Consider the following 230,686-nt stretch of genomic DNA (forward strand, 5'->3'; position numbering starts at 1 on the left):
TATTATTCCCTTTCACGAACGTAAGTCCATTTCCAGCGAGCGCACATTCGGGCGGGATACGGGCGATGTATTCAAAATGAAAGAGATGATCAGAGCAATGGCTGAAACGCTGGCTTTCCAGCTCCGGACCGGCAATAAGCTCACATCCTGCATTTCGGTCAAAATACGGTATTCGGATTTCAACACCTTTTCCAGGCAGCTCAAAATACCGTACACATCAGCCGACCATGTGCTCATTCCACAGATCGAACGGCTTTTCGTGCAACTCTATAACCGGCGAATGATGGTGCGGCTGGTAGGTGTCAGTTTCAGCGACCTTGTGACAGGTAACTACCAGATCAACCTGTTCGATGATACAGTAGAAAGGCTTAATCTTTATCAGGCGATGGATCACATTAAAACCAAATATGCCTACAACAAAGATGGCGATCAGATCCTTACCTGGGCCAGTACCATGGAGGTATCTGAGATCGGAAGTATGGGCAATCCTTTCAATGGCGATCCACCCATTATTCCGGCGCACCGGAATGCCTAACCGGTTGTGCAATCGAAGGGAATTTATCTTTTACAATCAATATGCTACTCAACTGCCACTCTTACTTCAGCCTGCGTTTCGGAACGATTTCCGAGGATCATCTGCTTGGGTTATGCAAGGAAAACGGTTACGATTGCGTCGCGTTGACTGACATCAACAACACCTCCGGTTGTTTGAATTTCATCCGGATGGCCCCGCGGTTCGATATCAAACCGGTAGTCGGCATTGATTTTCGGAATGGTGTTACACAGCAGTTTATCGGATTGGCCAAAAACAATGCAGGTTTCCAGGAGCTTAACGCATATTTGTCGGCACAGATGAATGCGGGTAACGCTTTTCCCGACCAGGCACCGGAAATGGAGCATGTTGTGTTTGTTTATCCGTTCGAAAAAGTGAACCGGGAAAAACGTGAGCGGTTTAACACCAATGAATACATCGGTATCTCGACCCAGGATCTCGATAAACTGCATTACTCGCGGCTACACCAGCTAAGCGATCGGCTGGTGATCCAACAACCCCTGACATTCCGGAACAAAAAAGATTTCAACGCACACAGGTTATTACGCGCTATCGATGAGAACACGCTATTGAGCAAGCTCTCCCCCTCAGAAACGGCCCGGGAGCATGAGCAGATCATGCCTGCCAAAGTGCTGGAATATCATTTCACCCAAAAGGATTTCCGTACCATTCTGTACAATACCCGCAAGCTGATGGATGAATGCCAGATCCAATTCGGCTTTGGCGAAGACCGGCAACACCAGAATCTGAAAATTTTTGGCAAGAACGAAGAAGATGATTTTCGAAAGCTTACGTCGATGAGCTATCAGGCGCTCGGATACCGGTATGGCGACCAGATCACCGATGAAATTTTCGACCGAATTGCCAAGGAGCTGGAAATGATCCGGCAACAGAATTTTGTCCCTTTTTTTCTCGTCAATCATGACATTGTGAGCTATGCGCGCCGTAAAGGATATTTTTATGTCGGCCGGGGCAGCGGTGCCAACAGCATCATCGCCTATTTGCTCAACATTACCAATGTCGACCCGATCGAACTGGACCTTTACTTCGAGCGGTTCATCAACCTACATCGCAAAAACCCGCCAGATTTCGATATCGATTTTTCCTGGCGCGACCGTGAAGATGTAACCAGCTATATTTTTGAGACTTACGGCAAAAATGGCCAGGCAGCATTGCTGGCTACATACAGCACGTTCCAGCACAGTGCCGCCGTACGCGAGCTTGGAAAGGTATTTGGTTTGCCTGCCTTCGAAATCGATGCATTGAGCAATGGGAAGTACGATCCGCGAAAGCTTGACCAGCTATCCGGCCTCGTCGTCAAATATGCCGATTACCTGCAATCCAATAACCAGCCTAATCACCTGAGCATCCATGCCGGCGGCATTCTGATATCGGAACGCCCGATGCATTATTTCACGGCAACAAACATTCCTCCCAAAGGCTTCCCGACGACCCAGTTTGATATGGTTATTGCGGAAGATGTCGGTTTGAATAAGTACGACATCCTCGGCCAGCGCGGGCTCGCGAAGATCAAGGAAACCCTGGAAATTATTCGTTATAACCGCCCCGACGCGCCTGCATTTGATATCGATGATGTAAAGAAGTTCAAAACCGATCCCAAAATCAACGATCTGATCCGGCAGGCTCAATGCATTGGCTGTTTCTATGTAGAGTCGCCGGCGATGCGGATGCTTCTGAAAAAACTGGAAGTAAACAATTATTTGGGCCTGGTCGCTGCCAGCTCGATCATCCGTCCCGGCGTTGCCAAAAGTGGTATGATGCGTGAGTACATTCTGAGGCATCGCAACCCCGAAAAACGCAATGAGGCGCATCCGCGCCTGCTGGAACTGATGGAAGAAACCTACGGAATTATGGTCTATCAGGAAGACGTGATCAAAGTAGCGCATTATTTTGCAGGGCTCACGCTCGGGGAAGCGGATGTGATTAGACGCGGTATGAGCGGAAAATTCCGGGGGCGTGAAGAGTTTGAGAGAGTCAGGAGCAAGTATTTCAAAAACTGCCGGAACAGGGGTTACGATGACGCAATGACCATGGAAATATGGAATCAGATCGCCAGTTTCGCGGGATTCGCATTTGCCAAAGGACATTCCGCCTCCTACGCCGTAGAAAGCTACCAGACGCTTTTTCTGAAAGCTTACTTTCCGCTGGAGTTCATGGTAGCCGTTCTCAACAACGGCGGCGGCTTTTACGCGCCCGAACTGTACGTACATGAAGCGCGAATGCTCGGCGCAAAGGTTTATGCGCCATGTGTGAATCACAGTCTGGCCCAAACCACCATAGAAGGGAGCGATATCTACCTCGGAATGCAGTTTTTAAACGATCTCGAAGAAAGGACCATTGAAAGGATCCTGACCGCCCGGAAGCAGGACGGCCCCTTTACGTCCCTGCATGATTTTCTCGACCGGGTCGTCATTTCCATTGAGCAGCTTACGATCCTGATCCGGATAGATGCGTTTCGTTACACAGGAGTCGACAAGAAGACCCTCCTCTGGAAAGCGCATTTCAGGCTTAGCACCACGCCGGTAAAGGTTCCTCAGAAACAGCTGTTCCATACCGAGATCAAAGATTTCGAGCTGCCGGTTTTCCACTCCTCTATCCTGGACGATGCCTACGATCAGATCGAGTTGCTGGGTTTTCCACTCTGCAGTCCGTTCAACCTGCTGAAAAATCCGCTTCCTAAAAGTGTGATGTCACGTGATTTGGATAAATACGTCAATCAGGAAGTGACACAATATGGCTACCTGGTGGCGTTAAAAACAACCCGGACCACACGGGGAGAATCGATGCAATTCGGCACATTCCTGGATTATGAAGGGCAGTTTATCGATACTGTACATTTCCCCAATGCGGGCACCCAGATCAATGCGACCGTGAAGGGCGTATATAAAATCCGGGGTACGGTCACGGAAGAATTTGGGTTTCTCACGGTAGAAGTGACGGAGGTCACGCGGATGGAATCGGCGGCACGATGACTGATACAGACCTGTTATACGGAAAAACTTGCGAAATAATCGGTTATGAAAAGCCCATCCGGATAATTCTCCGGTTACATTTCCGTTCTTTGTCTGCTTTCGATGGTAAAACATAAATCGATCCGTTTCGGAGATTTTACAACAATCCGCCGCTGACCATGATGAAAATACATCATCTTCTTTTCCTGCTGCTAACCATTACCTACTTTTCGTGTTCCGAAAATTCCGGCTCCATTACCGGAAGCTGGGTTATCGAAATGCCCGGTCAGCCCCAGCACAAACAGGGATTTACATTGAAGGAAGACGGCCGTGCCATAGCTATCAACATGGGATACATGAACTTTGAAACGTGGGAAAAGCAGGGAGACAAACTGATCCTATCCGGAAAGAAAGAACAATCGGGGGAAATGACGGACTTTAAAGACACCCTTAAAATCGTTTCAGTAGCAGATAGCGCACTAACGGTTGAAAAAGACGGCGTTCAGATCCATTACTCCAAAGCCCTCGATCCCGACAAACTGGTCAATGACTTCGAGATTTACGAATGCTTCGTCCATCAAATGAAAAAGGATTCTGCATTTATGCATATTAATGTAGCAGACAGCACAGTAACCGGTGAACTGGTATACGTCTTTTTCCAGAAAGATAAGAATCAGGGACGTATCGATGGCGTTATTCGAGGTGACACTTTGCTGGCCCGCTACACCTTCGTTTCAGAAGGCAGCGAATCTGTTCGCGAGGTAGCATTTTTGAAAAAAGGCACAGGTTGGATCGAAGGTTTCGGTGAGGTGAAAGACAGCGCGGGCATTATGTTATTCAAGGATCGATCCCGGCTTAAATTCGGCAAAGGTCTCTTCTTCAAAGGTATAAAATGCCCGCCGGCCATTCAGTAAAAACGGAATTGCTACTGCCATACTGTTGTCACTTCCATGCTTTTCATTGCACATTTATCGAATCATAAATCATGTGAGCAATGGAAAAACTGGATCTGACCAAAGCGTTTAAAACCTACTATTCAGCCGCCTCCCAACCGGAAGTGCTTACGTTAGCACCGGCACGCTACCTTTCAATTACGGGCAAAGGTGACCCCTCAGGCGATGAATTTCAACAAAAAATCCAGACCCTTTACCCGGTCGCTTACCAACTGAAATTTGACTCAAAAGCGCGGGGAATGGATTTCGTAGTGGCAAAACTCGAGGGTCTGTGGTGGTACGACGAAGCGAAGTACCGCGACATCCCCATCGTAGACGCACCTTCGAAAATTCCACGGCGAGAATGGGAGTACCAGTTGCTGATCAGGATACCCGACCTGATTACCCCCGCCGAAGTGTCCTCAGCCATCGAATCGGCCTTTGCGAAAAAGCAGGCGGATACGATCCGCGAGGTGATGTTATTCGAAATGGAAGAAGGAAAGGTGGTGCAAATGCTGCACAAAGGCCCCTTTGACCAGGAAGTAGAAACACTCGCGGTCATGCAGACATTCATGGCCGATCGTAAGCTTCAGCGGAATGGCCTGCATCACGAAATATATCTGTCTGATTTCCGGAAGACATCGCCCGAAAAGCTTAAAACTATACTCAGAGAGCCTGTTAAATAAGGAACCGGTTACAAATTTTCATCGAAAATGGCCTACCTGCCACCTCACGCGTGTCGGGCGGCTTTTTTCCAAAACATTTATAGCCACCCCTTTGCAATCGCGATCTTTAACAATATATTTCGCCCCTCCTGAATTTTATCAAATTAAAATTAGAAAAATGAAAAAGGCGTTCATAGCATTATGCTTGGCCGGATGGGGTATTGTTTCTGTAACGACGGTGTCGGCACAGAGCCTAAGCTCCCAAAAAGTCCCTCTCGATCCCAGTGTGAAGACCGGAAAACTAAAAAACGGAATTACCTACTACATCAAAAAGAATGCGGAGCCAAAGAACCGGGCGGAGCTCAGACTTGCGGTAAAGGCGGGTTCGGTATTGGAAAATGATGCTCAGCAAGGGTTGGCTCACTTTATGGAGCATATGAATTTCAATGGAACGACCCATTTCCCTAAAAATGAGCTCGTTAATTTTCTGCAAAAAACAGGGGTACGTTTCGGCGCCGACCTCAATGCATATACCGGTTTCGACGAAACCGTGTACATGCTGCCCATCCCTACCGACTCGGCCGGATTACTTGAAAAAGGCATTCAGGTTCTGGAAGACTGGGCGCACGGAGCTTTACTCGACCCTTCCGAAATTGAGAAGGAACGAGGCGTTGTGCTGGAAGAATCGCGTATGGGACGCGGCGCTCAACAGCGGATGCGGGACAAGTTTCTGAAAGTAATCCTCAACAATTCAAGATATGCCGAACGTCTTCCGATTGGTAAGGACAGCATTCTGAAGAGCTTCAAACCGGAGACGATCAAGGCATTCTATCAGGATTGGTACAGGCCCGACCTCATGGCTGTTATTGCCGTAGGTGACTTTGACGTAGCCAAAGTGGAGGCGATGATCGCCAGCAAATTCGGATCCATGAAACCGCCTCTCAGTCCTAAAAAACGTACGCGGTATGAAATTCCGCTGGACGGAGCCACCCGGGTCGCGATTGTGACCGACCCTGAATATCCTCAGAACCTGATCCAGCTTATTTACAAACAACCTGGAAACAAGGAAAAGACATTGCAGGACGTGCGCAATAACTTTGCACAGGAGTTATACAATGCGATGATGGGGCAACGCATGCAGGAACTCACGCAAAAAGCCAATCCGCCATTCCTCTACGGAGCCAGTCAATATGGCGATTTCCTGGGCAATCTCGACTCCTACACATCGATAGCGCTTGCGAAAGATGCCGCTTCGATGAAAACCGCACTGACGGTCTTGCTGGAAGAAAATTCCCGTGTACAGAAATTCGGCTTCACCCAGCCTGAACTGGATCGCGCTAAGAAGGATTTCTTCAACAGTATTGAAGAGTATTATAAAGAAAGAGACAAAACCAAGTCAGCGAACCATGTGCAGGAATACCTGAACCATTTTCTGCACGACAAGCCATTTATGGGCGCAGAAGCCTATTTTGAATTTGTAAAAAAACACCTGGACGGCGTGACGCTGGCTGAAATCAATGCCCTGGCTAAAAAATACATTACCGACAAAAACCGGGCAGTGGTAATCATGGGACCAGAAAAAAGCAAGGACGCATTACCCACAGAAACCGAAATTCGTAGTCTTCTGAACGAGGCTGGTAAAGACGTAACGGCCTATGTGGATGATGTGGTGGATGCACCGCTCCTCGGTACAGAACCCAAAGCTGGAAAAGTGACCGCTGAACGGAAGCTCGACAAGCTGGGCGTAACCGAACTGACTTTATCTAACGGGGTCAAGGTACTTTTGAAACCCACAGATTTCAAAAACGACGAGATTCTGATCAAAGCTACGGCAAAGGGCGGGTACTCGCTGTTTCCGGGAGAACGTGAAACCGGCATTTTTACCAGCTACCTGGTTCAATCCGGAGGGGTTGGGCCGTATAACCAAACCCAACTTCAAAAATTCCTTGCAGGCAAGACCGCCAGCGCAGGCCCGTACGTGAGCGAGCTGACCGAAGGCATCGGCGGAAATACCAATCCGAAAGATCTGGAAACTACCTTGCAGCTCATCTATGCCTATTTCACCGAACCTCGTAAAGACGCCGACGTTGTAACCGGCATTTTAGCCAACCAGAAGGCCTATCTGGAAAACATGCAGAAGACACTGACTCCGGAGAAGGTCTACTCGGATTCACTCAATGCCGTATTGACCAGCCACAATCCCAAAAGAGTTCCGCTTAAACCGGAAAGTGTAGATAAGGTGAATCTCGACCGGGCATTGGAAATTTACAAGAACCGCTTTGCTGATGCCTCCGATTTCGTCTTCACAGTAGTAGGTGCCTTCAAAACTGAGGAAATTAAGCCTCTTCTGGAAAAATACCTGGGCGGGCTGCCTTCTACAGACAGGGATGACACTTACGATCATCCGAACATTTACCCGCCAAAGGGGCGAATCGAAAAGATCATTTACAAAGGACTGGAACCCAAAAGCCGGGTTACGCTCGTTTCCAGCGGGGAATATGACTATAATCCTGAGAATAATATCCAGATCGAAGCATTGCAGGAAGTATTGCAGATCAAACTGATCGAATCGTTGCGTGAGGAAGAAAGCGGGGTGTATGGCGTCGGCGTTTCCGAGGGAACCGACAAGTTTCCTACAGGTCATTATCGTTTCAGCATTGGTTTTGGCTGTGCTCCCGAGAATGTTGACAAGCTGATCAAACGGACACAGGAGGAAATCAGCAAGATCAAACAAAACGGTGCCGATCCGAAGGATATCGAGAAGTTTGTCGCTGAAACACAGCGCAAAACCGAAACTGCACTAAAAACAAACGGTTTTTGGCTCGACTACCTGGATGACAACACTTTCCTGGGAGATGATCTGAACGAAATTTTCGAGCAAGACCGCCTACTGAAATCGGTAACTGTCGCCAGTACGAAAGAGGCGGCTCAGAAGTACTTTAATGACGATAACTTCATCAAAGTGATCCTGATGCCGGAAAAGAAGTGAGATATTCCGCTGTATACTTCTAGCCACGGCTTTGGTCAAAGCCGTGAGTTCCCTACCACTCGCAATCCGGGGCTACCACCCCGGATTGCTCAGCCTCCCCGTAGTACCACTTTAGGCGGGTAAAGTCCCAACCGGGACTTTGACTCCCCGTGACCCGGCCCATCAGCCCAACCCAAGGCTGAAGCCTTAGGCATACCTCCACGCATCCATCCATATCCACCTCATCGCCTTCATCCGAAGTCTGCCCCGTCGTAGCCCAGTCTCTGAACAAAGGCCTGGAACTCGTCTCCAAAGCTCTGCTTGCCATGATGCGCCTGTTGCCGATCTATATACCTGCGAACAATCGGTAGCTTGCTTTCACTCACAGATGCGGCAAAGTACTTGTCTGCCCATTCCAGGTTTCCTTTAATTAGTTTCATCTTATTTGCCCAGAATGCACTCTCCCCTTTCAGCAACTGAATTTGCTTTGAAATACCATACTCACTTTTCAAGAGCATCAGGACATGAATATGGTCATGGTGACCATTTATCCTGTCGATCAGAATTCCTTTTGAGCGCGCATTTGCCTGGATGTGCTGGCAAACTTTACCTAAAACCGGTGGCTGCAAAATGGGTCGCCGATACTTCGTTCCCCAGACTGCGTGTATCCAGATCTTTACGTATGACATCGATATGTGAAATTGACAGGTGATCAATAACTTCTATCATCTATACGCACAGATACGAAAAAGGTAACACCTCAACCCGGAACCCGGAACCCAAGGCTTAAGCCTTGGGCTAGCCCCAGCCCCAGCCCTCGTCCTCTCCCTCACCTCGCCCCAGCCCCGCCAAGCCGCCGGATCATGAGATCCCGGGCGCCCCCCCGTCATCACCCCAGCCTCCGCAATCCCTGAATCAGAAATTCGAGCCCGTTCATCCGGATTTCCAGCATCGTCGCAAGCAATACTCCCAGTTTGCCTTTGGGGAAACCCTCGCGTTGAAACCACTCGAGATAGGACACAGGCAGGTCGGCAATAACCCAGTCCTTGTACTTGCCGAAAGGCATTTTCTGACGGATCAGTTCTTTGAGGATTTCTGAATCCGGTTGTTGTAATTCCTGCATGGTAGATTAGTTAGTAGGCGTTACCGGCCCGGAGTTTTAAAATCAGCTCCGTTTTCAGATCAAAAAGGTCTTTTTCTAATCCTACCGGATAGGTATGCGGGTTGACGAAACGTTTGATCCCTTTATAAAAGTTCGATAACTGATCCTCAACCCGTGCCCGCGTCTCGTGTACGGAAGGGCGCTTGTAGATCAGCTGCCCGTCGGCAAATATCGGCACAAGCAAGTCCTCATAATGCATTTTATCATCGAATGACCTGTTTTTCGTAAAATCATAGGGATCGACCATCGTTGACGTGCCCATCAGTGGTGTTTCCGTATCAAAAATCATATCAGACACAAAACCACGCGCATCCCTGAAACGGCGCACCTGCTGGATACCCGGCGTCGACACTTTGATCGCCTGCTCCGACAGTTTCAGTTTGTAGTCCCACTCACCCGTTTCCGAGCGGATCGCCGCCAGTTTGAAAACGCCGCCCAATGCGGGCTGATCGTAAGCCGTTACCAGTTTGGTCCCGATACCCCACACACTGATCTGCGCCCCCTGAATTTTAAGACTATCCATAATGTATTCGTCCAGGTCATTGCTCGCAACGATGCTGGTCTTTTCAAATCCGGCTTCATCGAGCAACTTCCGCGCCTCGATACTGAGATAGGCCAGGTCACCGGAATCCAAACGGATACCGCCAAGGTCGTAACCCCGTTCGCGGAGCTGCTCCCCTACTTTGATCGCATGCCGGACGCCGTTGAGCGAATCGTAAGTATCGACAAGCAATGTCACATTGTTGGGCATATGTTTGGCATATTCCTCGAATGCTTCCAGTTCGGTATCGAAAGACATTACCCAACTGTGCGCGTGGGTACCTTTCACCGGAATGTCGTAAAGCTTACCAGCCAAAACATTGGATGTCGCATCGAAGCCGCCGATGTAGGCCGCCCGGCTTGCCGTAACGCCACCATCCGGCCCCTGCGCACGCCGCAGACCGAATTCCAGCAATGCATCATCACCCGCTACCAGGCGCATACGGGCTGCTTTCGTCGCAATCAGCGACTGGAAGTTAATAAGGTTCAATAACGGTGTTTCGAGCAACTGACATTGCAGGATCGGTCCCTGAATGCGAAGCAATGGCTCATTGGGAAAAACCACTGTCCCCTCCGGAATAGCGTCGATGTTACATTTAAGTTCAAGTTTCCGGAGGTAGTCAATAAAGCCCGCGTCGAAAAGCTCCTTGCCATCATTACCCTGGATGGAAGCGATGTAGGCAAGATCTTCTTCGTTAAATCGATATTCGTTCAGGTATTCGATCACACCGCTCAATCCACATGCGATTGTGAAGCCTCCCTGGAAAGGATGCTTTCTGAAATACAGATTAAAAACCGCTTCCTGCTCCGCTTTTCCGGCTTTCCAGTAACCATAAGCCATGGTGAGCTGGTAAAGATCGGTGAGAAGGCTCATAGAGGTATCATATAGCTGGTTGATCATCGGGCAGTACATTTGGTGGCTACAAACGGCCTAATTACTAAAAAATCGGCATTATTTCCATCAGAAATGATTTTGCAGTACAAGCATTGAGTAACAGGCTGCCTATCCGCATACGACGCGATAATCAGATAAAAAACAGAAGAGCGACCGTTTCGGGCCGCTCCTCTGTTTTATGCTATGGCCAAAACCATATCAGATCGCTTCCAGGATTCTCTCGACAGCAACCTGATAACCAATTTTCTCCTTCAATTCGCTGATATGCACGCGCTCCTGCTCCATGCTATCGCGGTGACGGATCGTCACCGTATCGTCTTCCATGGTCTGGTAATCCACCGCAATACAGAACGGTGTTCCGATCAGGTCCTGACGGGTGTAACGTTTTCCGATCGCAGCGCCATCGTCATATACTGTACGGAACGATGATTTCAGCGAATTGGCCAATGCCTGCGCTTTTTCAGCCAGTCCGTCCTTTTTCACCAGTGGCAATACGGCAGCTTTAAACGGAGCCAGTGCCGGATGCAATTTCAGATAGGTCCGCTCCTTTGCGTTTTCTCCTTCACCTACCGTTTCCACCGTAAATGCATTGCAGAATGCCGCCAGGAACAGACGGTCAGCCCCAACCGATGTCTCCACCACGTAAGGAATGTAGTTGCCATAAGGCTTGCCGTTTTCGTCCAGATCAGCGTCGAAGTATTGCTGCTTTTTCTTGGATAGCTCCTGGTGATTGCGCAAATCGAAATCCGTCCGTGAATGGATACCTTCAATCTCGCGGAAGCCGAACGGGAATTCAAACTCGATATCCACTGCGGCGTTGGCGTAATGCGCCAGCTTTTCATGATCGTGGAATTTCAATTTCTCGGCGGGCAAACCTACCGCCTTATGAAACTTCATCCGTGCCTCTTTCCAGTTGGCATACCATTCCATTTCGGTACCGGGACGCACGAAGAACTGCATTTCCATTTGTTCGAACTCGCGCATACGGAATGTGAACTGGCGCGCCACGATCTCGTTCCGGAATGCCTTCCCGATTTGAGCGATCCCGAAAGGCACCTTCATACGACCGCTTTTCTGCACATTGAGGAAGTTTACAAAAATCCCCTGCGCCGTTTCAGGGCGGAGGTAGATCTGGTTGGACTCCTCTGCCACCGACCCCACCTGTGTACTGAACATCAGGTTGAATTGGCGTACCTCAGTCCAGTTGGCAGTGCCGGACACCGGGCATTTGATCCCTTCCGCGATGATCAGCTCACGCACGCCATTCAGATCTTCGGCGCTGAGCAGGCGGCCCATTTCAGCCAGCAATGCCTGTGCTTTTTCAGGCTGACCATCCTTTTCATATTGTTCGGCCTTGCCTTCCAGCAACTGGTCGGCGCGGTACCGTTTTTTGGAATCTTTATTGTCGATCATCGGATCGTTGAAACCATCGATATGCCCGGACGCTTTCCAGGTCAGCGGGTGCATAAAAATCGCCGCGTCGATGCCCACGATATTGTCGTGCAGCTGCGTCATGGCCTTCCACCAGGCAGCTTTCAGGTTGTTTTTCAATTCCACACCATTCTGACCGTAGTCGTAAACGGCTTGCAATCCATCATATATCTCGGAAGAAGGAAATACGAAACCGTACTCCTTGGCATGCGCAACAATGTCTTGAAGAGAGGTAGCAGGTGCTTGGCTCATTCTGTTTGTTTAAAAATCAATATGAAAAAACGACAATTAAATCCATCAAAATCATGAATTTGGCAAAATTAGGGATTTTGACGGCAATGCATATTTTCTTTTAAGGGAAATAAAAAGCGGTACGCCCGTGCGACGCCGGACGGTTTTGTCCGATCGCGAACACTTTAAACGGAGCATATCAATCATAACAAATTGATTTTAAACAAGTAAGAAACCCTGGCATATGTTTTTCAAATAGTACATGACATAACAAACCTCAACACCCAATGCTATTCAACTACATCAAAATATCGCTTCGCAACCTGCGTAAACAAAGGCTTTTCAGTGGGTTGAATATCGTAGGGCTTGGCATCGGTATGGCAGCCGTGTGGCTGATGGTCCTTTACGTCGCCGACGAGCTCAGCTACGATCGTTTCCATTCCAAAGCGGACCGCATTTTCCGTGTCGTTCAGCATGCACAATGGGCCACGGGGAGTTTCAACCTGGCACCTACTTCCGCTCCATTCGCGGGCGCATTGCAGAATGAATATCCCGAGGTCGAAAAAACAACCCGCATCAGCATCGAAGGCGGCGGTACGATCCATCATGGGGAAAAGAAAATCGATGTGAACGATATCTATTTCACCGACGCTTCGGTCTTCGACATTTTCAACCGGCCTTTTATTTACGGGGATCCCAAAACTGCTCTGAAAGAGCCCCAAAAGATCGTTCTGACCAAAACGTTGGCGGAAAAAATCTTTGGAGATGCGGCGAAAGCGTTAGGTCAAACCATTTTTTTCTCTAATAATTTCCCCAACACCGTATCCGGCGTTATCGGGGATACCCCAGCCAATTCGCATTTGCAATTCAGTGCTTTACGCTCACTTCCGGAAGGCTTCACCGGCGGCTGGCAAAGCGGCGATCTCTACACATATGTATTGCTCAAAGAAGGAACCGACTACCGGAAACTCGAACAGAAATTCCCCGTTTTTTATGAAAAATACCTCAAAAAGGAAATGGGTGGCGCCGATTACAGAATGGAACTCCAGCCGCTCACGGCTATTCACCTGCATTCCAACCTCGAGTATGAGTTGAGCACCAACGGCAACATCAACACAGTCTATATTTTCTCTGCCATTGCATTGCTGATCCTGATCATCGCCTGTATCAATTACGTGAACCTTTACACCGCACGCTCGCTCAAACGCATCCGTGAGGTAGGTGTCCGCAAGGCCATCGGTTCGCAGCGGTTGCAGCTGATCGGACAGTTCCTGACTGAGTCTTTCATCATGACCATCCTAGCCGGAATGGTCGCATTCCTGCTCGCGCAAGCCGCACTGCCCGTCTTTAATAAGCTCGCGGAGAAATCCCTGACCATCCAATACCATAACGGCTGGACCACCGCATTGGTCTCCATTTCGTTCCTCTTGCTGATCGGCCTGGTCAGCGGGCTCTATCCTGCACTGATGCTGTCAGGCTACCGGCCGGTAACAGCTTTGAAAGGGCAACTGGGTAATGCCACAGGCGGGGCGGGTTTCCGTCAGTCGCTGGTGGTGTTTCAATTTGCAGCTACGGTTGTCATGATTGCCTGCGCAGGCATTGTATACCGGCAAATACATTATGTCAATCATAAAGATCTCGGTTTTAACAAAGACCAGGTACTCACTTTTCATGTGGATAAAAGGGAGGTGAGAAGCCAGGTACATGCTTTGAAAGAAAAACTTGAACAAAACCCGCTGGTCGAAAGCGCCGCATCGGCAAGTAACCCTATCGGCAACAACACTATCGGCTCTGCGGGCATTTTCATAGAAACGGCCCATGGCGTAATGCCTTCGACGACGCAGATTACGCAGCGTTTCATGGCAGACGCCGACTACCTCAAAACAATGGGGATCAAGCTATTGCAAGGACGCGGTTTCCGGGATGATCTGCGGGGCGATATGACCAATTCAGTGCTGGTTAATGAAGCATTGGTCAAAAAACAGGGCTGGAACAATGCGATCGGGAAAAAGATCCGCTTTTCAACAGATAATAACACGCCTGGTCCGGAGGTAACGGTGATCGGAGTAACAGGCGATTTCCATACTTATTCCCTGCAACACAAAATCGAGCCGCTGATCATCCAGCTGCCTCCGCCGTCAGAGCAGGATAATGTGTACGTGCGCATCAACCCGGCCCGAGCGAAAGAAGCACTCTCCTACATCGCACAGACTTACAAGGCCTTTGATCCCGACGCTAGCCTGGATTTCCATTTCCTGGATGAAAATTTTTCAAAACAATATCAATCGGAACAGCGGCAGGGTAGTGTGCTGCTTGCATTCGCAGTACTCGCGATCGCCATTGCCTGCCTCGGTCTTTTCGGTCTGGCCGCATTCGCTGCCGAAGCCCGTACCAAGGAAATCGGTGTAAGGAAAGTGCTGGGCGCGAGTGTGCAGAATGTCGTGCTGATGCTTTCCAAAGATTTCATCAAGCTCGTCCTGCTGGCCATTGTCATCGGCATCCCATTGGCGGTGTACGCCATGAACGAGTGGCTCAAAAACTTCGAATACCGCGAACAGCTCTCCTGGTGGGTATTTGCATTGGCCGGACTCATCGCGATCGTGATCGCATTGATCACCGTCAGCTCCCAGGCGCTGAAATCCGCTTTAACTGATCCGGTGAAGGCGATCAGGGCGGAGTAGGCCTTCGGACCGAAGAGAGAGCTAAGTGAATGATTTAATTTGCAAATAATTCCAAAAACGACGGCAATAGCTGACATCCATGCTCAAAACCTACCTTAAAATTGCCATCCGCAACTTGTGGAAGCATAAGCTGTTCTCATTCATCAACATCACCGGGCTTGGGTTAGCGATGGCATTCTGCTTTATGCAGCTGATCCAGGTGCAAAGCACTTTTGAAAAAGATTCGTTTCATCCCTATCCCGACCGCACCTACCGGATCATTACAGACGCGACGGCCAATGACGGCGAGGTGCATTCGCTGGCCTCCACCCCGTTTCCACTGGGAGAGAAATTAAGGAACGAACAGAGCGTCATCGAAAAAACCGTGCGGATCAATCGCTCTTTCGGCGGCAACCTCAGTAACGGAATCAAGACGCTACGCACGAGTGGACATTATGCGGAACCTTCCTACTTTGAAGTGTTTGGTTTCCCGCTGGAAAAAGGCAGACCTTCTACCGAGCCATGGACAGTGGTGCTGACCCACGAAATGGCTGAACGTTTTTTCGGGAATGCGGATCCGGTCGGAAAAACGCTGACGAATGCCGAAATAGGAACATTTACCATTACCGGCGTCCTGAAACCTCTGACCAAATTCCAGACACACCTGAAAACGGACATCGTCGTGTCCATGGCGACCCTGCCATTGGTCAACCCTGCTTTAAAGAACGACGATTGGCAGCACTACAATACCTATACTTTTGCCTTGCTGACCAAAGGCTCGTCCCGGGAAGCCCTCGATCAGGCGCTTGCAGGCGTGGCGGCCGATAATAAAAAGACAGTCCGGTTCCAGGACATCAAAGGGCATGCTTTTCGCACGCAGGCATTATCTGAAATTTCTCCCGATTGGGAAGGCTTGCTGGACAATCCGTACGTCGAGCCGATCTGGAAAATGGGCGTAAGCCTGCTCATTCCGCTGATCATTATTGTTCTGGCCGGTTTCAATTACATCAATCTCACGCTCACGCGATCGCTCAGCCGTGCCCGTGAGGTGGGCGTACGCAAGGTAGCGGGCGCGAAGCGTTGGCAGCTTGTCAATCAATTTCTCGTCGAAACTATCGTGGTCGCATTCCTGGCGTTGGGCATTGGCTACGTCGGCCTGGTATTCATGAAATCGTATATCCACGTCGGCTGGCTGACGTGGGAGGTGAACGATACACGGGTATTATGGGCAATCTTTATCGGATTCGCGTTGTTCACCGGTTTTTTTGCGGGGATACTCCCTGCGCGGATACTCTCTTCGTACCAACCTGTACAGATACTGAAAGGCGAAATGGCGCCGACCGGCATCGGCAAACTGGGCTTTCGAAAAACATTGACCATCATCCAGTTTGTGGTAGCATTGGTTTTCATGACCGGCACCGGCATTATGAACAGCCAGTTTGAATACATGGCCACGGATAACCAGAATTTCAACCGGAAAAATATCCTCAACATCCCGCTGGCACCCGAAAGTGATTTCAGGTTGCTGGCTAATGAAATGGCGCGCGAAGCCGGGGTCAAACGGGTAGGACTTACCTCCGCCACCTTTAATGAAGGTTCCGGAAAGGCTAAGCTAAGCCGGCTCTCCGCCAAGAATACCGGCGATCAGCAGGATACCTTCATCTACGCCACCGACGGAAATTTCATAGAAAACATGAAACTTACCTTCATTGCAGGTGACAATGTCCCGGCTTCTTCCGATACTACCGTTCATTTTGTAGTGCTGAATCAAAAAGCCGCGCAGTCGCTGGGCTGGAAAGACCCGAAGGAAGCTGTCGGTCAAACGATCATGCTCAATCAGACGCAGGTGATCGTATCAGGCATTGTGAAAAATTTCTGCATCATGCGATACGAATTGCCGGTTTCGCCTTTGATACTCGCATTTGATCCGCAGGAAATCAAGGTACTCTCGCTGGAAGTCACGGATGGAATCGATCGTGACCGGCTTACGGCAGCGCTGGGAAGCATCTGGAAGCGCTATCACCCGCACGAATCATTTGTCCATTCATGGTATGAGGATCAGCTTTACGAAGATTACAGTGAAAATGGGGATCAGAAAGTTACTGATTTGCTCGTGCTCGTAGTGTTTGCCATTGCCGCAATGGGACTGCTGGGTATGGTCACCTACTCTACGGCCAAGCGGGTAAAGGAGGTAGGCGTGCGCAAGGTAATGGGTGCCAGTGTGACACAGATCATGCGCCTGCTCTCCGCTTCATTTATTAAAATGATCCTGATCGCCGCCGCCATTGCCATCCCGATCGGTTACGCCCTCGGCTCTTTGTTCCTGAATATTTTCACCTATCATGCCCCGCTCGGCCCCGGCGTATTCCTCACTTGCATTGGCAGCCTTGTATCCATTGGCCTGCTCACGATCGGAATCCAAACCTATAAGGCTGCCGTCACCAATCCCGCCGACACGCTCAGGAATGACTAAAGTTGTTTTCACATTTTCCTTTCCCAACTTCCATCGTTAAAAAAAGTTAAACACATCAACACTGAAAATCAATCATTTAAAATGCGGCTAATTTTGAGGTATGCTGAAAAACTACTTCAAAATCGCCTGGCGACATCTGATAAAACGCCGCTTCTATTCGCTGGTAACCATTCTGGGGCTGATGGTTGGGATGACGTTCTCGTTCCTTATGATGAGCTACGTGTGGGGCGAGCTAAGGGTCAATGCGGGGCTCCGCAATGCCGGCAACCAGTATATCATCCGCAGCAAGTGGACAAACCCGGATATGGGTGTCGATATGGCAACCCTGGGGCCGCTGGGCAAAACACTAAAGACAGACTATCCCAATCTGGTGGCCGACTACTACCGCTACGACGCAATTACCGTCGCGGTTTCAAAGGGCGATAAACATTTCCGTGAAGACGTCCAGACCGGAGATTCCACGTTGCTGACGATGTATGGGCTTCCGTTGCTGCATGGCGACGCCCGCTCTGCATTGAATACACCCAATGCCGTGGTAATCACCGAGGAGAAAGCAATTAAATATTTTGGCAAAACAGACGTAATCGGCGAGTCACTGACGCTGCATAATTTCGTCGGCGGCAAACAGGAATTCCAGGTCACAGCCGTCCTAAAAACACTTTCTGACAACTCCGTCACGCATCTGCTATCCAATCAGGCGGAGATTTTCATTCCATTCAGCAGTCTGGAAGGCCGGAAAGGTTCGGAGGAGAACTGGAATTTCCCCTACATGGTCAGTTACCTCGAACTTCGGGACGGCGTATCGCCGCGCGACCTTGAAAAAGCCATTATTCGGGAAATGACCACACATGCTCCCGAGGCTATCCGGACCAACCTGCAAGTATACCTTACGCCGCTCAACAACTACTATCGTGAAGCGAACAATGGCATTGTACAAACGATGATCCTGACACTTTCGGGCATTACTTTATTCATTCTGGTAATGGCGGTCGTCAACTTTGTAAACATTTCAATTGGAAGCTCCTCGTCCAGGCTCAAAGAAATAGGAGTCAGAAAAGTGCTCGGCAGTTTGAAAACCCAGCTCATAGGACAGTTTCTGGCGGAAGCGATCCTGCTTGCCTTCTTAGCAATGCTCCTGGCCCTGGGCTTTTACGAGGTTTGTCGGCCACTTTTTGCAGACATTCTGGGTAAGCCGATCCACTCACTCCTGGCTTTAACGCCTTATTCCGCCATTGTTCCGCTGATCATCGCGTTGGTGATCGGTTCACTGGCCGGCATTTATCCTGCCTTCGTATTATCCCGCATACCGTCGGTGGATTCGATGAAAGGAAAGTTGAAATCGGTCAAAGACAATGTGCTTTTCCGCAGATTGCTGATCACCATCCAGTTCGTCATCGCATTGTTCGTATTTGCCGGCGCGGCCATCGTTTCCCGGCAGGTGAATTATTTTTTCACAAAAAACCTCGGCTACCAAAAAGAGTCAGTGGTCACCATTGCGGTCCCGCGGGACTGGACACCGGCGGGGCTTGCTAAAATGGAAGGTATCCGGGACGAGCTGGGCCGTTTAAAAGAAGTCAGTAATATCAGCCTCTCCTACGAAATTCCCAATGGCAATAATGGAGGACATTTTGGAGTATTTCGCCCGGGACAGGACTCGACCCAGGCCATTCACACGTTGTTCCTTGGCACCGACACTGACTATGCCGGCACTTATGGGATCGGGATGCTGGCCGGCCGGTTTCTTCAGGACAAGCACACAGCCTATCAACCCAACCGCATCGTACTCAACGAAGTAGCCCTTCACGCATTGGGTTATGCCAATGCACAGGCCGCGGTGGGGCAGCAGATCAGGGTGCAGACGCTACCCGGTATGTGGACCATCGCGGCTATTACGCAGAATTTCCATTTCGAATCCATGCACCAGACGATCAAACCGCTGGCGTTCGTGGATGTGCGCGGTGCTAATTCATACCGCTACCTGTCCATCAAGCTCCATCGTTCCGATCTGAACCAGGCCATGTCTGCCATAGAAACCAAATGGCGGGAACTCATGCCCGACGCCCCTTTTGAATACAGCTTTTTGGATGACACGCTGCAAAAACTTTATGAATCCGAAGTACGTCTGAAAAAGGCATCTCAGGTAGCCACTGCATTGTCCATTGTAATTGTGCTGCTGGGTATTCTGGGGTTGGTGTCCCTCAATGTCGCCCGGCGCACACGGGAAATAGGCATCCGTAAAGTGCTTGGTGCAACCGGCCTGCATGTAGTGCTGATCTTCCTGACGGAATTTCTGGCGATCATGCTCATTGCTGCGGGCATTTCGTTTCCGGCGGCTATTCTATTGGGAAAGAAGTGGTTGAGCACCTACGCTTACCGCATGGACCTGGGCTGGGATATCTTTGCCGGAATCACGCTCGTATTCGGTTTGATCATCACCACGCTGGTGTGTTTGCAGACACACAGGGCCGCGATGATGAACCCTGTGAAGAGTTTACGGAGTGAATAATATTGATTTCCTGATAAAATAAAAACGGCTAACTCAACCTGACCGAAAACAAGTCCTTCGACCTCAAATAGATCCAGGTCACGACGACAATCGTCAAAACGCCTCCCATCATCACAGACGGGACAGTGCCGAACGCCTTGGCCATGACGCCGGACTCGAAGGCACCCAGCTCGTTGGAGGAGCTGACGAATATGCCATTGACTGCCGCCACCCGACCCCGCATTTCGTCGGGCGGATAAATTTGCAGGATCGTCTGACGTACGATTACGCTGACACTATCGAAAACCCCGGTGGCAAAAAGTGCCGCACAGGACAGCATAAAACTGGTTGAGACTGCAAAAACGATCGTAAATATTCCGAAACCGGCCACGGCCACCAGCATATTGCGCCATGCATTATGCGTGGGCGGGTAGTATGCCATGGCAAACATCGTCAATAATGAGCCGATGGACGGTGCGGCGCGCAATAATCCCAACCCCTCCGGCCCTACCCGCAAAATATCCTCGGCAAACACCGGTAAGAGCGCCACAACCCCTCCAAACAGAACAGAAAATAAATCCAGCGAAATCGCATACAATACGATCCGGGTTTTGAAAACAAAGCGAAACCCTTCTTTCAGGCTTTCCAGGATCGGTGTAGAAATCTTTGGAAATTCAGGTTTTGTTTTGATCATTCCCAGTAAGATCCAGCAAACGACAAAACTGCCGATCACCACCAGCAGAGTATTCGTCAGTCCTATAAATGCGTATAAAAACCCTGCGATCGCAGGCCCGGTGATCGATCCGGCTTGCCAGAACGAGCTGCTCCATGTTGAAGAATTATGATAAATAGCCCTGGGCACCAGGAAGGGCTTTAATGAGCTGGACGCCGGGGAATAAAATCCCTTTGCAAAACCGATGAGCGCAAACACGGAATAAATGACTACCAGATGTTGGGTCTGACTCAGCGCATTGTAAATCGAGGGCTGAAAAGCCGTATACAGAATTACCGAACCCAGCAGAATTACCACCAGGCTAATGTGCATGATCGTGATCTTATTCTTCTGATCCGCCACATACCCCCCAAAAATAGAGGTAGCAATAAACGGTACTACTTCCGCCAAGCCAACCAGTCCCAGCGCCAGTGGATCGTGCGTCATTTTATACAGTTCGTATCCGACAATGACTTCCTGGATCAGGATCGTAGCTGAAAAAAGAAAGGTGTTCGATATAAAAAAGCGGAAGTCGGAATAGCGGAGTGCCGCGTACGGGTCGTTGGATGCTACTGTTTTCAATGCAGTATCTGTGGTGTTACAAAAAGCTAACATCCGGAATCGGCCATAATGTTCTGCTTTAATCAAAAATTAATGCAAAATCCTTCCGGACTACCATTAACTGCTTTAACAATCCCCCATTCAATGTTTTACATTTTGTTTACAATGTTTTACAGGCGTGATGACCGGCCCTGTAATGCGACCAATAATTTTGGGTTGTAGAGGAACTTCATTCTTAAAAAAATCAAAATTATGAAAGCCAAATTCCTGCAACTGATTCCGGCGTTATTCCTGCTGTGCACTTTACACGCATCGGTCGCTTTGCCGAAATCCGACGATTCCGTCCGTAACGTTACCTTGCTGCTGAATGGAAAAACCATCAGAACCGAACAGCTTTTGGGCGTCAGCCGTGGGATTATTTCACTTCACCAAAACACCACATCGTCCAACGACCGGCAGGTTATCCCTTTTTACGTCTATCTCAGGCGGGATGGCATGATCGTGGATGCACAGGCGTATGCGCACAATCACGCAGTTTCTCAATATGAAATAGCGGAAGTACTCAAAGCGGCCCGTGCGGGCGACGAGCTGATCATAGATCCCGCCAGTCAGAATGACAAACACGCGAGGCGATCCATTATCGTGAGAAGCAATCAGATCGTTCCGCCGTTTAATTGGTACTTTAACTGGACCGGAAAAAAGGACAATTGTTGAAATTCCGTAAATTTGAAAGAAGCATTCGGTCTGCTATGCGCAATTCAAATCTGATTCTGGCATTAATGGGTTTGTTGAGCCTCCTGATAGGCCCTGGAAGCGTTACCATGGCCAATAACGATGCCATCCGTTTCTCAGAGAATGTCAACCTCGCCCTCCGTCGGACTGCACATCGCCTGCTGATGGCCAGCGGTGATTCGCTTTCTCAGATTCCGCCGGTCCAGCAAACCGACGCCCATACGTTTTCAGTGCGGATGGAGCATATGTTCGATTACGACAAGCTTCCGGAAACCTTACAGGAGTCGCTGCAGATGCACCGCATAGATCGCACCTACAACGTCCTGGTGACCCGTTGCGGAAGTAGTGAAGTCGTATTGGGCTACCAGCTTATGGACCTGGCCCAGCCGGATGGCGTACCCTGCAAAAGCCGCACCCACGATGACGGCTGCTATACCCTGCAGATCAGGTTTACGCCAGAGACGGAGGCTCCAAAAACGGCGGGGAACAATTGGATTCTTCTCACGTTGGGCATCACCGCCGCAGGTGTCAGTTTTATTGTATGGAACAGGTCACGACATAAAAAAACGCCCGTTTCCCAAGTTACGCCCGCAATCACTCCCCGGCTTACCTTCGGCGATTCGTGGCTCGACATCACCAACCAGACACTCCACACCGGAACAACCACGCAGACGCTGACCTACCGGGAAGCCAAGCTACTGGCACTTTTCGCCAGGAACACCAACCAGGTTCTGGAACGCGATACGATCCTGAAATCAGTATGGGAGGACGAAGGGGTCACCGTAGGTCGTAGCGTCGATGTATTCGTTTCCCGCCTCCGTAAAATGCTAGTCCCCGATCCGCTTATCAAAATCACCGCTATTCACGGTGTTGGCTACAAAATGGAAGTCCATTCCTGAAAAAACATGTTCAAAATTTTTCTGAAAATTGCCGGGCGTCAGCTCTGGCAGGCAAAGCTGTACGCTTCTATCAATATCATCGGGTTGGCTACCGGTACGTGCTGCGTCCTTTTTGCAGCCCTATATATCACCGACGAACGGAGTTTTGACCATTTTCATCAAAACAATCCGAACCTCTACCGCATTACCAGCACTTACCGGGACCACGGCCAGATCGTCACTACCGGTGGCACAGGACAGGTACAGGGCCCGGCATTTCAGGCGCAAATACCCGGGATCCTGCATTACACACGGGTGATGGGCGGCGAAATCTTCGGGGACGTGCGGCATGGGCATGACGCGTTCAAACTGCAATTACTGTTTGTGGACAGCTCCTTTTTTAATGTTTTTACATTCCCCCTGCTGGATGGCGATTCCCGAACTGCGTTACAAAACATCAATTCGGTAGTGATCACCCGGAAAACTGCGCTCAAATTCTTTGGCCGCACGGACGTCACAGGCGAAATACTGGAGATGGATGCGGATCCGTCGGCAATGCGCATCGGTAAACCATTGGTGATCGCCGGGGTGGCAGAAGATCCTCCGTCGCATTCGTCCATACAGTTTGATATTCTGTTTCCCTTCGAATTTATGAAGGTTTCTTTTGACGACACCAGTTGGCTGAATGCTTACCTGGGTACATTTCTGGTGCTTCGCTCCGATACCAAACCAGGCGATGTAACACTCGGATTCAACCGCATTGCATCATCCCTTTCTCAAACCCAGCGCAAGGAAAACCCGGAAGCTTCCCCAATCACCTATGGACTACAAAACATGACCGATATCCATTTTAATCCACAGGAAATCGCCAACCAGAACGGCGAATCGGGTATTGTAAATGGAAGCCGGTCCGTTTATTCCTACATTTTTCTCGGCATTGCTGCCTTTATCCTGCTGATGGCTAGCATCAACTTTATCAACCTCACGATTGCCTCATCCATGAAGCGGGCGAAGGAAGTGGGTATCCGGAAAGCAACCGGAGGCGGGCGTACAGGAATTATTGTCCAGTTCATGGGAGAATCAGCCCTCGCTGTTACCGCAGCAATGTTGCTGGCCATCCTGCTTGCCTGCTCGCTCCTTCCGGCATTTAATCAACTGGCTCAAAAACAGATACATTATTCCCAGATTTTTACGCCCGCGCTACTAACCTGGCTGGCGGGGATTTTCCTGGCCAATATGCTCTGCGCGGCATTTTATCCTGCCTGGCTACTTTCCAGGCTCACCCCCATTGCGACATTATCTCAAAAACAGGGATTATCCTCCCGGAACCCACTCGGTAAGATATTAATGGTTGTCCAGTTTGCGGCGGCTATTCTACTGGGTATCTCGAGTCTTGTTTTTTACAGGCAAATGCATTTTATCCGTTCCAAAAGTCTGGGGTATAATCCTGACCAGGTCCTGAAAATTGATATCCAGGGCGTACGCGATGTGCAGAACATCACGGCCCGATTCAGACACGAGCTCGCCTATGACCGGGAGATCCGCGCTATTTCGCTCGCAGGGGAGTTTGGTAGCCGGGATGTAGAGGTCAATGGACGGAAGTTCCTGAGCTTCGTCCGTACTATCGATACCCACTACGCACCTATGCTGGAAATGCGATTCCGGTCCGGTCGGAATTTTTCACCGGAGTTTGGAGCCGATAGCGAGTCCGGTGTTTTGGTGAATGAGGCTTTTGTCAAAAAAGCAGGTTTAAAAAACCCAATCGGGTCCACCCTTCTCCCGGACTCCTATTTTGGCAAAGCGCCTTTTACCATCATTGGCGTAGTCGATGATTTCCATTACAACTCTTTAAAGGAGCAGATCGGCCCCATGGTGATGCCGATGAGCACGCACTATGACGGAAGTGCCCTGTGGATCAAGATCGCACAGAAGGACCAGCAACAGACCATTCAGAAACTGGAAAGAACATTCAAAAAACTGCTTCCCGATGCTGTTTTCAACTATGCATTCCTGAGCGACAGCAATGCAAGGGCCTATGCGATGGAAATGCGATGGCAGCGCATTATCACGCTGGTGACCGCGATCGCCATCGTCATATGCAGTCTGGGCTTGTTCGGACTGGCGCATCTCGCCATTGCGCAGCGCCGTCGCGAAACAGGCATCCGTATTGCGCTAGGTGCCTCGGGTCCCGAAATCGCCCTGTTGTTTTCCAGGACTTTCATTAAAATCATTTCACTCTCCATAGTCATCGCTTTGCCTGCGGGACATTATCTGATGCAAAAATGGTTGGAAAATTTTGCCTACCATGCCGGCATAGCCTGGTGGATATCCCTGGTGTCGGGTGGCGCTGCGCTGGCTATCGCGATGGTCACGGTATATATGCAGGGGCTCCGGGCTGCGGCCGCTGATCCCGTGCTCGCACTCCGTTCGGAATAGATAAGCGGGTTTCGCCAACTACCCGATCCTGACCGTCCGATAGCGTACAAAATGTGTGCGCTATCGGACGTAATCATTTGGAAACACATTCAATATGCAATGATAATCAATGCATTATGATTTTGGCAAGCCTTTTTAAACCAGGTTTGGCATACGAGATGCCGGTCAGCATTTGATTTTAAAGCGGGTTGTCCGTAATTAGACCGCAAATCTCAAACCCAATTTTTTATGATCCAGTTAGAAAAAATATCAAAGTACTATCCCGCAGGTTTTGGCAAGACATATGTTTTGCGTCACATTGATCTGAATATCAAAGAAGGTGAATTTATCTCGATCATGGGTCCGTCCGGATCAGGCAAATCCACTCTGTTACATATCCTCGGCTTATTGGAAGAACCATCGGAAGGAGAATATCTCTTTCTCGACGAGCCGGTTCAAAAATTGTCCGAGAAAAAGCGTACCGAATTACACCGTCACCACATCGGTTTTGTATTCCAGGCCTACCACCTGATCGATGAGCTGACCGTATATGAAAACATCGAAACGCCTCTGTTATACAAAGGGACCGGATCGTCTGAACGCAAAAGCCGTGTAGCGGAATTACTGGACCGCTTCAATATGGTGGCGAAAAAGGATCTTTTCCCGCACCAGCTTTCCGGCGGGCAGCAGCAGCTCGTAGGTGTAGCCCGCGCGATCGTACACAACCCGAAAGTAATTTTTGCCGATGAACCCACCGGGAACCTTCATTCGGAACAGGCGATCGAGATCATGGAATTATTTCAAAAACTCAACCAGGAAGACAAAGTCACGATCGTGCAGGTCACCCATTCAGAAACCAATGCCGGATTTGGTAACCGCATCGTACGCTTGAAGGACGGCTGGCTGGCATAACCTAACTCATTCTATTAGCCATGAAACGTTTTATTTTACTTTTTTGCCTTTTACCGCTTCTCGGGCAGGCCCAAACCAAACTCAGTCTCGCAGAATGCGTGGACCTGCTGGCAAAGAACAACCTGATCTATCAGCAAGGCACTTTACAGGCGGAAGCAGCGCAGGCACAGTTGCGACAGACAAAATCCCAGATCCTCCCGCAGATCTATATTACGGCTGACCAAAGTTTGAATCTCGGCCGGAGTATCGACCAGTACACCAATACGTATATAGATCAGCTTTACAGCTATAATTCGCTTCAGACAGGGTTCCAGATGCCGGTTTATCAGGGAGGCAAGCTGCAAAACCAAACCCGCCAGGGCACCCTGCTCAAAGAGTCAGCCATGGAAAACCGCACCGCGGTGCTGAATGCCCAAACCGTACTGCTCATGCAGGGGTATGTCAATGTGCTTGCGACAAAAGCATTGCTTGAAGCCGCAGACCAGCAGGTAGCTTCATCACAACAACAAGTGGATAAGGTGCAGAAACAGGTGAATGCAGGGACAGCGGGAAATAATCTTTTCGCCGAAATCAAAGCCCAGCTTGCCAACGACAAATACCTGCAGGTAACAGCACTCAGCAATTACCGCACCGCACGCCTCGCATTGTTCCAGCGAATCAATATCACGCCCGACGACAATGTAGAATTCGAGCCGCTACTACCCAAGGAAAATGCGGTGCCCACCGTGGCCAATTCGACTGAGTTGTACGAAAATGCCATTAAGACTTTTCCGGAAATCCGTAGCGCCGAGCTGAACCGCCAGAGCTACAAATACCTCGTTAAGTCTATTAAGGCATTGAATTATCCGTCTCTGAACCTGAATACCAATGTGCGGGCATTCTATTCCACAAACAATAACTTCGATTATTTCAAGCAACTGAATTCAACCCGTGGCGGTTATATCAACCTCGGCCTGAATATCCCGATCATGGGTCGCTGGGTAACCCGGCCGCGTGTAGAGCTGGCCAAAGTGCAGGAACGCCAGGCACAAAATACGCTGGATATCGCCAACCAGCAGCTACGGCAATCCATCGAAGCCGCCGTGCTGAACCTTACCACCCTGGCCGACAAGCACGCAGCAGCGGAAGGCCAGGTCGAATCGCTGGCAGCAGCATTCGCCGTGGTCGAAAGCAAGTTCAATGCAGGGGTAGCGAGTATATTCGAATACACCCTCTCCAAAGCAAAACTCGCCCAGGCACAGAGCATCGCTATTCAGGCAAAATATGACTACATGATGCAGCAAAGATTGCTGCAATACTATCGCCAGGGCAATTGGCAAGGAGTATTTTAGGCTTATAGCTTTAAGCAATACGCTATAAGCGATAGGCCATAGATCCCCAATACAGCATAAAGCATACAGCTTTTAGCTTACAGCATTAAAGATTGTTAGGTTAAATTTGGTATCGGTAATTCTTAGAAGCAGTCAAGCGCATTGGCTGCTTCTTTTTTGTTAAATTAACCTAAATAGTTATGCGGTTACATAAACGTATGTAAATTGCTTCTGCATATTAATTAACAATACCATGAAAAAACATTTTCTATTGTTACTGCCGGGAATGCTGTTGCTGGCAGGAAAAGCAGAAGCCCAGTTTGAGAAAGGGACGAAGCACTGGGGTACCACGATCAGTTTGGGGGGATCATTGCAAACCCAAAAGGCAGACTCAGACTATGGTACTTTTAAATTCAACAACCATAGTCTAAGTCCCGCCATTCAGTTCGGGAAGTTCACCAAGGACAATACCATGCTGGGTTTGCGTTTGAGCCCCTATTTCAATTTCAGTAAGAGAAGTCAGAAAAATACAAACTCCGATTTAGAAGCCCATGACAACTACATGAGCTTGACGCTTTCACCGTTTATCCGGCGGTACAAATCGCTGAACCCCAAATGGGCCATATTCCTGCAACCTGGACTTAACTTCACTTACATCAGGAGCACGGACAAGACCACCAATAGCGAGAAGGACCATGACGACGGCTTTGCCGCAGGTGCTTATATCCTGCCAGGCATTGTGTACCGGGTCACACCGCGCTTTGCGCTGGAAGCGGATGTAAATGTACTGTCGTTCAACCTGCTGTATTCCAACTTCCCCAGCTCTAACTCTTTCGGCATCAATGCTGGCTTCACGTCCAACATCCAACAGTATTTCAGCATCAGGGCTTCATGGTATCTCACAAAATCAAACTGAATCGAAAATGAAAAAGACGTTATTTACATGGCTTCTTGTTGCATGTTCGATCACTGCAGCATTTGCACAATATGAAGGCAAACGGTTTGTATCAGCTACTGCCGGTATCAATTTTTCAACCGATAACCCCGACCGCTCTGCATCGAGCAATGGTTACGGGTATAACCTCAATGCAAGTTTCGGTAAATTCAAAACGCAGAATATGGCCCGGGGATGGAACCTGGGAACCTCGCTGGGCGGGGGTAAGTCAGCCGTTTATACGAATAGCAACAGGGAAAGAGATAGTGGCATAAAACAATTCGGAGCAAGTGCGGGCTATTTCTGGCAGTACTACAAACATTTTAGCGACAAATTCGGGGTATTTGGCGGTCCTGGTATCGACGTAACCTATTCTTACGCTAAAACATACGACACATCCAATGGCGTTACCGAACAGCGGGCTCACACGTTCACTTTACCTTTCAGCGTTTCGGCCGGGGCATATTACACCTTGAACGAACGCTGGTGGCTTACCGGTTCGCTCGGCTTCGCGGACCTCTTTTCGGTAGGGTATACCACCAGCAAAAGTGAAAATCTGGATACCGGTTTCAAAAGTGATTACAACACCTTCAATTACAAATTGTCGCCGACGATCACCCTTCCAAGCGTCTCCCTGGGCCTGCGGTACTTCTTTCGGGACTAGGGTCGGTTTTTCGGGAAGCAAAATTTTAAATTATACACATTAAAAACCCCGTGGATATGGCTTTTAAGGCCATATCCACTTTTATTTTGTAATGAAAAAACACCTTCTGATTCTCCTCATCGCCGCATTCGGCGCTTGTCATAAACCCCAAACTTCCAACCTTGCCGACCCCTGGGAGCCCGATTATCCGGTGAACCGCTCAGAGAATGCGATCCTTGAATTCGAGAAAAAGGATGCCGAGCAAATGCCTGCACCAGGCGGAATTGTATTCACTGGGAGTTCTTCATTTACCAAATGGCAGAGTGCAGCGAAGGATCTCGCACCGCTGCCGATTATCAATCGCGGGTTTGGCGGTTCGACCCTTCCCGAGGTAATTTACTATGCCGACCGCGCCGTGACCAAGTATAAGGCCAAAACGATCGTCATTTACTGCGAAAACGACATGTTTGGCAAAAAAGCTAAGTCACCTGAGCAGGTAAGGGATGCATATGTTACGTTGGTTAAGAAGATCAGGGAAAAGCAACCCGATGTGCAGCTCTACGGTGTGTCACTCAAACCGTCCCCCTCGCGCTGGGCGAAACGCGAAGATGTGATCAAGGCGAACAAACTGATCCAGGATTTCATCAGAAAGGACAAGAACCATCATTACATCGACGTGTGGCCTGTAATGCTTAAAAATGGCCGCCCCGATAGCGCTATCTTCCTGGGTGACAGCCTCCATATGAACGAGGAAGGTTACAAAAGATGGACGAAAGTATTCCGCCCCATCCTGGAAAAATCAGTGTAAAAGTATCCTGCTCCAGGTGGTTTTTGATAAAGATTTTAAAACAACAGATAAGGGTATAGGTTTTAACGTAAAGTCACTATATTGACCGAAAAAATACATTTCCGGGTAAAAAAGTGATATTCTCATAATGAAAGTAACAGCGGTTTTTGACATTGGCAGGACCAATAAGAAGTATGTACTTTTTGACGAAAAGTATAATATCGTTCACGAATTTTCAGAATCCCTTCCCGAAACAGTTGACGAAGACGGCTTTCCTACCGAAGATTGTGAGCTGTTGACCAAATGGGTACAAGATCGCTGGACAGAGCTCTTGGCCGATCCCAGATACGATATCAAAGCTGTGAATGTAGCTGGCTACGGCGCCAGCCTCGTACACCTCGATGCCTCTAATCGCCCGCTTACCCCGCTCTACTCTTACCTGAAACCATTCCCGGAAGACCTTTTAAAGCAGTTTTACAGCACTTACGGCGACCCGACCCGTATTTCCCTGCAGACCGGTTCTCCTGCTATGGGCATGCTTAACTCAGGAATGCAGTTATACTGGCTCAAATACACCAGGCCGGAGATCTACAATCAGATTGCCACGACATTACATTTACCCCAATATATTCTGTACCTGCTCACAGGCCGCAAGGTAAGCGATTATACCTCGCTGGGCTGCCATACGGCTTTGTGGAGCTTCGAAATGTGGGACTACCACGAGTGGGTGAAGCAGGAAGGTATTCATAAAAAACTAGCCCCGGTGCTGGCTTCGTCGTCGTTCATTTACCGCCATGGCGATAAGGGCATTCAGTCGGGCTTCGGGCTACACGATAGCTCCTCGGCATTGATTCCCTACCGGATGGCCGTCAAAAAGCCATTTGTACTGCTCTCGACCGGTACATGGTGCATCAATTTCAACTCATTCGCTTCCAAACCGCTTACTTCCTATCAACTGGAACGTGATTGTATGAACTACCTGACACCGGAAGGCAGCGGGGTTACGGCGTCAAGGCTGTTTATGGGGCGTGAGCACGATTATCAGGTGGCACGCATTGTGGAGTATTTCAATGTTGCGCCCGATTTTTACAAAAGCGTAGCATTTGATGAAGAAATCCTGAAAGCGGATACACCGAAATTCTATACCGCCTGTATGACCGGCAATGGTCCTTTCCCTGAACCAAACACCCAGGAATGGCAGATCAGCGCTTTCTCCTCGGCAGAAGCGGCTTATCATCATTTGATCAAAGGTTTAAGTGAGTTGCTTTTTGTCTCTCTGAACCTCGTCAATATCAATGATGTACACGCTATTTATGTAGACGGCGGCTTTGCCCGGAATGAAATATTTACCCGGATTCTGGCGCGTCAGTACCCCAACCATAAAGTGTATGCGACCGATCTCCCGTACGCCACATCACTAGGGGCCGCATTGCACGTAACCCGCCCGCAGACATTCGAGTTTTCCAGCGAAATCTATGAAATAAAACCTTGATGACTAACTGATCCGGCTCCAGTTGGTTTCCTCCTTGCGCAGATTTTCGAGATGCTGCCGTATGGGGTGATGAACCTGCTGGAGCAGATCAGGATCCGCGGTCAGTATTTCCTCTGCCGAGTTCCTCGCTGCTTTCAAAATTTCGCCGTCCTGCGCGAGGTTAGCTACCAGCAAATCAACCAGACCACTCTGCTGCGTTCCTGAGATATCCCCGGGACCTCTCAATTGCAGATCCACCTCTGCAATTTCAAAACCATCGTTGGTACGACACATGGTTTCAATCCTCAGTTTAGTGTCCTTGCTGAGTTTGTAGTCGGTCATCAGGACGCAATACGACTGTTCGGCACCCCGACCTACCCTTCCCCGCAACTGGTGTAATTGTGACAATCCGAAGCGTTCCGCGTTCTCGATCACCATCACCGATGCATTTGGAACATTCACACCTACCTCTATGACCGTCGTCGCGACCATAATCTTGGCTTCTCCCCTCACAAAACGCCCCATTTCAAAATCCTTATCCTGCGACCGCATTTTACCATGTACAATACTCAGCGGCACACCCGGAAACGAGCGCGCAACGCTTTCATAACCGTCCATCAGGTCTTTAAGATCCATTTTCTCGGACTCCTCTATCAGCGGATAAACCATGTATATCTGCCTGCCTTTGGCAATTTCCTCTTTTAAAAAGCCAAACACCGATGCCCGGTGTGCATCGTAGCGGTGTACCGTTTTAATCGGCTTACGCCCTGCCGGGAGCTCATTGATCGCTGAAATGTCCAGATCCCCGTATAGCGTCATAGCCAGCGTCCTGGGTATTGGCGTGGCGGTCATTACAAGCATATGCGGGTTAATGCGTGCGTTCTTAGCCCAAAGCTTCGCCCGTTGTGCCACGCCGAAGCGGTGCTGCTCATCGATAATGCAAAGGCCCAGGTTTTTAAATTGCACTGCATCCTCAATCAATGCGTGCGTGCCGACAATAATATGTAAAGTCCCGTTCAGCAACTCGCGGTGTATGACCTCTCGCTCCTTTTTCTTCGTAGAACCGGTAAGCTTGGCGATATTGACGCCGAGCAGGTCCGCAAACTTTTTGAGTCCCTGATAATGCTGGTCGGTCAGGATTTCGGTGGGTGCCATGAGACAGGCCTGTGCGTCGTTGTCCAGTGCAAAGAGCATGGTAATGAACGCGACGATCGTTTTGCCGGATCCTACATCGCCCTGCAGAAGCCGGTTCATTTGCCTACCGGTTTTGAGGTCTTCGTGGATCTCGTGCAATACGCGTATTTGCGCGCCCGTGAGCTTAAAAGGCAAATGCTGCTCGTAGAACTCTTTTACCAGTAATGTTTTCTCAAATACAAGGCCCGGGTACTCCGTCTTGTGCAGCAGCTTGTTCTTGATCAGCCTGAACTGGTTATAGAACAGCTCTTCGAACTTCAGACGCCGCTGGGCCTGATGAAGCGTGCGGGCATCCTGCGGCAAATGAAAATGCCAGAGGGCCTGCGCTTTGGAAACAAGCCTGTATTTCTCAACCAGGGGTGCAGGCAGCGTTTCGCGGATATGCGGGTGCGCGATTTCGAGCAGGCTGCGCACCATTTTACTCAAAGCCTTGCTATCGAGAAACTTCTTGCGCAGCTTTTCGGTGAGGGGATAAATGGGTTGCCAATAGCCTGCCGTCGCATTTTCTTGCGTGAGTACCTCTATTTCCGGATGGGTAATACTCCACTTCCCGCCGAAAAGCACGGGGTTTCCGTAAACGATATATTCCCCGCCGCGTTTCAACCATTTCTCGTACCAGGCGATGCTCTGGAACCACACGAGGTCCAAATAACCCGTGCCGTCCTGAAACTGACCTACCAACCTTTTTTTGTTACCTTCGCCGATGACCGAAAATTCCCGCAGCCGGCCTTTGATCTGCGCCGCCGGAAGCTCTTCTTTGAGGTCACTTATTTTATGAAAAATACTGCGGTCCTCATGCCGGAAAGGATAGTGCTGGATGAGATCACCGAAGGTAAAAATATTCAGTTCCTGATTCAGCAATGCGGCTTTTTGCGGCCCTACACCTTTCAGGAATTCGATTTTGGTATCGAAAAAACGGGTTCTAACGGATGGGTTTGTTTCAGAAGTCATTACTCAAATATAAACTGAAATCGTTAAAACCACCGATTTACCCGGTCAAATGTTAATCTCTGTTAACGGAGTAGCTATTCTGCTCCATTCGGATACATGCCGCTTGATTCACAACTTTGGAATGCCTTATTTCGTTGCTGTTAAAATCTATTCTTAACCACCAATCAATTACTAAATTCTACACAGTTTATGAAAACTACATTGTTATCGCTTTTCCTTTCCCTGATCGCATTCACCTGGGCATCCGCACAAAGCCCGCACGTAACCGCAGAAGGTAAAAATCTGAGCATCGAATACGGTCAGCCGTCTAAAAAAGGCCGTGTATTGTTCGGCAAGGAAGGAAGCGGGAGCCTCGAACCTTATGGCAAGCCCTGGCGGATCGGAGCCGATAAAGCCACTGAAATTACTTTCAAGAAAGACGCTACATTTGGTGGCAAAGCCGTAAAAGCGGGCACCTACACATTAGTTGCCGTTCCTAACGAGAAAGAGTGGACAATTATCCTGAACACCCAGCTGGGCCAGTGGGGTGCTTATAAATACGAAGAAAACAAAAGCAAAGACATCTTGAAAGTGACCGTTCCGAACAAGAATTACCCGACATCACAGGAAAAACTCACTTTCACAGCCAACGACGCTTCCCTTGATTTCCAATGGGACAAAGTAGGTTTCTCGGTGCCGGTGAAGTTCTGATTTAGTTAAAAAGAGCAAAAGGGAGGCCTGCTAGCCCAGCAGCGCCTCCCTTTTCCTTTCCTCCCTCCTCCCTATTTCCCTTTATAAATTCTGCCGGATCATATTTTCCAGCACCTGCAAATGCTCCGTGAATGCCTTATGCCCTTCGTCGGTGGCTTTATAGATCGTCAGTGGCTTTCTTCCCAGAAACTGTTTCTGGAACTCAACATACTTGATCTCCTCCAATGCTTTCAAATGTGACGCCAGGTTACCGTCCGTGAGTTGCAGCAATTCCTTCAATTCGTTAAAACTGAGGGAGTCGTTCACAACGAGCACGGACATGAGCCCAAGCCTGATCTTGCTTTCAAATACTTTATTAAACTTTTCTAACCACTCCATTACAGATTCCCCATTACGCGTACGTCGAGCGTCGGACGCCCCGTTATTGATTTGCTTCCAGAAAAAGCATGGCATCACGGTTACGGAGCCATACAGCCCGGTCACGTTGATTGTTGGCCTGCATGGTAAGAGCCGATGCCACGACACCTGTACCCACCGAAATCCAGAAAAAAGTCTTCAGATTATCCCGGTTCCCTGTCAGCAACGATATGACCGAGCCCGCAGAGCCTGCGATCGATATCACCAGGCCAATGCTACGCGTCCTTCTTGATTGCAAATAAAGCCCTAATCCTTCGGGCGAAATCATGAATTCATTCCGTAATGCTCGCTGCCCTGTATAAAGGACATTATTTTTAACAAAACTATTCCCATTCCGCAAATAAATAGTCTCTTTATCGTACCATTTTCTTGCCCTGCCCGCCGTACTGTCGGTCGGCAGTTGCTGTGCCTGCGCCGACAACGTACCGCAGATCAGGATCAGCCCCAGTAAACTTTTAATGCCCGGCTTGTTAGTCGCCAGCTTATCCCTTTCGTACCGGTTATACATCGTAAGCCCGTAAACGATATGCAGGAGGCCGAATCCGACAGCCCAGAATATCAGGGCGTAACCGGTCAGAAAAAGGGCAATGCAGCCTATGACGATTTCGGAGATACCCATATAAAAAACTTCGGGGTATGTAAAACGGCTTGCATTCACGAGCGCAATGCCGTAGAAAAGCAACGTAACCGGGAACACGAGCCAAATGAATCCGTAATGCAGCATGGCCAGGCAAAATATCCCGCCTGTCGCCAGGGGGATCAGCATACTGACAAGCAGCCGTTTAGAACTTCCGTTCCAAAGCGTCAGTCCCTTTTTACGCCCCTTTCTTACAGTCAGGATAATTCCTACGGCGAGCGAAATAACGAGCACGCAAATACCGTCAACCAGCAAAAAACGGATGACTTCGGTGCGGGAATGTCCGTGATAACTACCCAGTGGCATCAATATATCGGCAAGCCAGTCGGTTTTGAACCGGACATAGGCAATAGCGGCACCGATTAATGCAAAAATACCTGCGAAGACACCGCTTAACCCGCTGAGTGAAAGAAATTTCGACGACCGCTCCATCAGGTCGCGGATCTCGTTCAAGGTATGCAGAGAATCCTGTTTCGGGTTCATAAGCGTTAAAATGTATATCAGTCAGTAATTGTCAGAAATAGTCAGGGAGTGCGGCGCTGGCTCAAAATAGCAGCAGGATTTTGGGGATAAAAATAACTCCGCCTACGATAACCGCTGAAACTGCGAGCAACAACACTCCCGCCGCTGCCGTATCCTTCACCACCTTGATGACCGGATGATAATCTGCCGAAACAAGGTCTGCCAGCTTCTCGATAGCGGTATTAAACGCTTCGGCCGCCCAAACCAGCCCGATCTGAACAACGAGCAGGCACCATTCCGTGCCGGAGATCTGAAAAAACACCCCAGCGATTACGACGACTATACAGGCCATCAGGTGGATACGCGCATTGTTTTCGTAACGGAACAGGCTGTAAACCCCTGCCCCTGCATAACGGAAGCTCCGGATAGCTTTAAGAATATCGATGGGACCGTTCATGTTGTTTGAGTTCGGCAAAAATATGGAACGCAAAGTACAACAACATGAGCACGAACGAAAACGTGAGCGTGTGTTTGATCGCCAGCGGATCTCTGAGGCTATGATAAATGCCTTTCGCCAGCGCGCCAGGTTGCGTTACGATATCCCAGCTGTTCCAGCGTCCATAACGCCCGAGAAAAACACCGAAACCACTCATGATCATGGAACCTGTCACGGCGAGCCAGGCGAGCCGCTCATTCCAGCGATACGTGATAATGCGGTGAACAATGCGGATACTGTAAAGCCCTGTCAGAAAGCCAGCCAGCGAGAATGTGAAGATCATCAATGCATCATACCAGATCATACTTTCCGGCACGCCCCGCAAATGTTTCAGGTCGGTGATGATATAGGGAGCATTGGGAAAAAACAACAGCCATACCGACAAGTAAACCATCAGCAACCAGAATGGTGCGTTTTGCTTTTTTTCTCTTTCCCAAACCCATTTGATAAAAAGTAACGGGATCCAGGCCAGGAAAAGATTCCATGCCAAAAAGACAAAATGCCAGCCTTGCAACACAATCCGAACGGACAATAATGTCATGGCAGCAACGGATACAAATGCAAGGAGCGCGACTTTGAGGTTACTTTCAAAATAATCGATCAGTTTTCTCAGCATTATGTTTGATATTTAAAGTACTTTGAAATACAAAGTTATAAATACAAACCATATCCTCCAAGGCGGATTCCACATTAAAGACGGGGATTACTTTTTCTTGTTGGCGGAGAAGGCCTTCATCATTGCCCATTCCCTCCCTGCGGAATGTGCCTTGAAAGTTTCCAGACAGCCACGATCCTGCAACGTGATGTAGCACGTTTTCCCGTTACGGCCTCCAAAACAGATGTTGGAAACCTTCTTTCCGATCGTGTGAATGGTATGGATGATCTTTCCTTCGGGAGACAGCACTGCTACTTCTCCCTTTCCATGGCGGGTAATGTAGAGATTTCCATGCACATCGCAACGCATTCCATCCATACCGCCGTCTTCGAAATGATGCAGGAGCTTTTTGTTTGACAGCGTGCCATCCTCTGCCAGATCGAACACCCAAACATTCCGCTGAACGCTTTCATTGACATACAGCTTCTTTTCATCCGGGCTTACATCGATCCCGTTGGTGGTGCCCATGTTCCCCGCAGCCAGGCTCACTTTCCCTTCCGGCGTAACATGCCAGATTTGCCCGGTACTCTCTTTCCAGTTCGGGTCGGAACAGAAAATATGCCCCTTCGCCGTCACCGCCAGGTCATTAGGCTGGTTCATTTTGGGCTCGTTGGCAAACACCGAGACATCCTTGGTGATCATGTCCACTTTCAGGATATTATGCCCCGTGAAATCCGCCACGTAGAAAGTATTTTTATCGACAAACCGGATTCCATTGCCGGTACTGCCTTTGGGTAAGGTCACAAAAAAGCTGGCGTTCCCTTTTCTGCTCAATTGTGCAATGGTACCATCCCGCGCAAAATTTACTGCATATACGTTGCCATCTTCGTCAACTGCCGGCCCTTCACAATTGCTCGTGAATTCGCCTTCATTCGAAAATTTTTTGCTTCTGGTCTGCGCATATGAAAAACCGGTTGATAGCAGAAAAACTGACAGGAGGAGCGTTAGCTTTTTATTCATGAAATCAGGATATTGAGATACATTACTGGTTTTTCATCTTAATGGCGCACCCCACCGGCTTGGTAATAGTCGTTACCACCGGTTTCCCGCCGATCAGGTTCGACACCGCCTCATCCACATACAACTTACTCGCAGCAGCTGGGTCTTGCGGGCTATCATCGACCATACCCACATACCGGACGGTGAATTTCGCACCGGTTTTTTGCAGGATATAAGCCTGAGGCATCCGGCTCGCACCAAATGCTCTTGCTACCAGCTGTGTATCGTCTACCAGATATGAATAGCCGTAGCCCTTGGCAGCAGCCCGCTCTTTCATCTTTTCAAAAGTATCGTCCTGGTGTGTCCCGGGATCGCTGGGATTAATAGCCACCACAGGGAACCCCTGCCCGGCAAATTTACCGTTCAACGCGATGATGCGGTCCTCATAGGCTTTCGCAAACGGGCAATGGTTGCTCGTAAAGATCACGATCAGGCCTTTTACATTGCTAAAATCAGACAAGGACACCATGGTCCCGTCGGTGTTCTTCAAACGAAAGTTATTGACTGCATCCCCCACCTGATACCCAGCCTGCACCTGATCGGCCCGGCTATTCCCCTCGACTTCGCCCGCACCGGCAGGCCAGCTCAGGATTGTGCTCAACAAGAAGAAGGCCCACAAATAGATTTTCATTTTCGTGTTACTGATTAACATTTTATGTCAGACACAAATAGTGAGTAAAAGTAACAAACCGGATTGTTAACGATTGTTAAGTCACACCACCGGCCATTTCAACTAACGCCCACGCGGCCATATACCGTATAAAGGTAACCTTTCCGGCCACTTTAACTATTTGTGCGTGATTAATTATTGAGTTGCTGCCCGTCAATGTAATGACAACTTCACGATCTTCAACCTTTTCAGAGGGCAATTACTTTTTTCTGCATATCCCCCGGAGTGAAAAACCAGTGATTATTTAGGTTAATGCGTTGTGATTCTGCAACTCTCTAATTATCTTTGCACCTCAAATTTTGAATGTAGTTTAATATAACTTATTAACATGTACGCAATCGTAGAAATCGCAGGTCAGCAATTTAAAGTTGAAAAGGGTCGCGAAATCTTCACGCATAGGCTTGAAGGTGACGTGAACGCTGCACTTGTATTTGACAAAGTCCTTCTCGTTGACAACGGAGGCACAGTACAGGTAGGTCTTCCGACAGTAGCAGGTGCTTCTGTTAAAGCAACTGTTCTTGAACACCTTAAAGGTGAGAAAGTGATCGTCTTCAAAAAGAAGAGACGCAAAGGATACCGCGTGAAGAATGGTCACCGTCAGTATCTGACTAAAATCAGCATCGACGAGATCGTTGCCTAAGCATGAAGTTGGCGCAAGCCAAACCCAGTTCAAACAGGAAATTACAACTAATAGTATAAGATATCATGGCACATAAGAAAGGTGTAGGTAGCTCGAAAAACGGACGTGAATCGGAAAGCAAGCGTCTTGGTGTGAAATTATTCGGTGGCCAGTTGGCAAAAGCAGGAAATATCCTGGTTCGTCAGCGTGGAACCAAGCATAACCCAGGCAAAAATGTAGGTATCGGCCGTGACCATACATTGTTCGCATTGGTTGACGGTAACGTAGTGTTCCGCAAGACCCGCGAAAACAGATCTTACGTTCACATCGAACCGATCGTTGCGGAAGTTGCAGAAGCATAAGCAACGACCTGCCGGCCAAAAGGCATTAAAAAACCCGTCGGGCATAAGTCCGGCGGGTTTTTTAATGCCCTCTCCAAACCAAAAGCGCAACAGACGTGTTTGATAGTCTGGAGAGTTTGTTTCACCCACATTATTGACCCGACGACATGATGTCACGCCCGATTTTTGTATATACCGAATTGAGCCCCAATCCGAACTCGATGAAATTCGTCCTGAATTTCGAATTGGTACCGGATGGCCTTTCATTTGACTACCCTTCGCTGGAATCAGCGCTTGAAGAAGGCAAAGCCTCGCCCCTCGCTGCCGATCTTTTTCAGTTTCCACATGTGAAACGGGTCTTTATCGCCAGTAACTTCGTCACCATCACCAAAGATGATGTCGTCGCGTGGGAAGAAGTACTCCGCGATACCAAGCAGTTTATCAAGATCTATTTCGAAGAGAACCACCCGGTATTCGAGCAACAGACGATTGAAAAGAATACTCTCATCGTCGATTCCCGCGATTCAGACGCTGTTCAGAAAATCAAAGCGGCGCTCGATCAGTATGTGCGTCCGGCCGTTGAGTCTGACGGCGGCGCGATCAACTTTCATTCCTTCGATGAAGAATCGGGAGTCGTGAAGGTGTTATTGCAAGGCTCATGCAGCGGATGCCCGTCTTCCACCCTGACACTCAAAGCGGGCATTGAGAATCTGCTTACCCGGATGGTACCGGATGTGAAGGAAGTTGTTGCGGAAGGAGTTTAACCTTTTCGATATATAAAAGAAACCCTGCCGGAAATGCGGCAGGGTTTCTTTTTTTAATGTGTTTTGTTAGTTTCGGCGCATGAAGCAAACGTTGCAGGAGTTTATCGGTCGGGTCAGTGCATTACAGTCACAGGGCAATGCAATATTCCCCAAAGGCCTGTTCCCGGCGCAACGGGTCAATGAAATAATCGGTTATCGGCGTGAAGACACCACGATGTTCTTCTCCGCCATTATCGGGTTCACCTTGCAATCTATTCACCAATACTGCGATGCCGACAGCGGCGCGCTTATAAACCGCATCTGCGCCGGCATCACGGCTAACTTCCCAAAATTTCAAAATAAGGACGGGCTTAAAACCTACAATTTCTGGAAAACCAAACCCTCGGAGCATTTCCCCAACGGTCGTATTTTCAGACACTTGGAACATTTCCGGATTCCGGACGACATCGACGACACTGCCTTCGCTTACCTCACGACCACTCCTACGCGTGCAGAGCTTTTGTGGCTGAAAGAGAAACTGGCGCTTCATGCGAACGGCAGCAAACAATGGATCAGCAACACCTATCCCGAATACCAGTCGCTAAAAGCCTATTCGACCTGGTTTGGGAAAAACATGTACATTGAATTTGACGTGAGCGTGCTCAGCAATATCATGTATTGCATTCTGCATTACCAATTGCCCTGGAATGATCACGACGATGCCTCCCTGACCTACATCCGGTCCGTGATCGAAACCGGGCGATACCTCGATGCCCCATTCCGCTGCGCGCACCAATATCCGCGCACACCACTGATTATTTACCATGTAGCGAGGCTAATCGCCGCATTTGATCCACCCGTATTACAAGCCATCAGCAATAAACTGATTGAAGACACCCTGCGGTTGCTCGATGGCACCCAGCACCCCATGGACCGGGTCATTCTTTCCACTTCCTTGATAAGATTAGGCGTTAATACTACCCGCATTCCGGTGGAAGATTTCACAAATAAGGATTTTACAGGTTTTTACTTTTTTATTGCGGGTTTGCTAACAGCTTATGAAAACCCCTGGCTATACAGACTCTCCTATCACCCGCTTTTTCACATGCGCTGGATATGTGAAGCTCATTGCTGGACACTACTGGCAGAGTATGAAGCATTGTCGATAGAACAAAACAAACACACATGGCCGAGAACACCATCCCGCTTCGCGTAAAAGAGATCATCCGCGAAAGTGACGACACCAAAACATTTGTTTTTGAAATAACCGGGAATGAGCCATTTCGCTATAAAGCAGGACAATTTCTGACTTTTCTCATCCCTATGCACGGACATGAGATCCGGCGGTCCTACTCCATGAGCTCCGCGCCTGGAGTCGATCCATTTCCTTCCATTACTGTCAAGCGCGTTGCAAACGGGGAAATATCCCGTTTCTGGATCGATACTGTTCAAATCGGTGACACTTTCCGGGCTCTCGCTCCGTCGGGTCGCTTCGTGCTGGAAAATATCCCGGACGATCAGCCACGCGATATAGTCCTGATCGGTGCCGGCAGCGGTATCACGCCCTTGTTTTCCATTCTGAAACACGCATTGGCTCATGAGCCGGGCGCACAGGTTAGTCTCATATATGCCAGCCGCAATGTTAGGAATACGCTCTTCTGGGAACAAATAACGCATTGGCAGTCGCGCTTCCCCGAGCGCCTACGCGTCATTCACATCCATAGCCAGCCCTCCGACGAATGGAATGGAATCCGTGGCAGAATCAACAATACCCGGCTGGAACAGCTCGTAGGACAGTCGTTACGGTTTAAACGATCCGAAGCGCGCTTCTTTATTTGCGGACCGTTTGATCTGATGCGATCGGCTGAGATCACCTTACATTTCATGGGATTCCTGACTGCACAGATCCGGAAGGAGAATTTTGTTATCACCTCCCCCCCACCTCCGCCCCCGGATTCACACCCGCACAATATCAAACTGAATTTCCAGGCCACAACTTATAACCTGCACGTGCCGGCACACTCTACCGTTCTCGACGCCGCATTGGCCAACGGGATACAGTTGCCTTACAGCTGCAAAGGCGGGCGATGCTCGACGTGTGCCGCGATATGCAAAACCGGAGGTGTACATATGAGCGTCAATGAAGTATTGACCGACCGCGACCTGATGGAAGGCTGGATACTCACCTGCTCATCGTACGTGGACAGCGACAATGTCGTGGTGGATTTTGTACAGCAGTTATAAGCAAAAAGCGCACGAAACGATGTTCGTGCGCTTTGCAGGTTTAGGATTAGAGGAATTTCAATAAATGAATTCCTGAAAAGGTTAAAGGTTAGGAGTATTAAAGAATAAAATTTTCTTTCTTATCTTATTTACAAAATTAGTTGTCAAATTGGTTTTTCCTAGCAAAATTTAAAAAAGTGTTCGAGCACGCAACTAGAAACATATACCGGGTTCGTACACGTCAAAGATAACAGCTAGTTATTTTTGGCTAAGTAAAACTAAGGGCTTGCCGCCACAATCTCAAATTTATTATAAAAAAAATTTGAAAAATTTTGTAATGGGTAGTTGGCTTCCACTAGATCTTTACCCATTACTCATGTTCACAATTACTTGTTAGTTTTGTTGATTAATACCGAAATATACTCTTGAATATTAGTTACGTGTGAAAAAGAAAATCGTTAGAATTAAAGATATAGCCGAAAGGGCCCAGACTTCCAAGGGAACGGTCGACCGCGTTTTACATAATCGCGGAAGAGTAGCAGACGATGTCCGGGAACGAATCCTGGCCATCATCAAGGAGTTGAACTACGAGCCCAACCTCATCGCCCAATCACTCAAATCGCAGCGCGCATTTAATCTCGCCGCGCTCATCCCCGATCCTAAGCTGGACTCCTACTGGGAAGCACCGCATAACGGGCTTGAAAAGGCGGAAAAAGAACTCAGGCAGTATGGAGTACACATCACCAAATTTATTTTCAACTCGCACGAAGAGCAATCTTTCATAGCCAAAGCAAAGGAAATCAGCCGCGACCATCCCGACGGCCTGCTGATCGCTCCTATCTTCTACAAGGAAGCGCTGCCATTTTTCAAGGAATGGGCGGATTTGAACATTCCCTACGTATTGTTCAATACACAGATCGAGCACGTAGCGCCATTGTGCTATATCGGTCAGGATTCTTACCGGAGCGGGTCGCTGGCGGCCAAGATACTCTGTTTCGGGCTACACAAGCCAGGAACTGTGCTTGTGGCACATGTCAACGAAGACATTTCGAACTCTGCTCATCTGATTACCAAGGAAGAAGGCTTTCGCGACTATTTCAAAGGAGAAAATCTGGATGGGACATTTAACGTCATCAGTCAGGAAATCAATTTTCCCGAAGAAGAGGGTCCTGACACACAGCTTGATGCAATACGCCGGAAATATCCGGACCTCGGCGCAGTATACGTTACCAACTCCAAAGCATTCCAGGTGGCCGCTTACCTGGAAAAAAATGCTTTGACAGACATCAAACTGATCGGATACGACCTGATCGAACACAATCAGGAATATCTCAACAAGGGGATTATTGACTTTCTGATCAATCAGAATCCTTTGGGCCAAGGATACTGGGGAATTCATCAACTTGCCAACCATCTGATTTTCAAGAAGGAGATTCCCGCTATCAAATTCCTTCCCCTTGACATTATTACAAAGGAGAACCTGGACTACTACCTGGATCCGCAATAACATTCACTGCGCGACGATGTGGTTCCTCGGGAAACCGAGGCGGCCGGGAATAGCCGGAAGGTCAGGAAACTCGTATATTAACCATTACAATTCACGTTAATATCTGCTCCATTAACAACACCTGACCTACGGCTTACTGAATTGCTTCGCGATTTACAGATCACCAAACTGACTGTACATCTCTTTCAGCTTGGGTTCTGTTTCCTTCGCCCGAATGTCCTTGCGAAGCGCTGAAACGCCTTGAATGTCGGTGAGCAGGCCAAGCGCCTGGAACGCTCCGAAGCGCACGAAGTAGGAAGGATTATCCCGCGCCAGTCCTTCCAGGATCGGGATGCTTTTACGCTGAATATCTTGTTTCGACTTGATCAGGTATTTACCGAAAACTTGCAGAAAGTTATATTTCTCGGTTGGCTTCATCGCCTTCATTTTGGCCAAAAACCAATCGAAGCGCTCCGGCTCTGCCAGGCCCGCATAATAGTTAGCGACAGATGTTACAATAGCGTCGTTCGGAGAATTCTCGAATTGGCCAGCAATTTCTTTCGCGTCGTTGGGCTGTCCCATGAGGTATTTTTCAATGGCAACCGACACAACGAGATAGGAGCTGTCACTCAATGCTTCCCGGAATATCGAATCGCTGTTGTTATCTCCGAATGTGGCCAGTGTAATAATCGCTTCCGAACGAACCTGTGGATGCGCATCAATGCGCGCCCTGCTCTGGATTATCTTTTCGATGTCGGCAAATCCCGGACCATCATATTCGGCAAAGTTACTGATTGCCATTTGACGAAATTTCCAGAACGGGTCTTCCATTGCTTTCACCAGAATATTCTTGACTGTGCTGTCGGCAAGACCTCCTTCCAGTGACGAAAGTGCTTCATATTTATGCAAAAAACGATCCGAATTCAGATACTGGAACGCCATTTCCGGGCGATTCTTTTCATGCTCGATCACACCGAGCAACTGTGCTTCGGAATCAAAAATTACAAGATCAGGCTTTTTGGCCGCCGGAAATTCAAGAGTTTGATTTACTTTTTCCACCACAACATCATAACGGCTCTTTTTCCCTCCTACCCATACGTCCACCTTAACCGGCAAGCGATAAACCGTCGTTGCAAGGGTATCCTGCGACTGCTTGATTTTTAACAGCACTTTGCCCGTTGTAGCGGCATATTCCTGCTGTATTTTCAGGACAGGATGTCCCGGTCTGTGAAACCATTGATCAAAAAACCAGTTAAGATCCTGACCGGTAACTTTTTCAAATGCTATTCTGAGGTCATCAATTTCTGCTGTCCCCAGGGCATTCGTTTTCAGGTACATCTGAAGTGAAGCAAAAAACGCATCGTCACCCACATAGTTACGCAACATATGCAGAATGCGGCCACCCTTCGCGTACGAGTGACCATCGAACATACTTTCGCGGTCCTTATAGAAGTACCGGATCATCGGAACCTGCTTGGTTTCCGACTCGGTCAGGTATTCTTTCATTTCCTGCAGATTCCCCCAGTCAGCCTCATACCGGCCGTCGTTGTATTCGCTCCACAAATATTCCGAATAGTTGGCAAACGACTCGTTCAGCGGCAACTGTCCCCATTCCTCAGCAGTAACATAATCTCCAAACCAGTGATGTGCCAGTTCGTGGGCGATCACCGCATCTGAATTTCCGTCAATCAATGAACGCGTATCATTCTGAACGCCCTCTTCATGCACGGTTGCCGTAGTATTCTCCATGGCCCCCGCCACGAAATCTCGCACGGCAATCTGGCTATACTTTTCCCAGGGGAAGGGCACTCCGAACACATTGGAAAAGAAGCCGATCATCTCGGGAGTGCGTCCAAAAATAGCCTCAGCATCCGCAGCATACTTAGGCTCTACATAATAGCTTAGCTCCAACCCGTTGGGCATCATATCTTTCGAAACAGCGAAATCCCCCACCGCCATCATCACCAGGTAAGGTGCATGCGGCAATGATTGTCTCCAATGGTCGGTACGAACACCTTTTTTCCCCTCTTCCTGTCCGATCAGCAATCCGTTCGAGAGCGTCTTGTAGGTACTATCGACGGTTATGTAAATATCCTGGGTAAATTTCTGGTTCGGCGCATCAATGGTCGGAAACCAGCAGGAATTGCCTTCCGTCTCGCCCTGGGTCCAGATCTGCCGCGGTTTACCTTCATCGAGGCCATCTGCATTAATAAAATAAAGCCCTTTATCGGAGGCGCTGTCGTCGGCTTTACCGCGCGGCACGTCATTCGGACGGGCCACGTAGTCTATTTTCACAAACAACGTATCCTTACGCGTATATTCCTGGCCCAGCTTGATGATCAGCTTACGCTTGTCATAGGTGTATTCAAGTTTCTTTTTTGTCTTCGCCGTAATTTCCGCAGCTGAAAGATCACCATAGTTCCCGCTCGTATCCATCAACGCAATGGCTTTGATATCAAATCCCTTCGCGTCCAGTTCCAGCGTGTTCTGCGGATAAAAGTGGGGCTTGAATTTAAGAATAGCAGTAGCAGGCACCTGTTGTTTCACCCAATCGAACTGCACATCGAGCCGGGTGTAAAGAATATCGCTTTTTTTCGCGCGTTCCGGGCGATAGGGGCCTTTCGGCGTTAATGTCCCAGGATTTCTCCTGTATAATGTATCGGCTTTATCGCTGGCTACCGCCTGTGCGTTGAATGACAGAAAGAGTAAAAAACCAAAAAAAGTAAGAATCAATCGGTTCCAAAAAAATCCTTTATGATAACCGGTCATGTTTGCTGTGTGATTGATTGCCAGGAAGTAAGTCAATGTAATTCAGTTAATGTTCTTTGTTTCCGCCCCTAAAATGCTAAACCCGCAATAACGCGCCGGCATCTGCGGCCCTGCGCGCGGGTATGTAGGAAACAGCCATAGTTATCATAACGACAATAATCCCTGTGTAGAGTATGTCTTCCCATATTAATTTAACCGGATATGCATCTACCAATGAGGTGGTCATACCCATCGATACCAGACCGTAACGGATCTGCAGCCAGCATATCGCCATTCCTCCCAAGAGTCCTGCGATGGAGCCCGAGAGTGCCACGATCGCACCTTCTGCCATGAATATTTTCCGGATCAGGGATGGTGTTGCCCCCATGGCGTAAAGCATCGAAACGTCCTTCTTCTTTTCAATGGCCAACATGCTCAATGAGAAGAATATATTGATTGCAGCCACTAAAATAATGAGGGAGAGCGTGACTGCTACAAAAAGCTTTTCCATTTTTATTGCCCGTAATAAATCGGCGTTCAGCGAATCCCTGTCTTTAACTATAAACCGGGCGCCCAACTTGGCTTGCAAGGCTTCCGCCACATCGGCCTCTGCAAAGCCCGGAGCCAGGTAAATTTCAAGTGCGGAGCGGTCTCCCCGGTATTGCATCAGTTCTTCCACCTGCCTGATCGGCGCGATCACGTAGTCGTCATAACGTGTTTCGATAAAGAAAATACCGCCGGGGCGCAATGTCAGCTGATTAAAAGCATCGGGTGAGGTCAGGTTCAATGTTTTGCTTCCGGTACGCGGGTACAATAATTCCAGGGGAGTAAAAATGTCTTCCAGTGAAATCGACAGTGCATTCCTGACGCCCTCTGCTATCACCGCGAAAGGCGTACCATTTCCACCGTAAAGCCGTGTGGCCCCCTCCACCATAGCCGTGTCCAGGTTCCTTTGGTCTTCAAAAGTGCTGTCAACTCCTTTCAATCGGACGATTGTTTGCTGGTTTCCGTATCTGGCCAATGCATTGTCTTCTATCACCTGGGTTACCCGCAGTACCCCCTGCGTATTTTTCACCTCGTGAAGAAGACCTGTGGTCATTTTGAAGCGTTTTCCTTCTGAAGGGATGATACGCACGTCGGCATCGAAGGTTTTGAATATCTTGCGGTTCAATTCCTCCATCCCATTGAACACGGATAGTACCACAACCATAGCCATCGTACCTACCGCCACACCAGCCATTGCGATGCGCGCGATAACGCTGATAAAGCTTCTTTTGTTACGCGAAAAAAAGTAGCGAATGGCAATCCGATAAGAGATATCCATGACGTCCGGGATTCAGATCAATTAGCCTCTTCCTCGTCGTCAGGCTGGGCGGGGGGAATGACCAGATCAGAAAAGAGCAGATCCATTTTAGCTGCGTACTCCGCAGTGTCATCGATATAAAATTGCAGATGCGGCACGATCCTCAGCTGATGTCTGACCCTTTCAGCCAGCTTCTGCCGTATAAAACGGGTATTTTCGCGGATCGTTTCAAGTAACATCGACTTATTCCTGTCGGGAAGGAAGCTCAGGTATGCCCTGGCAATGCTTAGGTCAGGTGTCACGCGTACCGCCGTGATGGTTACAAAAGCCCCGCTAGTAAGATGTTGCGCATCCTTCTGGAAGATCTCTCCCAGGTCCTTTTGTATCTGCCTGCCTACTTTTTGTTGTCTTTTAGATTCCATGTGTCAAATCGTTATCCGGAGGGATTACTGTCTGTCTTGTTAGCCATTCCTGCTCCGCAAGTTAGGGCGACGTAAACTTACTTCTCCTAAATCACTCCCTCACTCCTAATAATAAGCACAAATATCCATACTTATTTTGTTTTTGTAGAACCTGGCATTGTAATTTCGTGAAACTTATTCCCATCAGAGACATAATCTGCCTGCTTCTTGCTTAGTTTTTTTCGCGTCAATGCACGGTATCAGACCATCAGTCTGGTCGTATTCTTCCTGTTGCTCCGTCTACCCTTTTTCCTGGGTGGGGCGCCTATGCTGATCCCTGAGCTCAGCTGGATGCTCGTGGGTGAACAAATGGGACGCGGCTTTATGCTCTACCGGGATGTTTGGGATAATGTAAGCCCGTTTTCCGGGTTGACTTACTGGCTTATAGACAGCCTTTTCGGCCGTGCGCAATGGGCCTATCAGTTTGCAGCAATGGGGGTTTCACTCGTCCAGATCCTGTACTTCAACTACGTCATCTATTCACGGGACGTCTTTCCGGAGCGAACATTCCTGCCCGGTGCGTTGTATGCCCTTTTTCTGAATATTTCATTCGACATGGGCACGTTGTCCCCCATGCTCATTGCGAACACATTCCTGCTCTTCGCATTCGGGTCAATCGTCAAAATGCTGGTAAGAAGGGAAGTGACCAACCAGGTTTTCGAGCTCGGGCTCTATATCGGTATCGCTACATTGTTCTACCTGCCGGCCTCGCTTTTTATGGCCTGGGCTTTTCTTGCATTGCTGTTTTATACCGGCTCTACATTCCGCCATCACCTGCTCGGCTTGTTCGGATCCGTTTTCCCGCTCCTGATGGTCGTGCTGTTTTTTTATCTAAACAATGGGATAGAGAGTCTCAACCGCAACCTGCTCACATCGGTTTTTCAGGTGAAGCAATATAACCTCAATGATTTTTCTTCTCTGCTGGCTTCATTGCTCCTCCCGCTGGGTTTCGGGGTAATGGGTTTCATGCGGATATTCACCACCCTCCGGTTTGTGAACTATCAGACCAGGATCCAGCAGGTAATGGCACTCTGGTTTATCGTAGCGGTATTCACCATTCCCCTGATGCAGTTCCTGGCACCGATGCAATTCGTCATATTTATCCCGCCAGCCGCGTTTTTTGCTACCCATTATTTCCAAAGCTTCAAGAAAAACAGCTGGGCGGATGAACTGCAGTTTACACTGATGGGTGCAGCCATTATCCTAATTCAATACCAGGGGCTGCGGGGGGTGCTTCCCGGGGTTGCGATGGGTAAGCTTGAAAATCTGAGGGCTAAGCCGGCCAATTTGCCTGAACAAATACGTAACAAGCGAATACTCGTGCTCGGCCAGAATTCGGGAGAATACATCAATAACTTTACCGCCACCCCCTATCTCAACTGGGAGCTGGCCAGCTACGATTTACAAAACCTCGATAATTTCGACAGTGTGATCCACGTCTACAATAATTTCAAAAAGGATCCTCCCGATTACGTGATCGACAAGGTGAATATCATGCCGAAACTATTGAACCGAGTTCCGGCATTAAAGAAGCAGTATAATCTAAGTCCCTGGAAAGGTATTTATCAGCGCATCAACTAGCACGAGATCTTGTCGACACGGGTCTGATGCCGGCCACCTTCGAACTCCGTACTCAAAAAGGCTTCCAGGCTTGCCAACGCAGTTTCCAACTCTACAAAACGTACCGGGAAACAGATTACATTGGCATCGTTGTGCTGTCGTGACAACGCTGCAAGTGGTAAATCCCAGACCAGTGCCGCTCTCACGCCCTGGTGTTTGTTTGCAGTAATGCAAACCCCCTGTCCGCTTCCGCACAACAAAACCCCTTTTTCAAACTCTTTGCTTTCCACGCCACCGGCTACGGGATGTGCAAAGTCCGCATAATCCGCTGAATCGGCGCTGTATGTTCCGAAGTCCTTTACTTCAAAGCCATTTGTCGTAAGCCAGTCTATCATCGGCTGCTTGTAGGGGAAACCCGCGTGGTCGGCACCAATAGCAATTTTTCTCATTACTTTTTTGTTAATTGTAGCCTGCCCGCCTTCTTATTGACGGCAGGTAACGTTAAAAGTTTTCTATTTTTAGTGATAATGGCTGCAAAGTTACCATTATCCGATCAACAACTCAATGAATCCTGAATTATGAGTGAAGAGGCAAAACCAACCAATGGAGAACTCGTTGATGTATCTCTCCTTAATCCTGCGGTTCCGGAAGACGAAAAGAGAATCAAGGAAGCGTTTGAAGACCGCAACTGGAATGAAATCAAAAGTGCCGACTCCTGGGTTGTTTTCAAAGTAATGGCCGAATTTGTGGAAGGTTTTGATAAACTGGCTAAAATCGGCCCCTGTGTTTCTGTTTTTGGTTCTGCACGCACACTGCCGGATAATCCTTATTATAAAACAGCGGAAGAAATCGCTGCCAAGCTTGTCCGTCACGGTTATGGTGTCATTACCGGCGGCGGACCGGGTATTATGGAGGCAGGTAACAAAGGTGCATTTGAACAAGGCGGAAAGTCGGTTGGATTGAATATCAAGCTGCCCTTTGAGCAGCATAGCAACATTTATATCGATCACGATAAAAGCATCAACTTCGACTTTTTCTTTGTGAGGAAAGTGATGTTCGTCAAATACTCCCAGGGCTTCATCGTCATGCCCGGAGGATTTGGCACATTGGATGAGCTTTTTGAAGCGATGACACTGATCCAGACCAAGAAAATTGGCCGCTTCCCGATTGTGTTGGTAGGCAGCGCTTACTGGTCCGGCTTGCTTGACTGGATCAAAGGAACGATGCTGACCGAACACAATATCAACCCTGAAGACCTGAAACTGATCAGTATCGTGGATACACCGGATCAGGCAGTTAAGGTGATCGACAATTTCTATTCCAAATACTTGCTTAAACCTAATTTCTAGGTCAGAAACACTTTCAAAAATGGGCCGTATCGTCAAAACGACAGGTATGGTCCTATTTTTTTGATTGTAATTTCATCCAATACCTTTACATTTTTCAATTCTTCCAGAGACCGGAACGGGCCATGTTGGTTACGATAATTAATCAGCACCGAAACGGTCTTCCTGTTGCGCAGATAGCTGTGCTGACCAAACTCCTCCGCGGTGGCTGTATTGATGTTAATTTTCCGCACGCCGCTCATGACTTGTGCGTGACGCCGCAATTCGGACAACGCCAGGGAGTCAAGACCGTAAACTTCCGAGAACTGATCCGCAGAATGGAACCCTCCAAGAGCGTCACGGAATTTCAGAATACGCTGCGATAATTTGCTACCGATCCCTTTGAGTCGAATGAGCTGGCTCGTGTCACATTGGTTTATGTCGAACGTCAAGGCATAACGGGCCACGGGCAAAGCACGCGTACGTGAAGAATCCGGTTTTGGACGGCTATTTTGTGCTGTTGCAACCTCCATACTCACCATCACGATATGTGGTTCCAGTCGCTTATAAAGTACCGGCGGGAAATCGTATATTTTCAGCAGATCTTCTTTCTTTCGGAATACACCACCCTTCTCCCTGAATTTTTGGATTCGCCTGGCCAGAAATGCCGGAATGCCTAATGCCCGCAATTCCTGCTCCGAACTACGATTGGGATCAAAATCGACCATCGCCGGCTCCACTCCACCAAAGTCCTTTCCTCCCTGCAAATACGTCGGTTCACGGCGCTGCTCCTTCTTTTCAAGCAGCGTCGCAATGCTATCTAGCACCCGAAACTCCACGGCCCGGGCATCCAATGGCAACTTTGGCAACACCCAGCGACGGAATAAAAAAGGAGCCCATACGATCAGCACGCAACCCACCATCATGACAAGTGCACCCCTCGCTTCTTTACGGGAGATCCCGAAAAAGTCTTGCAGGCTATTCAGTATTCTTTGATACATACGTCCGTTTTTTTACCATTTGGACGTCGATGCATTGCTTTGGTAACAGTTTTAGAAAAAAAATGAGCAAAGGGCAATCAAGCCCTCCGCTCATCCTATGGCATTTTGGTATCTCTTACTGGTTCACATAAATACTTCCGGCGCTGGCTGACAAGGTAACAGGAATCCCTCCACCATTCATTTTCCCTTGCACCCGGTCTTTCTCGGCCGATCCGTCAAAGTTTTTAAGCGGGATAGAGACTTTGTTACCTCTCAGATTGAGATCCACTCCTTTATCCAGCGGCATCGTGACACGAACACTGCCCGCTGAGGTGGAAAGGTCAACAAACTTACCCAAAGACGTCAGTTCCAGATCAATGCCTCCCGCACTCGTTTTCGCGCGGATGCTGCCTGAAACACTTGCCAACCGGATCGAACCACCGGATGTGCCGGCATCCAGTGAGCCGGCGATGCGCTCCCCTTTAATGCTACCTCCGCTGGTATGGGCAAATACATCCCCATCCATATTAGCGAGCTGGATACTTCCGCCGGATGTTTTCAGTTCAATCCTGCCTTTCAGTTCCTCTGCCTTGATGCTACCACCACTGGTGTGCAACTCTATATCCTTGGTGCAGCGGACTACATCGATGCTTCCACCCGATGTGCGCCCCCGGATTACACCATTGAGGTCGTCAATTTTAAGACTCCCCCCGCTGGTTGTAAAATTCTGATCTCCTGTGAGCGATGCAATTTTGATACTTCCGCCACTCGTTTTGAGGTTCGTAGCTACATTTCTGGGCGCAGTCACTTTGAATGCGATAGATATGTTCCTTTTCTCATTCCATTCCACACCATTTTTCCTTTTTGCTGTGGCCACTACTTTATTCCCTTCCGTGCCGATCAGGATATCGTAATCTTCCAGCCTGTCTTCTATTTCCGCCTTCGAAAGCTCCTTATTATTATTCCAGCCATTTCCTTTGACATACATTTCCACCTTAAAGCCGCCACTTTGGCCACCGGTAACGGATATGGAGCCGCCGGATGTTTCAACCTGTAATTCTTTCAGGGATGAGTTGGTGAAGTTTTTGGTAACATAAGGCTGGTCGTCGCCACTCTGAGCATAAGCTGCAATCACAGAGAAAGCGGAGAATGCTATGGTAAGTAGTTGTTTCATTTTCATGGGACTTGTCGATTTGTTTGAGCAATGATGTATAAATCCGCTGCGAGGTTGCATGTAGGCTCCGCAATCGGGGTATAATTTTTGCAATAGTTATTTATCTAAATCAAATTTAATCATGAAAACTTACCGTGTAAAAACGATTCGCCCGTCGGATGACGAACTGGTACTGAATATACTCCGCTCACTTGAAAATAAGGGTATCATCGTCTTTGAAGAAGAGCATTCCCCAGGCAGCGCAAAAAAAAGTGCACCTGCCACAGACGAGCAGGTGCAGGAGATTATTGATGAAGCGGAATTAGGCGCCTATTATTCAGAAGAAGAGGCAAGAAAGATTCTGAATCTTTAATCGGCTATTTTTTTTGAATGTCAATCACCTTGATCTCATCGTAGGTAGCTTTGGTTCCCCAGCCGCACGGAATGGTACTTTTACCGCCGGTCAGGCTGTATTTCAGGCGTACACTGGTAAAACTGTAATATCCCTCGATCTTCCCCAGCTCTTTCTCGATCTTTGATTGGGAGGCCTCACTGGGTACCAAATAAACCGTCGTATCCGGTGAGGTGATGCTGAAATGCCAGGAACAACCGTCAGACGCCAGCATATTCGCCCAGGTAGCGTCAACTTCGTGCACCTCTTCATTGATATCACTACTTTCATCATGACAACCTATCCAGGCTAGTAGACCAAACACGACGATCAGCATTTTCATGGTTCTAGGGGTTTAATATGTCGATAGACACCCGTGTTTTAGAAATAGTTGGAACAAAGCGTTACTTTTTTGGATCTTTTAAAAATCCCGCAAACCATTTCCCCGATTCCTTTACCGTACGGACCTGCGTTTTAAAGTCTACGTGCACCAGGCCAAACCGCGCGGAGTATCCATGCGCCCATTCAAAGTTATCCATCAGGGTCCAGGCAAAATACCCATTCACTTTCACGCCTTCATTCTTCGCTTTCAAAACTGCGGCCAGGTAATCCTGGAAATAGGCCGTCCGCTGCTGGTCATCCACCGTTGCATCCTGCAACTTATCTTTGAAAGCCGCGCCGCTCTCCGTAATGATGAGCTCACGGATCCCTTCGTATCTGCCGAACTGGTGGAGGATGCGATGCATACCGTCCGGACTCACCTCCCAACCCAGGCCGGTAACAGGTACATTACGCAGGCTTGCCGGGACTTCTTTCAGCCACATAACAGGAGCCAGATACGAATGCTGCACAACTACACTGAAGTAGTTCTGGAGTCCCCAGAAATCAAAATCAAATTTGAGAAGCTCCCGGTCTCCTTCCCGGTAGAACCGTTTGATATTGGACAAAAAAGGAAATGCATCCTTCGGGTATCCCAAACCCAGCGCCGGCTCCACGAACAGCCTGTTCATCAAAGCATCGGCACGCTTTGCAGCTCTCACGTCCGCTGCGCTCGTACTGTTGGGGTGAACGTAGGAACAGGATATCGCATTACCGATCCTGGCATCGGGCAGCATCCTGCGCAACACCCTACCTCCTTCGGCCTGACTTAATGCGAGGTGGTGCACTACCGGTAGAAAATTATGGATCCCCTTGTTACCCGGCGCATGCTCTCCAGTGGTGTAGCCCAGTCCAGCGACGGCCATCGGCTCATTCAACACGATCCAATGCCTCACCCTGTCCCCGAAGGCCTGCGCACACACAGCGGTGTAGTCGGCAAACCATTCCACGATGCGCCTGTTTTTCCAGCCTCCCGATTTTTCCAGTGCATGCGGAAGGTCCCAATGGTACAATGTCACCCAGGGCTCGATATCCAGCGCGATGCACCGGTCTATCAGCCGGTTGTAAAAATCGATTCCGGCTTCATTTACGGCGCCATGCCCTTCTGGCATGATCCTGGACCAGGAAATCGAAAAGCGGAACTGGCTAAAACCCAGAGTTTTAACCAGTTCGAGGTCTTCTTCATACCGGTGGTAGAAATCGCAGGCATGACGGGCATGATCCCCGTTGTGTATTTTTCCTTTTTTTCTTGTAAATACGTCCCAGACACAATCCCTTCGCCCATCTTCGTCAACCGCTCCTTCGATCTGATAGGCTGCCGTTGCCACCCCCCACTTGAAATCAACGCCAAAATCCTCGCGTAACAACCCGGACTTTTCACCTCCCGCCGCATTCACAAACTTCATATTTTGATTTTCAGCTAATGTCGTCAAGATGGTGATATTTCGTCATTGGCAACGAAGTTATAAACATATCCGCAAACAAAAGCCCTTCGTCCGTAGTTTACGAACGAAGGGCTAGTGATGTTCCGGCAATACTCCGGCCTAAGATTATCTCACCACGAGGATCTTGCGCATGAGCGGTCCGTCATTGATTTTCACAAAGTAGGTTCCTTGTACCAACTTCGTCAGGTCCACTTCGTTTGCCGAGTCAGGTACTGTGTTGATCACAAGCACGCCGCTCTGGTTGTAAAGCTTCACGTTGTTGATCTGCTGATTGCTGCTCAGTTTGATGCGATCCACAGTAGGGTTCGGATAGATCTTCATTTGCTCGTCACCATCAAAGTTCAGGTTTTTGATAGCACTGAAAGCAAAGGTTTCATCCAGATCGACCATTTTAAGGCGATAAAGGTTAACTGCCAATGGACTGGTGTGCGTATAGCTGTATGATACCAATTCCCTGCTTTCTCCTTTTGCGTCGATGCTGGTAAGGGCAGTCCATTTCTTACCGTCCTGGCTGTGCTGCACTTCGAAGTATGCAGAGTTGCTTTCGGAAGTGGTAGTCCACGTCAATTGCGCCGTTGTACCTTCTTTCTTCGCATTGAAAGCAGATAATGTCACTGGAAGCGGAGGACCTGAGAAGGTGAGACATGCATTGTCTACCAGGAGGTCATTACCTGCCGACGATGCCAGTACGCGAACGTATTTGGTCCCGGTAGGAACACTACCAGCAAGCGTATACTTCTCAAGTCCCCAGGGATTGCTGCTGAGAGACTTTGTTACATCTTTTGTAATCTGTCCCAATTCAGCCTGCGATTCGGTGAGGAATACAAGTTGGAATTTCTGACTATTTGAACTGCTGTGCGCGCCGTAAATCGTGAGGCTCACCTGCCCGCCAAAAGTCGACAGCATTTCGACATCCTGCCAGAACTTGCCAGCACCCGAGAGTTTGCCTCCGTTGGAGCCGCAGACCGCGTAAATAGCCTCTGCCGTCAGTGTCCCTGTTACGTTCCATCCGTTAATACCACTTTCAAAATTCCCGTTCTGCAAAGTATTATTAGTACATTCCTCGCAAATCGCAGGAGTAGTAATGCTCATGCAAACCACATCTATTTTGAAATAGTTGCCGCTTGAGTAAAATGAGAAACGCACTTTCGTTGCACCGGCAGGAGCTGTTGCTGATAACTGATATTGCTGAAGTTTGCTTCCGCTTACTTCGTAATTCATCGCCACCACGGCCTCATTCGCATCGATCTTGTTTCCGGCTCCGTCGTAGAAGGTCAGTTTAAATTGATGGGTCTGGCTATTGTCGTGCGTACCACCATATACGCTCAAATCCACTTTTGAACCGGCCACCAAAGCCACATCCTGCCACACCGTTCCTGCGCCCGTAATCAAGCCATTGTAATCGCCGCACATGTTGTAAGCCTGGTCAATGCTGAAGTTGGTACCGCTGCTTTTCGACCAGTTATTGGTATTGCCTTCAAAACTTCCATTTTTGATCGGGTTGCCCGCCGATGTCACACAACCGCAATCAACCGGAACAGCAGGAGGAGTAATGGTCATACAAGCTCCGTCTACTTTAAAGTAATCGCCACTTGACGTAAGCAAAAACCGCACTTTTGTCGCAGTGGCAGGAGCTTTTCCCGTCAGCTGGTACAATTGAAGCGAGCTTCCGCTACCTACCTCATAATTCATCGCCTTCACCACCTCATCACCAACTTTCGTTCCCCCAGAATTATAGAAAATCAATTTGAATTCGTGTGTGTATTGATTGTGATGTGTACCGCCGTAAACCTTCACAGAAACATCGCTTCCGCCAGTAAGCGCAACCTCCTGCCAGGCTGAACCGGAACCGTTGATCGCGGCATTATAGGTGCCGCACATATTATAACCTGTGGAGGTTGTAAAACTTGTCGAGTTGGAGACCGACCAGTTGTTCGTGTTGCCCTCGAAGCTAGCGTTCTTCAACACATTGTCCGGGCAATTACAATCGTTCGTCGCACTCGCCTGAAAGCCGAAGCCCAGGGTCAATAGCATAAGGGTAAAGAGAAACGTAAAATTTTTCATAACGTATTTGATTTGTAATTGATTAGCTGTAATCGATTGGTACCAAAAAAGTACGTCACAAAGGTAAAAATTAGATCAACTAAAAATATAACTTTTTTTATATTACAGGTGGCAAAAAAATAGATCTATGAGAAAATGTAAGTTACTTCTGTGGATGTTTATAGAAGTATTTCTATATTTAAAAATATAATAATTCTTTAAAATACAGCTATTTATAGTAGAATATGTTGAGGTAGCCGCTCAAAGTGATTGCAATAGACATTGAAATTAATAATATAACTTTTTCAATATAAAGCGCCGACTCAAAAGACAACACCGGAAGGAACCGGTTACATATCGACCGACGAGAAAACTGATCCAGATCTATCTTAATCAGGAGTTTTGTTGATTTATGAGACCCTTAACCAGGGGCGGGCCTAGGAGCAAAACTTAGTCATAATAATGACGGAAGAATTAGTAACGCTTCTACACCGAGAATTGTCGTACGGGGCGTTTTTAAGGACTAAATGCACATTTGGTACAATTAACGGTATTATAGCGAAAAGCCGGATTTTGTGGATATCACTGAATTTTCACTGAAGAATTTCGACAAAATTTTTTTTCGAAAAAATACCCCTTCTACAAGGTTTCTATCGACTGCGAATAAAATACAATGTTTTATTACTGTATAACAACAGTTTAGCTACATAGCATTCTGACTTTCAGCTGTTAAAGCCACAGCAAATTACGCGCCCTTGCTACAAAACGAGTGAAAGTATATACGAAGCCGCTACCGGGCAGAATATAAGAGCAGCCAAACAGGCCCAAAACCAAATAAAATTCGAGTTATTATTACAAGTTAAATCGAATATGGAATTGCATTTTAGGCGAATTTTGGACCAGGAAAATGTGTCGCAACGCTTGGGGCGCCTTCCGTCGGCAATTTGCCGGTACCTGGCGGAATATTCAGCTTTGGGGCCACGTCGTGTGTATACCCATAACGGATCTCCGTTCGGCTCATTCCGGCTTTGAATGTCATGCCGCCGCAAGTATCTTAGGCTATGCGGTGATCATATTTTATTCCGGCATTCATGGAGTCCATTATGTGTATTTCAAGCTCGAATTGAGGAACCGGTACAATCATGGGCCAGTGCCTCTTAGTTTTTTTCGCTAGCTTTATCACGACCGTTTCACTAGATTTATCAAGCCGGTATGTTTCGAAAATGTCTCATCGCATGGATCATCGGAGCCGCTACGCTCTCCTGTAATACAAAGCAACAAGAAGGTAGTGCAGAAACCGGGATCGACGAAATTGCCCGGGAATATGTAAAACTTGGTCTTTTGATCGGCCAGTATGACGGCGATTTTGTGGATGCCTATTACGGTCCCGACTCGCTCAAACCCGCAAAGCGTGATAGCAGCCATTTTCCCGGGGAAGCACTTCTTGAAAAAGTAGCCGGATTGAAGCAATCCCTCGAGAAATTATCGGCAAGACATGGAAATGATACTGTCTCGGGACGCGCAGAATGGCTTACAGCCCAGCTAACGGCATTCGAACGCAGGATACACGTATTTTCCAACTCATTCGTCCCCTTCGATTCGGAATCAAAGGAACTTTTCGACGCGGTAGCACCGGTTCATGACGAAAAACACTTTCAGGACCTGATTGCCCGACTCGACGGTGTTCTCCCCGGGAAAGGGCCCATCCCTGATCGGTTTCAAAAACTGGCGGGCCACTTCCTTATCCCCAAAAATCGGATAGACACCATTTTCAGGACCGCCATTGCTGAGGCCCGCAGGCGTACCCTTGCGCATTACGCGCTGCCGCCGGAAGAAACATTTCAGCTTGAATACGTCCACGACAAACCATGGTCGGGTTACAACTGGTACAAAGGCCATTACAAAAGTCTGATTCAGATCAACATCAGTCAGCCCATTTACATCGAAAGAGCCATTGACCTCGCATGCCATGAAGGTTACCCCGGACATCACGTGTACAATACTTTGCTGGAAAAGAATCTCTTCCGCGACAAAGGGTGGACCGAAATCGCATTATATCCATTATTCAGCCCCCAATCACTGATCGCCGAGGGAAGTGCCAACTACGGAATTTCCGTGGCGTTCCCCGGCACCGAACAGAAAGCATTTTGCAAGAAAATACTAATGCCCCTGGCTGGGATGGACACCACCATGGCCGATATCTATTTTGAAGCCCTGGCCATACGCTCCGCGCTCAACTATGCCCGGAACGAAGTGGCCCGCGGAATGCTTGACCATGGCATGAGCGAAACGGAAGCTGCGAGGTGGCTTACTGATTACTGCCTGTTACCCCAGAAGGGTGCAACCGATTATATCCGGTTCATCAAAAAATACAGGAGCTACGTGATCAATTACAATTATGGGCAAGACATCGTAAAACAGTACATTGAATCACGGGGAGGTACCGCGGCCGATCCTGCAACAAGATGGATGTTATTTCAAAAATTATTGAGCACCGAGAACAAAGCGAGCGATCTGTTAAAGGTTCAGGGTAAGCAGGACCGTAAATGACCGGGTGCGTAAACAGCGCGCCCGAAAGCCCGGTTTTGCTTTCAAAAAGTGGTTAAAATGACTTATATTGAACGTCTTTTAACTACCTATTTGACCAATCTTGAAAAATTTTAATTCACTCAAAAAAAAGAACAGATTTACCTTCTTTGGCACTCTTGCATGGACTTGTGCCGCTACCTGTAGCGGTATGCTCCCCCTCACCACGGCTGCCTCGGCGCAACCACCCACTCCACCGAAGACATACACCTGCTATCGCGCAGACCGCAAAATCAACATAGATGGCCGACTGAATGAACAGACGTGGAAGAAAGCGCCGTGGACCTCCTCATTTGTCGATATTGAAGGAGACAAGAAACCGCTCCCGTTGCAGGAGACCCGCGCCAAGATGCTCTGGGATGACGAATACCTTTACATTGCCGCGCAGATCGAGGAAGAGCACATTTGGGCCTATCAGGACAAAAAAGACCAGATCGTATACCTGGAAAATGATTTCGAAGTCTTTATCGACCCCGATGGCGATACGGACAACTATTACGAACTCGAAATCAATGCGATCAACAATACTTTTGACCTCTTTCTTCCAAAAACCTATCGCAAAGGCGGCCGCGCCCGGATCAAATGGGATATCGCCGGACTCAAATCGGGCGTTTCGGTGGACGGCACCATTAATGATGCCTCAGACAAGGACAAACGATGGTTTGTCGAGATTGCGATTCCCTTTAAGGCGCTCTCCACTCAAGATGTACAGCCACTCATTCCTCAACATGGCTCGGAATGGCGCATTAATTTTTCGCGGGTGAACTGGCAACATGAAGTAAACGACGAAGGCCGGTATAGCCGCAAACGGAATGCTGAAACCGGTAAGATCCTTCCAGAGTACAATTGGGTATGGTCTCCGCAAGGCATTATCAATATGCATTTTCCCGAATATTGGGGCCGGATGTATTTCAGCACGGAGAAACCCGGAAAAGCCCGAACCGCCAACACTTATTAACCTGAAACCGTCGAAAATCTATGAGAAGATTGCTCCTTTCAGCCCTGCTGGCATTGATGACAGGCCTTCTTTGTGCGCAGCCGAACGCCGTTGGGGAAACGAAAGTTGATAAAAAGCTGGTTGCCAAACTGGAAAAAGCATTGGAAGGCTTTCACGGTGACGCGGGTGTATATGTTCGTCACTTAAAAACCAACCGGGTCGCGGGAGTGAATGCCGACACGTTGTTCCCAACGGCGAGTATGATCAAAGTGCCAATCATGTGTGGGATTTTCGACAAGATCAACAAGGGCGAAGTCCGGTTTGACCAGGAACTCATTTACCGGGATTCTCTGAAATACGACAATGGCATTGTTGGATCGTTCCGGGACAGTACGAAGATTGCATTGCCTAAAGTTGTACATCTGATGATTTCACAGAGCGACAACACAGGCAGTTTGTGGTTACAAGCCATAGCCGGTGGCGGAGCAACGATTAACCAATGGCTTGCACAAAACGGCTTTTCAAATATCCGTGTCAATTCCCGGACGCCGGGACGAAAAGATGCGCAGGCCAAATATGGCTGGGGACAAACAACGCCGCGTGAAATGGCCGAACTGGTCGCCATGATACGTAATGGAAAAGCCATCGGCCCGGCAGTCAGCGAGCGAATGTACCGCTACCTGGGTATGCAGTTCTGGGACGGAGAGGCCATTTCCCAGTTACCATCCCATGTGAAGGTAGCTGCCAAAAGCGGGGCGGTGAATCAGGCGAAGTCGGAAGTGCTCGTGGTTCATGCACCGCACGGCGATTATGTTTTTTGCATTACTACCAAAAACCAGTACGACCAGACCTGGCAAAAGCAAAACGAAGGATACGTCCTGATCAGGAAGATATCGGCTATTATCTGGGACCATTTTGAACCGAAAAGCAAATGGAAGCCGGTAGATGGCGCAGACAAGTTCTGGCATTAGAACAGCCTGGCAGGCCTTGAAGCTTGCCAGGCCTTTATTTTCAATGCCCTTCACTGGACTCGAACCCAAGAATGCTCAGCCGGTAAGGTGTAGCGGATACCTTCACCTTCCTGGTTTTGGACAAATCCTTTGCATTGATTACCAGCAACTCGCCGGTTTTCGGCTGGGTAATGTAAATATAGCGTGAAGTCGCTTCCAACTGCGGTTTCTGGGTCTCATCCTTCGCCGTAGCTGGTAAAACGCTTCCGTTAACTTTCATAGAATTATCTTTCAGATCAAATACCCGCAGCTCTCCACTATGGAGTAATACGATCAGATTATTTCCTGCATAATCAACTTTCGCCTGCATAATGTCCGTATGAGCGAGTACGGGCGTCACGAGATTACCCGCTACATCGATTACGTAGACGCCTTTTGCTGCGGTGTATCCCAAAAATTTACCTGCACCTTTCGCTTCCAGGATCGAGCCGAACCAGGCATCACCGAAATCTGCCGGGTGTGCAATCAGTCGCTGGCTGCCATCGGGCTTCACGGCCAGGATACCGCTGGCCGACCCGAACAGCGAAATGCTTCCATTGGTAGCATTGCCATGGATTCCCCTGGTCTGAACGGTGGAAGCAAAAAGCGTTTTGCCGGATCCGTCGATAATCTTGACACGCTCAGGTAACGTGCCTGCCACCGACCCGTCCTTCACCGTAATCGCGTAAGTGCCATTATCGAACTTGGTCATGGCGCCGTGATGAGCCACATTCCCCGCATTGATGACAGACATCTTCTTGCCTGCCGTATGAAAGTCACGTTCCCTGGCAATACTCAAAGTACCGTCTCCGTCATTGAAGGTGATAATCTCGTCGCCTTTGCTTTTGAAATGCGTCGGCTTGTTTCCATCCCCGGTCAATGCGCCGAACTTAGGAGTTCCCTTTACATCCACATGGTCACCATGCCCCTCGAACCCGGTATCGAAGAGTTGTAAGAAATTATTGGCACCATTTACGATTGCCCCGAAACGCCCGCCCTGGGTACCGTACAATGCGGATTTGGGATATTGTGCCTCAAACTTTTCCACCGAGAACTTTACCGGATCGACCAGGGATAATTCTTTGGAAGTCTCGTCATTCACCATGACCCTGATAAACTGATACTCGGTCTCTTCCGGTAAAACAACCTCTTTTTCCTTGTCGTCATCGCAGGCGGTAAGCAGTGAACCTGCCGCAACAAACAGCAGCGCTTTGAATAAATGCTTTTTCATAAAAAATCTTTATATGCAACAATGTTGCAAATGTAGTTTTAAGTAAACCACAAATGCAACATTGTTGCATATAAAGATTAAAAAAGAATTAAAATCTTATGCAATGCGTCGCAGGGAATCTACGCCAACGCCTCACGCAGCAGGCTCCGGCTTTCCTTCTTCACAAACGTGATCGGCACAAATTCATCATTGGGGGCGCCAATGTAATATACAGTCCATTCGGGGTCGTGATGCGACAGCATTTCGCTGATGCAATCGGCCCGGTGGGCTACCGGATTCGTGCAGTCCTCCCAGTAAAACAGCTCGACGCGATAGAACAGGTTCTGCTTGATTCCGTTGATCGTTACTTCGACTTTGATCTCCTGCTTACCTTGAAGCGGAGGGATGGGGATAGCAATGTGGCTCATGGGGATTATGCGTTTATCGATTCAATTTCACACCAAACATTTAAAGCAATTTCACTACTCCGTTTTCAGGGATTTTACCGGATTGGTTAAAGCTGCCCTGATACTTTGAAAACTGACTGTCAATAATGTTATGCCGATGGTAACCAGTCCTGCGAGGCCAAAAATCCACCAGGCGACGTCGGTTTTAAAGGCAAAATTCGATAACCATTTGTTCATCGCATACCAGGCCATTGGACTGGCAATCAGAAGCGAAACGGTAACCAGTATGAGGAAATCCTTCGAAAGAAGTTTCACGATACTTCGCACCGATGCGCCCAGAACCTTTCGGATGCCTATTTCCTTGGTCCGCTGCTGCGTTGCAATCGAAACCAATCCATAAAGGCCCAGACACGATATCAGAATGGCGAGAGCGGCGAAGTATCCTGTTAGTTTGCTCAACCGCTGCTCATTGGCGTACGAATCGGCAATGCTTTGATCCAGAAATTGATAATCAAAGCCCTTTTCTGGGAAAAATTTATCCCACTCCCGTCCTATCGAGGCCAACGTTTGATCGAGCCCGTCCGGGGACAATTTCACGGACATCTGTGTAAAGAGGTTCTGATCGATGTGGAACAGCACACTTTCTATGGGATTCTGCAACGACTGGGTATGGAAATCCTTCAACACCCCAACGATCCGCCCCTGCTTTCCTTCGAGGTTAATACCTTTATTTAATGCCTCCGCCGCCGACTTCCACCCCAGCTGCTTCGCCCCTGTCTCATTGATCAAAAAGCCCGCGGCTTTATCGGTCGAATAGCTTTCGGAAAGATCTCTTCCTGCCGCCAGTTTCAGGCCGTAGGTTTTTACAAAATTAAAATCGACTCCCATCGCCCCTACAAACAGGTTCGCGGCCGCTGTTTTTCCCTCCGGAACCACATTACGCTGTACTGTTCCCGCCCCCATTCGCTGGGTGGCGAACGTAACCTCCCGTACTGAGGGATTTTGCAATAATGTTCCCCGGAAAGTCTTAAGCCTCAGATATGAACTATCGCTGGACGTCGCGAATACATTGGTGATCTTTTCATTCCTGATGTCGGCTGTAATGATATAATCCTTATGAAAACCGACAGGCTGTTCCATCAGAAACCGGAGTTGCCGGAACACGACCATCGCACCGATAATCAGCACGATGGAAGCAATGAACTGGAAACCCAGCAATGCCTGCCTGAGGCTTCCTCCCCCTGCCTTCCCACTCACAAAGCTGCCTTTCAACATCACGATTGGTTGAAAACGGGCTACAAAAAATGCAGGATAACTGCCTGATACCAGGCCCACCACAATAGCCACCGCTACGAATGCAACGAGCAGACCGGGGGTTTGAAACAGATAAGCCCAGGTGAGCTGTTTGTTCGTCAGCATGTTCAGCACTGGAAAAAGCATTGCGATGAGTATCACCGAAAAGAACAATGCAATGCCGCTGAGTAGCAACGATTCTCCCAAAAACTGTGCTACGATCTGCCCCTTTTCGCTCCCGAGCGTTTTCCGGATACCGACCTCACGCGCACGCTGCAGCGAGCGGGCGGTGGAAAGATTGATAAAGTTGATACAGGCTATCAATAATGTAAGGATACCTATGCCGCTAAATACATATACATAAGTCATGCTGCCCGTAGGTTCCGGGTTGCCTTCCACTTCGGGATTCAGGTGTATATCCCGCAATGGTTGCAGCTGATATTCGATATCCCTCGCAATCTGCGCGTCGGCATGCGTTTTCAGGAATTGGGGCATCCGGGCATTCACGCTTTGTGTACTTGCCCCTGGTCGCAGCAGCACGTAGGTGGCCGAATGCGTAATAACCCAGTTTTGAGGCAGGTTTCTGCGGACCAGTTCACTTTCGGTAGCAAACATCGTCTTATAATCTGACAACAGATCGATCCGGATATGGGAGTTGTCCGGAAATTCTTTCACGACCCCGGTTATCTTCATGGGATGTTTTCCCTCGTAAATGACCGTTTTGCCGAGCGCCTGCGCATTCCCGAAATATTTGCGCGCAATCCGGTCTGTAATGACCAGGGAGTAAGTGTGCCTCAATGCCGTTTCAGGGCTCCCTTCTAGAAATTCAAAAGAAAAAATATCCGTCAGCGTCGAATCTGCGAAGAAAAAATGATCCTCATCAAACTTAACCGGCCCCGGACTGTTGCTTCCCGGTACCTCGATGGTCGCATTGCTCCGGTAAACACGGGCCGACCGCTCAACTTCGGAAAAGTAATCCGGCAGCAAAGGCGATGCAACTGTAGGGGTAAGTCCGATGTAAATGGAGTATCCCGCAAATTTAGGCATATAATTTAGCCGGTAAATGCGATCATACTTGCTGTGGAATGTATCATAGCTCAACTCATGCCGCACAAAAACCATAATCAGAAAACAGCAGGTCAGCCCGATCGTAAGCCCCAGCACATTAATCAGCGAAAACCCCTTATGCCGTTGCAGGTTTCTCAGCGCGATTTTAAAGTAGTTTTTGATCATGGTCTGAAATTTATTCGGCCCGCAAACTTTTAACCGGATTCATCAACGCCGCTCTGATACTTTGAAAACTGATCGTGAACAGCGCTACCAGCACCGCCAGCATGCCGGCGAGCAGGAACATCCACCACTCGATATCAATGCGGTAGGCAAAGTCGTTGAGCCACGTCTTCACGGCCCACCAGGCAATGGGAGAAGCGATCAGGATCGCTACCAGCACGAGCCTGAGAAAATCCCCCGAAAGCAGGGTTACAATGCCGGCCACCGAAGCACCCATTACTTTCCTTACCCCTATTTCCTTAATCCGCCGCTCCGCCGAATACGATGCCAGCCCAAACAATCCCAGGCAGGATATAAAAATCGCCAACCCAGCCAGAATGCCCACGATTTTGCTCACCTGGGTGTCCGCGCGGTACATTTCGGCAAAATGTTCGTCGAGGAATGAATAGGTAAATGGCTCTTCGGGTAATATTTTATCCCACGCCGATTTCATCGCTGCGAGAGCCTGTTTAGTGTTTTTACCTTTAATACGTACCGACATCTCCGAGTACATCCAGTCTTTCTGGTTGAAAATGCACAGCGGCTCGATCTTATGGTGCAGCGAATTGAAATTAAAATTCTCGACCACGCCTACAATGCTCGACAACGAATCCATTCCATAAAAACCAAACCGTTTCCCGATCAGGGTTTCCATGGTGAGCGTTGGCTCCTGTTTGAGAAGCTCATCGGCCAACGCCTTATTGATAATGTACGTTTTTGCATTATCGGCAGGGCTGTCGGTAAAATCGCGTCCCACAAGCAGTTTGATTTTGTAAAGACTCAAAAAATCGGGATCGACGATGATCTGCGACGATGTAAGCTCCCTTTTCGGCCCTGCTCCCTTGAAGTGGATCGCTGTTTGATGCAGATTATTCCCCAGACGTTGCTGTGTACCGGTTACCTTTTCAATGAATGCGTTGCCCGCCATCGCCCGTTTCAAGGCATCATATTTCGTGTCCGACCTGGAATCCAATGGAATGATCACCACCTGGTCCTTGTCAAAACCGGGATCTTTATCCATCATATAGTTCAGTTGCCGCATCGCAAAACCGGTTGCGATGATCAGGAAGACGGCGCTGGTGAATTGAGCTACCACGAGCGCATTTCTAAAACGGCTTTTGCCAGTCCGGACTATGCCTTTGAGCACTTTTACCGGCTCGAACGCCGAAAGGAAAAAGGCGGGGTAAACGCCGGAAATTACGCCTATCATAACAGCAAGCCCTAATAGGCCAGGCAGTAAAGCCGGGTTTTCGGAAAACGAAAAAGCCAGCCGACGATGACTGAAATTTGCGACAGCAGGCATCGCCAGCCACACAATAGCCATAGCAAGCACCAATGCCAGCAACGCAAGCAATACAGACTCGCCGATAAATTGCCTCGCCAGTTCGACTCTCCTCGCACCGATTGACTTCCTTATCCCTACTTCCTTCGCCCGCCCAGCAGAACGCGCGGTCGATAAATTCATAAAATTCACACAAGCGATGACCAATAAAATCACCGCGATGATCGAGAAAACGTAAGTGTACCGGATGTCGAACTTCTGGTAATTGACATAATCGTGGGTGATGTCCGTCGAACTGGCGTGGATATCTGCCAACGGTTGCAGAAAAAGCTTGAAATGCTTCCAGTGCTCGTCCTTCATATGTCTTTTGAGATAGGCCGGAAACTTCTTCTCTAACGCCGCTACCTGCGTGCCGGAAGCCAGTTCGAGGTAAGTGACGAGGTAGTTGCTCCCCCAGTTTTCCATGAAGTCAGGCTTGGCAATAGTATTGAAAGAAACCAGCGCATCGAACTGCAAATGCGAATTGTCCGGTACGTTTTCCATAATACCGGTGACTTTCAGCGTCAGCGTATCATTGCCGTAAATATGTACGTTCTTTCCGACCGCATCTGCGTTACCGAAAAGACTGGATGCCGTTTTCCGGGTAAGCACCACGGAGTTCGGATCGGCCAGCACCTTGCTACGATCGCCTTCTTCAAGTTTGAAATCGAACATCTTAAAAAAGTCCGGGTCTGTCAAAAGGGACTGGCTCATTTCCACCCTTTTCCCGTTATAAAACACAGGCATTTTCCCGGTTCCATTTACACGAACATAGCTCTTGACCTCGGAGAATTCCTGCTCCAAAGTAGGCCCCATCGGATACATCGACAAGGCTACGTTCTGGGGAGCCAGCATCCCCTCGAAACTCTGCACCTCATTGAGCCGGTAAATGTTTTTGGAGTGCATCCTGTCGAAACTGCGCTCGTAAAATACAAAGAGCATGATCACGATGCAGGCGGCCATTCCCACGGCCAGCCCAACAATATTGATCGCCGAAAAAACCTTGTTTTTCCAGATATTCCGAAGCGCAACCTTGAGGTAGTTTTTGAGCATTCCGTTTGTTCAGAAAAGGGTTAAAACAACCACCGTAAGAAAAGATAACTCCCTGACAATGACTGTATCCGCTTGCAGCAATAAAGTTATGCCAAGCAAATCAATGATTTAATAATCAACCTTTTAAAGAAGAGAAATGGATGTAAGGCGTCCGAAAATGAACAATCCTGTTCACGGTTGGACAACCGTCATTACGTGGCCGGTTTGAGCATTACCATTCCTTCCGGATGCCCAGATATCCCCCGGTCCTGTCCCGGAACACATCTCCCTGATCCGCCGCCACTTTTGCGATAATACTAACCTTCTTTTGACGAGGCAGGAAGTATTGTGCACCCAATACCGAAGAGAATTGTCCTCTTGCCGGGTCGAAATCGGCTCCGGGTGTTCCGAAGTTCATGCTGTACGAAAGCCGTAACGTCATCAGGAGGGAAGAGTTGAAGCGGCCTTGTGCTCCCGCATACCACATATTCACGCGGTTGTTGGGAAAAAAACGATAGTTCCCTCCCAGCTTAACCTGATCCATGTCTTTACCCGGAATAATGAAGGGCGTACCCACGGTTTTGCCCAGGTACGACCATCCTTCATGGTATTGCGTATGGTTAAAGTAATTGTCAGCCCCCTGATATTTGCTGCCCGGGATGTAGAACTCCGATCCCGACTGGTCCTTGGTCGTCAGGAATTCCAGTGTCAGATGGGTGATGGCAAAGCCATTATTCCTGTTGCCTGACTGCAATTTCAGATTAAGGCCATAGAGTCCGTCAGGAATGTTCCTGAACAACATACTGGAAACATCCTCGAACGGATGCTGATGATAAACAAAAAGTCGGTAACCGTTCAGTTTTGTTTCGAATGCAAAATCGTAGCTACCCAGATGGTTTCCAAGCCGGTAACTGTCAAATGCGCCATATCCGTTTTTAGTAAACCAGTTTTTGGAAGTAAATGCAAGCACCACATTCGGGTAAAACTTCCAGGAAGAAGGCAATTCACCATCTACGGCCAGTTCGGGGTGGCCTTTGAGATACTCGGCGTGCCCTGCCCACATTACATTGTGGTTTAAACCAAAATAAAACTTCTTCCTGTTTTTCCCTAACCGGAAATACAAAAATTTCTGATGCAGCCGTACGCCCTGAATATAGTCGGTATTGAACCAGCCATGCGCAAAGCCTGCGTGAACCGCCAGAAAATCCCTTGTGAACTTCAAAGGCGTAAATCCGACGGTGCCGATCTGAATCTTGGGAATTGGCAGTGAGTTACCCGACATGGAATAAAAACCGGAAGACAATGTGGTATCTCCCAGCCCCATTATTTCTTTTCTTCTTCCGACATACAATTCCGTTCTTCTAAACCGGATACTTGCATGCGCTTCGGGCAAAACGAACCGGAAGCCACCGGTTTTATCATATGCTCCAACAGGACTGACCCCGGCACTCCAGTCCAACTTCCTGGATCGCCCGGCCAGACTATCATAAAAAACATAGTTTTTGCGAACGGTTGCCTGGATCACCCCGGCCGTAGCCTGGTCCGGTACGACTCCGAACTGATTGGTCCTAAGCCAGAAAGGTGTTTCTTTGTTGGACGATACATAGGCACCTGCTTCCCCATTACCTTCCAGCCCGGCCAGGAATGCCCGTCTCTGAGCGCACAGCTTTCCAGGCAGAAAAATGATCAAAACAAGGATCGTAACGGTTCTAATCAAAAGTATCACAGCTGCATAAAGGATTCCTCCGCAAGATAAAGACACAGAGGAGAATATCCTTGTATGCATGACGACCTTTAACGAAAGATTAATTAAAGGGGATTATAAGGAGGAAAGGGAGGAGGGGAAGAAAGGGAGGGGAAGAAGGGGAAAGAAGGAGCCTCTAACTAATTCCTTTTCTCCCATTCCTCCCCTTCCTCCTTCTTCCTTCCCTAAAATCATTCCGATCTAAGCGACCGGACGGGGTTGATCAATGCGGCCCGGATTGCCTGAAAACTGACAGTGAGTAATGTAATGCATAAAGCACCGATACCGGTAACAGCGAATATCCACCAGGAAAGCTCTGCCCGATAGGTGTAGTTTTTCAGCCAGCCGCTCATAAAATACCAGGCGATAGGTCCCGAAATGAAGCAGGATATAACCACCAGCAGCACAAAATCCGTAGATAACAGCCGCCAGAGATTCGCTACCGATGCCCCCAACACCTTCCGTATCCCGATTTCCTTAGTGCGTTGCTCCGCCACAAAGGAAGCCAGCCCAAAAAGTCCCAGACAGGAAATAAAAATGGCCAAAACCGTGAAAAAAGAAGCCAGTTTTCCAATTCTTACTTCATCGGCGAACTTTTTGGAAAACAACTCATCCACAAACTGATAAGTGAAAGGACTGCTCGGGTCATATTTTTTGAACACACCCGCCACTTTTTCCAGTGCCTCGCTCACGCCTGCCTGCGGTGCGAGCCGGATATTGATCATATTCGTGTTCCGGTAATTCACAACATAAAATGCTGGACTGATCTGCGTGAAAGGCGATTCACGGACCATATCCCGAACAACCCCGACGACCTTGTATTCTCTTCCGCCCCAGTTAAGAATGGTTTCCAGCGGTTTTTTCAGTCCCATCAGCTTCAACGCCGACTCATTGATGATCATACCCGTTGAGTCCGTAGCATAGGTGCGTGAAAAGTCCCTGCCCTGGACCAGCTCCCAACCGACTGTTTTGCCGTAATCGTGTGAAATATTATTGGACATGAGCAAAGGCACCGCATCCGGCGCTTTACCGGGCCAGGATAAATTAGTCACCCCGCCATACTGGACCGTCACCGACCCCGAAGATTGCGAATAGCCACTCACAGCACCCGTATTCATCAGATCGGTTTTCAATGCATTGTAATGTCCGTACAGAGCAGGAGTTGTCATATCCACTTCAATCAGTCCGTGACGACTGTATCCTACCGGACGGTTCTTGGCATGTTGGATCTGCCGGAAGACAACCATCGTACCGATAATCAGCGTCACCGATACTGTAAATTGTACCACCACCAGCACCTTTCTGGGCAACGTGGCGAATCTGCCTGCCTTAAATGTCCCTTTCAGCACTTTCAGCGGCTGGAAAGAGGACAGGTAAAGCGCGGGATAGCTGCCGGCAATCGTGGCGGTCACCAGGCTGAACAGAATACCCGTAAGCCAGAACAGCGGGTTGGTCAACGGCAATGTGATCTTTTTCTCGGCTACCTCGTTGAAAGATGGCAGCGCCAATGCGGCGAGGAAAAGCGAAAGGATAAATGCAATCATCACGACCAGTGCCGACTCGCTGAAAAACTGGTTGACCAGCTGTAACCGCTGAGAACCAATGGCTTTTCGTATGCCCACTTCCTTGGCCCGCTTTTCGGATCGCGCAGTACTCAGATTCATGAAATTGATACAGGCCAGGAGCAGCACAAATACGCCGATAATGCCAAACAGCCACACGAAGGTGATCATGCCACCCACGTTGACACCATTCTGAAAATCGGAATAGAGATGCCAGCGGTCCATCGGGTGGATGAAAAATTCGGGTTTGTAGCCCGGCGGATTTTCCCTTTTCATACGGGCATCTTTGATTTTTCCCGAAGCGGTGCCAAAGTCCGCGCCCTCGCGAAGTTGTACGAAAACCTGATAAGAATTCTCGTCCCATTGCATATCCGCGCTTTTCACAGACTTATCTGTCGCGGTGAGCAGCTCCCAGGGGGCAAAAAACTGCGCATCTCTGAAAGTACTGTTATTGGGAAGATCTTCATAAACGCCCGCTACTTTCACATCACGGCTGGTATTGATTCTAATAATGTTGTTGACCGGATTGGCATTACCGAAAAGAGACTGCGCCAGCGATTCCGAGAGCAGGATCGAATTAACTTCTTTCAGTCCCTGGGAGCTGCCGGCCACCATTCTCAACGACATCATTTGGGTAAACACCGGTTCTACGTACTGTCCCGGTTTCGAAAACATTTTGTCCCCGTTTGAAAGCACTATCTCCCGGTATGCAGATTTGCTCACTGCCGCAAAGTCTGGGTATTTCTCTTTCATTTCGGCCGCCAGTGGCAGCGGCACCACGTTGTAAGACGATTTTTCAGCTCCGAACTGTACAAACTGCCAGGCCTGCCCGATGCTGGAGTGATTACTGTGGTATCTGTCGAAGGACACCTCGTCATGGATCCAAAGCCCGATCAGCACAGCCACGGCCATTCCTACCGAAAGCCCACCAATGTTGATGGCGGAATACCCCTTGCTTTTCAGCAGGTTCCTGAATGCAATTTTAAAGTAATTCTTCAACATAATATGATCTGTTTTAAAGTCTGACTAATCTCTTCTCAAACTATCGACCGGGTTCATCAATGCTGCTTTGATACTCTGGAAACTGATCGTGAGCAGCGTCACGACAATAGCGGTAAAACCCGCCCCAACAAATATCCATGGACTGATCGCGACGTGATAATCATATTTTTGCAGCCATCCTGCCAGAAAATAATAGGCCATTGGCGAAGCGACGACGCAACTGATGAGCACCAGCAACACAAAATCCCTAGAAAGCAGTACCCATAATTGCGCTACCGACGCCCCCAGCACTTTCCGAACGCCGATTTCCTTCGTCCGGCGCTCAGCCATAAACGATGCCAGCCCAAACAACCCCAGACAACTGATTAAAATCGCAAGGGCGGCAAAAATGCCCGAAAGCTGCCCGATCTGATTTTCGCTTTGGAATTTGCGGTTAAACTCGTCGTCTACGAAACGATAGTCGAAAGGGTAAGCCGGATTGTACTTCTCCATCACCGGCTGAATAGCGGCCAGTGCCCGGTGCACGTCCGCACCCGCTTTCAGGCGCACGAGCCCCTGAAACACGAAATCCGACCGGAACAGCATGATGGCCGGTTTCACAGCCTCGAACGGATTCTGCATCATAATGTCCTTGTTTACCCCGATCACCGTCATATCCGTATCCTGAAACTTGATGTGGCTGCCTACCGGGTTCTTAAAGCCCATCAGCTTCGCCGACGCCTCGTTCAGGATCACAGCATTGCTATCCGTCGAGTAGGCTCTGGAGAAGAAGCGGCCTTCCTTCATTTTCAGTCCGGTAGCTTTGTCATAATCGGTAGCGACCATAATGGCTGAAAATGCAGGGCGGCTTTGCGGATCCTTTCCCGGCCATGAAAACCCTTCCCATTGATTGTAAACACCCGTCATCGGGCTCGAAGATTTGCTCACGGCCTCCACGTAACCGGTGGCGAGCAGGCCTTCCTTCATCGGCTCATAGTTTTTGCGGAGATCGGCTGAGAGCGTGAATGAGACGAGGTTATTGGGATTATAACCCAAAGGCCTGTTTTTGGCATGCTGTATCTGCTGAAACACGATCACCGTTCCGATGATCAATGCAATGGAAAAAGTAAACTGCGTTGCCACCAGCACCTGCCGGGGCAGATTAGCCGCCCTCCCAACCTGAACAGTACCCTTCAAAACTTTTACCGCTGCAAAACCCGACAAGTACAATGCCGGATAACTCCCCGCGAGGACCCCTGTTATGAGACAGCCCGCAAGTGCTACCGCTACCAGCCGGATGTCATCCAAACGGAACACGATGTCCTGAAAACCGACGTCCCTCAGGTAAGGCAATGCAAAACTCACGATCACGAGCGATATCAGGAATGCCAGAAATGCTGTCAGCATCGATTCGCTCAGGAATTGAAAAATCAACTGCCGCCGCTCCGATCCTACCGCCTTACGAATGCCTACTTCCCTTGCCCGCCGTTCGGACCTGGCTGTGCTCAGGTTCATGAAATTGATGCAGGCGATAAGCAACACCAGCGTTCCGATCACACCAAAAAGCCTGACATATTCGATCGTACCGCCCGCATTCACCCAATCCTTGAAATCGCTGTACAAATGCCATTTCTCCATCGGGTGCACAAACAGCGCCCCCTCCTCCTTGTCTTTGGTTTTCATTTGAACGATTGTCGCTATACGCCCCGAGAAAACGTCCGGCGAAATGCCTTCATGCAGCTCGATGATATTCTGAAGAAAGTTATTCTGCCATTGATCGAGCGCGCCGCGCACAAAATCGGAAGTAGCGATATTCAACTCATACGGCATCAGGTATTCGAATGTAATAGAGGAGTTTTTAGGCGTGTCCCGCATCACACCGGTAACCATCACGTCCATCTGGTTATCGACACGGATCACCTTTCCCATCGGGTCGGCCTGGCCAAAGAGTGATGCTGCAAGTGATTCGGTGAGGACAATGGAATAAGGGTCCTTCAAAACCCTATCTACGTGTCCCTTAAGCAAAGGAAAACTGAACATTTTCAGAAAATCCGGATCCACGAAGTGACCTTCCGCATTCAATTTTTTTTCTCCCGTCACCAGGCTATGGTTATCCCCCCAGTCCATCCGGGTAATACGCTTTACTTCCGGATAATGCGCTTTCAGTTCTGTGGCCAGGGGCAGCATAATACCCGTCTGAGTGCCTTTTACATTATTGAAATGCGTCTTCTTCATGACCCGCACAATACGCCCGCGATTTTGATGAAAAGCATCGTAGCTCAATTCTTGCCTCACCCACAAGCCGATCAGCATCGCTACCGCCATTCCCATGGCCAGTCCCAAAATGTTGATTGCCGAATAGCTCCGGTGTTTTACAAGGTTCCGTACCGCGATTTTCAGATAATTTTTTAGCATGATATTTCTTTAATTTCAGAAAAACTTCCACCCCACCAATCCTCCCCTAGTCCACTTATTCACTCTTCAACGATTTCACCGGGTTCATCATCGCCGTCCTCACCGACTGGAAGCTGACCGTGAGCAATGCGACAAGTAATGCAATGCAGGATGTTGCCAGAAATACCCACGCGCTGATCCCTACACGATAAGGATAGTTGTTGAGCCATTCACCTGCCGCGTAATAGGCCAGCGGGAACGAAATCAGGAACGATAGGCATACCAGTTTCGCAAAATCGGTCGATAGAAGTCTCACAATACCGGCCACCGACGCACCGAGCACCTTCCGGATACCGATTTCCTTCGTACGGCGTTCGGCTGCCAGTGTGGCCAGACCGAAAAGTCCGATACAGGAAATGAAAATCGTCAGTGCCGCACCAAAAACCATGATCTGCTTCCATTTCGCCTCCGATTCGTAGCTTTTGAGATTCTCCTCATCGATAAATTTATAGCCGTAAGGATTTACCGGAAACAGTTTCCTGAAGGTCTTTTCGATATGCCTCAGGCTCGCGGTTTCTGTTCCGGGGAGGATACGGATAAACGCTTTTCCATAAGAATTATCCGGTTTCATTGTAAATACCTGCGGTCTAATCGTCTCGCTCACAGAACGGAAATGGTGGTCTTTAACAACGCCGATCACCGTATATCTGTCATTCTCATTATACCAGAAATCAATAACCTGCCCGAGCGGCTCCTTCCATCCCGCCTCCTTCACAAACGCCTCATTCACCAGCACCGACTGCGTTGAGTCCGTCGGTAGGTCGGGAGAGAAATTCCTGCCTTTCATCAATGGAATTTTAAGCGTCGCCAGATAGCTGGCACCCACCGTTTCATAGTCGAAACTGATTTCGGCACCCGCATTGATTTTTGCCCCCGTCCCCCAGCGGCCGCTGTTTTTGGGAGCTACGGCCGTAATGGACGGGTTTTTCAGAAGCTCGCTGGTCAGCATCTGCGCCTCGTTACGTGTCATGTTCTGTTTGTCAACGCTGATCAAATGGCTGTCGTCATAGCCGAGCGCCCTATTGGTCAGAAAATTGAACTGCGACCGAATCACAAGCGTAACAATGATCAGGAATGAGGCCAGTGCAAATTGTACCACCACCAGCGACTTCTGGAGATAGTTTTTTCCGGAAAAATTAAACCGGTTGTAAATGGTCTGCACCGGATCGTAGCCCGACAGCACCACCGCCGGGTAAAAGCCCGCCAGCAGGCCGCTCAGCAAAAACAGCGCGATATAGCCCGCTATCAGTTTCCAATCGAACAGATAGGAAAGCGACAAAGCTTTATTGGCCAGCTGGTTGAAAGTGGGCAACGCGGCCTGCACGAGGATTAATGCAAATACAAACGCGGCAAAGCACAGCACAAACGATTCTCCGAGAAACTGTACCGCCAGCTGTGGTCTCCCGCCTCCCACCACCTTTCGAACGCCGATCTCTTTCGCTCTTTTGAGAGAGCGGGCCACGGTAAGATTCACAAAATTGATGCACGCAATAAGTAGTATAAAGAATGCAATGCCTGAAAGTATATAGGAAAACAATGGCTTACTGCCGCTCAGAAGCCCATTGTCCGCGGGCAATTGTTCATCCAGGTGAATGGCTGTAAAGGATTGCAGCGCGTAATATCGTTTTGCCTTCATATTATATTTCTTCGCTACCGACTTGATCGCATCACGTGCATCCGACTGGTAAATGTGGTTCATAGTCTTGGTCACAGCTTCAATATTCGCCCCGGGAGTGAGTTTTACAAAAGTATTCAAGGAACTGTTGAACCAGGCTTCCGACTCCATATCCCGTGGCCTGACCGGCAACGGTTGCAGGACGTCGAAGCGGATGGACGAGTTTTGCGGACACGTTGCGGCTACCCCGGTAACCACAAAAGGTTCAAATTGCGCCTGCCCGTCAAATGCATCTTTGAAAAGTATGGTTTTACCCAAAGCCTTCGTAGTCCCGAACTGCTTTCTGGCCATTTCCTCGGAGATCACCACCGACCGGGGCGACGCCAGCGCGGTCTTCGGGTCACCACTCAGCAATGGGAACGAGAAAATCCGGAAAAAGTCGCGGTCCGCCTGGTACACGGTCTGACTGGTTACCACTTCACCTGTTTTAATATCATTCCGATGCTCTCTGAACCGCGCAAATACCTCTATTTCCGGCGTACTGGCTGCAAATTTCGGCCCAGGCTGGTAACCGGTGATGCCGCTGTTGTACTCCAAAGCGCCACTGGGCATAATGGATTTATAGGTAACCCTGTAGATATGTGGATTATTGGCATGAAAGCCGTCATAGGTAACCTCATCCTTGGTATATAGCATAATCAACATGGCTGCAGCCAGCCCGATACTCAGGCCGGTTACGTTGATCACCGAATACACCCGGCTGTGCATCAGGTTCCGGATCGCGATTTTGAGGTAATTTCCAAACATATGTTCCCAGATTATGAATCCTACGCCTTCCTTCCTCACTCCGTTTTCAAACTCTTCACAGGATCTGCCAAAGCCGCTTTCAAGCTTTGAAAACCGACTGTCAGCAATGCGATTCCTATTGTGAATGCCCCGGTAACCGGAAAAATCCACCACTGGATACCCACTTTATAGGCAAAACCTTCCAGCCAGCGTTGTAGCCCCCACCAGGCAACCGGCGTCGCAATGAGCATCGCAATCAATATCAGGTACAGGAATTCCGCCGAAAGCATGTTGACGATGCCCGCAACCGATGCGCCGAGCACCTTCCTGACACCTATTTCCCTGGTTCGCTGCTCCGCCGAGAAAGTAGCCAGCCCAAACAACCCAAGGCATGCAATGATGATCGCTATCGAAGTGAAGTAAACAATAATACTGCCCGTACGCTGCTCCTTATCATAATTCTTCTGAAAATCCTGATCCAGAAACGAATAGCTGAACGGCAGGTCGGGATTAAGCTTTTTCCATGAGCCTTCCAGCGACGACAGCAAGCTCTGGTAATCGGTGGTGTTGACGTGGGCGATCAAATACATGTGTTTGTCGGTGATGCTTGTGGTCAAACCGTAGGGTTTGATAACCTCGTGTAAACTTCTGAAATGGAAGTTTTTCATCACACCAACAATCTGCAGGCTTTGCTTTCTGCCTCCCAATTCGAAATGGATATTTTTGCCGATGGCGGAATGTGCATCGTAGCCAAGCTCGCGGACAGCGGCCTCGTTCAGTATAATGCTACTCGAATCTCCTCCAAAATCACGCGTAAACGAACGTCCTGCCACCATTTGGAGTCCGAGCGTTTCAACATAGTCATCTTCCACTGTGGCAAAGTGAATATCGACAGCCTCCCGGATCGATTTTTCATCGGTATAAAAAAGCAGATCTTCCACATTTTCAATACCGGGGTAAACTGATCCGCTCGTGGCCGAAATGACCGATGGGTTACGCAGGATTTCCTCTTTCAATGCGGCATAATGCTGTGCAGCCCGGGTACTTTTCTGAGGAATCACAATGCGCTGGTCTTTTTCAAAGCCCAGGTTCTGGTTTTGCAGAAATGACAATTGCTGACCAATTATGATCGCACCGAGGATCAGCATGATCGAGATCGTAAATTGAAACACGACTAATCCCTTCCGTAACGCTGCGGCTGAGCCCGCGCCGGTAATTCTGCCTTTCAGCACCACCACCGGCCTGAACGACGACAGGTAAAAAGCCGGATACAGACCCGCGAGCAACCCGGTCGTAAGGGTGACTCCACCGATCCAATAGACAAAACCGGGGTTGTCCAATATACTGAGCTCTTTTCCTGTGAGATTGTTGAAATAAGGCAGTAATAACTCGATTATTCCCAACGAAAGTCCCAGCGCCATGAGGGACATTATCATCGATTCTCCCAGAAACTGATAAACCAGAGAGGTCCTTACTGCGCCCATTACCTTTCTCACACCTACTTCCTTGGCGCGTTTCTCGGAACGGGCCGTGCTCAGGTTCATGAAATTGATGCAGGCAATGACCAGCAAAAACACCGCAATAGACCCGAAAATATACAGATAGGTCATGCTGCCGTTCTGTCCCAGCTCATGCCCAATATTTGAATGCAGATAAATGTCGGGCATCGCCTGGATAAACAGCTTTTTCGAAATTCCCATGGCTTTGAGGTCTGCTCCACCGTGCCGTGCCAGGAATCCGGAGAGTTTCGCCTCAAATGCGGCCGGCGACGCGCCATCACTCAACTTGACGTACGTGTGGAAGATGTTATTCATCGCCCAGTTTTTCTGTTCCGTAACCCATCCACCCAAATCACTATTCCGCATCGATAGGAAGAGGTGCGCATTGACGTGCGATTTGTTGTTTTCCCTGAAAACGCCCGTGACGGTGTAATCAAAGTCGCCGAAATACAGTCCTACCTTTATGACTTTACCCACCGGATCTGCATCCCCGAAAAGCCTGGCAGCGACACCTTCCGACAGCACCACGGTACTGGGCTTGCTCAATGCCCCGGCAGCACGGCCGTATTTGAAATCGTAGGTAAAAATGTCGAACAATGTAGAATCGGCATAATAGCCATTCGTTTCATAGAACTGCTTCTTGCTCCCGCTGCTTTTCTCTTCAAGAAGCATTTTATCCACCCCTGAAAATTTCAGGATGCGGGTTACCGATTCCACCTCCGGAAAGTCTGTTTTCAATCCCAAAGCAACCGGCCCGGGTGTTCCCGCCCATTGATCTCCCCGGGAACTCATCGCAATCCGGTAAATGCGCCCGGCATCCCGATGATGCTTGTCAACACGGAGCTCATCCGAAATGTAAAGCACGATCAACAGGCAAGTCGCCAGGCCCAATGCGAGTCCAAATACATTGATAAAAGCATACCCCTTGTTTTTCAAGAGGTTACGGATTGCTATTTTAAGATAATTCCGAACCATTTTTTAGCTATTAATTCTCACATAAAACTCTCCCCTTTCTTCCCACTCCTCCACTCGTCCCTTTCCTCCTTTACTCCGCTTTCAAAGACTTCACCGGATCCATCAATGCAGCCCTCACGGCCTGGTAACTTACCGTCGCCAGAGTGATCAGGAGTGCCCCTGCACCCGCAAGCGCGAAAATCCACCACGGCATGTCGGTGCGGTAATCATACTTTTGCAGCCAGCCATTCAGGAAATACCACGCAAGCGGTGCGGCAATGCAGGTGGAAATCATGACCAGAAGCACAAATTCTTTCGACAACAAAGCCCATAGATTGGCGATCGACGCGCCGAGCACTTTGCGCACACCGATTTCCTTGGTGCGTTGCTCGGCCGTAAACGACGCCAGGCCGAACAAACCCAGACAGCTGATCAGGATCGCCAGAGCGGCAAATACCGAAGCAAGTGTGGCAATGCGCTCTTCGGCAGCAAATTTCAATGCGTACTGCTGGTCCGTAAATTTGTAGTCAAATGGGCTGCCAGGATTTACTTCGCGGAAAATCGCCCCTACCTTCGCCAGCGACTCTCTTAACGGTAGTCCCGGTTTTAGTTTAACATTGATAAAATTCGCCCATCCATAATTGACCATGAACAAAGTCGGATGTACCGGGCTGAACGGTGAGCCCATAACCATATCCCGGATCACCCCCACCACCTTGTGGGGCGTCTCTCCCCATTTGACCGTTTGACCGAGGATTTCCGACGGCTCCTTGAATCCCATATATTTCAATGCAGATTCATTGATTACCATCGCTGAGGAATCGGTGGAGAACTGGCGGGAGAAGTCACGGCCTCCGATGAATTGCCACCCCATCGTTTTTCCGAAATCATGGGTGACAGCAATCGTACCAAAATTATCATGCAGGTTCGGATCCTTGCCAGGCCAGCTGAAACCGCCATTGTTGGATCCCAGGAAAGTGGATGAGGACGACGATGTAGACATTTCTGTAACCGCCCCGGTTTCCAGCAGTGCTCCCCGGATCCTGTTATACTGACTGTACAGTTCGGGCGTATTGATTTCAACGGTGATCAATCCGCTTCTGTCATAGCCAACCGGCCTGTTTTTTGCGTGCTGTATTTGCTTGTAAACAATCGCCGTACCGATGATCAGGGTAACAGAAACCGTAAATTGCAACACGACCAGCACCTTCCGCGGTATACCTGCAAACCGGCCCGCGCTGAATGTCCCTTTCAGCACCTTCACCGGCTGAAACGACGACAGGTACAATGCCGGATAACTACCCGACAAAAGCCCGGTCAGAAAACAGAATACAAATCCTGCCAGCCAAAAATAACCATTACCCCAGGGAAACCCGATCCGTTTGTCCGACATCTCATTAAAAGAAGGTAATGCAAGAACCACGATCAGAATCGCGAAAACGAAAGCCAGGATCACGACCATGAAAGATTCGCTGAAAAACTGGTTGATCAACTGCGCTCTCAGCGAACCGATCGCCTTGCGGATACCCACTTCTTTAGCCCGTTTTTCCGATCGGGCAGTGCTCAGGTTCATAAAATTGATCGACGCCAGCAGCAACACAAATACGCCGATAATGGCAAAAAGCCACACATACCGGATGCGTGCATCCGGCTGCCCCCTATCGTCCCAGGTGCCGTACAAATGCCATTTAGACATCGGAAGCAGATAGTTCTGCGGTTTCAAAAACCGGGCTTCGGGTGTGTGCCGCATTTTTATATCCCTGATCCTTTCATTTACCCCTTCAAATGTAGAATTGGGGCGGAGTTGCGCCAGCAGCTGCCATGAGTTGTTGTTCCATTGCTCCTTGTCACGCGCTTCCTGAACCCAGCCCTGCGAAGCCACGTACAAATCCCAGGGGGCAATGAAAGTCAGGTCGCGGAATTCCGTGTTATAAGGCAGGTCTTCGTAAACGCCCGTCACTTTCACGTCATGCCGGTTGTCCAGTTTTATGATCTTGTCCATCGGGTTTTCATTACCGAACAATGCTTTGGCTACCGACTCGGCGATCATAATCGAATTACGCTCTTTAAGTCCGTCACGCGAGCCGCGCAGCATGCGCAGCGTAAACATATGTGGCGCTTCGGCACTCAGGTAGTTGCCATTTTTGGTGAATTTATTGTCCTTGTAAGCCAGGATATGTTCGTCATTAAAGGACGACTGGATCACATATTCGAAATCGTCCATATGATGTTCGCGCAAATACTGGCCCAGCGGATAGGAGGTATGTTGCCCTCCGTCGTAAGTTTTCCCTTCGAAAACGCCCCGCTCGACCACCTTGGCAATGCGATCGTAATTTTCATGGTAGCGATCGAATGCAAACTCGTCGTAAACCCACAAGCCTATCATGATGGCGACGGCCATACCCACAGCCAACCCACCGATGTTGATGACCGAGTAACCCTTGTTTTTTAGCAGGTTACGGAATGCGATTTTGATATAGTTTCTAAACATGACTGTAATAATGGATGGCTATCAGGTTTCGGCCTTCGGATCAGGGCCTCCGCCTTTTTTGTTTTGACGCTTATTATTTGATTTACAATAAGGCTACCAGCGGTCAAGAACCGACCACCGGCATCCTACTCGCTTCGTAACGACTTCACGGGATCCAGCAACGCCGCTTTAATGGCCTGATAACCAACAGTAGCCATTGTAATGCCGGTAATGGCGACCGTCGCGAGCACAAATATGCCCGCGTCGAGATCGATTCGGAAGGCGAAGTTGCTCAGCCAGCGATACATTCCCCACCCGATCAGCGGAAATGCAATAAGTAGTGCAATCACGAGTAATTTCAGGAAATCGGCCGACAACATGACCACCACATCCCTCACAGAAGCGCCTACCACTTTTCGGATACCGATTTCCTTCTGCCTGCGCTGAGCCGTAAAAGCAGCCAGGCCAAACAAACCCAGACACGAAATCAGGATTGCGAGACCGGCGAAATAGCGGGACAAAACTGCCACTCTGCGCTCGGCCGCATACAACGCCTTATAGTTTTCGTCCAGGAACTGGTAATCGAATACCAAACCTTTGTGGTGGTCCCGAAAAACCTTTTCGATACGGGCGATGGTCTGCTGCTCTGCGCCGCCCTGAACTTTGACCAGTACATTGGGCATGATAGGGTACATCTGAAAAAAACAGGGCTTAACGGACTCATACAGTGACTCGAAATTGAAATTCTTCACTACCCCGACGATCTGCCGCTCCGTTCCCCAGAATTTAACGGTTTTACCAACCGGATCCTTGAGACCCATCGCACGGATCGCTGCTTCATTGAAAATGATCTCGTTGCCTGCACGCTGGTTTTGGGAAAAGAAACGTCCCTCTTTCAGCGCCATTCCCATCGTTTCCATAAAATTATAGCCTACTTCCAGATTCGAGAATTCGATGTTGGTGCCTGCCGGTTTACCGGGCCATTCGAAACCTGAAATGCTGCCATGCCCGCCGGTGAGGTTATGATAGTAGCTCGATGCACTGACCACGCCCGAAACATTCCGGATTTCGCCCAGAAATGATTCTGCTGCTTTCAGTTGCAGAGAATCCATTTCCAGCGGGATTTCGAAATGGATCAGATGATCGCGGTTATATCCAAGGTTCTTGTTCTGAATAAATTCGATCTGCCGGTATACCACGATCACCGCCACGATGAAAGTGATCGAGACTGCAAACTGGAACACCACCAGCCCCCGACGAACCAGCAACTCGCCTACCGAATTCTTCAGTTTACCTTTCAGCACCGTCGCAGGGCTGAAACCAGACAGGTATAATGCCGGATAGCTGCCGGAGAGCAAACCGGTGATGCATGTGATGACGAGAATGGCCGACACCAGGGGCCAATCCGGCCGAAAATTGATTTCCTTACCCGTAATGACGTTGAACTGCGGGATTAGCAATGTGACAAAACCGATCGCCAGCAGCAAAGACAGAAACGTCAGCAGCAGCGATTCCGTCAGATGCTGAAACACCAACGAACTCCGCAGTGCGCCTACAACCTTCTTGATACCCACCTCCTTGATCCTGCCGGAAGCTTTGGCCGTCGACAGGTTCATGAAATTGATACACGCTATCACCATGATGAATAGCGCAATCATCGCAAACAGCCTCACATAGGTAATGCGCCCGCCTGCCTGCACGCCATTCTCAAACTGGCCATGGAGGTATTTGTCGGAATATCGAATGGCAAAGAGCTGGGTATCAACATCCTTGCTTTTGGTTTTCAAAAAGCGGTTGATCTTCGCATTGAAAGCGTCCGTATCCGTGCCATTCCTGAGCACGACGAATGTGCTTGGATCGCTGTTGCCCCATTTTTCCACTCCCGGCCTGCGGATCTTGAACTGCTCAAAGTTCAACAACACATCGAACTGGTTGGTCGCATTGGCGGGATTGCTTTTGAAAACTCCTCCTACCCGATAGTTTCCTGTGAATTCGGCCTGATCCCATTTAATCACCCTGCCGATTACATTTTGCCGGGTCCCGAACAATTTGACCGCCAGGTTTTCCGAGACTGCGACCGTATGAAGGTCGGTCAGCACCGATTTTGGGTCACCGTCGATAAAAGGGCAGGTAAAAACATCGAAATAATCTTTGCTGACAAACTGACCACCCGCCTTGAATGTCGTTTCCTTGAAAGAAATAACGCCTTTGCCCGAAAACCATTCAGCGGGGACCACGGTGGCCGCAAATTCGACTTCGGGAATTTCAGCTTTCAGTGCGTCGGCCAGCAGCCCGGGAGTATGTTCGATCGTTTTGACCCCGTCGTCATTGAAATGATTGGCCATGACCTGAAAAAGCTGCCGGTCCTTTACATTGTATTTGTCAACGTGGAGTTCGTCAGTCACCCACAGGTAAATGAGCAGCGTGCAAGCCAGCCCGGTCGACAGGCCAAGCAGGTTAAGAAAAGTAAACTGCCGGTCTTTGACCAGGTTCCGCCATGCTATTTTGAAGTAACTCCGGATCATAATTATCTATTTTTAAATTTTCTGAAGTCGGGATTGAAGAGGAGAGTCCTCCGTTCCCCCATTCTCCACTCTTCCATCTCCCTTTCTTCCTTCAATCCTTCAATCCTTTCTTCCTTTCCCCCTTTCTCCTTTACTCCGTTCTTAAACTCTTAACAGGGTCAGTCAAAGCAGCCTTAATACTTTGGAAACTGACCGTTAACAATGCAATGCCGGTGGCCAGAAAACCTGCCAATGCAAAAATCCACCAGCTGATTTCAATCCGGTAGGCAAAATCCTGCAACCAGCGATCCATAAAATACCACGCAACCGGACTCGCAACGATGATCGCCACGAACACCAGTTTCAGAAAATCCATCGATAGCATAGCGGTAATGCCGGTCACCGACGCTCCGAGTACTTTCCGCACCCCTATTTCCTTGGTCCGCTGTTCGATCGCAAAGATGGCAAGCCCGAAAAGCCCCAGACAGGACAGGCAAACTGACAATAGCGCAAAAGTGGTCGTGAGCCGCGTGGCCAGTTCCTCGCGCTGGTAGAACTTCGCGATCTCATCGTCGTAAAAACTGTATTCGAAAACGTTTTCCGGAAACTGTTTCTGCCAAACCTTTGCAATGCGGTCGATCGTCCCGGCATTCATACTGCTTAGTTTCACACCGCCCCAGCGGTAACGGGTATGGTCTGCAAAGACGATGGTAGGCTCGATGCCAGTGTAAAGGTCACCGTTGTTGAAGTCAGACAATACACCTACGATCGTGCCGGTTTTGCCGGCATCGCCCACCAGTAGTCGCCGGTTCAATGCATCCTCAGGCGATTTCAGTCCCAATGCTCTCACCAGTTTCCGGTTGATCAACAGTTCATTGAGCGTATCCGAATGCACCGGATTGCGGCCGGCCACAAGTTTAAGTCCATAGGTTTTCACAAAATGCTCATCCGCTGCTCTCGACCGGGCTACAAATTTTTCCCAATCGCGGTTCTCGAACTTGATCGTACCGCCTCCGCTCGTCTGAACCGAAGGCGCACTCCGGAAAAACGACAGATCTGCCACCTCAGGCAATGCCGACAGCTCGTTGCGCAATGCCGCAAGCTGGCTGGTTTCGGTTTCCGGCAAATTCACATGCAGGATCAGATGCTTATCCATTCCAAGGTCCTTGTTTTTTAAATAGTCCGATTGCAGGATGATCAGCGTCGAAACAGCTATCAGGACGAATGAAATGCTGAATTGTGTCACGACGAGCCCCTTCCGGACGGAAAAAAAGCTTCTGTTATTTTCCCGCAACAATCCTTTGATCGCTTTTACCGGATTGAAATTCGAAACAATAAATGCCGGGTAAACTCCGGCCATGACCACGACAAACAGCAAAAGCGCTGCGCAAAAAACCAGTAAGTGCGGATCTCCGAAGATGTTGACACGAACATTCACACCGATCCATAGGCTGAGCATCGGTGCAAAAAGCCGCGCAACGAGTACCGAAATCGTGCCGGCCATGATTGTCAGCAATGCTGTTTCCTGTATAAAAAGCCAAAAAACCTGCACCTGGGAAACACCCAGCACTTTTCTTACGCCCACTTCTTTGCTGCGTTTGAATGCCTGTGCAGTGGAAAGATTGATAAAATTGAAGCAAGCGATCAGCACGAGCAATATACCGACGGTTGCCAGGACAATGATCGTATTGTATTTGATCTTCCCGCCATAGGCCACGTTGAAATGCACATCAGACAAATTCTGCAAATGGTAGTGGAAAACTTTGCCATCAGGACCGTAATATTTATGGGCGAACGCGGGCATCTGCTGCTCAAATGCAGCCTTGTCGGCCGGAGAACGAAGCGTCACGAAGGTTTCCCTGCTGCCATCGATCCAGCCCCAATCCTCATAACCGTATTCCGGGATGATCTTTTTCAGAGTGGGTAACGAAACGAAGATATCCTGCCTGAAATCGGTTTGTTCCTCGTAATCGGCTACAATTCCCGCGATCACCAGGTTTTCAAGGTTGTTGGCCCGTATTACCTTTCCCATCGCATTATCGTCTCCGAAATACTTCCTTGCGTAACGCTCGGTTACCACAGCTTGATTAGGCGCAGCTAACACGGATGCATTGCCGCTGAGCCATTTATAGTCGAATATTTTAAAAAAGTCGGGATTGGTAAATACGAGGTGGTCCTTTTCGAGAAATTTTCTGGATGTACCCTCATGATCTGCACGGATAGTCAATTCTTTATGCGCCACATAAGCGGCATGTTCCACATAGCTGAACTCTTTTTTCAATGTTTCATGCAAAACAAAAGCCGAACCTCGCTCCTGCTCCACCGAGCCGTCTTCCAAATGCAGATCCACTACCACCCGATAGGTCCGGTCGGCATGGGCGTGGTAACGATCCACACTGAGATGGTATTTCACAAGCTGGAATATCACAATGGCACCAGCCATGCCGACGGCCAGTCCAACGAGATTGATCCCGGCATAGACTTTATGCTTCGACAGGCTTCGCAACGAAAATTTCAGATAACTACCGATCATATTACAGTGTGTTTATTGAATTGAATACATTGATTTTAAACTACATTACTCACTTCGTAAACTGTTTACAGGGTTAATCCACGCCGCTTTGATCGCCTGATAGCTGACTGTCGCCAGCGTAAGTACGAGCGCGCCTGCTCCCGCGAGGACGAATATCCACCAGCTGATCTCGGTTCGGTACTGGTAGTTTTGAAGCCACTCGTTCATGGAATACCACGCCAGCGGCACCGCAACCATACTCGCGACCATCACCAGTAATACAAAATCTTTAGACAGCATTCGCCACAAGCCGGCGACCGATGCACCGAGCACTTTCCGGATCCCTATTTCCTTGGTACGTTGCTCAGCGGTAAAAGAAGCCAGTCCGAAAAGGCCCAGACAGCTGATCAGGATCGCGAGTGCCGCAAAGAAGCGGGCCAGTTGCCCGATCCGCTCTTCCGCCCTGAACTTGGCATCATATTCCTGATCCGCAAACCGGTATTCAAACGGCGCGGCAGGAACCAGTTTTTTGACGACATTTTCAATAGCTGACAACGCCGCAGCCGAACTTACATTTGGATTCAGCCTGATATTGATCCAGTTGGGTGAACCAAAAAGGAAGAAAACGGTCGGCTTGACGGGTTCAAACGGAGATTCCATCACCATATCCTTCACCACACCGAGGACGGTGAAACGTTTCCGGATATTATTGGTCATCCACTGGCTTTTCCAGGAAATAACCGCTCCGAGCGGGTCGGACATTCCGAGCAACCGTGCCGCCGATTCGTTGATGACGAACCCCGATGTATCCGATGCAAATTCTCTGGAAAAATTTCGTCCGCTTACAAATTGCCAGCCGACCGCCTTGGCATATTCCGGTGAAACTGTCAATGTTGCAAACGTCTCGGTAAACCCTTCCGGCATTCCTTTCCAACTGAAACCGTCGTTGGCAGACCATACACCGGTAACCGGGCTTTGCGAGTCGGCCACTTCTTCCACCATTCCTGTATTCTTCAGTTCGGTGCGGAACAAGTCTGTTTTTCCATAAAAGTCTTCCGATTTCATTGGTATCATCAGCAAACCGTCTCGGGAATAGCCCACAGGCCGGTCTTTGGCAAACTGGATTTGCCGGTAAACGATGGTAGTACAGATGATCAATGTGACCGAAATGGTGAATTGCAGTATGACCAGAACCTGCCTCGGCGTATATGCAAAGGGGCCAAAATGGGTTCGTAAGGATGCATTGGAGCCTTTGAGTACCTTCACCGGCTGGAAGGACGTGAGGTAAATCGCCGGATAGCCCCCTGCAAGCAAAGATGTGAGCAGCACAAAACCCGCGCCGCAAAGCCAAAACCAAGCATTATCCCAGGGAATGACCATCTGCTTCGCGGCCAGGTTGTTGAACCACGACAAGGAAGAGACCACGCCTGCCAGGGCGAGCACAAAAGACATGAGTACGATCAAAAAAGATTCGGTGAAAAACTGCCCGATGAGCTGCATCCGCAATGAACCGATCGCTTTACGTAAACCTACCTCACGCGCCCGTTTCTCGGAGCGGGCGGTGCTCAGGTTCACGAAGTTGATACAAGCCAGCAGCAACACAAAAAAGCCGATCAGGCCCACCATCCATACATATTTTACCGGCCCTTCCCCAGCTGCGCCATTCTTAAAATTGGAGTATAAATGCCAGTCTCTCATCGGGTGCACCCACATTTCGGGAAGGGTCGCCGCTTCTTCCTTCATATCATCCATTTTCCGGATCACATTCTGTTCCGAAAGCCGGATACCTGCGCTCGCAGTTTTAAAATCCATATTATCCGCAAGCTCTCCGAACAACCAGATGGCATGATTGTCCCATTTCTTTTCCTTCATGTACAGGTTCTTATCCAAAAAATATTTCCAGGAACCCATGAACTGCACATCGCTGAATTTGGTGTTCTGCGGCAAGTCTTCATAAATGCCGGTCACTTTCATGTCCATGGTCGTTCCGACCGTAATGACCTTGTTCAGGGGATCGGCCTTTCCGAAAAGTGCCAGGGCAGTCGATTCCGAGAGAATAATTCCCTGCTGGTCTTCCAGCGCCGACCGGGAGCCTTTCAACATGTGAAGATTGAACATTTCGGGTGCTTCGGCGTCGATAAACTGTCCGTTGAGCGATAATTTCGTATCACCGACGGTGAGAATATATTCGCCAGCCTGGCTCGATGCTACGATTCGCTTGAAATAGCCGGCATAATTTGCTTTCAGCTCTTCGATATAGGGAACAGGCAAGGAAAATGAGGTCTTCTTTTCACTGTGTACGACCTGATTTTGAAGAATCTGACCGATCCGGCCGTAATTTTTGAAATACCGGTTAAAAGACAGTTCATCGTAAATCCACAGACCAATCAGCATGGCTACTCCCATCCCGATCGCCAACCCACCGATATTGATCGCCGAATAACCCTTATTTTTCCAAAGGTTCCGGAATGTGATTTTCAGGTAATTTCTAAGCATGACTGATAAGTTTGGGCTATCCTGAACGCATTATGCTATACGCTATATCAGGCTTTATATTTTGGACAAATGATTTTACTCGCTACGCAAACTTTTCACCGGATTGACCAACGCTGCCCTGATGCTCTGAAAACTGACGGTCAGTAAAGCTACCCCCACCGCCAATGCTCCGGCCAGCACGAACACCCACCATTCAATGTGGATCTTATAGGCAAAATCCGACAGCCACCGGTTCATTCCATACCAGGCGAGCGGCGAGGCGATCAGGATTGCGATGCCTACCAGTTTTATAAAATCTTTAGAAAGCAATGAAACAATGCTTAAAACGGACGCACCGAGTACTTTGCGGACTCCAATCTCTTTGGTGCGCTGGATCGTCGTAAAGGCAGCCAATCCAAACAGTCCCAAACAAGCGATCATCACGGCAAGGCCCGCAAAAATCCCGAACAACTTCCCTACCCGCATTTCCGACTCATACATCTTGTTGAACCTTTCGTCCAGAAAGGAGAAAGCAAAGGGATTGTCTGTCGCAGCTTTCCAGGTCTTTTCCAGCGTTTTCAGCAACCCTGGGATATCCTGCGTTTTGATGCGGACGGCCATCTGATATTGGTCCCCGCCGTAAAACATCACCAATGGCGCGATCTGTTCGTGCATCGAGCGGAAATGAAAATCCTTGGTTACACCCACCACAGTATAAAGCTTTTTGGTTTCGGGCGTACCGTCCCCAACGGTCGTCACGCGTTTGCCAATCGGGTCTTTCCACCCGAATTGCTTCGCCGCCGCCTCGTTAATGAGCACGGACGCGCTGTCTGTCCCAAACTCCTTCGAAAAATTCCGTCCCGCCTTCAGGCCGATTCCCAGCGTGGCCAGATAGTCCTCGTCGACCTGATAGGTGGTAAACCGGTACGGGGTAATGTTGTTATCTGCGCTTTCTGGCAAGAAACCATCTGTACTATTATTGGAAGCCCCTACGGGCATATAACCAGCCAGCGTTACATTGCTCACTGCCGAGAGGCCGCGAAGTTGCTGCTTGAAGGTTTTCGCCTTCTCGCCCAGCAGATGCGTATCGTGCAGGATCAGCACCTGTTCCTTGTCAAAACCTACTTTTTTGTTTTGGATGAAACGCAACTGCTGGCACACAACCATCGTCCCGATAATCATACCGATTGAAACTACAAATTGGATAGTCACCAGCGAGTTTCGCAACCAACCGCTTTTTACACCTGCCTGAATACTGCCCTTCAATACTGCAACAGGTTTGAAAGCCGAAAGAAAAAATGCCGGGTAACTGCCTGCCAGCAGGCCCACTACCAGGCAACCTACGAACGCATAAGCGACCGTCCGGACATTCAGAATGGATTGAAGATCGAATTGTTTCCCTGCCAGCCCGTTGAAACCCGGCAACAGCAGCACTACCAGTCCGAACGCCACAAAAAGGGCAAGGACCGTTAACAAGACAGATTCGGTAAGGAATTGGACTGTCAGTTGCTGACGAACCGAACCCATCACCTTCCTAACCCCAACTTCCCTGGCCCTCCCGGCCGACCCGGCTGTCGAGAGATTCATGAAGTTGATACAGGCGATGAGCAGGATGAATGCGGCAATAGCAGCAAAAATGTAAATGTATTTGACATTGCCATTGGGTTCCAGTTCATTTTCAAGATTGGATTGCAGGTGAATGTCCGTCAATGGCTGGAAGCTGAAACCAAACCGGTTTCCCTTACGCAAATACGCTCCATAAGTCATTCCAAGAAATTCCTTAATTTCCGGACCAATGTATTTCTCAACAAATTGAGGGACCTGGGCCTCAAGTTTCTCCACGGAATAACCCTTGCGCAGCAGCACATACGTATGCGCACCACTCGCAAGCCACTTTTCGCCCAATCCGATGGACTTCATCGATCCGAAAAAGTCAAAATGGAAATGTGAATTGGACGGCACATCCTCGCAAACGCCCGTCACGCGGAACAGTCCGCTGTTGCCCATCGTCAGGCTTTTGCCCACCGGATCCTGGCGGCCGAAGTATTTCAATGCAGTAGACGCGGTGATCACCACCGTCCGGGGCTCTGTGAGCACTGTTTTGGAATCGCCTTTGAGCAGTCGGATCGAAAACAGATCGAAGAAATTGGAGTCTGCAAAAATTACCCCGTCTTCCCTGAACCGCTTTTCACCATTCCTGACCAGGAAAGTCCCATTGTTCGAAAGCCTGGTATATGCCTCCACGCCCGGGTAATCGCGCATGAGCGCGGGCCCCGCGGGTGCGGAAGCTCCGGCGATATTGATTTCATTGCCACCGATCCGGCCATGCAATGTAACCCTGAACATGCGATCGGCATTGACATTGTAATGATCGTAGCTCAGTTCGTGCTGCACAAACAGCAGAATTAGCATGCAGGCAGCCAATCCGATAGCCAGGCCCAAAATGTTAATGGAAGCAAATACCTTCTTGTTCCGAAGGCTCCGCAGAGCGATTTTCAGGTAATTGGATATCATAACTGCGCCGGTTACGAGGGTTGACGGATGGATCTTCCGTTTGGACCGTCAAATTATGAACCAGCCGCCAATAATCTTCCAATTAACTGAAAATCAATTTTTTACACTATAACAAAACAAATAAGGGGTGTCCGATAGCGGACACGCCCCGTTCGTTTTGGAACGACCAGAAGCCAGTGAGTACCGTTACTCGGTGCGCAGGCTCTTCACCGGATTCATGACGGCTGCTTTGATGCTCTGGAAGCTGACTGTGATGAATGCGATGCCTGTGGACAGGATCGCGGCAATGGCGAATATCCACCAGTAAATGTCGGTCCGGTAAGCAAAGTTTTGCAACCAGCGGTCCATACCGAAATAGGCTATGGGCGACGCAATAACAAATGCAATAAGCACTAGTTTCAGAAAATCTTTGGAAAGCAGGCCGACAATACTCGAAATGGACGCTCCCATCACCTTCCTGACCCCGATTTCCTTAGTGCGCTGCATGGTGCTGTAAGAAGCGAGCCCCAGCAATCCGAGGCAGGAAATGAATATAGCCAGGATCGCAAAATTGAAGAACAGCTTTTCGAACCGCTCCTCGGTGCGGTATTGACGGTCGAAGAATTCGTCCATAAAATAGTAGCTGAACGGCCTGTCGGGCATAGCGACCTTCCATTTTTCTTCCACCGCGGCAACAGTTTCCTTCAACCTGGCACCGTCAATTTTAACAGAAACAAGCTGCGAACCACCTGGTTCTATACGCATTGTCAGCGGTTTGATCGTTTCCTGCAACGAACGGAAATGGAAGTTCTTAATCACCCCCACGATCTTGCCCTCTCTCCCCCATTGCTTGAACCGTCGGCCGATGGTTTCTTCCGGTTTGCTGTACCCGAACAGCTTCGCCGCCGCCTCATTGATCACCATAGCCTGGGTTGTATCCGTTCCGAAATCCCTCGAAAATGGCCGTCCGGCTGCCATTTTCAGCCCAAACACCGGGATATAATCAAAATCGACAAAATAGAGATCAAGGTTGGCTATCTGCAAATCACCGCTTTTGTTCTCAATTTCGGAATATGCCCCCGGATTAGAGCTCCCCGGAACGCTCGACGACGCCGCGGTTGATTTGACCCCCGCCAGACCATTCAACGATTGTTTGAACGCTTCCCGCTTCGGATCACCCTCAGTGTTCACGACCAACATCTGATCTTTACTAAAACCGAGGTCACGGTTACGCATATAATTCATCTGGATGTACACGACCATCGTAGCGATGATCAGGGCAATGGAAATGGCAAACTGGACAGTCACCAACCCTTTTCTCAACAAAATGCCTCTTACGCTTGTTGTAAAACGGCCCTTCAAAACAGTAACAGGTTCGAACGAAGACAATACCAGTGCGGGATAGATTCCTGCCAATATTCCGATAAGGATGGCAGCCAGCAACATCAGCGCGGGAAACGCCGGATTACTGAAAATACCCGTTGTGATGATTTTCCCCGCCAGATTATTAAAAAGCGGGATCAGAACGGCCGAAAGCAGGATAGAAAACACAAACGCGATCAGGCAAAGCATCACCGATTCGCTTACGAATTGCCGTGCCAGCAGCGTTCTGGCAGCACCTACTACTTTGCGAATACCCACCTCCTTGGCGCGCTCTGCCGAACGGGCGGTGGTGAGATTGACGAAGTTAATGCAGGCTATCAGCAGTATAAACACGGCTACGACCGAAAATACATATACATTGTTCATACTTCCCTTCTCAGCCACATCCCGTTCCGAACTTAAATGCACGCTCAGCAGCGGTTCAAGAAAAAGTGTGTAAAACATTTTGCTCTCACGCATGAGTTTGCCGGCGCGCCGTTCCAGGTACGCTGGTAATTTCTTTTCCAGGCTTTTGCTGTCGGTACCCGGCTTCAGAAGCAAATAGGTTGTAGCGCCGAAATTGCCCCATTGCTCATCGATGCCTCGGTTGAAGCGCTGTGTCATAGTGCTCATCGAAACGAACATATCTCCTTTAATCAGCGAGTTTTCCGGAATGTCTTTCATTACGCCCGTCACTTTCGCGGGTAATCCTTCTCCCGAAAGCAGCAATGTTTGCCCCAGGGGATCAGCATCGCCGAAATACTTTCTGGCTGCTTTCTCTGTAAAAACCAGGCTTAACGGTTCTTTCAATGCCGTTTTGGGATCGCCCTGGATCAGTTTGAAGTCAAAGACGCGAAACAGCGACGAATCGGCAAATACGGTCGCCTCCTCCTGAAATTTAATATTCCCTTTTCGGACAAGAAAACTGCCGCCGTTAAGTCGTGTATAAGCCTCCACCTCGGGAAAATCCTGTTTGATCGTCGGTCCGAACGCCCATGAAGTGATTCCTGCATTGATCGTTTCCGAGGGCGTCTTTACATCCGTCACAAGCCGGTAAATGCGGTCGGCTTTGGAGTGGAATGCATCGTAGGTGAGTTCAAAATTGACATACATGGAGATCAGCAGGCAGGCAGACATCCCCACTGTAAGGCCCATAATGTTGATCAGCGAAAACACCTTGTGTTTCCAAAGGTTTCGGAAGGCGATTTTTAAATAGTTTTTTAGCATGGCCGTCAGGTGAAATTTTGGCTTCTGGTATTGAGAATGCAGATACATTAAATGCATACCACATTGAAAATCAATTGATAATCAAATACATGAGTTTACAAATAAAGCATCATCTGTCCGAAAACGAACAGATGACGCTCTGGTATTTTGTAGTTGGACGCCACCAGCTATCTATTCGCTCCCGAGAGACTTCACCGGGTTCATCAGCGCCGCCTGCACGGTTTTAAAACAGATTGTCAATAATGTGATAGCCAGCATGAAACCGATGGTCGAAAGGCAAATCCAAAACGGAATATTGATTTTGTACGCAAAATCCTGTAGCCAACGCGACATGAGATACCAGGCAACCGGCGTTGCGATAACGCCCGCAACCAACACGAGCTTGACAAATTCTTGCGAAAGCATCCCGACTATCCCGGTAACCGATGCCCCTAAAACCTTCCGGATGCCAATTTCCTTCGTGCGGCTCTCGGCGGTGAAGGTTACCAGTCCGAAAAGTCCCATGCAAGCGATAAAAATTGCGAGCACCGTAAAGACGGAAAACATGCCTGATAATCGAGTTTCGTCTTTAAATGTTTCATGAAAAGCCTCGTCCAGGAAGTAGAACTCGAACGGCATTTCATGATCAAACGACTCAAAAATACGGCCAATGGCCTTGACATTACCTGCAATATCGCCACGGGTATCCAGTCGCACATACATGACACCGCGTGATGAGCCTGGCATGCGAAGCATATTGGTGGTGTCGCTCGCCACCGAGAGCATGACGGCCTTGGTACCATGCTGCAGGGATGAAAAATCAAAATCTTCGAGGATCCCATCCACATTGACTCCCTCCATAATTTGCTGTCCGATCGGGTCGGCCCGGATACCCAGCTCCCTGACAGCCAGCTCATTCAGCAAGGTCTGATTCTTGCGTGCTCCTGCGGTTGGCGCTGCTTTCCATTTCAAGCCCAAAGTCTTTATAAACTGCCCGTCTACAACCATCTGGGCCAGTCCTACCTGCTTCTTGGTCATTATATTCGGGACAAAAAACATGTTGTAGCCCTTAAACAGGCCTACATTCGCAAACGTAACGTTTGTCACACCGGCCTGCTGTTTCACCGCATCCCGAAAAGGCTTGTAATTAGCCGCCATGGAGGGGCCCAGCGGGATACTCAATACTTGCTCCTTATAAAGTCCCAGGTCCTTTCTTTGCATAAAAGCAAGCTGCTCCTTCACGACCAGGCTGGCCATGATCAATGCAATGGAAACCGAGAACTGAAAAACGATGAAGAACCGTCTCACGCCTACACCGCCTATATTTCCTTTGAACCTGCCTTTCAATACTTCCAAAGGTGCAAAACCTGACAAAATAAATGCCGGATAGCTCCCGGCCACCAGCGTCGTCACCAGCAACAACCCCATTAGAAATGATAGAAAGAAAGGAGAAATGACAAATGACGCATCGACTTTCAGGCCCAGAAGCTCGTAGAACGGCTGACTTAAATAGTACACCATCGCCAATCCCAGGGCAAAAGCCAGAACGCAGACCAAAACCGATTCGATGTAGAACTGCTTGCCGAGACCTGCACGGGTAGCGCCCACTACCTTCCTTACGCCTACCTCCCGTGCGCGTTGCGTTGCCCGTGCGGTGGTGAGGCTCATATAATTGAAAAGTGCGAGCATCAGCACTGCCGCTGCGGCCATGCTGAAAATCGGGATCAGTTTATTGTTCCCCGAATCGGTGAATGCGCCGCCCAGATGGATGTCATCCAGACTTTCCAGGAAGTATTGTGTCTTTCCTTCGAACAGCCCCGCCTTTGCGGATTCACCGCGGTTGATACCGCGCTCAGCCAATGCCTTAGCCCCGGCAAAATCCAGTTGCAAATACACATTGAAAATTCCTCCCCCATCCCAGTTGTTCTTTGTCATTTCGCTCAATTTGGGATAGGTAGCGTTTGATATGACAAAATCGAAATCAAAAGAAGAGTTGGATGGAGGATTCTTTGCGACGCCTGCAATCTGGATCAGGTGCTTCCCTTCGTACAAAAGAGCCTGACCTACCGGATCGGCATTTCCGAAGTACTTTCGCGCCGCACGCTCTGAAACCACCATCGTAAACGGCTTTTGCAACGCGTCGGCGGCATTGCCTTTTTCGAGCGGAAAAGTAAATACACTGAAAAACGATGGGTCTGCAAACAAAACGTTCTTTTCCAGAATCGCTTCACCCTTCCTGGCGGGATGCCCCATGACGGTATTTCTATACGAAGGCAATATCCTGACGTAATCCTTCACGTGCGGTACTCCCGCGGCAATGGATGGCGCAAAACCCGAAGCAAAGGAGTTCATTTGAAAATCGTTGTCCCCCATTTTTACTTTGGCGAGTACACGGTAAATATCCCCGTGCCGGGCGTGGAACCTGTCATAACTATGTTCATGGACCACAAACATCAATATCAACGTAGAAACGCATATCCCGGCGGCAAGTCCGAGCATGTTGATCAGGGAGTAAGTCTTGTGCCTAAGCAAATTCCGGACAGCAATTTTGAGGTAGTTCGTGAGCATAGATTTGAGGTGGCTATTGACAGACAGGTGATGCTACATCAATTTCATGCCATCAAATTAAAACATTAATCATCAATTCATTACCACGAAACGACTGTCCAAAACCGGACACCATCCATGGTCAGATCCGGAGGCCATAGTGATCTATTTTATATATTACTAAAATACAATATTGTATATTAGTAATGAACAATTCTATATAATGACAATGCGGACAGTGAGTTGAATGGTCTGTTTGAAGCCCTGGCTCATTTCGGACTGAAAGAAGGTACGCTCGTAACGTTGAGCCAGGTCGATAAATTTGAAAGGGCGGGCATGACTGTACACGTCATACCCGCCCATGAATTTCTCATTCACTGAGATCGGCAAATCTGAAAAGCCGGATACGGATGCTAGTTTCCGCCGCTCTGCACATCATCGTTGCGAATGCCCCGCTTATTCTTTTTAATACCATCTTTCAACTTGCCGAACTTGTAGTTCAGGCTGAAATTGAATGAGCGGAAGTAATTCCAGCGGTCGGTGAACTGGTCGAAGTCCGGGCCGAACGTTTCATTATGATATCTTCTGAATTTGGTGAATGGATTACTTACCGCCGCGGAGAGTGACAATTTATCTTTGATTACATCCTTATTAACACTGAAAGACGTGCTCACAATGGAGTTTGTGGTGCCTTGCAAATTCACACCTGGTCCATTTGCATTCAGGTTTGCATTCACTCTCCATTCCTTTGGCAAACGGTAACCGGTTGAAAGTGAAAGATTATACATTACCCCGCTGTTTGTGATCTCTGTCCCATTCACAATACCGGTCACCTTCCCGTGCGCAATGCGGAAATTGGTGCTGAAATTCCATTTCTTGGAGATCGGATAATTCGCGTTCAAATTACCGCTGATCAGCCTAGCGCGGCCGGTGTTGCCATAAGATGTGCGGGTAATCTGTGTTTCGGGGTTGTATACGGCAATCGGGAAAATAAGGTCTTTGAAGTGGGTGTAGCCAACGCCGAAATTGACGTTCCCTTTTTTCGCTTTATTGAAGCTCAGTTGCAGGTCGTTCACAAAAGCAGGCCGCAGGTCGGGGTTACCGGTGCGCTCATAGCTGGGATTGGAGCGGTCAACGAATGGATTAAGCTGCCAGATCCCCGGACGCTGGATACGTTTGGTGTAACCGAAGTTGATCCCTGCATTGTTTTTGAGCTTCCTGTTGACAGATACCGACGGGATGAAGTTGAAATAGTTTTGTTTCACCTTCGAATCCGTAGAAATAAAGTCGGCATCAATGACCGTCTGCTCCACGCGTGCACCGGCTTTCACGCCCCAGTTTTTGAAATTGTACTGATACGTATTATAAGCCCCAAACACGTTTTGCTGGTTCTCGTACATGTTGCTCATGCTTCCATCTACCTCGTATGAATTGGTTTCCGGATTGAATACCGTGTACTGAAAATTACTCTGGTTTTCCCGCATGATACCCTTCAGGCCAGCTTCGATATTGAGTTTTTTCACTGGATATACAAAATCCACCTGGAAAGTCTGTTCCGAAAAGCTCTGATCGTTGACCTGCCGGTAATCCGGACGGTCGTAGTTGATGCGGTTCGAAATCGTCAGATCACCATTTTGCTTGTTGTCGTAACCATAATAGCGGTAGGAGAACGTCAGCAGGCGATTTTTGTCGGCTTTAAAACCCTTCTGATAGTTGATCGCCGCGTCACGCCCATTGCCTCGGTCGCTATTGTTGTTAGTAACATTATAGCGTTCCAAGATTTTTTCGCCCGCATTGAGCAGCGACGATTGAAAGCCATTCGAGCGGTTCCTGCCGCCATTCACATTCAGTTGCGCGCTCAGCAAATTCAGCGTGTCGATCTCGTACGTGATCTCGTAACCGATATAGCCGTTTTTGTTGTTATTTCCATTCCAGCCTCGCTGGTCAAGCTCCGTAGGATCGGTTCCCGTCGTCGTACGGTTGGAGATCGTCTGGGTCGACGGGTTTTTGTACTGGTTCAAACCTGCATTCAGCGACATTCCGATCTTCCCGAGCTGGGCCGAGAGCGAGCCACCGACTCCCGGTCCGCCGGTCGGGAAGCGTTCACTGACGTTGAGGGTACCATTATACCCGTTGTCTATTTTCTTATTGGTAATGATATTGATGATCCCTGCCAGGCCTTCGGCGTCATACTTCGCAGGCGGTGTGGTAATTACCTCGATCCGCACAATGGACGAGGCAGGCATGCTGCGGAGCACATCTTTGTAGCTCCGTTCCACCATACTCGACGGTTTGCCGTTGATCAGGATCTTGAAGTCGGAATTGCCTTTCAGAAAGATATTATCCTCTGCATCGAGCGACAGGTATGGCACCTTTCGCATCATTTCCAGTACGGAGTACACCTTGCTTTCCGGATCTGCTTCCAGATCATAACTAATCCGGTCGACCTCCTGCTTCACGATGGGTTTCAGCGCAGTAACCGTTACCTCCTTTAACCCAACCACCTGCTGACTGATCGTGATTTTCCCCAGATCGATATTCCGGCGGGTGCTATCGGTGAGGTCCACCTCAATCGTCTTGTTTTTGTATCCTACTCCCACCAGCACAAGCGCATATTTCATCGGCTTCAGGTTTTGAAAGACAAATGATCCGTCTGCCTTGGAAAAATCAGCTTTTACTGCTGTGTTTTTGTCCTTCATCAGGTTAAGAGTGATAAAATCAAGAGATTTGCCGGTAGTAGAGTCGGTTACCATCCCCTTAATGCTTCCTCCCGCAGGAGCGGCTTGTGCAAACGATTCCTGACGACATACGAGACCCGAGATCAGGATGGACATTAATAATTGGAGTAATGTTTTCATAGTTAAAATTTTCATGGCTAACAGGCTTTGGCAATGGGCATAGAAACTCCGTTAGGAGATTTTAAGCTCTTTCATCATACGACTAATATATCAATTAATTATATATAACTATATCATTGATATATTAAAGCAGGCAAATATCGATTTTGATATTACAAATGTATTGGAAGGTACTTTGTCATGCAAGGTACTATGCCTGATTTTTTTTATTAATTGATGAACGGTTAAATATGTGGTTGATTGGTGGAGGATACTATCGCTCACCTGATCCGGGTCCGTTCAAATACCTTTCAATCAAAAAGTTCAGGATCAGGCTAACGCCACCGAAAAGAAACACCATGGCCAGATAAGCCACTCCCTGGCTGAAATCGTAAGTATTGTCTAACCAGTTACCGGTGAGGATACCTAATGCGATGCCCACGAACAGCATTCCGAATTTGAGTGTTGGAGAAAAAGAACTGTTCTTGTCCGTAAAAATGGAAGCATCGGCCCCTTTCTCGATGAGGGCTATACGTTCCCGGTGGCGTGTCATCAGGAACACATAGACAATTCCGAAGATACCCAGGAAAGCTGCAATTGAAATAAAGAGACCATTCATGGCTAAAACACAGTTAAATTTCGAATGTTACCCATTGGACAAAGGCTTAGCCTTTGTGGTTACAGTTTGGGGTAAAATTTTTTCAAAAAAAATAAATCGTGCCGGATGTAACCAAGCCACACCCGCCGCAGTCTCATAAGCAGGCGAGTAACCGAATGCATGAAAAACCACGACGACCGGATCCATATTGAGAACGTAAGGCAGGGTAACCTGTCCTCTTACACCTATCTGGTCGATAAGTATAAGAATATGGCATTCACGATCGCTATGAAAATCCTTTCCAACGCGCAGGATGCAGAGGATGCAGCACAGGAGAGTTTTGTGAAAGCTTATATGCAAATCGGCAGTTTTGAAGGCAAAGCCAAGTTCTCGACCTGGCTCTACACCATTGTGTACCGGACCGCGATATCCAAATTGCAGCAGCACAGGATGGTATTACAAAGCATCGATGAGGATCTTGAAGAAAATTATGCCTACGAATACAGCCCTCCGCCGCTCGAAGCCTTGCAGGCCCGCGAGCGCGAACAATTTGTGAAGGAGGCCATCAACCGGTTACCCAAAATGGAGGCGCTGATTATTACGTTGTATTACCTGAATGAAAGCCCTATCGAGGAGATCGAGCAGGTCACAGGACTCTCGAACAGCAATATCAAGGTAAAATTATTCAGAGCCAGGAAGGTGTTAGGTAAAGAATTGCAGTTTTTGTTATAATGCGGGAATTATGGAGCCGATGGAAGAAAAACAGGAAGAGCATTTCAAACAACTGATCCGGAAGGCCGGCGCCGACGAGCCGTCGGGCGCTTTTGCAGAGGCTGTTATGCAGCGCGTGCATGAGGAGGCCGTATTCCGTACGGTAATGCAACAAAATATAGTAGAAACGCCTTCCAATACATTCAGCAGTGAAATCATGGCCCGGCTCAAAGCCAGCCAGCCGGTTACCGCACCAAAACCGGTTATTGCGCGAAAAGTATGGTATGGAATCGCGGCCGCATGGGCTGTACTGATCGTTGCTTGCTTCTTCATTCCAGGTAACGACGAGCAAACTGTGTTTTGGGGAGGGCTCAACGGCCTGATGATCTCCAACGCAGTGTGGGCTCAGAAAATCTCCGCCATCCCACAAACCTACACACTTACCATTATTGGCCTGTCGGGTCTGTTGCTACTCGATTATTATGTCCGGCAGAGATGGGCGCTTATCAAAAAAACGGCCAGATCCTGAGACCTGGCCGTTCATTCATGGCTATTTTATCGATCGATTACCCTCTGCGATTGTAACGGCTGTCGAAACGATGCTGATAAGCGAACAGGCGCTGGCGTTGTGCGGGTGTCAGCACAGACAGAATTTCTTTTTGCTTTTCCTCTTCCAGTCTTTTCATCCCCTGGTAGGTATGGTATCTTTTACTGTTGCCTGTCAGGCGATCATATTTATTTTCGATCTTTTTGATCTGGTTCTCCTGCTTGCGACTCAGCTTCACGATCTCGTCCAGCTTATTGATCTTGAATTCCTCATACGCATTATCCATGCGGGAATTGTTGGTCGCGGGCACCTGGTGACCGTAGCGCTGTGCGAAGGTGTTTCCGATGGTCAAGGTAATTATTGTGGCGATGGCTAAGATGGTCTTTCTCATGGTTTCCAATGTTTAAATTGTTCGTTTATGTCTTTTAGAGGCGCTTTTCCCCCCCAAGTTTAACGCACTGAAAACACAATCTGCGAAATGTCACTACTGGTAGATGGCCGGGTCATTTTGATCGACGAAACTGATTCCAGAGGATAAAATAAGTTGTGAAAACAATTCATCCGGCCTCGCGATTGAAACGAACATCGCTAGGCCGGATGAAATCCTTTTCTATCTGCTAAAAGCGTTATTCGCTCCGGAGTGACTTAACCGGGTTCATCAAGGCTGCTTTAATAGCCTGAAAACTGACCGTCAATAAAGTAATGGCAACAGCCAGCAAAGCGGCAACCGCGAACACGATCCAACTCAGTTCGATATGGTATTCATATTTTTTCAACCAGTCATGAAGAAAATACAATGCGATCGGCGAAGCGATGACACAGGACACGATCACGAGATAGACAAACTCTTTGGACAGCATCGCCCACATTTGCGCCACGCTCGCCCCCAGGGCTTTCCGGATACCGATTTCCTTGGTACGCTGCTCGGCCGTGTAAGCCGCCAACCCGAACAGGCCGAGGCATGAGATAAACACGGCAAGCACTGCAAACACCCTCGCCAGCTTCCCTACCCTTTCTTCTGCCCGGAATTTGGTATCATATTCCTCATCAGCAAACTTGAATTCGAACGGCGAATCCGGGTCATGCTTTCTGAAAACGGCCTCCACTTTCTTCAAAGCCTGGTCTACCGGTGCGCCGGGCGTTAGCTTGATGTTAATGAGATTTGCCCATTCGTAATCCATCAGGAAAACGGTTGGCACCGCAGGTTCGTAAGGCGACTGCATCACCATGTCCTTGATTACGCCCACGACTTGCCTGGGTTTACCATTAAAGCGAATTGTTTTACCGATAATGTCTTTAATCCCGGTCAGCTTAACGGCTGATTCGTTGAGCACAAATGCGGCGGTATCGGTAGAGAATTCTCTTGAAAAGTCTCTTCCTGCAATAATCTTCCAGCCGATGGTTTTGCCGAAGTCATGCGTACAGGCGATCGTTCCAAAGAGCGGCAGCGAACCGGGCTCCATTCCCTCCCATTCAAAACCGATCTGGTTGGAGTAAATCCCTGTGGTAGGACTCGACGACTCGCTCATCTCGTACACGGAGCCTGTTTTCAGCAAATCATCGCGGAGCGGATAATATTTACCGTACAGGTTTGGGGAAATGTCGACTTGCAGCAAGCCCTGCCTATCGTAACCCACCGGACGATCTTTGGCATGCTGAATCTGCTGAAAGACAATGATCGTGCCGATGATCAGCGTAATGGAAACAGTGAACTGCATCACCACCATTACCTTCCTGGGCACCGCCGACCATTTACCCACTTTAAAAGTACCTTTCAGAACCGAGAGCGGGTTGAAGGAAGACAGGTAAAACGCAGGATAACTTCCCGCGATAAGTCCTGTAAACAAAGCAAAAACAACCAGTCCCAGCCAGAAAAGCGGATAAAAGAACGGGAAGCTGACATGTTTACCTGCGAGGTTATTGAATGCCGGCAATGAGATCAATACGATGAGAATGGCCAGTACTAACGCAAAAGCAACGACCAGGAACGATTCGCTCAGAAACTGGAATATCAGCTGGCTTTTCAGCGAGCCGATGGATTTCCGGATACCCACCTCCTTCGCCCGTTTCTCCGAGCGGGCGGTACTCAGGTTCATAAAGTTGATACAAGCCAGTAACAACACAAAAACACCAATAATGCCGAACAACCACACAAACTGAATGGCCCCACCTACATTTTTACCGTCTTTAAAATCCGAATACAAATGCCAGCGGCTCATCGGATGCAGGAGATACTGTGGTTTATCGGTTTTGGAAAATGCATGAGGCAATTCCACATCCCTTATCTTACGGGATACCGTCTCAATGTCCGCGTGATCGGCTACCTGCGCAAACCACTGAAACGAGTGGTTACCCCATTGCGTCTGGGCGTCTTTTACCCAATTCTCAGCCTGTAAATAGTCACTCCAGGGTAGGATCAGGTACAGTTCGTTGAAGTTGGAATTGAAAGGGATGTCTTCGTAAACGCCTGTCACTTTCACGTCCTTTTTGATATCCAGCTTGATGGCTTTTCCCAGCGGATCCTCACTCCCGAACAGCGATTTCGCCAGCGATTCGCATATCACGACCGAGCCGGGGTTTTTCAGTGCATTGTAATCTCCACGGACCATATGCAATGAGAGCATTTCGGGAAATGAGGGTTGTGCCCACATGCCTGTCTTATGGATCTTCTTATCGCCGTTGGCCAGCAAGTGACCAAAATTCCAGGAGGCCAGAGAAGTATGCGTGAAATCCGCCGAATATTTCGTGGCCATTTCGGTCACGGCGGGAATAGAAACGGCGGTACCGGTGCCGGTCTGCTTATTGAAAGTCTGACTGATCCACGCCTGAACGATGCGATCATGATTTTTGTGATACTTATTGTACGACAGTTCATCCCAGACCCACATCCCGATCAGCATAGTGACGGCGATGCCCACTGCTAGCCCGACGATATTGATCAGCGAATAGACTTTGTTTTTCAGAAGGTTACGAAGGGCGATAACCAGATAGTTTTTGATCATGGCTGGTTTTTATGGTGAGGTTTATGGGTGCATTTGCCAAAAGATGTAAAAATGAGGTGGTCGGTTGCATCCGCAACAAAACGATTATTCGCTTCGCAACGCCGTCACCGGGTTTGTGAGCGCGGCTTTGATGCTCTGAAAGCTGATCGTGATCAGCGCAATGATCACAGCCCCCAAACCGGCTATCGCGAAAAGCCACCAGCTTACTTGCACCTTATAATTGAAATCCTGTAACCAACCGTCCATCAGGTACCAGGCAATCGGCGAGGCGATCAGGAGAGCGATGACCACCAATTTGACAAAATCAATGGAGAAAAGGCCAAAAATGTGGAGCACCGAAGCTCCTATGGCTTTACGGATACCCATTTCCTTCGTCCGCGACTCAGCCATGAATGCCACTACGCCATACAATCCCAGGCAGCCGATAAAAATCGCGATGCAGCTGAGTATTTTGAAGAGTGAAAAGAAGTTTTCCTCTTTTTCGTAAAAGCTGTTGAGCGTTTGGTCAAAGAAAGAATATTTGAAGAGATAGTCGGGGAATTGTTCAGCCCACGCATCCTCGATCCTTTTGAGTTGTTCAGGGCCTGAGTTTTTAGCCAGTTTCACGCTCATGACCCGATAATCGCGACGAAGCGTCGTCATCACACAAGGAATGATTTCTCGATGGAGACTAAACGTATTGAAATTTCTAACGACACCCACAATCGGCAGCTTCACCTCGCTCCCCCCGATCGTCAACCGCTTACCTAAAATATCCTGAGGATTTTTAAATCCCAGCTTTTGTGCAAATGCCTCATTAACGACATATTCCCGCATCGTGTCCGATGGCATGTACATTCTTCCGGCCGCCATTTTTAGTCCGTAAGTGTTGAAATAGGCCGTATCTGCCGGGCGCATTACGATATCGAGATCCAGGAATTCAGGATCATTTTCGAATTTGAAACCGGTTTGCCAGTTACTCTTCGACATCGGTGTGAAAGTACTGAAACTGATATTATTGATCCCTGGCACATTTTTGAGCTTATCACGCAAGGTTTCGATCTTACCCGTTGCCTGATCCGGGATCAAGACGTTGACGACCTCATCCTTTTCAAACCCCACATCGAGCGTTCTGAAATATTTCATCTGGCTGTACGCGATCAGCGTACCGATCAGGATTACCTGTGATATGGAAAATTGCAACACGATCAGTCCGCGCCGGAGGTTGGATTGCGTACTTCCTGCCGTACGCATTTTTCCTTTCAATGCAAGAATGGGCTGGTAGCCAGACACTACCATCGCGGGATAGAAACCCGCCAGCAGTGTCGTGATAACAGCCAGCAGCAAACAGAAAATCAATATGCTGGGTTCCGTAAAAAATACCACTCCCGTATGGCTGATATTCAGAACATTGGAAATATAGGGCAAGATAACCTGTGCCGCCAGCAGTGCAAGTACCACGGATGTAATGGTAATAACACCTGTTTCTGAAAAATACTGGCGCAAAAGCTGACCTCTCGTACTTCCCAATACCTTTCTCACACCCACCTCGCGTGACCGACGCAACGCTTGCGCTGTTGCAAGATTGACAAAATTGACACAAGCAGTAATCAATATAAAGATGCCGACGAGCGACATTGCCCATATCATCCCCTCGCTGATCGAACGATTGGCATAGTTGCCGATCTTCGTCGCGAAGTGAATGTCTTTGAGCGGCTGTAATACATACTTCATTTTCGCTGCATCCTTCGGCTCGCGGTATTTTTTTACAAATGAGACCAACTGTCGCTCAAACTGCCCCTCGCTTATCCTTTCCGGCAGCATCAGGTAAATCTGTCCGCCACCGTAAGAGGAAACCCAGTCGTCCCAGTTTGTGAATGCACCGTAATCTTTAAGGGATGAGAACGAAAGCATGGTCGTGAAAGGCAGATTCGTTGCTACCGGCGGATCCGCGACAATCCCGGTCACTACAAAGTCTTTGTTATTATCCACACGGATTGTCCTGCCCATCGGATCTGCATTTCCAAAGTACAAGGCGGCCTGCCGAACGGTTAAAACCACTGAGCCGGGGTTTTTCAGAGCGCTTTGGGGCGATCCTTTTAACCATGTGTAGTCAAACAGCCTGAAATACTCCGGCCCGACAAATGCGATATTGTAACCTGGATCCGCAAACTTTTTCTTTTCGGAACCTTCGGTAACTGTAACCAACGTCCCGCGTAGCGCATACGTAGGTGAAACATATTCTTTTACCTCAGGGAAATCATTTTTTAATGCGTCGATAACCGGCAGGGGCATACCGGTACTGAATCCTTTTTCCCCGTCGGCAATATGATGGGTAAGCATCCGGTAAACCCGGTCAGCATTCCGGTGATGGGTATCGAAGCTGAGCTCATACCGGACCGTAAAGAAAATCAGGAGACAGCAGGCGAGTCCGAGCGTCAGGCCGGTAACGTTGATGACTGTGAAGTTCCAGTTGCGCCGCAGGTTTCTGAGAGAGGTAACGAGATAGTTTTTGATCATGGCCGGGAAAAAGAGGTTGAAATGATATCCAAATTAGTTTCTTCAAAATCGATTTAAATCACCCTCTACTCGCTCTTCAGCGACTTCACAGGATTCATCAATGCGGCTTTGATGCTTTGGAAACTGACCGTTGCAACCGCTACGATCACAGCGGCCAAACCTACACCGATAAACACCAGCGGGTTGATCTCAATGCGATAAGGGTAATTATCCAGCCATTTTTGCATAAAAAACCATGCTGCCGGCGTTGCGATCAGGATCGCAACGAGCACGAGCTTGACGAATTCACGCGACAACACAAATACGAGATTTAAAATACTGGCTCCCAAGACCTTGCGAACACCAATCTCCTTGGTGCGCTGCTCAATAACGATTAATGCCACTGCAAAAAGCCCGAGACAGGACAGAATGATCGCCACTGTCGAAGCCAGGCTGAAAACCTGAGAAAGCCTCTCTTCTTCTTCATACCAGGCATTGGTGTTTTCATCAATAAATGAGCCCTTAAATTCCGATTCCGGTGTAATTTCCTTCCACACGGTTTTCAATTTCTCCATTGATGTCGTCAGGCTTTGCGGCATAACCCGTACAAAAATGTAGCCGATACCGTCTGAATGAGACAGATACATGGTGATCGGCTTCGTCTCCCACTTGGAAGAATACAGGTTGAAATCGGGAACCACGCCGATGATCTGATGCTTAATTCCCGCCGTGTCGGTCTGGAAGAATTTGCCGACCGGATCCTTTTCACCAATGGCCTTCGCCATGCTTTCGGTGATAATGACCTTACCCATGGAATCGGTCGGATAAGCCGGATTAAATTCCCGGCCTGCCAGCAATTTGATGTTCAATGTTTTCAGATAATCGTAGCTGATATGCAGCCAATCGGTAGTCACTTCCCGGTCTTTGAATGTAAAACCTATGACGCTGCGCGAAGAGCTTCGGTCGCGGCCTAATCCCAGATTGACGCCCGTTCCGGTAATCCCTGCGATGTTGGGGTCATCGGCCAGGCGATTGCGCATCCTGCGCAGCACAGTTTGCCCATTCACCTTCCTTCCCACCGGTATACTGATTACCTGCTCTTTCTCAAAACCCAGCGGCTGCTTTCGTAAATGGTCAACCTGCTGTACTGCGATAATCGTACTGCAGATCAGCAGGCTCGATAAAGCAAACTGGGCGATGATCAGCAAATTTCTCAATACACCCGGTCTTTTGAGCGACACTTTGCCCTTTAAAACCTCCACTGCATTGAACTTCGACATCTGCAATGCCGGATAACCGCCCGCTACCAGCGTAACAAACAAGAACAAACCCACCAGCATGACCAGCTTGTCAGGTTCGAAAATGTATGCTAAGCTCAGTTTGGAATGAAATGTCGCATTGAACGCCGGCAAAAGCAATACGGCCAGCACAATGCCCGTCAGAAAGCCCAGGAAGCAAACTACACCGGCTTCACCCCAGATCTGAAAGAAAAGTTGCTGCTTCAAGGCTCCGAGCGACTTACGCACGCCTACCTCGCGTGCACGGATAAATGAGCGCGCGACATTGAGGTTGATAAAATTGATGCTGGCTATCAGCAGGATAAAAATACCGATACCCATCAACGCATACACCAGCGACGCGTCGTTGCCACCCGAAATTTCGCGATCGAAATGAATATCTTCCAGTTTCTGGAGACGTACCGAGTACAAATCACCTCTTTCGTCTGGCTTCGCGCCCTTCTTTTTAAGTTTGGAAATAGTTTCAGAGAAATACTTGGCCGTGAAAGGTTTCAGTTTCTTTTCAAATGCAAGCTTATCTACCCCCGGTTTCAATTTAAGGAACACATTGTGCGAGTAGTTATCCCAATAACCCTTTTGCTCCTGGTAGCCGCCCAGGTTTTCCGTACGCACAAAAGCATCGAATTTCAGGGATGAATTTTCAGGAAAATCGGCCAGGACCCCGGTAACGACATATTGCTTTTTATTCCCTTCTAGGCCTACGGCAATCCGCTTCCCCACCGGTTCTTCATTCCCGAAAACCGCCTTGGCCATGTGTTGCGTAATCACTATACTGCTCAAATCCTGCAAAGCGGTTTGTGCATTACCCTCAACAAACGGGAAAGTAAAAATCTTGAAAAAATCAGGCTCCGTGAACTTGATCTGTTTATCCAGGTATTTGCCTTTATACTCCACCACATCCGAACCGTTGATCACCCTTGCAATAGACTCGATCTCGGGATATTCGGCTTTCAATGCCGGAGTAATCGGCAAAGGCATCGACGCCGTACGGTTCGCTCCTTCTGGGTCATTGGCGAAAAAATAGGTCTGGAAAATCCTGTCCTTATCCGCATGAAAATTATCATAGGAGAACGCAAAGTAGGCTGTCAGGAACAGAAAGACACTCACACAGAATGCCACAGAAAGGCCCACGATATTGATGAATGCGTAACCCTTGTTTTTCCAAAGGTTACGCAACGCTATTTTGAGATAGTTTTTGAACATAACTGACGAGCGTTCTTTATTCGGTTTTCAAAGATTTCACAGGATTGGTCATGGCTGCACGGATGGCCTGTGTGCTGACAGTCAGGACCGCGATAGCGACCGCAAGAACCCCGGCACCGGCAAACATCCACCATTGGAGGCTGATTTTATATGCAAAGTCGTTCAGCCAGCGGTTCATCAGATACCAGGCCAATGGCGTTGCGATTACAATGGATATCACAACCAGTTTGAGAAAATCTCTGGATAAAAGCCTTACAATACTCACTACAGAAGCTCCCAGTACTTTCCGGACACCGATTTCCTTGATGCGCTGTTGTGCCGCAAAAGCTGCCAGACCAAATAATCCCAGACAAGAAATCATGATGGAAATAATGGTGAAGGCGTTGACCAGCCGGGATGTCCGGGCGTCAGCAGCGTAGTTGTTCTGAAAATCTTCGTCCAGGAAACTGTATGCGAAAGGTTCGTCCGGAACAAGGCTCTTCCATTTACTTTCGATAAATGGAATTACGGTAGCGGCATCCTGCCCGTTGACATGCGCGATCAGGTAGTTAAAATCCGTATTGGCATTGAGAAAGAAAGCATAAGGCTCAATTACCTTGTGCAGGTCCTGGAAGTGAAAGTCCTTCACCACGCCCACCACCTCCACCGCTCCGGGCGTGTCTTCTCCCCGGTTAAAATGGAACTGCTGCCCCACAGCTTTTTCGAGCGGGATGCCAAATTTCCGCAATGCGGCTTCATTTACCACGATTTTGAAATTGGTATCAGCCGGAAACTGTTTAGAAAACATGCGCCCCGCCACAAGTTGAAAGCCCATGGTTTCCATAAAATCCGCGGCGACCCAGTTTGTTTTGAGCAGATTATCCTCATTCACGGTTTGGCCGGGTAGGAAAACCGACATATCACTCGGATTCAGTATACCCGGGTAATAGGCCGTCCCGGAAGCCGAACTGATCCTGCTATCCTGTATCAGTTCGTTCCGGAGGGCAGTATACGCATGCCGCGACTCTACGCTTCGGAACGGGATCACAATCTGCTGGTCCTTGACAAAACCCAACGGCTGCTCCTTCATAAATCTGATCTGCCCCTGTATAACGATCGTGGCTACGACGAGACCTATTGAAATCACAAACTGGAACACCACAAGTCCCCGGCGAAGCGCAGTGGCCGAAACCGAATTGACAAACCTACCCTTGATCACATCCAGCGGATTGAACACCGAGAGGTAAAATGCCGGATAACTACCTGCCAGCAAACCCGTAATGAATGCCAGCAGCACAAATCCGGCAATAATGGTCGGCTGCATAAGATCGTTTATGTCCAGCGCCTTATCCGCAAGCCCATTAAATAGTGGCAGACAAAGTACTACCAGCACAACAGCAATCAGCAAAGCCAGGAATGTCAGTACCATGGATTCGCCCAGGAACTGGCCCACCAAGCCGCTTTTGTTGGCGCCCATTACTTTACGCAAGCCTACCTCCGCTGCACGTTTGGCTGAACGGGCCGTGGCAAGATTCATGAAATTGATACAGGCGATCAGCAATGTAAATACGGCAATACAGGCCAGGACATATAGATAAGTAGGGCTCGTAGTGGCTGTTACGATACGGTCTATCTGGCTGAACAGGTGAATATCGCGCACAGGAAGCAGGGCCAGTTTTTTGTCAAAACCGGCAATTTTCAAATCCTTGCGCGCATACTTTTCAATGAATGCGGGAAGTTTCCTGCTGAACTCGTCGGCATCAGTACCCGGGCGGAGGCGCAGGTAATGATAGAACATATTGTTATTTGTAAAGTTGAGATTGGGCTGCCGAAGGTAATCGCCGATCCAACCTGCTTTCAATGAGACGAAATAATGGGCATCTATATGTGAGCGGTGGCTTTCATCCCGGAATACACCCGTCACTTTGAAGTTTTCATTATGGCCGGTCTTCCCTCCGACTTTGATGATCCTGTTCAATGCCGATTCGCTACCGAACAGCTTTTTCGCGAGCACATCCGACAGGACAATGGAATGCAGGTCGTTCATCGCAGTCCGCTGGTCCCCTTCCAGAAACTGGTAGGTAAAGACATCAAAAAAAGTAGAATCGATATGAGTCCCCTTGGTTTCATAAAAGGACAGCGGGCCTTTTCCCGGCAGTTCAACCGTAAGCAACGCTTTGTCTTCCAGGAAGTTTTGCCAGAGGCGTGTCACCTGAACCACCTCAGGGTATTCAGCTTTGACCGCCTGTGCGTAAGGTGCCGGTGCACGGGGATTATCCATTTTCTCTCCATTCGACTGCACATTCTCGCAACGCAGCAAATAGAGGTCGTTGACATGCTCCTGATGCTTGTCGAAGGAGACTTCGCTCAGAATATAAAGGAGCAGGAGCATGCAACAGGTCATCCCGACCGAGAGGCCGAAGACGTTGATAGCAGAGAACATCTTGTTTTTCAAGATATTCCTCCACGCGATTTTCAGATAGTTTTTGATCATGGCTGGTAAAGTGGACAAAATCCGGATTGAATAATTGTACCAACCCAACACAAACTCACTCAACTAACTCATTTACAAATAATTACCACCAACAATAACGAACAAGAGTGTCCGCATTCGGACACTCTTGTTCGTTATTGGACTGAAACGACTTAGTGCAACAGTGGCTCTTGTCTGATACTACGGATTCGGATGATATTTACTGTCAAATTGACCTCGTCGATATAGTAAGTAATATGAATTTTATGGATTTCAAGGGCCGGGAATCTTCAAAAAGACCGGCTACATTAATGAACGTAAAAACGCACGGAACACAATTTCGAACTAATTCCTGAACATGGCAGTGCAGACAGACAACTATTCGCTTTTTAACGATTTTACAGGGTTCGTCAATGCAGCCCGGATGCTCTGGTAGCTGATCGTCAGCAATGCAACGGCCACCGCACCGGTACCGGCGGCAAAAAACACGAGCCAGCCCATTTGAATACGATACTCAAACCCTTCCAGCCATTTTTGCATAAAATAATACCCTACCGGCGAAGCCAGCACGATAGCCACCAGTACTAACCGGACAAAATCGATGGACAGCAATGCGACAATAGAGCCTACCGACGCACCCAATACCTTGCGGATCCCAACCTCTTTCGTCCGTCGTTCCGCTGTAAAGGTCGCAAGTCCGAACAATCCCATACAGGAAATCACTACGGCAACGATCGTGAATGTATTAAAGAGGGTTGCCGTGCGTTCTTCACTCTTGTAAAGCCTGTCATAAGTCTCATCAAGGAAGCTGTATGAAAGCGCGTAGTCGGGGACCTGTTTGTTCCATATTTTTTCAACCGCCCGGATAGCCTTCGCCTCCTGCCCTGCGGCTGCCTTAACATACAGGCTGCCTTTCCAGATTTTATCCTGAAACAGCACCAGCGGCTCTATTTTATCACGAAGACTTTTGAAATGAAAATCCTTGACCACCCCGACGATGACCCCTTTATTTCCCCTGAATTCAAACCCTTGCCCGATGACCGGTTTCGGTATGTTCAATTTCTTCACCGCAGTTTCATTCAATATCACATTGTTCAGATCAGCGATATTACCGGCTCCAAACCAGCGTCCATCCGCCATTTTGAGATTGAACATCGGAAGAAAATCACTTTCCACCGGAATCTGGTAAACGGTCGGGATGAAATCCTTCGGACGGCCCCGCCATTCGTAAGAGCCGGAAGAACTGCTCGCGATCTGCACGATATTTTGTCCGGCAATCGTAACATTCGTAATACTCGATTCCCGCTGCAACTCAGCTTTGAACGCCTCCGTATCGGCGTTCCCCCTTGCATTACCCGGAATCCGGAATGTAAAAACATGCGCCCGATCGTAGCCCAGCGCTCTCTCGCGGACAAATTTCATTTGCCGGTACACTACCAGCGTCGAAATCAGGAAGACGATCGTCACCGCAAATTGTACCACTACAAGGCCTTTCCGGAAGCTGCCAGTCGTAGAACCCAGAAGCTGATTGCCCCGCAGGATCTCAAACGGCTTGAAGGACGACAGCAGCAAGGACGGATAAATGCCTGTCAAAACAATTGCCGCCACGGTCGTTCCGGCCAATACATACCACCAGGAGCGGTCCGAGAACGACAGTTCGAACGCTTTCCCGGTCAACTCGTTGAATTGGGGCAACAGTAAAAAAACCAGGCAGACAGAAAGTACGAGTGCGAGCAGGCAGGTCAACACAGATTCGATCATGAACTGACCAAACAGGTGGGAAGAACCAGCTCCCAACAGTTTTTTGACGCCTACTTCACGCGAGCGGACACTCGCGCGGGCAGTGGTAAGATTGACATAATTAATGCAGGCCACCAGCAAAATAACTACGGCAAGTCCGAAAAAGATATACACCGTTCTGTGGTCCCCCTTACTCTGCGCCGCCCCCTGGATATCCTTGTTGAAATGCATGGCTGTCAAGGGCTCGACTTCCAATGTGGTATTGGTGGAGGGCTTTCCGTTGTCGTCTCTTTTCAGATTAGAAACAATGCGGGTCAGTTTCTTGCTCGTTTGCGCCCAGTTCGTTCCCGCACGCCCCACGAGGTAGGTTTCGTAATTGAACTGGTTCCAGTTATTGTCGTTGTCAAAATTTTTGGGATTCGCCCAATATGCGCCCATCGGGAGGATATAGTCAAACTGAAAACTGGAATTCGCCGGGTTATTCCGGTAAACACCGGCCACCACGTAGTCCAATGTATCGATCCGGATCGTCCTGCCGCTGACATCCGAGGTCCCGAAGAGCATTTCAGCCCTTGCCTGGGTCATCGCAACGTTTCGGATGCCCGAACGCAGCTGCGCCCCTGAGCCTGAAATAAATTGATAATCAAACACATCAAACCAGTTCGGATCGACGTACACCATATTTTCCGCATTCACTTTTTTCCCATTTGCCCGGATCGTGGTATTGCCCGCCGGAGCCTTTCGCGTAACCGCCTGGATTTCTGGAAGCCTTTTTGCCTGGTCGGCCAGCAGCATAGGCGTGTTCGACCAGTGCCATGTTTCCTCATTACTGATTTTCAGGTGCGTTACTACGTGTCCGGTTTGCTGCGCTTTGGCATGATAGGCATCAAAATTCAGCTCGTTTTGTACCCACAAAAGGATAAAGACGGCAGTGACCATTCCTCCTGTCAGCCCCAACACATTGAGTGCCGTGAACAGACGCGACGCCAGCAGGTTCCTGATTGCGATTTTCAGATAATTGTAAAACATGGGTTCGGGTAGTTTTGTAAAAAAAGATGATCGCTAACTTGACATTTTATTCACTCCTGAGCGATTGCACCGGGTTCAGCATCGCGGCTCTGATACTTTGATAACCTACCGTTAGGATCGCGATCGATATCGCCAGAATAGCAGCCAATGCAAAATACCACCACGAGATCGATATCCGATAAGGGAAATCCTGTAACCATATGCTAGCCCCATAGTAGGACAACGGCAGTGCTATCAAGATCGAAATCAGTACCAGCTTCACGAAATCCATTGACAACAAAGCTGTAATGCTCGCTACCGATGCGCCCAGCACTTTACGGATGCCAATTTCCTTGACCCGTGTTTCGGCATTAAATGTCGCCAGTCCAAAAAGACCGATACAGGAAACAAAAATTGACAACAGTGCCGCAAGCGTGATCATCTGCTTCCATTTTGCCTCCGATTCGTACCGCTTCAGGTTGGCTACGTCCTCGAATTTGTATTCAAAAGGCAGGTATTTGATATGTCTGCGAAAAGTCGCCTCGATGGCTTTCATTGTAGCCGGAATGTCCCTGGTGTCGAGCTTGGCAAATACGGTGCCCAGACGGTAACCGGGGTCCTGGGTTAGCAGCAAAGGTTTGATCGTATCTTTCAGAGAGGCATAGTGGTAATCCCGGATCACGCCGATCACCTTCATTTTTTTGTTCTTCCAGTCAAAGTTGATCTCCTGCCCAACCGGGTCCCGCCAGCCAGCCTCCTTCACAAATGCTTCATTCACAACCACCGACTCCTCGGGGTCAGTGGAATAGGTTTTAGAAAAGTTCCTGCCTTTTACTAAAGGTATCTGTAATGTACTGAGGAAATTGTCATCCACGCCGATGTATCCAAAGCCAATGCTCTGGTCGCCGATCTTGGCACCTGTGCTATTGTAATTACCATTAAACCCGGCCACAGAAGCAACGCCGGGAATACTTCTCAGCTCATGCTGGATTACCTCCATGATCTCCTTACCGGGCCCGCCGCGTCCCAATCCAAAGCTCACCAGATTTTCATCATTGTAGCCGAGATCCTTGCCCGTCAGATATCTGAACTGGGAGTAGATAACAATTGTACCGATCACCAGGCAAACCGACAATGCAAACTGGAAAATGACCAGGCCTTTGGTGAGGTAGTTTTTTTGCGTCAGTTTCGTCCGGTTATAGAGCGTCTGGACCGGACTGAAACCAGAGAGTACCAGCGCAGGATAAACACCCGCGACCAGTCCTGTTGCGGCAAACAATGCGATGTAGCCGGAAACCAGTCCGGTATCCAGCAGGTACGACAAGGCAAGCTGCTTATTGGCCAGTTCGTTAAATACCGGCAACACCAGCTGGGTAAGCGCGATAGCCAGTGCGAATGCAATGAACGACAGCAGGAACGACTCTCCCAGGAACTGATAAATGAGTTGTTTGCGAAGGCTGCCCACCACTTTTCTTATCCCTATTTCCTTCGCACGATTGAGTGAGCGCGCAACCGTGAGGTTCACAAAGTTGATGCACGCGATCAGCAGGATAAAAATCGCGATACCGGAGAGGATATATGAATAAATGGGGCTGCTGGCATGATCGAGCCCATTGCGCATATCACCGCTTGCAGTGTTCAAATGCATATCCAGAAAAGGGAGCAGATCAAAAAAGTACCGCTGTTTAAAATCCTTGATTTTACCGATTTCCTCGGCAGATTTGGAACGGAACACCTGGTTCATTTTCGGTACCACAGCACGATAATCGGCCTTGTCATGCAGCAGCACAAACGTGTTCATGTAAAAGCCCAGCCATTCTTTGTCCGTCCAGCCTCTCGACTCCTGAAATTTGAACGGCAGTACGGCGTCGAACTGAATGGATGAGTTTTCCGGGCAGCGCTTCGCAACGCCGGATACCACGAAAGGCTCGAATTGGTCATCGATTTTCAGGTTCAGCGTCTTCCCTACCGCATTTCTGGTTCCGAAATATTTCTCTGCCAGATCCTCACTCAAAACGATGGAATGGATGTCCGACAAAACGGTTTTGGGGTCACCGGAAAGCAGCGGCATTGAAAAAACCGAGAAAAACGGTTCATCCGCGAAGAGGACATCTTCTTTCAGTACCTCATTTCCCTTTTTAACCACAAAAGAATTGCTCTGTGCCCGGATCACCTCCTTGATCTCCGGAATCTCCTGCTTAAACCCCGGGCCATGGACTGCATTCGTGCTACCCATGGTACGCGTCTCCTTCTCATCGGACATCCTGACCGTAATGCGGTAAAGCCGGTCCTTGTTCTTCTGAAAGCGGTCGAAACTCACTTCATCCTTCGTGTAGAGGACGATGAGCATACAGCAGGTTAAGCCCAGCGAGAGTCCTGCGATGTTGATCATTGAAAAAATCTTATTTCTTGTAAGATTTCGAATGGCGATTTTGAGATAGTTCTGAAACATGGCCCGTCAGTTTATTCGTTTTTTAAGCTCTCAACCGGATTGGCAAGAGCCGCTTTAATACTCTGAAATCCTACCGTCAGCAATGCAATGGCTATGGAAGTCAATCCCGCTGCCAGGAACATCCACGGCTGAACTGTAATATGATATGCAAAATTCTGAAGCCACTTATCGGTAAGGTACCAGGCGAGCGGAAACGCCAGCACCAAAGCTAATGCAGCCAGGCGTACGAAGCTGCCCGACAACATGAGGGTGATACCCGCGACAGTCGCCCCTAATACCTTCCGGACACCGATCTCCTTCGTCTTCTGCGTGGTAACAATGGCTATTAACCCGTACAGCCCCAGCATGGAAATTATCACCGCGAGTATCGTGAAATAGTTGAATATCCGCATGCGTAGCAGATCATTCGCGTAGAGTTTATCGAAAGACTCATCGAGGAACGCATAGCTGAAAGGATAACCGGGGAAATGTGCTTTCCAGAGCTTCTCTACCTCGGCCAGATTTTCGGTCCGGAGGCCTATCGTAACCGTACTGGCGGGAAAAGTATTGTAAATCATCACCACCGGCTCGATTCTATTGTGCATCGAGCGGTAATGGAAATTACGGGCAACGCCGATCACCTTACCCTTATGTCCGAACCCTTCGATCTGCTGTCCCACCGCATTTTTCCATCCTGCCATTTTCACAAAGGCTTCATTGACGATAAATGCTTCCTGTTCATCCGTTTTGAATGATCGCGAAAAGTTCCGGCCTTCACGCAGCTTAATGCCGAGCAATGGGATCATCTCTTCATCGATAAACATATAATTGCTCATCAGCTCCCGTTTCTTCTCCTTTCCGCTGATCAGGGTGCTCGCACCCGGCAGGATGCTTTCCGGATGCATGCCGCTACCGACCGATACCGCGGCGATATCCGAATGCCCTCTGAGGGCCTGTACAAACGGAGAGATACTCCTTCTTGTGAGTGTATCCTCCTGGCCGGGCAGAAATACCGTAGCCACCTGCTCCCTGTTGAAACCCGGATTACGATCGTGCAGGTATCTCATCTGACTGTAAACCACAATGGTACCGATCAGCATCACCGCTGCCAATGCAAATTGAAATACCGTAATGCCCTTACGCAGCACAAGCCCTTGCACGGATTGCGAGAACCGTCCCTTTAATGTTTTGACCGGATCGTATCCTGAAAGGATGAATGCAGGATACGATCCCGCCAAAAATGTGGATAACAACAAAACCCCGCAGATTGCCGGCGCGTGGACGAGCAGGTCAAACCCCAGGTCAATATTCAACATCGTGTTAAAAGCCGGCTCCGTCACAGCGACAATCAGTACAGCTGCGGCACAGGCAAACAGGTTGACAAGAAAAGCATCGGCGAGGAATTGGATGACAAGTTGGCTTTTACCGGCTCCAATCACCTTGCGCATCCCTACTTCCTTTGCACGATCGGCTGCTCTCGCGGTAGACAGGTTAATGTAATTCAATAATGCGATCACGAATACAAACACGGCCAGCACCGAGAAAAGATAGTTGTAGGAACGATCGCCCTTGGGCATATCGGCCAGCTTGCCCTCGCTGTAATGCACGTCCCGAAGCAGCTCCGTCTGAAAATGCAGAGACCAATCGGAGGCCTGGGCGGCCTTGAATTCCTGCCGGATATAGCGCTGGCTAACCGTGTGTAATTTTTTGTTAAAATCCGCAAGCGAAGGCGCCGAGCGAAAAAGCACGAAGGTATAATTCGGAAAATCGTCCAGCCAGACCTTTTCACCGGAAAAATCTTTGGACAGCAACGCTTGGATTTTCATATCCGAATTGCTTGGCAAGTCCTTCATGACGCCGGTTACTTCATACCGTTCCCGGTTACAGATAAAGCTCTTGCCTAGTGCCGGCCCTTTGAAGTACTTTTTTGCCAGTTCTTCGGTCAGCACTGCCGCATGGGGTTGTGCCAATGCAGTTTTGGCATTCCCTTCCAGAAAAGGATAACTGAAAATCTCAAAAACACCTGGCTCCGTATAGTAGACATTTTTTTCGGATACGGGTTGTTCCCCAAGCTTGAAAACAGCATCCACCGCCTGAAGCCTGACCGCGTTCGCAACTTCGGCAAAATCCTTTTTCAGGAGATCCGCCAGCGGAGACGGACTACTGGCAATGGCCATATCGGTTTCCGGGCCCGTCAGACGTGAAGTAATGCGTGCAATTTTGCCCGCGTTACCGTGGTAGCCGTCATAATTTTGCTCATGCGCGACATACAGGTACATCAACAGGCATGCTGCGATACCGAGAGCAAGGCCAAAGCTGTTGATGAATGTGAAAGTCTTGTATTTGAAAAAATTACGGAACGCGACTTTCAAATAGTTGAGAAACATAAGCAAACAGAGATTATTGCGGCCGAGGCAGGCCCACCGGCCATCGGCTGCCAGTGAATGTGGGCAGCCTACTCGCTTTTGAGGGATTTCACCGGGTTCATTAGTGCAGCCTTAATGGCCTGAAAGCTCACCGTAAGCAATGCGATCATCAGGGCAGCGATGCCGGCCAGGGCAAAGTACCACCATTCGATACTGATCCGGAACGCATATTTTTCAAGCCAGCCGTTCAGGAAATACCAGGCAATGGGAAAAGCAATGAGCGCGGCTACGCCGACCAGTTTCAGGAAGTCGCCCGACAACATGCCTACCAGATTGGTCACACTCGCGCCAAGCACCTTGCGCACACCGATTTCCTTAGTACGTTGCTCTGCTGTAAATGCAGCGAGTCCGAACAGCCCCAGGCAAGAGATAAAAATGGCGAGGAAAGCGAAATAATTAGATAGTTTACTCACGACGGTTTCAGCTTTGTACAGGTTGCCAAACTCCTCGTCCGCGAAATGATATTTGAATGGCACGCCCGAATTGTAAGTCCGGAATACCTTCTCGATGCTGGCAATGGCCTGCCTGGTTTTGCCTGCCTCTGTCCGTATCATCCCTACACCCCACGCTTCATTCTTAGGTTGAAGGCTGACGATCAGGGGTTCTATGGGCACATGCAGCGATCCGATATGAAAGTCTTTCATCAGGCCGATGATCTTTCCTTTTTTTCCCCACATCGTCAGTTCCTTACCCACCGGATCTTTATAGCCTATTTTCTTCGCGGCGGCCTCATTGACAAGGTAGTTGGAAGTGTCGGTGCCAAACGACGGACTGAAATCGCGGCCATTGATAAGCTTAACACCCATTGTTTTGATAAAATCAAAACCCACCGGATTTACATTGAACAGCAACTGTTTGGTAGTATCCTTGCCGGGCCAGCTCACGCCCATCGTGGAACTACCGTAGTTGAGCGGGCTTGCCTGCGAACGCGCCACGGACTTGATACCCGGCTCACTTTCGAGCGCCTGCTTGAAAGCATCAAAATTGGTCCCCATCGTATTCTCCACGTCCGGAAGATAAAGCAGGTTTTCCTGACTGAAACCAAGGTTCTTATGCTGGATATATTCAATCTGCCTGTAAATGACAATCATCGACAGGATTAGCAGGATCGACAGACCAAACTGAAATACGACCAGCCCCTGCCGGAAATAAGTTGCACTGGGTTTGAACTTCAATGCTCCCTTAAGAATGGTCACCGGGTTAAGCGACGACATAAACAATGCCGGATAACTACCGGCAACCAGTCCGGTGACAACGGTAAGGACCAGCAACAGTCCGAGAAACGAAGGATCCAGAAAATCGAGCGAAAGCCGTTTATCTGTCAGCGTATTAAAACCCGGCAGCAGTACAACCACAATAACGATGGCTACCACGAGTGAGAGTACTGTAATAAGAATGGACTCACCCATAAACTGACCGATCAGACTGCTCTTATATGCCCCAACGACTTTTCGTAGCCCCACTTCCTTGGCCCGTTTCACCGAACGGGCGGTTGCCAGGTTCATAAAGTTGATACAGGCGATAATGAGGATAAAAACCGCGACGATCGTGAACATGCGGACATATTCAATCCGGCCGCCATTCTGTTTACCGGCGTCCCATTTTGAATAGAGGTATGACTTGCCATAATTGATCAGGAAGAGCTCGACATTGCTGTCCTTGTTTTTGGTTTTGACGTAATGTTTGATTTTCGCATTCACTTTGTCGATATCGGCATTTTTCGCCAGCATGACCGCGCACCGGGGACCATTGTTACCCCATTCCTGCGCCCATTTGGCACTTTTGATCCAACGGTCATAATTCATCAGGAAATCGAATTTCATAGAAGAATACCTTGGCATCTCTTCCAGGATACCGGTTACGACTACGTCATCCTTATTGTCGATGCGGATGGCCTTGCCCATCGGGTCCTGGCCTTTGAAGTATTTGTCGGCAATTTTTTGGGAAATCACTATACCGTCCGGCCGTTTCAATGCCGTCGCCCGATCACCCGCTTTCAGTTCGAAGGAGAACATTGTCAGAAAGTCGCCCTGCACATACCGGCCCTTTTCATTATCGTACACATTTCCTGCACGGAAAACCGGAGACACTTCCCAAAGCAGCTGGCTGGCTTTCTCGATCTCGGGGATATCCTTTACTATATTCTGCGCCAGAATACCGGGTGTTGCAGGATAGGTATTGATGGCGCCGGAATAATATTGGTTTTCCATTACCGAATACAGGCGCGCATCATGCTCGTGAAACCGGTCCATTTTGATTTCGTCCTGCACCCACAACATGATCAGTAAGCTGCAAGCCATTCCCAATGCAAGACCCAGAATATTGATGGAGCTAAAGGTCTTATTTTTGAGCAGATTCCGCCAGGCGATCTTCAAGTAATTCTTAAACATAAGAAACAGGGTTATGGGTTGCCAGTTCAGTGGGCAACCAGTCTTGTGTAAGTGATTATCGAGATAAATGCCAAAGGCCGAATTGTACCAGCTACTATTCCGACTTCAGCGACTTCACCGGATTCATTAATGCCGCTTTGATACTTTGAAAGCTCACCGTCAGCAATGCAATGAGAACTGCCAGCAAACCGGCCGAAGCGATCATCCACCAGGAAACATCGATGTGATAGGCGAAATCGCTCAGCCAACGATTCATGGCAAACCATGCGACAGGACTACCGATGACGATAGCAATGATAATCAGCTTCAAAAACTCCCTGGACAGCAATGCGACAATGTTGGAAACACTCGCACCCAGTACTTTTCTGACGCCGATTTCTTTTGTGCGGCGTTCCGCGGTATATGCTGAAAGTCCGAACAGTCCAAGGCATCCGATCATGATAGAGATGGCAGCAAATGTGATGAATATCTGCCCGACACGCTGTTCACTCCGGTAAACGTTATCAAAATCTTCATCCATAAACCCATAGTTGAACGGTTGCCCGGGTGCCACTTTCTTCCACAATGCTTCCACCTGGCCTACAGTACGCCCCATATCGCCCCCATTCAGCCTAAATACGACTGTACCGCTGCTTTTATAGAGGATCAGGCTCAATGCGCCTATGTTTTTTCGCAGAGATTCATAATGGAAATTCTTAACGACTCCAATGATGGTATAAATTACCTTCTTCTGCAGTTGAGCATCTTCAAACCCGAATATCTTCTTTCCGATCGGGTCGGCATATCCCAACACTTTTGCCGCATTTTCATTGATAATTATGCCCGTCGAATCCGAAAGAAAATCCTCCCGGAAAGGGCGTCCTGTTTTCATTTCGAGTCCAAGCGTTTTGACAAAATCATAGTCAACTGCCCATTTCTGCATATTGATTCCCTTATCTTGCTGGATCTGACCGACAGGGAAGAAAGTATGATCGGTACGGGCCGACGGTGTGGGCAGAAAGCTGCTTACGGTACCGCTTTCAACATTGGGGATTTGAAGAACCTGCTCTTTGAATGCCTTGACCTGATTATCCAGCGCATAAGCATCGTGTACAATCAGCATTTGTTCTTTATTGAAGCCTAGTTTTTTGGTCTGGATGTAGTTCAATTGCTGGTAGATCACGCCTGTACCAACAATGAGCATCATAGAAATCACAAACTGGAATACGACCAGCACATTGCGAAGATAACCACTCCCCTTCCCTTCCAGCTCAATTGTATTTTTCAGGACTTTCAAAGGCTTAAATGCCGAAAGAAAGAATGCCGGGTAGCTTCCTGCAAGAATGCCGACAACGCCGCCGGTGACCAACAAAATCAACCAGAACCACAAATTGGCGATCGGGAATTCGATCTCTTTGCTTGCCAGATTGTTAAATAAGGGCAATGCGAAATAAGCTAAGAGAATGGCCAGTGCCAATGAGAAGAAGCTGAGCATGACCGATTCCGTCAGGAATTGGCTTACCAGCGCTGAACGTTCCGAACCCAGTGCCTTGCGAACACCAACTTCCTTGGCTCGGTTGGCCGAACGCGCAGTGGCGAGATTCATAAAATTGACACAGGCAATCGCCAGCAGAAATATCGCTACAACAGCGAAAATATAGACATACTGAATATTACCATTGACATTGATTTCCGCAGTCCGATCGGAACGCAGGTGAATGTCAGTAAGAGGTATTAAGGTGTACCGCAGGTAATTTCCCGACTTGCGGACTTCGTCCAGGGAAGCGCCCAGAAAGCCTCTGATCCACTTGTCAGTGTATTTCCTGAGAATTGTTTCAAAATTCTGTTCAAACTGCTGCGGGTCCACTCCTTCCCTGAACAATACATAGGTATTGTAATTGTGGCTCCCCCAGTCATTACGCCGGCTATCTTCGTAAGAACTCATAGAAAGCAACATGTTCACATCCCGCATATGCGAACGAGCGGGGATGTTCTGCATTACACCCGTTACTGTAAACGTCTGCTCACCGTCGATCAGAAGGGGTTTACCAACGGGGTCTTCGTCACCAAAGTACTTTTGCGCATCCCGCTCCGAGATCACGACCGTGTTCGGTTGATCTAAAACCTGAGTTGGGTCGCCGGACAACAGTTTGACCGAAAACAATTCAAAAAAGGTTGAGTCCGCATAAAACACGTGCTCTTCTTTGAGGTTTTCGGTGGAATTGCTCCGTCGGACAAGCTGGCTTCCATTTTCACGGATCCGCACAACCTGTTCTATCTGCGGATAGTCTTTTTTCAACGTGAATGCCAACGGGTCGGGTGCTACGGCCAAAGACATATCTGCTCCTCCGAAACGGATATCCGAATTGATGCGAAAAATGCGATCTGCATGTTCGAAAGATCTGTCGAAGCTCAGCTCATCCACTACGTATAGTGTGATCAGCAAACAACTCGCCAGTCCCAGCGACAGACCGAATATGTTCAGAAACGAGTAAAACTTATGTTTACGCAGATTCCGCCAGGCAATTTTCAGATAGTTTCGTAGCATATTAGCCTTTGATTACATTTCCATCCCTTTACCGGGAAGTCCTATCTCGCTTTCGAAAGCGTCGATGATTTTTGACCGCTCTTTCTCTGATTTTTCGATAGCATCAACGGTCTTCTCATAGATGTATTCATCTCCATTTTTCATGAAGCGGTATTTAAGGAACATTTCGCCGGTCTCCGGATTATACCTTACGTGCTTGGAATAGCCTTTCGGATCAGCTGCAACGGGCTCCTTCATAAAGCCTTTCCCCGAAGAGACCATCTCCGCATTGACCTCATTGGAGGAAAAAGCCAAGGATTCCGGCACTGTTGGAGCGGGAGGTTTCGGCAGGTCCGCTGAAACCGAAGCTTCGCAGCGTGCTTTCGGCACCGGCAAGTCCAGATTTCCGGAACTTATTGAAGTGAGTACCTGCTCGCGCAAGGCCTCACGCTCGTCTTTGTCCAGGCCCTCCACATCAAACGATTTGTTGAAATCGACTTCTTTTCCGTCGATTGTTCCGGTTACTTTGATGGTGAGTTTTTTACCATCGTCGTCGATACTTCTGCTGAGGTGCGCCCTTTTCTGGGCAATGGCCAGCGTACTCGCGCCGGCCAATAGGATGGTTAGGATTTTCTTCATGGTTAGATTTGGCATATTATTAAGACTAGCTATGGCCAGACGGCCCGACTGCACTACTAAGGGACAAGGTCCCATTCAAAATTTCGTTACAAAGCCTGCCGTGCGACAGTTGCAGCTAGTCGCCAATCACCGGAGGGTTTCTAAACATGTATTTTCTCAGTCACGATCTTACCGTCGAACAGATTGACGATGCGATGCGCAAAGCCTGCGTCGTAGGGTGAGTGCGTTACCATCAGGATGGTCGTTCCGGCACCATTCAGCTGGCTGAGCAGATTCATCACCTCTTCACCATTCTTGGAATCGAGGTTACCTGTAGGCTCATCCGCCAGGATTGTTTTGGGAGTGGCAACCACCGCGCGTGCTATGGCCGTACGTTGCTGCTGCCCCCCTGAAAGCTGCTGCGGAAAGTGATTCCGGCGGTGCATCATGTTCATGCGTGTCAATGCCGCTTCCACTTTTTCCTTTCGTTCTGCGGGAGGTGTTTTCAGGTAAAGCAATGGCAGCTCAACGTTTTCATAGACCGTCAGCTCATCGATCAGGTTAAAGCTCTGGAATACAAAGCCGATGTTGCCTTTGCGAATCTGTGCGCGCTGGCGTTCCGACATTTTGCCCACTTCCGTGCCGTAGAACTCATAGGATCCTTCGCTGGGGTTATCCAGCAGGCCCAAAATATTCAGGAGGGTGGATTTCCCACAACCGGAAGGGCCCATAATGGCTACGAATTCGCCATCTTTCACTTCCATGTCGATACCGTTCAGGGCGGTGGTTTCTACTTCCTCAGTAGAAAAGATCTTTTGCAGGTTGCTAATTTTAATCATTGCTTGAATGCTTTGGAGGAAAGGGAGTAAGGAAGAAAGGGAAAATCAATATTATTGCCCTCATTCTTGCTTCAATCCTGTTGTCTATATCAAAAGTTGAAAAATTCGAAGATTTAAAGATTTGGCAGGATGGGGTCGCCTTATCCATCCATGTTTATCAGACGCTCGAGGCATGCCGCGATTTTAATCTCAAAGATCAGATGTGCCGAGCAGCTGTGTCGGTTCCTTCTAACATTGCTGAGGGTTTCGAACGTCATTCTAACAAAGAGTTTATACGTTATTTACGAATTGCAAAAGGTTCTTCTGGTGAGCTGCGAACTCAAATTTATATCGCTCTGGGAATAGGCCTGATTTGTCAGGATGCAGGAACGGAACTCATTTCCAAAAGCCACCTGTTGTCCGCAATGATCCAAAACCTAATCAAAACGAGAGAAACAAACTTCTGAGGCTCTGTCCAATTAATTTCTCAAACGTTCCTCCCTCTTCTCCTTCCTCCCTTTCTCTCCCATTAAAATTCCAGCACTTCATTATCTCCAAAGTTCTCGTAAGAGCTGGTAATGACCTTCTCACCGGGTTTCAGACCTTCGAGTACTTCGAAATATTCAGGGTTTTTACGTCCCAGTGTAATCTTGCGTTTTGCAGCGCGCTTGCCATCTTCCCCGACGACATACACCCAGTTTCCGCCTGTTTCTGAGAAGAAACCACCCACCGGCAGCAATGTAGCCTGTGAGGGCTGACCAAGCTGCAGACGGATCGGAGCCGACTGCCCTCTTTTGATCAGTTCAGGAGCGCCTTTATCAAACTGCATATCCACTTCGAAACGACCGCTGAGTACTTCCGGATATATTTTAATGATCTTCAATCCGTAGTCCTTGCCGTTAAATTCCATAGATCCCTGGAGACCGGCGAAAATTCTCGAAATGTAATGTTCATCCACGCTCACACGCATTTTAAACCCGTTCAAATCGTCGATCTGCCCGATATTCTGCCCCTGGTTGATGTTCGATCCTACTTCCACATTCATCGAGGACAACAAGCCGGACACCGGTGCTTTTACTACCAGGTTATCCAATGTCTGGCGCCAGAGGTTTACGTTTTTCTGTGTGCTGGCCAACGTTCCTTCCAACTGCGTGATCTGCATTTTGGCATTTTCTTCCTGGTATTTCTGCGATTCTATTTCGATCTCCCGCTGTCTGACCAGCTTTTCGTAATCACGTTTCGTTTTCAGGTAATCGGCCTCCGGAATGACTTTATCCTTAAAGAGCTTCACATTCCGCTCGTGTGCATCTTTGGCCTGATCCAACTGGAAATCGAGATCGCTCAATGTCTTTTGCAGTGTAAAGCGGGCCACTTTGAGGTTCTGCCGGGTGTTTTGAAGATCGTTTACCAATCGGCTGGCTTCTGTTTCCGATTGGAGAAAGCTCAGTTTCAGATTCTGGTTTTCCAACCGGAGCAATACATCGCCCTGCTTCACCATATTACCGCCTTCGATCAGTTTCTCCGTCACATATCCACCCACGATCGCATCCAGCTGGATGGTTTTGAGTGGCTGAACCACACCGGTTACCACGATGAATTCATCAAACTTGCCTTGCTTCACAGTCGATACAGTCAGTTTGTCCTGCTCGACATTCAGCTTGCTGCGCTTGTCAGCAAAGAAAAATTGATAGACCAGGAAGGCAACCAGCAAGGTACTGCCGGCAATGATGCCGATGCGTTTGGTACTCCAGAATTTCTTGGGTTTTACTCTGTCCATTGATGATCCTCCGGAAAATCCGTTGCTAGTGCTCGTAGAGTTAGGTGTTTTAACTTCCATTATATGTCAGTGATTGAGTTCGCCTTTGTAATTGCTTTTCACTATCCAATCACTATGCCAAAGAAGACAACGCTATCTAATCATTTGAAAATCAACATATTTTACATTAACTAAAACGCTTTTGTTGTCCGTTATCGGACAAATTTGTTCGGGCGCGGACAAGCCCTTTTTTGCAGTCTTTTTCAGGTAAAATAGTGACATTTTAGCTTGTTAGGAAATAATATTTAAAATTGCATCCTTATCTTACCAAACAATTCCTTTTCCACCTTATCCGGCCGTGTTAACCCGCCTGCGCACCACAAGAAAGAACAGCCATGCTACTCTCTGAAGCCAAAATTCTGATTATCGACGACGATGTTGACGTACTCAGTGCCGCTAAACTCCTGCTGAAACGCCACGCGAAAGCGGTAGATATAGAAAAGAATCCCCAGAAACTCCCTTTTCTGGTAACGAACGGCGATTACGGCCTGATCCTGCTGGACATGAACTTCACCCGTGACGTGAACAGCGGCAGGGAAGGCTTTCATTGGCTCGACCGGATCCTGGACATTAATCCCGCCGCCAAGGTCATCATGATCACAGCCTATGGCGATATTGAAATGGCGATCCGCGCGATCAAAGCGGGCGCGATCGATTTTGTGCTCAAACCCTGGGAAAACGAAAAACTCCTCGCCACCATCAGCGTTGCCCTGGAAGGCGGGAAGGATAAAATAGTACCGGTTCACGAAGACAAATCCAAAGAAGACAATAAGAAGAACAACAAGGCAGCATCCGACGCCATCGTCGCCACGAGTGACAGCATGCGCCAGGTTTTGATGACCGCCGAACGCGTTGCGGCTACCGATGCCAACGTGCTGGTTCTTGGTGAAAACGGCACCGGAAAGACGCAACTCGCCAGGCATGTGCACCAGCATTCCAAACGCGCCGACAAGCCGTTTGTGGCGGTAGATCTCGGTGCCATCAGCGAAAGCCTTTTTGAAAGTGAGCTGTTCGGCCACGTAAAAGGCGCATTTACCGATGCGAAGGAAGACCGCGCCGGCCGGTTTGAAGAAGCCAAAGGAGGCACCATTTTCCTGGACGAAATCGGTAACCTCACTTTGTCCCTGCAGGCAAAGCTTCTCACCGTTATCCAGGAGCGCAAAGTGACGCGTGTAGGCTCAAACAAACCTATTCCACTGGACGTCCGCCTGATTTGCGCAACGAATATGAATATCGAGAAAATGGTAGCCGAAAAAACTTTCCGCCAGGATTTGCTCTATCGGATCAACACCATCGAACTGGACCTGCCGCCGTTGCGCGACCGGCCCGAGGATATCAGTGCCCTGGCAGAATATTATCTCAAACAATACGCGAAGAAATACAACCGCCCTGTTAATGATATCAGCAATGCACTGGTCAAAAAAATGCAGCAATACAACTGGCCCGGGAACATCCGGGAATTGCAGCATGCCGTAGAGCGGGCAGTGATCCTTTCCCAGGAAAAAACTTTGCAACCTGATGACCTTTTCCTCAAAAGTTCAGCCGGCCAGCCCGCCACGGCGACAGGCTTCGATTTGGAGGACATGGAAAAAAACATGATCATCAAAGCCCTCAAGAGATTCAACGGAAACATTACCGATGCAGCCCGTGAGCTGGGATTGAGCCGCGCAGCACTGTACAGACGAATGGAGAAGTACGGCCTCTAAGTCGGAGAATCCCTGTTTGTTCGGGAGGATTGGCATGTTTTTTGGGCTTTTTAGCCAAATTACATACAATCTTCCTTTTTTGCCGATGATCCGATCACTCTGCCTGTTTGCTTTCACCTGTCTCCATCACCTGCTTTTTGCTCAAACAGCCTCCATCGTACCAGTACCGCTCAAGAATGTTAAAACCACCCAGGGATTCTGGCATGACCGCGTGCAACTGGCCAGGCAGGTAACCGTTCCGCACGCCTTGCACCAATGTGAGGAATCGGGCCGGTTCGATAATTTTGCCGTGGCCGGCGGGTTAAAAAAGGGAACGTTCAAAGGTACCCGTTTCAATGATTCGGATGTTTTCAAAGTAGTGGAAGGAGCAGCATACGTACTTCAAAACAGCTACGACCCCAAACTGGATCACTATCTGGACAGTCTCATCACCCTCTTCGCCGCTGCCCAGGAGCCCGACGGCTACCTTTACACGATCCGCACCATCAACAAAGACACCACCGGCTCCTACGACTGGATCGCCGGCCCTTACCGCTACTCTTTTGAAAACGGCAGTCATGAACTATACAATGTCGGACATCTCTATGAAGCAGCTGTGGCGCATTACGAGGCAACAGGCAAAAAGTCGTTGCTGAATGTGGCCATTAAAAATGCGGATCATCTGGTGAAAACCATTGGTCCCAAACCGGGTCAAATGGTAGTGGTTCCCGGGCATGAGGAGATCGAACTGGCACTCGTGAGGCTGTACCGGGTGACTGCAAAAAAAGAGTACCTCAACCTTGCCAAGTTCTTCATCGATATGCGCGGACGTTCCGACAAGCGCACGCTGTTTCTGGACGAGCATAAGCTCGGCCCCTCCTATTTTCAGGACCAGGTGCCGTTCGTACGCCAGCGCGAAGCGATGGGTCATGCGGTACGCGCACAATACCTGTATACAGGCGTCGCGGACCTGCTCACGATCCGGCCAGATCCCAGCGACCATGCAGCCGTGCATGCGATCTGGGAAGACGCCACCTACAAAAAACAATACGTGACCGGCGGCATGGGTGCGCGCGAAGACGGAGAAGCCTTCGACAAGTCCTATGTGCTGCCTAATGAAAATGCCTATGCCGAAACCTGCGCGGCTATTGCCAACATGTTCTGGAACCATAAAATGTACCTGCTGACCGGTGAGCCCAAATATATGGACGTATTTGAACGCGTACTTTACAATGGTTTTCTGGCCGGCATGGGTGTCAAAGGCAATACGTTTTTTTATGTCAATCCCATGTCCTCCAATGGTGTGAACGACTTCGGTAAGGGCTCAGGTGCCGTGCGGCACGAATGGTTTGGAACTGCCTGCTGCCCTACCAATGTATCAAGATTCCTTCCTTCGATGCCGGGCTATATGTATGCCATTCGGGACAACTCATTGATTATTAACCTATTTGTCGATTCCAAAGCCAGCATCTCTATTCAAAACACACCGGTCGAGGTGGCACAACAAACGCAATATCCCTGGGAAGGCGATATCCGGATCCACATTGATCCCTCGAAAACCATCACATTCCCGTTACAGATCCGCATTCCCGGCTGGGCAACGGGTGAAGCGATTCCCGGAGGCTTGTATAATTACGAAGACAAACTGGCAAAGCCTGTATCAATAGCCATCAACGGAAAGAAAATTGACGCAGCGGTGGAAAAAGGCTATCTCACATTGAACCGCGCATGGAAAAAGGGGGATGTCGTGACATTGCAGCTCGATATGCCGGTTCGAAGGATTGTTTCCCATGCGAATATCAAATCCAATCAGGGGAAGTTGGCCATCGAGCGCGGACCGGTTCTGTATTGCGCAGAAGGACATGACAACGGAGGCAAGGCGCTTTCCATCAAAATATCAGGAACACAGGACTTTACACCCGAATACCGGAAAGATCTATTGGGGGGCATTCAGGCGCTGAAATCAAAAGAGGGCAGCATTACGCTTATTCCCTACTACGCCTGGGCCAACCGGGGGGCGAATGAAATGACAATCTGGTTCGACCGCCAGTGAGTGATAACGGCTTCGGAGGCTCCGAAGCCGTTATGTTATTTTTTCTGCATATTTTTTTGAAAAGACTCAATATCCTTCAACTCCCCATCCATGATCAGATTCATTTCACTCCCGTTCAGGACCTCATTTTCCGAAACGATCCTGCTTTTGAAATAAAATGTAAATGGCAGCTCCTTTCCCTGGCCGATCAGTTGCCCGGCAGCTTTAATGACTTTTCCAAGGCTAACCGACAATGGTATTTCGTAAATATCCTGACTGTGTCCCTTCACTTGAGTGATACCGGCAACCTTACCTTCCGCAAATCGCTTTTGCTTCCCCAGATCCATCGCATAAACCGGATTTTTGAATTCCAGCGAAAACTGGTTACGGTTGGTCACCTCGATCTTCACAACGATATCTGATTCTTTTAAGCCCAGTTTTTTAAAATCATAGCCGGCCATTCTGACCTGTGGCAGACGATACAGCGGCAGCCGTTTGTCGATGGTCAGCCGTAGCGAGTCTTTACCCAGAAATGATTTTTCAAAATAGAGCACTGTTTCAAACTGATAATCGGCGCTGTCACGCCCTTGGGCTGCCTCCTGATCCCCCTCTTCCCGCAGGTTACGAATCTTCACTTTGGCCGGAAGCATAAGCAGGGAGCTGTCTGCTGCCCCGATGGTCAATGGCTTTCCGTAATGGTCTTCGATAATGGTCCGTCCATTCATTCGCACGACGAAGTTCAGCTTTCTCACATGCATCCCTACGGGAAGTGGGTTGTGCACCAACGTTTTGAGCTCCATTTTGAGAGTACTGTCAGTCACGTCGCTGATGTGTGAAATACTCATGTCTACCCGGGGCTTCAGTCCCGATACGAGATCAGGATCGGCTTTTTTGAAAAAATACCAGGTCGCGAATGCAATGCCCAGCAGCAGTAAGACCACAATCGTCCATTTCAAATGTTTCCTGTTTCTCATTGGTGTCATCCGGTTATGACGGCCAACCCATAAAAAGCATTCCCACCGTTTTCCCGCCCGCGCCACACGTATATGTGTAGGAATGTCTTCATGTTGCAAAGCATTCGGCACCATTTCACGCTGTGCGGTTGTGGTACGGCTTTTGGAAGAAAGCGCGCGATCGAGTGGCTGCCGCCATTCACCTGTTCAACAACCACAACCATTTAAAATTACGATCATGAAAGCGACGAAAAGCAAAGCTACAACCAAACAAATCACCGAAACCGATAGCGAAAAGTTGAAAGAACTGTTTGTAGACGGGCTTAAAGACCTTTATTGGGCAGAAAAACAGCTGGCCAAAGCACTTACCAAAATGTCTAAGAATACCACTTCCGAAGAACTTAAAAGTGCATTCGAACAACATACCTCCGAAACCGAAGAACACGCAAACCGTTTGGAAGAAATTTTCGGTAAGATCGGAGAAAAAGCACAGGCAAAGAAATGCGCTGCAATGGAAGGGCTCATCGAAGAAGCCAACGAAATTATCGAAAGCACCGACAAAGGCACTATGGTACGCGACTGCGGACTGATTATGGCCGCGCAAAAAGTGGAACACTATGAAATTGCATCCTACGGAACATTGCGGAACATTGCCCGTACACTAGGGCATGCCGATGTGGCCGATATGCTGCAACAAACGCTGAATCAGGAAGGGGAAACGGATCATAAACTGACCGAGCTGGCAGAAGCCTATGTGAATGAGGAAGCCAGTGCAGAGTAAAAAGGCTGATTAAGCAGAGAGGCGAGCGGAAAACCGTTCGCCTCTTTTGCATTCAATCTATATACATCTACACCAGATTCAACTTCCCGTGGTCACCTCCATCCGGTGTGGTACCGGTGAGTACCGCTTTGAGCATCGAAAAGAATACCACCATTTTGGAAGAAGTACTATCCCAGTAGGCGGCTTCCTGCGTGGTAACACGAAGCACCGCCAGATTCGGGTCGTCCTTACCACCCGGAAACCAGGCTTTGGACATTGCACTCCACAATTCCTCTTTTCTGTGCTCACTCTCTACAATGGACGCCGTACCGGAAACGCTCAAGTAACTGTTATTTTTCGGGTCCGAATAAATCAACGTTACCGGACTGCCCTGGCGTACATCTTTGACGAGTTCGGTGTGGCGACTGGTAAAAAACCATACGTTTCCTTCGCCGTCGATATCAAGCGTGGTCATCGGCCGCGATTCGATCCGACCGCTATCGTACGTCGTGTACATGCAGAATCTGATGTCCTCGGCCAGCGATTTAAGCTTTTGAATGGCTCCATTATCTTCAAAATCCTTTTCCATAACGATTGTCTTTAGATCTGTTGAAATTATTTTGATTCAAAGAGCTTTAAAACAACTGTTCCAAAGGTCAAGCCTTTCAAGAGCTTAAAATTCAAGACGATAGTTCAAAATAGGCAGTAAACCGGTCTGGGTAATGAGTTTCACGCGGTCATTCTTCTTGTCATAGTAGCGGTCCAGTGCATTCAGGCGATTGGTTACATTCTGGATATCCATTGAAATCGTCGACGAAGTACGCTTTCTGTTTCGCGTAAAGCTCACACGCAGGTCGGTCCGGAAATAGTGTGGAAGCTGCTCCGAATAGCTGCGCGACCAATCACGTTCTGTTCTTCCCTTCTCCCGTGATTTTTCCAGGTCGATAGGTGTGGTACGATTTCCCCCGGCAGCAAGGAGTTTGATATTTGCAGCAAAAACGCTCGTTTTACTCTTTCCGACCCGCCATTCCTTGCCGGCAAGCAGATTTTGCACGTATTTCCCATTAAACCGGCTGTCGCGTTCGATACCATCCCGGCCCGTGTATTTCGATTGGTACAACGAGGTGGTGCTCATCAGATAAATGCCCGCCGTCAGTGACTTCTCGACTGTCAGTTCAAGCCCATAGCTGCGCCCTTTGCCGTCGCTCGTCAGTGAATCGCTCACAAAACCACTGATTTCATTCAACTGCGAGTTGTGCAGCAAGTAGGGCGTGGTCGTGTTCGGCGGACCGATCGGAATGTTATAGTGGTGCTGGTAATACGTTTCTGCCTGTACCCGCCAGCTCGCAGACGGCCGGAACTCATACCCTGCCACCAGATGGGCAGACTTGGTTAGTTTCAGATTTTTATTCAACAAATCGGTTTTATCATCCGAGACTTTCACTTGCGCGAAGTACGTCGAGATAGACTCGGTTTTACTATGCAGGCCGGCCCCCAGACTTACTGTGGAGCGCGGCGCTACCGCCCACTTCAAACCCACCCTGGGCTCAATCGAATAATGGTTATTGAGCCCCAGCAGCATCCCATGCATGCCCGCATTCAGTGTAACGGTTGGAGTTAAACGCGACTTCCATTGCGCATAAGCCTGAAACAGTTGCGTGTTGCCTTTCCGGTCCACATTGATTTCGAACGGACCGTCTTCGTTGTCCTTGTCATACAAGTCAAAATCCAGGTGATTGATGATCACTCCCAGGCGAACCGTGTTTCGTGCGTTGATCTTATAATTATATAGAGAGGAGAGCCGTAATGCCTGATTTACAAACTTTTGCTGATAGGTTGCATCGATATTTTTGTCGTAAAAATCACCGGTCTGGCTGGTCGCAGCATAAGACACGATGTTCTCCATATAAGACCGGTTGTTGATGTAACGCAGGTAGTTGACGCCCACCATACCCCGGTTGGATTTAAACTGCTCCTTAAAGTCTTCATCATCAACCTTCGACGTGCTGAGCCCGCCCATTCCCCACACGCTCACCACCACTTTGTCGTCGTAAGGGATATGTATTTTGAAAGCCCCATCCTGAAAATCGATCGAAGCATCGCCATTAAGGTTAACCCCGATTTTATTAAGAACAGAAAGGGTGGAATAGCGATAATTAGCCAGATAAGAAGCACCGCCCTTTGTACCAATGGGGCCTTCGGCTGCAAAATCGAGTCCAAGAATACCGGCCTGCATCGCATATTCTCGTTTTTCATTGTTCCCTTTTCTAAGTTTGAGATCGAAAACCCCGGATGTGGCATTGCCATATTCAGCCGGGAAAGCACCCGTGAGAAAGTCGGAATTGCCCAGGACGTTCGCACTCAACGCGCTTACTCCCCCTCCGCTGGCACCCTCCTGTGCGAAGTGGTTCGGATTAGGGATTTCCACGCCTTCCATCCTCCAGAGCATTCCTTTCGGGCTGTTACCCCTGATCACGAGTTGGTTATTCCCGTCATCGGTCGTAGCCACACCGGCGAAGGACATGGCCATCCGGGCCGGATCATTCACCGATGCGGCAAAACGCTTCGTCTGATCGACGGTAAAAGACCGCCCGCTGACGCTCACCATATCGTTCAATGGTGCTCCGTTTTCTTTCTGAGCTTTCACAACAACCTCATTCAAAGCACGGAAGGATTCTGTGAGTTTGATATTGAGCTCCACTTCCTTTCCGGAACCCACGTTGATTTCCTGTACAAAAGCGTCGTCATAACCCACGCTCGTAATCTTAAAAGAATGGCGGCCCACAGATACTTTTTCAATGCGAAAATTCCCCTCGGTATCCGTTACGCCACCCATGATGGGATTAACAGAGTTCACGATTACATTGGCTCCGATCACCGGCTGTTGCGATTCGGTATCGATGACGCGACCTTTAACGGTCTGCGTCGGCTGCTGGGCAAAAGCCAGGGCACTGATGGCCCCGGCGATCAAGGTCATGATCAAATTTTTCATAGCTGGTCGTTTGCATTTCTGACAACCCAGCTAAACGGTACCCTAAAAAATTTGCAATTATTTTTAAGCGGTCGGCTGATCGGCGGTCAGCCCATACCAGTCCCTTCTATACTTCCCAGGCTTCCAGGCGGTAGGCGCTGTCCCAGAACACGTATTCGAGCCTTGAAGCATTCATGTAAGCCTCAGTCATCTTTTTCCTTGTGGAGTCGGAAGCCGCTTCTGCAATCCGGTCACAGATGTTCAGTGCTTTTTGAACCGAATGCGCGAAATCCTCTCCGGCATAGGCGTCGATCCAGTTCTGATAAGGGTTCGGGGTGGATTGGTTGGCATATATGTGGTCCCCGATCCGTTTGTAGATCCAAAAGCAGGGCAGCAATGCGGCGACCGCCACCTCGTAGGACTCAAATGCGCTCACGGCCATCAGGTAGTTGGTATAGGCGAAACATCCCGGCGCTTTCCCGCCATCGTATTCAATCACATATTCCTTGAAATAACTCAAATGCAACGCACGCTCAACAAGAATCGCGTTCTGCGCAAATTGCAAAAAATCCAGTAACTCATGACTATTCCCTGCCTTCGTTCCTGCGACTGCCAGTGCTTTCGAGAAATCAGCCAGGTAAAGCGAATCCTGATAGATGTAAAACTTGAACTTTTCCAGTGGTAAAGTACCCTGTTTCAGTTCCTGATTGAATGGATGCTGTTGTATTTTCTCGAAAACCGGTAACGCTTCTGCCCAGAGTATATCGGTGAATTTCATGAGATAATTTGCATGGGAAGTGGTGAAAATGAATGATTGAGGGGGCCTGGTCCATGTCCGGTGCTGATATCCTTGCCTGACTCGATGGCATCGGCTATGTACTCTTTGGCGAAAATTATCGCCTCAATCAGCGAATTGCCCTTGGCTACCCAGGTAGCGATCGCTGATGAAAGCGTGCAGCCGGTACCATGAACATTCGGACTATCGATATAATCCGATTCGAGCGTCAGGATTTCCTGTCCTTTCTGGGCAAATACATCGAATAGCGATGGCCCCTTCAGGTGCCCTCCTTTCAGCAATACAGCATTGCACCCCCGGCTCACCATTTCCGTGGCGGCCGCTTTCATGGAGTCCAGCGAGTCGATGGTTTCAGAAACAAGTATTTGCCCTTCGTCCAGATTGGGCGTGATCAAATTGACCCGCGGAAACAGTTCCTGCCACAATACCGCCACCGTTTCATCCTGGATCAGTTTCGAACCGCTTGTGGAAACCATCACCGGGTCGAAAATCACAAAACCGGGCCTGAAACGATCGAGTATGCCGGCAACAACCAGGGCAGCCTCGACGGTATTGATCATCCCAATCTTGACAGCATCCACTTTAATATCTTCGAACACCGCTTCCAGCTGCTCCCGTAAAAAGGCTGGCGGTACGGGATGTATCGCCCTGACCCCCTGTGTATTTTGTGCCGTCAATGCTGTAATGGCGGAAGCACCGTAAGCGCCGAGGGCAGTGATGGTTTTCAGGTCGGCCTGTATGCCGGCACCGCCTCCGCTGTCGGATCCTGCAATGGTCAATATGGTAGGATAACGGTTCATGCTGTGAGTATTAATTTTTTACAAATGACTGAGGAGTGGTTAAGATCGTTTTCAAATCGTGTGCGGCAGCACTGGGTGAAGGCGCGCTGCAGATAGCTGACACAATGGCGACTCCTGCCGCTCCGTTTCGTATTGCCTCCCGTGCATTGCCTGCATGCACCCCCCCTATACCTACCAGTGAATGTCTGCTATGCTTCCGTACCCATTGCAGCCCCTCCATACCCCATGGCGTTTCGGTGTCCGCTTTGGTAGGTGTCGCAAACAAAGGGCTCACGGCAAGATAGGAAAGATTCCAATGTTCAGCTTCAAGGACATCCTCTTGCCGTTCTGCCGATAGGCCTATTATTTTTTCAGGGGCAAGCAAATCACGGACCATCCGGAAAGGCATGTCACTCTGCCCTACGTGAACGCCGTCCGCATCGACGGCCAGAGCAACATCCACCCGGTCGTTGATGATCAGGGGTACATGATAAGGTTCGAGTAAAGCTTTAATCCGCTTGGCGCGATCAATAAATGCACGGGTGGAAAGCACTTTTTCACGTAGCTGCACCAAGGTAACACCACCTTTGACAGCCTCCTCCACTACCCAGTAAAAATCCCGGCCCAGGCAGGCCGCTTCGTCGGTAACGAGGTAAAGCAGAAGATTTTCGCGGATTGTTGTCATAGCAGGCACGAGGATTATTGAATTTTCACTTTGGTGAGTTCAGCCAGATGCGCAGGCGATATTTCGGCCAGCGTATCGAGGAATGCAATCTGGAACGACCCGGGGAGTTTCGCGTTCCGATATGCCAGCTCACCGCAAACCCCCATCGCAGCAGCGCCCGATACGGCGGCATCGAACGGATCGTCACAAATCGCGGCAAACGCCCCGGCAATTGCAGAGGCGGTGCACCCCATGCCCGTCACCCTGGTCATCAGCGGGACGCCGTTGGACACCCAGGCCGTGCGCTCCCCGTATACAATGACATCAACCGCGCCGCTGACGCTCACCACCGAACCATACTGGCGGCTCAATGCACGGGCGGCGTCGAGACTATCGGAAGAATCGGCCGTGCTGTCCACACCTCTGGTTTGCACGTTGGCGCCTGCCAGGGCAAGAATCTCCGAAGCATTGCCACGGATGATCGTCGGCGAAGCCGTCGCAAGCAGTTCGGTCAATACGCGGTTGCGGTAGGGTGTAGCGCCGGCCCCTACCGGGTCCAGGATGATGGGTTTGCCTGAGGCGGCAGCCTTTTTCATGGCCAGTTTCATCCCTTCCACCCATTGCGGCGACAACGTCCCGATGTTCACCACCAGTGCCCCTGCAATGCCCACCATATCCTCCACCTCCTCGGCCGCATGCGCCATCACAGGCGAGGCGCCTATCGCCAGCAACGCATTCGCGGTGAAGTTCATGACTACAAAATTGGTAATATTATGAACCAGCGGTGCCGATGCGCGCAGGTTTTGAAGATTGGTTTCGAGTAGGATACCCATTATTCTAATGTTTTATTGGTCAATGATCGGAATGGACGATAGGCGGGGAACTGCACCTGCAGTATGCAGGTTTTAATTAAAAAGGAGCCCGGGGGCCAGCGCTTTTTCCTACGACAGCATCAACTGTTTCAGGTTCAAAGGGTATGCTCTCAGTCCTTTTTGGACACCCCCAAAGCCATTCTTACCTGCGAATGTAGTAGTTTTGGGTGGTTATCAAAAATCGTTTCACCCAAACCGGCGGAGACACAACACTCACCTAATAATGATCAAAGCAGCCATTTTCGACATGGACGGGTTACTGATCGATTCGGAACCTATGTGGACCGAAGCAGCCCGCTCCACCATGCAAAAAGTAAATTTTGAGATTACCGAAGCGCTTCGTATCCAAAGCACTGGCCTATCTATCAAACTATTCCTCGACCTCTGCCATAAGATCCAGCCGTGGAATACCCCTTCATTCGAAGAGCTTGAAAATGAAATACTTGAAAAAGCACACCATGATATCCTTGCCCACGCAATAGCCATGCCCGGCGCCATCGCATTGGTAAAAACATTGAGAAAACAGGGACTCAAACTGGCTGTCGCCTCGGCATCCCACATGGACCTCATCGAAGGCGTGTTAAAAAGACTGGAAATTATTGACTATTTTGACACCTGGCATTCGGGCGAGCTCGAAGAACACACCAAACCCCATCCGGCGGTTTATCTTACTACGGCTAAAAAGCTTGGCCTGTCGCCCAAAGAGTGTATTGCATTTGAAGACTCCCACGCGGGTTTGCGCGCGGCACATGCAGCCGGTATGATCACGATCTCGGTACCTGCGGCGGAAGTTTTTGAAGACAGAAAGTTTGACCTGGCACACTATAAAATACCTTCGCTTGAAAAATTCATCCTGCGTGAAATGTCGGGTGTGCCTCAGAGCGTGATTGAAAACTAACCTACACCCTTTTCGTTGACCCTGCATGATCGGACTCCGGCATTTTAGTATTATGATTATGATCAGGATATTCGTAATTGTCCTGAGCGTCATTGCCCTCGCGTGGCTCGCATCCAAGCATACCAACGAAACACTGGTGTACATTCTCGGCACTATTTTCATTTTCATCCAGGCGTCGCTGCTGTACCAGTACGTCACGAATGTCAACCGTAAACTGACCTATTTCCTCGAATCCGTCCGCTACTCCGATTTCACGATCAACTTCCGGTCAGACAACAAGATGGGCCGGACGTTCAAGGAACTGAATCAGCAGTTTAATGAGGTATTGCTGGCATTCCGGCAGGCACGGGCGGAGAAAGAGGCCAACCTGCAATATCTGAATACCATCGTACAGCACATCGGTACCGGACTGATCACTTTCGACGCCAACGGGCAGGTTAACCTCATCAACAATGCGGCATTACGGATGCTCGGCATTTACCGGTTGCATCAGTTGATCGAGCTCAAAGACAAACATCCGCGCCTGTACGAGCTCATTTCCGACCTCGACACCGGTGTCCGCGACCTATACCGCACTCCCTCCGACCAGCCCCTTGCGTTGCAGGCGGCTGCGATACAGTTGCGCGGAATGTGGGTCAAGATTGTAGTCTTACAAAATATCCAAACAGAATTACAACAGCAGGAAATTGAATCCTGGCAAAACCTCACACGCGTATTGCGGCATGAGATCATGAACTCCATGACGCCTATTGTGTCGCTGGTAGGCACCATGCGCCTGATTGTGAATGAAGATATTGAACGATCCACGACCGACCAGGAGGCCGTCAACGACCTGAAGGAAGCTCTATCCACCCTCGAAAAGCGCAGCAAAGGCATGATGCAGTTCGTGAATGCCTACCGCGACTTCACCACTCTACCCAAGCCGGTTTTCGCAACACTCAGTGTGGCCGAAACGTTGCAGGAGGTGTTGCAGCTTCTGCAAACGGATCTTACCCAATCCGGTGTACTGTGGAAATTGACTGTAAAACCGGAAACGCTGACAATCAAAGCCGATGCCAGCCAGATTCAGCAGGTGCTGATTAACCTCATCAAGAATGCGTCTGAGGCATTCTCCACCCAAACCGACCGACTCATTACGCTCTCCGCGTACCATGTCGACGGTACAACCCTGATCGAAGTCGCGGATAACGGGGATGGGATCGAACCGGAAGCCCTTGAAAATATTTTCATCCCATTCTACACCACGAAAAAGACCGGCTCCGGGATCGGATTGAGCCTTTCCCGGCAGATATTGCAGCAACACAATGGCCAGTTAGACGTGGAATCCCAGGTAGGGAAAGGGACCGTTTTTACACTGATTTTCTAGGCATTCAATCACCCCTCTCTGATGAGACGTATGTATTGAAACACATCGTTTCAAGGTGTTACAACGATTTGCAGGAAACCTTTGTCTTGCCTGAAACCTAAATTGAAACCCTATGAAAAAGTACCTGTTTGTGCTGACGGCCATGATGGCATGGGCCTGCAAAAGTACAGGTGTCGACAAGAAAGAGGAAGGTCTCAGGTATAAAGAATCCGTTACACTGAATGACGTGCCCAAAGCGACGCTGACATTCTTCGAGATCGAGGACAGCCGGTGTCCGGAGGGAGTGGTTTGTGTCTGGGGAGGAAGGGCGATGGTCGATCTGCTATTTTCAGGTGTCTCCACAGAGGGTGGCATCAAGGAACACGCTAAAATGTGTCTCGGTGACTGTGGGAACGGCACAGACGGCTCCGATACCCTGGTGAAGAAATTTGCCGGAGAAAACTACCGGATCATTCTCTCAGCGGTAAATCCCTATCCGCACATCGATTCGGCGAGAACGAAAGAAAACTATTCGATACTTCTGAAAATCGAGAAACAGTAAGCCCCGGGAAGTTGATCAACTTCCCTATTTTTTTGCCAGCTTACTCTGTTTGTAGCCGTAGCTGAAATAGATTACCAACCCGATCGCCAGCCATATCACGAAAATCAACCAGTTGGAAGCCCCCAGCTCGGTCATCAGGTACAGATTGGTGAGGATTCCGGCCACGGGAAGCGCAGAAAAATTATGCTGAAAACTCAATATTGAAAACGTGCACCAGGTGATCCAGAAAATAATGGTCAGAAGCTTATGCTCCATGATTTCGGTAAAGCTCAGGGTCCGCCATTCTCCGATCACCTCCTGCCCGTAAACAAACAACCCTGCCACCGCCACCACGAACAGCGCGCCTACTAGGTACTTTCCATTGATATAAGGGACCTTGAATTTCGAACGTGCGGAAATGCCCTTGTGATCCAGGTAAAGTACCCCTCCGCAAACGAGGATGAATGCAAAGAAGGTCCCGACGCTCGTCAGGTCCACGAAGAAATCCATTTTGAAAAACAAAGCCGGGATTCCGACTACAAAACCGGTCACGATTGTGGCGAAAGAAGGTGTCTGGTATTTGGGGTGGATTTTGGAAAAACGCTTCCACAGCAGCCCGTCACGGCTCATGGTCATCCAGATCCTCGGCTGGCCCAGCTGATACACGAGCAATGCGCTGGTAATGGCGATCACGGAACTGACCGAAATGACTCCCGCCATAAAGTCCAGGCCATTTTTCTGAAATACGAAAGCCAGCGGATCACTCACTTTAAGTTCGGTATAATTGACCATCCCGGTCAGCACCAACGTGATCAGCACGTAAAGAACGGTACAAATAATAAGACAATAAATCATTGCCCTGGGCATGTCCCGTTGCGGGTTACGGCATTCCTCCGCCGTTGTTGAAATAGAATCGAATCCAATAAATGCAAAAAACACGGAGGCAACCCCACTTAGCACGCCCTTCACACCATTAGGGGCAAAAGGGGACCAATTTTCGGGTTTCACGTAAAATGCGCCCGCCAGAATCACCAATAATACAACCCCGATCTTCAAGACAACCATAATGTTACTTGCCGTTCTGGATTCCCGTATCCCGATATAGACGAGCGCCGTGATCAATAATGTTACCAATCCGGCCGGAAGGTTGAGCAGTATATGAAAATCGCCGATTGTGGGAGCATTCTCATACGCCCCGGCTGCGAAACGCTCATATTCAGATAATGCAGACGCACCCGAAGTCTGCATTTTCAAGAATGCTTCGCGGGCCGACTGCCCGTTCATTGTAAGCCAGCCTGGCATGCTGATGCCAAAGCCGTTTAGCATACTCACAAAATACTGGGACCAAGAAATGGCTACCACCATATTGGAAACAGCGTATTCGAGAATCAAAGCCCAGCCAATGATCCAGGCAAACAGTTCTCCGAAGGCCACGTATGCATACGTGTATGCACTGCCGGACACTGGCACAGTACTCGCAAATTGCGCATAAGACAATGCCGTAAAAACGCAGGCAACGGCAGTAAAGACAAATAACAGGGAAACAGCCGGCCCGCCGTTATAGCTCGCGATACCAATAGTGCTGAAAATGCCCGCCCCAATGATCGCGGCTATTCCTAATGACACAAGATCCCGAACGCCAAGAATTTTGGCAAGCCCTCCCTCGCTTCCCGAATGGGCATCTTTCAGAATTTGATCAACCGTTTTTTTACGGAATAAGGGAGAGCTTTGTTTCATGCAGGTGCCGATTTGCCTAGTTTCTGTTTGTAATAAGTTGGGCTAAAAATAAACGATATTCTAAGATTGTCCCCTCCCTGTTTGAAAATTTGTTTCTTTAATCCCAAAAAATCAATATAAAATTCTTCCGATCCGAAATCAAACAGGTAAAGATTGCGTTATCGATTTAATTCCCCCGTCTCATCTATTCTCAATGTGTCCATGAAATTATTCGTTACGCTCTTCATCAGCATATTGGCGCCAATCCAACTCATTACGGCCCAAAGCATTAAAGCCTACACCACGGCGCAGGCGCATTCGCATAACGACTACGAAAGAAAGCGTGCATTCGCCGATGCCTACGAACAGCAATTCGGTTCGGTTGAAGCCGATATCTTTCTGGTCAACGATACGCTTTTTGTGGCACATAACCTGAAAGACATTCGCTCAGATCGCACATTTGCCAGTCTCTACCTGAAACCGATCCTGGAACAGACTGAAAAAAACAGCGGCCATATCTACGCACAGGAAGACGTTGTGCTGCAACTATTGATCGACCTCAAAACCGCCGGTCATGAAACACTCGCCGCATTGATTAAAGAGCTGGAACCGCATCAGAAAATACTGGCGCCGGCTGGCACGGTCAGGATCGTCGTCAGCGGAAATGTACCCGATGCGACGGCTTTTGAGCAATATCCTAAATTCATCTATTTTGATGGCCGTCCTGAAAACACCTATACTGCCGCTCAGATGGCGCACATAGGCCTCATCAGCCAGGCTTTTCAAAAGTACTCGAAATGGAATGGCGAAGGACCGCTACCCGAAAAGGATAAAAAGGCGATTCAGAAAATGATCGGCCAGGTGCATGACCTCGGCAAAAAAGTGAGGATCTGGGCTACACCGGACAATATCAATACCTGGAAAACCATGATGGCTTTGGGCGTCGACTACCTCAACACCGACAAGGTCCGGGAGCTCGGCGACTATCTTCGTACTGCCCCCAGATAATTTCTCCGAAGAAACTACGGCTGGTTCTATTTTTTCAATGGTATTAAATGGCTTTGGAAGAGTTATAGACTATATTGTACTGATTTCAATAGGTCCAAACCGTCTTTCATGTCTGCTGAACAAACTGCTGCTCTCAAAAAAGTACTTAAACCAATCCATCTCTGGGCCATTGCCGTGGGGCTCGTCATTTCCGGTGAATATTTCGGCTGGAACTACGGCTGGGGTGTTTCGGGCACCATCGGGTTTCTGATAGCAACATTGGTGGTGACCATTATGTATGTGACATTCATCTTCAGTTTCACCGAACTGACCACCTCTATCCCGCAGGCAGGCGGGCCGTTTTCCTATGCTTATCGTGCATTCGGTTGGTGGGGAGGGCTCATTGCAGGCTATGCCACGCTAATCGAATTCCTGGTGACGCCGCCCGCTATTGCATTCGCCCTGGGCAGTTACAGCCACTTTCTTTACCCTTCACTTGAAGTACTCCATGTGGCGTTTGCTTGTTATGCGATCTTCATAGTGATCAATCTCCTCGGGATCAAGGAATCGGCTATGTTTTCGCTGGTTGTAACCGTGCTGGCGGTGGTGGAGCTACTGATTTATATCGGCATTGTGGCGCCGCATTTCTCGTATGAAACGTTTATCGCCGAACCGATGCCATTCGGCTGGGGCGGTGTTTTTGCTGCGTTGCCGTTTGCCATCTGGTTTTACCTGGCGATAGAAGGCGTAGCAATGGTGGCGGAAGAGGTCGAAGATCCCAAAAGAACGATTTCACGCGGATATATATACGGCATCCTTACATTGGTGGTTTTGGCGCTGGCGGTCATGATATTCACCGGCGGCATCGCGCCCTGGCAGCAATTGGCCAATATCGACTACCCTCTTCCGGCTGCTTTAGGCATCGTCCTGGGCCGCGACAGCGGACTTACCCAGCTATTTGCCAGCCTGGGCCTTTTCGGACTCATCGCCTCCTTCCATGGTACGGTGATCGGCTATTCCCGTCAAATTTTCGCTCTGGCAAGGGAGGGATACCTGCCTTCTTTTTTGGGGAATGTCAATGCGCGTTTTCAGACGCCGCATTGGGCGCTAGTAGCCGGGGGGATCGCGGGGTGCGTCGCACTTCTGCTGGGTACCACCGATCAGGTCATTATCCTCGCGGCGTTGGGTGCAGTTGTGATGTACATCATCAGTATGGTCGCGCTGTTTGCGTTGCGTTCCAAGGAACCTGCGCTCGAGCGTCCGTTCACGGTACCTGCCTATCCTTACTTTCCCGCGATCGCGCTGGTACTCTCGGCGCTGTGCCTGGTTGCGATCGTTTACTATAATCAGATACTCAGTCTCTGGTTCTTCGGCGGTCTTGCAGTGATTGCGGCCCTCTTCGCTATTACCGGCCGTCATAAGAATTTGTGACAGGTCATTTCAAAAAAACAATGTCAGGGCCAGCCGGGCGTAAAAGGGAGTTCCCGGGGTAAAATGAATTTCCTCTGCCGGCTCTTTTTCGTTTTGCAACCGGCTTTCGGTAGCAAACTGGGTCTCCTTCCAGCGTTTATTAAAAAGGTTCTGGACCGAAAGCCCGACGTTGTAGCGGCTTTTGGAATAATTCAGCTGCAAATCGGTCACGAAATAGCCTTTGGCAACGATAGAATTGTCCTCATTGGCCGGACGGTTGGCCATATAACGGTAGCGCAGCGATCCATTCAATCCGTTCGGCATTTGCAATGACAACCCTCCGGTGGATGTAAAAACCGGTGCCAGCGGGAGACGGTCCGTCCCTTCTATTTCACCGATTGCGCGTGGTTTAGCGGTACTGAAGTCCGCATCAGCATAAAGCGTTCTGATTAGCTGATAGCGGATAGACAGGTCGAGCCCCTGGCGTCGCGATTTCCCGCTCGGCTCAATCACACCCGCATCTCCTACGTATACAAACTCCTGCTGCAGCCAAAGATACCAGGCGGCAACATTGATGAGCATTTTGGGAAAGGGCTTGAAAATAATTCCCAAATCGGAGCCATAGGCGCCCGGCAGGATCTGTTTGCCTCCCTGCGGTACCACCACCCGGGTATCGTTGGAATGAAACCCTTTGCCCGAATTCAGATAAAGCTGTACACGCGGGTTAAAAGTATAGTAAAGGTTGAGTTTGGGAGAAACTATCGCATCAGCAGCGTGCCGTTTCCTTACCGGTTGGAGCAGCAGGTCTTGATATTGGTCTCTGAAATAGTCCAGCCGAACCCCGGCATTGATCGAGAACCTGTCATCGATCTGTACTACCTCGTCGGCATACACAGCGGCATTCAGCTCATTGATATCCCCAAGCTGGTAAGGATCAAGCGTTTCCGTACGATTCTTAGTGTGGGAAAGCTCGGTCCTGTGCGTTACATCCTGACGGTATTGCACACCCAACGTCGTTACCCAATTGGTTTTCCCAAAAAACTTCTCCTTTGAAATACTCCCGTTGTAGCCAAAAAGGTTGCGTCGCTCCTTCTGACGAATCTGATCACCGTTCAGGGAGTCTTCCAGAAAAAAGGTAAAATTGGAATAGAGCTCGAAATTGTAGTTGCTATAAAAAACCTGATTCTTGATTACATAGTTGGCCGGGGTAACCGTCACAAACTGCACATTGAAATTGGTCCGGCTCGTCTCACCTCCCTCTGTCGGGTCGACGGATCCGTAAAAACCGATCAGGCCCGAATCGATAGCCCTGTCGGGAATCTGTCCGGAGTGGTTCCATTTACTCCAGAACGTCGAGGCGGTTAGGGTCAGATTGGTATTGGGTGCGATGTGACCATGGTATTTCCCTACCAGGTTCAGGCGGTTAAAATCCTGCGGGTTATCGAAATAGGAATTAGTAAAAGAGTATTCCGACGCGATGTAGGCGGACTGGTTCCGGTTTCTCCCCTTCTGCCCCAGCAAGTCGATACCTGCCACGGCACGATAGGTGTCAAACTGTCCCGCTTCTATCTTTACGAAAGACTTATCGAGCGCATCCCGGGTACGGAAATCAGCCCAGCCGGCAGTTGCAAAATTACCTTTATCAGTTGTGTAAGGTCCCTTTTTAAAATCAACGGCCTTTACCAGTTCCGGGATCACGAAATGCAGATCGGCGTAACCCTGCCCGTGCGCATGCGAGACCATATTGACAGGCATTCCGTCGACTGTCAGACGGATGTCCGTTCCATGGTCGAGATCGAAGCCACGCAAAAAAATCTGCTCGGCCTTGCCACCCCCCGCATGTTGCCCGATAAACAGGCCCGGCACCATCCTCAGGATTTCCTGAGAGTTGGTAATAGGCCTCAGCCGGATATCCAGACTATTAATCAGCTGCTGATCATGCGCACGCCTCGACGAAACCGTCACTTCACCCAGTTCCACATCCGCATTCACGAGCAGGGTCTTAAGAAATGACGTTTCGTCATCCTGGACAGTCACTTCCAGGACCTGTGATTTGAAACTGACATGCGAAAGTTCCACTTTGTATCGGGCTGCCACCAGATCCTTGAACCGGTATTGCCCCAACTCATTAGTCGTCGTCGTTTTACCCGACCCGGACAACTGCACGGTTACGTCTTTCAGCGGCAACTGTGTTGCCTGATCGTAAACCACACCTGTTATACCGCCCAAATGGGCGTAGGCGGTAAAGCTTGTAACAAAAAGGCAAAACATCAGTATAAATCTTTTCATAGCTGATAATGGCTAATATAAACCAGGGATTTATTTCGTGCTGTCAGAGTACAAATCTAGGATTTGTTTTCTTTGCCTGCACCAGTAACCGGTTACCCTGTACCTTATTTCCCATCGCCATTTCAATGGAGCCGGCTACCTGCAGTAATTGAGGATCCTTATTGTCTGTTCTTAAAGCCGCCTGAACATGCTGTTGTGCTTTTATATTGTTCCCATCCCGGAAGTAGGCGTGAGCCAATGCATGATTGACATCGATATTTCCAGGTCTTTTAGCATATTCCTTTAAACCGTAGACAATGGCAGAATCCAGTTGACCTGTCTTCGTGTATAGTTTACAAAGTTCCAGGTCAACCGTATGGCCTGAACGTGCATCTTCACCCAACATTTTGACTACTTCGCGGTACTTGCCAGCGGCCTTTTCCTTTTTCCCCTGCAATGCATATATATCTGCCATCTCTTCATGAAAGGAAAATTCGGGCATAATCTCCGCTGCCTTTTCCAGTTCCGCCAACGCCTGGTCATATTGTTTGTTCGCTTTATGGACCTGCGCGAGCCCACGTAACGCGAATGCATAGCTGGGACGCATTGCCAGGATTTCACGGTATTGGACTTCGGCCTGTTTCACCTGGCCCGTTGTTTCGTACAAGTGCCCCAGTGTGCTCTTTGCCCAGCATTGCGGTTCCGAACCTGGCAAACCTGCTTCCACTGCCAGTTTCATTGCCTCGATTGCGCCGGGATAATTACCATAGATTTCCCTCAGGTAAGAGACCCTGGAATAGGCTTCCAGCGAAGGCTTCAATGCCTGCATTTTGTCAGACATCGCCACCGCCTCGCTATAATTACCCAACTCGACATTAGCGTCGACCAGTACCCCATACACGTAAGCATTATCCGGGTTGATTTGCTGTGCCTGCTGCGCAAGCTGGCGGGCATCCCCAAACCGGTGCTGCGACATTTTCACCGATGCTTTGAATGTCGTCGCCTCAAAATTCTTTGGTTCGATAACCAGCACATCGTCGAGTATTTTCAGCACAGCCGGGTAATAATAGGGATGCTCGCCGGTTATGCGCGCCTCCGAGAGGTAAATTACGGCCAGTTGAAGACGCGGTTTTACATCGCCCGGTTTTTCACGGATTTTCGTAGTCAATTCTTCTACTTTTTCGCGGGTCTTTGGCCATTCGGTAGCCGAAGCGAGCGCTCCTTGTCTTTCAAACAAAGCGGGAATTTCGACGCTTATAGACGGCTTTTCAACGGAGGATCGGCTGCCCTTTTGCTCACCACAGGCAAAAAGCGTAATCAACAGTATAAAAAGGAAAATTGCAGGGGTAGTTTTCATGGAAATGTCCGGATAAAATTGCGGAAGGAATGAGAGAAACTGTTCAAATCCCGAGGGCTAAGCGGGTACTCCTAACCCTCAGGATTTTGAAACAAAATGGGTTATTTACGCAGGATCTTAACTGTGTGCCGATCATCGGCGGTCATTACCCTCAGATAGTAAATACCTGGCTGACCGCTCAGCTTCACGACACGTTTTTCATTGGAAACAGCTTTTGTTATGGTCTGCTTTCCGATCACTTGTCCTCTGCTATTGGCCAGGTCCAACGTTACCGCCTTGCCCGCAGCACCTTTGATGACGATCGTTACTTCATCTCCGTTGCTTGGATTACCCATGACCACGGCACTTAACGGAACCGGCTGTTCTCCGGCTTCAGGCGCTCCCATACGCGAGTTCTTTCTGCCGCAGTGGGCGCGGAAGTCAAACTCCATTCTAACCTCCGAAGACGGATCACCAACATACCTCGCTTTCAACAGCAGTACACCACTGCTATTGTCATCCCTGAAGAGTTCAGATTCCACCATCCGGATGACAGTAGTTCCCCATACACCATTCACAACACCGGCTGCCGAATACTCGACCGTCAGACCGGGATTGCCACCGGTATGGCCAAACATAAAGCCACCGCTGAGACAATCGAAATTACGGATTGTAACAGCCAGGGGCTCCATACCACCCGGTTTCGGGCCTTCATAGCCGGGCCCGCGGAAGCCTGGCCAAGGATTCTGCAGGTAGGGGAATTGCTGTTTCAATATGGTGTCATTTTTCGTAACCCCTGCGTTAAACGTCAGGACATTCAGCAGGTTAGGCGTTACCGGACTGGCAGAGGTTCCCGGAACAAAATCGTCATACCATAAGCCAATGGCAGCCAATACGACGCCTCCGACAGCCTGCAACTCAATGGTGGCAACATCGTCCTCCAGCCGACGACCATTGGGAAAGCCGTCCATGTTGGGGATCCATTGCAGGTCTTTGGTAGCATTGTAGGCCGGATCCGTCAAACCAAGTGCAGCGGCCTGTACCAACCCCAGCGAACTGAATTTCGGATCGTCGCGCGGCGTAGCGGGAACTGCCATATTCAAACGGAGCCAGTCTCCAAGTGTAGGTAAAAAGTTATGAATAAATGGCTTACCAACCGCCAGTGGATTACCGTCCTTACCGGTCGCCAGCTGGTAAGGCGGCAGATTGGGCACACCGGTGTAAAAAATCGGCAAGATATCCACTGCGCGCGGGCTCGTTGCGTCGGGAAGCAGCACACTTCCGAAGGCCGCCTCGGATAGCGCCGTGCCATCCAGCGCCGCATTGCCTTTCAAACCGTAAAGTCCCATTTTTCCATTCCTGAAATCAAACGATCCCAGCGATTTGCTTTGGATACGCAAGGCAGCCAGGCCGGGAACGGCACCACCGAATTGTGAATCATCCATATAAAGCCCCAGTTCAGGGTTGGTGAAGTATTTGGCGAACTGCAGGTCGTTGGCTGGTGAAGTCGCATTCCATTTGTCTTTCATACCAATTGGGATCACGGCCTCATTGGTCAGCGGCATCCCCAGCCGCGATACCTGCACCCATTCGCCATCGTAGCCCACATCACCCCCATTGTATAACGTAGTGATCTTCTTACGGCTCGATGATGCGTAAACGCCGATCACATAATCAGGATCGAGGATGTTTGCCGCTTCGGCCACAGTTTTGTGGCCTTTTTGCAGTGTCGATACCGGCACCTCGATCACAATGGAGTGGCAGTTGAACTTGGCGACACCATCTCTGCCACCGGCCTGACGCACATTACCCAAATCGAAAATGCCTCCCAGATCCACAAAGAAGGGATCATCCACAGGCCCGCAGAATATCTTTTCCCCGCTGCTGGCTGTCATAATCGCGTTGTTGACCAGGGTGTTGTAATCCGATCCCAAACCCACCAGACTGCTCTTTATGGATCGCGGACCGATATGCGGCGGCGGCACGATACCATCGGAAACAATCGTCGTGAAGCTATTTCCGCCGTCGGTGCTCCGTTCGCAGGTGTAGGTGGTTTTGAGATTCTCTTTACCCAGCCGGATGAGAAAGAAGGTCGACGGGTCCTCATTCATCTTTTTGAAAGTGAAACGGTAAACGATATCCGCGCCGGGTGTTGCCGCATTGTTATCGACATGGATCTCATAGCGGATATTTTCGCCGAAAGAATACCAGTTAGGGCCACCCGCCGGATGTTCGAATGGTATATAGTTGGCTACCAGAACTACATTCTCCTTATTAACCGGACTTTTGAATGCATATACATCGGTATTATCCGCCAATGGGTCTGTTGAAATCAGGGGTGCCTCACGGTGTGACGAAGCCACCGACCGACCGGAACCGATGCAGATGACAGCCAGTATTCCGATCAGATATAAAAGATTTTTCATATATATTTTGCGCTTGATAAGTGTGGTCAGAAACGTGCTTTTTCGGGATAATCATAACCTCGCCAGGGGTTTGCCAGGTACGGGAATGTATCTTTCAGCTCGACGTCATTCTTTGTCGGTCCGGCATTGAAGGTCAACACACTCAGTAATTGCGGGGAAACCGGTGCCTGTGCAGTGGCGTCGTCGTAGAACAACCCAACCGCCGCGAGTACCACGCCGGAAACTGCCTGTAATTCGATGGTCGTTACGTCATCTTCCAGCCGCCGCCCATTCGGAAATCCGTCCATATTGGGTATCCATTGTAAATCAGTGGAAGCGTTGTAAGCAGGATCTGTGATACCCAGAACAGCCGCCTGCACAAGACCCAGGGAACTGAATTTGGGATCGTTTCTAGGCGTAGCCGGTACAGCCATGTTGAGCCGCAGCATATCTCCCAGCGTAGGAAGGAAATTGTGGATAAATGGTTTGCCTTTGGCCAGCGGATTGTTGTTTTTGCCTGTCGCAAGCTGATAGGGAGCCAGGTTGGGTACACCGGTGTAAAATATAGGTAACAAATCCACCGCTCTCGGACTTGCGTGATCAGGTAGCAGCAAGGTGCCGAACACTGCATCGTCCAGCGCGGTGCCGGTCAATGCCGAAGTACCTTTTAACCCATACAGACCATCTCTGCCGTTACGGAAATCAAATGCGCCCAATGAATTGGACTGGATACGCAAGGCGCTCAACGAAGGAGCTGCCGCCCCGAATTTGGAATCGTCCATATACAAAGCCAGTTCCGGATTCTTGAAGTATTGGGCGAATTGGAGATCATTGCCTCCATAAGGCGTCACCGAATTCCATTTATCCTTCATTCCCAACGGGATAACCGCCTCGTTGGTCAGCGGCATACCCAGGCGTGATACTTGCACATACTGGCCATCATAACCCACGTCCCCTCCGTTGTAAAGCGTTTTGATCATCTGCCGACTCGCCGATGCCCATACACCGATCACAAAATCGGGATCGAGAATGCTCGAAGCCTGCCTCACATTTTTACCGTCCTTTTGCAAAAGATCTACCGGGATTTTCAAGGCGATGGTGTGAACATTGAAACGGCTCAAACCGTCTTTGGGGGCATTCGTGGTGTTTCCTTCCGGCCTGAAGTTACCAGCATCGAAAGCTCCGGCCAGGTCTACGAAGAACGGATCATCAACAGGGCCGCAGAACACCTTTTCCCCGCTGGAGGCGGTGGCGATCGCCTTCTCAACGAGCGAATTGTAATCAGGAGCTTCCAGGCCGACTGTTTTGCCTTCGATGGAACGCGGGCCGATGTTGTTCGGGGGGACTACACCGTTTGCAATAATGGTCGTGAAAGTCTGACCGCCGTCGGTACTTTTCTCACATCGGTAGGTCGTCCTGAGATTTTGCTTCCCTAACCGGATGTTGAAAAAAGTCGTGGGGTCCTCATTGATGCTCGAAAACGTAAACCGGTAAGTTATATCATCTCCCGGCGTTCCTGCCCTGTTTTTGATATGAATCTCATAGTGGACGTTAGGCCCGAAATTGAAGTAATTAGGTCCGCCCTCGGGCGACTCAAAAGGAATGTAATTGGCAACAATCGTGATCGAATTGGGATCGTCCGGGCTTTTAAACGCATAGAGATCCGTATTATCGGCCAGCGGATCATTGGAAATCAGGGGCGCCTCCCGGTGACTGGAGGCAAAGCTGCCCAGCGCACAAAGTAGCAGCGACAGGCCCAGAAGTACGCTTCTGAACCTGCAAGGATCCAACATAGAAACTTGCATGAGGTAAAAGTTTAAATAAACTTGAAAAGAATTAAAAGTGATTCGGAAAAACGAACTCCGTTAAAGCGAAACTTCATCCCTGACAGGAATGGAGCTATGGTAAGGCGCGCCACTGTCCGGAAACCGACAGTCTACAAGGAATCATTGCTGGGGGTATCTGTGATGTTAACAATCATCTGCCCTCATATACGCGGTTGCAGATTGTCCGGATGTATCTGACTTAAAAAAATTCCAGCAATGTCCAAAGCGCAACATCACTTTACCAATATTTTATTAAACAATAAAAATTCAAATCGAAACAAACAGGACCCCAAATTCGTGTAAAACTATTGCTACGACCTCGCAAACATTTGTCTCAGAGCGTATTTTGCATTTATTTTAAACTCAGGTTACTTGAAACACTCCGCTGCACCTGATAAATAGGGCCGGACAAGTAGATCCCGCATTGCAATTAATTCGTATATTATCTTATTATTTGTAGCTTCGGTTCAATACAAGCCGGGGTTGCCGTCAAAGACAGATCTTTTTTACATCACATTTACTGCGGGTCAGGCTGACTACTTACATATAAGATGAACATTCTAATCGTTGAGGACGACTTCATTATTGCCAAACATCTTCAATTTTTGCTGAATGGTTTCGGCTATGAAGCCAACGATATCGCGACAGACTATACCACCGCGACAGAAATGCTGAGCAGCAAGGTGTTTCATTTAGCGGTACTGGATATCAACCTGAACGGCTATCAGACCGGTATCGATCTGGCCCATTACATCCGGGAAAACTTCCGGATCCCGTTTCTCTTTCTTTCTGCACACGAAGATATTGCGGTCGTAAATGCCGCCTTACAGGCCGCTCCGCACGCATTTCTGCAAAAGCCATTTCAGAAAATCACCGTGTATACTGCGGTAAAACTGGCTTTGAAAAACTATCGACTGGCGGCGCTGGCCGGAGAAACGACCTCAGAGGAAAAGGAAGACACAACGGTGATCAAAGATGCGCTGTTTATCAAGGAAAAGCACATGTTCACCAAAATTATGCTTTCGGACATTTTGTATATCCGGAGCGATGATAACTATCTCGAACTGCATACCACCAAGAAGAAATACACGATCCGTGAAACGCTGAAAAATATGCTTCAGCAGCTGCCGCCAAACTACTTTTTCCGGGTTCACAAGTCATTTATCATCAATCTCAATGCGATCACCGCCATTGATTACGTGCATGTAATGATCAACGACATTGAGATTCCGATCACCAATGATAACCGCAACGAGCTGCTAAGCCGCGTTAAAACTTTCTCCTGATCATCCTTTGTAACTGCGAAATAAACGTCGCTTACATATTCCCATACTTCACCCCAAAAAAGTTACACTTCACCACTTTGATTTGTAGAGGACCTCACTACGAAGTAATTTTATAATACGTAAACACCCTCTTCTATTATTACATATATATTTTACCCCGACAGAAAGCCTGGGCTTCATTAAATTTGAAGTTTTTTATGAGGTCCAGGCATCTGTTTCACTCCTTATAACGTATATATTGTCGGTTGAGCATTTTGGCATGATATTGAACATTATGCACACATTTGTTTTCAAACGCACACCATATTTTACCATACCAAACCTAAACTAAATCATTCCATTAGTTTTAATTAAATATCGTTGAGAATAATTAAACATCCCTGGGAGATTTCCCAGGGATGTTTTGTGTTTAATGCCCTCAGGGATAAATGAGATACTTTTTCCGCATGGCCTTAAACTGCCCAAGCCCGGGCTCCCAGCTTTTCCGTATTTCCTCTTCGGACACGCCTGCGATGATCTGCTTTTTCAGATTTTCGGTTCCGACCAGCTTGTCGAAGTTGCCCATTTGTTTGCTTTGGCTCATATCGAAGAACCTGGCTTTATCAGGATATGCGTTGTATAGCTCGACAAGCCATTTCAGGTTGATTTTCGCACTTTTTTGGATGTGCTGCATATCATACTTCCGTAAATCAAGGCCGTAGCATTCCGTGTCCTGATGCAAGGGAGTTTCACTCATCCCCTTGATACTGTGCGGCGTAAACGAAAAATCATACTTCCCTTTCAGCAATGGCGCGCCCAGTACGGTGAAGGGCATATAAGTTCCGCGCCCCTGGCTGACAATTGTGCCCTCAAACATGCATATATGCGGATAGAGCATGACAGACTGCTGCGTATTGAGATTGGGTGAGGGCATCACCGGTAACGTGTAGGGAGTTTCGTGCGTGTAATTGGCGACCTTTATAATTTTCAGTCTACACTGCATTTTGTTCGGAAGCCAGCCTTCCCCATTGATCATTTGGGCAAACTCGGCAACGGTGAGGCCGTGCGTAATGGGAATTTTATACATCCCGATCCCCGAATGCAGGTGATCTTCGAGAACGGGTCCGTCCACCATAAATCCATTGGGATTCGGACGGTCGAAGATCAGCATTTCCTTGTTATGCTCTGCACATGCCTCCATTACGTGTCCAAGCGTGTTGATGTACGTATAGAAGCGTGCGCCCACGTCCTGGATATCAAAGATCATCAGATCGATGGCGGCCATCTGTTCTTTGGTTGGTTTTTTCAGTTTTCCATACAACGAGATCGCCGGTATGCCGGTCTTAGGGTCAACGCTGTCGTTCACTTTGTCACCGTTGCTGGCTGTACCCCGAAAGCCATGCTCAGGTCCAAATATGGTCACTATATTGACACCCAAAGCCACTAAACTGTCAACCAACGGCTTATCTCCCAGAATGGAAGTCTGGTTGACGACAATACCGACCTTTTTACCTTTCAAATATTTCAGATACTCCGAAGTCTGATCTGCGCCTGTTATCGGGCCACCGGTATTTTGAGCATCGGCGACAGAAAGCGAATCCGCCATGGCGGGGCTTTTCTGGGAGGTGGAATTAACGCAGTTGGCGTTAAAGACGAGCGATGCCGTCAGGCTTAATGCGAGTGCTATGGTTTTCATGAGTAAGGATTAGGAAGAGCTAAAATAGGGGTTTTATACCACGAAGACACGAAGCAGGCACGAATTTCATGCTGCCAGTGTCTTCGTGGCAATAAAAATCAAAACAGCTTCATCTGCCCGGCGCGCATAAACTGTGAAGTATCCAAAGGCGGCAGCTCCCGTCCGGCCAGATATTTACGACACGAATGGTCGTGCAGTTGCCGGATATGGTCCGCAAAATTCCCCTCGCCCACCATGCGGATACCAAACCGTGAATCATTGACAGCGCCGCCGTGGCATTCCTTGATCTGGCTTAGCACTTTGGCGGCCCGATCAGGAAAATGGTGATGGATCCATTCATCGAATAAGATCGAAATCGCCCCGTTCAGCCTCACTACGGTGTAATGCGACCAGATCGCCCCATTCTCAGCAATGGCCTGAATGATCGACGGGATCTCATGGTCATTCAGGCCCGGGATGATGGGCGCTGTCATAACGCCCGTTGGGATACCGGCATCGCTGAGTGTCTTCACCACCTGTAAACGTCGTTTTCCTGTTACTGTTCTCGGTTCCAGCGCGCTTCTGAGGTCCTCATTCAGCGAGGTAATAGAGATCGCGGCGTGGACCAGGTTCAGTTTGGCCATCTTTTCCAGCACGTCGATATCACGAAGGATCAATGCATTCTTGGTCAGGATACTCACCGGATTCCGGTATCGGAGGCAGATTTCGAGCAGTTGCCGGGTAATGCGGTATTTTTTTTCGCCGGGTTGGTAGCAATCCGTATTTCCCGAAATATGGATGTGATGCGGCACCCATTTTTTGGAGTTAAAAAGCTTTTCAAGCAATTGCGGAGCATTCTTTTTAACTACGATCTTGGTTTCGAAATCAAGCCCGGCCGAAAAGCCCCAGTATTCATGGGAATTGCGGGCATAGCAATAGATACAGCCATGCTCGCAGCCGCGATAGGGGTTGATGGAGTGGAAATTGGGGAGATCCGGACTATCCGAAACACTCATGAGCGTCTTGGATTCCTCTTCGATAAACTGTGTTTTAGGGTTAATTTCAGGATCTTCCCATTGCTGCCAGTCTTCGGCTGTGTACTCGATCTCGTGCTTGAAGAACTTGTTGCGCGTGTTGATAGCGGCCCCGCGCCCGCGTGCCCTGTTGTCCATTGTTTTTCAGTTATGTTGATGAAGTAATGAAGTATGCTAACGAATGTGTGTGTGTAAATGCCACGCTGAGCCAAGACGCTAATGTCATCCTGAACGCACTGGGCGGTCAAGGATCATTGCGATAAACGTTATTGCTTGCGCTTCGACTTCGCTCAGCTTGACATCATCGGCTACGCTCAGCGTGGAACTGACAATCTATTTAATGTACCTGAAATCTTCGTCTCCTTTCAGCGAAAGCAGCACGTCGTACATCAGCTGAATCACATTCTGCACATCCTCTTTGGCTACCATTTCCACCGTAGTATGCATGTACTTCAATGGCAGGGAAATCAATGCAGAAGCAATGCCTTCTGTCGAGTAAGCGAAAGAATCCGTATCGGTTCCGGTTGAGCGGCTTACTGCCTGACGCTGGAACGGGATCTTTTTCTCTTCCGCAACACTGATCAGCAGGTCACGCACATTGTTCTGTACCGCCGGGCCATAGCAGATGACCGGTCCGCCGCCGCATTTGAGATCACCCTGCTCCTTTTTGTTGTACATCGGCGACTGGGTATCGTGTGTTACGTCGGTACAGATAGCGAGATGGGGTTTCAGGCGGCGCGAGATCATTTCGGCACCGCGCAAGCCGATCTCCTCCTGAACCGCATTTACCACGTACAGGGTAAATGGCAGCTGCACATTGTTTTCGTGCAACATACGCGCCACCTCCGCGATCATGAACCCGCCCATGCGATTGTCGAGCGCGCGGCCCAGATAGTATTTTCCATTCAGTTCATCCAGTCCATCGGCGAATGTCACAACAGTCCCGACATGTATGCCCATTTCGAGCACCTCATCTTTTTTAGACGCCCCCACGTCAATGAACAGCTCATGCACTTTGGGAACCTGATCTTTGGCAACGTCCCGAACGTGGATCGCTGGCCAGCCGAACACGCCTTTTACTACCCCTTTCGCCGTGTGCAGGTTCACCCGCATGGAAGGCGCGATAGCAGCATCCGAACCACCATTACGGCGGACATGGATATAGCCTTCCTCCGAAATGTAGTTCACAAACCACGAAATCTCATCGGAATGCGCTTCGATCACCACTTTGTAGTCCTGTCCGGGGCCAATCACACCGACAGCCGTTCCATAGACATCGATAATCGTTTCTTCAATATATGGCTTGATATAGTCGAGCCATATTTGCTGACCGGTCGATTCGAAGCCGGTCGGAGATGCATTGTTCAGGTACTTATAAAGAAACTCTGTGCTCTGATCTGACATATTTTTTATTTAATTACAACTAACAAATAAATGCTTAAAGATACTTCCACCACGCACAAAATCGACGCTTTCCGAGGTAGCCAAGGTCACTTTCGTGGGTGTAAGCTTCCTTTTCAAACGAGATATGAAGATATGCTAAATAATGTTTTCTGTATTGGGCCAATCGGATTAAATATTCTACCAGATACCATAAATAAAAGATAATCAGGCCCAGTTCAAGTTGTTGCTTCAGATGGATGCGTTCGTGATTGAGCAGATAGCGGGAAGGAGATTTGCGCCGCAGGAAAATAAATGGAAAGAATGCCATGCCTTCTACCCAAAGGAAAGAGATGTTGAGCAGAAATCCTTTGAAACGCATGCGCGGCTGTCGACTATCCTCCTTCGGCATCCAGCCTCCGGTCGGGTGGGTTCAATTTATCATAAAAAAGTTGGGTTGCAAAATGAACGATCATTTTGCAACCCAACTATATATATCCGGTGGTTCTCTACTCGCTGAAACGGCTGATATCCAGCACTTCGAACTCCATCATACCCGCAGGTACCTTGATCTCCGTAGTTTCTCCTACTTTTTTACCCAGCAATCCTTTGCCGATCGGCGAACCGACAGAGATCTTGCCCGCTTTCAGGTCCGCTTCTTCCTCGGATACCAGCGTGTAGGTAACTTCCATTCCATTTTTACGGTTTTTGATTTTCACTTTGGAAAGGACTGAAACCTGTGAAGTATCCATCGAAGACTCGTCTATTACACGTGCATTAGACATAATTTCTTCCAGTTTGGCTATTTTCATTTCGTGCATTCCCTGAGCGTCCTTAGCCGCATCATATTCTGCATTCTCACTCAAATCACCTTTATCCCGCGCTTCTGCAATTTGTCGTGCAATCTCCGTGCGGCCTTTGGTTTTCATCTCATTCAGCTCATTCCTCAGCTTATTTAGTCCTTCTTCCGTATAGTATGAAATTTTAGCCATGACCTTAATTTTGTTTATAAGTCTTTAGATTTTTGAATTCTGCATAAAAAAAAAGAACGGCTCGAAGACCGCTCTACAGGAGTAACGACACTCACGTAGAAGGCTAGAAGACCTTTTCTTTTCGGTTGATATATGACTTTGTGTTCACCATAATTTTCTGTTAAGAACGACAAAAATAACAATATTTGTGAATGGTAACACCTTTTTTATCCAAAAGCGGCATCTTCATATGTCAAAATCATTGAGAATTATTTTCATGGGAACGCCCGAATTTGCCGTCCCAAGTTTACAAAGTCTGGTTGAAAGCAATTCTAACGTTGTCGCCGTTGTAACCGTTCCGGACAAACCGTCGGGCAGGGGCCAGAAGCAGACTGCTTCACCGGTAAAGGTGTACGCCGAATCACAGGGAATTCCCGTTTTGCAGCCTGAAAAACTGAGAGATCCGGCTTTCCTGGAACAACTTAAATCGTTCCATGCCGACCTGCAGGTGGTGGTCGCATTCAGGATGTTACCTGAGGTGGTATGGAACATGCCGTCCAGAGGCACGTTCAATCTGCATAGTTCGCTCCTGCCTCAGTACCGCGGTGCGGCACCCATTAACTGGGCCGTCATCAATGGAGACACGGAAACGGGTGTGACCACATTTTTCATAGAGAAGGATATCGACACCGGCAAGATCATCTTTCAGGATAAAGAACCTATTTTTCCCGAGGACGATGCAGGTTCGCTGTACGAGCGCCTGATGCGCAAAGGGGCCGGCCTGGTTGCGAAGACGGTACGGGCGATTGAGGAAGGCAGCTATCCGCAAGAACCGCAATCAGAGCCGGAGAACATCAAAGCTGCACCCAAAATTTTCCGCGAAACCTGCGAGATCGACTGGAATCGCCCTGCAACGGAAATCCATAATTTCGTCAGAGGCCTTTCCCCCTATCCGGCAGCCTGGACGACATTGAACGGGCTTTCCTGTAAGATTTTTAAAACCAAAACCGTTGAGTTCTCCGCCGAAGCAAATCCGGGCGAATTTCGCACCGACAACAAGTCGTACCTGCATTTCCGCACCGCCGACGGATGGCTCTCTGTTCTGGAACTACAAATAGAAGGGAAAAAGCGGATGGCCACGGGCGACTTTTTACGGGGGTATAAATTGTAAACAATTCAAATTAATGCGCATTTCAATCATCGTAGCCGCCGCCGAGAACGGTGCTATCGGTAAGGATAACCAATTGCTCTGGCGATTGCCCGACGACCTCAAACGTTTCAAGCAACTGACGCTCGGCCATCCGATGATCATGGGCCGTAAGACCTTCGAATCGATCGGCAAGCCGCTGCCGGGCAGGACATCCATTGTCGTCACCCGTAATGCCGGATTTACATTCGAAGGCGTGATCGTAACCCATTCATTGGAAGAGGCGCTGGAAAAAGCCCGGGAAATAGATCGGGAAGAAATATGTATCGTAGGCGGGGGCGACATCTATCAGCAGGCCCAGGCCATTTCCAACCGGATCTACCTGACGAAAGTACACACCCAAATCGAGGCCGATACCTACTTCGAAATCCTGGAACCTTCGGACTGGACCGAGACAGAACGCATTGTCCATGAAGCCGATGAGCGGCATTCTTTCAAATTTGAGTTTATAAATTTTATTAAAAAAGGCGATAAATAAGTACTTTTGCATCTCGTAACCCATAGTGACTCAATGAAAGTAGAATGCAAGTAGAAGTTGATACCCTAACCATTGAATTAAGTACAATACAATTCGATAGCCGCCCCGTCTTCATCACAGGCAATTTCTGCAAATGGCTTCCCGACCTGGAAGAATACCGTATGACGATGGTAAGTCCGGGCAACTACCGTTACCAGTTCCCTGAGGAACTGGAACTGCCAGACCCGATCGAATATAAATATACCCGCGGCGGCTGGGACCAGGTTGAGCTGGACCGGGCGGGGAAGCCCTATGGCAACCGCTTCATTAAAGCTGGCGAAACGGTGGTAAAAGACAATGTAATCCGCTGGCAGACCGATATTTCAAAAAAAGCCGATCTCTCACCCATCGTGGAGGTGGTGTCCGAAGCGTTTGAGATTCTGCAGTTCAGTAAGACCCGGCGGATCCGCGTGCTGCTGCCCCATGATTACTACGAAAATCCGGATCAAAGTTATCCCGTGCTCTATATGACCGACGGCCAGAATCTTTTTGGTGAGGGTTCGGAATATGGCAATTGGAGAATCGATAAAAGTCTTGCAAAGCTGGCTAAGGAACACCAGGCCGGTGTAATCGTGGTAGCAGTGGATCACGGTGAAGAAGACCGAATCCAGGAATTTTCACCCTATGACAATCCTAAACTCGGCAAAGGTTATGGTGAGAAGTTTCTGCAATTCATGACCGGTCCGCTCAAAACCCATATCGACACGAAGTACCGCACCAAAACCGACCGGCTGAACACGGGTATCGGCGGCAGTTCGGTGGGCGGGCTACTGAGTATGTATGCCGCACTGATGTTCCCGCAGACTTTCGGAAAGTTTATGGTGTTTTCTCCGTCGTTATGGATCTCCCAAAAGATATTCTTCGATGTAATCCACTTTTTCGAGCCGTTTGAGGCTCGCATTTACTTATATGCGGGTGGTAAGGAAAGCGCACAAATGGTCCCCAACGTTACTAAACTGAAAGATGCGCTTGAAACGCAGAGTTTCGGTTACAGCCGCGTTAAAATCAAAGCGTCCATCGACTCCAAAGGCGAGCACGAAGAGAAGCAATGGTCCAAAGAATTCCCGGAAGCTTTCAGGTGGTTGTTTTTTGAATAGAGAAAAACGAGAATGGAGGAAGGGGAGGGCGGAGTGTTTTCTCGACACCGACACCATCCCTTTCCTCCTTCCTCCCTTTCTCCTTCTTCCACTCCTCCCTTTCTCCTTCCTTTTAAAGAATATACTGACTCAGATCCCGGTTTTTGACCAGAGCGGAAAGCTTTTCCCTGACCAGTTCGGCGGTAATGACGATATTTGATCCTGATCCGACGACATCCGGGATGTCGAACATAAAGTCATTGAGCAGCGCACTCATTACCGTCTGTAAGCGGCGCGCACCTATATTTTCTACTTCGGAGTTTACCTCGAACGCGATGCGGGCTATTTCTTTTAGTGCCCCGTCTTCAAATTCCAGCTCAACCCCTTCCGATTCCATCATCGCGCCGTATTGTTTCGTCAAGGCATTCTTGGGCGCTTTCAATATCTGATAAAAATCTCCCTCTGTCAGGCTGTTCAGCTCGACGCGGATCGGGAAACGCCCTTGTAATTCCGGGATGAGATCGGAAGGTTTGGAAACGTGGAATGCACCGGCCGCGATGAAAAGAATGTGGTCCGTCTGAATCACGCCGTGTTTCGTATTGACCGAGCTGCCTTCAACGATCGGCAGCAAATCTCGCTGCACGCCTTCACGACTGACATCCGGCCCGCTTCCACCCGAACGGCTGGACGCTACTTTGTCGATCTCATCGATAAAGATGATCCCAAGATTTTCAGCTTTTTTAATTGCTTCCAGTTTCACTTCGTCCATGTCGATCAGCTTGGAAGCCTCCTCGTCGAGAAGAAGTTTGCGGGCCTCTTCCACGGTCACTTTCCTTTTTTTACCGCGTCGTGGCATCATGTTCCCGATCATCTCCTGGATGTTCATCATCGAAACATCATCCACCGCCCCTCCGATCATGCCTACATTGGGAACCTGGTTCTGCTGTAATTCGATTTCTATTTTGCGGCTGTCCAGTTCACCGTTGCGGATCTTCTCCCGGAAACGGTCGCGTGTGCGCTGGTTCAGTTCGGCATCGCTCTGAGGCATTTCATCGGAACCGTTATCGGCAAAAGGCTTACTGCCCGCCGAGCCATGCACAGGAGGGATCAGTGCGTCGAGGATGATGTCCTCCACTGCCTGCTCCGCTTTAATTTTCACCTCCTCTTTTTTCTGTGTCCGGACCATCCCCACGGCCTGCTCCACCAGATCGCGCACCATGCTTTCCACATCGCGCCCCACGTAACCTACCTCCGTAAATTTGGAAGCTTCCACTTTAACAAACGGCGCATCCGCTATTTTGGCCAGGCGGCGGGCGATCTCCGTTTTTCCTACCCCGGTGGCACCGATCATTAGTATATTGTTGGGAATAATCTCCCGCTGCATATCTTCCGGGCTGTTCATACGCCTCCACCGGTTTCTCAATGCGATCGCCACATTACGTTTTGCGTCATTTTGTCCGATGATATACTGGTCAAGCTCGAAAACGATCTGACGGGGTGTTAGACGGTTCAGGTGTTCTGTCATTTTGATTGATATGGATTCGAAAGTCAATTTGCTGCATTGAGTACCGGTCAGGCTATCCCAATGGTTGGAAATGTACATATTTTGAAAAGGCGGGGCACCGAAAAGTACCACCTTATGCCTTAACGCCGTAAAGAACTATGCCGGTACAAAATGTCAGGATACATACCGTTAGGAAATCTTTGAGCCCTTTACTTTTTGTTTTCTGGCCTTCGATTACTTTTGTTCCTGCATTGCATTTCCCAGATTCAATATATAAAAGAATTCTCCCCAAGATGAAAAAAATCCTTTCCTGCTTTTTTACCATTATCCTCACCGCACAGATATCGATCGGGCAAGGCACTGCCAATCTGGTCGATTTTGTAAATCCGCTGATGGGGACACAATCCAAATTCAGTCTGTCGGCCGGGAACACCTATCCTGCCATTGCCTTACCCTGGGGAATGAACTTCTGGATGCCGCAAACCGGCAAAATGGGGGACGGATGGGCCTACATGTATGACGCCGAAAAAATCCGTGGTTTCAAGCAAACCCACCAGCCGAGCCCGTGGATCAACGATTATGGTCAGTTTTCAATCATGCCGGTCACCGGTAAGCTAAAAATCGACGAAGAAAGCCGCGCAAGCTGGTTTTCCCACAAAGCTGAAACCGCAAAACCGCACTACTATAAAGTTTACCTGGCGGATTACGATGTTACTACGGAAATTGCGCCTACCGAACGGGCCGCCCAATTCCGCATTACTTTTCCGAAAGAAGATAGCTCTTTCGTATTGATCGACGCATTTGACCGCGGTTCGTACATCAAAATCATACCTTCCGAGCGCAAGATCATCGGCTACTCTACCAAAAACAGTGGCGGCGTACCGGCCAATTTCAAAAACTACTTCGTTCTGGTTTTCGATAAAGCATTCACATTCTCATCGGCCATCCGTGGGAAGCAGCTGGCCAAGGACACCCTGGAACTGAGCGCCGCACACGTGGGGGCAGTAGTCGGCTTCAAAACCAAAAGAGGAGAGCAGGTGGGCATTAAAGTGGCATCGTCGTTCATCAGCGCCGAGCAGGCACAGCTGAACCTCCAGCGTGAGCTGGGCAACGATTCCTTCGATGCAACCATGAAGAAGGGAGAAGCTGCCTGGAACCAGGAGCTATCACGTATCCGGGTAGAGGGCGACAATATCGATCAGGTCAAAACATTCTACTCCTGCCTTTACCGCGTGCTCCTCTTCCCGCGTAAGTTCTACGAAATGGATAAGGCCAATAAAGTAGTGCATTACAGTCCTTACAATGGCGAGGTTCGTCCGGGATACATGTTCACTGACAATGGGTTCTGGGATACCTTCCGGGCAGTGTTCCCGTTCTTTACGCTCATGTACCCTACCCTGAATGCACATATTATGGAAGGACTGGCCAATGCATACGATGAAAGCGGCTTCCTGCCCGAATGGGCAAGCCCCGGCCACCGCGACTGTATGATCGGCTCCAACTCGGCTTCCCTGATCGCCGATTCCTACATCAAGGGAATACGCGGCTACGATATCAACAAATTGTATGAGGCTGTGATTAAAAATACCGAGCATGCAGGCCCCGTGAGTTCGGTAGGACGCTTTGGTCACGAATACTATAATGAACTGGGATATGTGCCTTATGATGTAAAAATCAATGAGAACGCAGCCAGGACGCTTGAATACGCTTACGCCGACTTTTGTATTTCCCAATTGGCCAAAGAACTTAAAAAACCACAACAGGAGATCGATCTGTATCTGAAAAGAAGCCAGAACTACCGCAATGTGTTCGACCCCGAAACTAAATGGATGCGTGGCAAGAACAAAGACGGCAAGTTCCAGACCCCATTCAATCCATTCAAATGGGGTGACGCATTCACCGAAGGTAACAGCATCCACTATACCTGGTCGGTGTTCCAGGATGTGAAAGGGTTGATCGGCCTCGTAGGCGGACGTGAAGCATTTGTTCAGAAACTCGATACAGTGTTTACGTTACCCCCGGTCTTTGATGACAGCTACTACGGCTTCCCGATCCATGAGATCCGTGAAATGCAGATCATGAACATGGGTAATTACGCTCACGGCAACCAGCCCATCCAACACATGATTTACCTGTACAATTATGCCGGGGCTCCTTCCAAAGCGCAGTATTGGACACGTCAGGTGATGAAGCGGCTTTATCAGCCAACTCCGGACGGATACTGCGGAGATGAGGACAATGGGCAAACTTCAGCGTGGTATGTATTCTCCTCGCTGGGCTTCTACCCGGTGACACCGGGAACGACCCAGTACGTAATAGGTTCGCCGCTTTTCAAAAAAGCCACACTGACCATGGAAGACGGCAAGCAGTTCACGATCCAGGCGCCAGCCAGCAGCGAGAGCAACCTGTATGTTCAGGGTGCAAACCTGAATGGAAAGACGTATGGAAAAACCTACCTCGAACATGCGGATATCCAGAAAGGCGGAACCGTACAGTTTAATATGGCCGGCAAGCCCTCCAAAACCTGGGGTGTACAGCCAGACGCGGCACCATTTTCACTGACTAAATAAGCTGGTTTCCGGTAATCAGCTTAGAGAATGCTGATTACCGGAAACTATATTGCTTTGCTTGAAGCCACAACAGAATTAAAACCAAATTGTTCTGTAGTGGCTTCTCTTTTTATGAGCGCCCAACAAATAACGGCCCGTCTAAATGCTCCCCTTTCTTTTGTTACCTTTACCGTTGATTGAATTCCACCAACAAGCCATTATTCACCTTTAATCTATGAACCCGAACATTCCTATGCTCAAAAAATATCTGCCACTGGCATTAGGTGGTATGTTGCTAACGGCTTCTGCCGGATTAATGAGCAACAGTTCCAGCGATGATAAACGCGAACAGAAAGCATTCTCCGAAGCAAACCTGAAAGTAGACACCGTCGCCACAGGCCTCACGATGCCGTGGGCTTCGGCATTGCTTCCCAATGGCGACCTGCTTGTAACAGAACGAGGTGGCAAACTGCGCCTGGTCCATGACGGCAAGCTGGACCCACAGGAAATCAGCGGGATTCCTGAAGTATTATACAAAGGCCAGGGCGGATTACTAGATATTGCGCTACATCCCGACTATAAAACCAATGGCTGGATCTATATCAGCTATTCTTCCCCGAAAAAGGATGGTGAAGCAGGTGACGATGGCGGCGCAAACACCGCATTGATGCGCGCCAAACTGAAAGACCACGCATTGACCGACATTCAGCAGCTTTTCAAGGCTATCCCGAATGTGAAAGCTAATGTTCACTTTGGCGGAAGGATTGTATTCGACAAAAAGGGATATATTTTTCTGTCATTGGGAGAACGTGGTCAAAAGGAAAACTCACAGGACCTGGGCCGTGACCAGGGCAAGGTGGTAAGGTTGCATGAAGATGGTAAGATCCCGACCGACAACCCGTTTGTGAAAACGGCCGGCGCAAGACCGGAGATCTGGACTTATGGCCATCGTAACCCTCAAGGGCTGATCATTAACCCTGCTACCGGTGTGATTTGGGAACACGAGCACGGTCCCCAGGGAGGCGATGAGCTGAATATCATCGAAAAAGGAAAAAACTATGGCTGGCCGCTCATAACATTCGGTATTGACTACGACAACAGTATTATTTCCAAAGATACCGCCCGTGCAGGCCTGGAACAGCCGGTTGTTTACTGGAAACCATCCATCGCTCCCTGCGGTATCACATTCCTGAGTAACGACAAGTACAAGGAATGGAAGGGAGATTTGCTAGTGGGGTCGCTGAAATTCATGTATTTACAGCACCTTACCGTAAAAGGGAACAAAGTAACGAAACGCGAGATTATTTTCGACAAAATTGGCCGCGTTCGTGACGTGCGCATGGCCACGGATGGCAATGTGTATGTAGTACTTGAAAACTCCGGAAAAGTAGTCCGCATCAGCCCAAAAAGCTAATGAGCGCAGTTAGTACCAACAATTCGTAGGCCACCGGCCGGTCTTAGTGTCTGACCAGCCGGTGGCCTACGAATAATTATGTCAGAATCCTGAGATTCGCATCAGTGCGTTCCGCGCTGCAATCACAAACATTTCACCGCATGAAACTGCTAATCACATTACTTTCAGTTTTCACTTTCTGCGCCGCCATCAATCCCGGCCAGGATGACGAACTTGCCAAGAGCATCGAACGTGGCAAATTGGTTTACTCCGAGAACTGCATTACCTGCCATATGGGCACAGGCGAAGGAGTTACGGCCACATTCCCCCCGTTAGCCAAGGCTGATTATCTGATGCAAACTCCGGAGAATGCCATCAAAGCAGTAAAATTCGGACTGATAGGCAAAATAAAAGTCAATGGCGTCGATTATGATAACATGATGCCTAATCCGGGGCTCGGCAATGATGAAATTGCGGATGTCCTCAATTATGTCAGAAATTCCTGGGGTAATTCGTCAGACAAAAAGATGATCACCGAAAAGATGGTCGAAGAAGTAAAAGAGAAAAAATAGCCTTCCGTCAAAGTTTTTCAAAAGCCGCATTGCTTCCCACAGTGCGGCTTTTTCGGCATCAAGTATACCAATAAGAACATACAGTATACATGCAACCCGCTGTTTACTATTATTTTAAATAAATCTAAATAAAACCTTGCCTGATAATAATCCAGGATGGATATTTGCGGGCTTGTTAACTATTTAGTCCAATTTTAAATATAATGAAGAACTTTTATATTTTCAGTCTGTTCTTGCTGGCCAGCGCGACTGCTTTTGCGCAAACCGGCAGAATATCAGGCCAGATACTGAGCTCAGATGGGCAACCCGCAGAGCAAGTTTCGGTCGGAATCAAGGGAACCTCAAGGGGGGCAATCTCCGATGATCAAGGAAAATTCACAATTGAGAAAGTTAAACCGGGCGCGCATACGTTGCTGATCAGCTTCGTAGGCCTGGCCACCCAGCAGAAAGATGTTGAAGTGGCGGCCAGTGAAACTACCAATATCTCCATTACTCTGACTGAAAGTGCCAATGAGTTGCAGGAAGTGATTGTCAAAAGCGGGACAGGCTACAAAACAGACCAGGTGTCTGCCAGCATGAAACTGCTGACACCAATTCTTGAAACGCCTCAAAATGTACAGGTTGTCACGTCTAAAGTGATGGCCGATCAGCAGGTGATCAGCATGAGCGACGGCCTGATCCGTAATGTCAGTGGTGCAGTGCGCCTCGAACATTGGGGCGATATGTATGCCAATATTACCATGCGCGGTTCGCAGATCCAGGCTTTCCGCAATGGTTTCAATGTGGTTAACTCCTTTTGGGGCCCGTTGACCGAAGATATGAGTTTTGTAGATCACATCGAGTTTGTGAAAGGACCGGCTGGTTTTATGCTTGCAAACGGAGATCCAAGCGGTTTGTACAATGTAGTGACCAAGAAACCAACCGGCCAAACCAAGGGAGAAGTGTCCTTGACCATGGGGAGCTTCGACCTGTACCGCGCAACACTCGATCTGGATGGTAAATTGAGTAAAGACAGCAAATTTCTATACCGTCTTAACATAGCAGGGCAAAATAAAGGCTCTTTCCGCCCCAATGAATTCAACAACCGTTACAGCTTTGCACCGGTAGTTTCGTATCAGCTGGATGACAAAACCAAACTGACCGCGGAATACACCATGCAATACGCGAAAATGTCGGACGTAGGTTCTTTCTATGTGTTCTCTTCCGACGGCTATGCCACATTGCCACGCGATTTCACTACTACCCCTCAGGGTCTCTCACCTTCCAAGATCAAGGATCAGAGCGTTTTTGTCAACTTACAGCACCAGATCAATGCCGACTGGAAGCTGACCGCGCAGGTAGGCTACTTTAACTATGCATTGAACGGCAGCAGCATGTGGCCCTCAGTGGTGAATCCGAACGGTACCCTGATCCGTAGCGTGGGTATCTGGGACGCAAAAAGCGAAATGACACTGGCACAAGCCTTTGTAAATGGGGATGTAAAAACCGGTATAGTGAAGCACCGCATCCTGGGTGGTATCGATGTAGGCAGCAAGAACTATTTTGCCGACTGGGCGCAATCCTTCCCTCTGGATTCGGCAGGTGCCGAATTCGACCCAAAAAATCCTAATTACGGCAAGCCGGTGATGGGTTATCCCGTATTCGACCGCACACTGAATCTCGAAGCCCGCGCTGTTGCCGGTGGCGGTACTCAGGATCAGCATTACACCGGCATTTACTTACAAGACGAACTGGGTTTTCTGGATAACCGGATCCGTCTGACGCTCGCAGGCCGTTACACTTATGTAAAACAATCGTCATTCGGTGGTGACGCTCAGGAGGCCAAACATTTCTCGCCACGCGTCGGGCTAAGCATTTCATTGACGAAAAATACTACTTTGTATGCCTTGTACGACCAGGCATTTATCCCGCAATCCGGCCGGATAACGAACGGTTCGGTGAAACCTATCACGGGTAACAATACTGAATTCGGGGTAAAACGCGACTGGGCCGACGGCCGATGGAACACGACCCTCGCATTCTACCGGATCCTGAAAAACAATGAGCTGACAGCCGATCCCAACAGCCCTCCAAATGCCGGTTTGAGCGTGGTACTGGGTCAGAAAAGAGCGCAAGGCGTCGAATTTGATCTTCGCGGGACGGTTTTCAATGGTTTGGACCTGACTGCCAACTATGCTTACACCAATTCGGAAGTATCCAAGGTGACCGAAGGCGTGACCGACATCAAAGTGGGTGACCTTATTCCGGGTTTTGCGAAACACACCGTAAATGGATGGCTGAGTTATAAAGTACAATATGGTCCTTTGAAAGGCGCCGGTATTTCCGCCGGTCTCACCTACCTCGCCGGTCGCGCGACTACAAACTGGAGTACAACCAATTCCAACCTGAATCAGCCCGACTATTTCAAACTAGACGGTGGCTTGTTTTGGGAAAAGGACAAAATCCGTATTACTGCCAACGTATTCAACGTCCTGGACAAATATCTGTATAGCGGCGGCTACTACGAATGGTTAAAATCTTACTACTGGCAGGCAGAAGCGCCAAGAAATTATCGCCTGAGCGTTGCATACAAATTCTGAAAGGCATTATTCGCATCCAGTGCAAAAAGGCTTCCTTCGGGAGGCCTTTTTTTGGATTAAACGGCGTGGGCCATCACGAGCTGGGCACCTTTGCTGAATTTCCGGGCAAGGGCGTCGTATTTTTCATGAACCGGGTCGTGCGGGTCAAACTCCTTTCCCACCGAAGTAAAAGCTTCCAATTCTGAAAAATCCTTCACGATACCTAATGCCTTCAGTCCCATCATAGCCGCTCCGACAGCTCCCGTTTCGACAGTTTCGTTAAGCCTGACCCTCTTGCCAAATACATCCGAAAGCATCTGCACCCAGATTTCGCTCCTGGCAAAGCCTCCATTGGCATAAATCGTATCGATCAGCTGCTTTTCCATGAGGATCTTCCCGATGCCGTACAGATTCAGCAGAATGCCTTCCATGACCGCCCGCGCGAAATGTGCTCGGGTATGTATGATGTCGAGGCCTGAAAAACCTCCCCGCACGGATGAGCTCCATAACGGCGCCCGCTCCCCCAGGAGATAGGGATAAAAAAGCAAGCCTTCGGCGCCCGGCTTGATTGCAGCAGCTTCCCGGAAAACAGCATCGTACTCCTCTTTTGAAAAAAAAGTATTCATCAGCCACTCGAAAATAACCGCACCATTATTGGACGGCCCGCCGATAATGTAAGTCTTTTCGTCAAGGACATAGCAGAATGTCTGCATCAGCGGATCGGAGAATGGCCTGTCAGAGCATATCCGAACGGCTGCACTGGTGCCGATGGTGACGGCCATGGAGCCTGTCTTGATGGCACCGCTGCCCAGATTCGCCAGACAGCCATCACTGGCACCCATTATAAGCGGCGTACCTTCCGGTAATTTAGCCGGGTTACTGCCCGGGAGTTTGACAATATGGTAAGGCGACACCGCTGCCGGTAGCTTTTCAGCTTTGAGCCCAAGCTTTTTCAAGGTGTAGACGTCCCATTGCAGTTCCCGGATGTTGAACATGCCCGTGGCAGACGCAATGGAATAATCGACCAGGAATTCGCCGGTTAACCGGTAAATGATATACTCCTTCACACCTACAAACTTGCGCGCGTTTCGGTAAATCTCCGGCTCGTTCTTCTTCATCCACAACAGCTTGCACACCGGTGTCATGGCATGAATAGGGGTACCATTGTTATAATAAATCTTCTTGCCGACCTGTGAGCGACGCAATCTGGTGGCAACGTCGGCACTGCGATTATCGGCCCATATGATGAGCCTGGTTAGTTCATTGCCGTCTTTATCCAGAGCCAGCACACCATGCATGGCCGCGCTGAAACTGACTCCCGTCAAATCTCCATGCCCCTTCACGAGGTTCATCACTTTTTTCAATGTCTTGCAGGCGGCCTGAAAGATCTCCTCGGGATCCTGCTCGCTCCAATCGGGCTGCGGGTGATGCATTTCATAACTCTCACTGTTTGAGGCAAGAATAACCCCGGAAACAGTATCGAAAGCAACGGATTTGACATTCGTTGTGCCGATGTCACAACCAATTATATAGGGCATTGGAAATTGTTTTAGAAGCAAAGACCGCGTTTCCCGGCTGGAAACGGAAGCTTGTTGTTACTAAAACAAATGTATGGATTTTGAGATAATCGGCAAGTCTATTGCAATCCGGGTATCCGTTTCGTCTAGCTTACCCCAACGGAGTCGTTAACCGCCTGTTTGAATAGCTCACTGATTGCTTAAAATCCCGCCATAAAATGAGGCTGCTCATCGTGCAAACAGTGAATTTAATCCTCTGACAAGTCCGGTTGTGCCGGCGAACTGCTCCGTTTAGAAAATCCAGTGGCCTCCCCTGCAAGGATACTTCGGCAAAAAAAGAATGTGAATGCGAGAAACTTAATGCTGATTGATTATTTTCGCAGCATTGAAAGCAATTAATACAATTTGAATATGTCTGGAACATCACATACCGAATCAACTTCACTGCCCAGTTTCGCTTACATTGCGGCATTTGTCATTCTTTTCATTATCCTGGCGGTGTTTGGCGACCTGTTCACATTCATCCTCGGTACTATCGGCCTCGTGGTGACTTTCGCAGCATTTTACAAAGATCACAGCCACGACGACCATCATTGACATTTTGCCCGCGCGGCATGCGTTATACTTTTACCGGACGGCCAGCTCAGGGATCGCATGAACGATTTTCCAGTCGAGTTGGCCGTTCATTTTATCAATGCTCCAGCTTTCTTCCAGCACGCAGGTATCTTCCAGGTCGCGGTACTCAGCGATAAGCCGATGATCTTTTAAGATCAGACGTACAAATCCGTTGTACCCCAGTGGATGACCTTTGATCTCCGTCCGCAAACGCCTGTCATAATAGTCAATCTTGTGTAGCTCAGTTTGATCGGGCATTTTCAGCTCCACGGGCAAACCGCCATGACCAATGCATCGCCCATAAGCCAGCGGGCCTTTGCCATTCCGGTCAAACCGGTACAACACCATGCGATGATCGTGTCCCCAAATCCAGATCACTGGCCGTTCCGCATCGCCCATCAGTTTCCTGAGCTGCTCTCCTGGCCTCAGGTACTCTTCCCGGAATGCCGATATGTAAGGATGATGGCTCAGAAACACCAGTCCACGTGTATCCTGTGGATCGCCCAGCTTAACCACGTCCCGTAGCCAGGCTACCTGCTCCTTCCGGAGATGACAATCGGGGGGAGAAAGGATTTCAAAGAAAGGCCGCCCAACGGATGTATATCCTGTGTCAATGCCAATGATCCGCCAATAATCATTTTCCAGACAAAAGAAACCCGCCTGCTGCGTTTTTCGGACCTCCCCCACCTGCGCATACATGGCCGGGAGCAAATGTTGAAAGAATGCATTCCCATTGGAATACATTTCGTGATTACCCGACAGCGCCAGGCTGCCAGACGCACCGTAATACCAGGAAGCGTAAGGCGCAGTAAAGTTTTCTTCGACTTCTTTGGGTGTACCTACAAAATATATATCGCCCATATGAATGGTATAATCGGGTGCGTGCCGGGCCACAAGGTTCGCAACCGCATCAGACTCAGCCGTGTCACTGGCCCAGTCCGAAAGCAAGGCGATGCTGATCTCATCCCGGGAAACCACAGAGGACTGCAGCGAGTACACACCACTATCGCCGTTCCGCGGATAAGCCTGGTAGGGATGCCGCGCTCCAAAACGGCTCCGCAGGTAATGCCACCCAAAGCCGATCAGGTTAGTCCTGAAAAACTCGGAGATAGCGTTAGTTACCGAGGAGGTCTGCTCCACGCGCTTCTCATACAACTCCAGTTGGGTTTTGGCGTGATTTTCAGCTTCGCTATGGCCCAGATCCAGATATTTCTGAGCACGTTCCTTGGGACTTTCGGGCATTGCAGACCTTTTTTAATGAATGTTGACCAGTAAAGAAAACAATAACACAGGTAACACCAATCAAACGACCCGTTTTCTTGATCAGCAAAGCATCCGCGTTGTAACCGCCAAAGCCTTTTACCGTTGGTTAAATATTTGACTCCCTTATTGATAATCGCATTCCTTCCCCCTACCTTTCGCGAAAATATATCAACCACCAAAACAAAAATCGAATGAAAAGAATCGCTATTATCTGCATGATGTTGGTCGCAGCGCACTACGCATCCGCACAAACCACAGTTGCCAAACAAATCGCAGACTGGGAAAGAGCAAAAGTCTTTACCAAAGAATACCTGGATGCCATGCCCGATGACGGATACGCATTGAAACCAACTCCGGAAATCCGTTCCTTCGCCCAGCAAATGGACCACCTCGCCGACGCAAACTTTGCATTCATCTCTGCCGCAACAGGCAAGAAGAGCCCAATGGAAGGTTCAGCAGAAAAAATGGCGGATCAATCCAAAGCCTCTGTAACCAAAGCCGTTATGTCTAGCTATGACTTCGTGATCTCCTCCCTGAAAGGCATGACCGACGCAGATTTCGCCAAGGATGTGAAAGTATTCGGAATGGATATGAAGGCTGGCGCTGCTTTTGAAAAAGCATTCGAGCATCAGACCCACCACCGCGGGCAAACTACCGTGTACATCCGCATGAAAGGAGCTACACCTCCTAAGGAAAAGTTATTCTAGTCCAGGAAGCAAAAAAGGGCCATCGGCCCTTTTTTGCTATTAGCTTTGTCCCGATAATTTACTTTTCAAATTGTAGAGGTTCAGCGCGAAGAAACTGTACATCTTCATAAAGAACGGCGGAATAATGAAGTCCCGGATCACCTCTTTTTTTCGCTCGGGAGAAGGGTCAGCCATCGACAGGTATTTCAGCGCATACTTTACCCTAGGCCAATAAGTGTCGCCATATTCCCTGGAAAACAACATCTTATAGTAGTAAGTGGCAATGTTCTTTGTCAGCCGGTCGTGGTATTTGTATTTCAACTCCTTATCTATATTGGAATACATCTGGATCCGGTTAAACAGGAAATCAGCACCATAATGATTATCGGCAAAACTCGCCCCGCCCCGGTTTTTACGATATACCGACATTACTTCATCGATGTAGCCGATCGGTCCGCGTGTTGCAAACATAATATTCCTCGGTATATCCCCGCTTGTTGAGAGGTTCGTCCATTCAGGATCGGGGTTCTTCGCGAAATCCTCGGTACGGAACATGAGACTGGAAGTGGCAATGAAACAGAGTTCATCCTCGCCGATCAGGTCATCGACCGTAAATTCCTTTTTTTTGAGATCATTAACCAGGTAAGGAGGCGCTGCGTTGTCATCAAAAATTACCCTGGCATTGTGGAAACAAGCCGAATAATGTGGATTAGCATCCATCATTTCCACCTGCTTTTGTAGCTTGTCCGGTACAAGCAGGTAATCATCTCCATCAAACTGGGCGATATACTCCCCTTTCGCCGCAGCGAAGGTTGAGAGGGCATTGAACTTACCATTCAACCCCATGTTTCTGGGGTGCAAAAGGAGCCGGATCTGATCCGGGAAACGTTGCTGGTATTCCTTTAATATCGAAACCGTGTTGTCTTTCGAGCAATCGTCACCCACCACGATCTCGAAAGGGAATGTAGTTTGCTGCATCAGGATTGAATCCAGCATTTGTGCTACAAATTTTTCGTGGTTGTAGGTGACTACACACACACTCACTTTTATCATAACCGACTATTCTAATGAACGGGCTGGCAAACCCTGCACAAATTTAGCTGAATTATCCTCATTGTCTGCATCGGGCTAGTATGCGGCTCCTGCGCCATCGGAATAACCACCAGCCTTCAAAATAAATTCTATCCAAAATGATTACGGCTGCGAATCCGTTTAAATTTGGAAGGATTTTTGAGTTAAACACCGAAATAATGCAAGAGTCAGGTACCGCTATGCTTCGCGAGTCATATCGCAAACCGCCTGTTTTCAACCCGTTCCCCGAACTTGTTGCCGCAGAGAGCACTCGTCACGGGGGAGTCAGCACAGGTCCTTATTCCTCTTTAAACCTGGGCGGAACGCAGGACTCACCGGACAATATCCGGGCCAACAACCATATTTTTTTCAATGCGCTTGGCGTACCTTTTGAAAACGTTGCCAAATCGCACCAGGTTCATGGCGTAGATATCCTGGTCGTGTCAAAAGCCGGTCGCTACGAAGCATATGACGCGCTGATTACCAACGTTAAAGGCATCCAGCTTGCTGTAACCATTGCCGATTGTACACCCATCCTGATCTACGATCCCGTGAGCGGGGCCGTGGCCGCCATTCATGCCGGCTGGCGCGGAACCGCGGGAAGGATTGTGGAGCTAACCGTTGCTGCTATGCAAGAACAATATGGCACGCAGCCCTCCGATTGCATTGGTTACGTGGGTACCTGCATCGATGAATGCTCTTTTGAAGTGGGCGAGGATGTGGCCATCCATTTCGATGACCAATATAAACGGTGGGATGGGCGGCTCGGCAAGTTTTTCGTAGATCTGAAAACCGCGAACCGTGGTCAGCTGATTCATTCCGGATTAAAACCGGAAAACGTTGCTGTATCGCCCTATTCAACGGTCATTAACAACGAAGATTATTTTTCACACCGGCTCGAAAAAGGCATCACAGGCCGGTTGCTTGCCACCATCGGACGAAAAGCTTAATCACTGACCGAAATAAAGCGGCCGGCACGGGGATGTCCCAGGCCGGCCGCTTCATTTCGGTTACATTGAATTATGCTTTGTCGGCAACCACTGTCTCGCCCTCTGCCTTTGGTGCAGCGGGTTTGGCAGCAGGTTTCGCCGGAGCGGCTTTGGGAGCAGCCTTGACAGGCGCCGGCTTAGGAGCACTCGCCTCTTTACCTACTGTCGGCTTGGAAGGTGTTGCAACCGGTGCTTTGGAAGATGCCGAAGCTACCAATGCAGCGATTTTTTCAGCTTTTTGTTTTTTCCCTTCCTTTTTGTCCTTCGATTTAGCTTTCACTTTCTTTTCCGCGTTCTTAGCCTCCTTGGCCTTTTTCTTCAGGGTTTCTTTTTCAAACTTAGCCACTTTCTTGGCCAGTTTTGCAGCTGCTCTTTCGATGGATTTTTTTATTTTCTTGGAACCGGCAGCTACTGCTTCAATTTTTCCGGTAAGCGTCTCAGCAATTTCTGTCGATAACTTCTTCGTCGCGGATTTCATAATATGATATTGAAAATTACATGAGTGATACATGGGCAACCTAACCTCCCCAAAGGAGTGCCTGAGGCCTGTATTGCCGTTCGGCAATAACCTACAAATACCCATTATTAAATCATAAATTGCAAATTTTGGATATTATATTTATGTTATTTTTTTCTTCACATAATCCCAAAGTACAATCCCTGCGGAAACAGAAACATTGAAAGAATGCTTGGTTCCAAACTGGGGAATTTCCAGACAACCGTCCGACAGCTCAATCACTTCATTGTCGACTCCTTCTACTTCATTTCCAAAGACGAATGCATAAGGAACTTCGGCAGTTGGGTCAAAATCCTGTAAAAGTACGCTCCCCTCCGCCTGTTCAACGCACCAGACCTGATATCCTTCCGACTTCAGGTTTCTTACTGCCTCAGCCGTACTCGCGCATTTTTCCCATTTGACGGATAATTCGGCGCCTAATGCACTGCGCGTGATTTCGCGGTGCGGCGGTTGCTGTGTGTATCCACACAAGATCAGTTTTTCCGCCCGGAAAGCATCGGCAGTGCGAAAAAATGATCCGATATTATTTAAGCTACGGACATTGTCGAGTATAATAACGAACGGAAACTTATCCGACTCCCTGAATTCTTCGACCGTCATACGGTCCATCTCATCTACACTTAGCTTACGCATGAAATTCTTGTTCAATGTATTTAATAAAAAAAAGGTTTCTGCACCTGGTACAGAAACCTTTTCAAAAATGGTAAGAATGATTACTTGATCTTCGTGATCAGCTCAACAATGTTCTTTACGCCCAGTTTTTCAAAAATACGGGCTTTGTAAGTACTTACTGTTGACAACTGTAAGTTCAGTTTTTCAGCAATTTTAGCAGTACCCAAACCTTCCTTCAAAAGATTCATCACGTCTGTCTCGCGGGGAGACAGGCTTACGATCGGATCCGGAAGGTACTCCTTCGGATTAATGAGACGATTGATATTCATTTGCTGCATATCTTCGCTCATGTACTTCTTATTGTTCAGGACACTCATGACGGCAGTTTTAAACTCTTCCTCCGGTGCGTCCTTGGACAGGTAACCATCGGCTCCGGCCTGGAGATACATCAGACCGTAGAGCTGTTCGTCATAGCTCGAAAACATCAATATCCTTACCCCTGGCGACTTGGTACGGATGGTCTCTACCATTTTGGTGGTATTGCCGCCGGGAATGTTGATATCCAGGATCAGGAGATCATAAGCTTTTGTCTCGAGTTCCTGAAGAATTTTGTCAAAATCGTCAACGTCCGAAATCGTGGACTCCGGGATTAGTGATTTGAGGAGGTGCTTGGTACCGATTCTTACCACTGCGTGGTCTTCGGCAATAAGTATGTGTTTCATGAATGGGTTGGGTCCAATTGATGTAAAAAATTACTGGTGTCAAAACTTAAACCAAACAATCAATTCCAGTTAATGATTGTCCTTTTTTTGAATGCCCTGATTACCAACCAGTACAACTTTGTACATTCAATGTGGACTATTTTGATGAATTAACAAAAATAGTAATCCGCATTGTATTAAACATAAAAAATATCAAATTAGTATACCAAATATTTATCAAATTCATTGTTTAGAGCGTATTTAACACACATCTCATAACTTTTGACCCGGCTCAGTACTAGTTTTACCCGCATTCCCGCCGCTTCCTGGTATAATAGCGACACGGTCGTGAAGGTATTTCCACTCGCGGATGCCCCTCTTCCTCCGACAGCTCCATGGCTTTTTTCCCGGCCCGAACATCTGGCAATTCAGACTCCAGACGTAATTTATTCATTTATTCTTACTTACAAAGATTCCGGATGCATTTTGGCCGTATTTCACTGCTGTTCAGGGCCTGATGGATGGATTTCACCACCTTGTGCCCCCTTTGGCGGTATCGTTCCACTTCAAAACTGCCGGGAATCTGACCTTGTCTTCCTCCTCCATTGCGTCCGAAATTGGATATCGGAAAAGCAAGGACAGAAACTAACTATCAAAACCGCCCCGTCCTCCTACGATCCGATTAGCCATGAACTATGCCATAACAGCTATCTCGGTGCTGGATTCTACCCCAATCATACTTATTCCAGCCATTATATTCCCATAGGGGACCTCACTTTTGAGCAGGTTATTGAGCCTTCGGAGCGGCGGCGTTTATTTAAAGGAAGAAAAATGGGGTTTAAAATTGACAAAGAAACGGGCCGGCTAAGTCCGGAACTCAGTCTTCTATTACTTAAATGCTATGCGGAGCACGATTACCGACTTTCATTACCGATAGAAAGACTCATGGTCCTGATCCATCAATTTCCAGAACAATTGGTGGTTTTCAGTAGTTGGAACACCGGCACTCCTATTGCACTACTCATCGCCATACAGGTCAACAGTGAAATACTATACACTTTTCTTTCCACGTATCTGAAGGAATATAAAATTTACAGCCCTGCATTAGCGCTTTTCCAAGCCGCACATGACCATTGCAGGCAACAATCCATGCGGATTCTGGATCTTGGCGTTTCCATGGACCATCATGGACATGAAAAGCCCTCTCTAATCCGATTTAAGGAGAACATTGGCGGAATAGCCTGCGAGAAAAATACATACGGGACAATCGGCCAACTTTTGTAACTGCAAAAAAACCAACAGGCAGATTTCCCCTTCTTCAAGAAATTACGGATCTTTCATCTCTTAATACTCTCCCTATAGTTATTACGTCTTTTATATCATGAGTTTTTATCGCGGGATCATCCTATGCCTGGCAACGTTCCTATGCTTCACCGGATACGGTCAAGTTCAGCTTGAACGCGGACTAATTGGTTGCTATCCCTTTTCCGGTAATGCAAAGGATTACAGCCCAACGGCAAACGACGGAACAGTTTCGGGTGCGCAATTAGCCAACGATCGTTTTGGCAACCCCAATTCAGCCTACGAATTCGACGGATTGAACGACGTCATCGAAATAAGCCCGAACGATTTACAAATCAACAATTTCACCTATTCCATATGGGTAAACCCCAATCAGGTTCCCGTTCGAGGCGAAGGCCTGTTTCTGTTTTCCGTCGGAAGTGATTACGGAGATCAGCATATACTGTTCGGAGATCACTACTCCAATGAACGCCATACTGGATTTTCACATGGCTCTTACCTTGGTGTGGCCAACAACATCCTGTGTTCGGGGCCGTCCGTTGAACCCATTGGCCAGTGGTACCATCTTGTCCTGGTCAAGGACGACAACGGTTACTATTTTTATGTCAATAATAAGATGGTCTGCTCCAACAGTTCAAACGGCCAAAATGCTTTTTATGGAACTAGCACTGTACGCGCAACCATTGGGGCCCGCAACAACTACGGACAAGCCTCAAACGCGCGGATCGATGACATCCATCTCTACAACCGCCCGTTAAATAAAGAAGAAATCGACGCCTTGTATAAAGGCGGCAGTATATCGTCCGATCCGGCAACCGGGCAAATCGTAGCCGATAAGAACCAAATCTGCGCAGGAGAAACCGTATTATTGAAAGTAGTATCGGACAGGTCTGGCTCGATTTTCAAATGGGCAGTTGATGAAACGGTACAACCGGAATCATCGGCGGAACTCACACTTCGGATCGAGGAAAAAGGCGCTGACTATCAAATGAAGATCAAAGTCGGGGTCGATTTCGACAGATCATGTTTCATTCAACCGGATCCATTTGAAGTAAACAAAACCCTTGATGTCAAAAACTGTGCTAACCCGCCTGAAGAAAAATCAAAACTGTTGGTCCCCGATGCATTCACTCCGAACAGGGACGGGAAAAACGATATGTGGAAAGTGTTCAATGCCGAAAGCGTCGACGCGCTGCGCATCATGATCTTCAACCGCTGGGGTGAAGTGATTTATTATTCCAAAGAATATACCCAGGCGTGGGACGGAACCTACAAAGGCAAACTGGTACCCTCCGGCAGCTATGCTTTCAAGATTTTATCCGGAGAGAAACTAATCAGAAAAGGCAGTGTCATGGTCATCTATTAGACAGGCTGGACTCAAATACCCAGACAATTCCCATCTCTGTAAAAAACGCTTGAGCAAAATTCATAGCCTACGATAGGTCCCATACCTCGGAAATCCAGACGCCGAAAACCGTGCTCCTGCATCAGATCTTTTGCATCCTGATACCAGTATCTTTCAGAGTTATCGAGGATCAGCACTCCCTCAGGTTTCAGAAAATTCTTTGCAAAGCTCACACATTTGACACGCTGCCTGCCATCCACCACAATCACATCAAATTTCTCGCCCACTTCGCCTATCGCTTGTACATATGACTTCCCCAGCGTCCTTTCCATCAATTTGACATTCTCAGGAAGCTTAGGTGCTATAATCTTAATCCATTCATGATCGTGCTCTACCGCATCAATTGAATGTACTTTCTTGCTATACCATCTGGTTGAATTTCCCGAGCCATATTCGAATACACGAAAGTCTGTGCTCAACCTGGGTTCAAGAAAAAACATAAACGAGTAGGTGTACCAGGGAATGGGATTGCCTGAACCGTCGATGGACATCCGCTGGGAGAAACTCTGAAACCAGCCATACTGCTTCAAAGCGCTATCGATGTAGAGCTGGATACTTCCGCCAAGCCCTACTGCATTTAACAGGGCCCAGCTTTGCCTTTTCAATAATTGGATCATCTTTCATACTGACAACCTCAGCGCACTTTGTCACGGCAAGGTGATAAAAGGGCGGGTTGCGGAACGTTTTTGCTTACAGCGGGCAAATATACTACATTAGCAGCCACAATGTTTTCCAGCGCGGCATCAAAACATCCGACAGCCTAATGAAGTTAAAGACGATCAAGACGATTTTAAGCCACCCACTCAATCAGCACAAAAAAATCCAGGCATTGGTAACCTTCTTCAAAAGAGGAGTAATTATTCGCTTGCACCATCACCCCATTGTGTACCCTTTCGTGGAAAATACTTCGTTGGTCGTTGAAAAAGGCATGTCAAGCGCGGAACTCCAGATCTATACCGGACTCTATGACCTGCATGAGATGCTTTTCATGATCCATTACCTGCGCCCTGGAGATACTTTTGTCGATGTTGGAGCCAATGTAGGAGTCTATACCCTGCTGGCCGCCGGAGTGGCAGGTTCTGATGCCATCGCATTCGAGCCGATCCCATCCACGTTTTCGAAACTCAAACGAAATATCGCTTATAACGAATTATTGGACCGTGTTGAGCTACTCAACATGGGGGTTGGTGACAAAGAAGAAATACTTGTTTTCTCCAACAACCTGGACGCTACTAATCATGTGATCAATGACAGCGAGGGTTACGGCGGTGCCACCACGAAAGTCCCCGTGAATTCGCTGGATCATCTGCTTACCAACAAAACAGCTAATTTTCTAAAAATAGATGTGGAAGGATTTGAGGCCAACGTTATTAACGGCGCACCCCAGATTCTCAGCAGGCCCGATTTGAAGGTAATCATCATGGAAACAAACGGCCTGTCTGATCAATACGAGTTTGGCCAAAATTATCTTCACAACAAACTGCTCGCACTAGGATTCATACCGCATAGCTATGATCCGTTCACAAGAAACCTTCAAGAACTGACAGCCACAAATCCGCAGAATACCATATATCTCAGGGATTTGGATTTTGTACGGAATCGCATTCAAAATGGCAAGAAAATCCATTTTCGTAATATGCTGATTTAACTTTTCTGCTTTGTATGCTTGATTGCGCGTGATACCCGCATGTAAATTAATTGATAAGAAATAAAGACATGCGGCATTCCCCTTTGACCTGCAATTTCATCGACTCATGCTTTCATTCTCTATAGGAACCGGCTCTTCACATTGTTGAAGATGGCCTCTATTTCTTCCGATAACCTCAGTTTCAGAACCAGTATTGCGAAAGTGGCGCATATCAATGTGGATCGAACGATCACAGCAATCATTGCAGACCACTTCGAGATCACATATTCAGGCTCCAGATAGGTTGCCAGGTACAGCACGGTCAAAATCAGAACGATCTTAAGAGACCCTACGGAGAAAGGTTGAACCTCAAACTTACGCCAGACAAAAATCAATCTGGAAAGAGAATAGACGAATGTGGTAACCATCGTAGCAATTGCCGCCCCTACGAATCCGTAAGCAGGTATCAGTAACACATTTAAAAAAAAACCAAGAATAGCCGAACCGATTATAAAATAGGTAGCAAACTTGAAAAATCTGGAATAAAGGATAATCTCGGTGTTAAGTCCGGTAGCAGTATCAAACACCTTTACCATTGCAAGGAAAAGAACCACCAATTTCCCCTCCCTGTAAGTTTCACCTTTGGGAATCAGGAAAAAAATCTCGTCTATACTGCTCCATATCAATAAAAAAAACAATCCGCCGGCAATTAGTTGGTTCAATGCTGACTTGGTATTAATCTGGCGGACATGATCATGGTCTCCACGGCTCAGCGATGTCGAAAGTAAAGGTATTGAAATCTGCGCGATCGCCTTTTTAGGAATTTCTATTACGCCTGCTATGTAAGCAGCAATAATAAATATTCCCGTTTGAACAAGCCCCCGCTCGCCCGCAAGCATCGAGCGGTCAATAAACAACATCAGATTAACCCCGATCCCTCCGAGCAATGTAAAACTGCCATAGGCTAACATACTCCGCAATAGCCCTCTGGTAAGTATTTTTGAATTGGGTTTACGCCAATACCATTTCCCGAGTTGCTTAATATATGTGACCAAAGAAATAACACCCAATCCATAGGAAGCAATCACCAGGTAAAGCATCAAATCAAAGCTTATCCAGCCAAATCCAAAAATGAGGATCAAAAGCATATTTGCCAACCTCAAAAATACCTCCCGAATAAAATTAGGAACAGCAATCCTGGAATTATTCCGGCAATACGCTTCCAATACCGACATGTACAGCCAGAAAAGCGTCAGAGGTATTACCAATATGTGGTATTTAAGCAGTAAAGGTGAATTTGTCGAGTAATACTCCCGAATCCAGTCGGAACACAAAAGGTATAAAATGGCAAAAAGGATACCTCCAACAAATGGAAGAGTCAAAAGAAACTGCAAAATTCCATTATGCCCCTGCTCATCATCTCTGAACCTACCGAAGAATTTATCTGCAATAAAAGGAGTCCCTAAATGCGCAAAAGCGGCAAAGAGCAAACTATTTTCAAAAAGAAGCCGGGTCAGAGCTAATTGTTCTACCGATAAAAATTTGGTAGACACATACATTTGATTAATAATACCTATTCCAACTCCAATATAGGAGCCTAATCCAGCCTTTAAACTTTGTCGAACTATAATTCCCACTATTGTCTACTTTACGTACTTTGTTTTAATTATTTGCACAATACGATCAGATGCATGGCCATCCCACCAGGCAGGTAAAGACGATTTTCTCTGTTTACCTTCTAAAATATCCTTTACAACAAGTAGTACAGGTTCAACATTGATGTCTCCTACCAGATAGTTCGTCCCTTCCTCCACGGTAACCGGACGTTCTGTGGTTGCTCTAAGCGTCACGCAGGGTACATTCAGGAAAGTCGTTTCTTCCTGGACTCCGCCGGAGTCTGTAATGACCAGCAGGGAATTGGCCATTAGATTAATAAATTCGAAGTATCCCTGCGGCGGGAGTAAAATCAATCCGTCGAGGTTTTCCAGGTTATCCCAGATGCCATGACGTATCAGATTTGATTTTGTTCGTGGATGAACCGGAAAAACTACTGTCTTGATCGCGCATATCGCGTGTATTAAGCCTATCAAATTCCTCAGTTCTTCAATGGAATCCACATTGGAAGGTCTGTGCATCGTGAGCACCATGTAATCCTTTCTTTTCAGACCTAATTGAGCAAATACAGCCAATTTGGACGCCTTTTCCAGATACAGCGTGAGCGAGTCAATCATTACATTACCCACGAAATGAATCTTGTTCGGTCCGATGTTCTCGCTTTGCAAATTCTTTATAGCAGATGTTTCCGATACAAAAAGTTCATCGGCAATATGATCGATCAGAATCCTGTTTACTTCCTCCGGCATGCTTTTGTCGCCGCTCCGCAACCCTGCCTCCACGTGGACCAGCCGCACAGCCTCCTTTGCGGCTACCAACGCACACGCCAAACTGGAATTCACATCACCCACGACCATCACCATATCTGGCAGTTCGCTCCGGACAACCTCTTCAAAAGCCAGCATTACCTGGGCTGTTTGAGTGGTGTGAGATCCTCCGTGGACCCCAAGGAAAAAAGCCGGCTCCGGAAGTTCCAGCTGTTCCAAAAAGATCTTATACATGGCATCGTCATGATGCTGACCTGTATGAACCAGCGTAACGGAAAATTCCGGGCACTTTACCAGAGCTCGATATAGGGCGGCCACCTTAATAAAATTAGGTCGGGCGCCCATCACACACATTATTTTCAATGATTTAGATAACAGTAGGCGCGCAAAGTTAGCACAGTTTTAACTCCAAAATCCTCTATTCAGACTTTTTACAACCTTCACGATTTTATTGTGAATTGGAAACGATTAAACCTACTTTTGCCATGAGAAATATCGGAGACCCATAACGCTGATGCGCTTCCTTGCCCCCATTGTCCTGTTTTGCTACAACCGTCCACAGCACTTGCAGCAAACGATAGAAAGCCTGCAGATGAATGCACTGGCTGTCGAAAGCGAGTTGTTCATTTACTCCGACGGCCCCAAAAACGAGCGGGATGCGCAGCTGGTGAGCGAGGTTCGTAAGTACATTTCAGGGGTAAAAGGTTTCAGGGATGTGCAGATCATAGCGGCGGAACTGAACAAGGGTCTGGCCACTTCCGTCATTGAGGGCGTAAGTTCTGTGCTCAGCAGGTATCAGAAAGTGATTGTACTGGAAGACGACATGCTTTGCACCACCGACTTCCTTTCGTTCATGAACCGTGCACTGGAGGTGTATGATCATCGTAGCGATATTTTTTCAGTCACCGGATATACGCCTCCTGTCAGCTATCCTGAGAGTTATGTTCAGGATCTTTTTCTCGCTCCCAGGGCGAGTTCCTGGGGATGGGGCACCTGGGCACATAAGTGGAAACGGGCCGATTGGGAGGTGAAAAATTTCAATTCAATGCAAAAGGATGCGTCAAAACGAGCCCGTTTTAATCTGGGCGGCGATGACCTCTGGCCCATGCTAGCCAAACAACAGAAGGGGTTCATCGATTCCTGGGCAATTCGCTGGACCTACTCGCAGTTTCAGAACAACGCATACGGACTGTACCCTATTCATTCCAAGATCAGAAACATAGGAACGGATGGCAGCGGCACCAATTTCACATTCAAATCGGGCAGCTACGGGCAAGAAATGGCAGAGGGGAAAGTCGCCATGGACCCGGACCTGCTTCCTGACGATGAAATGATCAAGGCTTTTAACCGTTATTACCGATTACCATTTCTATTAAAAATTAAAAACTGGGTCAAATACCGGATCTGATCCTGAATAAATATGTACTGGCTTCGCTATCTGCTTAAAGAACCTTACCATGCGCTAAGCTCCCCTTCCAACCGGGAGTTCATGTCGTTATTAGTGAAATATGGGAATCACGCCCGCTACAAGCTTACCGATGTGAAATTTGGTGGTTACCGGTTGAGGGTGCCGGACACGATGTCCTTTCTCTGGCAGCACAAGGAAATCTTTGCAGATGAATTTTACTATTTCAAAACGGCGCATACGCAACCCATTATCTTCGACTGTGGGGCTAACATTGGAATGAGTGTCCTGTATTTCAAAAAGCTCTACCCGGGTGCGCGGGTCCTTGCATTTGAGGCGGAACCTGAAATCGCTTCCCTGCTACGGCAGAATCTGAGCGCCAACCAGGTCAATGACGTTACAATCATCGATAAAGCTGTTTGGACGAACGACGACGGAATTTTGTTTGGAAGCGAGTCCGCAGACTCTTCATCCATTTATTCAACTACTTCCAAAAGGAAAATCGCGTCTGTCCGCCTGAAAGATTATCTCCAAAAAGAGGCACAAATCGATTTTCTGAAAATTGACATTGAAGGCGCTGAAATCGATGTCCTTGACGACTGCCGCGATTCGCTGGCGCATGTTAAGAATCTTTTTGTGGAGTTTCACTCGTATATCGGCAACCCTCAGGGGTTAGCGGATGTGGTGAAAGTTTTTGAAGAAAACGGTTTCCGTTACTTTGTTGACACCAATCAGCACCGGCTAAGGCCCTTCGTAAATCATCGCTACCGCGGTAACGATGTAATGGATCTTCAGTTGAATATCTTCGGCTGGCGCGAATAATTATGGTTACAACCTCGAATCCACCATTTCTTGCGGCAAAATTGATTTCAGATCAAATATGACGGAATCCGGGGCAACGAAATCGGGGAACTCCATACCACGGAATTCACTATGTGCAACCGCAATCACCACGGCCTCATAAGTACCCACCGGTTTTTCGAGTAACGGGATGTTATACTCATTTAATACCTGCTCGTGAGACGCCCAGGGGTCGTAGATTTCCACCTGCATTCCAAAATCGCTCAACTCGCGGTAGACGTCAACTACTCTCGTATTCCTGATATCCGGACAATTCTCCTTGAAGGTAATTCCTAGTATCAACACGCGGCTCCCTTCTATCTTGTGGCCCTTTCTGATGAGTAACTTTACCAGCTTGTTGGCCACAAAAACACCCATGGTATCATTTACCCGTCTTCCCGACAAGATGACCTGAGGATAATAACCCAATGATTCTGCCTTATAGGCAAGATAGTAAGGGTCCACACCTATGCAATGACCTCCTACCAGGCCTGGTTTATATTGTAGAAAATTCCATTTAGTTGCCGCTGCTTCCAACACTTCGGTCGTATCGATATTCATGCGGTCGAAAATCAATGCAAGCTCATTCACAAATGAAATGTTAACATCCCGCTGCGCATTTTCGATCGCTTTGGATGCTTCAGCGACCTTGATACTGGACGCGCGATGTGTACCAGCTTCGACTACCGAACTATAAAGTTCGTCAACAAACTCCGCCGCGTCAGATGTAGAGCCGGAGGTCACCTTTTTGATTTTGGTAAACGTATTTACCTTATCTCCCGGATTGATTCGTTCGGGCGAGTATCCGCAATAGAAGTCTTCGTTAAATTTCAGGCCGCTTTCCTGCTCCAGTACCGGCACACAGTCATCTTCGGTGCAGCCGGGATACACTGTCGATTCGTAGATCACCACGTCCCCTCTTTTCAAAGCTTTCCCGATCATCGCACTGGCTTTGAGCAAATGTGACAGATCAGGTTTTTTATAATGGTCGATGGGCGTGGGAACCGTCACGATAAAGACATTGCATAAGCTCATCGCCTGCTCTTCCCATGAAAAATCGAGATGAACGGCATCTCTCAGATCCTGGCGCGATATCTCCTTTGTCACGTCGTAAGCATCCCGAAGCTCCTGAACACGCCTTTTATTGATATCAAAACCTGTGACATAGTATTTCTTACTAAACGCGACGGCCAATGGCAAACCGACATAGCCTAGTCCGATTACGGCAATTCTCGAATCTGGTCCGGGTAGCATGCGAGGTACTCTTTAATGTTGGGCCATAAAACTAGGCATATTTCGCCCTACCAAAAAATTACCGATGAATGTGTGACCAACCGCCGATTTGTACGTATTGCTTGAAAGCAGTTACAAGATTCCCGTCCCAAAATTATGGAACTACTGGTCATAGAAAACAAAGTTTTCACGCTGCGCGCCTACAAAGTCATGCTGGATTTCGACCTCGCCGCTTTGTACGAGATTCAAACCAAAGCATTAAAACAGGCTGTCAGAAGAAACATGGAGCGCTTCCCCAGCGATTTTATGTTCGAACTCACCAGGGAAGAACACCTTTCTCTAAGGTCACAAATTGTGACCTTAGAGAAAGGACGTGGTCAATACAGCAAATACGCACCGTTCGCATTTACAGAACAAGGCGTCGCGATGCTTTCCAGCGTGCTCAGTAGCTACAAGGCATTACAGGTCAATATCACCATGATGCGTGCATTTGTGTCGATCCGTCAGCATTATCTCGATTCAAAGGAATTAAAAGAAAGAATCGAAAAACTGGAAGATGAAATGCAAATCAAGTTCAACGACATTCACCAGGCGTTAAGCTTTCTGCTTTCTCCTCCACAACCAGAACGGGACGCAATAGGTTTTAAGCGACTAAGTAGGTCGTCTGAATAACAATGTTATCTTGCGTAAGGATTAGGCGGGAAAATATGGACCTGAAAACCTTCCTGTTGCATGGCTTTCATGACCTGATCCGAAGGAAGTGTCTTGAAAATAACCGCACACAGAACCTGTGACGGCATAATTGACGCCCAGGTAAGAAAGTTATGAAATCCAAGCTTTCGTTTGAGTTTCCGAAAGGCGGGCGAAGAATCATCCGCTTTTTCACGACCGTAAGAGGGATGATAGTAATTATTATTGATTCCCTTAAATGCAACTGCCGGAAGCCCCATTCCATTGGCCAGTTTGTCCATCTCCCGTTCGGAAAGTTTGAACACGTAGTTCCCGACGGTCTCGAATGAATAACGATTTTTCCAATACTTCTGCAAGGCCTTCGTATCCCAACGGTCGAAGATATTCCTTAATGCGAGCAAAAAAGGCATTTTCGAAATCGGGTCGTGCGGTTCGACCAGGATAATCGCTTCACGGGCAACGCGGAGCATTTCGTAGACACCCAGATACGGCCTTGGGAAATGGTGATAAGCTTCTTTACAAAACACATAGTCGAAACTATTATCCTCAAAAGTTAGCCGCTCGACATTCTCAACCGAATATTTTTCAATAAATCCTCTCGACTTCGACAATGGCAAAAAAGTACCGGCTATGTCAGTGGCTGTCACATCGAGCCCTTTCCGAAAAAAATAGTTCGCATCGAAACCATATCCATCCCCGACCGTCAGCCACGATTTCTGTTCTCCCACAAACGGATCCGTGAGTTCGAGCATGCGCTTGTGGATCCAGTGGTTAATGGTCTGATGCTTATTGTCATACTCCCACAACTCAATGGCTCGATCCTTCGCCTCCTGGGTCGCATACTGCAATTCATACCATTCCGAATGCGCCTCGTGGCTTCGTTTTTCGCTCGACATGTTCTCGGGTTACTTATTTTGCGATAAAGATAGTTTCCCCGAATAAAAATTATTTAAAGCCTTAACTATTAATTTTACTTTGCCGGAATCTACATCCCGCAAAAACACAAGTTATCGACAACGATCAAATGGTGCTTCAACTAAGTACTTTTCATTGGGAAGGAGGCGCCGGAGTTGCCGCGGCAAGGTTGCACCAGGCACTTCTGAAGACAGGGGTCGACTCACAACTGATGGTTTCGAAAGTATCAGCTCCCGGAGAAAGCACAACTAGTGTGGCAGACAGTCCATGGAAGGAAAAAATCGCCTGGGCGAATTTTGTTTCCGAACGCTTGCAGTTCCTTCCCAACGAGCGGGATGCAACAATAAGATTTGCTTTTTCCCCAGCCTTGGCGGGCACTGACATTAGCGAACATCCTTTGGTGAAACAAGCCAGCATTATCCACTTACATTGGATCAATTTTGGTTTTCTGTCTTTGGAAGATCTTGAGAAACTGTTTGCACTCGGAAAACCTGTGATCTGGACACTTCACGACCTGTGGACCTTCACCGGTGGCTGTCACTATAACCGGGGCTGTGACAATTACCTTTCGCATTGCCGGTATTGTCCATATCTCCGAAGTCCGGGAGAGTACGACATTTCTTTCGATCAATTTGAAAAGAAGCGCTTAATCTACGAAAATACTTCACTCACGCTTGTTTCGCCAAGTGGCTGGCTCGATCATCAGGTCAAAAAGGCAACTTTGACGCGCGACATGGCTTCTCTTTCGATACCAAACTGTATCGATACGGATTTGTTCAAACCCACCAATACCGGGGAGGCGAGAATAGCATTAGGATTACCTTCTGATAAAAAACTTATCCTGTTCGCAGGTGCAAACACGCAGGACCCCCGCAAAGGCTTCAGTTACTTTCAGCAGGCGCTGGCTAAGTTGGATATCCCCGATCTGGAAGTCATGATCTTCGGAAAGGGCCGGGCCGAAAATTTTGAGCAAATGCCGGTAAACGTTCATTTCCTGGGAAAGATCACCGATCCGGCGCAAATGGTGAATGCCTACAACGCAGCAGACATGATCGTTGTCCCTTCCCTGGAAGACAACCTGCCCAATACCGTCATGGAAGCTATGTCCTGCGGCACCCCCGCCGTGGGATTTGACACAGGGGGAATCCCCGAAATGATCGATCACCTGGATAACGGCTTTGTGTCCGTTGCGAGATCGGCAGAATCGATTGCAGAGGGAGTCAGATGGGTTTTCGAACAAAACAGCAATCATTCTGTTTCCCGGAAAGCCCGCGAAAAGGCTTTGAGATCCTATTCGGAGAAAGTCGTGGCAACCCGTTATTCCCAACTATACCAAACCGTGCTGCATGGATAACCCGCCGCTCCTTACCATCATAACTGTCACATTCAATGCGGAGCAGTTTCTTGAACGCACTCTCAAAAGTGCTGAAAAAGCTTTCACTCATGTAAAAAATCCGGCGGAAGTCGAGTATCTGATCATCGACGGAGGTTCCACAGATCGTACCCTTCATATTGCCGGCCAGTACCCCCATTTCATCTCACGGGTTATCTCTGAAAAAGATAAGGGACTCTATGACGCCATGAATAAAGGGATGACGGTTTCATCCGGCGAATACCTCTGGTTTTTAAATGCCGGTGACGAAGTTTACGATATGGAGGTGCTTGGGAAACTGCTATCAGCAATATCAACCGGTGCGGATGTACTTTACAGCGATGCTATGATGGTCCGCGAAGACGGCACCGAAGTAGGATTGCGGAGCCGGTTTACACCACATAATCTACCCCGACACCTCACCTGGAAGGATTTTTCAATGGGTATGAAAGTTTGCCATCAGGCATTTATTGCCCGCAGGCAAATCGCCCCGCGCTATGACGATCAGAACCTGAGCGCCGATATCGACTGGGAGATTGCTTGCCTCAAAAAAGCTAGGCAGATCCAATTTCTCCCATTTGTTCTCTGCCGCTATCTCCTGGGCGGGGTTTCTGTCAAAAACCATCGCCGATCGTTGAAAGACCGGCTTAAAGTACTCCGAAAGCATTTCGGCTTACTTCCCACCCTTTTAAATCACCTGCTAATCTTCTGGCGAGGCTTCTGGTTTGCCCGGAAAAACGGCAAGTACTGGTAAAATTACTGCCAGCTAATCCAGGCTTTGGCATCCTTGGCACTCACCATATCGTAAGTAGTTTCGGATGTCTGCACAAGGTAAAAACCATTCGTATCGTAGAGCAAAGCCGCTGACTGAACCGCCGGCCCACTATCGGGAACAGGGCCTAATTTGGCATAATCCTTGAAAATAACCCGCCCGTCGGCAGTAAATGTCGCAGGAGCCGGCGCATGCGCGTAAATCAGATTCAGCGCATCTCCGTCGTAGAAAACAGGCCCGAATAAGTCATAACGGGAGTCAGCGCCTGGCTGGTAGATATAAAAGACATATTCGGATTCTTCGTATTTAAGGTCTTTGACTTTGAATGCATCATCAACCCCGTTTACATGGAATGCATCCCTGGTCCGCCAGTCGCCACCCGATTCGATAGGTGTTTGCCACCATCTTTTGGCCGCCGCCAGGTCAACTGACAGTGGTTTAACCGCGCTCGTGACGATTCCGCTCGCCCCGCCTCCGCTCAATCCCACCTGGACTGTATTGGCATTCCAGGTTATATTGCTGAAACCTGTGATTGTCTGCGAACCGTTCACCAGCGGCGAAATGAAAACAACGCCGGCTGTCGTAAAATAGTAGCCGGTAGTGAAAGTCTTCGGAGTACTGCCATTTAGCCAGGTCATCTTAATCGTTCTGTCTGTCTGGTTCACCGTGACTTCGTAGGTAACACCGCCAAGCGTTACTCGCTTGAAATAGGTCTGGTACTTGGCAATATTGTTGAACAAAAGTCCCTTCGCCATATCGCCATTGGTATACGCCGTCGCCTGAGCCTGGGTAGCTTTGGTCAGCACCAGGCGGCTTTGGTTTTTACGTCCAACCAGGGTAATTACGTCGGTTTTGACCGAGTCGGGAAAAATTGTGAACTCGAAATCCGATTTCAGTCCCTCACCGCGTACTCCATTATTCACTTCGTCATCCGGATCGGATAATATGTGCAAATATGAATAGGTGTCGAAGATCAGCACCGGGGTTTGAACCGCTTTCAGCCGATAGCTACTCTCTTTTGCCTTGGCGGCCGCATCGGCAGAGAAGTCAGAGAACATCGTTACCCGGTTTTTATCATTAAACTTGAAATAAAACCCGTAGCTGCCGCCGCCGCCAGGATAGATAATGGCGTTCCATCCGTAAGGCGCTTCCACGAGTTGCTTTTCATATGACGCCAATGCTGCGTTCAGACGTACATCCGCAGATTCTTCAAAAACCGTATCGTCGCTGTTCTCACAAGAAAAGAAAACAGTGGTCAGAAACAGCAGGTATAAAAAAGATCTCTTCATCTGGCATTAAAAAAGTTTATTCATCGAAGTCCTCACCTTCTTCTGGAGACTGTAAAAATCAATTTTCCAGGTGTTTTTGTAATAAGCCACAATAATAGCCTCTTTTTGTCTCAAAGACGCCTGTGCCTGGGCTTTTGTGACTCCACGCGGACTGGTGCCCTCGGGAATCGAGTTCACCAGCTTGTCAAATCCGGCGCGCCCTTCTGTAAGCATCATTGCGATCATCTCCACGAAATCCTCATCGAAGTTGAGCGAGCTATATGCGGTGATAAAACCATCTCGCCGTGCGTCGGCATCAGACCAGTTGATCCAGTTACCACCCTGGTATAACGACTTGGTAATATTTTTGTATTCGACTGGGTAAAGCTGCGTCTGATGCAGGATATGTCCGAATTCGTGGTGGATAGTATGCAAAAACCAATCTTTCACAAAAGAAGAATCGCGGGCCGCATTGTAACCTTCCATTCCTTTGATCTTGAACAAATTCACACCATACAGAATAACCTTGCGTCCGCCCTCCGCGGTTCCAAGGGTGATCGAGCCTTCCGCATTATATTCGTTACTTCCCGAAAGAATGAAGAACTTTGGGGAATACTTGTTATAAAAAACCTTTCCCGCCTCCTCGACATAAGGCATAGTCCAGGCTTTTTTGACAGTGCTGAGGAGCGGAACCACCTGGGATTCGTCAGGTGGTACAAGTGTTTTGGTGATGTTCGCAAATTCGAACTGATCCCATTTGTACTTCGCCGAAATATTATAAGGTTTAGTGAGACTGTCGAGTATCCACTGGTCCACCGGCCCCTTTACCCAATCGTCCCCGCCTAGCCCGGAGATATCGTCTACATTGCCCAGGTCATCCTCTTTACACGCCGATAGCGTTACACCGAACAGCAGTGAAGCGAAAACGTATTTCAGAACAGGTTTAAATAATATTTTCATGGTTTTAAACGCCTACCGGCTATTTTGTTCTATACCTGATATTGAGGCAGACTGTGGAATCTGAAGTATCCTGCGCGGGTCGCCGGCAGGTACCGATATGACTGCCCCGGCCTTGGTCGTATGCGTAACGGGAATACCGTAGCGCTGCATGTCAAACCAACGCATCCCTTCCTGTACAAATTCTACCCGTTTGAAAGCCAGGACGGTGTTAACAATGCCATTTCTCAAAGTACCGCCAAAATAACGGTTGATGCTGTTCGCAGTCACTACGTCCGTAGCGGAATCGTAGTTGCTTACCCTTTTGCTGACGAACACGTTGAGGTCTGCAAGGCAGGCTGCTGTATTGTTGAGAAAAGCGTTGGCCTCTATCCGGTTGAAAAGCACCTCTTCTGCCGTGAAAGCCGGTAGCATGACGTAGGGCAATCCGATTTCCGCATTCACCGACTCACGAACAAAATATTCGTTCAGTTTCGGGATCAGGTAGTTGTTATCACCCTGAGTATAGAGCGGATAATCCCAGCTTGCATTTCCTGCGATAATACCCTCGCTGGCCGAAATTTCCTGCCATTTGGCGTAGTTCATGCCGTAACGGTAAGTCGCGACATAACGTCCGTAGGTAGAAGACGTTTCGATCAGCAGCAGGTTTGCATTTTGCGACGCCCGCGAATATATATTGTACAACTCGGCAGGCGACAGACTGGAATAAGTGGTGTTCCAGGGTCTCAGATTTTCCGCAAAGTTGCCACTTGGAAAAACTTCATTGGCATATTGAACCACCTTTTTATAATCCCTTTTTACAAGGTAAAAACGACTGGCAAAGGCATTGGCCGCTGCACGATTGAAATGGTATTTTGGAACTGTGTAGGAACCGTCGCTGATCAGCGGAAGACCTTCCAGAAGATCTTTTTCGATCATCTGGTATACGTAGGCTACCGTTTTTCGTTCGTATTTCTTGATCACAATGTCTTCCGGCTCGGTTACATAAGGTATACCGGGATCCGTGTTGGGTTGTTGTGGATCAAAGAATTTGCAATAGTAATTAACGAGCATGAAATGTGCATAGGCCCTTGCCAGCAAAGCCTCCCCTTTCTGCGCCGAATATTCGTCCGGATCGGACACCTTGCTAATGATATCCAACGCTTCATTAGCCACCGACACCGCTCGGTAGCATTCAGCCCAATATTGATCGGGTGAATCCTGCTGGTCTACCGTGGCCTCCACTACTTCAAAAAGAAATGAGCCGCGGTTAGTTCTGTCATCCGTGCCGGTTCCCTTGTCGGCCACATTGTCGCTCATGCCTTCCGCAAACACCAGATAGTTACCTTGCGGATAGGCCGTCGTCAATAACTGCGAAACTTTTTTCGGCGTGTTGATTATCGCCCGGGTGCTGTCCGGCTCTTTGGAGAGGAAGTCCTCACACCCGCCCAGGATGAGAACCGGCACGATCAGCAATATCTTTTTTAAAGTCTTGATGCCCATATCTGAAAAATATATCTTCCTCTCGTTACAATGTCAATTTCAATGCAACCGTAAACTGTTTTTGAATAGGCTGCGCCACACCACCGGAGTTAAAAAATTCCGGATCTTGTCCTTTCAACTTCTTATCCGAATAAATCAGCCATGGGTTAATGGATGAAACCTGTACACTTGCAGCCTTGAACCCGTATCGCGCAATAACCGGCAGTGGTAATTTATACGACAACGATATTGATTTCAGACGTATAAAATCACCCTTGGCCACGCGTTCGGTTGAATAGTTATAAATATTGTATGGATAAGTGCCAGCCAGATATTGCAGCCATAGTTGATCACTTATCTGGGGGGTAGCAGGAAACTTCTCGTCGCCTGGAATTACCCATCTGTCGAGAAACTCCTTCGGCATTGCGTCCAGGTCACTGAAAGCACCACGGAACGATGGGTTCAGACGAATCTTGTTCCCGGCCTGGTACGTAAAAAACACATTCAGTGCCAATCCCTTATATGTGAGCGTATTATTAAAGCCGCCGGTAAACGGTGGATCCACAGGGCCCTCATATTTCAGATATTTAATGTTTTGATCCTGCAAATACACATCAGAGCTCGTTTCTCCATTCTCATTTACGAAAATGGGTACGCCGTTGACCGGGTTAAGTGCTTCGTAGTCAATCGAAAAAAGACTACGCACCGGCTTGCCCTGAATATTGGCGCCCTCCGCCTTCACAAGGTCAAATATGCCGGGACTATTATCCACATTCGTAATAAGTGTACGCGCATATCCGAATGTAATGCGTGAACGAAAATCCCAATCCCTGTTCTTGAACAACACGCCATCCACGGAAAAATCGACTCCATGCGACTGCATGTCCGCATAATTGGCAATTTTATAAATCTGTCCGCCGATACCCGAGGTTTTGATCTGGTCAATCAGGTCAAAGCTGTTGCGGATGTAGCCATCCAGCGTAAAGTTGATCCGGTTAGCGAAAAGTCCCACATCCAACCCCAGGTTTCCGCTATACAATTTCTCCCAGGTAAGTTCAGTATTTTGCAGCGATGCCAGTTCAATCGCTGACTCTTTCTCGTCAGCGTAAGGTCGACGCGTTATAATACTCTGGAGCAAAACAGCCGCATTGGTTGCAGGGCCAGTATCGGCGGAGAGACCATAGCTCAGGCGAAGGCGTCCCATACTCAGCCATTTGAAACGTTTCAGGAAATTCTCGCGGTCGAAGTTCCAGGACCCTGCAATGGTATAAGTAGGCAGCCACCGTGCAATGACAGACTTTCCGAAGCGGTTCGAACCGTCGTAACGCACATAGCCGGTAAGATTGTACTTGTCGTCGAGCGTATACCCCAGACTACCGTAGAATGCCGCGAAACGCTCATAATCCATCCGCATTCCGTAGTATTGGAAGTTAGTCTCAATTGTCTGTTTCAGGATCCGGTAATCCACAAAGGGTGTTCCTCCCTGTTCGTATTGGAAACCGTATCCTGTATTATTGGAATTCTGACGGTTGGTGAACTTGATCTCCTGTCCCACCAGCACATTGGCCTCATGCCGCTCCGCGAACTTTCTGTTATAACGCAGGTTGTTTCTGACGTTATAAAAAAGCATCTGGTCCTCATTGCGGTTGTAGAAACCACCGCTCGGCAACACCACCACAGGATAAGCATTTGGCACATCGGGATCTGTATACAAGTATTTGTTGGCCAAAGCAATTGTGGAGTTCTCCGCAGCCCGGTAAGCATTGGCCATATTGCTTTTCTCCGTGATCATATGCTCCCGTCCGGTCTGGATGTAGCGCAGTGCACCCAGGAAATCGTAGGTAAAGTGATCGGTGATCTTATAGGATACGTTCCCCTGCAATTTGATATCTGCCAGCGTCAGGCTGATCTTATTGTTTTCAAGCTCCGAAATGATATTGAATGGGGCAAAATTCCTTCTGAAAAATTCCAGATTGCCATTCTCATCATAAGGAGTCAGCGTACGGCTGGTGTTCAATGCGTAGCTGAACGGATTAATGTCAAAATCTCTGTCGTACTTACCCTCCACCGGGTTGCTTCTTCTGCTCAGTGAGCCAGGAGCCTGCTGTCTTCTTACCGACGCCAGAGTAGTCAGCCCGATGGTGAGCCGATCGGAGAGCTGGTAAGTATTGTTAAAATTCAACGTGTAACGTTTGACCTTATCCGCAATCGTCCAGCCGTTATCGTCCAGATAACTTACCGAAGCGTAAGAACTTGATTTGTCCGTGCCGAATGATACGCTCAGAGAGTGCTCATGGATGAAGTTCTGTTTGAAAAGCACGTCAAACCAGTCCGTATTTGCTTTAGCATAACCGAGTAGAAAATTCCGCTTGGCCTCGGGCGTGTTCTCCAATGGAAAATTACCTTGTGCATCCCCGGTCATGAGGTTGTACATTTTGCCATAAACACCATAGTCCGGTTTGGAAAGAACGCTCGAGGTGAGATACCCTTCCCGTTCCAGTTGCCCGAGCACCGACATTTGCTGAGCCGAATTCATAATATTGAAATTGCGATACGATGGCACCAGTTGGGTACTGAAATTACCGGAATAGGTAATTACCGGCTTCCCGCTCTTTCCTTTTTTGGTCGTGATCACAATCACTCCGTTCATCGCACGGGCGCCATACAATGCAGCTGCCGCCGCATCTTTCAAAATGTCGAATGTCTCGATGTCATTGGGGTTCAGCCCGGCCACAGCCGATCCGAGCAGTGTAGTAGGGTCCCCACTGGAAAGCTGGTCATTGGAAATGTTCACAATGTCTTCCTGTACTACCCCATCTATTACCCAAAGCGGCTTGTTAGCTCCGTTCAGCGAAGTCGCTCCACGAATCCTGATCTTAGGCGCCGCTCCGAAGGTCCCGGAAACGTTCTGGATCGAAACGCCCGCAGCACGCCCTTCGAGCATCCGGCTAACATCCGGCAGCCCGTCGATTTTGACGTCATCCGTTTTGAGTGTTACCGCCGATCCCGTAAACTTATCTTTATTAATTTGTTGAAAACCGGTCACAACCACGTCCTGCAAGCCTACGGCATCTTCCACGAGTTCGATACTCATGCTGCGGGCTGCCTTCACTTCTTTGGGCAAAAAACCGATCATGGTGATCACCAATGTGGCATTGTCATTCACACCCTGCAACACAAATTCCCCCTTCTCATTGGTGACGGTTCCTTTTTGCAGACCTTTAACCCTAACGGTAGAACCGATCAGTGGTTCGCCGGTACTGCTTTTGACCACGCCTTTGACATCGATATCGGCAGCGAATGCAAGGGAAGAAAAAGGAGGAGCAGACAGAAAAAAGACACCCAGGAGCAACACCATCAGCCGACTCAGGCCACTGATCCGATAGAAAAGATTCATATAAATAAGTATAAGTCTAACCCCAAATAACTGCCCGTCCGCCCGAAGCGGCTTTAAAAATTAATAAATTCAATAATACATATTATCGCAGTAAAAGCGAAAACATTCTACTGCAAGCGGTGACAAAATTTATCCCCTACCAATCTCACAAAAAACAAAAGAATATATCCAATACGCGCAGGATGCCGGTACTGTGGATGGGTGCGGCACAATTTCAACAAATTATCTTTCTAAAAACAGCCGGTAACCGCATTTTATTGTTTTAGAAAGCGATTTCGGCCTGTTCACGAAGCATCTTTTTTCTTTTCTGTCAAAACCGAAGTGATTCGGTTCAGTTCGTCCACTTTGAATGCGAAGTCCCCTTTTAACATCTCGCGCACCGCACGGAGCTGTTCCATGGCGGTTTCCAGATTGTCGGGAAGCGCTTCACCGAGGACTTCTTTCAGTCGTTTGGCGAGCGTCGGCGACATCCCGTTTGTGGAAATGGCTACCTTAAGATTCCCTTTTCTGACCACTGATGAAAGATAAAAATCACAGATATCAGGTGTATCGGCCACATTGACAAGCAGGTGCCGGGCTCGGGCGGCCTCCGAAATCCGCTTGTTCTCCTCTTTATCATTGGTTGCCACAATCACCAGGTCTTTTTCCGCGAGATCATGTTCTGCAAACCTTCGCACAATTAGATTTATTCGTGAATTGATCCCGGCAAGAGTACGAATTTCCTCCCTGATTTCGGGCGCCACCAAGGTTATGCGCGCAAGCGGCGAATTATCCAGAACAGCTGTAATTTTTTCCAAACCAACATTGCCTCCGCCCACAATGAGCGTGTGCAGGTTTTCAAGTTTCAGGAATATGGGGAAGAGATTGTTCATTGACCAAATTTACATAATTAACCTATTCAAACCGCCGCAGCTAGTCGTCTTTATAACTATTCCAACATTACACTTTTTGTATCTGCTTCTTTCCCCGTACCTTTGCGCCATGATCGCGATTACCAACCTCAGCTATTTCCTGGGCGACCGTGCATTGTACGACAGCGCCTCTCTGCATATCAAGCCAAAACAAAAGATCGGACTCATCGGACTGAATGGTACCGGTAAGTCAACACTGCTGCGTATGATCAACGGAGAGTTTCAGCCTGACGGCGGACATATCTCCAAATCAGGCGACTGCACCATCGGGTTCCTCAACCAGGATTTGCTTTCCTACCAGAGCGATGATTCCATCCTTTCGGTGGCGATGCAGGCCTTTGAAAGACAGAATCTGTTGCAGGTGCAAATGGATAAGATCTTGCACGATATGGAGCACAACTACACGGATGCGCTCGTGGATAAGCTGGCGCGCGTGCAGGATGAGTTTGAGGCACTCGACGGATACACAGTTCAATCAAAGGCAGAAGCTATTCTGGAAGGTCTGGGTTTTGTGACGGATGATCTGCATCGCCCTTTGAGACTGTTTTCCGGAGGATGGCGGATGCGTGTGATGCTGGCCAAACTGCTTTTACAGAAGCCGTCCCTACTGATGCTCGATGAGCCTACCAACCACTTGGACCTACCGTCCATTCAATGGGTGGAAAAATATGTGCAGAGCTACGAAGGTGCAGTGATCGTGGTTTCTCACGACCGGCAATTCCTTGACAACACTATCGATACAACCGTGGAAGTTTCGGGCGGAAAACTGAATTACTATGCTGGAAATTATTCCTATTACCTGGAAGAAAAAGCACTCCGCAACGATATTCAGCGTGGAGCCTATGAAAACCAGCAAGCCAAAATCCGTCAGACCGAGCGTTTTATCGAACGATTCAAAGCGAAAGCGACTAAGTCACGTCAGGTGCAGAGCCGTGTGAAGGCCTTGGACAGAATGGACATCGTGGATGAGGTTCTGGATGAGAATGCAAAAGTTCATTTCCGTTTCCAGTTTACCACCCAACCAGGCAGGCATGTATTTCAGCTGGAAGACGCTTCCAAAGCTTATGGTGATAAGGTCATTCTCGAAGGCACCAACATCAGCATGGAACGTGGCGATAAGATTGCACTCATCGGGGCCAACGGACGTGGTAAATCCACAGTACTGCGTGTAGTAGCCGGAACAGAGCCCATTGAAGGCAAACGAAGGCTCGGACACAACGTATCCTTCACATTTTATGCCCAGCACCAGCTTGAATCCCTGAATATTCAGCACAACCTGATCGAAGAATTAAAATATGCTAATCCTACCAAAACGGAAACCGAGCTCAGAACAGTACTAGGGTGCTTTCTTTTCACGGGGGATGATGTTTTCAAAAAAATCAAGGTGCTTTCCGGGGGGGAAAAATCGCGGGTGGCGTTGGCGAAGGTATTACTTTCACAAGCCAACTTCCTGCTGCTCGATGAGCCTACCAACCACCTGGATATGCAATCGGTAAATATCCTGATCCAGGCGTTGCAACAATATGAAGGCAGCTATATCGTAGTATCCCACGACCGTTACTTCGTCGAGAACATCGCAAACAAGATCTGGTACATCGAAGATCATGAGATCAAGGAATATCCCGGAACTTATGAAGAATACGAAATCTGGGTGGAAGAAAGGGGGTTGCAGTCAGCGGTGAGTGACAAAGCTGTCGTCAGCAGCGCACCGCCGCAAAAGAATGCACTGCCTGCCAGCAATGCCAGTGCGGGCAAAAACAATGGTAAGGACATTTCCAACGAAAGTGCCCAAAAGCTAAAAAAGGCGAGAAAGCAGATTGAAGAGCTGGAAGACACAATTAACAACCTGGAAGTCAGGAAAACAGAAACCGAAGCCAAGCTGTCTGATCCTAAAATATACAACGATTCGGTAGCATTAGCTGAAATGAACCGGTTTTATACGGACATCAAGCAAAAGCTCGAACAAAGTACTGAAGACTGGGAAAACTTGATGCTGGAAGTGGAAGAGCTTTCAGGAAAATAGCAGTAACGTGAGAGGGAGTCGGAAAAGCTCCCTCTTTTCATTCAAGTTTATCCCAATAAACCTTCGGTCTGCCTGTAAATGTCAGCCATTTTCAGTGACAGGCCAATCTGTCCGATTTCGATGCTTCCTTCAATGTCATATGCCGTGGAGGCAAGGTACCAGACGCCATTCTCCCCTTTCCGGTAAACATCAGCACCAACTTTTTGCGAATCAACCAGAACATACTCTGTTAGCGTCCGTATGCTGCGATACAAATGGAACTTTTCACCCCGGTCATACGCAACTGTACCAGGCGAAAGCACCTCAAAAATCACAGACGGGTTTAACAATGTGTCTGTTTTTTCATCCAGGAATTCAAGTTTGCCGCAAGTAATCAATACGTCTGGATAGGTATACAAAGTGTTTTCAGGAATATGGATACGCATGTCACGGGAAAAGCTCTGACACGATTTTCCGCGTAACGCTATGTAGACCTCTCCTGATAAATTTTCCGTGATCCGGTTATGATTCCGACCGGCCCCTGCCATGGCAAATAGCTCGCCGCGATAGTACTCACTCTTGTACTCCGCTTCGCGTTCCAATTCAAGATATTCCTGTTCTGAATACATTTTGATCGCCTGAGTTGTCACAGTTCCTATCAAAAATAGTTAATAATGTTCAAATCACATTTTGTTAACTATACGTACCTTACATTAAAAAGTAACGTTACATTCTTAAAATTCCACTATGCGTTTTGTACTTCTGATAAGCCTGTTTCTGTGTTATTCAATCGCTTACGCGCAGCCCCAGGGCCTTCGTCTGGAAGACTACATTTACAACGAAAAGATCAGGACAGTACTGCTCTATCCGGCTATCGATGAACCGGATAACCCAAGACGACTTCTTACACCGGCAATCAGTCCACTGAATAATCCGGCACCCCTAGTGTTGGAATTCGATGATCTTTCCGGGCAATTTGACGGATACCGCGCGAAAATCATTCACTGCAATGCCGACTGGACCAAATCCAACCTGAATGACATCGAATTCACTTACGAATTCAATGAATATCCGATCAATACTTACGATCAGTCATTTAGCACCAAAGTGCCGTATTTTCACTACCGGTTTGAACTACCCAAATTGAAACTGCCCGGCAACTACGTGATCTACGTCTATTCCGACCGCGACCGGAAACTTATGTTCAGCCGAAGGTTTATGCATTATCAGCCGCGTGTAAACATCACTGCGCAGGCACGTTTTTCCCAGGGTATCCAACAGCAGTTTTCCGACCAGCAGATCGATTTTTCCGTTGATTACAAAGGCTACCAGCTGAATGCACCGCAATCTGATCTGAAAGTGGTGCTTCGTAAAAACTTCCGCTGGGATCAGGCAAAGTCCGGTTTCAAACCCACGAATGTGCGTCCGTTTGACCAGGTCCTTGAATACACCTTCTTCGATCTGGAAAACACTTTCCCGGGCGGCAACGAATTCAGGTATTTTGACAGCCGCTCATTAACCGGACGCGGCTATGGCATCACAGAAATAGAGCGTTCCGACGACTTCACAAAACTCTTCCTCTTCACCGACAAATCCAGGGCTAACGGCGCATATGTCCAGATAGATGATTTCAATGGCCAGTACATCGTGGATCAGCGGGAATCCGGCCGGGGAAGTGTCGAAGCGGATTACACACCTGTTGTTTTTACACTCAAGACCGAGGAAGACCCCGAAGCGGTATATTATGTCAATGGAGCATTTAATCTGTGGCAGCTCACCGACCGGAACAAAATGACTTACAATCCTGATACGCAAGCCTATGAAGTGGAAATATTGGTCAAGCAGGGAGTGATCAATTACGATTACACGGTCGTTAAAGGAAACCAAAAGCCTGATGAATCTTATTTGGAAGGGAATTATGCCACTACTGAAAACGACTACGATATATTGATCTATCATCGTCCGCCGGCTGGCCGGGCCGATCTCCTCGTCGGCTACCGCACCGTGGAATGGAACCGGCGGCGTTAAACACTTAACGTTATGAAATCATCGACCAACAGCGTTTACCTCACATCAAACATCTCTATCACCAATGATGAGGAATATATTATCGATTGCCTGGTCGATCGCGATGAAATGCCTTCCAATTTTGATATGAGCCATGTGATCAGTTTTTATATCAAAACGGACCTATACCTCGTGTTGTATTTTCCCCAGCTTGAAGATCGCGGCTTCCAGATGTACGTGATTGAAGACTTTTCACAAAACATCGACGACCTGGTATTCCTCCGCGAAATGTTTATGCAGCTGATCAATGAAGGGCACAATCCCGAGCTTTTAAAAAAGGCACATTACAGGGTGGATTCGATCCTGCACATGGCTAAGACCTTGCGGGCGGTAATCTATAAGGATGCGCCCGATTATTACGAAGATTAGCACAAAATCAAAACGAGCGGCAGGAGCCGCTCGTTTTGATTTAAAATAACCTGATCGGTCAGACATTGAAACGGAAATGCATAATATCACCGTCCGCAACAACATACTCTTTTCCTTCGACAGCCATCTTCCCTACTTCCTTCACACCAGCCTCTGTTTTATATTGCTCGTAATCGGCGATTTTGATTACCTCGGCACGAATAAATCCTTTTTCAAAATCACTATGGATCACACCCGCAGCCTGTGGTGCTTTCCATCCTTTCACGATCGTCCAGGCACGAACTTCCTTCACACCGGCGGTGAAGTAGGTAATAAGGTTCAATAACGCATAGGACGCTTTGATCAATTTGCTCAACCCCGACTCCTGCAATCCATATTCGCTCAGGAACATTTCATGCTCTTCCGGATCTTCGATCTCCGAAATCTGAGACTCGATGGCGGCACAAAGAACGATCACATCAGCACCTTCGTGTTTTACTGCCTCTCTCAGCTTCTCGGAATATTCATTTCCCGTTAGCATCGACCCTTCATCCACATTCGCCACATATAAAACAGGCTTGGCGGTCAACAACTGCAGATCACCTATCACCGACTCCTTCGTTTCGGCATCGATTTCAAGGCTCCGTGCATTCCTTCCTTCTTCGAGCGTCGTTTTGTACTTTTTCAGCCATTCCAGTTCAACTTTGGCTTTGGCATCACCTGCACGTGCACCTTTTTCCGTCTTCTGGATCTTCTTTTCGATCGATTCAAGATCTTTCAGTTGTAATTCGGCATCGATGATCTCCTTATCAAAAACAGGATCGACACGTCCCTCCACGTGGACTACATTATCGTCTGCAAAGCAACGCACCACGTGTACGATCGCATCCACCTCGCGGATGTTGGCTAAAAACTTATTTCCCAAACCAGCCCCTTGACTTGCGCCTTTTACTAACCCGGCAATGTCCACAAACTCGATAATCGTTGGGATCACCTTTTGCGGATTCACTAGTTTGGTAAGTGTATCCAAACGCTCATCCGGAACGGTCACCACCCCAACGTTGGGTTCTATAGTACAGAAAGGATAATTGGCTGCTTCGGCTTTGCCGGTAGAAATGGCATTAAAAAGGGTGGATTTCCCAACATTCGGCAATCCCACAATCCCACATTGAAGACTCATATATAAAAGGTAAGCATTGAAGGGCAACGCATCCGTAACGCTAAACGCAAAGAATGCCCGCCTGCTGAATAATAATTTTGGCAAAATTACTATTTAGCGGGTACAAAAACCAAAAGCCTTCGTAATCAATTGCGAAGGCTTCTTTTCATTATCTTAATTTCTTAATCCCACTTAAGGTCCGACTCTCCTACCACATCTACCTCGTCCCCTTTGGATTCAAATTGTGAGAAGTCAACCTCTGGCATCAACTCTGTTTTCACGTGATCTACCGCTTCCTTCAGAGCATCCACGAACTTATCAAAGTCCTCTTTGTACAAAAACATCTTATGTTTCTCATACGTAAACCCGTCTCCTTGCGGATGACGACGGCTTTCTGTGATCGTAAGATAGTAATCGTTAGATCGCGTAGAGCGAACATCGAAGAAGTAAGTCCGTTTTCCCGCCCTGACCCTTTTGGAGTAGATTTGCTCTCTGTCTTCCACTATGTTTAGTTTTAAATAGGTTTCCAAACGCTAAAATATAAAGTTTATTGCTGCTAACAAAAAAACGGGAACATATTAGCGATTTGTTGATTTCGGGTTACAACTACCCTCAACCGCTGCCTTCAAATTAACTGCAACTTTTTCTGGTTTCTTAAGTTTTTTCACTAGTTTTGAAATTCGTGGGTTTTAAAATTCTTCTGAATTACCAAAGAAAAATATGATATAAGGGACTTTTACCTTATTATGTTTCACCAAAATCCAGAGATATGACTTATCGTCGGATCCTGATTCTCACCATATTAGCGCTTACTGCGCTGCCCGAAGCATTTGCTCAAGTCAAACTAGGCAAAACGGAAACAGGAAACGCCTCCTACTATTCGGCGCGATTCCACGGCAGGAAAACCTCATTCGGGGAAGTACATAAAAGCAGTGAACTGCTGGCCGCCCACCGAAGCTATCCGCTCAATACCATGCTCGAAGTGACGAATCTGGAAAACGACGAAAAAGTGATCGTCAGAGTCAACGACCGGGGTCCATTTTCAAGGAACCGCGTGATTGACCTGAGCAAAGAAGCAGCCCGCCTGCTTGGCATTCTCGCCAAAGGAGTTGCCAATGTCTCGGTAAGAGTAGTGGGAATGGAAGGAATGGTGCTATTGTCACCCCACGAAGAAATAGACCCCAAATCGGGCAAAGTCATTTCCATGAGAAGCAAGCCTTGATGCTACTATGAGTGTCCGCCAACTGGATCTGGCGAAAGTCAGAGAATTCGGAAACCTGGAATTTCTTGCAAAACAGTTGGTCGAAGGTTTCATCACCGGTCTTCACAAATCCCCTTTTCATGGTTTTTCGGTTGAATTTGCCGAACATCAGCTTTATAATACCGGAGAATCCACCCGTAATATCGATTGGAAAGTTTTTGCCAAAACGGATCGCCTGTACGTCAAGCGGTATGAGGAAGAAACCAACCTCCGCTGTCACATTCTGCTCGATACTTCCTCTTCTATGTATTACCCGGAAGAGAATTATGGCAAAATGACATTCAGTGTAATGGCTGCCGCAAGTCTTACTTACCTGTTGCAACGTCAGAAAGATGCGGTCAGCTTGTGTACGTTCTCCGAGCAGATCGAAGTACAAACGCCTGTCAAATCGACCCCGTCGCATGTACACAAGATCATGCTTGAGCTCGAACATCAGCTGCAGACCAAACGTCCGCTATTGAGAACCTCCGTGGCAGAAGTCCTGCACCAGATCGCCGAAAAGATCCATAAGCGTTCGCTGGTAGTCATTTTCAGCGACATGTTTGATAATTTGGAAAATGCCGACAAGATATTCTCCGCATTACAGCATTTGAGGCATAACCTGCACGAAGTGCTGCTTTTCCACGTCACCGACCGCAAAACTGAGGAAAATTTCGCATTCGAAAACCGGCCCTATGAGTTTATCGACCTCGAAACCGGTGATAAAATCAAAGTACAACCCGACCAGGTTCGCGAATCCTACCAGCAGTTTGTAGGTGATTTTTACCAGAAGCTCAAACTGAAATGCGGACAGTATAAGATCGATTTCATTGAAGCGGATATTGCAAAAGGTTTCGACCCCGTACTTCTCGCCTATTTAGTTAAACACTCCAAAATGAAGTGATTTTTTCGGAGATTTGATAGCAGAACCTCTATCACGCTGCATATCACATTTTTATGAAAAAGCGCCTCAACGCTATAATATGTATTTTATCGGCAATCCTGCTGATTACGGGATGTAAGTCTGCCGAAAAATCCCTCAAGAAAGGCGACTTTGATGATTCGGTTCTCCGCGCCGCGGAAAAGCTCAAAGGAAACCCAGCCCACACTTCGTCGATCGAAACCTTAAAGCAAGCCTACCCGCTCGCTCTGGAGCAACACTTCGACGAGATCAAAAAACAGCAGTCGGCCGAAGATATTCTCAAATGGGAACCGCAACTCGAATCTTATATTCGTCTAAACAGACTTTACAAAGCTATTTCAGATTGCAACTGCTCTAAAATAGTGACGGCTCAGAACTTTGAAAATGAGGAAAAAATAGCACGGCACAATGCTGCAAGCGTCCGCTACAAGGAAGGACAAAAGCTCCTATCCGTTGGTGACCGGGAAAATGCACGGAAAGCTTATGAGTACTTTGAGAAAGTTCATGCATTAGTACCCGACTTCACCGATATCCAAAAAAAGCTGGATCTGGCTTACGAACTGGCTTCTTTCAAAGTAGTGGTGGAGCAGGTGCTGGTCACTTCGAAAACCTATCAGCTCAGCAATGCGTATTTTCAGGACCGTATCAATGAGTATCTGCAAACCAATAAACGACTTAACAAATTCGTCCGGTTTTATATGCCGGATGAAGCAGCGGAGATCAAACTGCGCCCTGACCACATTATTACGCTGCAATTCGACGATTTCGTGGTGGGACAAACGCTGCTTGAAAAAAATACTGAGACTTTCACAAGCAAAGACACTGTGAAAGTGGGCGAGAAATTTGTCGGCCGATCGAAGGTCCCGGTCTATGCAAAGGTTACGGCAAAACTGACGCTTAACCGCAAAACAGTACGTTCGGCGGGTCTGCTCGATATGCAGATCAGAGATTTCAGAACCAAACAGATCGTCAACCAGGAGAAATTCAACGGGGAATACAACTGGACCTGTGAATGGGCGCATTTCAATGGTGACGACCGGGCATTGAGCGCCTCCCAGCTCCGGCAGTGTAAAAGCCAGGAGTTGCTCCCCCCGGACCCTCAACAGCTTTTTATCGAATTCAGTAAACCGATTTACGAACGGCTTACCAGCAAATTGCAGACATTCTATGCTAGGTACTAATGCGCACCATGGACATCATTCAGAAAAAGTGACATAAAAAGCTCGTCCAGGTGCGCCACAGGGATGATCTCGATCTTCGACTTTTTCAGGTCCAGTCCTTTGCTGTTGTATTTCGAAATGTAAATCTTTTTAAATCCGAGCTTTTCAGATTCCGACACGCGGCTTTCGATACGGTTAACGGCCCGTACTTCTCCCCCAAGTCCAACTTCTGCGGCAAAGCATACCGATGGCGCTATAAATTTGTCCTCATAGGACGAGACCAACGACGCCACTACCGCCAGATCAATCGCCGGGTCTTCTACTTTCAGACCACCGGCCACATTCAGGAACACATCCTGCACGCCTAACCGGAAACCACCTCGCTTTTCAAGAACAGCCAGTAACATCTGCAAACGCTTTGCATCAAACCCCGTGCTACTGCGCTGCGGCGTACCATAAGTAGCCACGCTCACCAGCGACTGGATTTCTACCAGCAGCGGACGGTTTCCTTCCATCATCGACCCAATGGCAATACCGCTAACAGGCTCATCCCGTTGTGAGATCAGTATTTCCGACGGATTACTCACCTGACGCAAGCCGGTACCCTGCATTTCATAAATGCCCAGTTCCGAGGTACTCCCGAAACGGTTTTTCATCGTCCGCAATATCCGGTAGGTATTATGGCGGTCGCCTTCAAACTGCAAAACGGTATCCACCATATGTTCGAGTACTTTCGGCCCCGCAAGCGAACCGTCTTTGGTAATATGCCCAATCAGGAATACCGGCACACCCATCTCCTTGGCATACTTCATAAATTCTGCTGTGCATTCACGTACCTGCGACACGCTGCCCGCACCCGACTCAATGTAGGTTGACTGCATAGTCTGGATAGAATCTACTACCAGGATTTCCGGTTGAAAGTCCTCTATCTGCCTGAAAATATTCTGGGTCTGCGTATCGGTCAGAATGAAACAGTTTTCACTTTTCGCCGCCATCCTTTCAGCCCTCATTTTGATCTGTTGCTCGGATTCTTCGCCGGAAACATATAGTACCTTTTTGCTGGCAAGTGTCAATGCGATTTGCAGCATCAGCGTAGACTTTCCTATCCCGGGCTCTCCTCCGATCAAAACCAGGGAACCGGGAACGATCCCTCCTCCCAGCACGCGGTTCAGTTCCTCGTCGGCAGTGCGGATGCGCGGTTCATTTTCGTAGACAATCTCCGCAATAGCCCTGGGACGGCTTGCGAGATTTACCGATTTCCAAGAAACTGCTGTTTTCTTATCCTCCTTTTCGATAACTTCCTGAACGAAAGTATTCCACTCACCGCAAGAAGGACATCTGCCCACCCATTTTGGCGAATTATACCCACATTCCTGACAAAAATATGCGGTCCTGGCTTTGGCCATAATAGAAAAATCTAATTTATATCTTCCTGGTGACTAACGTAATTCAGACGATATTAATCCAATATTTGCATGTTTCAGCCATAAATCAAAAAAAATATACGCTGGGTATAGTTTTTTGCAATTTGACGTTATTATCCGGTTTTACTTAAAAAATTATATTATCCATGAACATCCTGACAAAAGTAGCCTGTACGTTTCTGCTATGCTTTTTTGCCCTTTCCGGTGCAGAAGCTCAGAAAAAAGGATTTGCGTTCGGTATCAAAGGTGGTGTGAATTTGTCCCGCCTTACCATGGGAGATGTTTTTACGACACGTTACGATGATCAGGGAAATCCATACCTTGGCTATGACGGCAAGGAGGTGCGGGATAATCTCAAAGAAAGCTTCAATACCAGGACCGGTGCAGTAGGCGGAGTCTGGATGCGTTTTGGTCGCACGTTATTCATCCAGCCCGAAGTGCTGGTGTCCACAAAAGGAGGTTCTTTTAAAATTATTGAGAATGGCCAGCAGCAACCGGTTGAAAAAACGGTCAATATCAAGTATAGCAATATCGATGTACCCTTGCTGATCGGTTTGAAAGGCGGGCCCATCCGCATTCTGGCAGGTCCCGTCGCCTCGTTCCGCATTGGGGACAATCAGCGTTTACGCGATGCCTTCAGATATTACACTTCCGACCTAAGCAATGCGATGTCCGAAGCGACATTCGGTTACCAACTTGGCGCCGGTCTTGACCTGGGAAATTTCAGCCTCGATGTACGTAAGGAAGGTTCATTTACAAACCTGGCGTCGTTTCAAGTCAGCGGACAGCAGGCTGAGGGCGGCGGTTCGCTAAAACAGAAGATCAGTTCCTGGCAGGTTACTCTAGGGTTGAAGTTGTTCTAAAGGAGTTAAGGGAAAGTGCTCCATGAGAAAAAGTTCATTCACTCATTGAACATGGCCTATAAACAAAACGAGCAGCCTTCGATCGTAGCGATGGCTGCTGTTTTTATGAATAACCCACTAATTTAATTCACCAAATATTTTAAGCGCTGATGCGCAGGTTGCTGTGATCCAGCAAACCTGAAACTTCTTTGATCTTTCTGCGCGAAACGACTACTTCTTTGCCGCAGGACAATCTCAGCATACGATCATCTTCCAAACGTGCTACTACGTAGTCTGCATTGACCAGGTAAGATTTGTGTACACGCAGGAAATTGGCGTTCAATTGCTCGGCCAGTGATTTCAATGTCTTGGATACCAGGTATTTTTTTCCGGTGTTTGTATAAATAAAAGTGTAGTTTCCTTCACCTTCCAGGAAGGTGATTACATCGGGAGTCAAAAAGATCGTTCTTCCCATAGACTGAACTGAGATATACGAACGGCTGTCATTGTATGATTTCTCCGACAGGTTGGGGCGAGCAAAGCTTGTAAAATTTTTCATGGTAACTACGCTAATATTGTTGTGATTTCTTGTTCCAAAATTAGCACATAACGTAAAGTTCTGAAAATGCGTAAAAGTACGCACAAGCGGATAAACATCTAATAATCAACATATTAAAGATTACCAGTCAGTAAAAAAGGCGTAACGAAACTTGGTAAAATGCGTAGTTTTACGTAGTGTCAAAAGCTGGATTTTTTCGATAAACCCCGGTCTGTAAACGTTTCAGAAGCTCTTCACCTGTTCCTGCGTCCTAACTTTCGCTATCTTTGCAACCGTTTCGGAACCCGTTTGACAAGGCTTCCGGGCAACCAGTCACCAACAATAGCAAGCTTTATGATTACCGACCGGGTAAAGGAACTAACTTCCGAAATCGAACAGGCCACAGTTACCAGCAAAGACCAGCTGGAAGCCTTCAGGTTGAAATATATCAGTAAGAAAGGAGCCGTTACCGAGCTTTTTGACAACCTCAAAAACATTCCGCAGGAAGATCGACGGGCGGTGGGACAAGAATTAAACACGCTCAAAAATCTTGCTCAGAGCCGTTTCCAGGATTTTTCCACCACACTGGAAAACACCACGGATGCCAATCCCGAAATGTTGATCGACCTCACATTGCCGGTTATACCTAATTTGCAAGGAAGCCTTCACCCCCTCACGATTGTTAGGCGCAGGATCATCGAGATTTTTGAAAGGATGGGCTTCAATGTGTCTTACGGCCCTGAAATCGAAAAGGATTGGTACAATTTCAGCGCATTGAACTTTGCAGACAACCACCCTGCCCGCGAAATGCAGGACACCTTCTTTATCTCTAAAAGTACCGGAGAGGTAAAAGACGACATACTCTTGCGTACACATACGTCCAACGTACAGGTGCGCCTCATGGAGCGCCAAAAGCCGCCGATACGTTCTATCATGCCAGGCCGCGTTTTCCGTAATGAAGCTATTTCGGCCCGTGCACATTGTGTTTTCCATCAGGTCGAAGGTTTGTATGTTGATAAAAATGTCAGCTTCAAAGACCTAAAGGATACCCTTTACCATTTTGCAAAAGAAATGTTTGGAAAAGATTCCACAATACGTCTGCGCCCTTCCTACTTTCCTTTCACGGAACCCAGCGCGGAAATCGACGTGTCATGCTTTATCTGTAAAGGAAAAGGCTGCAATGTATGCAAGCACACAGGCTGGGTGGAAATTGCTGGTTCAGGCATGGTCGACCCCAACGTATTAACCAATTGTGGTATCGACAGCGAGGAGTATACCGGCTTTGCATTTGGAATGGGGATCGAGCGCATTACGATGCTACGTTATGGAATCAACGACCTCCGGCTATTTACCGAAAACGACGTGCGTTTCCTGAGACAATTCGAGGGAGCCTGAATTTAACTTTAAAAGCAAAAAGCCCTGAAAACAACAACATTTCAGGGCTTTCTGCTTTTATAAAATTAGTCAAAACCTCGTTTCGAGATAATAAGGCAACATCCGCTTCCATGCCCACCATTCATGCGGGATATCGCTCCCCCATATATCCAGCTCGTGGGGTACGTTTTTCGATGCCAGGATAGCTGATATATGTCGTGAATAATCCGGAATTTCATAGGCGCCGGAACCGGTAACAAAATGAACATGCCTGCTATCCCGATACATAGATAAATGCCATTCAGCTTTTAGCTGAGGCAAATAGTGGACGGGTGAATTGAAATACACATTGTCGTCGTAATATCCATCGGTATAAACGCTCAGATCATAGCATCCGCTCATTGCAATAACCCCATGGATATACTCCGGATGTTTGAAGAACAGATTCGCAGCATGCAATGCACCAAAAGATGCCCCCGCAGCGATAATCTCATTGTCGGGACTGGATGTCTCCTTGATAAAAGGGATCACTTCTTTGATCACATAATCATTGAATGCCTGGTGCCGCACCGCCTTGTCGTATCCATGCATATGGGGATTAAGCCAACTTTCCGCATTGATACTATTGATACAATAAACTTTGACTTTGCCGGCGTGGATATATGGCGCAATGCTTTCAATTAAGCCCTCACGTTCATACTCCAGATAATCTGATGCTGCTGTCGGAATCAGGAGAAGTGCAAATCCGTAATGTCCGTAAACAGCGATATCCATGTGTTTGTTAAGCGCCGGACTATACCATCCGGTTATATCGCGTTGCATTGGTTGATCATTTTAGTTACTGACTATGTTTAGTTAAACAGGCAGTTCAGAATTTGGCTTATCAAAAATCATAAACCCTTATCACGAACAGCCTGCCAGTAACTGTTAATGATAAATTAATACAACACCCAGGTGTCTTTGCCTCCTCCTCCCTGTGAGGAGTTAACAACCAACGAGCCTTTACGCAATGCTACGCGTGTCAGCCCTCCTGGAATTACACTGATATCATCCCCATACAGGATGTAAGGCCGCAGATCGACGTGACGGCCTTCTGCGTGCCCATCCACCATGCAAGGTACTCTTGATAATGAAATCGTTGGTTGGGCAATATAATTCCTTGGATTGGCTCTTATTTTTTGACGGAAAATCTCGTGCTCCTCCTCCGTTGCCTTGGGGCCGATCAGCATGCCATAGCCGCCTGCCTCATTCGCCTCTTTCACAACCAGTTCTGAAATATTCTCTAGAACGTAATTAAAATCCTCCTCTTCTCCACAGATGTAAGTCTTCACGTTGGGAATAATGGCCTCCTCTCCCAAATAGTACTTGATGATCCGCGGCACATAGGCGTAAACGACCTTATCATCCGCCACACCGGTCCCCGGTGCGTTCGCCAAAGCCACACGGCCCTTCTTGTATACTTCGAATATGCCCGGTATTCCGATGAGCGAGTCAGGGTTGAAAGCTTCGGAATCCATAAATGTGTCATCGATACGGCGATAGATCACGTCGACAATCTGTAAACCGTTTGTCGTACGCATTTTGACATAACCATCCGAAACCACAAGGTCACGTGCGTCCACCAACTCGACACCCATTTGCTGTGCCAGATAGGAATGCTCGAAATAAGCCGAATTATAAATCCCCGGCGTCAAAACTGCTACCGTCGGATTGGGACGGTCCGCCAGGTGTTGTAACATCTGCAGCAGGCGCGTCGGGTAATCCGAGACAGGCCTTACACCTGTGCGTGCCAAAACATCCGGAAAGATCTGCTTGGAAAGCTCCCTGTTTTCCAGCATATAGGATACCCCTGACGGGCAACGCAGATTATCTTCGAGTACCATGAATGTGCCGTCATCGCCCTTGATCAGGTCGGTGCCCGTAATGTGGCACCAGATTCCTTTCGGTGGTTTCAGGCCTATACAGGGTTTCAGGAAGCATTTACTCGATTCGATGAGTTCACGGGGCACTACGCCGTCGTTCAATATATTCTGTTCATTGTACACGTCGTCAATGAACATGTTCAGCGCCTTGATCCGCTGTTTCAACCCCGTTTCGAGCCATTGCCATTCGGCGTTAGACAGTACCCTGGGAATGATGTCGATCGGCATGATGCGCTCTGTCCCCTCCCCTTCTGAATACACATTAAAAGTGATACCCATCGAAAGCAATGCCCGCTCAGTAGCAAGCTGCCGGTTGGTCAGGTCTTCGTGCGTCAGGTTCTCAAATTTATTCTTCAAATGCTCATAGCCAGCACGAATTTCGCCGTCCTGGGTAAACATTTCATCAAAGAAGTTTTCGACCTGATAGTTTGAAAATGAAAAATTCATACAATTCAAAATTTGAATAAGTCAATACCGATAGTTCACAGAACAATATATGGTCAATGTATGAATTAACAAAACAATTAACAACGACAGCCAACTCCTCACCACATGTTTGGAATGCAAAATTCCGATGCACTCTTCCTAAACATCTCACCCTCACCCCATAACCACGAGCAACCCCGACTGCATTTCGTTCGTAATAAAATCGTGCCGTTGCCGGATAGCGAATATTATTTATCCAATCACTAAACATTCGTTGCAAGTCAGTGCGCTTAACGTTTTATTTGCACCCTGATCCAAATAACGGCACCCCCACCGTTTTACGTTCGTTATGCAAAAAAGCTGGTTATCCATATTAGGATTGGTCTGCGGGTTAACCACCAATGGCCTATCTCAGCATTTGCCAGGAACGGCTATGAGCAATTTTGCCGGAACGAATGCACTATATCATAACCCGGCATTCGTGGCCGACAGCCGTTATAGTGTATATGTAAATTTGGTGGGCACACAGTTCTACACTGCCAACAACCACGTTAAATACGAAGCCCCATACTCCTTCCTTAGCCTGATCACGAACACCGTTCCGGAAAAGTATCATAACGAGAAAGGAATGCTGCTTTTTCCGAGGTCGTACCTGGGTGAAAAACTAAATGGCAACAGCAAATACCTCAATGCCGGTGGCGACACGCGGCTGCCTTCGATCATGTTCAACCTCTTCCGTGGCAGAGTCGGGTTAGGGGTTTCCAGCAGAGCTCGTTACATTCTTAATACGACCCAGGTAACTGAACCACTCGCCCGACTGATCAGCAAAACAACACAACTTAAGGAACTGCAGGGCCCGGTATTTGAAAATCAATCGGGGCAATTACACCTGAACGGACTGGGAGAGATAGCGATTACCCTCGGCGGTACAGTATTCGACAACGAGACGGACTATCTGAAGGTTGGGTTTACCGTCAAAAGGCTGATCGGCCTTTACAACGCACACGCCGTCATCGAAAATTCTTCATACGATATTCAACCTGACGCCAACTGGGAGAACAAGCGGCAATACATCAACGTCAACGAGATCAATGTCCGGTATGCGCTCACCCGCGATGAAGGCTTCCAGAATATCAAGCCTTCGCCTGCCTGGCTCTTTGGAGGCGCCCCGCCGGGGAGCGGCTGGGGCTTTGATTTAGGCGCAGTTTACGAATACCGACCCGACATTGCCAAAGTAACCTACCGGGAAAGGGGCGAAAGAAAGCGAGATGCATCCAAAAACAAATATCTGTACCGTATCGCAGTATCGCTGACGGACATTGGCAAGGTTCATTTCAAAAACCCGGCTTACATTCTGCAACAGGAAACTCACACGACTGATAAGGAATTCCGCTACGACACATTCCAAAAGTTGAAAGGCTCAGAGGGTATTTTCAATGCGATCAATTCCTCACTGGATGGCGGTCAGCCTATCGCCCCAAATTTCAAATCCGTATTGCCAACGGCATTTCAAGCGAGCCTGGATTACCATGTCAAGCCCAATGTGTATGTGAATGGTCTTTGGGTTCAAAATCTGATCTCTCAGGGTGCATTTGGCATGAAGACAGAATCTTATCTGAGCGTAACCCCGCGGTATGAACACAAATGGTATGAAATATCAGTCCCGGTGTCGCTCATGAACCGCTATCGCTCCCCGGCTATCGGCTTGGCGGGCCGGATCGGCCCTTTATGGATCGGAACGGATCATCTCACCGGGCTGCTGAATATCGGTAACCCCAAGTCTTTCAACCTCTATTTCGGCATTTCCGGAGGCCTGTTCCGCCGGCCGCCCGAATCACCTAACCAATGCTGGCCCCCACAGGATTCGTGGCTGCGGCGCATTTTCTCTAAACGATAAATTCCGCTTCAACGTTATCAAAGGATATGGTATGATTTTTCTGGCCATTCCTAAAAAACAAATACATGAGAGAAATTCAAAAAACGAAGGAAGAATGGCAGCAGGAGCTCACCGGGCAACAATGCTTCGTTCTGTTCGAAAAAGGCACGGAAAGGCCGTTTTCGCATCCTTATAATGACAATAAGGAAGAGGGTACCTACTCCTGCGCGGCTTGCGGAACTCCGTTGTTCGGTTCCGACGCCAAGTACGATTCGGGATCCGGCTGGCCAAGCTTCTTTCAACCCGTTAATACTACTAATGTGGAGGAGATTGTGGATAGAAGCCATGGTATGGTCCGTACCGAAGTAGTGTGCAGCACCTGCGGCGGGCACCTCGGGCACGTTTTCAACGACGGCCCAAAACCTACCGGACTCCGTTACTGCATGAACGGAGCGGCGCTGAAATTCACCAAAGCCGAATAGATTAAATTTCATAAAAGCCGGATTTAGTCATATCTATCCGGCTTTTCTTATATTTGAAACATTACGAACCAAAACGTTTGATGGAAGTTATCCGATCGTTTTTTATCAAAATCAGAATGCTATTCCGGACTGTCCGGACCTGGCTTGCCACATTCATCAACAGGACTGCCTATAAAGTAATTTCTTTTTTCACCGGAAAAGCCAAAGCCGATGATTTGTTCCATTCATACCGCACAAACAAAAAGTCGCTACGCAGCTGGTGGGAAGAAAAGATAGACGTCAATGCGGCCTATTACCGGCCGGTTATGACGATCTGGAAGACTTTCCTGTATGGTTTTGTGACCTTCGCCATTTACATTTTTTGTGTTGAGACCAACTTTTTATGGTTAATGGGAAGCATGCCGAGTGTCGAGGATCTTCAAAACCCTAAAGTTGCGCAGTCATCCGAAATATACACTGCTGACGGCATCATGATCGGCAAGTTCTACACCGAGAACAGGACACCGGTGAGTTACAAAAAGATTTCGCCAAACCTGGTCAAAGCGCTGATTGCAACCGAAGACGTTCGCTTTTACAAGCACTCGGGAATTGACTACAAAGCGATGGCCGGGGTGGCCTGGGGCATCATCGTCGGCGCATCCGACCGTGGAGGTGGTAGTACGATCACACAGCAGCTGGCTAAAAAGCTTTTCAAAACCCGGAAATCAGGGGCAAGAGGGCTACTCGGATACGTTCCGGGTGTCAGCACGTTAATTTATAAAACAAAGGAATGGCTCACGGCTATCAAGCTGGAAAGGAATTTTACCAAAGAAGAAATCCTGACCATGTATTTCAATACGGTCGACTATGGAAATAACACCTATGGGATCAACACCGCCGCCAAGTCCTATTTCAGCAAGTCTCCCGACAGCCTGAACGTGCAGGAATCGGCTGTGCTCGTAGGTCTCCAGAAAGCAACCACGACCTACAACCCGATCCGTAACATGAAGCGCTCCATGGAACGCCGCAATGTAGTAATTGACCAGATGCGCAAGTATGGCTATCTCACAGGCAAACAAGCGGATTCCATCAGTGCGCTCCCTATTGAGCTCAAAACAAAATTCGAAACACCTTACGATGGCAATGCCAACTACTTCAAAAATGCGGTGGTCGATTTTGTAAGAAAATGGGGCGAAGAGAATGGGTATGACCTCTATACCGATGGTTTGAAAATATATACCACCATCGATTCCCGCATGCAGGAAGACGCGGAAGAGGCGATGACGCAAAAAATGAAACAGCTGCAGCGCGTCTTCGAAGACCACTGGCGCAATCAGAATCCATGGGTCGATGAGCAGGGCAAGGAAATTCCCGACTTTCTCGAAAACGTCGTGAAACGCACCAGCAAATACAAGTCCCTCGCAGCCAAATTCCCTAATAATCCGGACAGCATCAGCTATTACCTGAACAAGAAAGACACGATGACCGTGTATGACTGGAAGAATAGCGGCGAGATGGAAAAATATTGGAGTTCAATGGATTCCCTGGATTACTACAAGCGCATTCTGCGCGCGGGTATGATGGCCATGAATCCGCAAACCGGCCAGATCAAGGCCTGGGTAGGTGGTCTGGATTACAATTACTTCAAGTACGATGCTGTTAAGCAAGGAAAACGACAGCCCGGATCAACGTTTAAGCCATTCGTATACACCACCGCAATTGACGACTCTACATTCAATATGTCCCCCTGCGACGAGATTGTCGACAAGCCGTTTGAGAAAACCTACGAAGAAGACGGTGAAGAGAAAATCTGGAAACCGAGAAATGCAACCGGTACCTACACCTATGCGAACATGACGCTCAGACGCGCATTGGCACAATCCATCAACTCGGTAACAGCCGAACTGACAGACCAGGTCGGCGCCGCCAATGTGGTTCGCTATGCGAAAAAAATGGGTATCACCACGCCACTGAAAGCAGTGCCTTCGATCGGACTCGGACCATTTGATGTATCACTCTACGACATGGTCGCGGCCTATGGTGTTTTTGTCAACAACGGGACCTACACCCAACCTATTCTCGTCACCAAGATTGAGGACAGTAACGGGAAGGTGATCGAAGAATTCCAGCCCGAACACCGGCAGGCGATCAGCCAAGAGTCAGCGTTCCTGATGCTTCAAATGCTGCGCGGTGGTGTGGAAGAAGCGGGAGGGACATCCGGCAGCATCCGATGGAGGTTCAATGTAACTGCTAACGGCAACGAACTGGGCGGCAAAACCGGAACGACTTCGAATAACTCCGACGGCTGGTTCATGTGCGTGACGCGGGATCTCGTGGTAGGTGCCTGGGTTGGCGGCGACGATCGTAGCATTCACTTTCGCACCACCAACCTGGGAGAAGGTGCAAAAACCGCATTACCGATCGTAGGAAGTTTTCTTGAGAAAATCTACAAGGATAAATCCATTGAACCCGGCCCATTTCCCAAGCCGAGTTTCAAAATCTCCAAAACTTACAATTGCCCGACGCAGTGGGCTCCGAGTGAAAGTGATTCGCTGGATATAGAAGGGGATAGCACACCTGTGAAGCGAAACGATGAAGATGAATTGCTGATCGGGCCTCCGCCCATTCCGCTGGACACCGGCAAAAGAAACTAAGCAACAGGCAAGTCGAAAGGCTTGCCTGTTTGGCTATCAGCTGAGGCCTATTTTATGCACTTCCTTGTATTGCATTCGGTACAGGTTGGCATAGGTTCCATCTTTTTCCAACAGCTGCTCGTGATTTCCTTCTTCAACGATGCGCCCTTTGTCCACGACGATAATCTTGTCCGCCTCCTGAATAGTCGACAGCCGGTGCGCAATTACGATGGCCGTACGACCCTGCATCAACGTCTCGATAGCATGCTGAATGAGCTCTTCGGTTTCGCTGTCAACCGACGACGTCGCCTCGTCCAGCACGATGATTTTCGGCTCATGCACCATCGCCCGTACAAAGGAAATCAGCTGCCGCTGGCCGACTGAAAGCGTTGCCCCACGCTCCATTACATTGTAGGCATAGCCTCCGGGCAGACGTTCAATAAAATCATGTACCCCCACCAGTTTTGCAGCTTCAACGATTTTCTCATGGGTAATGCTGTCATCGCCAAGCCGTATATTGTTTTCTATCGTGTCTGAAAAAAGAAACACATCCTGCAGGACGACGCCGATGTGTCTCCGTAATGCATTGAGCTCGTAATCATGGACCTCCACTCCATCTACAAAGATGTTACCTTTATTAATGTCGTAAAAACGGGTGAGCAGGTTGATAATGGATGATTTACCCGCTCCGGTAGCCCCTACAAATGCGATGGTTTCCCCTTCCTTTACCTTGAAATTGATATCTCTCAGCACATATTCCTCATCATTGTAGGCAAACCACACGTTTCTGAATTCCACATTGCCTTTGATGGATTCCGGCGCAAATGTGCCCTCATTGGAAGTATATTCATCACTGTCGAGCAGTTTCAGAATGCGGTCGGTACTCACAATACCCATTTGTAGGGTATTGAAGCGGTCGGCCAGCTGACGAATCGGCCGGAAAAACAGGTTGATGAACATTACAAATGCAGTGACGGTACCAAATGTAATTTCCGCTTCCAGAATCTGCTTGGAACCATACCAGACCACCAGACCCGTGCCTGCCGCTGCGATCACATCGGCTACCGGATAGTATATGGAGTAATAAAGGATCGAGCGAATGTTTGCATTCCGGTGAACCTTGTTAATCTCCGTGAATTTCTTGTACTCGATATCCTCGCTGCTGAAAATCTGCACGATACCCATTCCGGTAATGTGCTCTTGTACAAATGAATTGAGATTGGAAACAGCCGCCCTGACCTCATTGAAAGAATCCTTGATCTTTTCCTTAAAAATATAGGTACAAAAAAGCATGAGCGGGATCATCGACAAGCTGATCAGCGATAATTTCCAGTCGGTATAAAACATCACGGCGATGATCAGCACCAGTTGCAGAATATCCCCGGCGATAGCCGCCATGCCATCACTAAAAACATTGGAAAGCGTCTCGACGTCTGAAATAGTTCGCGTCACGAGCCTTCCAATGGGTGTATTATCAAAGAACTTCAATCTCAAACCGATGATCTTCTGATAAAGCTGCACCCTGATATCCCGTATAATATACTGCCCCAGCCAACCCGACATGTACGTATTCCAAAATTGCGCGAGCCCTTGTAAAATGATCACAATCAGCATAATGACCAACATAAAGGTCAGTTGCGAATAATTGCCGTTGGCAATGGGCGTATCGATGGTGTACTTAATCAGCAGCGGTGTCAGCGGGCCCAGCAATGCATTGACCAATATGATGGTGATCAGCAGATAAAACTGCTTCTGGTAAGGCCTAACGAATGTGTAGAGACGTCTTAGGGTAGGAAGATCAAATATCTGGCCGCTTTTAGTTTCCTGATTCACCGGGTAGTTTTTAAAATACAGTGGTTGTTCTGATTCAACAATGCAAAGTTAAAAAATGTCACAGAGGGTATAAAAAAACTCCCTGCCTGCGCATATCCTTTTCAAATCCACTACATTAGGGTTTCAAGCCTGATCCGATCAAAAATGGAGCTATTTCTGAGTCTGTGTCTTGGGATTGGTCTCAGCGCCAGCTGTGGTTTCAGGGTATTCCTCCCCATGCTGGTGGCTAATGTTGCCGCCATGAATGGCTGGATCACTCCCGGAGAGCAATTTGCCTGGCTGAGCACGTGGCCAGCTTTTTTTGGTCTGGCCACTGCCACCGTCCTTGAAATCGGGGGTTATTACATCCCATTTATCGACAACCTCCTCGACACCGTCACCACACCGGCGGCCGTAATTGCCGGTACTTTACTCACAACTTCTTTCATAGAAATCGACAGCCCATTTCTGCATTGGGGCCTCGGATTGGTACTGGGAGGCGGAACAGCCGGGCTCGTGCAGGCCGGTACGGGTGTGTTGCGGCTCCTTTCGTCCAAGGCGACAGCGGGGGTCGGGAATCCTGTGGTTTCGACCGCAGAGAATATCGCTTCGTTCAGCCTGTCAGGCCTGGCTGTTTTTTTGCCGGTCATTGCCCTGGTGCTGGTAGTTTTGCTGGCTCTATGGCTTTTAAAACGATTAATGAATTTGAAAAAGTCTTAATGCATGGTTTTCGCGTCTGATGCTATCCCAGTCCATTCCCTTCCCAAAACCCCCAGCCAGGTACCTGCTTTAAGAATTTTCAGGTTCAAAAACAGCATCGATACTTCCACGGACGGACCAGTGTCGCTGCCCATCACGCCGCTGCCAACCGATACTCCGCACCGGCATACCTATTATGAGATTCTTTTTATAGAAGAAGGCCAGGGCTTTCACGAAATCGATTTTCATTCTTACAGCATTCTGGGGTCTGGGCTGCATTTCCTCACACCGGGGCAAGTGCATTTGCTCACCTTTTCATCATCCTTCCAAGGTTACATCGTCGCATTTTCCGAGGATTTTTATACGTTTTATAACCCCGGCAACCCGCCCCTTTCGCAGCTACCTTTTTTTCAACCGGCGCGAAGGCAGCCCATCCTCACGCTTTCGGATACTGAAAAGCACTATTTCCACAATATCCTCGAAAACATGGTAGCCGATCACTTGAATACCGACTCAGATCAGACACTGATCGGCAGGTACCTGGGATTACTTTTACAGAAATGTGCTTTCCTGACCCACCAAAATACGCCGGTGGTTGAGTCAAGCTCGCATACTGTCCCGGAACTGGCCGGGCGCTTCCAGGAACTGGTGGAGAAAAACTTCAGGGAGATGCATGAGGTACAGCAATATGCCAGCCAACTATCGGTATCTCCCGATTACCTGAGCAAGATCATCCGAAAATTCCTGGGTATTTCGTGCCAGGAATACATCCTGGATAAACTGTTGCTGGAAGCGAAACGACTACTCGTTTTCACCAATCTGAGCAGTAAGGAAATCGCCTATCACATCCACATGGACGACCCGTCCTATTTCAGCCGCATCTTCAAAAAGAAAACCGGGCTCACGCCGAACGAGTACCGGGAACATGTTCGGAAAAGTACCATTTAATAGCAAATTTGTACCTTGCTATCGTTTTTCGCTGCTAATATCTTTGTATTATCCTAAAATTAAATGACTAAATAATACTATCGATATAAATTATGCAGATAAAAAACGACCTGACCACCGTATCGCTCCAACCCAAACTTGACCGGTTCTGGGCGCTTTCCGGCGAAAAAATCAGACTGATTAACAAAGAGTACGACAACTCCAAAGGCACCCCTGTTTTTACCGTCAACGGGAAATATACCCTACGTGGCTGGACTGAGTGGACACAAGGGTTTCAGTACGGCGCCGAAATACTCCAATTTGATGCCACCCGTGATAGTGCCTTCCTGGAAAGTGGCCGTCAGAACACAGTGCAGTTCATGGCCTCCCACGTCGGCCATTTCGGGGTGCATGACCACGGGTTCAACAATGTGAGTACCTATGGCAACCTGCTCCGCCTGATGAATGAGGGGGTTATACCGGAAAACGAATGGGAGCGTAACTTTTATGAAGTCGCATTGAAAGTATCCGGTGCCGTGCAGGCCCGTCGCTGGACGACCGCCAAAAACGGTCAGGGCTTCATCCATTCATTCAATGGCCCGCATTCTCTTTTCGTTGATACGATCCGTTCGGTAAGGGCACTGATGGTGTCACACCTGCTCGGTCACAGCTACATGGGAGAGAATGACCTGAAAACCAGCCTGCTTGAACGTGGAACACTGCACTCTATTGCCACTGCCAACTACTCCGTTTATTATGGCGAAGGTCGCGACAGCTACGATGAATGGGGAAGAACGGCGCACGAAAGTGTTTTCAATACCAATGACGGTAATTATCGCTGCCCCAACTCGCAGCAGGGCTTCTCCGGCTTCACGACCTGGACGCGCGGCCTCGCGTGGGCAATGGTTGGCTTTGCCGAGCAACTGGAAACATTGCGATCATTCTCTGATGAAGAGCTCGTACTGTTCGGGGGCCGCGCCGAAGTGGAACGCATTTACCTAAAAGCGGCCAAAGCAACTTGTGATTTTTACATTGCCAACACAGCAGCCGACGGCATTCCCTACTGGGACACGGGCGCTCCCCAGCTTCATAAACTTGGAGATTACACCTCCCGGATTTCGGATCCCTACAACGAATTTGAACCGATCGACAGCTCAGCTGCGGCTATCGGCGCGCAAGGTTTGCTGCGTTTGGGTAAATACCTGAACGATCAGGGCCAAACCGAGGCGGGGAACCGCTATTGGCAGGCAGGTCTTACCGCTGTAGATTCGCTGTTCGCAGAACCCTACCTTTCTACCGATCCGACACACCAGGGCTTGATCCTGCATTCGATCTACCACCGTCCGAACGGCTGGGACAATGTACCTGCCGGACAGAAGATCCCTTGCGGCGAGTCGAGCATGTGGGGAGATTACCATGCGCGGGAAGTGGCACTTTACCTGCACCGGATCAATAAAGGGTTACCTTATTATTCCTATTTGGGAGCGGTTAAATAGCGCTAATTCTCCCCACATAAAAGTCTGCATCGACTGTCACCCTGGTGCTATCCTCATTTTCACCCTGAGCGGAAGTCGAAGGACATTGTGCAGAAGCTTCTTACGCTTCGGTCAGGGTGATTATACAGTGACAGAATGCGATATCAGACATTGTAAAGCATTAAAGCAAATATTTACCAAGAACAATAACCATACTCTGAATTGGAAAATATAACACTCGACCGGTGCTGCATTCATACCATTACGACCAAGCCATGGGCGCTGGCGGAAGCGGTTGAAAATTATGCGGCTGCCGGTGTGAAAGGCATCAGCGTATGGCAGAATGCAACGGAAGGCATAGGTCCATTACGGGCCGGAGAACTCATCCGTAGTGCCGGCCTGGAAATTGTTTCGTACGTCAGGGGCGGCTTTTTTCCGCACACCAGCAGCGCAGGAAGGGCACAAGCGATCGATCATAACCGCAAGCTCCTGGAAGAGGCCGCAGCCTTGGGGGCGCCGATGATCGTCCTCGTTTGCGGGGCTTCACCGGATCAGTCGCTGGAAACGTCCCGCAACCAAATCCGCGAAGGCATCGCTGCCATCCTGCCACTGGCCGAAAAGCTGGGCGTCAGGCTCGCTATCGAGCCACTACACCCCATGTATGCTGCCGACCGCTCAGCGATCAATACGATGGGCCAGGCCAACGATATGGCTGAGCATTTCAAATCGTCATTTGTAGGCGTGGCTGTGGATGTATATCACCTGTGGTGGGACGGTGACCTGGAAAAGGAAATCGCACGCTGCGGGGCAAATGGAAACCTGCTCGCCTATCACGTATGCGACTGGAAGGTAAACACGATCGACCTGCTGAACGATCGCGGGCTAATGGGCGAAGGGTGCATTGATCTTAAAAAAATCCGCGGTTGGGTCGAGGCTACCGGTTTCGACGGTTTCTGTGAGGTTGAAATTTTCTCAAACATCCATTGGGCCAAGGATCAGCAACAATTCCTGGGAGAAATTACGGACGCTTTTTTAAAGACAGTTTAAAATAATCTACACCGGCCGGAGGGCTTGTAAATAATGTGCGCAGTGCCAGAGCTTCGCACGAAACAACTAAAAATAAACAACATGACAACGCATACAATCGGTATTATCATGAACGGCGTAACGGGCCGTATGGGTACGAATCAGCATTTGCTCCGGTCTATCAAGGCTATTATCGAGCAGGGTGGTGTGAAAATTTCATCGGATGAAGTCATTATGCCTGATCCGATCCTCGTAGGACGCAACGAGAGCAAACTTCAGGCGCTTTGCAAGCAGTCTGGCGTTCAGAAATACACGACGGACCTGGATTCCGTCATGTCCGACCCGCATTATCAGATCTATTTCGATGCACAGGTGACTGGCCGCCGTGCAGCTGCCGTCAAAAAAGCCATCAAAGCCGGCAAACACATTTACTGCGAAAAGCCTACCGGTACGACGACCGAAGAAGCTCTGGAATTGTACGAACTGGCTACCAAGGCAGGTTTGAAAAACGGAGTGGTACAGGATAAACTTTGGCTTCCTGGCCTGGTTAAACTGAAAAGGCTGATGGAGAATGGCTTCTTCGGAAAAATCCTGTCGGTAAGAGGAGAGTTCGGCTACTGGGTATTTGAAGGACACAGCATTCCGGCCCAGCGCCCATCGTGGAACTACCGCAAAGAGGACGACGGTGGTATCATCGTGGATATGCTTTGCCACTGGCGTTATGTGCTCGACAATCTGTTTGGAAAAGTAAAAGCAGTGTCATGCCTGGGCGCGACACATATTCCGGAGCGCGTGGATGAAAATGGCAACACCTACAAGTGTACCGCCGACGATGCCTGCTACGCAACCTTCGAACTGGAAGGTGATGTGATCGCACATTTCAACTCTTCCTGGACGGTACGTGTACGCCGCGACGACCTGCTGACGCTGCAGGTAGATGGTACGCACGGATCGGCCGTCGCTGGTCTTCGCGATTGTTACGTCCAGCATTACGGCAATACGCCAAAACCGGTATGGAATCCTGATATCGCCCAGCCAATCCCATTCTTTGACGGGTGGGCGAAAGTCCCTGAGCAGGAAATCTACGACAACGCATTCAAAGCCCAATGGGAGCTTTTCCTCAAACATATTGTGAAGGACACACCATTCCCGTGGGATCTGAAAGCAGGAGCCCGCGGCGTTCAGCTTGCAGAAAAAGGGCTTGAAAGCTGGGAGAAACGTCAATGGGTTGATGTGCAGGAATTATGAAAAAAACAGCACTCATCACCGGGGGGAGCCGGGGTATAGGGTTTGGCATTGCCAAAGCACTAGCAAAAGATGGCTTCAACCTCGCCATCAACGGGGTAAGGGACGAAGCCAATGCGGCCGATGCGCTGAATGAGCTCCGGAACCTGGGCGCAGAAGTCGTATATTGCCAGGGCAGCGTGGCCAATGCTGCTGACCGCGAGGCGATCATCGAAAAGGCCTATGCGGTCTTTGGGCAAATCAATGTACTGATAAACAATGCGGGCATTGCGCCGCGCGTAAGGCTGGACGTGCTCGAAACGACCGTCGAGAATTACCAGGAGGTAATGACTACCAACCTCGAAGGCCCGTTTTTCCTTACACAAGCCATTGCCAAACGCATGGCCCATGCCAAACAGAATAATCACGCATTCGAAGCGGCGATCATTTTTGTAACGTCCATTTCTGCAACAGTGACCTCCGTTAACCGCGGCGAAT

At 48.6% G+C, this 230,686-nt stretch carries 172 protein-coding genes and 1 riboswitch (2 of these 173 only partly in view); of the genes, 77 read left to right on the forward strand and 95 right to left on the reverse strand.

Annotated elements, in window-relative coordinates:
• The 5 genes from dinB to BP71_RS11150 all read left to right on the forward strand — a co-directional run.
• Window positions 1-535, forward strand: partial view of a DNA polymerase IV gene (gene dinB, locus BP71_RS11130; RefSeq protein ID WP_496379119.1) — the final stretch only. The gene continues 695 nt to the left of window position 1, outside the view; only the last 535 of its 1,230 coding nucleotides appear in the window; its start codon lies beyond the left edge, outside the window; its stop codon occupies window positions 533-535.
• A gap of 41 nt (window positions 536-576) precedes the next feature.
• Window positions 577-3,546: a DNA polymerase III subunit alpha gene (locus tag BP71_RS11135; RefSeq protein ID WP_496379121.1), complete on the forward strand. Its 2,970-nt coding sequence runs from the start codon at window positions 577-579 to the stop codon at window positions 3,544-3,546.
• Between the two features lie 158 nt (window positions 3,547-3,704).
• On the forward strand, window positions 3,705-4,439 hold the full coding sequence (locus BP71_RS11140) for a lipocalin-like domain-containing protein (RefSeq protein WP_496379123.1): 735 nt from the start codon (window positions 3,705-3,707) through the stop codon (window positions 4,437-4,439).
• Window positions 4,440-4,519: 80 nt separating this feature from the next.
• On the forward strand, window positions 4,520-5,143 hold the full coding sequence (locus tag BP71_RS11145) for a GyrI-like domain-containing protein (protein ID WP_496379125.1): 624 nt from the start codon (window positions 4,520-4,522) through the stop codon (window positions 5,141-5,143).
• A gap of 157 nt (window positions 5,144-5,300) precedes the next feature.
• Complete coding sequence (locus tag BP71_RS11150) at window positions 5,301-8,111, forward strand: M16 family metallopeptidase (RefSeq protein ID WP_496379127.1); 2,811 nt, start codon at window positions 5,301-5,303, stop codon at window positions 8,109-8,111.
• Between the two features lie 230 nt (window positions 8,112-8,341).
• On the opposite strand, the gene tnpA is transcribed toward BP71_RS11150, so the two are convergent.
• The 4 genes from tnpA to BP71_RS11170 all read right to left on the reverse strand — a co-directional run bounded on the left by tnpA (window position 8,342) and on the right by BP71_RS11170 (window position 12,370).
• Complete coding sequence (tnpA, locus tag BP71_RS11155) at window positions 8,342-8,779, reverse strand: IS200/IS605 family transposase (RefSeq protein ID WP_496379129.1); 438 nt, start codon at window positions 8,777-8,779, stop codon at window positions 8,342-8,344.
• Window positions 8,780-8,979: 200 nt separating this feature from the next.
• Window positions 8,980-9,213: a DUF3820 family protein gene (locus BP71_RS11160; RefSeq protein ID WP_496379131.1), complete on the reverse strand. Its 234-nt coding sequence runs from the start codon at window positions 9,211-9,213 to the stop codon at window positions 8,980-8,982.
• A 10-nt stretch (window positions 9,214-9,223) separates the two neighbouring features.
• Window positions 9,224-10,693: a nicotinate phosphoribosyltransferase gene (locus tag BP71_RS11165; RefSeq protein WP_496379133.1), complete on the reverse strand. Its 1,470-nt coding sequence runs from the start codon at window positions 10,691-10,693 to the stop codon at window positions 9,224-9,226.
• A 192-nt stretch (window positions 10,694-10,885) separates the two neighbouring features.
• Window positions 10,886-12,370 carry a glycine--tRNA ligase gene (locus tag BP71_RS11170; RefSeq protein ID WP_496379135.1) on the reverse strand — a complete coding sequence of 495 codons (1,485 nt, stop codon included), beginning with the start codon at window positions 12,368-12,370 and terminating at the stop codon, window positions 10,886-10,888.
• A gap of 266 nt (window positions 12,371-12,636) precedes the next feature.
• Between BP71_RS11170 and BP71_RS11175 the strand changes: the two genes are divergently transcribed.
• From BP71_RS11175 to BP71_RS11185, 3 genes are all read left to right on the forward strand, one after another.
• On the forward strand, window positions 12,637-15,030 hold the full coding sequence (locus BP71_RS11175) for an ABC transporter permease (protein WP_496379136.1): 2,394 nt from the start codon (window positions 12,637-12,639) through the stop codon (window positions 15,028-15,030).
• Between the two features lie 79 nt (window positions 15,031-15,109).
• A complete protein-coding gene (locus BP71_RS11180; protein ID WP_496379138.1) occupies window positions 15,110-17,482 on the forward strand; it encodes an ABC transporter permease in 2,373 nt (790 codons plus the stop codon).
• A gap of 100 nt (window positions 17,483-17,582) precedes the next feature.
• Window positions 17,583-19,988 (forward strand): ABC transporter permease, encoded by a 2,406-nt coding sequence (locus BP71_RS11185; protein WP_496379140.1) that lies wholly within the window; start codon window positions 17,583-17,585, stop codon window positions 19,986-19,988.
• 28 nt (window positions 19,989-20,016) lie between these two features.
• Here BP71_RS11185 and BP71_RS11190 read toward each other — a convergent pair whose 3' ends face one another.
• Window positions 20,017-21,261, reverse strand: a complete 1,245-nt coding sequence (locus tag BP71_RS11190; protein WP_496379142.1) for an MFS transporter — start codon at window positions 21,259-21,261, stop codon at window positions 20,017-20,019.
• Between the two features lie 231 nt (window positions 21,262-21,492).
• On the opposite strand from BP71_RS11190, the gene BP71_RS11195 reads away from it, so the two are divergent.
• The 9 genes from BP71_RS11195 to BP71_RS11235 all read left to right on the forward strand — a co-directional run bounded on the left by BP71_RS11195 (window position 21,493) and on the right by BP71_RS11235 (window position 31,343).
• Entirely contained in the window at window positions 21,493-21,954 is a 462-nt protein-coding gene (locus BP71_RS11195; protein WP_496379144.1) for a hypothetical protein, read from the forward strand.
• Between the two features lie 35 nt (window positions 21,955-21,989).
• Window positions 21,990-22,871 carry a winged helix-turn-helix domain-containing protein gene (locus tag BP71_RS11200; protein ID WP_496379146.1) on the forward strand — a complete coding sequence of 294 codons (882 nt, stop codon included), beginning with the start codon at window positions 21,990-21,992 and terminating at the stop codon, window positions 22,869-22,871.
• A 6-nt stretch (window positions 22,872-22,877) separates the two neighbouring features.
• Window positions 22,878-25,286 carry an ABC transporter permease gene (locus tag BP71_RS11205; RefSeq protein ID WP_496379148.1) on the forward strand — a complete coding sequence of 803 codons (2,409 nt, stop codon included), beginning with the start codon at window positions 22,878-22,880 and terminating at the stop codon, window positions 25,284-25,286.
• A 228-nt stretch (window positions 25,287-25,514) separates the two neighbouring features.
• Window positions 25,515-26,177: an ABC transporter ATP-binding protein gene (locus tag BP71_RS11210; protein WP_496379150.1), complete on the forward strand. Its 663-nt coding sequence runs from the start codon at window positions 25,515-25,517 to the stop codon at window positions 26,175-26,177.
• Window positions 26,178-26,197: 20 nt separating this feature from the next.
• On the forward strand, window positions 26,198-27,508 hold the full coding sequence (locus BP71_RS11215) for a TolC family protein (RefSeq protein WP_496379152.1): 1,311 nt from the start codon (window positions 26,198-26,200) through the stop codon (window positions 27,506-27,508).
• A gap of 232 nt (window positions 27,509-27,740) precedes the next feature.
• On the forward strand, window positions 27,741-28,403 hold the full coding sequence (locus BP71_RS11220) for a hypothetical protein (protein ID WP_496379154.1): 663 nt from the start codon (window positions 27,741-27,743) through the stop codon (window positions 28,401-28,403).
• 7 nt (window positions 28,404-28,410) lie between these two features.
• A complete protein-coding gene (locus BP71_RS11225; protein ID WP_496379156.1) occupies window positions 28,411-29,085 on the forward strand; it encodes a putative outer membrane beta-barrel protein in 675 nt (224 codons plus the stop codon).
• 91 nt (window positions 29,086-29,176) lie between these two features.
• Window positions 29,177-29,872 carry a GDSL-type esterase/lipase family protein gene (locus tag BP71_RS11230; RefSeq protein WP_496379158.1) on the forward strand — a complete coding sequence of 232 codons (696 nt, stop codon included), beginning with the start codon at window positions 29,177-29,179 and terminating at the stop codon, window positions 29,870-29,872.
• Between the two features lie 127 nt (window positions 29,873-29,999).
• A complete protein-coding gene (locus BP71_RS11235) occupies window positions 30,000-31,343 on the forward strand; it encodes an FGGY-family carbohydrate kinase (RefSeq protein ID WP_496379160.1) in 1,344 nt (447 codons plus the stop codon).
• 3 nt (window positions 31,344-31,346) lie between these two features.
• Here the strand turns inward: BP71_RS11235 and recG are convergent, their stop codons facing one another.
• Window positions 31,347-33,467, reverse strand: coding sequence for an ATP-dependent DNA helicase RecG (recG, locus tag BP71_RS11240; RefSeq protein WP_496379162.1), 2,121 nt, complete (start codon window positions 33,465-33,467; stop codon window positions 31,347-31,349).
• Between the two features lie 189 nt (window positions 33,468-33,656).
• Between recG and BP71_RS11245 the strand changes: the two genes are divergently transcribed.
• Window positions 33,657-34,157: a DUF2911 domain-containing protein gene (locus BP71_RS11245; RefSeq protein WP_496379164.1), complete on the forward strand. Its 501-nt coding sequence runs from the start codon at window positions 33,657-33,659 to the stop codon at window positions 34,155-34,157.
• Between the two features lie 81 nt (window positions 34,158-34,238).
• Here the strand turns inward: BP71_RS11245 and BP71_RS11250 are convergent, their stop codons facing one another.
• From BP71_RS11250 to BP71_RS11275, 6 genes are all read right to left on the reverse strand, one after another.
• Window positions 34,239-34,535, reverse strand: coding sequence for a winged helix-turn-helix domain-containing protein (locus BP71_RS11250; protein ID WP_295932762.1), 297 nt, complete (start codon window positions 34,533-34,535; stop codon window positions 34,239-34,241).
• A 43-nt stretch (window positions 34,536-34,578) separates the two neighbouring features.
• On the reverse strand, window positions 34,579-35,694 hold the full coding sequence (locus BP71_RS11255) for a hypothetical protein (protein ID WP_496379166.1): 1,116 nt from the start codon (window positions 35,692-35,694) through the stop codon (window positions 34,579-34,581).
• Window positions 35,695-35,755: 61 nt separating this feature from the next.
• Entirely contained in the window at window positions 35,756-36,130 is a 375-nt protein-coding gene (locus BP71_RS11260) for a diacylglycerol kinase family protein (RefSeq protein ID WP_496379168.1), read from the reverse strand.
• Window positions 36,105-36,785 (reverse strand): DUF1361 domain-containing protein, encoded by a 681-nt coding sequence (locus tag BP71_RS11265; RefSeq protein WP_496379170.1) that lies wholly within the window; start codon window positions 36,783-36,785, stop codon window positions 36,105-36,107. The genes BP71_RS11260 and BP71_RS11265 overlap by 26 nt, the downstream gene beginning before the upstream one ends.
• Window positions 36,786-36,872: 87 nt before the next feature.
• Window positions 36,873-37,784, reverse strand: coding sequence for an SMP-30/gluconolactonase/LRE family protein (locus BP71_RS11270; protein ID WP_496379172.1), 912 nt, complete (start codon window positions 37,782-37,784; stop codon window positions 36,873-36,875).
• A 22-nt stretch (window positions 37,785-37,806) separates the two neighbouring features.
• Window positions 37,807-38,454, reverse strand: a complete 648-nt coding sequence (locus BP71_RS11275; protein ID WP_496379174.1) for a thioredoxin family protein — start codon at window positions 38,452-38,454, stop codon at window positions 37,807-37,809.
• A 367-nt stretch (window positions 38,455-38,821) separates the two neighbouring features.
• On the opposite strand from BP71_RS11275, the gene rplU reads away from it, so the two are divergent.
• The 6 genes from rplU to BP71_RS11305 all read left to right on the forward strand — a co-directional run bounded on the left by rplU (window position 38,822) and on the right by BP71_RS11305 (window position 43,926).
• The gene (rplU, locus tag BP71_RS11280) at window positions 38,822-39,133 is read left to right on the forward strand and encodes a 50S ribosomal protein L21 (RefSeq protein ID WP_015814326.1); all 312 of its coding nucleotides are present in this window, start codon (window positions 38,822-38,824) and stop codon (window positions 39,131-39,133) included.
• A 65-nt stretch (window positions 39,134-39,198) separates the two neighbouring features.
• On the forward strand, window positions 39,199-39,474 hold the full coding sequence (rpmA, locus tag BP71_RS11285; RefSeq protein WP_496379177.1) for a 50S ribosomal protein L27: 276 nt from the start codon (window positions 39,199-39,201) through the stop codon (window positions 39,472-39,474).
• A 146-nt stretch (window positions 39,475-39,620) separates the two neighbouring features.
• Window positions 39,621-40,217 carry a NifU family protein gene (locus tag BP71_RS11290; protein WP_496379179.1) on the forward strand — a complete coding sequence of 199 codons (597 nt, stop codon included), beginning with the start codon at window positions 39,621-39,623 and terminating at the stop codon, window positions 40,215-40,217.
• Between the two features lie 79 nt (window positions 40,218-40,296).
• Complete coding sequence (locus BP71_RS11295; RefSeq protein ID WP_496379181.1) at window positions 40,297-41,412, forward strand: hypothetical protein; 1,116 nt, start codon at window positions 40,297-40,299, stop codon at window positions 41,410-41,412.
• Window positions 41,382-42,440 (forward strand): 2Fe-2S iron-sulfur cluster-binding protein, encoded by a 1,059-nt coding sequence (locus BP71_RS11300; protein WP_496379183.1) that lies wholly within the window; start codon window positions 41,382-41,384, stop codon window positions 42,438-42,440. The genes BP71_RS11295 and BP71_RS11300 overlap by 31 nt, the downstream gene beginning before the upstream one ends.
• A 421-nt stretch (window positions 42,441-42,861) precedes the next feature.
• Window positions 42,862-43,926, forward strand: a complete 1,065-nt coding sequence (locus BP71_RS11305; RefSeq protein ID WP_496379185.1) for a substrate-binding domain-containing protein — start codon at window positions 42,862-42,864, stop codon at window positions 43,924-43,926.
• 153 nt (window positions 43,927-44,079) lie between these two features.
• Here the strand turns inward: BP71_RS11305 and BP71_RS11310 are convergent, their stop codons facing one another.
• The 3 genes from BP71_RS11310 to rbfA all read right to left on the reverse strand — a co-directional run bounded on the left by BP71_RS11310 (window position 44,080) and on the right by rbfA (window position 48,378).
• Window positions 44,080-46,674, reverse strand: a complete 2,595-nt coding sequence (locus BP71_RS11310; RefSeq protein WP_496379187.1) for a M1 family aminopeptidase — start codon at window positions 46,672-46,674, stop codon at window positions 44,080-44,082.
• A gap of 76 nt (window positions 46,675-46,750) precedes the next feature.
• Window positions 46,751-47,977 (reverse strand): ABC transporter permease, encoded by a 1,227-nt coding sequence (locus BP71_RS11315; protein ID WP_496379189.1) that lies wholly within the window; start codon window positions 47,975-47,977, stop codon window positions 46,751-46,753.
• A 17-nt stretch (window positions 47,978-47,994) separates the two neighbouring features.
• Complete coding sequence (gene rbfA / locus BP71_RS11320) at window positions 47,995-48,378, reverse strand: 30S ribosome-binding factor RbfA (RefSeq protein WP_295932783.1); 384 nt, start codon at window positions 48,376-48,378, stop codon at window positions 47,995-47,997.
• Window positions 48,379-48,585: 207 nt separating this feature from the next.
• Between rbfA and BP71_RS11325 the strand changes: the two genes are divergently transcribed.
• The gene (locus BP71_RS11325; protein WP_496379191.1) at window positions 48,586-49,998 is read left to right on the forward strand and encodes a hypothetical protein; all 1,413 of its coding nucleotides are present in this window, start codon (window positions 48,586-48,588) and stop codon (window positions 49,996-49,998) included.
• Here the strand turns inward: BP71_RS11325 and rpiB are convergent.
• Window positions 49,995-50,426, reverse strand: a complete 432-nt coding sequence (rpiB, locus tag BP71_RS11330) for a ribose 5-phosphate isomerase B (protein WP_496379193.1) — start codon at window positions 50,424-50,426, stop codon at window positions 49,995-49,997. The two genes, BP71_RS11325 and rpiB, sit on opposite strands and share 4 nt — an antisense overlap.
• Window positions 50,427-50,555: 129 nt before the next feature.
• On the opposite strand from rpiB, the gene BP71_RS11335 reads away from it, so the two are divergent.
• Window positions 50,556-51,326, forward strand: a complete 771-nt coding sequence (locus BP71_RS11335) for an LOG family protein (RefSeq protein WP_295932787.1) — start codon at window positions 50,556-50,558, stop codon at window positions 51,324-51,326.
• 32 nt (window positions 51,327-51,358) lie between these two features.
• Here BP71_RS11335 and BP71_RS11340 read toward each other — a convergent pair whose 3' ends face one another.
• Both BP71_RS11340 and BP71_RS11345 read right to left on the reverse strand, forming a co-directional pair.
• A complete protein-coding gene (locus tag BP71_RS11340; RefSeq protein WP_496379195.1) occupies window positions 51,359-52,303 on the reverse strand; it encodes a ComEA family DNA-binding protein in 945 nt (314 codons plus the stop codon).
• A gap of 115 nt (window positions 52,304-52,418) precedes the next feature.
• A complete protein-coding gene (locus tag BP71_RS11345; protein WP_496379197.1) occupies window positions 52,419-53,462 on the reverse strand; it encodes a DUF4097 family beta strand repeat-containing protein in 1,044 nt (347 codons plus the stop codon).
• 115 nt (window positions 53,463-53,577) lie between these two features.
• On the opposite strand from BP71_RS11345, the gene BP71_RS11350 reads away from it, so the two are divergent.
• Window positions 53,578-53,808 (forward strand): hypothetical protein, encoded by a 231-nt coding sequence (locus BP71_RS11350; RefSeq protein ID WP_496379199.1) that lies wholly within the window; start codon window positions 53,578-53,580, stop codon window positions 53,806-53,808.
• A 4-nt stretch (window positions 53,809-53,812) separates the two neighbouring features.
• Here BP71_RS11350 and BP71_RS11355 read toward each other — a convergent pair whose 3' ends face one another.
• The 3 genes from BP71_RS11355 to BP71_RS11365 all read right to left on the reverse strand — a co-directional run bounded on the left by BP71_RS11355 (window position 53,813) and on the right by BP71_RS11365 (window position 57,713).
• Window positions 53,813-54,169 (reverse strand): hypothetical protein, encoded by a 357-nt coding sequence (locus BP71_RS11355; RefSeq protein ID WP_496379201.1) that lies wholly within the window; start codon window positions 54,167-54,169, stop codon window positions 53,813-53,815.
• A gap of 61 nt (window positions 54,170-54,230) precedes the next feature.
• Window positions 54,231-55,610 (reverse strand): GH1 family beta-glucosidase, encoded by a 1,380-nt coding sequence (locus BP71_RS11360; RefSeq protein ID WP_496379203.1) that lies wholly within the window; start codon window positions 55,608-55,610, stop codon window positions 54,231-54,233.
• A 144-nt stretch (window positions 55,611-55,754) separates the two neighbouring features.
• Window positions 55,755-57,713: a DUF7850 domain-containing protein gene (locus tag BP71_RS11365; RefSeq protein ID WP_496379205.1), complete on the reverse strand. Its 1,959-nt coding sequence runs from the start codon at window positions 57,711-57,713 to the stop codon at window positions 55,755-55,757.
• Between the two features lie 1,191 nt (window positions 57,714-58,904).
• Between BP71_RS11365 and BP71_RS11370 the strand changes: the two genes are divergently transcribed.
• The 3 genes from BP71_RS11370 (at window position 58,905) to BP71_RS11380 (ending at window position 62,186) form a co-directional block, all read left to right on the forward strand.
• Window positions 58,905-60,242, forward strand: coding sequence for a hypothetical protein (locus BP71_RS11370; protein WP_496379207.1), 1,338 nt, complete (start codon window positions 58,905-58,907; stop codon window positions 60,240-60,242).
• A 187-nt stretch (window positions 60,243-60,429) separates the two neighbouring features.
• Window positions 60,430-61,236, forward strand: a complete 807-nt coding sequence (locus BP71_RS11375) for a carbohydrate-binding family 9-like protein (RefSeq protein ID WP_496379209.1) — start codon at window positions 60,430-60,432, stop codon at window positions 61,234-61,236.
• Between the two features lie 20 nt (window positions 61,237-61,256).
• Complete coding sequence (locus BP71_RS11380; RefSeq protein WP_496379211.1) at window positions 61,257-62,186, forward strand: serine hydrolase; 930 nt, start codon at window positions 61,257-61,259, stop codon at window positions 62,184-62,186.
• Window positions 62,187-62,226: 40 nt separating this feature from the next.
• Here BP71_RS11380 and BP71_RS11385 read toward each other — a convergent pair whose 3' ends face one another.
• The 19 genes from BP71_RS11385 to BP71_RS11475 form a co-directional block, all read right to left on the reverse strand.
• Window positions 62,227-63,435, reverse strand: coding sequence for a hypothetical protein (locus tag BP71_RS11385; protein ID WP_496379213.1), 1,209 nt, complete (start codon window positions 63,433-63,435; stop codon window positions 62,227-62,229).
• Window positions 63,436-63,554: 119 nt separating this feature from the next.
• A complete protein-coding gene (locus BP71_RS11390) occupies window positions 63,555-63,842 on the reverse strand; it encodes a hypothetical protein (RefSeq protein WP_295932805.1) in 288 nt (95 codons plus the stop codon).
• Between the two features lie 54 nt (window positions 63,843-63,896).
• Window positions 63,897-66,347, reverse strand: a complete 2,451-nt coding sequence (locus BP71_RS11395; RefSeq protein WP_496379215.1) for an ABC transporter permease — start codon at window positions 66,345-66,347, stop codon at window positions 63,897-63,899.
• A gap of 10 nt (window positions 66,348-66,357) precedes the next feature.
• Window positions 66,358-68,757 (reverse strand): ABC transporter permease, encoded by a 2,400-nt coding sequence (locus BP71_RS11400; RefSeq protein ID WP_496379217.1) that lies wholly within the window; start codon window positions 68,755-68,757, stop codon window positions 66,358-66,360.
• A 211-nt stretch (window positions 68,758-68,968) separates the two neighbouring features.
• Window positions 68,969-70,453: a capsule assembly Wzi family protein gene (locus tag BP71_RS11405; protein WP_496379219.1), complete on the reverse strand. Its 1,485-nt coding sequence runs from the start codon at window positions 70,451-70,453 to the stop codon at window positions 68,969-68,971.
• Window positions 70,454-70,671: 218 nt separating this feature from the next.
• On the reverse strand, window positions 70,672-73,044 hold the full coding sequence (locus BP71_RS11410; protein WP_496379221.1) for an ABC transporter permease: 2,373 nt from the start codon (window positions 73,042-73,044) through the stop codon (window positions 70,672-70,674).
• A gap of 24 nt (window positions 73,045-73,068) precedes the next feature.
• Entirely contained in the window at window positions 73,069-75,438 is a 2,370-nt protein-coding gene (locus tag BP71_RS11415) for an ABC transporter permease (protein WP_496379222.1), read from the reverse strand.
• A gap of 55 nt (window positions 75,439-75,493) precedes the next feature.
• The gene (locus BP71_RS11420) at window positions 75,494-77,899 is read right to left on the reverse strand and encodes an ABC transporter permease (protein ID WP_496379224.1); all 2,406 of its coding nucleotides are present in this window, start codon (window positions 77,897-77,899) and stop codon (window positions 75,494-75,496) included.
• A gap of 35 nt (window positions 77,900-77,934) precedes the next feature.
• Window positions 77,935-80,352 (reverse strand): ABC transporter permease, encoded by a 2,418-nt coding sequence (locus BP71_RS11425; RefSeq protein ID WP_496379226.1) that lies wholly within the window; start codon window positions 80,350-80,352, stop codon window positions 77,935-77,937.
• 70 nt (window positions 80,353-80,422) lie between these two features.
• A complete protein-coding gene (locus tag BP71_RS11430) occupies window positions 80,423-82,822 on the reverse strand; it encodes an ABC transporter permease (protein WP_496379228.1) in 2,400 nt (799 codons plus the stop codon).
• 125 nt (window positions 82,823-82,947) lie between these two features.
• Window positions 82,948-85,326: an ABC transporter permease gene (locus BP71_RS11435; protein ID WP_496379230.1), complete on the reverse strand. Its 2,379-nt coding sequence runs from the start codon at window positions 85,324-85,326 to the stop codon at window positions 82,948-82,950.
• A 130-nt stretch (window positions 85,327-85,456) separates the two neighbouring features.
• Window positions 85,457-87,838, reverse strand: a complete 2,382-nt coding sequence (locus tag BP71_RS11440) for an ABC transporter permease (RefSeq protein WP_496379232.1) — start codon at window positions 87,836-87,838, stop codon at window positions 85,457-85,459.
• A 45-nt stretch (window positions 87,839-87,883) separates the two neighbouring features.
• The gene (locus tag BP71_RS11445) at window positions 87,884-90,313 is read right to left on the reverse strand and encodes an ABC transporter permease (RefSeq protein WP_496379234.1); all 2,430 of its coding nucleotides are present in this window, start codon (window positions 90,311-90,313) and stop codon (window positions 87,884-87,886) included.
• Window positions 90,314-90,388: 75 nt separating this feature from the next.
• Window positions 90,389-92,806, reverse strand: coding sequence for an ABC transporter permease (locus tag BP71_RS11450; protein ID WP_496379236.1), 2,418 nt, complete (start codon window positions 92,804-92,806; stop codon window positions 90,389-90,391).
• Between the two features lie 186 nt (window positions 92,807-92,992).
• A complete protein-coding gene (locus BP71_RS11455) occupies window positions 92,993-95,374 on the reverse strand; it encodes an ABC transporter permease (RefSeq protein ID WP_496379238.1) in 2,382 nt (793 codons plus the stop codon).
• A 171-nt stretch (window positions 95,375-95,545) separates the two neighbouring features.
• Window positions 95,546-97,921, reverse strand: a complete 2,376-nt coding sequence (locus tag BP71_RS11460; RefSeq protein WP_496379240.1) for an ABC transporter permease — start codon at window positions 97,919-97,921, stop codon at window positions 95,546-95,548.
• A 195-nt stretch (window positions 97,922-98,116) separates the two neighbouring features.
• Window positions 98,117-98,278 carry a hypothetical protein gene (locus BP71_RS11465; protein ID WP_496379242.1) on the reverse strand — a complete coding sequence of 54 codons (162 nt, stop codon included), beginning with the start codon at window positions 98,276-98,278 and terminating at the stop codon, window positions 98,117-98,119.
• 35 nt (window positions 98,279-98,313) lie between these two features.
• Entirely contained in the window at window positions 98,314-100,758 is a 2,445-nt protein-coding gene (locus tag BP71_RS11470; RefSeq protein ID WP_496379244.1) for an outer membrane beta-barrel family protein, read from the reverse strand.
• A 253-nt stretch (window positions 100,759-101,011) separates the two neighbouring features.
• Window positions 101,012-101,356, reverse strand: a complete 345-nt coding sequence (locus tag BP71_RS11475) for a DUF6249 domain-containing protein (protein ID WP_496379246.1) — start codon at window positions 101,354-101,356, stop codon at window positions 101,012-101,014.
• A 159-nt stretch (window positions 101,357-101,515) separates the two neighbouring features.
• Here BP71_RS11475 and BP71_RS11480 point away from each other — a divergent pair, with 159 nt between their 5' ends.
• Both BP71_RS11480 and BP71_RS11485 read left to right on the forward strand, forming a co-directional pair.
• Window positions 101,516-102,067, forward strand: coding sequence for an RNA polymerase sigma factor (locus tag BP71_RS11480; RefSeq protein WP_496379247.1), 552 nt, complete (start codon window positions 101,516-101,518; stop codon window positions 102,065-102,067).
• Window positions 102,068-102,077: 10 nt separating this feature from the next.
• A complete protein-coding gene (locus tag BP71_RS11485; protein WP_496379249.1) occupies window positions 102,078-102,575 on the forward strand; it encodes a hypothetical protein in 498 nt (165 codons plus the stop codon).
• Between the two features lie 37 nt (window positions 102,576-102,612).
• Here the strand turns inward: BP71_RS11485 and BP71_RS11490 are convergent, their stop codons facing one another.
• From BP71_RS11490 to BP71_RS11545, 12 genes are all read right to left on the reverse strand, one after another.
• Entirely contained in the window at window positions 102,613-102,984 is a 372-nt protein-coding gene (locus BP71_RS11490) for a hypothetical protein (RefSeq protein ID WP_496379251.1), read from the reverse strand.
• Window positions 102,985-103,219: 235 nt separating this feature from the next.
• Window positions 103,220-105,595 (reverse strand): ABC transporter permease, encoded by a 2,376-nt coding sequence (locus BP71_RS11495; RefSeq protein WP_496379253.1) that lies wholly within the window; start codon window positions 105,593-105,595, stop codon window positions 103,220-103,222.
• Window positions 105,596-105,679: 84 nt separating this feature from the next.
• Window positions 105,680-108,094, reverse strand: a complete 2,415-nt coding sequence (locus tag BP71_RS11500; protein ID WP_496379255.1) for an ABC transporter permease — start codon at window positions 108,092-108,094, stop codon at window positions 105,680-105,682.
• 65 nt (window positions 108,095-108,159) lie between these two features.
• Window positions 108,160-110,574, reverse strand: coding sequence for an ABC transporter permease (locus BP71_RS11505; RefSeq protein WP_496379256.1), 2,415 nt, complete (start codon window positions 110,572-110,574; stop codon window positions 108,160-108,162).
• Between the two features lie 16 nt (window positions 110,575-110,590).
• Window positions 110,591-113,047 carry an ABC transporter permease gene (locus BP71_RS11510; protein ID WP_496379258.1) on the reverse strand — a complete coding sequence of 819 codons (2,457 nt, stop codon included), beginning with the start codon at window positions 113,045-113,047 and terminating at the stop codon, window positions 110,591-110,593.
• Between the two features lie 357 nt (window positions 113,048-113,404).
• Complete coding sequence (locus tag BP71_RS11515) at window positions 113,405-115,795, reverse strand: ABC transporter permease (protein ID WP_496379260.1); 2,391 nt, start codon at window positions 115,793-115,795, stop codon at window positions 113,405-113,407.
• A gap of 46 nt (window positions 115,796-115,841) precedes the next feature.
• On the reverse strand, window positions 115,842-118,226 hold the full coding sequence (locus BP71_RS11520) for an ABC transporter permease (protein ID WP_496379262.1): 2,385 nt from the start codon (window positions 118,224-118,226) through the stop codon (window positions 115,842-115,844).
• An 11-nt stretch (window positions 118,227-118,237) separates the two neighbouring features.
• On the reverse strand, window positions 118,238-120,592 hold the full coding sequence (locus BP71_RS11525) for an ABC transporter permease (protein ID WP_496379264.1): 2,355 nt from the start codon (window positions 120,590-120,592) through the stop codon (window positions 118,238-118,240).
• Between the two features lie 68 nt (window positions 120,593-120,660).
• Window positions 120,661-123,021, reverse strand: a complete 2,361-nt coding sequence (locus tag BP71_RS11530; RefSeq protein WP_496379266.1) for an ABC transporter permease — start codon at window positions 123,019-123,021, stop codon at window positions 120,661-120,663.
• Between the two features lie 94 nt (window positions 123,022-123,115).
• Complete coding sequence (locus BP71_RS11535; protein WP_496379268.1) at window positions 123,116-125,548, reverse strand: ABC transporter permease; 2,433 nt, start codon at window positions 125,546-125,548, stop codon at window positions 123,116-123,118.
• Between the two features lie 12 nt (window positions 125,549-125,560).
• The gene (locus tag BP71_RS11540) at window positions 125,561-126,166 is read right to left on the reverse strand and encodes a hypothetical protein (RefSeq protein ID WP_496379270.1); all 606 of its coding nucleotides are present in this window, start codon (window positions 126,164-126,166) and stop codon (window positions 125,561-125,563) included.
• A 140-nt stretch (window positions 126,167-126,306) separates the two neighbouring features.
• The gene (locus BP71_RS11545; protein WP_295934228.1) at window positions 126,307-126,984 is read right to left on the reverse strand and encodes an ABC transporter ATP-binding protein; all 678 of its coding nucleotides are present in this window, start codon (window positions 126,982-126,984) and stop codon (window positions 126,307-126,309) included.
• Here BP71_RS11545 and BP71_RS11550 point away from each other — a divergent pair.
• The gene (locus tag BP71_RS11550) at window positions 126,984-127,430 is read left to right on the forward strand and encodes a four helix bundle protein (RefSeq protein ID WP_496379272.1); all 447 of its coding nucleotides are present in this window, start codon (window positions 126,984-126,986) and stop codon (window positions 127,428-127,430) included. The genes BP71_RS11545 and BP71_RS11550 overlap by 1 nt on opposite strands.
• A gap of 62 nt (window positions 127,431-127,492) precedes the next feature.
• On the opposite strand, the gene BP71_RS11555 is transcribed toward BP71_RS11550, so the two are convergent.
• Complete coding sequence (locus BP71_RS11555; RefSeq protein WP_496379274.1) at window positions 127,493-128,740, reverse strand: efflux RND transporter periplasmic adaptor subunit; 1,248 nt, start codon at window positions 128,738-128,740, stop codon at window positions 127,493-127,495.
• Window positions 128,741-129,114: 374 nt separating this feature from the next.
• Between BP71_RS11555 and BP71_RS11560 the strand changes: the two genes are divergently transcribed.
• Both BP71_RS11560 and BP71_RS11565 read left to right on the forward strand, forming a co-directional pair.
• Window positions 129,115-130,485 (forward strand): sigma-54-dependent transcriptional regulator, encoded by a 1,371-nt coding sequence (locus BP71_RS11560; protein WP_496379276.1) that lies wholly within the window; start codon window positions 129,115-129,117, stop codon window positions 130,483-130,485.
• Window positions 130,486-130,570: 85 nt separating this feature from the next.
• The gene (locus BP71_RS11565) at window positions 130,571-132,517 is read left to right on the forward strand and encodes a glycoside hydrolase family 127 protein (protein ID WP_496379278.1); all 1,947 of its coding nucleotides are present in this window, start codon (window positions 130,571-130,573) and stop codon (window positions 132,515-132,517) included.
• A 35-nt stretch (window positions 132,518-132,552) separates the two neighbouring features.
• Here the strand turns inward: BP71_RS11565 and BP71_RS11570 are convergent, their stop codons facing one another.
• Window positions 132,553-133,470, reverse strand: coding sequence for an LEA type 2 family protein (locus tag BP71_RS11570; RefSeq protein WP_496379280.1), 918 nt, complete (start codon window positions 133,468-133,470; stop codon window positions 132,553-132,555).
• A 217-nt stretch (window positions 133,471-133,687) separates the two neighbouring features.
• Here BP71_RS11570 and BP71_RS11575 point away from each other — a divergent pair, with 217 nt between their 5' ends.
• Complete coding sequence (locus BP71_RS11575) at window positions 133,688-134,230, forward strand: YciE/YciF ferroxidase family protein (protein ID WP_496379282.1); 543 nt, start codon at window positions 133,688-133,690, stop codon at window positions 134,228-134,230.
• A gap of 67 nt (window positions 134,231-134,297) precedes the next feature.
• On the opposite strand, the gene BP71_RS11580 is transcribed toward BP71_RS11575, so the two are convergent.
• The 6 genes from BP71_RS11580 to thiM all read right to left on the reverse strand — a co-directional run bounded on the left by BP71_RS11580 (window position 134,298) and on the right by thiM (window position 140,252).
• Entirely contained in the window at window positions 134,298-134,798 is a 501-nt protein-coding gene (locus tag BP71_RS11580; RefSeq protein WP_496379284.1) for a pyridoxamine 5'-phosphate oxidase family protein, read from the reverse strand.
• An 84-nt stretch (window positions 134,799-134,882) separates the two neighbouring features.
• Window positions 134,883-137,201: a TonB-dependent receptor gene (locus tag BP71_RS11585; RefSeq protein ID WP_496379286.1), complete on the reverse strand. Its 2,319-nt coding sequence runs from the start codon at window positions 137,199-137,201 to the stop codon at window positions 134,883-134,885.
• Between the two features lie 106 nt (window positions 137,202-137,307).
• The gene (tenA, locus tag BP71_RS11590; RefSeq protein WP_496379288.1) at window positions 137,308-137,958 is read right to left on the reverse strand and encodes a thiaminase II; all 651 of its coding nucleotides are present in this window, start codon (window positions 137,956-137,958) and stop codon (window positions 137,308-137,310) included.
• Window positions 137,955-138,776, reverse strand: coding sequence for a bifunctional hydroxymethylpyrimidine kinase/phosphomethylpyrimidine kinase (gene thiD / locus BP71_RS11595; RefSeq protein ID WP_496379290.1), 822 nt, complete (start codon window positions 138,774-138,776; stop codon window positions 137,955-137,957). Before thiD ends, tenA begins: the two co-directional genes overlap by 4 nt.
• A gap of 10 nt (window positions 138,777-138,786) precedes the next feature.
• Entirely contained in the window at window positions 138,787-139,440 is a 654-nt protein-coding gene (gene thiE, locus BP71_RS11600; RefSeq protein ID WP_496379292.1) for a thiamine phosphate synthase, read from the reverse strand.
• A gap of 14 nt (window positions 139,441-139,454) precedes the next feature.
• A complete protein-coding gene (gene thiM, locus BP71_RS11605; protein WP_496379294.1) occupies window positions 139,455-140,252 on the reverse strand; it encodes a hydroxyethylthiazole kinase in 798 nt (265 codons plus the stop codon).
• Between the two features lie 88 nt (window positions 140,253-140,340).
• Window positions 140,341-140,433: riboswitch (TPP riboswitch) on the reverse strand.
• Between the two features lie 81 nt (window positions 140,434-140,514).
• Here thiM and hxpB point away from each other — a divergent pair.
• From hxpB to BP71_RS11620, 3 genes are all read left to right on the forward strand, one after another.
• Window positions 140,515-141,189 (forward strand): hexitol phosphatase HxpB, encoded by a 675-nt coding sequence (gene hxpB / locus BP71_RS11610; protein ID WP_496379296.1) that lies wholly within the window; start codon window positions 140,515-140,517, stop codon window positions 141,187-141,189.
• Window positions 141,190-141,241: 52 nt separating this feature from the next.
• Window positions 141,242-142,555 (forward strand): sensor histidine kinase, encoded by a 1,314-nt coding sequence (locus tag BP71_RS11615; RefSeq protein ID WP_496379298.1) that lies wholly within the window; start codon window positions 141,242-141,244, stop codon window positions 142,553-142,555.
• Between the two features lie 112 nt (window positions 142,556-142,667).
• The gene (locus BP71_RS11620) at window positions 142,668-143,096 is read left to right on the forward strand and encodes a hypothetical protein (RefSeq protein WP_496379300.1); all 429 of its coding nucleotides are present in this window, start codon (window positions 142,668-142,670) and stop codon (window positions 143,094-143,096) included.
• Between the two features lie 24 nt (window positions 143,097-143,120).
• Here BP71_RS11620 and BP71_RS11625 read toward each other — a convergent pair whose 3' ends face one another.
• The gene (locus tag BP71_RS11625) at window positions 143,121-144,812 is read right to left on the reverse strand and encodes an amino acid permease (protein WP_496379302.1); all 1,692 of its coding nucleotides are present in this window, start codon (window positions 144,810-144,812) and stop codon (window positions 143,121-143,123) included.
• Between the two features lie 201 nt (window positions 144,813-145,013).
• Here BP71_RS11625 and BP71_RS11630 point away from each other — a divergent pair, with 201 nt between their 5' ends.
• Window positions 145,014-145,799, forward strand: a complete 786-nt coding sequence (locus BP71_RS11630; protein ID WP_496379304.1) for a phosphatidylinositol-specific phospholipase C/glycerophosphodiester phosphodiesterase family protein — start codon at window positions 145,014-145,016, stop codon at window positions 145,797-145,799.
• Between the two features lie 108 nt (window positions 145,800-145,907).
• Complete coding sequence (gene eat, locus BP71_RS11635) at window positions 145,908-147,209, forward strand: ethanolamine permease (RefSeq protein ID WP_496379306.1); 1,302 nt, start codon at window positions 145,908-145,910, stop codon at window positions 147,207-147,209.
• 9 nt (window positions 147,210-147,218) lie between these two features.
• Here the strand turns inward: eat and BP71_RS11640 are convergent, their stop codons facing one another.
• From BP71_RS11640 to BP71_RS11655, 4 genes are all read right to left on the reverse strand, one after another.
• Window positions 147,219-149,477 (reverse strand): TonB-dependent receptor, encoded by a 2,259-nt coding sequence (locus BP71_RS11640; protein ID WP_496379308.1) that lies wholly within the window; start codon window positions 149,475-149,477, stop codon window positions 147,219-147,221.
• A gap of 43 nt (window positions 149,478-149,520) precedes the next feature.
• Window positions 149,521-150,813 (reverse strand): tetratricopeptide repeat protein, encoded by a 1,293-nt coding sequence (locus tag BP71_RS11645; protein ID WP_496379309.1) that lies wholly within the window; start codon window positions 150,811-150,813, stop codon window positions 149,521-149,523.
• A gap of 101 nt (window positions 150,814-150,914) precedes the next feature.
• Window positions 150,915-153,218, reverse strand: a complete 2,304-nt coding sequence (locus BP71_RS11650) for a DUF4331 family protein (protein WP_496379311.1) — start codon at window positions 153,216-153,218, stop codon at window positions 150,915-150,917.
• Between the two features lie 26 nt (window positions 153,219-153,244).
• Window positions 153,245-155,002 (reverse strand): DUF4331 domain-containing protein, encoded by a 1,758-nt coding sequence (locus BP71_RS11655; protein ID WP_496379313.1) that lies wholly within the window; start codon window positions 155,000-155,002, stop codon window positions 153,245-153,247.
• A gap of 572 nt (window positions 155,003-155,574) precedes the next feature.
• Between BP71_RS11655 and BP71_RS11660 the strand changes: the two genes are divergently transcribed.
• Window positions 155,575-156,309 carry a LytR/AlgR family response regulator transcription factor gene (locus BP71_RS11660; protein WP_496379315.1) on the forward strand — a complete coding sequence of 245 codons (735 nt, stop codon included), beginning with the start codon at window positions 155,575-155,577 and terminating at the stop codon, window positions 156,307-156,309.
• A 418-nt stretch (window positions 156,310-156,727) separates the two neighbouring features.
• On the opposite strand, the gene BP71_RS11665 is transcribed toward BP71_RS11660, so the two are convergent.
• From BP71_RS11665 to greA, 5 genes are all read right to left on the reverse strand, one after another.
• Window positions 156,728-157,984 carry an exo-beta-N-acetylmuramidase NamZ family protein gene (locus BP71_RS11665; protein ID WP_496379317.1) on the reverse strand — a complete coding sequence of 419 codons (1,257 nt, stop codon included), beginning with the start codon at window positions 157,982-157,984 and terminating at the stop codon, window positions 156,728-156,730.
• 98 nt (window positions 157,985-158,082) lie between these two features.
• Window positions 158,083-159,135: a PA0069 family radical SAM protein gene (locus BP71_RS11670; protein WP_496379319.1), complete on the reverse strand. Its 1,053-nt coding sequence runs from the start codon at window positions 159,133-159,135 to the stop codon at window positions 158,083-158,085.
• A 195-nt stretch (window positions 159,136-159,330) separates the two neighbouring features.
• On the reverse strand, window positions 159,331-160,401 hold the full coding sequence (locus BP71_RS11675) for a M42 family metallopeptidase (RefSeq protein ID WP_496379321.1): 1,071 nt from the start codon (window positions 160,399-160,401) through the stop codon (window positions 159,331-159,333).
• Window positions 160,402-160,435: 34 nt separating this feature from the next.
• A complete protein-coding gene (locus BP71_RS11680) occupies window positions 160,436-160,789 on the reverse strand; it encodes a hypothetical protein (RefSeq protein ID WP_496379323.1) in 354 nt (117 codons plus the stop codon).
• Window positions 160,790-160,886: 97 nt separating this feature from the next.
• Complete coding sequence (greA, locus tag BP71_RS11685) at window positions 160,887-161,369, reverse strand: transcription elongation factor GreA (protein WP_295933456.1); 483 nt, start codon at window positions 161,367-161,369, stop codon at window positions 160,887-160,889.
• Window positions 161,370-161,598: 229 nt separating this feature from the next.
• Between greA and fmt the strand changes: the two genes are divergently transcribed.
• Genes fmt through BP71_RS11700 form a run of 3 tightly spaced genes read left to right on the forward strand, consistent with a single transcriptional unit; the run spans window position 161,599 to window position 164,169 of the window.
• A complete protein-coding gene (fmt, locus tag BP71_RS11690; protein WP_496379325.1) occupies window positions 161,599-162,519 on the forward strand; it encodes a methionyl-tRNA formyltransferase in 921 nt (306 codons plus the stop codon).
• Between the two features lie 13 nt (window positions 162,520-162,532).
• On the forward strand, window positions 162,533-163,033 hold the full coding sequence (locus BP71_RS11695; protein WP_496379327.1) for a dihydrofolate reductase: 501 nt from the start codon (window positions 162,533-162,535) through the stop codon (window positions 163,031-163,033).
• Window positions 163,034-163,077: 44 nt separating this feature from the next.
• A complete protein-coding gene (locus BP71_RS11700) occupies window positions 163,078-164,169 on the forward strand; it encodes an alpha/beta hydrolase-fold protein (protein ID WP_496379329.1) in 1,092 nt (363 codons plus the stop codon).
• Between the two features lie 112 nt (window positions 164,170-164,281).
• On the opposite strand, the gene hslU is transcribed toward BP71_RS11700, so the two are convergent.
• On the reverse strand, window positions 164,282-165,673 hold the full coding sequence (hslU, locus tag BP71_RS11705) for an ATP-dependent protease ATPase subunit HslU (RefSeq protein WP_496380581.1): 1,392 nt from the start codon (window positions 165,671-165,673) through the stop codon (window positions 164,282-164,284).
• Window positions 165,674-165,945: 272 nt separating this feature from the next.
• On the opposite strand from hslU, the gene BP71_RS11710 reads away from it, so the two are divergent.
• From BP71_RS11710 to BP71_RS11725, 4 genes are all read left to right on the forward strand, one after another.
• The gene (locus tag BP71_RS11710) at window positions 165,946-168,222 is read left to right on the forward strand and encodes a GH92 family glycosyl hydrolase (RefSeq protein WP_496379331.1); all 2,277 of its coding nucleotides are present in this window, start codon (window positions 165,946-165,948) and stop codon (window positions 168,220-168,222) included.
• Window positions 168,223-168,436: 214 nt separating this feature from the next.
• A complete protein-coding gene (locus BP71_RS11715; RefSeq protein WP_496379333.1) occupies window positions 168,437-169,615 on the forward strand; it encodes a PQQ-dependent sugar dehydrogenase in 1,179 nt (392 codons plus the stop codon).
• Window positions 169,616-169,755: 140 nt separating this feature from the next.
• Window positions 169,756-170,166: a c-type cytochrome gene (locus tag BP71_RS11720; protein ID WP_496379335.1), complete on the forward strand. Its 411-nt coding sequence runs from the start codon at window positions 169,756-169,758 to the stop codon at window positions 170,164-170,166.
• Between the two features lie 203 nt (window positions 170,167-170,369).
• Window positions 170,370-172,745, forward strand: a complete 2,376-nt coding sequence (locus BP71_RS11725; protein ID WP_496379337.1) for a TonB-dependent siderophore receptor — start codon at window positions 170,370-170,372, stop codon at window positions 172,743-172,745.
• A 56-nt stretch (window positions 172,746-172,801) separates the two neighbouring features.
• Here BP71_RS11725 and BP71_RS11730 read toward each other — a convergent pair whose 3' ends face one another.
• Window positions 172,802-174,262, reverse strand: coding sequence for a gluconokinase (locus BP71_RS11730; protein ID WP_496379339.1), 1,461 nt, complete (start codon window positions 174,260-174,262; stop codon window positions 172,802-172,804).
• A gap of 390 nt (window positions 174,263-174,652) precedes the next feature.
• Here BP71_RS11730 and BP71_RS11735 point away from each other — a divergent pair, with 390 nt between their 5' ends.
• Window positions 174,653-174,838, forward strand: coding sequence for a hypothetical protein (locus BP71_RS11735; protein WP_496379341.1), 186 nt, complete (start codon window positions 174,653-174,655; stop codon window positions 174,836-174,838).
• Between the two features lie 30 nt (window positions 174,839-174,868).
• Here BP71_RS11735 and BP71_RS11740 read toward each other — a convergent pair whose 3' ends face one another.
• On the reverse strand, window positions 174,869-176,098 hold the full coding sequence (locus BP71_RS11740; RefSeq protein WP_496379343.1) for a metallophosphoesterase family protein: 1,230 nt from the start codon (window positions 176,096-176,098) through the stop codon (window positions 174,869-174,871).
• A 212-nt stretch (window positions 176,099-176,310) separates the two neighbouring features.
• Here BP71_RS11740 and BP71_RS11745 point away from each other — a divergent pair, with 212 nt between their 5' ends.
• A complete protein-coding gene (locus BP71_RS11745; protein WP_496379345.1) occupies window positions 176,311-176,826 on the forward strand; it encodes a DinB family protein in 516 nt (171 codons plus the stop codon).
• 39 nt (window positions 176,827-176,865) lie between these two features.
• Here the strand turns inward: BP71_RS11745 and BP71_RS11750 are convergent, their stop codons facing one another.
• Complete coding sequence (locus BP71_RS11750) at window positions 176,866-177,858, reverse strand: glycosyltransferase family 2 protein (RefSeq protein WP_496379347.1); 993 nt, start codon at window positions 177,856-177,858, stop codon at window positions 176,866-176,868.
• A gap of 197 nt (window positions 177,859-178,055) precedes the next feature.
• On the opposite strand from BP71_RS11750, the gene pgeF reads away from it, so the two are divergent.
• Window positions 178,056-178,826, forward strand: coding sequence for a peptidoglycan editing factor PgeF (pgeF, locus tag BP71_RS11755; RefSeq protein WP_496379349.1), 771 nt, complete (start codon window positions 178,056-178,058; stop codon window positions 178,824-178,826).
• 70 nt (window positions 178,827-178,896) lie between these two features.
• On the opposite strand, the gene BP71_RS11760 is transcribed toward pgeF, so the two are convergent.
• The 3 genes from BP71_RS11760 to BP71_RS11770 form a co-directional block, all read right to left on the reverse strand.
• Window positions 178,897-179,343: a histone H1/H5 family protein, HCT subfamily gene (locus tag BP71_RS11760; protein ID WP_496379351.1), complete on the reverse strand. Its 447-nt coding sequence runs from the start codon at window positions 179,341-179,343 to the stop codon at window positions 178,897-178,899.
• A gap of 141 nt (window positions 179,344-179,484) precedes the next feature.
• Entirely contained in the window at window positions 179,485-180,015 is a 531-nt protein-coding gene (locus tag BP71_RS11765) for an RNA methyltransferase (RefSeq protein WP_496379353.1), read from the reverse strand.
• An 80-nt stretch (window positions 180,016-180,095) separates the two neighbouring features.
• Window positions 180,096-180,716, reverse strand: a complete 621-nt coding sequence (locus tag BP71_RS11770) for a response regulator transcription factor (RefSeq protein WP_496379355.1) — start codon at window positions 180,714-180,716, stop codon at window positions 180,096-180,098.
• A 261-nt stretch (window positions 180,717-180,977) separates the two neighbouring features.
• Between BP71_RS11770 and BP71_RS11775 the strand changes: the two genes are divergently transcribed.
• Window positions 180,978-181,979: a GNAT family N-acetyltransferase gene (locus BP71_RS11775; RefSeq protein WP_496379357.1), complete on the forward strand. Its 1,002-nt coding sequence runs from the start codon at window positions 180,978-180,980 to the stop codon at window positions 181,977-181,979.
• 97 nt (window positions 181,980-182,076) lie between these two features.
• Window positions 182,077-183,363 carry a LamG-like jellyroll fold domain-containing protein gene (locus tag BP71_RS11780; RefSeq protein WP_496379359.1) on the forward strand — a complete coding sequence of 429 codons (1,287 nt, stop codon included), beginning with the start codon at window positions 182,077-182,079 and terminating at the stop codon, window positions 183,361-183,363.
• 11 nt (window positions 183,364-183,374) lie between these two features.
• Here BP71_RS11780 and BP71_RS11785 read toward each other — a convergent pair whose 3' ends face one another.
• Window positions 183,375-184,019 carry a class I SAM-dependent methyltransferase gene (locus BP71_RS11785; RefSeq protein WP_496379361.1) on the reverse strand — a complete coding sequence of 215 codons (645 nt, stop codon included), beginning with the start codon at window positions 184,017-184,019 and terminating at the stop codon, window positions 183,375-183,377.
• 146 nt (window positions 184,020-184,165) lie between these two features.
• Between BP71_RS11785 and BP71_RS11790 the strand changes: the two genes are divergently transcribed.
• The gene (locus BP71_RS11790; RefSeq protein ID WP_496379363.1) at window positions 184,166-185,050 is read left to right on the forward strand and encodes an FkbM family methyltransferase; all 885 of its coding nucleotides are present in this window, start codon (window positions 184,166-184,168) and stop codon (window positions 185,048-185,050) included.
• A 119-nt stretch (window positions 185,051-185,169) separates the two neighbouring features.
• Here the strand turns inward: BP71_RS11790 and BP71_RS11795 are convergent, their stop codons facing one another.
• Together BP71_RS11795 and wecB are read right to left on the reverse strand one after the other, a co-directional pair.
• The gene (locus BP71_RS11795; RefSeq protein WP_496379365.1) at window positions 185,170-186,666 is read right to left on the reverse strand and encodes a lipopolysaccharide biosynthesis protein; all 1,497 of its coding nucleotides are present in this window, start codon (window positions 186,664-186,666) and stop codon (window positions 185,170-185,172) included.
• A gap of 6 nt (window positions 186,667-186,672) precedes the next feature.
• Window positions 186,673-187,764, reverse strand: a complete 1,092-nt coding sequence (gene wecB, locus BP71_RS11800) for a non-hydrolyzing UDP-N-acetylglucosamine 2-epimerase (protein ID WP_496380582.1) — start codon at window positions 187,762-187,764, stop codon at window positions 186,673-186,675.
• A 160-nt stretch (window positions 187,765-187,924) separates the two neighbouring features.
• Between wecB and BP71_RS11805 the strand changes: the two genes are divergently transcribed.
• Together BP71_RS11805 and BP71_RS11810 are read left to right on the forward strand one after the other, a co-directional pair.
• Window positions 187,925-188,818, forward strand: a complete 894-nt coding sequence (locus BP71_RS11805; protein ID WP_496379367.1) for a glycosyltransferase — start codon at window positions 187,925-187,927, stop codon at window positions 188,816-188,818.
• Between the two features lie 12 nt (window positions 188,819-188,830).
• Entirely contained in the window at window positions 188,831-189,637 is an 807-nt protein-coding gene (locus tag BP71_RS11810; protein ID WP_496379369.1) for an FkbM family methyltransferase, read from the forward strand.
• Window positions 189,638-189,643: 6 nt separating this feature from the next.
• On the opposite strand, the gene BP71_RS11815 is transcribed toward BP71_RS11810, so the two are convergent.
• Complete coding sequence (locus tag BP71_RS11815) at window positions 189,644-190,909, reverse strand: nucleotide sugar dehydrogenase (protein WP_496379371.1); 1,266 nt, start codon at window positions 190,907-190,909, stop codon at window positions 189,644-189,646.
• Window positions 190,910-191,044: 135 nt separating this feature from the next.
• On the opposite strand from BP71_RS11815, the gene BP71_RS11820 reads away from it, so the two are divergent.
• Entirely contained in the window at window positions 191,045-191,560 is a 516-nt protein-coding gene (locus BP71_RS11820) for an ORF6N domain-containing protein (protein ID WP_496379373.1), read from the forward strand.
• A gap of 5 nt (window positions 191,561-191,565) precedes the next feature.
• Here BP71_RS11820 and BP71_RS11825 read toward each other — a convergent pair whose 3' ends face one another.
• Window positions 191,566-192,474 (reverse strand): class I SAM-dependent methyltransferase, encoded by a 909-nt coding sequence (locus BP71_RS11825; protein WP_496379375.1) that lies wholly within the window; start codon window positions 192,472-192,474, stop codon window positions 191,566-191,568.
• Between the two features lie 128 nt (window positions 192,475-192,602).
• Between BP71_RS11825 and BP71_RS11830 the strand changes: the two genes are divergently transcribed.
• Entirely contained in the window at window positions 192,603-193,847 is a 1,245-nt protein-coding gene (locus tag BP71_RS11830; protein ID WP_496379377.1) for a glycosyltransferase family 4 protein, read from the forward strand.
• Window positions 193,840-194,619: a glycosyltransferase family 2 protein gene (locus BP71_RS11835; protein ID WP_496379379.1), complete on the forward strand. Its 780-nt coding sequence runs from the start codon at window positions 193,840-193,842 to the stop codon at window positions 194,617-194,619. The genes BP71_RS11830 and BP71_RS11835 overlap by 8 nt, the downstream gene beginning before the upstream one ends.
• 2 nt (window positions 194,620-194,621) lie before the next feature.
• Here the strand turns inward: BP71_RS11835 and BP71_RS11840 are convergent, their stop codons facing one another.
• The 5 genes from BP71_RS11840 to BP71_RS11860 all read right to left on the reverse strand — a co-directional run bounded on the left by BP71_RS11840 (window position 194,622) and on the right by BP71_RS11860 (window position 202,592).
• A complete protein-coding gene (locus BP71_RS11840) occupies window positions 194,622-195,926 on the reverse strand; it encodes a DUF4302 domain-containing protein (protein WP_496379380.1) in 1,305 nt (434 codons plus the stop codon).
• A 6-nt stretch (window positions 195,927-195,932) separates the two neighbouring features.
• Window positions 195,933-196,865, reverse strand: coding sequence for a zinc-binding metallopeptidase (locus tag BP71_RS11845; protein WP_496379382.1), 933 nt, complete (start codon window positions 196,863-196,865; stop codon window positions 195,933-195,935).
• Between the two features lie 12 nt (window positions 196,866-196,877).
• Window positions 196,878-198,344, reverse strand: coding sequence for a RagB/SusD family nutrient uptake outer membrane protein (locus BP71_RS11850; RefSeq protein ID WP_496379384.1), 1,467 nt, complete (start codon window positions 198,342-198,344; stop codon window positions 196,878-196,880).
• A gap of 25 nt (window positions 198,345-198,369) precedes the next feature.
• Window positions 198,370-201,720: a SusC/RagA family TonB-linked outer membrane protein gene (locus BP71_RS11855; RefSeq protein ID WP_496379386.1), complete on the reverse strand. Its 3,351-nt coding sequence runs from the start codon at window positions 201,718-201,720 to the stop codon at window positions 198,370-198,372.
• A gap of 284 nt (window positions 201,721-202,004) precedes the next feature.
• Window positions 202,005-202,592, reverse strand: coding sequence for a precorrin-2 dehydrogenase/sirohydrochlorin ferrochelatase family protein (locus tag BP71_RS11860; RefSeq protein WP_496379388.1), 588 nt, complete (start codon window positions 202,590-202,592; stop codon window positions 202,005-202,007).
• Between the two features lie 109 nt (window positions 202,593-202,701).
• Between BP71_RS11860 and BP71_RS11865 the strand changes: the two genes are divergently transcribed.
• Entirely contained in the window at window positions 202,702-204,654 is a 1,953-nt protein-coding gene (locus BP71_RS11865) for an ABC-F family ATP-binding cassette domain-containing protein (protein WP_496379390.1), read from the forward strand.
• Between the two features lie 47 nt (window positions 204,655-204,701).
• On the opposite strand, the gene BP71_RS11870 is transcribed toward BP71_RS11865, so the two are convergent.
• Window positions 204,702-205,262, reverse strand: a complete 561-nt coding sequence (locus BP71_RS11870) for a Uma2 family endonuclease (protein WP_496379392.1) — start codon at window positions 205,260-205,262, stop codon at window positions 204,702-204,704.
• 118 nt (window positions 205,263-205,380) lie between these two features.
• Here BP71_RS11870 and BP71_RS11875 point away from each other — a divergent pair, with 118 nt between their 5' ends.
• Window positions 205,381-206,661: a type IX secretion system plug protein gene (locus tag BP71_RS11875; RefSeq protein WP_496379394.1), complete on the forward strand. Its 1,281-nt coding sequence runs from the start codon at window positions 205,381-205,383 to the stop codon at window positions 206,659-206,661.
• Between the two features lie 12 nt (window positions 206,662-206,673).
• Window positions 206,674-207,069: a hypothetical protein gene (locus BP71_RS11880; RefSeq protein ID WP_496379396.1), complete on the forward strand. Its 396-nt coding sequence runs from the start codon at window positions 206,674-206,676 to the stop codon at window positions 207,067-207,069.
• Window positions 207,070-207,127: 58 nt separating this feature from the next.
• On the opposite strand, the gene ychF is transcribed toward BP71_RS11880, so the two are convergent.
• Window positions 207,128-208,228 (reverse strand): redox-regulated ATPase YchF, encoded by a 1,101-nt coding sequence (gene ychF, locus BP71_RS11885; protein WP_496379398.1) that lies wholly within the window; start codon window positions 208,226-208,228, stop codon window positions 207,128-207,130.
• 161 nt (window positions 208,229-208,389) lie between these two features.
• On the reverse strand, window positions 208,390-208,737 hold the full coding sequence (locus BP71_RS11890) for a DUF3276 family protein (RefSeq protein ID WP_496379400.1): 348 nt from the start codon (window positions 208,735-208,737) through the stop codon (window positions 208,390-208,392).
• 239 nt (window positions 208,738-208,976) lie between these two features.
• Here BP71_RS11890 and BP71_RS11895 point away from each other — a divergent pair, with 239 nt between their 5' ends.
• From BP71_RS11895 to BP71_RS11905, 3 genes are read left to right on the forward strand one after another with little or no spacing between them, the layout of a single operon-like run.
• A complete protein-coding gene (locus BP71_RS11895) occupies window positions 208,977-209,429 on the forward strand; it encodes a septal ring lytic transglycosylase RlpA family protein (RefSeq protein WP_496379402.1) in 453 nt (150 codons plus the stop codon).
• 7 nt (window positions 209,430-209,436) lie between these two features.
• On the forward strand, window positions 209,437-210,351 hold the full coding sequence (locus BP71_RS11900) for a DUF58 domain-containing protein (protein ID WP_496379404.1): 915 nt from the start codon (window positions 209,437-209,439) through the stop codon (window positions 210,349-210,351).
• 53 nt (window positions 210,352-210,404) lie between these two features.
• Window positions 210,405-211,550, forward strand: a complete 1,146-nt coding sequence (locus BP71_RS11905) for a hypothetical protein (protein ID WP_496379406.1) — start codon at window positions 210,405-210,407, stop codon at window positions 211,548-211,550.
• Here BP71_RS11905 and radA read toward each other — a convergent pair.
• The gene (gene radA / locus BP71_RS11910) at window positions 211,547-212,935 is read right to left on the reverse strand and encodes a DNA repair protein RadA (protein ID WP_496379408.1); all 1,389 of its coding nucleotides are present in this window, start codon (window positions 212,933-212,935) and stop codon (window positions 211,547-211,549) included. The two genes, BP71_RS11905 and radA, sit on opposite strands and share 4 nt — an antisense overlap.
• 164 nt (window positions 212,936-213,099) lie before the next feature.
• Between radA and BP71_RS11915 the strand changes: the two genes are divergently transcribed.
• The gene (locus BP71_RS11915; protein ID WP_496379410.1) at window positions 213,100-213,816 is read left to right on the forward strand and encodes a porin family protein; all 717 of its coding nucleotides are present in this window, start codon (window positions 213,100-213,102) and stop codon (window positions 213,814-213,816) included.
• A gap of 139 nt (window positions 213,817-213,955) precedes the next feature.
• Here BP71_RS11915 and BP71_RS11920 read toward each other — a convergent pair whose 3' ends face one another.
• Window positions 213,956-214,354: a LytR/AlgR family response regulator transcription factor gene (locus BP71_RS11920; protein WP_496379412.1), complete on the reverse strand. Its 399-nt coding sequence runs from the start codon at window positions 214,352-214,354 to the stop codon at window positions 213,956-213,958.
• A 333-nt stretch (window positions 214,355-214,687) separates the two neighbouring features.
• On the opposite strand from BP71_RS11920, the gene pheS reads away from it, so the two are divergent.
• Window positions 214,688-215,728, forward strand: a complete 1,041-nt coding sequence (gene pheS, locus BP71_RS11925; RefSeq protein WP_496379414.1) for a phenylalanine--tRNA ligase subunit alpha — start codon at window positions 214,688-214,690, stop codon at window positions 215,726-215,728.
• 69 nt (window positions 215,729-215,797) lie between these two features.
• On the opposite strand, the gene BP71_RS11930 is transcribed toward pheS, so the two are convergent.
• Together BP71_RS11930 and BP71_RS11935 are read right to left on the reverse strand one after the other, a co-directional pair.
• Window positions 215,798-216,529 (reverse strand): esterase family protein, encoded by a 732-nt coding sequence (locus tag BP71_RS11930; protein WP_496379416.1) that lies wholly within the window; start codon window positions 216,527-216,529, stop codon window positions 215,798-215,800.
• A 116-nt stretch (window positions 216,530-216,645) separates the two neighbouring features.
• The gene (locus BP71_RS11935) at window positions 216,646-218,076 is read right to left on the reverse strand and encodes a circularly permuted type 2 ATP-grasp protein (RefSeq protein ID WP_496379418.1); all 1,431 of its coding nucleotides are present in this window, start codon (window positions 218,074-218,076) and stop codon (window positions 216,646-216,648) included.
• A gap of 328 nt (window positions 218,077-218,404) precedes the next feature.
• On the opposite strand from BP71_RS11935, the gene BP71_RS11940 reads away from it, so the two are divergent.
• The 3 genes from BP71_RS11940 (at window position 218,405) to BP71_RS11950 (ending at window position 223,046) form a co-directional block, all read left to right on the forward strand.
• Window positions 218,405-219,952 carry a DUF5723 family protein gene (locus BP71_RS11940; protein ID WP_496379420.1) on the forward strand — a complete coding sequence of 516 codons (1,548 nt, stop codon included), beginning with the start codon at window positions 218,405-218,407 and terminating at the stop codon, window positions 219,950-219,952.
• A 65-nt stretch (window positions 219,953-220,017) separates the two neighbouring features.
• Entirely contained in the window at window positions 220,018-220,413 is a 396-nt protein-coding gene (gene msrB, locus BP71_RS11945; RefSeq protein ID WP_496379422.1) for a peptide-methionine (R)-S-oxide reductase MsrB, read from the forward strand.
• An 80-nt stretch (window positions 220,414-220,493) separates the two neighbouring features.
• The gene (locus BP71_RS11950; RefSeq protein ID WP_496379424.1) at window positions 220,494-223,046 is read left to right on the forward strand and encodes a penicillin-binding protein 1A; all 2,553 of its coding nucleotides are present in this window, start codon (window positions 220,494-220,496) and stop codon (window positions 223,044-223,046) included.
• Window positions 223,047-223,082: 36 nt separating this feature from the next.
• Here the strand turns inward: BP71_RS11950 and BP71_RS11955 are convergent, their stop codons facing one another.
• Complete coding sequence (locus tag BP71_RS11955; protein WP_496379426.1) at window positions 223,083-224,858, reverse strand: ABC transporter ATP-binding protein; 1,776 nt, start codon at window positions 224,856-224,858, stop codon at window positions 223,083-223,085.
• Window positions 224,859-225,002: 144 nt separating this feature from the next.
• Here BP71_RS11955 and BP71_RS11960 point away from each other — a divergent pair, with 144 nt between their 5' ends.
• The 6 genes from BP71_RS11960 to BP71_RS11985 all read left to right on the forward strand — a co-directional run.
• A complete protein-coding gene (locus BP71_RS11960; protein WP_496379428.1) occupies window positions 225,003-225,557 on the forward strand; it encodes a DUF4126 domain-containing protein in 555 nt (184 codons plus the stop codon).
• 3 nt (window positions 225,558-225,560) lie between these two features.
• Window positions 225,561-226,484 (forward strand): helix-turn-helix transcriptional regulator, encoded by a 924-nt coding sequence (locus tag BP71_RS11965; RefSeq protein ID WP_496379430.1) that lies wholly within the window; start codon window positions 225,561-225,563, stop codon window positions 226,482-226,484.
• 92 nt (window positions 226,485-226,576) lie between these two features.
• Window positions 226,577-227,959: a glycosyl hydrolase gene (locus tag BP71_RS11970; RefSeq protein WP_496379432.1), complete on the forward strand. Its 1,383-nt coding sequence runs from the start codon at window positions 226,577-226,579 to the stop codon at window positions 227,957-227,959.
• Window positions 227,960-228,160: 201 nt separating this feature from the next.
• The gene (locus BP71_RS11975) at window positions 228,161-228,985 is read left to right on the forward strand and encodes a sugar phosphate isomerase/epimerase family protein (protein ID WP_496379434.1); all 825 of its coding nucleotides are present in this window, start codon (window positions 228,161-228,163) and stop codon (window positions 228,983-228,985) included.
• A gap of 81 nt (window positions 228,986-229,066) precedes the next feature.
• Entirely contained in the window at window positions 229,067-230,212 is a 1,146-nt protein-coding gene (locus BP71_RS11980) for a Gfo/Idh/MocA family protein (RefSeq protein ID WP_496379436.1), read from the forward strand.
• On the forward strand, window positions 230,209-230,686 hold the 5' portion of the coding sequence (locus tag BP71_RS11985) for a 3-ketoacyl-ACP reductase (RefSeq protein ID WP_496379438.1). 293 nt of this gene lie beyond the right edge of the window; 478 of the gene's 771 nt are visible here — the first part of the coding sequence; its start codon is at window positions 230,209-230,211; its stop codon lies beyond the right edge, outside the window. Before BP71_RS11980 ends, BP71_RS11985 begins: the two co-directional genes overlap by 4 nt.

The organism is Dyadobacter ginsengisoli DSM 21015 (genome assembly GCF_059568735.1).

Coding starts and splice junctions, on each gene's coding strand:
- BP71_RS11835 (WP_496379379.1), top strand. CDS start 193,840: ATGGATAACCCGCCGCTCCTTACCATCATAACTGTCACATTCAATGCG.
- BP71_RS11750 (WP_496379347.1), bottom strand. CDS start 177,858: ATGATAAAAGTGAGTGTGTGTGTAGTCACCTACAACCACGAAAAATTT.
- hslU (WP_496380581.1), bottom strand. CDS start 165,673: ATGACAGAACACCTGAACCGTCTAACACCCCGTCAGATCGTTTTCGAG.
- BP71_RS11780 (WP_496379359.1), top strand. CDS start 182,077: ATGAGTTTTTATCGCGGGATCATCCTATGCCTGGCAACGTTCCTATGC.
- BP71_RS11295 (WP_496379181.1), top strand. CDS start 40,297: ATGAAGCAAACGTTGCAGGAGTTTATCGGTCGGGTCAGTGCATTACAG.
- BP71_RS11675 (WP_496379321.1), bottom strand. CDS start 160,401: ATGTCAGATCAGAGCACAGAGTTTCTTTATAAGTACCTGAACAATGCA.
- BP71_RS11695 (WP_496379327.1), top strand. CDS start 162,533: ATGCGCATTTCAATCATCGTAGCCGCCGCCGAGAACGGTGCTATCGGT.
- BP71_RS11785 (WP_496379361.1), bottom strand. CDS start 184,019: ATGATCCAATTATTGAAAAGGCAAAGCTGGGCCCTGTTAAATGCAGTA.
- pgeF (WP_496379349.1), top strand. CDS start 178,056: ATGCAAGAGTCAGGTACCGCTATGCTTCGCGAGTCATATCGCAAACCG.
- BP71_RS11255 (WP_496379166.1), bottom strand. CDS start 35,694: ATGAACCCGAAACAGGATTCTCTGCATACCTTGAACGAGATCCGCGAC.
- BP71_RS11865 (WP_496379390.1), top strand. CDS start 202,702: ATGATCGCGATTACCAACCTCAGCTATTTCCTGGGCGACCGTGCATTG.
- hxpB (WP_496379296.1), top strand. CDS start 140,515: ATGATCAAAGCAGCCATTTTCGACATGGACGGGTTACTGATCGATTCG.
- BP71_RS11270 (WP_496379172.1), bottom strand. CDS start 37,784: ATGAATAAAAAGCTAACGCTCCTCCTGTCAGTTTTTCTGCTATCAACC.
- BP71_RS11250 (WP_295932762.1), bottom strand. CDS start 34,535: ATGGAGTGGTTAGAAAAGTTTAATAAAGTATTTGAAAGCAAGATCAGG.
- BP71_RS11850 (WP_496379384.1), bottom strand. CDS start 198,344: ATGGGCATCAAGACTTTAAAAAAGATATTGCTGATCGTGCCGGTTCTC.
- BP71_RS11390 (WP_295932805.1), bottom strand. CDS start 63,842: ATGAGCCACATTGCTATCCCCATCCCTCCGCTTCAAGGTAAGCAGGAG.
- BP71_RS11310 (WP_496379187.1), bottom strand. CDS start 46,674: ATGACCGGTTATCATAAAGGATTTTTTTGGAACCGATTGATTCTTACT.
- BP71_RS11365 (WP_496379205.1), bottom strand. CDS start 57,713: ATGAAAAATTTTACGTTTCTCTTTACCCTTATGCTATTGACCCTGGGC.
- BP71_RS11515 (WP_496379260.1), bottom strand. CDS start 115,795: ATGTTTTACAATTATCTGAAAATCGCAATCAGGAACCTGCTGGCGTCG.
- BP71_RS11615 (WP_496379298.1), top strand. CDS start 141,242: ATGATTATGATCAGGATATTCGTAATTGTCCTGAGCGTCATTGCCCTC.
- BP71_RS11510 (WP_496379258.1), bottom strand. CDS start 113,047: ATGATCAAAAACTATCTGAAAATCGCGTGGAGGAATATCTTGAAAAAC.
- BP71_RS11345 (WP_496379197.1), bottom strand. CDS start 53,462: ATGAAAATGAAACAACTACTTACCATAGCATTCTCCGCTTTCTCTGTG.
- BP71_RS11585 (WP_496379286.1), bottom strand. CDS start 137,201: ATGAAAAATTTGATCATGACCTTGATCGCCGGGGCCATCAGTGCCCTG.
- BP71_RS11455 (WP_496379238.1), bottom strand. CDS start 95,374: ATGCTAAAAAACTATTTAAAAATCGCCTTCCGAAACCTTTGGAAACAC.
- BP71_RS11195 (WP_496379144.1), top strand. CDS start 21,493: ATGAAAGCCAAATTCCTGCAACTGATTCCGGCGTTATTCCTGCTGTGC.
- BP71_RS11855 (WP_496379386.1), bottom strand. CDS start 201,720: ATGAATCTTTTCTATCGGATCAGTGGCCTGAGTCGGCTGATGGTGTTG.
- msrB (WP_496379422.1), top strand. CDS start 220,018: ATGAGAGAAATTCAAAAAACGAAGGAAGAATGGCAGCAGGAGCTCACC.
- BP71_RS11300 (WP_496379183.1), top strand. CDS start 41,382: ATGGCCGAGAACACCATCCCGCTTCGCGTAAAAGAGATCATCCGCGAA.
- BP71_RS11335 (WP_295932787.1), top strand. CDS start 50,556: ATGAGTGAAGAGGCAAAACCAACCAATGGAGAACTCGTTGATGTATCT.
- BP71_RS11265 (WP_496379170.1), bottom strand. CDS start 36,785: ATGCTGAGAAAACTGATCGATTATTTTGAAAGTAACCTCAAAGTCGCG.
- BP71_RS11380 (WP_496379211.1), top strand. CDS start 61,257: ATGAGAAGATTGCTCCTTTCAGCCCTGCTGGCATTGATGACAGGCCTT.
- BP71_RS11340 (WP_496379195.1), bottom strand. CDS start 52,303: ATGTATCAAAGAATACTGAATAGCCTGCAAGACTTTTTCGGGATCTCC.
- rplU (WP_015814326.1), top strand. CDS start 38,822: ATGTACGCAATCGTAGAAATCGCAGGTCAGCAATTTAAAGTTGAAAAG.
- BP71_RS11350 (WP_496379199.1), top strand. CDS start 53,578: ATGAAAACTTACCGTGTAAAAACGATTCGCCCGTCGGATGACGAACTG.
- BP71_RS11710 (WP_496379331.1), top strand. CDS start 165,946: ATGAAAAAAATCCTTTCCTGCTTTTTTACCATTATCCTCACCGCACAG.
- BP71_RS11290 (WP_496379179.1), top strand. CDS start 39,621: ATGATGTCACGCCCGATTTTTGTATATACCGAATTGAGCCCCAATCCG.
- BP71_RS11730 (WP_496379339.1), bottom strand. CDS start 174,262: ATGCCCTATATAATTGGTTGTGACATCGGCACAACGAATGTCAAATCC.
- greA (WP_295933456.1), bottom strand. CDS start 161,369: ATGGCTAAAATTTCATACTATACGGAAGAAGGACTAAATAAGCTGAGG.
- rpmA (WP_496379177.1), top strand. CDS start 39,199: ATGGCACATAAGAAAGGTGTAGGTAGCTCGAAAAACGGACGTGAATCG.
- BP71_RS11235 (WP_496379160.1), top strand. CDS start 30,000: ATGAAAGTAACAGCGGTTTTTGACATTGGCAGGACCAATAAGAAGTAT.
- BP71_RS11980 (WP_496379436.1), top strand. CDS start 229,067: ATGACAACGCATACAATCGGTATTATCATGAACGGCGTAACGGGCCGT.
- BP71_RS11655 (WP_496379313.1), bottom strand. CDS start 155,002: ATGCAAGTTTCTATGTTGGATCCTTGCAGGTTCAGAAGCGTACTTCTG.
- BP71_RS11870 (WP_496379392.1), bottom strand. CDS start 205,262: ATGTATTCAGAACAGGAATATCTTGAATTGGAACGCGAAGCGGAGTAC.
- BP71_RS11475 (WP_496379246.1), bottom strand. CDS start 101,356: ATGAATGGTCTCTTTATTTCAATTGCAGCTTTCCTGGGTATCTTCGGA.
- recG (WP_496379162.1), bottom strand. CDS start 33,467: ATGACTTCTGAAACAAACCCATCCGTTAGAACCCGTTTTTTCGATACC.
- BP71_RS11460 (WP_496379240.1), bottom strand. CDS start 97,921: ATGCTCACGAACTACCTCAAAATTGCTGTCCGGAATTTGCTTAGGCAC.
- BP71_RS11665 (WP_496379317.1), bottom strand. CDS start 157,984: ATGAAAACCATAGCACTCGCATTAAGCCTGACGGCATCGCTCGTCTTT.
- BP71_RS11650 (WP_496379311.1), bottom strand. CDS start 153,218: ATGAAAAATCTTTTATATCTGATCGGAATACTGGCTGTCATCTGCATC.
- BP71_RS11920 (WP_496379412.1), bottom strand. CDS start 214,354: ATGAAAAATTTTACAAGCTTTGCTCGCCCCAACCTGTCGGAGAAATCA.
- BP71_RS11875 (WP_496379394.1), top strand. CDS start 205,381: ATGCGTTTTGTACTTCTGATAAGCCTGTTTCTGTGTTATTCAATCGCT.
- BP71_RS11410 (WP_496379221.1), bottom strand. CDS start 73,044: ATGTTGAAGAATTACTTTAAAATTGCATTCAGGAACCTGCTGAAAAGC.
- BP71_RS11880 (WP_496379396.1), top strand. CDS start 206,674: ATGAAATCATCGACCAACAGCGTTTACCTCACATCAAACATCTCTATC.
- BP71_RS11680 (WP_496379323.1), bottom strand. CDS start 160,789: ATGCCGAAGGAGGATAGTCGACAGCCGCGCATGCGTTTCAAAGGATTT.
- BP71_RS11520 (WP_496379262.1), bottom strand. CDS start 118,226: ATGTTTCAGAACTATCTCAAAATCGCCATTCGAAATCTTACAAGAAAT.
- BP71_RS11720 (WP_496379335.1), top strand. CDS start 169,756: ATGAAACTGCTAATCACATTACTTTCAGTTTTCACTTTCTGCGCCGCC.
- rpiB (WP_496379193.1), bottom strand. CDS start 50,426: ATGAGAAAAATTGCTATTGGTGCCGACCACGCGGGTTTCCCCTACAAG.
- BP71_RS11930 (WP_496379416.1), bottom strand. CDS start 216,529: ATGCAACGCGATATAACCGGATGGTATAGTCCGGCGCTTAACAAACAC.
- BP71_RS11860 (WP_496379388.1), bottom strand. CDS start 202,592: ATGAACAATCTCTTCCCCATATTCCTGAAACTTGAAAACCTGCACACG.
- BP71_RS11950 (WP_496379424.1), top strand. CDS start 220,494: ATGGAAGTTATCCGATCGTTTTTTATCAAAATCAGAATGCTATTCCGG.
- BP71_RS11555 (WP_496379274.1), bottom strand. CDS start 128,740: ATGGACAGAGTAAAACCCAAGAAATTCTGGAGTACCAAACGCATCGGC.
- BP71_RS11400 (WP_496379217.1), bottom strand. CDS start 68,757: ATGCTCAAAAACTACCTCAAGGTTGCGCTTCGGAATATCTGGAAAAAC.
- eat (WP_496379306.1), top strand. CDS start 145,908: ATGTCTGCTGAACAAACTGCTGCTCTCAAAAAAGTACTTAAACCAATC.
- BP71_RS11840 (WP_496379380.1), bottom strand. CDS start 195,926: ATGAAGAGATCTTTTTTATACCTGCTGTTTCTGACCACTGTTTTCTTT.
- BP71_RS11630 (WP_496379304.1), top strand. CDS start 145,014: ATGAAATTATTCGTTACGCTCTTCATCAGCATATTGGCGCCAATCCAA.
- BP71_RS11545 (WP_295934228.1), bottom strand. CDS start 126,984: ATGATTAAAATTAGCAACCTGCAAAAGATCTTTTCTACTGAGGAAGTA.
- BP71_RS11660 (WP_496379315.1), top strand. CDS start 155,575: ATGAACATTCTAATCGTTGAGGACGACTTCATTATTGCCAAACATCTT.
- BP71_RS11760 (WP_496379351.1), bottom strand. CDS start 179,343: ATGAAATCCGCGACGAAGAAGTTATCGACAGAAATTGCTGAGACGCTT.
- BP71_RS11505 (WP_496379256.1), bottom strand. CDS start 110,574: ATGTTCAAAAACTATCTCAAAATAGCGTTGCGTAACCTTTGGAAAAAC.
- BP71_RS11175 (WP_496379136.1), top strand. CDS start 12,637: ATGCTATTCAACTACATCAAAATATCGCTTCGCAACCTGCGTAAACAA.
- BP71_RS11670 (WP_496379319.1), bottom strand. CDS start 159,135: ATGGACAACAGGGCACGCGGGCGCGGGGCCGCTATCAACACGCGCAAC.
- radA (WP_496379408.1), bottom strand. CDS start 212,935: ATGGCCAAAGCCAGGACCGCATATTTTTGTCAGGAATGTGGGTATAAT.
- BP71_RS11470 (WP_496379244.1), bottom strand. CDS start 100,758: ATGAAAACATTACTCCAATTATTAATGTCCATCCTGATCTCGGGTCTC.
- BP71_RS11940 (WP_496379420.1), top strand. CDS start 218,405: ATGCAAAAAAGCTGGTTATCCATATTAGGATTGGTCTGCGGGTTAACC.
- tnpA (WP_496379129.1), bottom strand. CDS start 8,779: ATGTCATACGTAAAGATCTGGATACACGCAGTCTGGGGAACGAAGTAT.
- BP71_RS11215 (WP_496379152.1), top strand. CDS start 26,198: ATGAAACGTTTTATTTTACTTTTTTGCCTTTTACCGCTTCTCGGGCAG.
- BP71_RS11820 (WP_496379373.1), top strand. CDS start 191,045: ATGGAACTACTGGTCATAGAAAACAAAGTTTTCACGCTGCGCGCCTAC.
- BP71_RS11165 (WP_496379133.1), bottom strand. CDS start 10,693: ATGATCAACCAGCTATATGATACCTCTATGAGCCTTCTCACCGATCTT.
- BP71_RS11230 (WP_496379158.1), top strand. CDS start 29,177: ATGAAAAAACACCTTCTGATTCTCCTCATCGCCGCATTCGGCGCTTGT.
- BP71_RS11500 (WP_496379255.1), bottom strand. CDS start 108,094: ATGATCAAAAACTATCTCGTTACCTCTCTCAGAAACCTGCGGCGCAAC.
- BP71_RS11425 (WP_496379226.1), bottom strand. CDS start 80,352: ATGGTTCGGAATTATCTTAAAATAGCAATCCGTAACCTCTTGAAAAAC.
- BP71_RS11540 (WP_496379270.1), bottom strand. CDS start 126,166: ATGAAGAAAATCCTAACCATCCTATTGGCCGGCGCGAGTACGCTGGCC.
- fmt (WP_496379325.1), top strand. CDS start 161,599: ATGTCAAAATCATTGAGAATTATTTTCATGGGAACGCCCGAATTTGCC.
- BP71_RS11435 (WP_496379230.1), bottom strand. CDS start 85,326: ATGATCCGGAGTTACTTCAAAATAGCATGGCGGAACCTGGTCAAAGAC.
- BP71_RS11700 (WP_496379329.1), top strand. CDS start 163,078: ATGCAAGTAGAAGTTGATACCCTAACCATTGAATTAAGTACAATACAA.
- BP71_RS11445 (WP_496379234.1), bottom strand. CDS start 90,313: ATGCTTAGAAATTACCTGAAAATCACATTCCGGAACCTTTGGAAAAAT.
- BP71_RS11395 (WP_496379215.1), bottom strand. CDS start 66,347: ATGATCAAAAACTACTTTAAAATCGCGCTGAGAAACCTGCAACGGCAT.
- BP71_RS11485 (WP_496379249.1), top strand. CDS start 102,078: ATGGAGCCGATGGAAGAAAAACAGGAAGAGCATTTCAAACAACTGATC.
- BP71_RS11495 (WP_496379253.1), bottom strand. CDS start 105,595: ATGATCAAAAACTATCTGGTTATCGCCCTTCGTAACCTTCTGAAAAAC.
- BP71_RS11565 (WP_496379278.1), top strand. CDS start 130,571: ATGATCCGATCACTCTGCCTGTTTGCTTTCACCTGTCTCCATCACCTG.
- BP71_RS11490 (WP_496379251.1), bottom strand. CDS start 102,984: ATGAGAAAGACCATCTTAGCCATCGCCACAATAATTACCTTGACCATC.
- BP71_RS11430 (WP_496379228.1), bottom strand. CDS start 82,822: ATGTTTAGAAACTATATCAAAATCGCATTCCGTAACCTGCTAAAAAAC.
- BP71_RS11415 (WP_496379222.1), bottom strand. CDS start 75,438: ATGCTAAAAAATTATCTGAAAATCGCGGTACGGAACCTTGTAAAACAC.
- BP71_RS11245 (WP_496379164.1), top strand. CDS start 33,657: ATGAAAACTACATTGTTATCGCTTTTCCTTTCCCTGATCGCATTCACC.
- BP71_RS11915 (WP_496379410.1), top strand. CDS start 213,100: ATGAACATCCTGACAAAAGTAGCCTGTACGTTTCTGCTATGCTTTTTT.
- BP71_RS11210 (WP_496379150.1), top strand. CDS start 25,515: ATGATCCAGTTAGAAAAAATATCAAAGTACTATCCCGCAGGTTTTGGC.
- BP71_RS11900 (WP_496379404.1), top strand. CDS start 209,437: ATGAGTGTCCGCCAACTGGATCTGGCGAAAGTCAGAGAATTCGGAAAC.
- BP71_RS11440 (WP_496379232.1), bottom strand. CDS start 87,838: ATGATCGGTAGTTATCTGAAATTTTCGTTGCGAAGCCTGTCGAAGCAT.
- BP71_RS11735 (WP_496379341.1), top strand. CDS start 174,653: ATGTCTGGAACATCACATACCGAATCAACTTCACTGCCCAGTTTCGCT.
- BP71_RS11170 (WP_496379135.1), bottom strand. CDS start 12,370: ATGAGCCAAGCACCTGCTACCTCTCTTCAAGACATTGTTGCGCATGCC.
- BP71_RS11140 (WP_496379123.1), top strand. CDS start 3,705: ATGATGAAAATACATCATCTTCTTTTCCTGCTGCTAACCATTACCTAC.
- BP71_RS11420 (WP_496379224.1), bottom strand. CDS start 77,899: ATGTTTGGAAATTACCTCAAAATCGCGATCCGGAACCTGATGCACAGC.
- tenA (WP_496379288.1), bottom strand. CDS start 137,958: ATGAAATTCACCGATATACTCTGGGCAGAAGCGTTACCGGTTTTCGAG.
- rbfA (WP_295932783.1), bottom strand. CDS start 48,378: ATGGAATCTAAAAGACAACAAAAAGTAGGCAGGCAGATACAAAAGGAC.
- BP71_RS11935 (WP_496379418.1), bottom strand. CDS start 218,076: ATGAATTTTTCATTTTCAAACTATCAGGTCGAAAACTTCTTTGATGAA.
- BP71_RS11450 (WP_496379236.1), bottom strand. CDS start 92,806: ATGATATCCAATTACCTGAAAATCGCTCTGCGGAGCCTTCGGAACAAG.
- BP71_RS11220 (WP_496379154.1), top strand. CDS start 27,741: ATGAAAAAACATTTTCTATTGTTACTGCCGGGAATGCTGTTGCTGGCA.
- BP71_RS11180 (WP_496379138.1), top strand. CDS start 15,110: ATGCTCAAAACCTACCTTAAAATTGCCATCCGCAACTTGTGGAAGCAT.
- BP71_RS11805 (WP_496379367.1), top strand. CDS start 187,925: ATGCGCTTCCTTGCCCCCATTGTCCTGTTTTGCTACAACCGTCCACAG.
- BP71_RS11480 (WP_496379247.1), top strand. CDS start 101,516: ATGAAAAACCACGACGACCGGATCCATATTGAGAACGTAAGGCAGGGT.
- BP71_RS11370 (WP_496379207.1), top strand. CDS start 58,905: ATGTTTCGAAAATGTCTCATCGCATGGATCATCGGAGCCGCTACGCTC.
- BP71_RS11160 (WP_496379131.1), bottom strand. CDS start 9,213: ATGCAGGAATTACAACAACCGGATTCAGAAATCCTCAAAGAACTGATC.
- BP71_RS11375 (WP_496379209.1), top strand. CDS start 60,430: ATGCTCCCCCTCACCACGGCTGCCTCGGCGCAACCACCCACTCCACCG.
- thiE (WP_496379292.1), bottom strand. CDS start 139,440: ATGACAACAATCCGCGAAAATCTTCTGCTTTACCTCGTTACCGACGAA.
- thiD (WP_496379290.1), bottom strand. CDS start 138,776: ATGAACCGTTATCCTACCATATTGACCATTGCAGGATCCGACAGCGGA.
- BP71_RS11315 (WP_496379189.1), bottom strand. CDS start 47,977: ATGGATATCTCTTATCGGATTGCCATTCGCTACTTTTTTTCGCGTAAC.
- BP71_RS11815 (WP_496379371.1), bottom strand. CDS start 190,909: ATGCTACCCGGACCAGATTCGAGAATTGCCGTAATCGGACTAGGCTAT.
- BP71_RS11225 (WP_496379156.1), top strand. CDS start 28,411: ATGAAAAAGACGTTATTTACATGGCTTCTTGTTGCATGTTCGATCACT.
- BP71_RS11150 (WP_496379127.1), top strand. CDS start 5,301: ATGAAAAAGGCGTTCATAGCATTATGCTTGGCCGGATGGGGTATTGTT.
- BP71_RS11525 (WP_496379264.1), bottom strand. CDS start 120,592: ATGTTTCTCAACTATTTGAAAGTCGCGTTCCGTAATTTTTTCAAATAC.
- BP71_RS11145 (WP_496379125.1), top strand. CDS start 4,520: ATGGAAAAACTGGATCTGACCAAAGCGTTTAAAACCTACTATTCAGCC.
- BP71_RS11970 (WP_496379432.1), top strand. CDS start 226,577: ATGCAGATAAAAAACGACCTGACCACCGTATCGCTCCAACCCAAACTT.
- BP71_RS11530 (WP_496379266.1), bottom strand. CDS start 123,021: ATGTTTAAGAATTACTTGAAGATCGCCTGGCGGAATCTGCTCAAAAAT.
- BP71_RS11185 (WP_496379140.1), top strand. CDS start 17,583: ATGCTGAAAAACTACTTCAAAATCGCCTGGCGACATCTGATAAAACGC.
- BP71_RS11740 (WP_496379343.1), bottom strand. CDS start 176,098: ATGCCCGAAAGTCCCAAGGAACGTGCTCAGAAATATCTGGATCTGGGC.
- BP71_RS11640 (WP_496379308.1), bottom strand. CDS start 149,477: ATGAAAAGATTTATACTGATGTTTTGCCTTTTTGTTACAAGCTTTACC.
- BP71_RS11135 (WP_496379121.1), top strand. CDS start 577: ATGCTACTCAACTGCCACTCTTACTTCAGCCTGCGTTTCGGAACGATT.
- BP71_RS11845 (WP_496379382.1), bottom strand. CDS start 196,865: ATGAAAATATTATTTAAACCTGTTCTGAAATACGTTTTCGCTTCACTG.
- BP71_RS11535 (WP_496379268.1), bottom strand. CDS start 125,548: ATGCTACGAAACTATCTGAAAATTGCCTGGCGGAATCTGCGTAAACAT.
- BP71_RS11745 (WP_496379345.1), top strand. CDS start 176,311: ATGAAAAGAATCGCTATTATCTGCATGATGTTGGTCGCAGCGCACTAC.
- BP71_RS11645 (WP_496379309.1), bottom strand. CDS start 150,813: ATGAAAACTACCCCTGCAATTTTCCTTTTTATACTGTTGATTACGCTT.
- BP71_RS11965 (WP_496379430.1), top strand. CDS start 225,561: ATGGTTTTCGCGTCTGATGCTATCCCAGTCCATTCCCTTCCCAAAACC.
- ychF (WP_496379398.1), bottom strand. CDS start 208,228: ATGAGTCTTCAATGTGGGATTGTGGGATTGCCGAATGTTGGGAAATCC.
- BP71_RS11355 (WP_496379201.1), bottom strand. CDS start 54,169: ATGAAAATGCTGATCGTCGTGTTTGGTCTACTAGCCTGGATAGGTTGT.
- BP71_RS11200 (WP_496379146.1), top strand. CDS start 21,990: ATGCGCAATTCAAATCTGATTCTGGCATTAATGGGTTTGTTGAGCCTC.
- thiM (WP_496379294.1), bottom strand. CDS start 140,252: ATGGGTATCCTACTCGAAACCAATCTTCAAAACCTGCGCGCATCGGCA.
- BP71_RS11620 (WP_496379300.1), top strand. CDS start 142,668: ATGAAAAAGTACCTGTTTGTGCTGACGGCCATGATGGCATGGGCCTGC.
- BP71_RS11770 (WP_496379355.1), bottom strand. CDS start 180,716: ATGAAACACATACTTATTGCCGAAGACCACGCAGTGGTAAGAATCGGT.
- BP71_RS11275 (WP_496379174.1), bottom strand. CDS start 38,454: ATGAAAATCTATTTGTGGGCCTTCTTCTTGTTGAGCACAATCCTGAGC.
- BP71_RS11260 (WP_496379168.1), bottom strand. CDS start 36,130: ATGAACGGTCCCATCGATATTCTTAAAGCTATCCGGAGCTTCCGTTAT.
- BP71_RS11570 (WP_496379280.1), bottom strand. CDS start 133,470: ATGAGAAACAGGAAACATTTGAAATGGACGATTGTGGTCTTACTGCTG.
- BP71_RS11790 (WP_496379363.1), top strand. CDS start 184,166: ATGAAGTTAAAGACGATCAAGACGATTTTAAGCCACCCACTCAATCAG.
- BP71_RS11715 (WP_496379333.1), top strand. CDS start 168,437: ATGAACCCGAACATTCCTATGCTCAAAAAATATCTGCCACTGGCATTA.
- BP71_RS11580 (WP_496379284.1), bottom strand. CDS start 134,798: ATGGAAAAGGATTTTGAAGATAATGGAGCCATTCAAAAGCTTAAATCG.
- BP71_RS11385 (WP_496379213.1), bottom strand. CDS start 63,435: ATGAAAAAGCATTTATTCAAAGCGCTGCTGTTTGTTGCGGCAGGTTCA.
- BP71_RS11575 (WP_496379282.1), top strand. CDS start 133,688: ATGAAAGCGACGAAAAGCAAAGCTACAACCAAACAAATCACCGAAACC.
- BP71_RS11725 (WP_496379337.1), top strand. CDS start 170,370: ATGAAGAACTTTTATATTTTCAGTCTGTTCTTGCTGGCCAGCGCGACT.
- BP71_RS11960 (WP_496379428.1), top strand. CDS start 225,003: ATGGAGCTATTTCTGAGTCTGTGTCTTGGGATTGGTCTCAGCGCCAGC.
- BP71_RS11810 (WP_496379369.1), top strand. CDS start 188,831: ATGTACTGGCTTCGCTATCTGCTTAAAGAACCTTACCATGCGCTAAGC.
- BP71_RS11360 (WP_496379203.1), bottom strand. CDS start 55,610: ATGAAGTTTGTGAATGCGGCGGGAGGTGAAAAGTCCGGGTTGTTACGC.
- BP71_RS11560 (WP_496379276.1), top strand. CDS start 129,115: ATGCTACTCTCTGAAGCCAAAATTCTGATTATCGACGACGATGTTGAC.
- BP71_RS11625 (WP_496379302.1), bottom strand. CDS start 144,812: ATGAAACAAAGCTCTCCCTTATTCCGTAAAAAAACGGTTGATCAAATT.
- wecB (WP_496380582.1), bottom strand. CDS start 187,764: ATGTGTGTGATGGGCGCCCGACCTAATTTTATTAAGGTGGCCGCCCTA.
- BP71_RS11830 (WP_496379377.1), top strand. CDS start 192,603: ATGGTGCTTCAACTAAGTACTTTTCATTGGGAAGGAGGCGCCGGAGTT.
- BP71_RS11765 (WP_496379353.1), bottom strand. CDS start 180,015: ATGCGTAAGCTAAGTGTAGATGAGATGGACCGTATGACGGTCGAAGAA.
- BP71_RS11205 (WP_496379148.1), top strand. CDS start 22,878: ATGTTCAAAATTTTTCTGAAAATTGCCGGGCGTCAGCTCTGGCAGGCA.
- BP71_RS11825 (WP_496379375.1), bottom strand. CDS start 192,474: ATGTCGAGCGAAAAACGAAGCCACGAGGCGCATTCGGAATGGTATGAA.
- pheS (WP_496379414.1), top strand. CDS start 214,688: ATGATTACCGACCGGGTAAAGGAACTAACTTCCGAAATCGAACAGGCC.
- BP71_RS11895 (WP_496379402.1), top strand. CDS start 208,977: ATGACTTATCGTCGGATCCTGATTCTCACCATATTAGCGCTTACTGCG.
- BP71_RS11905 (WP_496379406.1), top strand. CDS start 210,405: ATGAAAAAGCGCCTCAACGCTATAATATGTATTTTATCGGCAATCCTG.